Source organism: Nocardioides sp. Soil805 (assembly GCF_001429625.1).
Classification (GTDB): domain Bacteria; phylum Actinomycetota; class Actinomycetes; order Propionibacteriales; family Nocardioidaceae; genus Nocardioides.
Genome location: NZ_LMSU01000001.1, coordinates 843,160 through 1,063,875, shown reverse-complemented (window position 1 = coordinate 1,063,875; position 220,716 = coordinate 843,160). Strand labels below are relative to the sequence as shown.

At 72.2% G+C, this 220,716-nt stretch carries 228 protein-coding genes and 1 other RNA gene (2 of these 229 cut by a window edge); 122 read left to right on the top strand and 107 right to left on the bottom strand.

The window, feature by feature from the left end; all coding sequences use genetic code 11:
- On the bottom strand, positions 1-264 hold the 5' end (the start) of the coding sequence (locus ASG94_RS05360) for an ABC transporter substrate-binding protein (RefSeq protein WP_056925319.1). Its footprint begins 621 nt before the window's first position; the window shows 264 of its 885 coding nt (coding positions 1-264); its start codon is at positions 262-264; the stop codon falls past the left edge of the window.
- A 23-nt stretch (positions 265-287) separates the two neighbouring features.
- Here ASG94_RS05360 and ASG94_RS05355 point away from each other — a divergent pair, with 23 nt between their 5' ends.
- The 7 genes from ASG94_RS05355 to ASG94_RS05325 all read left to right on the top strand — a co-directional run bounded on the left by ASG94_RS05355 (position 288) and on the right by ASG94_RS05325 (position 5,692).
- A complete protein-coding gene (locus ASG94_RS05355; protein ID WP_235537134.1) occupies positions 288-1,064 on the top strand; it encodes a sulfite exporter TauE/SafE family protein in 777 nt (258 codons plus the stop codon).
- A gap of 44 nt (positions 1,065-1,108) precedes the next feature.
- A complete protein-coding gene (locus ASG94_RS05350; RefSeq protein ID WP_056925318.1) occupies positions 1,109-2,131 on the top strand; it encodes a YihY/virulence factor BrkB family protein in 1,023 nt (340 codons plus the stop codon).
- The gene (locus ASG94_RS05345) at positions 2,128-2,739 is read left to right on the top strand and encodes a YigZ family protein (RefSeq protein ID WP_056925317.1); all 612 of its coding nucleotides are present in this window, start codon (positions 2,128-2,130) and stop codon (positions 2,737-2,739) included. The genes ASG94_RS05350 and ASG94_RS05345 overlap by 4 nt, the downstream gene beginning before the upstream one ends.
- A gap of 82 nt (positions 2,740-2,821) precedes the next feature.
- The gene (locus ASG94_RS05340) at positions 2,822-3,394 is read left to right on the top strand and encodes a hypothetical protein (protein ID WP_056925316.1); all 573 of its coding nucleotides are present in this window, start codon (positions 2,822-2,824) and stop codon (positions 3,392-3,394) included.
- 86 nt (positions 3,395-3,480) lie between these two features.
- A complete protein-coding gene (locus ASG94_RS05335) occupies positions 3,481-4,200 on the top strand; it encodes a VOC family protein (RefSeq protein WP_056925315.1) in 720 nt (239 codons plus the stop codon).
- Positions 4,197-4,736, top strand: coding sequence for a hypothetical protein (locus tag ASG94_RS05330; protein ID WP_056925314.1), 540 nt, complete (start codon positions 4,197-4,199; stop codon positions 4,734-4,736). Before ASG94_RS05335 ends, ASG94_RS05330 begins: the two co-directional genes overlap by 4 nt.
- Before the next feature lie 11 nt (positions 4,737-4,747).
- Positions 4,748-5,692 carry a hypothetical protein gene (locus ASG94_RS05325; RefSeq protein WP_056925313.1) on the top strand — a complete coding sequence of 315 codons (945 nt, stop codon included), beginning with the start codon at positions 4,748-4,750 and terminating at the stop codon, positions 5,690-5,692.
- A gap of 25 nt (positions 5,693-5,717) precedes the next feature.
- Here ASG94_RS05325 and ASG94_RS05320 read toward each other — a convergent pair whose 3' ends face one another.
- Positions 5,718-6,080: a YchJ family protein gene (locus ASG94_RS05320; RefSeq protein ID WP_056925312.1), complete on the bottom strand. Its 363-nt coding sequence runs from the start codon at positions 6,078-6,080 to the stop codon at positions 5,718-5,720.
- A gap of 70 nt (positions 6,081-6,150) precedes the next feature.
- Between ASG94_RS05320 and ASG94_RS05315 the strand changes: the two genes are divergently transcribed.
- Entirely contained in the window at positions 6,151-6,684 is a 534-nt protein-coding gene (locus tag ASG94_RS05315; RefSeq protein WP_056925311.1) for a mycothiol transferase, read from the top strand.
- 19 nt (positions 6,685-6,703) lie between these two features.
- On the opposite strand, the gene ASG94_RS05310 is transcribed toward ASG94_RS05315, so the two are convergent.
- Entirely contained in the window at positions 6,704-7,090 is a 387-nt protein-coding gene (locus tag ASG94_RS05310) for a VOC family protein (RefSeq protein WP_056925310.1), read from the bottom strand.
- A gap of 146 nt (positions 7,091-7,236) precedes the next feature.
- Here ASG94_RS05310 and ASG94_RS05305 point away from each other — a divergent pair, with 146 nt between their 5' ends.
- Together ASG94_RS05305 and ASG94_RS05300 are read left to right on the top strand one after the other, a co-directional pair.
- Positions 7,237-7,884, top strand: a complete 648-nt coding sequence (locus tag ASG94_RS05305; protein WP_056925309.1) for a response regulator — start codon at positions 7,237-7,239, stop codon at positions 7,882-7,884.
- A gap of 139 nt (positions 7,885-8,023) precedes the next feature.
- Complete coding sequence (locus ASG94_RS05300) at positions 8,024-8,614, top strand: hypothetical protein (RefSeq protein WP_056925308.1); 591 nt, start codon at positions 8,024-8,026, stop codon at positions 8,612-8,614.
- An 83-nt stretch (positions 8,615-8,697) separates the two neighbouring features.
- Here ASG94_RS05300 and ASG94_RS05295 read toward each other — a convergent pair whose 3' ends face one another.
- Together ASG94_RS05295 and ASG94_RS05290 are read right to left on the bottom strand one after the other, a co-directional pair.
- Positions 8,698-10,275, bottom strand: coding sequence for a GAF domain-containing sensor histidine kinase (locus ASG94_RS05295; RefSeq protein WP_056925307.1), 1,578 nt, complete (start codon positions 10,273-10,275; stop codon positions 8,698-8,700).
- A 40-nt stretch (positions 10,276-10,315) separates the two neighbouring features.
- Positions 10,316-10,753, bottom strand: a complete 438-nt coding sequence (locus ASG94_RS05290; protein WP_056925306.1) for a pyridoxamine 5'-phosphate oxidase family protein — start codon at positions 10,751-10,753, stop codon at positions 10,316-10,318.
- A 136-nt stretch (positions 10,754-10,889) separates the two neighbouring features.
- On the opposite strand from ASG94_RS05290, the gene ASG94_RS05285 reads away from it, so the two are divergent.
- The 3 genes from ASG94_RS05285 to ASG94_RS05275 are packed head-to-tail and all read left to right on the top strand — an operon-like array spanning position 10,890 to position 14,789.
- Positions 10,890-12,287: an ATP-binding protein gene (locus ASG94_RS05285; protein ID WP_056926306.1), complete on the top strand. Its 1,398-nt coding sequence runs from the start codon at positions 10,890-10,892 to the stop codon at positions 12,285-12,287.
- On the top strand, positions 12,280-12,786 hold the full coding sequence (locus ASG94_RS05280) for a GNAT family N-acetyltransferase (protein ID WP_056925305.1): 507 nt from the start codon (positions 12,280-12,282) through the stop codon (positions 12,784-12,786). Before ASG94_RS05285 ends, ASG94_RS05280 begins: the two co-directional genes overlap by 8 nt.
- Positions 12,783-14,789, top strand: coding sequence for a vWA domain-containing protein (locus tag ASG94_RS05275; RefSeq protein ID WP_056925304.1), 2,007 nt, complete (start codon positions 12,783-12,785; stop codon positions 14,787-14,789). The genes ASG94_RS05280 and ASG94_RS05275 overlap by 4 nt, the downstream gene beginning before the upstream one ends.
- Here the strand turns inward: ASG94_RS05275 and ASG94_RS05270 are convergent.
- The 5 genes from ASG94_RS05270 to ASG94_RS05250 all read right to left on the bottom strand — a co-directional run bounded on the left by ASG94_RS05270 (position 14,708) and on the right by ASG94_RS05250 (position 19,477).
- Positions 14,708-15,214: a nuclear transport factor 2 family protein gene (locus tag ASG94_RS05270; RefSeq protein WP_082623942.1), complete on the bottom strand. Its 507-nt coding sequence runs from the start codon at positions 15,212-15,214 to the stop codon at positions 14,708-14,710. The genes ASG94_RS05275 and ASG94_RS05270 overlap by 82 nt on opposite strands.
- A gap of 17 nt (positions 15,215-15,231) precedes the next feature.
- Positions 15,232-16,095 carry an ABC transporter permease gene (locus tag ASG94_RS05265; RefSeq protein ID WP_056925303.1) on the bottom strand — a complete coding sequence of 288 codons (864 nt, stop codon included), beginning with the start codon at positions 16,093-16,095 and terminating at the stop codon, positions 15,232-15,234.
- A complete protein-coding gene (locus ASG94_RS05260) occupies positions 16,095-17,108 on the bottom strand; it encodes an aliphatic sulfonate ABC transporter substrate-binding protein (RefSeq protein WP_056925302.1) in 1,014 nt (337 codons plus the stop codon). The genes ASG94_RS05265 and ASG94_RS05260 overlap by 1 nt, the downstream gene beginning before the upstream one ends.
- A 71-nt stretch (positions 17,109-17,179) precedes the next feature.
- Entirely contained in the window at positions 17,180-18,007 is an 828-nt protein-coding gene (locus ASG94_RS05255; protein WP_056925301.1) for an ABC transporter ATP-binding protein, read from the bottom strand.
- Positions 18,008-18,142: 135 nt separating this feature from the next.
- The gene (locus ASG94_RS05250) at positions 18,143-19,477 is read right to left on the bottom strand and encodes an ABC1 kinase family protein (protein ID WP_056925300.1); all 1,335 of its coding nucleotides are present in this window, start codon (positions 19,475-19,477) and stop codon (positions 18,143-18,145) included.
- Positions 19,478-19,533: 56 nt separating this feature from the next.
- On the opposite strand from ASG94_RS05250, the gene ASG94_RS05245 reads away from it, so the two are divergent.
- Together ASG94_RS05245 and ASG94_RS05240 are read left to right on the top strand one after the other, a co-directional pair.
- Complete coding sequence (locus ASG94_RS05245; RefSeq protein ID WP_200958020.1) at positions 19,534-20,694, top strand: MFS transporter; 1,161 nt, start codon at positions 19,534-19,536, stop codon at positions 20,692-20,694.
- Positions 20,695-20,742: 48 nt separating this feature from the next.
- On the top strand, positions 20,743-21,027 hold the full coding sequence (locus ASG94_RS05240) for a DUF1905 domain-containing protein (RefSeq protein WP_056925298.1): 285 nt from the start codon (positions 20,743-20,745) through the stop codon (positions 21,025-21,027).
- Between the two features lie 6 nt (positions 21,028-21,033).
- Here the strand turns inward: ASG94_RS05240 and ASG94_RS05235 are convergent, their stop codons facing one another.
- Positions 21,034-21,552, bottom strand: a complete 519-nt coding sequence (locus ASG94_RS05235; RefSeq protein ID WP_056925297.1) for a metallophosphoesterase family protein — start codon at positions 21,550-21,552, stop codon at positions 21,034-21,036.
- Between the two features lie 70 nt (positions 21,553-21,622).
- On the opposite strand from ASG94_RS05235, the gene ASG94_RS05230 reads away from it, so the two are divergent.
- The 3 genes from ASG94_RS05230 (at position 21,623) to ASG94_RS05220 (ending at position 24,488) form a co-directional block, all read left to right on the top strand.
- A complete protein-coding gene (locus tag ASG94_RS05230; RefSeq protein WP_082623941.1) occupies positions 21,623-21,862 on the top strand; it encodes a DUF3099 domain-containing protein in 240 nt (79 codons plus the stop codon).
- Between the two features lie 55 nt (positions 21,863-21,917).
- Positions 21,918-22,853, top strand: coding sequence for an L-lactate dehydrogenase (locus tag ASG94_RS05225; protein WP_056925296.1), 936 nt, complete (start codon positions 21,918-21,920; stop codon positions 22,851-22,853).
- A 384-nt stretch (positions 22,854-23,237) separates the two neighbouring features.
- Positions 23,238-24,488: an HNH endonuclease signature motif containing protein gene (locus ASG94_RS05220; RefSeq protein WP_056925295.1), complete on the top strand. Its 1,251-nt coding sequence runs from the start codon at positions 23,238-23,240 to the stop codon at positions 24,486-24,488.
- A gap of 48 nt (positions 24,489-24,536) precedes the next feature.
- On the opposite strand, the gene ASG94_RS05215 is transcribed toward ASG94_RS05220, so the two are convergent.
- Positions 24,537-24,887: an HIT domain-containing protein gene (locus ASG94_RS05215; RefSeq protein WP_056925294.1), complete on the bottom strand. Its 351-nt coding sequence runs from the start codon at positions 24,885-24,887 to the stop codon at positions 24,537-24,539.
- An 87-nt stretch (positions 24,888-24,974) separates the two neighbouring features.
- On the opposite strand from ASG94_RS05215, the gene ASG94_RS05210 reads away from it, so the two are divergent.
- Entirely contained in the window at positions 24,975-25,310 is a 336-nt protein-coding gene (locus ASG94_RS05210) for a VOC family protein (RefSeq protein WP_056925293.1), read from the top strand.
- Between the two features lie 156 nt (positions 25,311-25,466).
- On the opposite strand, the gene msrA is transcribed toward ASG94_RS05210, so the two are convergent.
- Positions 25,467-26,117 (bottom strand): peptide-methionine (S)-S-oxide reductase MsrA, encoded by a 651-nt coding sequence (gene msrA / locus ASG94_RS05205; protein ID WP_056925292.1) that lies wholly within the window; start codon positions 26,115-26,117, stop codon positions 25,467-25,469.
- A 52-nt stretch (positions 26,118-26,169) separates the two neighbouring features.
- Complete coding sequence (locus ASG94_RS05200; RefSeq protein WP_056925291.1) at positions 26,170-27,249, bottom strand: class I SAM-dependent methyltransferase; 1,080 nt, start codon at positions 27,247-27,249, stop codon at positions 26,170-26,172.
- 89 nt (positions 27,250-27,338) lie between these two features.
- Here ASG94_RS05200 and ASG94_RS05195 point away from each other — a divergent pair, with 89 nt between their 5' ends.
- From ASG94_RS05195 to ilvA, 5 genes are read left to right on the top strand one after another with little or no spacing between them, the layout of a single operon-like run.
- Positions 27,339-28,514, top strand: a complete 1,176-nt coding sequence (locus ASG94_RS05195) for a cystathionine gamma-synthase (protein ID WP_056925290.1) — start codon at positions 27,339-27,341, stop codon at positions 28,512-28,514.
- A gap of 12 nt (positions 28,515-28,526) precedes the next feature.
- Positions 28,527-28,847, top strand: coding sequence for a YidH family protein (locus ASG94_RS05190; RefSeq protein WP_056925289.1), 321 nt, complete (start codon positions 28,527-28,529; stop codon positions 28,845-28,847).
- Between the two features lie 11 nt (positions 28,848-28,858).
- Entirely contained in the window at positions 28,859-30,310 is a 1,452-nt protein-coding gene (locus tag ASG94_RS05185) for a glutamate mutase L (RefSeq protein ID WP_056926305.1), read from the top strand.
- Positions 30,311-30,337: 27 nt separating this feature from the next.
- A complete protein-coding gene (locus ASG94_RS05180; RefSeq protein ID WP_162260786.1) occupies positions 30,338-31,684 on the top strand; it encodes an AI-2E family transporter in 1,347 nt (448 codons plus the stop codon).
- On the top strand, positions 31,681-32,901 hold the full coding sequence (ilvA, locus tag ASG94_RS05175) for a threonine ammonia-lyase (protein WP_082623938.1): 1,221 nt from the start codon (positions 31,681-31,683) through the stop codon (positions 32,899-32,901). The genes ASG94_RS05180 and ilvA overlap by 4 nt, the downstream gene beginning before the upstream one ends.
- Before the next feature lie 135 nt (positions 32,902-33,036).
- Here ilvA and greA read toward each other — a convergent pair whose 3' ends face one another.
- Together greA and ASG94_RS05165 are read right to left on the bottom strand one after the other, a co-directional pair.
- Positions 33,037-33,534: a transcription elongation factor GreA gene (gene greA, locus ASG94_RS05170; RefSeq protein WP_056925288.1), complete on the bottom strand. Its 498-nt coding sequence runs from the start codon at positions 33,532-33,534 to the stop codon at positions 33,037-33,039.
- Between the two features lie 241 nt (positions 33,535-33,775).
- Positions 33,776-34,180 carry a DUF4307 domain-containing protein gene (locus ASG94_RS05165; protein WP_056925287.1) on the bottom strand — a complete coding sequence of 135 codons (405 nt, stop codon included), beginning with the start codon at positions 34,178-34,180 and terminating at the stop codon, positions 33,776-33,778.
- 143 nt (positions 34,181-34,323) lie between these two features.
- On the opposite strand from ASG94_RS05165, the gene mca reads away from it, so the two are divergent.
- Both mca and ASG94_RS05155 read left to right on the top strand, forming a co-directional pair.
- Positions 34,324-35,181 (top strand): mycothiol conjugate amidase Mca, encoded by an 858-nt coding sequence (gene mca, locus ASG94_RS05160; RefSeq protein ID WP_056926303.1) that lies wholly within the window; start codon positions 34,324-34,326, stop codon positions 35,179-35,181.
- A 60-nt stretch (positions 35,182-35,241) separates the two neighbouring features.
- Positions 35,242-35,535 (top strand): hypothetical protein, encoded by a 294-nt coding sequence (locus ASG94_RS05155; RefSeq protein WP_056925286.1) that lies wholly within the window; start codon positions 35,242-35,244, stop codon positions 35,533-35,535.
- A 50-nt stretch (positions 35,536-35,585) separates the two neighbouring features.
- Here ASG94_RS05155 and catC read toward each other — a convergent pair whose 3' ends face one another.
- From catC to ASG94_RS05135, 4 genes are read right to left on the bottom strand one after another with little or no spacing between them, the layout of a single operon-like run.
- Positions 35,586-35,867, bottom strand: a complete 282-nt coding sequence (gene catC, locus ASG94_RS05150) for a muconolactone Delta-isomerase (RefSeq protein WP_056925285.1) — start codon at positions 35,865-35,867, stop codon at positions 35,586-35,588.
- A gap of 6 nt (positions 35,868-35,873) precedes the next feature.
- Positions 35,874-36,743 carry a catechol 1,2-dioxygenase gene (gene catA, locus ASG94_RS05145; RefSeq protein ID WP_056925284.1) on the bottom strand — a complete coding sequence of 290 codons (870 nt, stop codon included), beginning with the start codon at positions 36,741-36,743 and terminating at the stop codon, positions 35,874-35,876.
- Between the two features lie 54 nt (positions 36,744-36,797).
- On the bottom strand, positions 36,798-37,898 hold the full coding sequence (locus ASG94_RS05140; RefSeq protein WP_056925283.1) for a mandelate racemase/muconate lactonizing enzyme family protein: 1,101 nt from the start codon (positions 37,896-37,898) through the stop codon (positions 36,798-36,800).
- Positions 37,898-38,821: a LysR substrate-binding domain-containing protein gene (locus ASG94_RS05135; protein ID WP_056926302.1), complete on the bottom strand. Its 924-nt coding sequence runs from the start codon at positions 38,819-38,821 to the stop codon at positions 37,898-37,900. The genes ASG94_RS05140 and ASG94_RS05135 overlap by 1 nt, the downstream gene beginning before the upstream one ends.
- Before the next feature lie 270 nt (positions 38,822-39,091).
- Between ASG94_RS05135 and ASG94_RS05130 the strand changes: the two genes are divergently transcribed.
- Complete coding sequence (locus ASG94_RS05130; protein ID WP_056925282.1) at positions 39,092-39,874, top strand: 1,6-dihydroxycyclohexa-2,4-diene-1-carboxylate dehydrogenase; 783 nt, start codon at positions 39,092-39,094, stop codon at positions 39,872-39,874.
- 102 nt (positions 39,875-39,976) lie between these two features.
- Positions 39,977-41,035, top strand: coding sequence for a 2-keto-3-deoxygluconate permease (locus ASG94_RS05125; protein WP_082623936.1), 1,059 nt, complete (start codon positions 39,977-39,979; stop codon positions 41,033-41,035).
- A gap of 153 nt (positions 41,036-41,188) precedes the next feature.
- Here the strand turns inward: ASG94_RS05125 and ASG94_RS05120 are convergent, their stop codons facing one another.
- From ASG94_RS05120 to ASG94_RS05105, 4 genes are read right to left on the bottom strand one after another with little or no spacing between them, the layout of a single operon-like run.
- The gene (locus ASG94_RS05120) at positions 41,189-41,863 is read right to left on the bottom strand and encodes a CoA transferase subunit B (protein WP_056925281.1); all 675 of its coding nucleotides are present in this window, start codon (positions 41,861-41,863) and stop codon (positions 41,189-41,191) included.
- On the bottom strand, positions 41,860-42,636 hold the full coding sequence (locus tag ASG94_RS05115) for a CoA transferase subunit A (RefSeq protein ID WP_056925280.1): 777 nt from the start codon (positions 42,634-42,636) through the stop codon (positions 41,860-41,862). Before ASG94_RS05115 ends, ASG94_RS05120 begins: the two co-directional genes overlap by 4 nt.
- Positions 42,633-43,448, bottom strand: coding sequence for a 3-oxoadipate enol-lactonase (gene pcaD / locus ASG94_RS05110; protein ID WP_056925279.1), 816 nt, complete (start codon positions 43,446-43,448; stop codon positions 42,633-42,635). The genes ASG94_RS05115 and pcaD overlap by 4 nt, the downstream gene beginning before the upstream one ends.
- Before the next feature lie 52 nt (positions 43,449-43,500).
- Complete coding sequence (locus ASG94_RS05105; protein ID WP_056925278.1) at positions 43,501-44,715, bottom strand: acetyl-CoA C-acetyltransferase; 1,215 nt, start codon at positions 44,713-44,715, stop codon at positions 43,501-43,503.
- 77 nt (positions 44,716-44,792) lie between these two features.
- On the opposite strand from ASG94_RS05105, the gene ASG94_RS05100 reads away from it, so the two are divergent.
- The gene (locus tag ASG94_RS05100; protein ID WP_056925277.1) at positions 44,793-45,686 is read left to right on the top strand and encodes a LysR substrate-binding domain-containing protein; all 894 of its coding nucleotides are present in this window, start codon (positions 44,793-44,795) and stop codon (positions 45,684-45,686) included.
- Positions 45,687-45,788: 102 nt separating this feature from the next.
- Here the strand turns inward: ASG94_RS05100 and ASG94_RS05095 are convergent, their stop codons facing one another.
- On the bottom strand, positions 45,789-46,394 hold the full coding sequence (locus ASG94_RS05095; protein WP_056925276.1) for a class I SAM-dependent methyltransferase: 606 nt from the start codon (positions 46,392-46,394) through the stop codon (positions 45,789-45,791).
- Between the two features lie 52 nt (positions 46,395-46,446).
- Here ASG94_RS05095 and ASG94_RS05090 point away from each other — a divergent pair, with 52 nt between their 5' ends.
- Positions 46,447-46,890, top strand: a complete 444-nt coding sequence (locus tag ASG94_RS05090) for a rhodanese-like domain-containing protein (protein ID WP_056925275.1) — start codon at positions 46,447-46,449, stop codon at positions 46,888-46,890.
- Between the two features lie 12 nt (positions 46,891-46,902).
- On the opposite strand, the gene ASG94_RS05085 is transcribed toward ASG94_RS05090, so the two are convergent.
- On the bottom strand, positions 46,903-47,895 hold the full coding sequence (locus ASG94_RS05085) for a YihY/virulence factor BrkB family protein (protein WP_056925274.1): 993 nt from the start codon (positions 47,893-47,895) through the stop codon (positions 46,903-46,905).
- 115 nt (positions 47,896-48,010) lie between these two features.
- On the opposite strand from ASG94_RS05085, the gene ASG94_RS05080 reads away from it, so the two are divergent.
- From ASG94_RS05080 to ASG94_RS05070, 3 genes are read left to right on the top strand one after another with little or no spacing between them, the layout of a single operon-like run.
- Positions 48,011-49,366: a ferredoxin reductase family protein gene (locus ASG94_RS05080; RefSeq protein WP_056925273.1), complete on the top strand. Its 1,356-nt coding sequence runs from the start codon at positions 48,011-48,013 to the stop codon at positions 49,364-49,366.
- A 21-nt stretch (positions 49,367-49,387) separates the two neighbouring features.
- Positions 49,388-49,954 (top strand): FMN-binding protein, encoded by a 567-nt coding sequence (locus tag ASG94_RS05075; protein ID WP_056925272.1) that lies wholly within the window; start codon positions 49,388-49,390, stop codon positions 49,952-49,954.
- Complete coding sequence (locus ASG94_RS05070) at positions 49,951-50,742, top strand: FAD:protein FMN transferase (protein WP_235537132.1); 792 nt, start codon at positions 49,951-49,953, stop codon at positions 50,740-50,742. The genes ASG94_RS05075 and ASG94_RS05070 overlap by 4 nt, the downstream gene beginning before the upstream one ends.
- A gap of 3 nt (positions 50,743-50,745) precedes the next feature.
- Here ASG94_RS05070 and ASG94_RS05065 read toward each other — a convergent pair whose 3' ends face one another.
- The 7 genes from ASG94_RS05065 to ASG94_RS05035 form a co-directional block, all read right to left on the bottom strand.
- The gene (locus ASG94_RS05065) at positions 50,746-51,861 is read right to left on the bottom strand and encodes an FUSC family protein (protein ID WP_056925271.1); all 1,116 of its coding nucleotides are present in this window, start codon (positions 51,859-51,861) and stop codon (positions 50,746-50,748) included.
- 37 nt (positions 51,862-51,898) lie between these two features.
- Entirely contained in the window at positions 51,899-52,102 is a 204-nt protein-coding gene (locus ASG94_RS05060) for a YgaP family membrane protein (protein ID WP_056925270.1), read from the bottom strand.
- A 68-nt stretch (positions 52,103-52,170) separates the two neighbouring features.
- The gene (locus tag ASG94_RS05055; RefSeq protein WP_056925269.1) at positions 52,171-52,353 is read right to left on the bottom strand and encodes a hypothetical protein; all 183 of its coding nucleotides are present in this window, start codon (positions 52,351-52,353) and stop codon (positions 52,171-52,173) included.
- Positions 52,354-52,401: 48 nt separating this feature from the next.
- On the bottom strand, positions 52,402-54,570 hold the full coding sequence (locus tag ASG94_RS05050) for an MMPL family transporter (RefSeq protein ID WP_056925268.1): 2,169 nt from the start codon (positions 54,568-54,570) through the stop codon (positions 52,402-52,404).
- Positions 54,571-54,643: 73 nt separating this feature from the next.
- The gene (locus tag ASG94_RS05045) at positions 54,644-55,495 is read right to left on the bottom strand and encodes a sulfite exporter TauE/SafE family protein (RefSeq protein ID WP_082623935.1); all 852 of its coding nucleotides are present in this window, start codon (positions 55,493-55,495) and stop codon (positions 54,644-54,646) included.
- Positions 55,492-56,871 carry an MBL fold metallo-hydrolase gene (locus ASG94_RS05040; protein ID WP_056925267.1) on the bottom strand — a complete coding sequence of 460 codons (1,380 nt, stop codon included), beginning with the start codon at positions 56,869-56,871 and terminating at the stop codon, positions 55,492-55,494. The genes ASG94_RS05045 and ASG94_RS05040 overlap by 4 nt, the downstream gene beginning before the upstream one ends.
- The gene (locus tag ASG94_RS05035; RefSeq protein ID WP_056925266.1) at positions 56,871-57,188 is read right to left on the bottom strand and encodes a rhodanese-like domain-containing protein; all 318 of its coding nucleotides are present in this window, start codon (positions 57,186-57,188) and stop codon (positions 56,871-56,873) included. The genes ASG94_RS05040 and ASG94_RS05035 overlap by 1 nt, the downstream gene beginning before the upstream one ends.
- A gap of 63 nt (positions 57,189-57,251) precedes the next feature.
- Between ASG94_RS05035 and ASG94_RS05030 the strand changes: the two genes are divergently transcribed.
- Genes ASG94_RS05030 through ASG94_RS05020 form a run of 3 tightly spaced genes read left to right on the top strand, consistent with a single transcriptional unit; the run spans position 57,252 to position 58,882 of the window.
- The gene (locus ASG94_RS05030) at positions 57,252-57,650 is read left to right on the top strand and encodes a DUF302 domain-containing protein (protein WP_056925265.1); all 399 of its coding nucleotides are present in this window, start codon (positions 57,252-57,254) and stop codon (positions 57,648-57,650) included.
- The gene (locus ASG94_RS05025; RefSeq protein ID WP_056925264.1) at positions 57,650-57,913 is read left to right on the top strand and encodes a metal-sensitive transcriptional regulator; all 264 of its coding nucleotides are present in this window, start codon (positions 57,650-57,652) and stop codon (positions 57,911-57,913) included. Before ASG94_RS05030 ends, ASG94_RS05025 begins: the two co-directional genes overlap by 1 nt.
- Positions 57,914-57,943: 30 nt before the next feature.
- Positions 57,944-58,882, top strand: coding sequence for a DUF1353 domain-containing protein (locus ASG94_RS05020; RefSeq protein ID WP_082623934.1), 939 nt, complete (start codon positions 57,944-57,946; stop codon positions 58,880-58,882).
- 49 nt (positions 58,883-58,931) lie between these two features.
- On the opposite strand, the gene ASG94_RS05015 is transcribed toward ASG94_RS05020, so the two are convergent.
- From ASG94_RS05015 to ASG94_RS05000, 4 genes are all read right to left on the bottom strand, one after another.
- Positions 58,932-59,309, bottom strand: a complete 378-nt coding sequence (locus ASG94_RS05015; protein ID WP_056925262.1) for a hypothetical protein — start codon at positions 59,307-59,309, stop codon at positions 58,932-58,934.
- Positions 59,310-59,418: 109 nt separating this feature from the next.
- Positions 59,419-60,162: a PAQR family membrane homeostasis protein TrhA gene (gene trhA, locus ASG94_RS05010; RefSeq protein WP_056925261.1), complete on the bottom strand. Its 744-nt coding sequence runs from the start codon at positions 60,160-60,162 to the stop codon at positions 59,419-59,421.
- 71 nt (positions 60,163-60,233) lie between these two features.
- Positions 60,234-60,719: a DUF421 domain-containing protein gene (locus tag ASG94_RS05005; RefSeq protein WP_056925260.1), complete on the bottom strand. Its 486-nt coding sequence runs from the start codon at positions 60,717-60,719 to the stop codon at positions 60,234-60,236.
- Complete coding sequence (locus tag ASG94_RS05000) at positions 60,719-61,285, bottom strand: hypothetical protein (RefSeq protein ID WP_156411425.1); 567 nt, start codon at positions 61,283-61,285, stop codon at positions 60,719-60,721. Before ASG94_RS05000 ends, ASG94_RS05005 begins: the two co-directional genes overlap by 1 nt.
- A 34-nt stretch (positions 61,286-61,319) precedes the next feature.
- On the opposite strand from ASG94_RS05000, the gene ASG94_RS04995 reads away from it, so the two are divergent.
- The 3 genes from ASG94_RS04995 (at position 61,320) to ASG94_RS21610 (ending at position 64,709) form a co-directional block, all read left to right on the top strand.
- Entirely contained in the window at positions 61,320-62,099 is a 780-nt protein-coding gene (locus tag ASG94_RS04995; protein WP_056925258.1) for an isoprenyl transferase, read from the top strand.
- A gap of 252 nt (positions 62,100-62,351) precedes the next feature.
- Positions 62,352-63,671, top strand: coding sequence for a PhoH family protein (locus ASG94_RS04990; RefSeq protein ID WP_056925257.1), 1,320 nt, complete (start codon positions 62,352-62,354; stop codon positions 63,669-63,671).
- Positions 63,672-64,016: 345 nt separating this feature from the next.
- A complete protein-coding gene (locus ASG94_RS21610) occupies positions 64,017-64,709 on the top strand; it encodes a lytic transglycosylase domain-containing protein (protein ID WP_156411424.1) in 693 nt (230 codons plus the stop codon).
- Between the two features lie 115 nt (positions 64,710-64,824).
- On the opposite strand, the gene ASG94_RS04980 is transcribed toward ASG94_RS21610, so the two are convergent.
- The 3 genes from ASG94_RS04980 to ASG94_RS04970 form a co-directional block, all read right to left on the bottom strand.
- Complete coding sequence (locus tag ASG94_RS04980; protein WP_056925255.1) at positions 64,825-65,529, bottom strand: class I SAM-dependent methyltransferase; 705 nt, start codon at positions 65,527-65,529, stop codon at positions 64,825-64,827.
- Positions 65,526-66,908 carry a class II fumarate hydratase gene (locus ASG94_RS04975; RefSeq protein WP_056925254.1) on the bottom strand — a complete coding sequence of 461 codons (1,383 nt, stop codon included), beginning with the start codon at positions 66,906-66,908 and terminating at the stop codon, positions 65,526-65,528. Before ASG94_RS04975 ends, ASG94_RS04980 begins: the two co-directional genes overlap by 4 nt.
- Before the next feature lie 101 nt (positions 66,909-67,009).
- Positions 67,010-67,333, bottom strand: a complete 324-nt coding sequence (locus ASG94_RS04970; protein ID WP_056925253.1) for a hypothetical protein — start codon at positions 67,331-67,333, stop codon at positions 67,010-67,012.
- 114 nt (positions 67,334-67,447) lie between these two features.
- On the opposite strand from ASG94_RS04970, the gene ASG94_RS04965 reads away from it, so the two are divergent.
- Positions 67,448-68,380, top strand: a complete 933-nt coding sequence (locus ASG94_RS04965) for a MerR family transcriptional regulator (RefSeq protein ID WP_056925252.1) — start codon at positions 67,448-67,450, stop codon at positions 68,378-68,380.
- Here ASG94_RS04965 and ASG94_RS04960 read toward each other — a convergent pair.
- On the bottom strand, positions 68,347-69,045 hold the full coding sequence (locus ASG94_RS04960; protein ID WP_056925251.1) for a spermidine synthase: 699 nt from the start codon (positions 69,043-69,045) through the stop codon (positions 68,347-68,349). The two genes, ASG94_RS04965 and ASG94_RS04960, sit on opposite strands and share 34 nt — an antisense overlap.
- Before the next feature lie 114 nt (positions 69,046-69,159).
- On the opposite strand from ASG94_RS04960, the gene ASG94_RS04955 reads away from it, so the two are divergent.
- A complete protein-coding gene (locus ASG94_RS04955; RefSeq protein WP_056925250.1) occupies positions 69,160-71,970 on the top strand; it encodes an FAD-dependent oxidoreductase in 2,811 nt (936 codons plus the stop codon).
- Between the two features lie 14 nt (positions 71,971-71,984).
- On the opposite strand, the gene ASG94_RS04950 is transcribed toward ASG94_RS04955, so the two are convergent.
- Together ASG94_RS04950 and ASG94_RS04945 are read right to left on the bottom strand one after the other, a co-directional pair.
- Positions 71,985-74,912 carry an ATP-binding protein gene (locus ASG94_RS04950; RefSeq protein ID WP_056925249.1) on the bottom strand — a complete coding sequence of 976 codons (2,928 nt, stop codon included), beginning with the start codon at positions 74,910-74,912 and terminating at the stop codon, positions 71,985-71,987.
- 105 nt (positions 74,913-75,017) lie between these two features.
- Positions 75,018-76,721: a fumarate hydratase gene (locus ASG94_RS04945; RefSeq protein WP_056925248.1), complete on the bottom strand. Its 1,704-nt coding sequence runs from the start codon at positions 76,719-76,721 to the stop codon at positions 75,018-75,020.
- A 61-nt stretch (positions 76,722-76,782) separates the two neighbouring features.
- Between ASG94_RS04945 and ASG94_RS04940 the strand changes: the two genes are divergently transcribed.
- Together ASG94_RS04940 and ASG94_RS04935 are read left to right on the top strand one after the other, a co-directional pair.
- A complete protein-coding gene (locus tag ASG94_RS04940) occupies positions 76,783-77,904 on the top strand; it encodes an NAD(P)-binding domain-containing protein (protein ID WP_056925247.1) in 1,122 nt (373 codons plus the stop codon).
- Between the two features lie 113 nt (positions 77,905-78,017).
- The gene (locus tag ASG94_RS04935) at positions 78,018-78,227 is read left to right on the top strand and encodes a hypothetical protein (protein ID WP_056925246.1); all 210 of its coding nucleotides are present in this window, start codon (positions 78,018-78,020) and stop codon (positions 78,225-78,227) included.
- Between the two features lie 28 nt (positions 78,228-78,255).
- On the opposite strand, the gene ASG94_RS04930 is transcribed toward ASG94_RS04935, so the two are convergent.
- Positions 78,256-81,150 carry an ATP-binding protein gene (locus ASG94_RS04930; protein WP_056925245.1) on the bottom strand — a complete coding sequence of 965 codons (2,895 nt, stop codon included), beginning with the start codon at positions 81,148-81,150 and terminating at the stop codon, positions 78,256-78,258.
- A gap of 166 nt (positions 81,151-81,316) precedes the next feature.
- On the opposite strand from ASG94_RS04930, the gene ASG94_RS04925 reads away from it, so the two are divergent.
- Entirely contained in the window at positions 81,317-81,964 is a 648-nt protein-coding gene (locus tag ASG94_RS04925) for a DUF1707 SHOCT-like domain-containing protein (RefSeq protein WP_056925244.1), read from the top strand.
- 69 nt (positions 81,965-82,033) lie between these two features.
- On the opposite strand, the gene ASG94_RS04920 is transcribed toward ASG94_RS04925, so the two are convergent.
- The 5 genes from ASG94_RS04920 to ASG94_RS04900 form a co-directional block, all read right to left on the bottom strand.
- Complete coding sequence (locus tag ASG94_RS04920; protein WP_056925243.1) at positions 82,034-83,293, bottom strand: ABC transporter ATP-binding protein; 1,260 nt, start codon at positions 83,291-83,293, stop codon at positions 82,034-82,036.
- A gap of 6 nt (positions 83,294-83,299) precedes the next feature.
- Positions 83,300-84,130, bottom strand: coding sequence for a carbohydrate ABC transporter permease (locus ASG94_RS04915; protein ID WP_056925242.1), 831 nt, complete (start codon positions 84,128-84,130; stop codon positions 83,300-83,302).
- The gene (locus tag ASG94_RS04910) at positions 84,130-85,077 is read right to left on the bottom strand and encodes a carbohydrate ABC transporter permease (RefSeq protein WP_056925241.1); all 948 of its coding nucleotides are present in this window, start codon (positions 85,075-85,077) and stop codon (positions 84,130-84,132) included. Before ASG94_RS04910 ends, ASG94_RS04915 begins: the two co-directional genes overlap by 1 nt.
- Complete coding sequence (locus tag ASG94_RS04905) at positions 85,074-86,369, bottom strand: extracellular solute-binding protein (protein WP_056925240.1); 1,296 nt, start codon at positions 86,367-86,369, stop codon at positions 85,074-85,076. The genes ASG94_RS04910 and ASG94_RS04905 overlap by 4 nt, the downstream gene beginning before the upstream one ends.
- A gap of 105 nt (positions 86,370-86,474) precedes the next feature.
- Positions 86,475-87,413: an alpha/beta fold hydrolase gene (locus ASG94_RS04900; protein WP_235537131.1), complete on the bottom strand. Its 939-nt coding sequence runs from the start codon at positions 87,411-87,413 to the stop codon at positions 86,475-86,477.
- A 111-nt stretch (positions 87,414-87,524) separates the two neighbouring features.
- Here ASG94_RS04900 and ASG94_RS04895 point away from each other — a divergent pair, with 111 nt between their 5' ends.
- The gene (locus tag ASG94_RS04895; protein WP_056925239.1) at positions 87,525-88,352 is read left to right on the top strand and encodes an alpha/beta fold hydrolase; all 828 of its coding nucleotides are present in this window, start codon (positions 87,525-87,527) and stop codon (positions 88,350-88,352) included.
- Here the strand turns inward: ASG94_RS04895 and glpX are convergent.
- Genes glpX through ASG94_RS04865 form a run of 6 tightly spaced genes read right to left on the bottom strand, consistent with a single transcriptional unit; the run spans position 88,317 to position 93,139 of the window.
- Entirely contained in the window at positions 88,317-89,327 is a 1,011-nt protein-coding gene (gene glpX, locus ASG94_RS04890) for a class II fructose-bisphosphatase (protein ID WP_056925238.1), read from the bottom strand. The two genes, ASG94_RS04895 and glpX, sit on opposite strands and share 36 nt — an antisense overlap.
- Positions 89,328-89,336: 9 nt before the next feature.
- Positions 89,337-90,323 carry a sulfate/molybdate ABC transporter ATP-binding protein gene (locus tag ASG94_RS04885; RefSeq protein ID WP_056925237.1) on the bottom strand — a complete coding sequence of 329 codons (987 nt, stop codon included), beginning with the start codon at positions 90,321-90,323 and terminating at the stop codon, positions 89,337-89,339.
- Positions 90,320-91,144 (bottom strand): molybdate ABC transporter permease subunit, encoded by an 825-nt coding sequence (modB, locus tag ASG94_RS04880; RefSeq protein ID WP_056925236.1) that lies wholly within the window; start codon positions 91,142-91,144, stop codon positions 90,320-90,322. Before modB ends, ASG94_RS04885 begins: the two co-directional genes overlap by 4 nt.
- On the bottom strand, positions 91,141-91,905 hold the full coding sequence (gene modA / locus ASG94_RS04875; RefSeq protein ID WP_056925235.1) for a molybdate ABC transporter substrate-binding protein: 765 nt from the start codon (positions 91,903-91,905) through the stop codon (positions 91,141-91,143). The genes modB and modA overlap by 4 nt, the downstream gene beginning before the upstream one ends.
- A 32-nt stretch (positions 91,906-91,937) precedes the next feature.
- On the bottom strand, positions 91,938-92,741 hold the full coding sequence (locus ASG94_RS04870; RefSeq protein WP_056925234.1) for a molybdate ABC transporter substrate-binding protein: 804 nt from the start codon (positions 92,739-92,741) through the stop codon (positions 91,938-91,940).
- Complete coding sequence (locus tag ASG94_RS04865; protein WP_056926298.1) at positions 92,738-93,139, bottom strand: TOBE domain-containing protein; 402 nt, start codon at positions 93,137-93,139, stop codon at positions 92,738-92,740. Before ASG94_RS04865 ends, ASG94_RS04870 begins: the two co-directional genes overlap by 4 nt.
- Positions 93,140-93,224: 85 nt before the next feature.
- Between ASG94_RS04865 and ASG94_RS04860 the strand changes: the two genes are divergently transcribed.
- Positions 93,225-93,800: a DUF4245 family protein gene (locus ASG94_RS04860; RefSeq protein ID WP_162260785.1), complete on the top strand. Its 576-nt coding sequence runs from the start codon at positions 93,225-93,227 to the stop codon at positions 93,798-93,800.
- A 13-nt stretch (positions 93,801-93,813) separates the two neighbouring features.
- Here ASG94_RS04860 and ASG94_RS04855 read toward each other — a convergent pair whose 3' ends face one another.
- Together ASG94_RS04855 and xseA are read right to left on the bottom strand one after the other, a co-directional pair.
- Complete coding sequence (locus ASG94_RS04855; protein WP_056925232.1) at positions 93,814-94,056, bottom strand: exodeoxyribonuclease VII small subunit; 243 nt, start codon at positions 94,054-94,056, stop codon at positions 93,814-93,816.
- Positions 94,053-95,342: an exodeoxyribonuclease VII large subunit gene (xseA, locus tag ASG94_RS04850; protein ID WP_082623929.1), complete on the bottom strand. Its 1,290-nt coding sequence runs from the start codon at positions 95,340-95,342 to the stop codon at positions 94,053-94,055. Before xseA ends, ASG94_RS04855 begins: the two co-directional genes overlap by 4 nt.
- A 63-nt stretch (positions 95,343-95,405) precedes the next feature.
- On the opposite strand from xseA, the gene ASG94_RS04845 reads away from it, so the two are divergent.
- Positions 95,406-96,452: a 4-hydroxy-3-methylbut-2-enyl diphosphate reductase gene (locus ASG94_RS04845; RefSeq protein WP_082623928.1), complete on the top strand. Its 1,047-nt coding sequence runs from the start codon at positions 95,406-95,408 to the stop codon at positions 96,450-96,452.
- A gap of 19 nt (positions 96,453-96,471) precedes the next feature.
- A complete protein-coding gene (locus ASG94_RS04840; RefSeq protein WP_056925231.1) occupies positions 96,472-97,095 on the top strand; it encodes an L-threonylcarbamoyladenylate synthase in 624 nt (207 codons plus the stop codon).
- Positions 97,096-97,298: 203 nt separating this feature from the next.
- Here the strand turns inward: ASG94_RS04840 and ASG94_RS04835 are convergent, their stop codons facing one another.
- The 3 genes from ASG94_RS04835 to ASG94_RS04825 form a co-directional block, all read right to left on the bottom strand.
- The gene (locus ASG94_RS04835; RefSeq protein WP_200958017.1) at positions 97,299-99,164 is read right to left on the bottom strand and encodes a penicillin-binding transpeptidase domain-containing protein; all 1,866 of its coding nucleotides are present in this window, start codon (positions 99,162-99,164) and stop codon (positions 97,299-97,301) included.
- A gap of 55 nt (positions 99,165-99,219) precedes the next feature.
- A complete protein-coding gene (locus tag ASG94_RS04830) occupies positions 99,220-99,648 on the bottom strand; it encodes a DUF6542 domain-containing protein (protein ID WP_056925229.1) in 429 nt (142 codons plus the stop codon).
- Positions 99,649-99,712: 64 nt separating this feature from the next.
- Positions 99,713-99,898, bottom strand: a complete 186-nt coding sequence (locus ASG94_RS04825) for a hypothetical protein (protein WP_056925228.1) — start codon at positions 99,896-99,898, stop codon at positions 99,713-99,715.
- Positions 99,899-99,974: 76 nt separating this feature from the next.
- Here ASG94_RS04825 and ASG94_RS04820 point away from each other — a divergent pair, with 76 nt between their 5' ends.
- On the top strand, positions 99,975-100,652 hold the full coding sequence (locus ASG94_RS04820) for a hypothetical protein (protein ID WP_056925227.1): 678 nt from the start codon (positions 99,975-99,977) through the stop codon (positions 100,650-100,652).
- Between the two features lie 46 nt (positions 100,653-100,698).
- Here the strand turns inward: ASG94_RS04820 and ASG94_RS04815 are convergent, their stop codons facing one another.
- Both ASG94_RS04815 and ASG94_RS04810 read right to left on the bottom strand, forming a co-directional pair.
- Complete coding sequence (locus tag ASG94_RS04815; protein ID WP_082623927.1) at positions 100,699-101,865, bottom strand: DNA recombination protein RmuC; 1,167 nt, start codon at positions 101,863-101,865, stop codon at positions 100,699-100,701.
- Positions 101,866-101,913: 48 nt separating this feature from the next.
- Entirely contained in the window at positions 101,914-102,693 is a 780-nt protein-coding gene (locus ASG94_RS04810) for an exodeoxyribonuclease III (protein WP_056925226.1), read from the bottom strand.
- 190 nt (positions 102,694-102,883) lie between these two features.
- On the opposite strand from ASG94_RS04810, the gene ASG94_RS04805 reads away from it, so the two are divergent.
- Positions 102,884-103,708, top strand: a complete 825-nt coding sequence (locus ASG94_RS04805; RefSeq protein WP_056925225.1) for a M57 family metalloprotease — start codon at positions 102,884-102,886, stop codon at positions 103,706-103,708.
- Positions 103,709-103,780: 72 nt separating this feature from the next.
- Here the strand turns inward: ASG94_RS04805 and ASG94_RS04800 are convergent, their stop codons facing one another.
- Genes ASG94_RS04800 through ASG94_RS04790 form a run of 3 tightly spaced genes read right to left on the bottom strand, consistent with a single transcriptional unit; the run spans position 103,781 to position 107,497 of the window.
- Positions 103,781-105,319: a PH domain-containing protein gene (locus ASG94_RS04800; RefSeq protein WP_056925224.1), complete on the bottom strand. Its 1,539-nt coding sequence runs from the start codon at positions 105,317-105,319 to the stop codon at positions 103,781-103,783.
- On the bottom strand, positions 105,316-105,855 hold the full coding sequence (locus tag ASG94_RS04795) for a PH domain-containing protein (RefSeq protein ID WP_056925223.1): 540 nt from the start codon (positions 105,853-105,855) through the stop codon (positions 105,316-105,318). The genes ASG94_RS04800 and ASG94_RS04795 overlap by 4 nt, the downstream gene beginning before the upstream one ends.
- Before the next feature lie 40 nt (positions 105,856-105,895).
- Positions 105,896-107,497 carry an FG-GAP-like repeat-containing protein gene (locus ASG94_RS04790; RefSeq protein WP_056925222.1) on the bottom strand — a complete coding sequence of 534 codons (1,602 nt, stop codon included), beginning with the start codon at positions 107,495-107,497 and terminating at the stop codon, positions 105,896-105,898.
- Positions 107,498-107,650: 153 nt separating this feature from the next.
- Here ASG94_RS04790 and ychF point away from each other — a divergent pair, with 153 nt between their 5' ends.
- Positions 107,651-108,727 (top strand): redox-regulated ATPase YchF, encoded by a 1,077-nt coding sequence (gene ychF, locus ASG94_RS04785; protein ID WP_056925221.1) that lies wholly within the window; start codon positions 107,651-107,653, stop codon positions 108,725-108,727.
- A gap of 13 nt (positions 108,728-108,740) precedes the next feature.
- Here the strand turns inward: ychF and ASG94_RS04780 are convergent, their stop codons facing one another.
- The gene (locus tag ASG94_RS04780) at positions 108,741-109,448 is read right to left on the bottom strand and encodes an NADPH-dependent F420 reductase (RefSeq protein ID WP_056925220.1); all 708 of its coding nucleotides are present in this window, start codon (positions 109,446-109,448) and stop codon (positions 108,741-108,743) included.
- Between the two features lie 125 nt (positions 109,449-109,573).
- On the opposite strand from ASG94_RS04780, the gene ASG94_RS04775 reads away from it, so the two are divergent.
- Positions 109,574-110,941 carry a wax ester/triacylglycerol synthase family O-acyltransferase gene (locus ASG94_RS04775; protein ID WP_056925219.1) on the top strand — a complete coding sequence of 456 codons (1,368 nt, stop codon included), beginning with the start codon at positions 109,574-109,576 and terminating at the stop codon, positions 110,939-110,941.
- Between the two features lie 53 nt (positions 110,942-110,994).
- On the opposite strand, the gene ASG94_RS04770 is transcribed toward ASG94_RS04775, so the two are convergent.
- From ASG94_RS04770 to ASG94_RS04760, 3 genes are all read right to left on the bottom strand, one after another.
- Entirely contained in the window at positions 110,995-111,375 is a 381-nt protein-coding gene (locus tag ASG94_RS04770; protein WP_235537130.1) for an HNH endonuclease, read from the bottom strand.
- Positions 111,376-111,502: 127 nt separating this feature from the next.
- A complete protein-coding gene (locus ASG94_RS04765; RefSeq protein WP_056925217.1) occupies positions 111,503-112,525 on the bottom strand; it encodes a DUF389 domain-containing protein in 1,023 nt (340 codons plus the stop codon).
- A 78-nt stretch (positions 112,526-112,603) separates the two neighbouring features.
- Positions 112,604-113,842, bottom strand: a complete 1,239-nt coding sequence (locus ASG94_RS04760) for an MFS transporter (protein WP_082624067.1) — start codon at positions 113,840-113,842, stop codon at positions 112,604-112,606.
- A gap of 138 nt (positions 113,843-113,980) precedes the next feature.
- Here ASG94_RS04760 and ASG94_RS04755 point away from each other — a divergent pair, with 138 nt between their 5' ends.
- Together ASG94_RS04755 and ASG94_RS04750 are read left to right on the top strand one after the other, a co-directional pair.
- Positions 113,981-114,250: a hypothetical protein gene (locus ASG94_RS04755; protein ID WP_056925216.1), complete on the top strand. Its 270-nt coding sequence runs from the start codon at positions 113,981-113,983 to the stop codon at positions 114,248-114,250.
- 45 nt (positions 114,251-114,295) lie between these two features.
- Positions 114,296-115,090, top strand: coding sequence for a thioesterase family protein (locus ASG94_RS04750; RefSeq protein ID WP_056925215.1), 795 nt, complete (start codon positions 114,296-114,298; stop codon positions 115,088-115,090).
- Positions 115,091-115,097: 7 nt separating this feature from the next.
- Here ASG94_RS04750 and ASG94_RS04745 read toward each other — a convergent pair whose 3' ends face one another.
- Both ASG94_RS04745 and ASG94_RS04740 read right to left on the bottom strand, forming a co-directional pair.
- The gene (locus ASG94_RS04745) at positions 115,098-115,538 is read right to left on the bottom strand and encodes a CBS domain-containing protein (RefSeq protein WP_056925214.1); all 441 of its coding nucleotides are present in this window, start codon (positions 115,536-115,538) and stop codon (positions 115,098-115,100) included.
- A complete protein-coding gene (locus ASG94_RS04740; protein ID WP_156411421.1) occupies positions 115,535-116,692 on the bottom strand; it encodes a hypothetical protein in 1,158 nt (385 codons plus the stop codon). Before ASG94_RS04740 ends, ASG94_RS04745 begins: the two co-directional genes overlap by 4 nt.
- Before the next feature lie 87 nt (positions 116,693-116,779).
- On the opposite strand from ASG94_RS04740, the gene ASG94_RS04735 reads away from it, so the two are divergent.
- From ASG94_RS04735 to ASG94_RS04710, 6 genes are read left to right on the top strand one after another with little or no spacing between them, the layout of a single operon-like run.
- Positions 116,780-117,223: a (deoxy)nucleoside triphosphate pyrophosphohydrolase gene (locus ASG94_RS04735; RefSeq protein ID WP_056925212.1), complete on the top strand. Its 444-nt coding sequence runs from the start codon at positions 116,780-116,782 to the stop codon at positions 117,221-117,223.
- On the top strand, positions 117,220-117,507 hold the full coding sequence (locus tag ASG94_RS04730; protein WP_056925211.1) for a hypothetical protein: 288 nt from the start codon (positions 117,220-117,222) through the stop codon (positions 117,505-117,507). The genes ASG94_RS04735 and ASG94_RS04730 overlap by 4 nt, the downstream gene beginning before the upstream one ends.
- Positions 117,500-118,510: a DMT family transporter gene (locus tag ASG94_RS04725; protein WP_056925210.1), complete on the top strand. Its 1,011-nt coding sequence runs from the start codon at positions 117,500-117,502 to the stop codon at positions 118,508-118,510. The genes ASG94_RS04730 and ASG94_RS04725 overlap by 8 nt, the downstream gene beginning before the upstream one ends.
- Positions 118,507-119,451 carry an N-acetyl-1-D-myo-inositol-2-amino-2-deoxy-alpha-D-glucopyranoside deacetylase gene (gene mshB / locus ASG94_RS04720; RefSeq protein WP_056925209.1) on the top strand — a complete coding sequence of 315 codons (945 nt, stop codon included), beginning with the start codon at positions 118,507-118,509 and terminating at the stop codon, positions 119,449-119,451. Before ASG94_RS04725 ends, mshB begins: the two co-directional genes overlap by 4 nt.
- 4 nt (positions 119,452-119,455) lie before the next feature.
- Positions 119,456-119,821 (top strand): hypothetical protein, encoded by a 366-nt coding sequence (locus tag ASG94_RS04715; RefSeq protein WP_056925208.1) that lies wholly within the window; start codon positions 119,456-119,458, stop codon positions 119,819-119,821.
- A gap of 10 nt (positions 119,822-119,831) precedes the next feature.
- Positions 119,832-121,598 carry a VanW family protein gene (locus ASG94_RS04710; RefSeq protein ID WP_156411420.1) on the top strand — a complete coding sequence of 589 codons (1,767 nt, stop codon included), beginning with the start codon at positions 119,832-119,834 and terminating at the stop codon, positions 121,596-121,598.
- Here ASG94_RS04710 and ASG94_RS04705 read toward each other — a convergent pair.
- The 3 genes from ASG94_RS04705 to ASG94_RS04695 form a co-directional block, all read right to left on the bottom strand.
- Entirely contained in the window at positions 121,591-122,412 is an 822-nt protein-coding gene (locus ASG94_RS04705; RefSeq protein WP_056925206.1) for a hypothetical protein, read from the bottom strand. The two genes, ASG94_RS04710 and ASG94_RS04705, sit on opposite strands and share 8 nt — an antisense overlap.
- Before the next feature lie 43 nt (positions 122,413-122,455).
- On the bottom strand, positions 122,456-123,727 hold the full coding sequence (gene aspS, locus ASG94_RS04700; protein WP_056925205.1) for an aspartate--tRNA(Asn) ligase: 1,272 nt from the start codon (positions 123,725-123,727) through the stop codon (positions 122,456-122,458).
- Positions 123,728-123,961: 234 nt separating this feature from the next.
- Positions 123,962-124,933: a GNAT family N-acetyltransferase gene (locus tag ASG94_RS04695; protein WP_056925204.1), complete on the bottom strand. Its 972-nt coding sequence runs from the start codon at positions 124,931-124,933 to the stop codon at positions 123,962-123,964.
- Positions 124,934-124,988: 55 nt separating this feature from the next.
- Here ASG94_RS04695 and fdxA point away from each other — a divergent pair, with 55 nt between their 5' ends.
- Positions 124,989-125,315: a ferredoxin gene (gene fdxA, locus ASG94_RS04690; RefSeq protein WP_056925203.1), complete on the top strand. Its 327-nt coding sequence runs from the start codon at positions 124,989-124,991 to the stop codon at positions 125,313-125,315.
- A gap of 9 nt (positions 125,316-125,324) precedes the next feature.
- Positions 125,325-126,461 (top strand): succinyldiaminopimelate transaminase, encoded by a 1,137-nt coding sequence (dapC, locus tag ASG94_RS04685; RefSeq protein WP_056925202.1) that lies wholly within the window; start codon positions 125,325-125,327, stop codon positions 126,459-126,461.
- A gap of 16 nt (positions 126,462-126,477) precedes the next feature.
- On the opposite strand, the gene ASG94_RS04680 is transcribed toward dapC, so the two are convergent.
- The 5 genes from ASG94_RS04680 to ASG94_RS04660 form a co-directional block, all read right to left on the bottom strand.
- Positions 126,478-127,035, bottom strand: a complete 558-nt coding sequence (locus tag ASG94_RS04680; protein ID WP_056925201.1) for a hypothetical protein — start codon at positions 127,033-127,035, stop codon at positions 126,478-126,480.
- Positions 127,036-127,109: 74 nt separating this feature from the next.
- On the bottom strand, positions 127,110-127,439 hold the full coding sequence (locus tag ASG94_RS04675; protein WP_056925200.1) for a hypothetical protein: 330 nt from the start codon (positions 127,437-127,439) through the stop codon (positions 127,110-127,112).
- A 156-nt stretch (positions 127,440-127,595) separates the two neighbouring features.
- Positions 127,596-128,564, bottom strand: coding sequence for a hypothetical protein (locus ASG94_RS04670; RefSeq protein WP_056925199.1), 969 nt, complete (start codon positions 128,562-128,564; stop codon positions 127,596-127,598).
- Positions 128,565-128,567: 3 nt separating this feature from the next.
- Positions 128,568-129,515 carry a 2,3,4,5-tetrahydropyridine-2,6-dicarboxylate N-succinyltransferase gene (dapD, locus tag ASG94_RS04665; RefSeq protein WP_082623926.1) on the bottom strand — a complete coding sequence of 316 codons (948 nt, stop codon included), beginning with the start codon at positions 129,513-129,515 and terminating at the stop codon, positions 128,568-128,570.
- Positions 129,516-129,632: 117 nt separating this feature from the next.
- Positions 129,633-130,172 carry a DinB family protein gene (locus ASG94_RS04660; protein ID WP_200958016.1) on the bottom strand — a complete coding sequence of 180 codons (540 nt, stop codon included), beginning with the start codon at positions 130,170-130,172 and terminating at the stop codon, positions 129,633-129,635.
- Between the two features lie 56 nt (positions 130,173-130,228).
- Here ASG94_RS04660 and ASG94_RS04655 point away from each other — a divergent pair, with 56 nt between their 5' ends.
- From ASG94_RS04655 to ASG94_RS04625, 7 genes are all read left to right on the top strand, one after another.
- Entirely contained in the window at positions 130,229-130,852 is a 624-nt protein-coding gene (locus tag ASG94_RS04655) for a hypothetical protein (RefSeq protein WP_056925198.1), read from the top strand.
- 248 nt (positions 130,853-131,100) lie between these two features.
- Positions 131,101-134,346 carry an isoleucine--tRNA ligase gene (gene ileS / locus ASG94_RS04650; RefSeq protein ID WP_056925197.1) on the top strand — a complete coding sequence of 1,082 codons (3,246 nt, stop codon included), beginning with the start codon at positions 131,101-131,103 and terminating at the stop codon, positions 134,344-134,346.
- A gap of 92 nt (positions 134,347-134,438) precedes the next feature.
- The gene (dapE, locus tag ASG94_RS04645; protein ID WP_056925196.1) at positions 134,439-135,521 is read left to right on the top strand and encodes a succinyl-diaminopimelate desuccinylase; all 1,083 of its coding nucleotides are present in this window, start codon (positions 134,439-134,441) and stop codon (positions 135,519-135,521) included.
- Positions 135,522-135,529: 8 nt separating this feature from the next.
- Positions 135,530-136,273: a TIGR00730 family Rossman fold protein gene (locus ASG94_RS04640; RefSeq protein ID WP_056926293.1), complete on the top strand. Its 744-nt coding sequence runs from the start codon at positions 135,530-135,532 to the stop codon at positions 136,271-136,273.
- 4 nt (positions 136,274-136,277) lie between these two features.
- On the top strand, positions 136,278-136,610 hold the full coding sequence (locus ASG94_RS04635; protein WP_056925195.1) for a DivIVA domain-containing protein: 333 nt from the start codon (positions 136,278-136,280) through the stop codon (positions 136,608-136,610).
- A gap of 14 nt (positions 136,611-136,624) precedes the next feature.
- On the top strand, positions 136,625-137,050 hold the full coding sequence (locus ASG94_RS04630) for a hypothetical protein (protein WP_056925194.1): 426 nt from the start codon (positions 136,625-136,627) through the stop codon (positions 137,048-137,050).
- Positions 137,047-137,829: a M14 family zinc carboxypeptidase gene (locus ASG94_RS04625; protein ID WP_056925193.1), complete on the top strand. Its 783-nt coding sequence runs from the start codon at positions 137,047-137,049 to the stop codon at positions 137,827-137,829. The genes ASG94_RS04630 and ASG94_RS04625 overlap by 4 nt, the downstream gene beginning before the upstream one ends.
- A 315-nt stretch (positions 137,830-138,144) precedes the next feature.
- On the opposite strand, the gene ASG94_RS04620 is transcribed toward ASG94_RS04625, so the two are convergent.
- Both ASG94_RS04620 and ASG94_RS04615 read right to left on the bottom strand, forming a co-directional pair.
- A complete protein-coding gene (locus ASG94_RS04620) occupies positions 138,145-138,942 on the bottom strand; it encodes an enoyl-CoA hydratase/isomerase family protein (RefSeq protein WP_056925192.1) in 798 nt (265 codons plus the stop codon).
- A gap of 17 nt (positions 138,943-138,959) precedes the next feature.
- The gene (locus ASG94_RS04615; RefSeq protein WP_082623924.1) at positions 138,960-139,745 is read right to left on the bottom strand and encodes a PaaX family transcriptional regulator; all 786 of its coding nucleotides are present in this window, start codon (positions 139,743-139,745) and stop codon (positions 138,960-138,962) included.
- A gap of 152 nt (positions 139,746-139,897) precedes the next feature.
- On the opposite strand from ASG94_RS04615, the gene ASG94_RS21245 reads away from it, so the two are divergent.
- The 3 genes from ASG94_RS21245 to ASG94_RS04605 are packed head-to-tail and all read left to right on the top strand — an operon-like array spanning position 139,898 to position 141,938.
- Positions 139,898-140,065 (top strand): DUF3117 domain-containing protein, encoded by a 168-nt coding sequence (locus tag ASG94_RS21245; protein ID WP_082599809.1) that lies wholly within the window; start codon positions 139,898-139,900, stop codon positions 140,063-140,065.
- A 2-nt stretch (positions 140,066-140,067) separates the two neighbouring features.
- A complete protein-coding gene (locus ASG94_RS04610; protein ID WP_235537129.1) occupies positions 140,068-141,603 on the top strand; it encodes a leucyl aminopeptidase in 1,536 nt (511 codons plus the stop codon).
- On the top strand, positions 141,600-141,938 hold the full coding sequence (locus ASG94_RS04605; protein WP_056925190.1) for a hypothetical protein: 339 nt from the start codon (positions 141,600-141,602) through the stop codon (positions 141,936-141,938). The genes ASG94_RS04610 and ASG94_RS04605 overlap by 4 nt, the downstream gene beginning before the upstream one ends.
- A 39-nt stretch (positions 141,939-141,977) precedes the next feature.
- Here ASG94_RS04605 and ASG94_RS04600 read toward each other — a convergent pair whose 3' ends face one another.
- Entirely contained in the window at positions 141,978-142,616 is a 639-nt protein-coding gene (locus ASG94_RS04600; RefSeq protein ID WP_442938480.1) for an O-methyltransferase, read from the bottom strand.
- Positions 142,617-142,898: 282 nt separating this feature from the next.
- On the opposite strand from ASG94_RS04600, the gene sigE reads away from it, so the two are divergent.
- Genes sigE through ASG94_RS04585 form a run of 3 tightly spaced genes read left to right on the top strand, consistent with a single transcriptional unit; the run spans position 142,899 to position 145,506 of the window.
- Positions 142,899-143,459, top strand: coding sequence for an RNA polymerase sigma factor SigE (gene sigE / locus ASG94_RS04595; protein ID WP_235537217.1), 561 nt, complete (start codon positions 142,899-142,901; stop codon positions 143,457-143,459).
- Entirely contained in the window at positions 143,456-144,037 is a 582-nt protein-coding gene (locus tag ASG94_RS04590) for an anti-sigma factor family protein (protein ID WP_056925188.1), read from the top strand. The genes sigE and ASG94_RS04590 overlap by 4 nt, the downstream gene beginning before the upstream one ends.
- Positions 144,034-145,506, top strand: a complete 1,473-nt coding sequence (locus ASG94_RS04585) for a trypsin-like peptidase domain-containing protein (RefSeq protein WP_082623923.1) — start codon at positions 144,034-144,036, stop codon at positions 145,504-145,506. Before ASG94_RS04590 ends, ASG94_RS04585 begins: the two co-directional genes overlap by 4 nt.
- Here ASG94_RS04585 and ASG94_RS04580 read toward each other — a convergent pair whose 3' ends face one another.
- Entirely contained in the window at positions 145,507-145,752 is a 246-nt protein-coding gene (locus ASG94_RS04580) for a helix-turn-helix domain-containing protein (RefSeq protein WP_056925187.1), read from the bottom strand.
- A gap of 132 nt (positions 145,753-145,884) precedes the next feature.
- On the opposite strand from ASG94_RS04580, the gene ASG94_RS04575 reads away from it, so the two are divergent.
- The 3 genes from ASG94_RS04575 to ASG94_RS04565 all read left to right on the top strand — a co-directional run bounded on the left by ASG94_RS04575 (position 145,885) and on the right by ASG94_RS04565 (position 149,257).
- The gene (locus ASG94_RS04575) at positions 145,885-146,544 is read left to right on the top strand and encodes a hypothetical protein (RefSeq protein ID WP_156411419.1); all 660 of its coding nucleotides are present in this window, start codon (positions 145,885-145,887) and stop codon (positions 146,542-146,544) included.
- 3 nt (positions 146,545-146,547) lie between these two features.
- Positions 146,548-147,828, top strand: coding sequence for an AAA family ATPase (locus ASG94_RS04570; RefSeq protein WP_056925185.1), 1,281 nt, complete (start codon positions 146,548-146,550; stop codon positions 147,826-147,828).
- A gap of 184 nt (positions 147,829-148,012) precedes the next feature.
- Positions 148,013-149,257: a calcium-binding protein gene (locus ASG94_RS04565; RefSeq protein WP_162260784.1), complete on the top strand. Its 1,245-nt coding sequence runs from the start codon at positions 148,013-148,015 to the stop codon at positions 149,255-149,257.
- 84 nt (positions 149,258-149,341) lie between these two features.
- Here ASG94_RS04565 and ASG94_RS04560 read toward each other — a convergent pair whose 3' ends face one another.
- Complete coding sequence (locus ASG94_RS04560) at positions 149,342-150,697, bottom strand: hypothetical protein (RefSeq protein ID WP_235537128.1); 1,356 nt, start codon at positions 150,695-150,697, stop codon at positions 149,342-149,344.
- Between the two features lies 1 nt (position 150,698).
- Positions 150,699-151,139 carry a hypothetical protein gene (locus tag ASG94_RS04555; protein ID WP_156411418.1) on the bottom strand — a complete coding sequence of 147 codons (441 nt, stop codon included), beginning with the start codon at positions 151,137-151,139 and terminating at the stop codon, positions 150,699-150,701.
- A gap of 168 nt (positions 151,140-151,307) precedes the next feature.
- On the opposite strand from ASG94_RS04555, the gene ASG94_RS04550 reads away from it, so the two are divergent.
- From ASG94_RS04550 to ASG94_RS21605, 4 genes are read left to right on the top strand one after another with little or no spacing between them, the layout of a single operon-like run.
- Complete coding sequence (locus ASG94_RS04550; protein ID WP_056925183.1) at positions 151,308-152,747, top strand: WS/DGAT/MGAT family O-acyltransferase; 1,440 nt, start codon at positions 151,308-151,310, stop codon at positions 152,745-152,747.
- On the top strand, positions 152,744-153,082 hold the full coding sequence (locus ASG94_RS04545) for a DUF6912 family protein (RefSeq protein WP_056925182.1): 339 nt from the start codon (positions 152,744-152,746) through the stop codon (positions 153,080-153,082). Before ASG94_RS04550 ends, ASG94_RS04545 begins: the two co-directional genes overlap by 4 nt.
- A 10-nt stretch (positions 153,083-153,092) precedes the next feature.
- Positions 153,093-154,727 carry an L-glutamate gamma-semialdehyde dehydrogenase gene (gene pruA / locus ASG94_RS04540; RefSeq protein ID WP_056925181.1) on the top strand — a complete coding sequence of 545 codons (1,635 nt, stop codon included), beginning with the start codon at positions 153,093-153,095 and terminating at the stop codon, positions 154,725-154,727.
- A gap of 10 nt (positions 154,728-154,737) precedes the next feature.
- Positions 154,738-154,881: a hypothetical protein gene (locus ASG94_RS21605; RefSeq protein ID WP_156411417.1), complete on the top strand. Its 144-nt coding sequence runs from the start codon at positions 154,738-154,740 to the stop codon at positions 154,879-154,881.
- Between the two features lie 233 nt (positions 154,882-155,114).
- Here ASG94_RS21605 and ASG94_RS04535 read toward each other — a convergent pair whose 3' ends face one another.
- Positions 155,115-155,585 (bottom strand): DUF2505 domain-containing protein, encoded by a 471-nt coding sequence (locus ASG94_RS04535; protein ID WP_056925180.1) that lies wholly within the window; start codon positions 155,583-155,585, stop codon positions 155,115-155,117.
- 145 nt (positions 155,586-155,730) lie between these two features.
- Between ASG94_RS04535 and ASG94_RS04530 the strand changes: the two genes are divergently transcribed.
- From ASG94_RS04530 to ASG94_RS04515, 5 genes are all read left to right on the top strand, one after another.
- Positions 155,731-160,605 (top strand): NAD-glutamate dehydrogenase, encoded by a 4,875-nt coding sequence (locus ASG94_RS04530; protein ID WP_056925179.1) that lies wholly within the window; start codon positions 155,731-155,733, stop codon positions 160,603-160,605.
- A 64-nt stretch (positions 160,606-160,669) separates the two neighbouring features.
- Positions 160,670-161,248 (top strand): SigE family RNA polymerase sigma factor, encoded by a 579-nt coding sequence (locus ASG94_RS04525; protein ID WP_082623921.1) that lies wholly within the window; start codon positions 160,670-160,672, stop codon positions 161,246-161,248.
- Positions 161,245-162,330, top strand: coding sequence for a hypothetical protein (locus ASG94_RS04520; protein ID WP_056925178.1), 1,086 nt, complete (start codon positions 161,245-161,247; stop codon positions 162,328-162,330). Before ASG94_RS04525 ends, ASG94_RS04520 begins: the two co-directional genes overlap by 4 nt.
- Positions 162,331-162,388: 58 nt before the next feature.
- On the top strand, positions 162,389-162,892 hold the full coding sequence (locus ASG94_RS21240) for a hypothetical protein (RefSeq protein WP_156411416.1): 504 nt from the start codon (positions 162,389-162,391) through the stop codon (positions 162,890-162,892).
- A 44-nt stretch (positions 162,893-162,936) separates the two neighbouring features.
- Positions 162,937-163,845 (top strand): SDR family NAD(P)-dependent oxidoreductase, encoded by a 909-nt coding sequence (locus tag ASG94_RS04515; RefSeq protein WP_082623919.1) that lies wholly within the window; start codon positions 162,937-162,939, stop codon positions 163,843-163,845.
- A gap of 124 nt (positions 163,846-163,969) precedes the next feature.
- Here ASG94_RS04515 and ku read toward each other — a convergent pair whose 3' ends face one another.
- Positions 163,970-164,950, bottom strand: a complete 981-nt coding sequence (gene ku / locus ASG94_RS04510; protein ID WP_056925177.1) for a non-homologous end joining protein Ku — start codon at positions 164,948-164,950, stop codon at positions 163,970-163,972.
- A 106-nt stretch (positions 164,951-165,056) separates the two neighbouring features.
- Here ku and ligD (ASG94_RS04505) point away from each other — a divergent pair, with 106 nt between their 5' ends.
- From ligD (ASG94_RS04505) to ASG94_RS04490, 4 genes are all read left to right on the top strand, one after another.
- Positions 165,057-166,016, top strand: a complete 960-nt coding sequence (gene ligD, locus ASG94_RS04505) for a non-homologous end-joining DNA ligase (RefSeq protein WP_056925176.1) — start codon at positions 165,057-165,059, stop codon at positions 166,014-166,016.
- Between the two features lie 31 nt (positions 166,017-166,047).
- On the top strand, positions 166,048-166,950 hold the full coding sequence (gene ligD, locus ASG94_RS04500; RefSeq protein ID WP_056925175.1) for a non-homologous end-joining DNA ligase: 903 nt from the start codon (positions 166,048-166,050) through the stop codon (positions 166,948-166,950).
- Between the two features lie 304 nt (positions 166,951-167,254).
- A complete protein-coding gene (locus ASG94_RS04495) occupies positions 167,255-167,944 on the top strand; it encodes a response regulator transcription factor (protein WP_056926285.1) in 690 nt (229 codons plus the stop codon).
- 2 nt (positions 167,945-167,946) lie between these two features.
- Positions 167,947-169,164, top strand: coding sequence for a sensor histidine kinase (locus ASG94_RS04490; RefSeq protein WP_056925174.1), 1,218 nt, complete (start codon positions 167,947-167,949; stop codon positions 169,162-169,164).
- A gap of 122 nt (positions 169,165-169,286) precedes the next feature.
- On the opposite strand, the gene ASG94_RS04485 is transcribed toward ASG94_RS04490, so the two are convergent.
- From ASG94_RS04485 to ASG94_RS04470, 4 genes are all read right to left on the bottom strand, one after another.
- Positions 169,287-170,621, bottom strand: coding sequence for a wax ester/triacylglycerol synthase family O-acyltransferase (locus ASG94_RS04485; RefSeq protein ID WP_056925173.1), 1,335 nt, complete (start codon positions 170,619-170,621; stop codon positions 169,287-169,289).
- The gene (locus ASG94_RS04480; RefSeq protein WP_056925172.1) at positions 170,618-172,696 is read right to left on the bottom strand and encodes a dehydrogenase; all 2,079 of its coding nucleotides are present in this window, start codon (positions 172,694-172,696) and stop codon (positions 170,618-170,620) included. The genes ASG94_RS04485 and ASG94_RS04480 overlap by 4 nt, the downstream gene beginning before the upstream one ends.
- A 25-nt stretch (positions 172,697-172,721) precedes the next feature.
- The gene (locus ASG94_RS04475) at positions 172,722-173,810 is read right to left on the bottom strand and encodes an SDR family oxidoreductase (RefSeq protein WP_056926284.1); all 1,089 of its coding nucleotides are present in this window, start codon (positions 173,808-173,810) and stop codon (positions 172,722-172,724) included.
- Positions 173,811-173,898: 88 nt separating this feature from the next.
- Positions 173,899-174,630 (bottom strand): TetR/AcrR family transcriptional regulator, encoded by a 732-nt coding sequence (locus tag ASG94_RS04470; RefSeq protein WP_056926283.1) that lies wholly within the window; start codon positions 174,628-174,630, stop codon positions 173,899-173,901.
- A 76-nt stretch (positions 174,631-174,706) separates the two neighbouring features.
- On the opposite strand from ASG94_RS04470, the gene ASG94_RS04465 reads away from it, so the two are divergent.
- The 9 genes from ASG94_RS04465 (at position 174,707) to ASG94_RS04425 (ending at position 181,686) form a co-directional block, all read left to right on the top strand.
- Complete coding sequence (locus ASG94_RS04465; protein WP_056925171.1) at positions 174,707-175,093, top strand: VOC family protein; 387 nt, start codon at positions 174,707-174,709, stop codon at positions 175,091-175,093.
- 133 nt (positions 175,094-175,226) lie between these two features.
- Positions 175,227-176,948, top strand: coding sequence for a matrixin family metalloprotease (locus tag ASG94_RS04460; RefSeq protein ID WP_056925170.1), 1,722 nt, complete (start codon positions 175,227-175,229; stop codon positions 176,946-176,948).
- A gap of 172 nt (positions 176,949-177,120) precedes the next feature.
- Positions 177,121-178,374: a CpaF family protein gene (locus tag ASG94_RS04455; protein WP_056925169.1), complete on the top strand. Its 1,254-nt coding sequence runs from the start codon at positions 177,121-177,123 to the stop codon at positions 178,372-178,374.
- Positions 178,374-179,228: a type II secretion system F family protein gene (locus ASG94_RS04450; protein ID WP_056925168.1), complete on the top strand. Its 855-nt coding sequence runs from the start codon at positions 178,374-178,376 to the stop codon at positions 179,226-179,228. The genes ASG94_RS04455 and ASG94_RS04450 overlap by 1 nt, the downstream gene beginning before the upstream one ends.
- Positions 179,225-180,166: a type II secretion system F family protein gene (locus ASG94_RS04445; protein ID WP_056925167.1), complete on the top strand. Its 942-nt coding sequence runs from the start codon at positions 179,225-179,227 to the stop codon at positions 180,164-180,166. Before ASG94_RS04450 ends, ASG94_RS04445 begins: the two co-directional genes overlap by 4 nt.
- Before the next feature lie 47 nt (positions 180,167-180,213).
- A complete protein-coding gene (locus ASG94_RS04440; protein ID WP_056925166.1) occupies positions 180,214-180,408 on the top strand; it encodes a hypothetical protein in 195 nt (64 codons plus the stop codon).
- 5 nt (positions 180,409-180,413) lie between these two features.
- Entirely contained in the window at positions 180,414-180,806 is a 393-nt protein-coding gene (locus ASG94_RS04435; protein WP_268788557.1) for a TadE/TadG family type IV pilus assembly protein, read from the top strand.
- Positions 180,803-181,249, top strand: coding sequence for a hypothetical protein (locus ASG94_RS04430; RefSeq protein ID WP_235537127.1), 447 nt, complete (start codon positions 180,803-180,805; stop codon positions 181,247-181,249). The genes ASG94_RS04435 and ASG94_RS04430 overlap by 4 nt, the downstream gene beginning before the upstream one ends.
- On the top strand, positions 181,246-181,686 hold the full coding sequence (locus ASG94_RS04425) for a pilus assembly protein TadG-related protein (protein WP_056925164.1): 441 nt from the start codon (positions 181,246-181,248) through the stop codon (positions 181,684-181,686). Before ASG94_RS04430 ends, ASG94_RS04425 begins: the two co-directional genes overlap by 4 nt.
- A gap of 122 nt (positions 181,687-181,808) precedes the next feature.
- Here ASG94_RS04425 and ASG94_RS21600 read toward each other — a convergent pair whose 3' ends face one another.
- Positions 181,809-182,180: a hypothetical protein gene (locus ASG94_RS21600; RefSeq protein WP_156411415.1), complete on the bottom strand. Its 372-nt coding sequence runs from the start codon at positions 182,178-182,180 to the stop codon at positions 181,809-181,811.
- On the opposite strand from ASG94_RS21600, the gene ASG94_RS21595 reads away from it, so the two are divergent.
- Positions 182,179-182,457, top strand: coding sequence for a hypothetical protein (locus tag ASG94_RS21595; RefSeq protein ID WP_156411414.1), 279 nt, complete (start codon positions 182,179-182,181; stop codon positions 182,455-182,457). The two genes, ASG94_RS21600 and ASG94_RS21595, sit on opposite strands and share 2 nt — an antisense overlap.
- Positions 182,458-182,478: 21 nt before the next feature.
- On the opposite strand, the gene ASG94_RS04415 is transcribed toward ASG94_RS21595, so the two are convergent.
- On the bottom strand, positions 182,479-183,114 hold the full coding sequence (locus ASG94_RS04415; RefSeq protein ID WP_056925162.1) for a 2'-5' RNA ligase family protein: 636 nt from the start codon (positions 183,112-183,114) through the stop codon (positions 182,479-182,481).
- A gap of 173 nt (positions 183,115-183,287) precedes the next feature.
- Between ASG94_RS04415 and ASG94_RS04410 the strand changes: the two genes are divergently transcribed.
- The 4 genes from ASG94_RS04410 to prfB all read left to right on the top strand — a co-directional run bounded on the left by ASG94_RS04410 (position 183,288) and on the right by prfB (position 187,082).
- Positions 183,288-184,094 carry a hypothetical protein gene (locus ASG94_RS04410; RefSeq protein ID WP_056925161.1) on the top strand — a complete coding sequence of 269 codons (807 nt, stop codon included), beginning with the start codon at positions 183,288-183,290 and terminating at the stop codon, positions 184,092-184,094.
- A 122-nt stretch (positions 184,095-184,216) separates the two neighbouring features.
- Positions 184,217-185,032, top strand: a complete 816-nt coding sequence (locus ASG94_RS04405) for a hypothetical protein (protein WP_056925160.1) — start codon at positions 184,217-184,219, stop codon at positions 185,030-185,032.
- A 75-nt stretch (positions 185,033-185,107) separates the two neighbouring features.
- Complete coding sequence (locus ASG94_RS04400; protein ID WP_056925159.1) at positions 185,108-185,914, top strand: hypothetical protein; 807 nt, start codon at positions 185,108-185,110, stop codon at positions 185,912-185,914.
- A 52-nt stretch (positions 185,915-185,966) separates the two neighbouring features.
- On the top strand, positions 185,967-187,082 hold the full coding sequence (prfB, locus tag ASG94_RS04395) for a peptide chain release factor 2 (RefSeq protein ID WP_056925158.1): 1,116 nt from the start codon (positions 185,967-185,969) through the stop codon (positions 187,080-187,082).
- 676 nt (positions 187,083-187,758) lie between these two features.
- Here prfB and ASG94_RS04390 read toward each other — a convergent pair.
- The 6 genes from ASG94_RS04390 to ASG94_RS04365 form a co-directional block, all read right to left on the bottom strand.
- Positions 187,759-188,790 carry an aldo/keto reductase gene (locus ASG94_RS04390; protein WP_056925157.1) on the bottom strand — a complete coding sequence of 344 codons (1,032 nt, stop codon included), beginning with the start codon at positions 188,788-188,790 and terminating at the stop codon, positions 187,759-187,761.
- A complete protein-coding gene (locus ASG94_RS04385; RefSeq protein WP_056925156.1) occupies positions 188,787-190,130 on the bottom strand; it encodes an LLM class flavin-dependent oxidoreductase in 1,344 nt (447 codons plus the stop codon). The genes ASG94_RS04390 and ASG94_RS04385 overlap by 4 nt, the downstream gene beginning before the upstream one ends.
- Positions 190,127-190,945 carry an ABC transporter ATP-binding protein gene (locus ASG94_RS04380; protein WP_082623917.1) on the bottom strand — a complete coding sequence of 273 codons (819 nt, stop codon included), beginning with the start codon at positions 190,943-190,945 and terminating at the stop codon, positions 190,127-190,129. The genes ASG94_RS04385 and ASG94_RS04380 overlap by 4 nt, the downstream gene beginning before the upstream one ends.
- On the bottom strand, positions 190,921-191,754 hold the full coding sequence (locus tag ASG94_RS04375; RefSeq protein WP_056925155.1) for an ABC transporter permease: 834 nt from the start codon (positions 191,752-191,754) through the stop codon (positions 190,921-190,923). Before ASG94_RS04375 ends, ASG94_RS04380 begins: the two co-directional genes overlap by 25 nt.
- Entirely contained in the window at positions 191,751-192,821 is a 1,071-nt protein-coding gene (locus tag ASG94_RS04370) for an ABC transporter substrate-binding protein (protein ID WP_056925154.1), read from the bottom strand. The genes ASG94_RS04375 and ASG94_RS04370 overlap by 4 nt, the downstream gene beginning before the upstream one ends.
- 94 nt (positions 192,822-192,915) lie before the next feature.
- Positions 192,916-193,581, bottom strand: coding sequence for a hypothetical protein (locus tag ASG94_RS04365; protein ID WP_156411413.1), 666 nt, complete (start codon positions 193,579-193,581; stop codon positions 192,916-192,918).
- A 91-nt stretch (positions 193,582-193,672) separates the two neighbouring features.
- Between ASG94_RS04365 and ftsE the strand changes: the two genes are divergently transcribed.
- The 10 genes from ftsE (at position 193,673) to ASG94_RS04320 (ending at position 205,570) form a co-directional block, all read left to right on the top strand.
- Entirely contained in the window at positions 193,673-194,362 is a 690-nt protein-coding gene (gene ftsE, locus ASG94_RS04360; RefSeq protein ID WP_056925152.1) for a cell division ATP-binding protein FtsE, read from the top strand.
- A gap of 24 nt (positions 194,363-194,386) precedes the next feature.
- A complete protein-coding gene (gene ftsX, locus ASG94_RS04355) occupies positions 194,387-195,298 on the top strand; it encodes a permease-like cell division protein FtsX (RefSeq protein WP_056925151.1) in 912 nt (303 codons plus the stop codon).
- Between the two features lie 87 nt (positions 195,299-195,385).
- Positions 195,386-196,657 carry a murein hydrolase activator EnvC family protein gene (locus ASG94_RS04350; protein ID WP_056925150.1) on the top strand — a complete coding sequence of 424 codons (1,272 nt, stop codon included), beginning with the start codon at positions 195,386-195,388 and terminating at the stop codon, positions 196,655-196,657.
- 155 nt (positions 196,658-196,812) lie between these two features.
- A complete protein-coding gene (gene smpB / locus ASG94_RS04345; protein ID WP_056925149.1) occupies positions 196,813-197,304 on the top strand; it encodes an SsrA-binding protein SmpB in 492 nt (163 codons plus the stop codon).
- Positions 197,304-198,197 carry an amidohydrolase family protein gene (locus tag ASG94_RS04340; RefSeq protein ID WP_056925148.1) on the top strand — a complete coding sequence of 298 codons (894 nt, stop codon included), beginning with the start codon at positions 197,304-197,306 and terminating at the stop codon, positions 198,195-198,197. The genes smpB and ASG94_RS04340 overlap by 1 nt, the downstream gene beginning before the upstream one ends.
- A 28-nt stretch (positions 198,198-198,225) precedes the next feature.
- Positions 198,226-198,795 carry a hypothetical protein gene (locus tag ASG94_RS04335; RefSeq protein WP_156411412.1) on the top strand — a complete coding sequence of 190 codons (570 nt, stop codon included), beginning with the start codon at positions 198,226-198,228 and terminating at the stop codon, positions 198,793-198,795.
- A 72-nt stretch (positions 198,796-198,867) separates the two neighbouring features.
- Positions 198,868-199,238: a transfer-messenger RNA gene (gene ssrA / locus ASG94_RS21235) on the top strand.
- A gap of 211 nt (positions 199,239-199,449) precedes the next feature.
- The gene (locus ASG94_RS04330) at positions 199,450-201,000 is read left to right on the top strand and encodes a type I restriction-modification system subunit M (protein ID WP_056925146.1); all 1,551 of its coding nucleotides are present in this window, start codon (positions 199,450-199,452) and stop codon (positions 200,998-201,000) included.
- A gap of 23 nt (positions 201,001-201,023) precedes the next feature.
- Positions 201,024-202,247 (top strand): restriction endonuclease subunit S, encoded by a 1,224-nt coding sequence (locus ASG94_RS04325; RefSeq protein WP_200958014.1) that lies wholly within the window; start codon positions 201,024-201,026, stop codon positions 202,245-202,247.
- Positions 202,247-205,570: a type I restriction endonuclease subunit R gene (locus tag ASG94_RS04320; RefSeq protein ID WP_056925144.1), complete on the top strand. Its 3,324-nt coding sequence runs from the start codon at positions 202,247-202,249 to the stop codon at positions 205,568-205,570. The genes ASG94_RS04325 and ASG94_RS04320 overlap by 1 nt, the downstream gene beginning before the upstream one ends.
- An 82-nt stretch (positions 205,571-205,652) precedes the next feature.
- On the opposite strand, the gene ASG94_RS04315 is transcribed toward ASG94_RS04320, so the two are convergent.
- From ASG94_RS04315 to ASG94_RS04300, 4 genes are all read right to left on the bottom strand, one after another.
- Positions 205,653-207,491: a hypothetical protein gene (locus tag ASG94_RS04315; protein ID WP_056925143.1), complete on the bottom strand. Its 1,839-nt coding sequence runs from the start codon at positions 207,489-207,491 to the stop codon at positions 205,653-205,655.
- Complete coding sequence (locus tag ASG94_RS04310) at positions 207,488-208,513, bottom strand: hypothetical protein (RefSeq protein WP_056925142.1); 1,026 nt, start codon at positions 208,511-208,513, stop codon at positions 207,488-207,490. Before ASG94_RS04310 ends, ASG94_RS04315 begins: the two co-directional genes overlap by 4 nt.
- Positions 208,514-208,644: 131 nt before the next feature.
- A complete protein-coding gene (locus tag ASG94_RS04305; RefSeq protein ID WP_156411411.1) occupies positions 208,645-209,478 on the bottom strand; it encodes a hypothetical protein in 834 nt (277 codons plus the stop codon).
- A 171-nt stretch (positions 209,479-209,649) separates the two neighbouring features.
- Positions 209,650-210,003, bottom strand: coding sequence for a hypothetical protein (locus tag ASG94_RS04300; protein ID WP_056925140.1), 354 nt, complete (start codon positions 210,001-210,003; stop codon positions 209,650-209,652).
- Between the two features lie 290 nt (positions 210,004-210,293).
- Here ASG94_RS04300 and ASG94_RS04295 point away from each other — a divergent pair, with 290 nt between their 5' ends.
- Positions 210,294-210,569: a hypothetical protein gene (locus ASG94_RS04295; RefSeq protein WP_056925139.1), complete on the top strand. Its 276-nt coding sequence runs from the start codon at positions 210,294-210,296 to the stop codon at positions 210,567-210,569.
- A 292-nt stretch (positions 210,570-210,861) separates the two neighbouring features.
- The gene (locus ASG94_RS04290) at positions 210,862-211,470 is read left to right on the top strand and encodes an abortive infection system antitoxin AbiGi family protein (RefSeq protein ID WP_162260783.1); all 609 of its coding nucleotides are present in this window, start codon (positions 210,862-210,864) and stop codon (positions 211,468-211,470) included.
- Between the two features lie 10 nt (positions 211,471-211,480).
- On the opposite strand, the gene ASG94_RS04285 is transcribed toward ASG94_RS04290, so the two are convergent.
- Positions 211,481-213,049 carry a hypothetical protein gene (locus ASG94_RS04285; RefSeq protein ID WP_156411410.1) on the bottom strand — a complete coding sequence of 523 codons (1,569 nt, stop codon included), beginning with the start codon at positions 213,047-213,049 and terminating at the stop codon, positions 211,481-211,483.
- 216 nt (positions 213,050-213,265) lie between these two features.
- Here ASG94_RS04285 and ASG94_RS04280 point away from each other — a divergent pair, with 216 nt between their 5' ends.
- The gene (locus ASG94_RS04280) at positions 213,266-213,541 is read left to right on the top strand and encodes a hypothetical protein (protein ID WP_156411409.1); all 276 of its coding nucleotides are present in this window, start codon (positions 213,266-213,268) and stop codon (positions 213,539-213,541) included.
- Positions 213,542-213,676: 135 nt separating this feature from the next.
- Here the strand turns inward: ASG94_RS04280 and ASG94_RS04275 are convergent, their stop codons facing one another.
- Positions 213,677-214,741 (bottom strand): hypothetical protein, encoded by a 1,065-nt coding sequence (locus ASG94_RS04275; protein WP_056925135.1) that lies wholly within the window; start codon positions 214,739-214,741, stop codon positions 213,677-213,679.
- Positions 214,742-215,206: 465 nt separating this feature from the next.
- Between ASG94_RS04275 and ASG94_RS04270 the strand changes: the two genes are divergently transcribed.
- Together ASG94_RS04270 and ASG94_RS04265 are read left to right on the top strand one after the other, a co-directional pair.
- Positions 215,207-215,803: a hypothetical protein gene (locus tag ASG94_RS04270; protein WP_162260782.1), complete on the top strand. Its 597-nt coding sequence runs from the start codon at positions 215,207-215,209 to the stop codon at positions 215,801-215,803.
- 273 nt (positions 215,804-216,076) lie between these two features.
- Positions 216,077-216,775: a type 1 glutamine amidotransferase domain-containing protein gene (locus ASG94_RS04265; RefSeq protein ID WP_056925133.1), complete on the top strand. Its 699-nt coding sequence runs from the start codon at positions 216,077-216,079 to the stop codon at positions 216,773-216,775.
- A 202-nt stretch (positions 216,776-216,977) separates the two neighbouring features.
- On the opposite strand, the gene ASG94_RS04260 is transcribed toward ASG94_RS04265, so the two are convergent.
- Positions 216,978-218,381, bottom strand: coding sequence for a hypothetical protein (locus ASG94_RS04260; protein WP_056925132.1), 1,404 nt, complete (start codon positions 218,379-218,381; stop codon positions 216,978-216,980).
- A gap of 81 nt (positions 218,382-218,462) precedes the next feature.
- Positions 218,463-219,362 carry an alpha/beta fold hydrolase gene (locus tag ASG94_RS04255; protein WP_056925131.1) on the bottom strand — a complete coding sequence of 300 codons (900 nt, stop codon included), beginning with the start codon at positions 219,360-219,362 and terminating at the stop codon, positions 218,463-218,465.
- Between the two features lie 75 nt (positions 219,363-219,437).
- Here ASG94_RS04255 and ASG94_RS04250 point away from each other — a divergent pair, with 75 nt between their 5' ends.
- Complete coding sequence (locus tag ASG94_RS04250) at positions 219,438-219,851, top strand: HIT family protein (protein ID WP_056925130.1); 414 nt, start codon at positions 219,438-219,440, stop codon at positions 219,849-219,851.
- A 76-nt stretch (positions 219,852-219,927) separates the two neighbouring features.
- Positions 219,928-220,716: the 5' portion of a hypothetical protein gene (locus ASG94_RS04245; protein WP_056925129.1), read on the top strand. It continues 387 nt past the right edge of the window; the window shows 789 of its 1,176 coding nt (coding positions 1-789); its start codon is at positions 219,928-219,930; its stop codon lies beyond the right edge, outside the window.

Below are 220,716 nucleotides of genomic sequence, written 5' to 3'. Positions count from 1 at the left end.
GGTGACCACCAGCTCGGCGTCCAGGCCTGCCAGCGCCCCCTCGTCGAGGTGGTAGAGGTCCTCGCCGCGCTGCATCGCCGAGGCCACGAAGTCGTCGATCTCGCGCGGGCCGAGTCCCTCCGGCATGGCGCTGGTCGACACGATCGTGCGACCGCGCGCCTCCGCGGGGTGGTCGCACTCGAAGGTCACCCCGACGACGTCGTCGCCGGCCCCGATCGCGAAGAGGATCTCGGTGGTGGAGGGCAGCAGGGAGACGATGCGCACGCGCTCCAGCCTAGGGTGATGGCGTGGAGCTGACGACCGGGACCGTGCTCCTGCTCATGCTGGCGGCGCTGTCGGCCGGCTTCGTGGACGCGGTGGTCGGCGGCGGCGGGCTGATCCAGCTCCCGGCCCTGCTGCTCGGCCTCCCGGGTGCCTCGGTGGTGCAGATCGCGGCCACCAACAAGCTGGCGTCGTTCTGCGGGACCTCGATCAGCGCGGCGACGTACTTCCGGCGGGTCCGGCCCGACCCGCGGACCTTCCTGCCCCTGATGCTGGCCGCCTTCACCGGCTCGCTCGGCGGCGCGTTCGTCGCCTCGATGATGCCGCGCAGCGCCTTCGACCCGATCATCCTGGTGGTCCTCGTGCTGGTCGGTGCCTACGTCTGGTTCAAGCCGTCGGTCGGGACCCTCACGGCGCTGCGCTACAGCGGCGGCACCCACATCTGGGCGGTGGCGCTGACCGGGGTGGCGATCGGCTTCTACGACGGGGCCATCGGCCCGGGCACCGGGTCGTTCTTCGTCTTCGCCCTCGTCGGCGTGCTCGGCTACAACTTCCTCGAGGCCTCGGCCAAGGCCAAGCTCGGCAACTGGGCCACCAACCTCGCGGCGCTCGTCGTCTTCATCCCGCAGGGGGCGGTGATGTGGAAGCTCGGGCTGCTCATGGCCCTGGCCAACATCGTCGGCGGCTACGTCGGGGCGCGGGTGGCGGTCGCACGGGGCGCGCGGTTCGTCCGGGTGTTCTTCCTCGCGGTGGTCTCGGGCTTCGTCGTCCGCATCGGCGGGGGCCTGCTCGGCGTCTGGTGAGCCGATCACGACACCGGCCCCGGTAGCGTGCATCCGTGAGCGTGATGGACAGGGTCGACCACTTCCAGCGGAAGCATCCCGTCATCGGGTTCCCGCTGGCGGTGGTCTACAAGTTCTTCGACGACCAGGGCAACTACCTGGCGGCGATGCTGACCTACTACGCGTTCGTGGCGATCTTCCCGCTGATGCTGCTCGGCACCTCGATCCTCGGCTTCGTGCTGGGCGCCAAGCCGGAGTGGCAGGCGGAGATCCTCGACTCCGCGCTCGCCCAGTTCCCCATCATCGGCGACCAGCTCGGTCGGCCCGAGGGGCTGCGCGGCTCGGCGGCCGGCGTCGCCTTCGGAACCCTGGCCGCGCTCTACGGCGCGCTCGGCCTCGCACAGTCGCTGCAGAACGCCATGCACGTCGCCTGGTCGGTGCCCCGCAACGCGCGACCCAACCCGTTCTACTCGCGGCTCAAGAGCCTCATCCTGCTGACGACCGCGGGCGCCGCGCTCCTGGGCGTCACCGTCCTGTCCACGGTGGCGAGCACCACCACGACCTTCTTCGAGCAGGGGGAGCGCTGGCTGCTCCAGCTGGTGACGGTCCTGGTGGTGGGGGTCGGGCTGACCGTCCTGTTCCGCTTCGCCGCGACCGGGCAGCACAGCTTCCGGCGGGCGGCCCCCGGCGGCTTCTCGCTCGCCGTGATGTTCCAGCTCCTCCAGCTCGGTGGTGCCCTGTACGTCGCCAAGGTCCTGGTCGGCACCACCGCGATGACCAAGACGTTCGGGCTCGTGCTGGGGCTCGTCGGCTTCTTGTTCATCGGCGCGGTGATGGCGGTGCTGGCGATGGAGATCAACGTGGTGATCGCTCGCCAGCTCTACCCCCGCGCGCTGCTCACCCCGTTCACCGACGCCGTGTCGCTGACGGAGGCAGATCGTCGCGCCTACGCGTCGTACGCCCGGATGCAGCGCCACAAGGGCTTCGAGCGGGTGTCGGTCTCGTGGGACGAGCCCGAGCCGGCTCCCGAGGTCGAGCCGACGCGGGCCCAGGGCGAGCCGGAGCGCCTCACCGACCCCGCCCCGTGACGTCGTACCTCACCCTGGCGCGGGACGCGACGGCGGAGATCGAGGTCAAGCGCTCCCGGTTCCTGTGCACGCTGCGGCGGGTGGGCGACGAGGAGGCCGCCCGGGCGGTCGTCGCCGAGCAGCGCGCCCGGCACTGGGACGCGCGGCACCACTGCTCGGCCTTCGTGCTGGGTCCCGGCTCGCAGCTGCAGCGCTCCAGCGACGACGGCGAGCCGGCGGGCACGGCGGGGGCACCGATGCTCGAGGTGCTGCGTGGGGCCGGGGTCTCGGACGTGGCCGCCGTGGTGACGCGCTGGTTCGGCGGCACGCTTCTGGGCGCCGGCGGGCTGGTCCGGGCGTACGGCGACGCGGTGCGGGCCGCGCTGCCCGAGGCGGGCACCCGGCGCCGGGTGCTGATGACCGAGCTGGCCCTCGAGGTGGGGCACGCGGACGCCGGGCGCATCGAGAGCGAGCTGCGGGCCCGTGGGGTCAGCGTGCTGGAGGTGGAGTACGCCGCCACCGTGCGGTTGCTGCTCGGGTCGAGCGAGCCCGCCGAGGTGGCCGCCCAGGTGGCGGCCCTCACCGGCGGCGCGTCCGTCGTCGACCGCGTCGGCGAGCGCTGGGTCTGACCCTCCGCGGATCCGCTGGGAATATTGCATGCCTTGCTACGTTGTAACTGTGTAATCACGTAATGACTGCAAGGAGAAGCTGATGAACACGCATGACGAAGGACGAGGCCGCGGACGTCGCGGCGAGGGTCGTGGACGCCGGGGTGGCTGGCAGGTCGCCGACCTGCCCGAGGCCGGCGACGCCCAGGACTGGTTCACCGGGCGGCTGCCCGACGGCTGGTTCGACGGTGTCGAGGTGAGCGTCGACCGCGAGGAGATCGTGGTGATCGGCGCCCTGGCCGGCGATGCCGAGGAGGTCTCGAGCGCCGAGGCCGAGGGTCGGATCGGTCGCTTCCGCTCCGAGACCCGCGAGCAGCGCATCGAGATCGCCCTCGAGGCCGAGGCGCGCTACCAGCGCAAGGTGTCGTGGGGCGCGAGCCTCGGTGGCACCACCGCGCTCTTCACGCACGTCGCGGCACCGGTGATGACCCGGCTGCGCCAGCCAGAGCGGCAGGTGCTCGACACCCTCGTGGACGCCGGGGTCGCCCGGTCGCGCTCGGACGCGCTCGCCTGGTCGGTCCGCCTCGTCGGTCAGCACGCCGACGAGTGGCTGGGCCAGCTGCGCGACGCGATGTCCGAGGTCGACAAGCTGCGCGGCGAGGGCCCGTCCCTGTGACCGACTGACCGCCGCCGGCGAGCAGCACGACCCGGGTCACAGTGACCCGGGTCGCACTGCGTCGCCGGGGTGTCTAGGGTCGGGACGTGTTCTGGTTGAGCGCCTTCATCGACGCACCCGAGGAGTCCTTCGAGGAGACGGTCGCCTTCTGGGCGGCGGTCACGGGGTGGGCGCCCTCCGTCCGGCGCGGCGTCCACGACGAGTTCCTGACCCTGGCGCCGGGCGATGCCGACGACCACCTGCGGATGCAGCGCCTGGCCTCCGGAGAGGCCCGGATCCACCTCGACGTCCACGTCCGCGATCCCCGGGCGGCCGCCGACCGGGCGGTCGGGCTGGGCGCGGTCGAGCTGGCCGACGACGGGTACGTCGTCCTCGAGTCGCCCGGCGGGCTGACCTTCTGCCTCGTCACGCACCCCTCGTCGAGGCCGGCCCCGCCGTCGCGCTGGCCCGACCTCTCCACCAGCCTGGTCGACCAGGTCTGCCTCGACGTGCCCGCAGCGGCGTACGACGCGGAGACCGGCTTCTGGCAGGAGCTGCTCGGCTGGCAGCGGGTGGGGTCGTCCTTCCGCGAGTTCGAGCGGCTGGCCCGGCCCGACGGCCAGGCGCTCCGCCTCCTGCTCCAGCGCCTCGACGACGAGGGGGGCCCGACCCGCGCCCACCTCGACCTGGCCTGCAGCTCGCGGGACCGCGAGGTCGTGCGGCACGCCTCCCTCGGCGCCCGGCTCGTCGACGACCGCGAGAGCTGGACCGTGATGGCCGACCCGGCGGGCCTGGCCTACTGCCTCACCGACCGGCCGCCGGGGTGAGCCAGCAGGGCGGCCTGCCGTGGAGCTGGGGTGACCTCTCCGGCACGACCGACCACTTCGGCGGGCGCGGTCCCGGGCTGCACGCCGCCCGCGGGGTGCGGGTCGCCGCACCGCCCGACGTGGTGTGGCGATGGGTACGACAGCTGCAGGTGGCGCCGTACAGCTATGACCTCGTCGACAACCTCGGACGCCGCAGCCCGCGCAGCCTGACCCCCGGGCTGGGGGAGTTCGAGCCCGGGGGCCGCTTCATCATCTTCACCGTCCGCGCGGTGGATCCGGGACGCTCCGTGGAGCTCGAGATCACCCGGGCCGGCGCGGTGCGGCTGTTCGGTCCGGTGCTGATGGCCTACTCGGTGACCTCCCCGGACGCCGACGGCGGCTCCGGCGGCGGCGCCGGCACGGTGCTGCGGTGCGACCTCTTCGTGCCGGGAGCCGCCCGGGGCGTGGCGACGGCCGCCCTGATGTGGGGGGACCTGGTGATGATGCGCAAGCAGCTGCTCACCTGGAAGGCGCTCGCGGAGCGGGACGTCCGCTAGGTTTCGCCGGCATGAGCACCGACGCCCTCCGGGGCCTGGCCGACCTCGCCCGCGACCGCACGACCCGGCAGGGCCTCGAGGCACAGCTCGCGGTGGCCCGGCAGCGCCTGGCCGACACCCAGCAGCGCGCGGCCGCGGCCGTCGACACGCTGGCGGGGGAGCTCGCCGACGTCGACCGGCTGGAGTCGATGTCGATGACCCGGATCCTCGCCGGGCTGCGGGGCAGCCGCGACACCGACCTGGACCGGGAGCGGTCCGAGGCGCAGGCCGCCCAGTACGCCGCCGCGGAGGCCGAGGCGCGCCGGCAGTCCGCCGACCGGGAGGTGACCGACCTCGTGGCCCGCATCAACGCCCTCGGCGACCTCGACGCCCGGCGCGAGGAGCTGCTCAGCGCCCGCGAGGCCGAGGTGGCCGCCGACCCCGCGACCACGACGGTGGCCGGCCGGGTCACCGAGCTGGCCACGGCCGTCGGTACGCGGGAGGCCGAGCTCGCCCAGCTCGACGAGGCCGCGGTCGCCGCCCAGCACGCGCTCGGCGCCCTGCGGGAGGCGGACCGGCACCTCGGCAGCGCCGGCTCCTGGTCGACGTACGACACGTTCTTCGGCGGCGGGATGGTCACCGACATGGTGAAGTACGACCGGCTCGACAAGGCGGGTCAGGTGATCCGGCAGGCCGACTCCGCGCTCGGCCACCTGGCCACCGAGCTCGCCGACGTCGGGCTGCACGCCGTGGGTGGGATCCAGGTCGACCAGATGACCCAGTTCTTCGACGTGTGGTTCGACAACATCTTCAGCGACTGGGCGGTCCGGGACCGGATCCGGCAGGCGTCGGACCGGGTGCGATCCGCCACGGCCGGGGTGGGCGAGACCCTCGAGGTGCTCGTCCGCCGGCGGGACGCGGCGCTGGAGGACCTGCACCGGCTCCGCGCCGAGCGCGAGCAGCTGCTCACCACCTGAGCCCCGCCGCCCGGGGCCGGCGTCCCTACGGCACGGGCGCGACGTAGACCCAGCGCCCGCCCCGACGCTCGAAGGTGCTGCGCTCGTGCAGCACGCCGGGACCTGCCGGGGTCTCGTAGTGCGCCCGGAACTCCACCTCGTCACCGCTGGCGTCGAGCACCTCCAGCCGGGTCCAGGTCAGCCCGGGACCGGGCGTGAGGTCGTCGGGGCGGGTGCGGGGGTGCCAGGTGCGGAACACGTGGTCGAGCTCCCCGAGGGCGTACGCCGAGAACCGGGACCGCATCAGCTCCTCGGGACTCGACGCGAGGGCCGTGCCCCGGTGCAACGGCCCGCAGCACGCGTCGTACGCCGCTCCGGAGCCGCACGGGCAGGGACGGACGAGGCTCACCCGCCAGACCCTACGGCCGGCGCCGGAAACCCGGGTGCCGGGACCGCCGCGCCCCGCTAGCGTGCGGGCCATGTCGAGCTACCCGCAGGACCCGCCCTTCGCCGCCGACGAGACCACCATGCTCCGGGGGTGGCTCGACTACTACCGCGACACGCTGCGCGCGCAGACCGGCGGCCTCGACGGCGCCCAGCTGGCCACCACCATCCCCGGGCACCCGGCGGTGATGACCCTCGGCGGGATGCTCAAGCACCTCGCCTTCGTGGAGCAGTGGTGGTTCACGATCGCGCTCCACGACCGGCCGCCGGTGGGGTTCTGGGCCGAGGTCGACTGGGACGCCGACGAGGACTGGGACTGGAGCTCGGCGCGCCACGACTCACCGCAGGAGCTGCGGGAGATCTACGACGCGGAGGTCGCCCGCGCCGACGCGGCCCTCGACGAGGCGCTGGCCACCGGCGGCCTCGACCAGCCCGCTCTGCGCGCGCGCCGGGACGGCTCGGTCGCCACGCTCCGCTGGATCCTTTTCCACATGGTCGAGGAGTACGCCCGCCACGCCGGGCACGCGGACCTGATCCGCGAGTCCGTGGACGGCGCGGTCGAGCTCTGAGCCGGTGGTCGCAGGCGGGTCAGCCGACCTCCTGGTGCAGGCACAGGACGTTGCCGTCGGGGTCCTTGAACCACGCGGCTCGTTCGGTGCCCATCTCCGCGACGTGGTCGACGGTCTTGAGGTCCGGCAGGTCGTAGTCCTCGAACACGACGCCGCGACCCTCGAGGGTGCCGATCTCGGAGGTGACGTCGTCGACCTCGAAGCTCATCGCGGTGCTCTCCGAGGGACGGCTGTCGGGGCGGGGCAGGAGGACGAGCTGTGCGTCGCTCCCCACGGCGAACATCGCGCTGCCCTCGTCGTTGGTCCCGGTGAGCTCGAGTCCGAGGGACTCCTGGTAGAACTGCGTGGCGCGGTCGACGTCGGTGACCGGGAGCATCAACGCCACCCCGCTGTGTGCGAGCGACATGCTGCGCCTCCTTCGTCCCCCCATCGTGCGCCCGAGGCGCGCCGTGCGTCCATGGCGAGAGCGGACCAACCACGACGACGCGCCTCACCAGCGCACGCGAGAGCCGCTGATCTGCTGGAATGGGCCCCGACGAGGGAGAAGACCTGATGAGCGACAAGATCCGCGTGTACCTCCTGGACGACCACGACGTCGTGCGCGAGGGCCTGAAGTTCCTCCTCGAGCGCCAGGAGGACATCGAGGTCATCGGCGACTCGGCGTCCGCCGTGGAGGCCACCGCCCGCATCCCGGCGCTGCGGCCCGACGTGGCCGTCCTCGACGGACGCCTGCCCGACGGGTCCGGGATCGAGGTGTGCCGCGCCGTCCGAGCCGTCGACCCGACGATCCGCGCGCTCATCCTGACGTCGTACGACGACGACGAGGCGCTCTTCGCCGCGATCATGGCGGGCGCCTCGGGCTACGTCCTCAAGGAGATCCGCAGCAGCGACCTGGTCACCGCGGTGCGCCAGGTGGCCGCCGGCAACTCCCTCATCGACCCGGCACTCACGGCCCGCGTGCTGGAGCGGGTGCGCCACGGGCCGGCGACGGCCCCGGAGCTGGCCGAGCTCACCGAGCAGGAGCTCAAGCTCCTGGGCCTCATCGCGGAGGGGCTGACCAACCGCCAGATCGGCGAGCGGATGTTCCTGGCCGAGAAGACCGTCAAGAACTACGTCTCCAGCATCCTGGCCAAGCTCGGCCTCGAGCGTCGCACGCAGGCGGCCGTGCTCGCCTCCAAGCTGCTGGGTCCTGAGGGCTAGGTCACAAGGGCTGGGTCCCGAGGGCTGGGGACCTTCGGGCCCCGTCGCGGTGACCTCGTCCCCTGACCGCGCATCCCTGGCAGGACGAGAGTGGGTGGTGCAGGACAGCACCACTCACTCACCCCAGAAGGGACTCGTCATGGCCGTCATCCATCGCCATCACCACATCAGTGCTGAGGGCGTCACCACCTCGGAGAGCACGGAGACGAGCACCGGCCTGGACCGGTCCATCGCCGCCCTGCGCCTCGCGTTCGGGTTCACGTTCCTGTGGGCCTTCCTCGACAAGACGTTCGCCCTGGGCTGGCACACGGGATACGACGACCAGGGGGTCCTCGACCGCTTCGGCGACGCCGCCTGGATCAACGGCGGCAGCCCGACCGAGGGGTTCCTCACCTTCGGGGTCCCCGAGGGCAACTGGTTCAAGGACGTCTTCACCAACATGGCCGGACACGCCTGGGTCGACTGGCTGTTCATGATCGGTCTCCTCGGCATCGGCGTCACCCTGCTCCTCGGGGTCGGGATGCGCATCGGCACCGCCGCCGGCGCCCTGATGTACACCTTCATGTACGCCGCGTCGTTCCGGCTCGAGAACAACCCGTTCGTCGACGACCACCTCATCGGCATCATCGCGATGGCGGTCCTGTTCTTCGCCGGTGCGGGCGTCACCTGGGGCCTCGGTCGCTGGTGGCGTGGGACCCGGATGGTCGAGAAGTACCCGATCCTCACCTGACACCTGACACCTGACACCTGACGACCGACACCGACGAGACCCGCCCTGCCCCGGGGCGGGTCTCGTCCTGTCCGGGGCCGGCCTCAGCCGAGCGGCACGCGCCACACGAGCGTCGTGCCTCGCGTGGAGCTCGGGACGAGCTCCAGCGTGCCGCCGAGGTCCTCGGCCCGTCGGCGCGCGTTGCGCAGCCCGCTCTCGACGAGCTCCTCGGGCAGGCCGGTGCCGTCGTCGGCCACGATCAGCACCAGCTCGTCGGCACTGACCTGCACGTCGACCTCGGCACGGTCGGCGACGGCGTGCCGGGCGACGTTGGAGATGGCCTCCCGCAGCACCGGCAGGACCTGGGCGGCGACCTCGTCGGGGACGGCGGTGTCGACGGGGCCCGTCGTGCGCACGACGGGGTGGTAGCCGAGGACCGGCACGTACTCGCGCACGAGACGACGCACCTCGCTCCGCAGCGAGGGCGACTGCCTCTCCTGCAGCTCGAAGATGGTGCCGCGGATCGCCTTGATGGTGTCGTCGAGGGCCGAGACGGTCTCGTCCAGCCGCTGCGCGACCTCGGGGGAGGCGGTCATCGCCGACACGCCCTGGAGCTGCAGCCCGGTGGCGAAGAGGCGCTGGATGACCACGTCGTGGAGGTCCCGCGCGATGCGCTCGCGGTCGGAGATGAGGGCCAGCTGCTCCCTCTCGGCGACCGCCTGCCCGCGGTCCAGGGCGAGCGCGACCTGGTCGGCGAAGGTGGCGAGCATCTCCCGCTCGCTCGCCTCGTGCAGGGGGGAGGTGCGGTCGAAGATCGCGGCCAGCGCGATCACCGGGGCCAGGTGGGCCTGGACCGGGATGACGACGGCGTCGAGGTGGTCGAGGTGCACCAGCACAGGTGGGGCGGTGATGTCGAGCGGAGGGCCGCTGCGGACCCGGTCGGAGAGCGCGCGGACCAGTGCGTGGTCCGGCACGTCGGCGGACACGGTGTCGTCGTCGGTGGAGTCGGGGGCGAGCAGCACGGTGGCCCGGGCGCCGGCCACGGCACGGGCCGTGTTCACGATGCTCAGCAGCGCCCGGCCCTGGTGCACCGGGGGCTGGAGCTCCGCGCTGATCTCGGCGGTCGCCTCCAGCCAGCGACGTCGCCGCTCGCTGAGGCCGTAGGTCCGCGCGTTGTCGATGACGAGCCCGGCGGTGCGGGCCAGGGCCTCGACCAGCTGCTCGTCCTCCTCGCTGAACTGCTCGCCGTCACGCTTCTCGGTCAGGTAGAGGTTGCCGAAGACAGTGCCCCGGATGCGCACCGGCATCCCGAGGAAGGTGGTCATCGGCGGATGGTTCGGCGGGAAGCCGACCGACCGCGGGTGCGCCGACAGGTCCACCAGCCGCAGCCCGGACGGTTCCTCGATGATCACGCCGAGGATGCCGTCGCCCTGGGGGAGGTCGCCGATGAGTGCCCTGGTCTCCTCGTCCAGCCCGGTGGTGAGGAACTCCACCAGCCGGCCGTCGGAGCCGAGCACGCCCAGCGCGCCGTACTGCGCCCCGGTCAGCTCGGTGGCCGCGGTGACGATGCGGGTCAGCACGCTGCTGAGGTCGAGGTCGCTGGCGATGGCGGTCACGGCATCGAGCAGGGCCTGGGCAGGTCCGGTCAGGGACGGGTGCCCCGAGGGCCCGTACGTCGTCACGGGGACAGTGTGACGCGAGCCGGGCGCGACGTCACGCAGATCACAGGACACGACGGACCGGGAGCGTCCCCTCGAGGTCCCAGCCCTCACCGAGGCGCCGTCCGGTCACCTCCGAGAGCGGGATCCGCAGGTAGAGCGAACGGCGGCCCGCCGCCCACGCCTTCGGGAGGATGCGGACCAGCGTGCTCAGCTCGTCGGGGTCCTCCACCGGCTCGGCGCGGCCGCGCACGACCACGCTCCAGCCGCGTTGGCGGGCGTGCTCGATGTGGTCGATCTCGAACGCGAGCAGGCTGTCGCGCCCGTAGGTGCCGAGCAGGCTGTAGGGCGTCGTGCAGACGACGACCGACCCGTCGATCACGGAGTAGTTCATCGGGACGATGTGCGGCCCGCTCGGTGCTGCGACGGCGACCCGGCCGACCACGCCCCGGCGCAGCAGGGTCTCGCACTCGCTGCGGCTCAGCTCCCGGACCTCGGCCACGGCACACCTCGTTCTCTCCACTCGCGTCGTGCTCCCATGGTCGTCGCGTCCCGGCGAGGCGAGCAGGGTCGTTGGTCCCGAGCAGGCCGACCTTTGCGCCCGGGCGTGCCTTGTGCGCCGGACTAGCGTGGACGAGGTGACCGAGACTGCCTCCTCCGCACTGCCCCGCACCGTCGGCGAGCTCCGCGCCTCCGGGCACGAGTTCAAGACCCTCCGGCACGAGCTGCGCGACAACCTGCTCGCGCGCCTGCGTGACGGCGTCGATCCCTGGCCCGGCCTCCACGGCTTCGAGGACACCGTCATCCCCCAGGTCGAGCGCGCCCTGATCGCGGGCCACGACATCGTCCTGCTCGGTGAGCGTGGCCAGGGCAAGACCCGCCTGCTGCGCACGCTCGTCGGCCTCCTCGACGAGTGGTCGCCGGTGATCTCCGGCTCCGAGCTCGGCGAGCACCCCTACGAGCCGATCACCGTGCAGTCGCGACAGGCCGCGGCGACGTACGGCGACGACCTGCGCGTCTCGTGGCGCCACCGCGACGAGCGGTACGCCGAGAAGCTGGCGACGCCGGACACCTCCGTCGCCGACCTCATCGGCGACGTCGACCCGATGAAGGTCGCCGAGGGTCGTTCGCTGGGTGACCCGGAGACCATCCACTTCGGCCTCATCCCGCGCAGCCACCGCGGCATCGTGGCGATCAACGAGCTGCCCGACCTCGCCGAGCGGATCCAGGTGGCGATGCTCAACGTGATGGAGGAGCGCGACATCCAGATCCGCGGCTACGTCCTGCGCCTGCCGCTCGACGTGCTCGTCATGGCCAGCGCCAACCCGGAGGACTACACCAACCGCGGGCGCATCATCACCCCGCTCAAGGACCGCTTCGGCGCCGAGATCCGCACCCACTACCCGACCGAGCTCGAGGCGGAGGTGGCCGTCATCCGGCAGGAGGCGACCCTGCAGGCCCACGTGCCCGACCACATCGTGGAGATCCTGGCCCGCTTCACCCGCAACCTGCGCGAGTCCGGCAGCGTCGACCAGCGCTCGGGGGTCAGCGCCCGCTTCGCCATCGCCGGCGCCGAGACCATCGCCGCCGCCGCCCTGCACCGGGCGACCGTGCAGGGCGAGGACCGGCCGGTGGCCAGGATCGTCGACCTCGAGACGGCCGTCGACGTGCTCGGCGGCAAGGTGGAGTTCGAGACGGGCGAGGAGGGACGCGAGTCCGAGATCCTCACCCACCTGCTGCGCACCGCCGTGGCCGAGACCGTCCGCCAGCACCTGCGCGGCATCGACATGGCGCTGCTCGTCGACGCCATCGAGGCCGGCTCGATGGTCACCACCGGCGAGCAGGTCAGCGCCCGCGACTTCCTGGCCGGGCTGCCCGTGCTCGGCGAGTCCGACCTCTACGACCAGGTCACCGACCGGCTCGGCGCCACCGACGACGGCGAGCGCGCCTCGGCGATCGAGCTCGCGCTCGAGGGGCTCTACCTCGCCCGCAAGGTCGGCAAGGAGACCGGTGGCCGGGAGACCGTCTATGGCTGAGGTGGTCACCCTCCGTCCCGGGACCCTCGCCGACGTCCCCGGCCTGCGCGCCCTCGGCGAGGCGGTCGTGCCGCCGACCTACGGCCCGATCGACGCGGCGTACGCCCAGCGGATGCTCGACGAGTGGTGGGTCCCGGACAGGTTCGCCGCCTCGCTCGAGCGCAACGCGCACGTCGTCGCCGAGCTCGACGGGCGGGTCGTCGCCATGGCCAACCTGGGCCGGCTGCGGAGCTCGCACCGCGACTTCCCGCACGTCACCGGCGACCGTGAGGTGATGTGGAAGCTCTACGTGCACCCCGACCACCAGGGCCGCGGGCTCGGCCGCCGCCTGCTGGGCGAGGTCGAGGCGCTCGTCGAGGGCGACGAGCTGTGGTTGGAGGTCGTCGACGGCAACGAACAGGCGTTCGGCTTCTACGAGGCGCACGGCTTCGAGGTCGTCGAGCGGGTCGCCGGCGACCCGTGGCCCGACGACGTGTGGATGAGGAAGGCCCTGCGATGAGCCGCTACCGCCGCTACGACGGCGGGGATCCGCTGGCGCCGCCGGTCGACCTCGCCGAGGCCCTCGACCACATCGGCCAGGACGTGATGGCCGGCTACTCGCCCGAGCGCGCGATGCGCGAGTTCCTGCGCCGCGGCGGGCAGGACCAGCGCGGCCTCGACGACCTGGCCCGCCAGGTCGCCGAGCGGCGCCGCGACATCCTGCGCCGCCACGACCTCGACGGCACCATGCGGGAGGTCCGCGAGCTGCTCGACAAGGCCGTGCTCGCCGAGCGCGGCCAGCTGGCCCGCGACGTCGTGATGGACGACGACGACCGCACCTTCCGCGAGATGCAGCTCGACCAGCTGCCTTCCTCGACGGCGGCCGCGGTGAGCGAGCTGGCGTCGTACGACTGGCAGAGCAGCGAGGCGCGCGAGGCCTACGAGGAGATCAAGGACCTGCTCGGCCGCGAGCTGCTCGACCAGCGCTTCGCCGGGATGAAGCAGGCGCTCGAGGGGGCCACCGACGAGGACCGGGCCGCGGTCAACGAGATGCTCGGCGACCTCAACGAGCTGCTGGAGAAGCACGCGCAGGGCGCCGACACCGAGCAGGACTTCCGTGACTTCATGGACAAGCACGGCGACTTCTTCCCCGAGGACCCGCAGGACATCGACGAGCTGCTCGACTCGCTGGCCCAGCGGGCCGCGGCGGCGCAGCGGATGATGAACTCGATGACGCCCGAGCAGCGGGCCGAGCTGATGGAGCTCTCGCAGCAGGCGTTCGGCTCGCCCGAGCTGATGGAGCAGCTGGCCCGGATGGACGCCAACCTCCAGTCCCTGCGGCCCGGAGAGGACTGGGGCGGCTCCGAGGACTTCCAGGGCGACCAGGGGCTCGGGCTCGGTGACGGCACCGGCGCGCTGCAGGACCTCGCCGACCTCGACCGGCTCGCCGACCAGCTCTCCCAGTCCTACGGGGGCGCGCGGATGGACGACGTGGACCTCGACGCCCTGGCCCGCCAGCTCGGCGACCAGGCGGCGGTCGACGCGCGCACGCTGACCGAGCTCGAGCGGGCGCTGCGCGACTCGGGCTACCTCCAGCGTGGCTCGGACGGCGAGCTGCGGCTCTCGCCCAAGGCGATGCGGCAGCTGGGCAGGGCGCTGCTGCGCGACGTCGCGACCCGGATGAGCGGGCGGCAGGGCCAGCGCGAGACCCGGCACGCCGGTGCCGCAGGGGACCTGTCGGGCGCGACGCGGGCGTGGGAGTTCGGCGACACCGAGCCGTGGGACGTGACCCGGTCGATCACCAACGCCATCGTGCGCACGGCGGGGGAGGGCGGTCCGGCGCTCCCGGTGCGGCTGCGCATCGACGACATCGAGGTGCAGGAGACCGAGGCCCGCACCCAGGCCGCGGTCGCGCTGCTGGTGGACACGTCGTTCTCGATGGCCATGGACGGACGCTGGGTGCCGATGAAGCGCACCGCGCTGGCGCTGCACCAGCTGGTCAGCTCGCGCTTCCGGGGCGACGCGCTCCAGCTGATCGCCTTCGGCCGGCACGCGCAGGTGATGGAGATCGAGCAGCTGACCGCGCTGGACGCGCAGTGGGAGAAAGGCACCAACCTGCACCACGGGCTGCTGCTGGCCAACCGGCACTTCCGCAAGCACCCCAACGCCCAGCCGGTGCTGCTCGTCGTGACCGACGGCGAGCCCACCGCGCACCTCGAGGCCGACGGCGAGGTCTTCTTCGACTACCCGCCGCACCCGGTCACCATCGCCAACGCCGTGCGCGAGCTCGACAACTCGCAGCGCCTCGGGGCACAGACGACCTTCTTCCGCCTCGGCGAGGACCCGGGCCTGGCCCGCTTCATCGAGTCCATGGCCAGGCGGGTGGACGGGCAGATGGTCAGCCCCGAGCTCGACGACCTGGGCGCCGCCGTCGTGGGGTCCTACCTCGGCTCGCGCTCGTCGTACCGCGACCACTTCGGGGACTGGATGGACGGCGGTCGCGGCTTCTGGGTGGAGGACTGACCCCGCCCTCGGGGACGCTCACAGCCGCCGGGGGCCTCGAGCATCCGCGCGAGCTCGGCGCCCATGTGCTCGACGACGACCTGGAGCCCCTTCGCGGGGCGGACCATCACGGTGAAGTCGGTGATCAGCCCGTCGTCGTCCCAGGTGATCATGTCGATGCCGTGGACGGTCAGCCCGCCGACCTCGGTGCGGAACTCCAGCACCGCGCTGTCCTCGCCCTGCCACTCCCGGTCGTAGACGAGCTCGGGGCCGAGGACGGCGAAGGCGGCGGCGAGGTAGGCGACGACGACGTCGCGACCCTCCTGCGGCGTGTGGACGGCCGGGCTGCGGAAGACGGCGTCCGGCGCCACGAGAGCCGGGAGCCCCGCGGCGTCACGGCTCTCGGCGACGGCGTGCCAGCGGGCGAGGGCGGTGGCGGGGTCCATGACCGCATCGTGGCACGTCAGGCCCAGCGGCGGACGGCCCAGCGCTCGACCACGCCGAGGGCGGCGTCGCTGAGCTTGCCGAGCACGGCGAGCAGCACGATGGCGAGCAGCAGCCGGTCCGTGCGGCCGTTGTTCTGCGAGTCGATGAGCAGGAAGCCGAGGCCCTGCGAGGACGCGATCAGCTCGGCCGCCACGAGGAACAGCCAGGACTGGGCCAGGGCGAGGCGCAGGCCCGAGAACACCGCCGGCACGACGGCCGGCAGCTGGACGGTGGTGAGCAGGCGTACGCCGCGCAGCCCGAACGCGCGGGCAGCCTCGACGAGCTGGGCGTCGACGTGGCGCAGCGCGAGGTAGGTGGTGGTGAAGACGGGGAACATCGCGCCGATCGCGATGAGGGTGATCTTGGAGTCCTCGCCGATCTTCAGCCACAGGATGAGCAGCGGGACCCACGCCAGCGACGGGACGGCGCGGAGCGCGCCGATGGTCGGGGCGAGGACCAGGTCGGCCACCCGGGAGAGGCCGACCAGGGCACCCAGCGCGACGCCGATCGTGCTGCCGACGAGGAAGCCGACGAGCACGCGCTGGGTGGAGATGTGCACGTGGGTGAGCAGCTCGCCCCGGCCGACGAGCCCCCGGCCGGCGTCGAGCACGGAGCCGGGGGACGGCAGCTGCACGGGGCTGAACACGCCGGCCCGCGTGGCGGCGTACCACGCCAGCAGCAGGGCGGCCGGCAGCACGATCCGGGCGAGGAGGAGCAGCACGGGGTGCGCGGGCCTCGCCGGGTCGGTGCGGCGTCGGCCCCCGGCGGGGTCCGGGCGCCCTCCGGCGACGGTCCCGTCGCTCGCACCGTGCCCGACGACGGCGAGGCCCGCGTCGGACATCAGCCTGCCACCGCGGACGCGTCGGCCTGGCCGGCGAACTCGTCGTCGAGCAGGGTGTCGAGGGCGTCGTCGATCTGCGACTGCTCCTCCACGTCGCCGGACTCCACGAAGATGGGTCCGACGGTCGTCAGCACGTCGAGCTGCGCCTGACCGGGGACGTGGTCGAAGTCGAAGTTGGTCCGCTCGGTGAGGACGGTGCGGGCGACCTCCTCGTCGATGGCGGCCTCCTCGGCCAGGATGGCGACGGCCTCGTCGGGGTTGTCCTGCACCCACTGGCGGGCCTTGTCGTAGGCGTCGACGACCAGCTGGACCAGCTCCGGCTCGTCGGCGATGAAGTCCTCGTTGGCGTTGAGGAAGCCGTAGGTGTTGAAGTCGATGTTGCGGTAGATCAGCTTGGCCCCGGACTGCTCGGCGCCGGCCATGATCGGGTCGAGGCCGGCCCAGGCGTCGACGGCGCCGTTGCTCAGCGCGGTGGCGCCGTCGGCGTGCTGGAGGTTCTCGACGGTGACCTCGCTCGGGTCCACACCCTCCGCGTCGAGGGCCTGGAGCAGGAAGAAGTAGGGGTCGGTGCCCTTGGTGGCGGCGACCTGGGTGCCGGCGAGGTCCTTGACGGAGGTGATGTCGGAGTCCTCGGGGACGACGATGGCGGCCCACTCCGGCTGGGAGAAGATGTCGACGGTCCTGATCGGGGAGCCGTTGGCCCGGGCGAGCAGGGCGGCGGAGCCGGCGGTGGAGCCGATGTCGATGGCCTCGGCGCGCAGGTTCTCGTTGGCCTTGTTGGAGCCGTCGGACTTGACCCAGCTCACCTCGACGTCCTGGTCGGCGAGCTCGTCCTCGAGCCAGCCCTGGTCCTTGATGACCAGGCTGAGCGGGTTGTACGTCGCGTAGTCGAGGTTGAGCGCGCGGGCGTCGGTCTCCGCGGCCTCCCCCTCGGCGCAGGCGGTCGCGGTGAACAGGGTGCCGGCGGCCACGAGCAGGGCGGTCGTGGTGCGCAGGCGGGGATGACGGGGCATGGGAGTGTCCTTCGGGTCTCTCGGGATGGGTGGAACAGCGGGGAGCAAGGGGCTCGGCGCCGGAGCGGGGCTCAGTGCCGGTGTGCGTCGACGCCGAGGCTCTCCAGGAGCTCTCCGCGCAGGCGGGCGAGGTCGACCGAGCCGCGGTCGCGGGGTCGCTCGCCGGGGACGTCGACGACGTGCGACACGGTGGCGGCGGTCCCACCCGCGGGGCGGCCCAGCACGACGACGCGGTCGGCGAGCTGGAGGGCCTCGTCGACGTCATGGGTCACGAGCAGCACGGTGGTGGGGGAGGCCTCGTGGACCGCGAGGAGCAGGTCCTGCATCTTCATCCGGGTCAGGGCGTCCAGGGCGCCGAAGGGCTCGTCGAGCAGGAGCACCCCGGGTCGGCGCGCCAGGGCGCGGGCCAGCGAGGTCCGCTGGGCCATGCCGCCCGAGATCTCCCGCGGACGGTGGTCCGCGTGCTCCGCGAGGCCGACCAGGCCGAGCAGCTCGTCGACGAGGCGCGCTCCCTCGGAGCGGGCGGTGCCGTCGGGCAGTCCGAGGGCCACGTTGGCGCGCACGGTGCGCCACGGCAGCAGGCGCGGCTCCTGGAACGCGATGGCGCACCGGTCGTCGATGCCGCGGACGGGGCGGTCCCCGATGACCACGGTGCCGCTGGTGGGGGTGTCGAGCCCGGCGGCGGCCCGCAGCAACGTCGACTTGCCGCAGCCGCTGGGACCGAGGAGCGCGACGACCGAGCCGGCCTCGACGGTGAGGTCCACGTCCTGGAGCACCTGGCGCTGCTGGTCGCGGTCGGTGAAGGCCCGGCCCACGCCACGGAAGTGGAGCGGGAGCGCGGCCGCCGGGACGTCGGCGTACCCCGCGCTGCTGCGTCTGCTCGTCTGGAGCAGGCTCATCGTTCCTCCGCGTGCATTAAGTAGAGTGGAATACTCATATTCAAGCACAGCGCAGTCGTGATCGGGTGGTGCCCGGTCGGAGTGGCGGCGGACGCTCGGGCCTGCCGACGTGGCGGGAGCGGCCGACCCGTCGGCTCAGTCGTCGGCGAAGCCCGGCAGGTGGTCGATGAGGATCTGCCGGAAGGGCGCCTCGGCCTCCAGCTGGCTGAGCAGCCCGAGCCCGCCCAGCCACGTGCGGTGGATGAGCAGGTACGACGTCGGCAGGTTGAGCTTGGTGGCCAGCGTGAAGGCGGGGTCGCGGGGGTTGTTGATCCGCTCGAACTGGGCGCGCATCCACTCGCGGCTGAAGCGGAACGTCTCCATCCGGGCCGGCTCGATGAAGGGGGCCAGGTAGTCGAGGACCAGCTGCGGGTCGACCTGCACCTTGTCCTTGATGAAGCCCTCCTCGCGCAGACCCGCCACCAGCGACTCGGGGTCGGCCTCGGCGGCGACCCGGATGAGCCGGCCCATCGCCTCGGGGAGCCGGCCCTGGGGCAGTCGGGCGACGGCGCCGAAGTCGAGGATGCCGAGCCGGCCCGGCTCGCCGTCGGGGCCCGGGACGGGGCGGAAGTTGCCCGGGTGCGGGTCGGCGTGCAGCATGCCGGTGCGCGCCGGGCCGACGAAGATGAAGCGGGCGAGCAGCTCGCCGTAGTGGTTGCGCTCCTCCTGGGTGCCCTCCCGGATGACGTGGGCCAGCGAGTACGGCGCGTCGAGCCACTCGGTGATGATCGCCTCGCCGCCCACCGCGACCACGTCGGGGACGACGAAGTCGGGGTCGTCGCGGAAGGCGTCGGCGAACACGCGCTGGGCGTCCGCCTCGAGGGTGTAGTCGAGCTCCTCAGCGGCGCGCGCCTGCAGCTCGGCGACGAGCGGCTTGATGTCGATGCCGGGGAAGACGGGGGCGACCCCGCGGGCCACCCGGGCGATCTGGCGCAGGTCGCCCATCAGCGCCTCGCCGGCGCCGGGGTACTGCACCTTGACGGCGACGTCGCGGCCGTCGCGCCACCGGCCCTTGTGCACCTGCCCGATGCTGGCGGCGGCGGTCGGGCCGCCGTCGAGCCAGACCAGGTCCTCGGACCAGTCCGGGCCCAGGTGGGTGGTCAGCTGGTCACGCACGGTCTGGGTCGGCATCGGCGGGGCGTCGTCCTGCAGGCGGGTGAGGTTCTCCCGGTAGGGCGCCACCAGCTCGTCGGGCAGGGCCGCCTCGAAGACGCTCAGCGCCTGGCCGAACTTCATCGCGCCGCCCTTGAGCTCGCCCAGGGTCTTGAAGAGCTGCTCGGCCGTGCGCTGCTGCACCTCGGTGAGCACGGCGTCCGCCGGGGCCCCGCCCAAACGCCGCCCGAACCCCACCGCCGTACGGCCTGCGTAGCCCAGCGGCAGCGCCGCCAAACGGGCGCTGCGGGAGAAGGCCTTGCGTGGGAGCTCGGTCATGGGTCCCAGTGTCACCGATCGGTGGTGACGCAGGTCGCATGTGGTGGGATGCGCCGGTGGATCTCCGGGACCTGCCGCGCGTGGTGTGGGTGCTGGCGGCGTCCCGGTTCGTCGGGTCCGCGACGGCGTTCGTCTTCCTCTTCCTCACCCTCTACCTCACCGGGCCGCGCGACCTGAGCGCGCCGCGGGCCGGTCTCGTGGCCGGCGTGGTCGGGGTCGCCCTGCTCGTCGGCAACCTCACGGGCGGACGGTGGGGTGATCGCCTGGGCCACCGGCGAGTGCTGCTCGCGGCGTCCTCGGTGGGGGCGGCGGTGCTGATGTCGGTGCCGTGGCTGCCCGTGTGGCTGATGGTGCTCGCGCTGCCGGTGGCGGCCTACCTCAGTGCCGTGGGCCAGGTCTCGACCGGTGCCCTCACCGCCCTCGCGATGCCGCGGGGGGACCGGCGTACGGCGGTCGCGCTCGGTCGCGCGGCGTCCAACGCCGGCTTCGTGGTCGGCCCGCTGCTGGGGGCACTGGTCGTGACGTGGAGCTACGAGGCGATGTTCGTGCTGGACGGGCTGGCGGTGCTCCTCATCCGGCTGGCGCTGAGCCGCGCGCTGCCCGTGGAGCCGCCCCGCGCGGAGGCGTCCCCGGGGCCGGGCATGCTGCGCGCGGTCCGCGGCGACCGCTCGCTGGTCGTGCTGCTGGTCGGGGTGGTGCTCGTCGACGTCGTCTACCGCCAGCTCTACACCACGCTGCCGCTGCACCTGCGAGACTGCGGCGCCCCCGTCGGGTTGTACGCCGTGGTGATCGCCGTGGGCTCCGGCCTGATCCTGCTCCTCGAGATCCCGGTGACCCAGCGCCTGCGCGGCCGCTCGTCGTACCCGGTCATCGCCGTCGGCTACGCGCTGGTCGGCGTGGGGACCGTCCTCTTCGCGCTCCCCGTGACCGTGCTCGCCGTCGTGGTCGCGATGGTGGTGCTCACCGCGGGGGAGATCCTCTACAAGACGACCGCCACCGCCCACGTGCTCGACGCGGCCCCCGAGCACCTGGTCGGTCAGTACCAGGGCCTGTACTCCGGGGCGTCGACGAGCGGGATGATGCTCGCCGGCCCGATCGGGACCGCGATCTACGCCGCGGCGCCGGGGCTGCTGTGGCCGGTGATGGGACTCGTCGCGCTGGTGGCGGCGGGGTGCGTGCTGCTGTCGTCGGCACGCCAGGACGTGCGGGTCCAGTGACTCGCGCGGCTCTCGTCGTGCCGCGGCGACGGCCCTAGGGTGCGAGGCATGGAGCTGGAGTTCGCCGGTGAGGTCGTCGAGTGGCGTGGCCCCGCGCCGTACCACTTCGTGCCGCTCCCGCCCGAGGAGGCGGAGATGGTCGACGAGGTCAAGGCCGAGGTGGCCTACTGGGGCGTGGTCCCGGTGACCGCGCGGCTGGGGGAGACCTCGTTCACGACGGCGATGTTCCCGCGGGAGGGGACGTGGTTCCTGCCGCTCAAGGACGCGGTGCGACGCGCCGAGGGGGTCGGGCTCGGGGACGTGGTGGACGTGCGGCTCTCGGTCGGCAGGTAGGGGCCGCTACCCGCTGGCGGCGCCCCGGTCGAGGCGGTGCAGGGTGACGTCCCGCAGGGTGCCGGCGTCGGCGACGGCGGTCAGGTAGGTGCAGTGCGGCTGGCGCCGGCGGTCCGTCGGCGAGCCCGGGTTGAGCAGCCGCAGCCCGGTGTCGCTGGTCGTGTCCCACGGGATGTGGCTGTGGCCGAAGACGAGCACGTCGACGTCGTCGTACAGCGCGCTGCACCGCTCCTCGCGACCCTTGCTCGGCCCGGTCTCGTGGACCACGGCGAACCGGACGCCCTCGATCTCCACGCGAGCGACCTCCGGGAGCCGCTCGCGGAACCTGCCGTGGTCGTTGTTGCCCCACACCGCGACGAGCCGGCGCGCCCGCGCCTCGAGCTCGTCGAGGAGCCGCTCGTCGACCCAGTCGCCGGCGTGGACCACGACGTCCGCGGCGTCGACCTCGTCCCACAGGTGTGCCGGCAGGTCGCGCGCCCGCTTCGGCACGTGCGTGTCCGCGATGATGAGGAGTCGGGTCGGCATCGCCCCAGTCAACACCGCCCCGGTCAACAGAGTGCTCCGGCTGGGGGCAGTCCGGGACTACCGTGGAGGCATGCACCGCCACGAGCACGTGGACTCCGTGACGGACGTGCCGTGGGCGACCAGTGAGCAGGTCCGGCGCCGGCAGCGGCTCTACTTCATCCTCATGGGCGTCTGCCTCGTGCTGCTGGTGCTCGCCTGGACGTGGGTGCGGCTCTGGTCGGTGCCGCTCGCGGTCGTGATGTCGGCCGTGGCTGCCGTGATCCCTCCCGTCGCCGCCTTCGTGGGCAGCAACGGGGTGCGCGGCGGCTGACTCCGCTCGCCGTCGTGGTCGACGTGCCGGGTCGCCCGTGCCAGAGTGGCGAAGCATGTCGAAGGTCGCGATCGTGGGTGCCGGTGCCGTGGGTACGGCGATCGCGTACGCCGCGCAGATACGCGGGGTCTGCCGGGAGCTGGCGCTCTTCGACCTCAACGCCGGCAAGGTGCGGGCCGAGGTGCTCGACCTCAACCACGGCATGCAGTTCACGCCGATGGCCCGGATCACCGGCAGCGACGACCTCGCGGTGTGCGCCGGCGCCGACGTCGTGGTCCTCACGGCGGGCGCGAAGCAGAAGCCCGGGCAGACGCGGCTCGACCTCGCGGCCGCCAACGTCGCGATGTGCCGCGAGCTGGTGCCGGCGCTGGTCGGGCTCGCGCCCGACGCCCTGCTGCTGGTGGTGACCAACCCGGTCGACGTGGTGACCTACGCCGCGCTGCAGTTCTCCGGCCTCCCGGCGAGCCGGGTCTTCGGCTCCGGCACGGTCCTGGACTCGTCGCGGCTGCGGTTCCTCATCGCCGAGCACACCGGCGTGGCCGTGCAGAACGTGCACGCCTACATCGCCGGCGAGCACGGCGACTCCGAGGTGCCGCTGTGGTCCACGGCGACCATCGGCGGCGTACCGGTCCAGGACTGGGACTCCGGCGGCTCGCGCCTCGACGCCGACGGGAGGGCGCGCATCCACGAGCGGGTGGTGACGGCGGCCTACGAGATCATCGCGGGCAAGGGTGCGACCAGCCTCGCCGTCGGGCTCGCGGTCTCGCGGATCCTCGAGGCCGTCCTCCACGACGAGCACCGCGTGCTGCCCGTGACCTCGCGGCTCGACGGGGTGCACGGACTGTCGGACGTGTGCCTCTCCATGCCGTCGGTCGTGGGACGGGCGGGCGTCGAGAGCGTGCTCGCGACGCCGCTCAGCGGCGAGGAGGAGCAGCAGCTGATCGCCTCCGCGGACACCGTGCGTGCTGTCGCTCGGAGCCTGGGGCTCTAGGCCTCGCCCCCCTTCCTGGCCGAGCGGGCACTTCCTGGCGCGTGGGAGGCGCCGAGCGGGCACTTCCTGGCCGCACAGGGGTGCCGAGCGGGCACTTCCTGACAGCACAGGGGTGCCGAGCGGGCAGTTCCTGGCCTCACGGGTGGGCCGATCGGGCAGTTCCTGGCCTCACCGGTGCGCCGACCGGGCACTTCTTGACCGCACGGGTGGCCGACCGGGTGTTCCCGGCCGCTGAGGTGAGCCCTCCTCTCTCGCCCGGGCTGTCTGACGCGAGATGTACCCGAAACTGGGTATGTGGACCGAACATGTGTTCGACTAGACTGATGACACGCAGTCGATCCCGCTCGGAGGGGTCGCGCAGCGGGTGATCAGCGGGGGGCTGACATGACGACCGGACACCTGGTCCAGGAGTGTGGCGAGGCGATCTCAGCCGCCCTGGACAAGGTGCAACGGGTCGAGCTCCTGTACCTGTCCCCGGCCGAGAAGGCGCAGGCCCTGGTCGAGCTGGCCCGACTGGAGTCCCGAGTGGCGTCGACCCGGCTGCGGTTGATGGCCGTGGCCGACGACGTGGCCGAGGAGTCGGGTGATCGGGACGTGGCGGCATGGTTCGTCCGCTCGGCGAGGGTGGACCGGGGTCCGGCCCGTCGGGAACTGCGACTGGCTCGGGCGCTCGAGCACCGATGGACTCTGGTGGCGGAGGGTCACGCGTCGGGTGAGGTGTCGACCGCGCAGGCCGACGTCATCGCCCACGCGTTGGACCAGCTGCCCGACGACACCCCCTCGGACGTCGTGTTGAAGGCGGAGCGGGTGCTGGTCGCGCACGCGGCGTCGTTCGCCCCGCAGGAGCTGCGGGTCCTCGGGAGTCGGATCCTCGACGTCGTCGCTCCCGAGGTCGGCGAGGAGCACGAACGCAAGAAGCTCGAGGACGAGGAACGCCACGCCCGCCGGACGACGTCGCTCACGACGCGCTCCCACGGGGACGGCACGACCAGCATCCGGATCCGGGTCCCCGACGCGACCGCAGGCCGGCTGCTGACGTACCTGCACGCGTGGACCAATCCCCGCAAGAGCGACGACGGTCAGAGCGGCCGCAGCACCGGCGGGACGGACAACCGGAGCAAGGCGCCTTACGCGACCCGGCTCGGCCACGCGTTCTGCGACCTCCTCGAGCACCTCGACCCGACCAGGCTCCCGGTCCACGGCGGCACCGCCACCACGGTGGTCGTCACGATGGACCTCGACGCACTGATCACCGGACTCGGGGTCGCGACCACCAGCACCAGCGGCCGGATCACCGCCTCGGAGGCCCGCCGGTTGGCCTGCAACGCGGGACTCGTCCCCGCCGTGCTCGGCGGGAAGTCCGAGGTCCTCGACCTCGGACGCGCCTATCGGCTCTACAACACCGCTCAACGCAAGGCGATGGGCATCCGCGACGGCGGCTGCCGCGCCGAAGGGTGCGACATCCCCGCCGCGTGGTGCGAAGCCCACCACCTGATCCCGTGGTCGAAGGGTGGGAAGACCGACCTCGACGACGGGCTCCTGCTCTGCTCGCACCACCACCATCGAGCGCATGATGACCGCTACCTCCTCGACCGACTCCCCAACGGCGACCTGAGGTTCCACCGCCGCAGATAGGACGGGTCGGAGAGGGATCACCACCGGCCAGCATGCTGGAGGCGGGAGTCAGTACAAGCCGGCGTCACCACTGGCGACGTGGACGTGCAGGTGCTTCGAGTCCTGGTAGCACCCCAGGTTCGTGACGACGCGTGCCGCCCCGTGCTGTCGTTCGACGTCCCGAGCCACCGCCTGCACGACATCGAGCAGCTCCCGCAGGAGCTCCTCGTCTGCGCCGGCCAGGTCGGTGAACGACGGCACGTGGACCTTCGGCACCACGACGATGTGCACCGGCCAGTGCGGCCGCGTGTGGTGGTAGGCGAGCACGCCAACACCGTCGTGGACGACGTCGAGCGCCGAGATGTCCGCCAACGCGACGTCGCAGTAGAAGTCGTCGCCGGAGTAGCCGCTCGAGGTCATGGCCGATCGTGACATCCCCGCCGCCGTCCCGCCCCCACGGAGGGCCGGCTCCGCCTCGACCGCCGGGGGACTGGCTAGGGTCCCCGGATGGTGTCCTTCGTCAAGTCGGTGACCTTCGACTGCGCTGACCCGCTGCGGGTCGCAGCGTTCTGGGCCGGTGCCCTCGGGTCCAACGTCGACGAGGACAGCACGCCGGCCAGGGCCTGGGTCGAGCCCGCCGGCTGGGGCGGACCCAGCCTGTGGTTCCAGGCGGTGCCTGAGGGCAAGGTCGCCAAGAACCGCCAGCACTTCGACCTGCGCGCCGTCGGGTCGATCGCCGATGAGGTACGCCGCCTCGAGCAGCTCGGCGCCACCGTGCTCCGCGAGGTCAGCGACCTGGTGGTCATGGCCGACCCCGAGGGCAATGAGTTCTGCGTGGAGTGAGGTCGAGGCTGGACGACGTACGCCTCGCGCGCCCCGAGGAGGCCGACCAGGTCGGCCAGATCCGGTACGGCGAGGTCGTTGCCCTCGGTCACGCAGACCTGTTGCTCCGACGCGCCGAGCGCGCGCTGCTGACCGTCGGGCAGGGCCGACGCGTGCTCAGGCGGTCTCGGGGAAGCGCACTCCCGTGTTGGCGTGGCACCGGTAGCCGAACGGGTTCTTCGCGAGGTACTGCTGGTGCTGGTCCTCCGCGTAGTACCACCCCGCCTCGGACGCCGGCTTGATCTCCGTGGTGATCGAGCCGAGGCGGCGGCGGGCGAGCTCGTCGCCGTACACCTTCGTGAGCTCGCGAGCGGTGGCCTCCTGCTCGGGGGAGGTGACGTAGAGCGCGGAGCGGTACTGCGTGCCGACGTCGTTGCCCTGGCGCATGCCCTGGGTCGGGTCGTGGATCTCGAAGAACTTCTTCACCAGGTCGGCGTAGGACACGACCGCCGGGTCGAAGACGATCCGCACGGCCTCGGTGTGCCCGGTGCGGCCCGAGCAGACCTCCTCGTACGACGGGTGGGCGGTGTGGCCGCCCGCGTAGCCGACCGACGTCGACCAGACGCCCGGCAGCTGCCAGTAGATCTCCTCGGCACCCCAGAAGCAGCCGAGGCCGAAGATCGCGACCTCGTGGCCATCGGGGACGTCGTCGGTGACCACTGGCGTCTTGAGGACCACGTGCTCGCCGAGGGTCCAGGGGGAGGAGTCGCGGCCGGGGAGGGCCTCGTCGGGGGACGGGAGGGTGGAGGGCTTGCCGAATCCGAACATGGCCCCATTCTCCCCGGGCGGACAAGGGCGCCGGGGACGGACGCCTCATGCGTCACTGCAGCAGGTAGAACCGCCAGAACCCGAAGTCCTCGATCGGCAGCGTCTCGCAGCTGGAGAAGCCCGCGTCGCGCCCGTACTGCGCCAGGGTCGAGGGTCGCATGACGGTCCCGGTGCCGACGCTCGGCGGCGAGGAGAGCCCGTCGGGCAGGCAGACGAAGAGGCTGAAGCCGTACATCATCCGCTCGAGCTCGTCGCCGTCGGGCGCGAACGCGTCCGCGACCGCCTCGTCCATCACCACCAGCGGTGCGCCCGGCGCGAGCGCCCGGTGGACCGCGGACAGCACCTCGACGGGACGGGGCATGTCGTGGACGCACTCGAACGCGAAGGCCGCCTCGTACCCGTCGCCCTCCAGGGCGCCGGCGTCCGCGTGGGTGAACGTGGTGCGGTCGTCGACGCCCGCGGCCCGCGCGTTGTCCTGCGCCATCGCCACCGACGGGGCGTCGATGTCGATGCCGGTGAACGTGGCGCCGGGGTAGGCACGCGCGAGCGAGATCGTCGACCACCCGGCCCCGCACCCGACGTCGAGGAACCGCGCGCCGGGGGCGGAGAGCCGGTCGTGGAGGTCGGGGACGGACGCCAGCGCCTCGGCGAGGCGGCGCTCGTACCAGGGGCGGTTGGCGTCCGCCTGCCCCATCCGGGCGTCGTCGCCGAGGTCGTCCCAGCTCACCCCGCTGCCGCGGTGGTAGGCGTCCAGCAGGTCCGGGAGCACCGGGCCGACGGCACCCATCAGGCGCGCGACCGGGGCGAGGTAGGAGAGGCTCGAGGCATCGGTGAGCACCTCGCGCATCCCGTCCGGCAACCTGAAGACGGGATCGGGGGCCTGGTCGACGGCGAGGAGCGACGTGACGGCCTGCTGCTCCAGCCACTCGCGGGTGTAGCGCGGATCCGTGCCGGTGCGCGCCGCGAGGTCGACGGCGGTGGCGGGGCCCTCGTCGGCCAGGCTGCGGTAGTAGCCGAGCCGGTCACCGAGGTAGATCGAGAGCAGGTCGACGGCGCCGAGGACGGCGCCGAAGACCCGCTCCGCGGCGGCGTCGGTGGAGATTTCGTCGGGGGTGTCGGTGGAGGTGCTCATCCTCGATGGTCCCGCCGTCCCGCGCTCGGGGAAAGGGCTCGGCGCGACGAGTTCCGGGCTCGCCGAGCCTCGGGTCTAGGCTCCGAACCGTGACTTCCTCCGAACACGTGAGCAAGGCCGGCTTCGAGACGCGGGCGATCCACGCGGGCTACGAGCCGGACGAGATGACCGGCGCGGTGATCCCGCCCATCTACGCCACCAGCACCTACAAGCAGGACGGCGTCGGCGGGCTGCGCGGCGGCTACGAGTACAGCCGCTCGGCCAACCCCACGCGCACCGCGCTCGAGGGTGCGCTGGCTGCCGTGGAGATGGGCGAGCGGGGCTTCGCCTTCGCCAGCGGGTTGGCCGCGGAGGACACCCTCGTCCGGGCGCTCACCCGCCCCGGCGACCACGCGGTGATCCCCGACGACGCGTACGGCGGCACCTTCCGGCTCTTCGACAAGGTCGAGAAGGTCTGGGGCCTCGACCACAGCCCCGCGGCGGTCAGCGACGTCGACGCCGTCCGCGCCGCGATCCAGCCCGGTCGCACCAGGCTGGTGTGGGTGGAGACCCCCACCAACCCGATGCTCAACATCGGCGACATCGAGGCCCTGGCCGCGGTCGCCCACGACGCGGGGGCGCTGCTCGTCGTCGACAACACCTTCGCCTCGCCGTACCTCCAGCAGCCGCTCACGCTCGGTGCCGACGTGGTCGTCCACTCCACGACCAAGTACGTCGGGGGGCACAGCGACGTCGTCGGCGGCGCGATGGTCGTGCGCGACCACGAGCTGGCCGACGCCATCACGTTCCACCAGAACGCCATGGGCGCCGTGGCCGGCCCCTTCGACTGCTTCCTCACCCACCGCGGGCTCAAGACCCTCGGCGTGCGGATGGACCGGCACTGCGACAACGCCGAGAAGGTCGTCGACTTCCTCACCTCGCACGCCGCGGTCAGCGAGGTCATCTACCCCGGCCTCGAGTCCCACCCGGGCCACACAATCGCCGCAAAGCAGATGAAGCGTTTCGGCGGGATGGTGTCCTTCCGGGTAAAGGGCGGCATCGACCAGGCGCTGCGCGTCTGCGAGTCCACGGAGGTCTTCACCCTGGGTGAGTCGCTCGGCGGCGTCGAGTCGCTCATCGAGCACCCGGGGCGGATGACGCACGCGAGCGTCGCCGGCACCGACCTCGAGGTCCCCGCCGACCTCGTCCGCCTCAGCGTCGGGATCGAGACCGCCGACGACCTGCTCGCCGACCTCGACCGCGCGCTCGGCACCAGCACGAGCTGAAGGACGAACCCCGTGGCCGACCCCGACATCCGTTTCACGCTCGCCAACGAGCGGACCTTCCTGGCCTGGGTGCGCACCGCGATCGGGCTCGTCGCGGCCGGGGTGGCGGTCTTCCGCCTGCTCGAGGAGTCGGCGGCGACCACGGTGCTGACGCTGGTGCTCCTCGTGGCGGGCGCGCTGGCGGGGTGCATCGGCTATGCGCACTTCCGGGGGGCCGACCGGGCGATCCGCCGCGGTGACACCATGCCGACCAGCACGATCACGGTGACGGTGATGACCGCGGCCGTGCTCGTCGCCGCCGTGGCGGCCGCAGTGAGCGTGCTGGTCTCGTGAGCACCGCCGACATGAGCACCGCCGCCACGAGCACCGCCGCCACGAGCACCGTCGAAGCCAGCACCGTCGTCTGCGTCGACTTCGGGTCCACGTTCACCAAGGCCGCGCTCGTCGACCTCGAGCGCGGCACCATCGTCGCGGCCGCGAGCCACCCGACGACGCTGCCGGCCACCCTCCCGGACGGCCGGGTCGTCGGCGACGTCCTCGACGGGTACGACGCGTGCCTGGCCACGCTGGTCGCCCAGGACGCCCGCGCGGCCGATGCCGATGTGCTGGCCTGCTCCAGCGCCGGCGGCGGGCTGCGCATCGCCGTCGTCGGCAACGAGGAGCTCGTCACCGCGGAGGCGGGCCGTCGTGTCGCGCTGTCCAGCGGCGGCAAGGTGGTCGCCGTGCGAGCCGTCAGCCGCGAGGACGACCTCGCCGACCTCGACGACCCCGACGTCGTGCTGCTGACCGGTGGCACCGACGGCGGCAACGCCGAGCCGCTGCTCGCCGCCGCCCGGGGGATCGTGGACGGTGGCTGGCGGGGTCCGGTCGTGGTCGCCGGCAACGTCGATGCGCAGACGGAGGTGGCCGCGGTCCTCGCCGGGCTGCCCGTCGTGCTCGCCGACAACGTCGTGCCGCGCATCGGCGTCCTCGCCCCCGACAGCGCCCGCGCCGCGATCCGCGAGATGTTCCTGTCGCACGTGATCGGCGGCAAGCACCTCAGTGCGCACACCTCCGCCGACGGCCACGTCTTCACCGCGATGGTCCGCGGGGCCACGCCCGACGTCGTGCTCACCGGCGTCGAGCTGCTGGCCCGCGGGCTCGGTCCGGAGGACCCGGGGGCCGGGGACGTCGTGGTCGTCGACATCGGCGGCGCCACCACCGACGTGCACACCGTCGTCGAGCTCGACCCGGAGGACGCCGGCCTGTCGCGCGACGTCGTCGCGCTGACCCCGGTCACCCGCACGGTCGAGGGCGACCTCGGGATGCGCTGGTCCGCGGTGAGCACCGTCGAGGAGGCCGGCCTGGCCGACCTCGCCGACGCGGCCGCGCGACGCCGTACCCACCCCGGCTTCCTGCCCGCCGACGACCCCGAGCACGAGGACGAGGAGCGCGAGGTCGACGAGGCCATTGCCCGCGCCGCCGTCGACCTCGCCCTCAAGCGGCACGCCGGGCGCAGCCGCGTGGTCGTCAGCCCGGAGGGACGGGTGGTCGAGCGGACCGGCAAGGACCTGCGCGAGGTCGACCTGCTGGTCGGCTCGGGAGGCGTGCTGCGGCACGGCGCCGACGGCGTCGTACGCCGCGTGCTCGCGCCCAGCACGGGCGAGCACGTGGAGGGCGGCTGGCAGCTCCCGCGGGCGCCGCGGATCGTGGTGGACCGCGACTACGTGCTGGCGGCGGCCGGCCTGCTGGTCGCCCGGCACCCCGTGGCGGCGCATCGGCTGGTGCAGCGTCTGGCGGCCGGAGCCGATGGGTAGCCTCACCTGCGTGAGGGAGACGATCCGGTGAGCCCGGAGGACGTGGGCAGGGCCGGGCACGGCGGCAGCAGCGGGACCGACACGGGAGGCTCCGACCACGGCGCCCCGGACGGCGGCGAGGAGGACTCGCGGCAGCGGCTCACCTCCCAGCTCGTCCAGCAGTGGTCGCAGCTGCGGGCCGAGCGTCGCCCCGAGCCGGTCGCCATCACGGCCGGCAGCAGCAACTTCAGCCGCGCCCAGGTGCCGTGGGGCCTCGACCTCGCCGCGGCCTGGTCGTGGCGGCTCGTCATCATCGCGGCCGCGGTGCTGGGCATCGCGTGGGTGCTGGCCTTCTTCGCCGTGATCACGCTGCCCCTGGCGGTGGCGCTGCTCATCGCCGCCCTCGTGGGGCCGGTGGTCTCCCGCCTCCAGTCGATCGGCCTGCCGCGACCGCTGGCGACCGGTGTGGTGATGATCCTCGGCATCGCCGTGGTCGGCCTGCTCCTGACGTACGTCGGCCAGCAGGTCGCCTCGGGCGCCCAGGACCTCGCCGACTCGGTGGTCGAGGGGCTCGACCAGGTGCGCGAGTGGCTGCTGACGGGCCCGCTCAACCTGAGCGACAGCCAGCTCGACGGGTGGATCGAGTCGACGCAGCGCACCATCACCGAGCAGTCCCGCGAGGGCGGCGCCGTCACCCGGGTCACCGAGGTCGGCACCGTGGTCGGACACGTGGTCGCGGGCTTCTTCATCATCCTGTTCGCCACCTACTTCTTCCTCGCCGACGGCAGCCGCATCTGGACCTGGCTGGTCCACCTCGCGCCGCGCGCCGCCCGCGAGCACGTCGACGGCTCGGGCCGCGTCGCGTGGATCTCGCTGACCCAGTTCGTCCGGGCCACCGTGCTCGTCGCGCTCGCCGACGCGTTCGGCGTGATGGTCGTCGCCGCGGTCCTGGGCGTGCCGTTCGTGCTGGCCATCGGGGTGCTGGTCTTCCTCGGGGCGTTCATCCCCATGGTCGGCGCCACCGTCGCGGGACTGGTGGCCATCCTGGTCGCCCTCGTCGACCAGGGCCCGATCACCGCCCTGCTGATGCTGGGCGGGGTGATCCTGGTGCAGCAGATCGAGGGCCACATCCTCCAGCCCTTCCTGATGGGCCGCTTCGTCTCCCTGCACCCGCTCGGGGTCATCGTGGCCATCGGCTGCGGCGTGCTCGTGGCGGGCATCGCGGGCGCGCTGGTCGCCGTACCCCTCGCCGCCGCCGGCAACGCCGTCGTCAACCACCTCGCCCGGGCTCCCGGACGGGAGGACTTCGAGTCGCCGGTGACCACCGACGACGAGGAGGACGAGGTCGAGGAGGGGCTCGAGCGCGAGCAGGACGAGAGTGAGGCGAAGCAGTGACCGACCAGCAGACGAGGCCCGTGACGTTGGCCGACATCGAGGAGGCCCGCGAGGTGCTCGCGGACATCGCCGTGCGCACGCCGATGGAGGAGTCGCGCTGGCTCTCCGCCCTGGCGGGCGGCCCGGTCAGCCTGAAGTGCGAGAACCTCCAGCGCACCGGCTCCTTCAAGATCCGCGGCGCCTACGTGCGCATCTCCCGGCTCTCTGAGGAGGAGCGCGCGCACGGGGTGGTGGCCGCCAGCGCCGGCAACCACGCGCAGGGCGTCGCCCTGGCCGCGACCACGCTCGGGATCGCGTCCACCGTGTTCATGCCCGAGGGCGCGCCGATCCCCAAGGAGAAGGCGACCCGGGGGTACGGCGCGGACGTGCGCTTCCACGGCCGCTACCTCGAGGACGCGCTCGCCGAGGCGCGTCGCTTCGCCGAGGAGACCGGCGCGGTGCTGATCCACCCCTTCGACCACCGCGACATCGTGGCCGGGCAGGGGACCACCGGCTTGGAGGTGCTCGAGCAGCAGCCCGACGTCCGCACCGTGCTGGTGCCGACGGGCGGCGGGGGACTGCTCGCCGGCATGGCCATCGCCATCAAGGCCGCGCGCCCCGACGTACGCGTCGTCGGGGTCCAGGCCGAGGGTGCGGCCGCCTTCCCGGGCTCGCTGCGCGCGGGCAGCCCGGTGCCGCTCACCTCGATGACGACGATGGCCGACGGGATCGCCGTCGGGCGGCCCGGGGACATCACCTTCGCCGCGGTGCAGGAGCACTGCGACGACATCGTCACCGTCTCGGAGGAGTCGCTCTCGCGCGCCCTGCTCGCCCTGGTCGAGCGGGCCAAGATGGTCGTCGAGCCCGCCGGGGCCGCGGCCGTGGCGGCGCTGCTCGACGACCCGACGGCCTTCGAGACCCCCGCGGTGGCGGTGCTCTCGGGCGGCAACATCGACCCGCTGCTGCTCAGCAAGGTGATCCGCCACGGCCTGGCCGCGGCCGGTCGCTACCTCTACCTGCGCGTCAACATCCCGGACCTGCCGGGTGGGCTGGCCGGCCTGCTGCACGAGGTGGGCGAGGCCGGTGCCAACGTGCTCGAGGTCGCCCACGAGCGCATCTCGCCGTCGCTGACGCTCAACGAGGTCGAGGTGCGGATCCAGCTCGAGACGCGCGGCGCCGAGCACGCCGGCCTGGTGATGGCGCGGCTGCGCGAGCACGGCTACCGCGTGCAGGCCTGACGGCCCTGCCCGGGCGTCCCGCTGCAGCGCGTCCGCCGGAGACGGCACGAGGCCGGTCGGGCCGGGCCCGACCGGCCTCGTGGCTGGTCACTGCTGGGGGTACGACGGGCGCGCGCGGGCGGCCCGTCGTGGCGGTCAGGAGCGGTAGGGCTCCGCGTCGAGGATCTCGACCGTGACGGCCTTGCCGTTGGGGGCCTCGTAGGTGACGCTCTCGCCCTTGGACTTGCCGTTGATCGCGGCACCCATCGCGGACTGCGGGGAGTAGACGTCCAGCTTGTCGCCCTCCGCGAGGTTCTCGCGGGCGCCGAGGAGGAACTTCTCCTCCTCGTCGAAGTCGGTCAGGCGGACGGTGACGACCATGCCGGGCTCGACGATGCCGTCGTTGGGCGGCGTCTCGCCGACCTCGGCGCGACGCAGCATGTCCTCGAGCTGGCGGATGCGGGCCTCCTGCTTGCCCTGCTCGTCCTTGGCGGCGTGGTAGCCGCTGTTCTCCTTGAGGTCGCCCTCGTCGCGAGCGGCCGAGATCTTCTCGATGATCTCCTGGCGGCGGGGACCCTTGAGGTCCTCGAGCTCGGCCTGGAGCTTGTCGAAGGCGTCCTGCGTGAGCCAGATGGTGCCGGCGTCCTGGGTCATGTCGGTGTACTCCTACGGTGTCGATCTGCCTTCGGTGTCGATCTCTGCGGTGTCGGCCTGAAGAACAGTGGTGGGTGCGACGATCCGCACCCGACGTGGGTGGCGGTGGTGATGGTCTGCGGTCGTCCCGGGCGCTCGCGGCCGACGACGGGCCGGCGCTGCCGGTAGAGCAGTCAGACCACAGTAGCAACTGATGCGGGCCCGTGCAGGTCGAGCGCACACCCCGGGGGAAGGTGAGGGGTCAGCGGGGGCGCTGCTGGTCGGGCGTCGTGCAGCCGATCAGCTCGACGCTGGTGGCCCGTCGCTCGGTGCGCACCTCGACGTCGTTGCGGCCGTCGGTGGGGGTGAACGCGAGCTCCCCGACGATGCTGTGGTCCTCGGCGAGTGCCCGCACCCGGCAGCTGGCGTCCGCGTCGTCGTCCACCGACACCTCGACGACGGCGGTGGCCGCGTGCTCGCCGGTCACGTCGTAGGCGGCGAGCTCGGACTCGACCGTCGGGGTGCCGTGCGACCACGCCGCCCAGGCCACCCAGCCGACGAACACGACGGCCAGCACGGCGATCCCCGTGACCAGCGCGGTACGCCGCCAGGGCGCGGGCGCGCCGTACCGTTCGGCGAGGTCGGTGGTCGGCGGTGGTGCGTTCACGCCCCCAGCCTAGGAACTAGGCTCCAACCATGTCGCAGGAGACCTCCACCAGCACCGCCCGCAGCACCTTCGACGGGGCCCCCGACCTCAGGTCCGAGGTCGCGCCCGCGGCCGGCCGTGGCCCGCGCGCCGGGCTGCGTCTCATGCACGTGCACGCCCACCCCGACGACGAGTCGAGCAAGGGCGCCGCGTCGACGGCGAAGTACGTCGCGGAGGGCGTCGACGTCCACGTGGCGACCTGCACCGGGGGCGAGCGGGGCTCGATCCTCAACCCCAAGATGGAGCGGCCCGACATCCTGGAGAACATCACCGAGGTGCGTCGGCAGGAGATGGAGCGGGCCCGCGACATCCTGGGGATCCGCCAGGACTGGCTGGGCTTCGTCGACTCGGGCTGGCCCGAGGGCGACCCCAAGCCGCCGCTGCCCGAGGGCTGCTTCGCGCTGGTGCCCGTCGAGGAGGCCGCCGAGCGGCTGGTGCGCCTGATCCGCTCGTTCCGCCCGCACGTCGTCACGACGTACGACGAGAACGGCGGCTACCCGCACCCCGACCACATCCAGTGCCACCTGGTGAGCGTCGCGGCCTTCGAGGCGGCCGGCGACCCCGAGCGCTACCCCGACGCGGGGGAGCCGTGGCAGCCCTCCAAGCTCTACTACCACCACGGCTGGAGCTGGGCGAAGATCAACGCCCTGCACGAGGCGATGCTCGCCCACGACCTGGAGTCGCCGTACACCGAGCGCCTGGCCACCTGGGAGCGCGACCACGACTGGGACAACCGGATCACGACCCGCGTGCCGTGCGGGGAGTACTTCGGGGTGCGCGACCAGGCCCTGCTGGCGCACGCCACCCAGATCGACCCGGACGGCTTCTGGTTCGCCATCCCGCGCGAGATCCAGCAGCACACGTGGCCCACCGAGGACTACGAGCTCGTGGTGAGCCACGTCGACTCAGCGACCCCGGAGGACGACCTGTTCGCCGGGATCACCCCGGACGTGCGCCCCTGACGACCCCGCCGTCGCGGCCCTGATGACACTGCCGTCAGGGACCTGACGGATACTGGGGACATGCTCGATCTGCTGCTGATCACCCTGACCGACAAGACCCCCGAGCCGGAGGACGTGAAGGCCGGCTGGACGGCGCTGATCATCTTCCTGCTGCTGGCGGTCGCGGTCGCCGTGCTCGGCTTCAGCCTGGTCAAGCAGCTGCGCAAGGCCCAGGCTGCCAAGGACGCCGGCCTGTACGGCGACGAGCCGGTCGACCGGGCCGCGGAGGCCCGGGCGCGTGCCGAGGCCGAGGCGGCCGCCGAGCGCGACGAGCGCACCCCGCGCCCCGACGACGGCGCCGACCACCGGTCCTGAGGCGCTGACCCGGCGCGGCCGGCGGCGCTGCGTCGACCGGTGTCGCCGAGTCAGGCGTTGATGTCGCTCGGGTGCGCGGCCAGCGGGGTCACCGCGATGTCCATGTAGGGGAACAGCGGCAGCCCGGTCAGCAGGTCGTGCAGGGCGTCGTTGGACTCGACGTCGAAGATCGACACGTTGGCGTACTCGCCCACGACCCGCCACAGGTGGGGCCAGCGCCCCGAGTGCTGGACGTCCTGGGCGTAGGCCTTCTCGCGGGCCACGAGGTCAGCCTTGACCCCAGGGTCCATGTCGAGCGGGATCCGGACGTCCATCCGCACGTGGTAGAGCACGCCCGCTCAGGCCTTGGCGCGGTCGAGCACGAAGGCGTACTCCACGATGGCGGAGCCGTCGGGCTGCGCTTGCGGGTCGAGGACCAGCTCGGGCTTCACCGCTGAGGCGATGTCATCGTCGTTGTGCTCGTCGCCGGGGAAGTAGAGCTGTGCGGTGAGCAGCTCGTGGCCGGGTGCGGACACCTTGACGTGCAGGTGCGCGGGACGCCAGGCGTGCCACCCGGCGGCGGCGATCAGCCTTCCGCACGAGCCGTCGGTGGGGATCTGGTAGGGCGCGGGCTGCACCGTGTGGATCTCGAAGGACCCGTCCTGCGCGGTGGTGAAGGTGCCGCGCAGGTTCCACTCCGGGATGCCGGGCGCGAACTGGGAGTAGAAGCCGTCGGAGTCGGCGTGCCACAGCTCGACCCTGGCTCCGCCCAGGGTCGAGCCGTCGGTGGAGGTGACCCGGCCGGTCCACGTGAGCGGGGTGCCTCCCTCGCCCTCGCGCATGGGGATGGTGCCGCGGGCGCCCTGCTCGGGGGCGTTCGGCACGTAGTAGGGGCCCTCGATCGAGCCCTTGTTGCCCTCGCGGTGCTCGGTGTTGACCTCCTCGACGACGTGCTCGAGCCACACGTCGAGGAACAGCGGCCACTCGCCGTCCTGGCCCACGTCGATCATCCACGCCTTGAGGGCATTGAACTCGTCGTAGGTCACCTTGTGCTTGCGAACGGTCGCGTGGACGGCGTCGAGGACCTCGCGGGCCAGCGTGTCGACGCGCTCGGCCGGGACGTCCTTGACAGCGTCGTACGGAGACTTGTCGGCGTGGAAGCGCTCGGTGGCGCTGGCGCCGGATGCGGCTGCCGAGGCGGCGTCGGTCTCGTGCGTGGTGCTGCTCATGGCGGTGCTCCTTTGGTGGGGTGGTGTGCGGGTGCTGCACGGGTGGTTGGTGGGTCAGTCCTGGCGGTAGTGCGCGAGCTTGTCCGGGTCGAGGACGGCACCGAGGCCGGGACCGGGCCGGACGACGAGCTCGCCGCCGTGGATCTCGAGGGGCTCGGCGAGCAGGTCGTCGCTCATGTCGAGGAAGTTGGAGAGCTCGCCGGCGCGACGCGAGGTCAGCTCGAAGGCAGCGCCGAACGCGAGCGAGCACAGCGACCCGAGCTGCCCGTCGATCTGGTTGCCCATGACGACCTCGATGCCCAGGCCCTCGGCCAGGTGGTGCACGCGCCGGCTCGTCGTGAAGCCGGTGCGCGCGGTCTTGATGCTGGCGGCGTTCGCCGATCCGCCGAGGATCTCCCGGGTCACCTCGGCCGGAGTGGCGACCGACTCGTCGGCGATGAAGGGCACGTCGAGCTGCTGGACGAGCCAGCGTCGGCCGACCACGTCGTCGGCCGGGCAGAGCTCCTCGGCGAAGGTGAGTCCGAGGTCGGCCATCTCCCGCATCGCCCGGGCGGACTCGGAGGCCGACCAGCCGCGGTTGGCGTCGACGTACAGCTCGACCCCGTCGCCCAGGCCCTCGCGCAGGGCGCGAACAACGGCGGTGTCGAGGGTGTGCGGTCGGCGGCCGACCTTCACCTTGAAGGTGGTGATGCCGTAGGTGTCGCGCATCCGCTCCGCCTCGGCGACCATGGCGGCCGGATCGTCGAAGCCGAGCATGTGGCTGACCCGCATGCGGTCGGTGTAGCCGCCGAGCAGGTCGGTGACGCTGTAGCCGAGCGACTGGCCCAGTGCGTCCCAGATCGCCATGTCCAGGGCCGACTTGGCAGTGGGGTTGCCGATCGTGCGGGAGAGACGGGCATGGATCTGCTCGCGGTCCATCAGGTCGAGCCCGGTGACCTGGGGCGCGAAGATGCCGTCGACCACGGCGACGATGCCAGCCTGCGTCTCGCCATAGGTGAAGGGGCGCGGGGGCGCCTCCGCGACCCCCACGACGCCCTCGTTGGTGGTGACGCGCAGCAGGACGTGCTCGGCGACGTGCACCTCCCCGCTGGCGAACTTGAGTGGCTTGGCGTAGGGGATGGCGAAGGGGATGGCCTCCACGCGGGTGATCTTCATCAGTGGGCCTCTTCGGGCTGATCGGTGGCGGACGCGTCGGCGAAGATGCCTGCTGATCCCAAGCAGCCGAGGACTGCGCGTATGACGGCGGAGTCGGCATCCGCGCGCCAGGCGCAGGCGAGCTCGACGGTGGCGCTGCCCACGACGTCGCGGAAGGCGACGCCTGCCAAGGGCGCCGCACGCACGGACGAGGGCACGAGCGCGACCCCGAGGCCGGCCGCGACCAGGGCCAGCAGCGCGGCCGTGCCAGGAGCGCCGTGCTCCTTGCGGGGTGCGAATCCGGCCTCGGAGCAGCTGCGCACCACCGCGTCGTTGACCGCAGAGTGGGAGTCGGAGAAGAGGATGAAGTCCTCATGGCGGAGGTCAGCCATCGACACGACCTCCTGGCTCGCCAGCACGTGATCGGCAGGTGCGGCGAGGATGAGCGTCTCGACCTCGATGGTCCGCAGGGTGAGGTCCTCGCCGTCCGAGGTGGGCGGGCGCAGCACCCCGATGTCGAGGCTGCCGTCGAGGAGTCGGGTCGTCTGGGTGGGGGTCAGCAGGTCGGCGTGGATCTCCAGCGCGATGCCCGGAAGGTCGCGCTTGACGGCTCGGGCGATGCGGGGGAGCTGTGTGAACGCCGCGGTGCCGGTGAAGCCGATGCGCACCAGGCCGAGCTGGCCCTCCGCGATCCGGCGCACGCCGCGCACGCTGTCCTCGACCGCGTCCAGCACCCGGGTGGCCTCGCCGTGCAGGAACTCGCCTGCCGGCGTCAGGCTGACGTGGCGCGTGGTGCGTACGAAGAGTGCCGTCCCGAGCTCCTTCTCCATCTGGCGGATCGCCTGGGAGAGCGCCGGCTGGGCAAGGTGCAGCTGCTCTGCCGCGCGACCGAAGTGGCGCGTCTCGGCGACGGCGGCGAAGTAGCGAAGGTGCCGCAGCTCCATCATCGCCCTCCTGTCCTGTAGCTCGTGTGGCGAGCGTCACGCTCGGTCGCATCACGGTAAGCCGGGCTATTGATCGAGAACAAGGTCCGATCTGACGCGCATTGATCAATGCAATCGATCAATGCGTCGGCTGCCTGCGGTGACGGATTGAGACGTCCGAGCCGCTGAATCATCGGCAATTGGTCTTTCCCTTGTGATGAAGCGCCGTGTCAGCCTGCGGTCTCGATGGTGACGGACGTCACCCCCCTCGCACGGCCAGGAGGTTCGGAGATGTTCCAGGGCAGGTTCGACGACAAGGTCGTCGTGGTCACCGGGTCGGCGCAAGGCATCGGCGCCGCCGTCGGTGCACGGGCTGCGGCTGAGGGCGCTCGAGTGGTGCTCGGCGACCGGTCGCCTCTCGTGAAGGACGTCGCCGAGCGGATCGTCGGGAGCGGAGGCACGGCGCTGGCGCACGAGTGCGACCTGGAGACCTACGACGGAGCGCAGTCCCTGCTCCGTGCAGCGGTCGCGGCGTACGGGCGGGTCGACGTGTGGATCAACAACGTGGGCGGGACGATCTGGACCCGCCCCTTCGAGCACTACGACGCGGCAGCCATCGAGCAGGAGATCTCACGGTCCCTGTATCCCACGCTGTGGTGCTGCCGCGCAGTTCTGCCCCACATGGTCGAGCGCCGTCGCGGCACGATCGTCAACGTCTCCTCGATCGCCACGCGCAGCATCAACCGCGTGCCCTACGCGGCCGCTAAGGGAGGCGTCAACGCGCTCACTGCCTCGCTCGCCTTCGAGGCGGCGCCCAAGGGCGTGCGTGTCGTCGCCACCGCGCCGGGCGGCACCGAGGCGCCGCAGCGTCAGGTTCCGCGCAACACCGGTGATCTCGGGCCCCGGGACCATGGCTGGTACGACGAGATCGTCGCACAGACGGTCGCCAGCACCCACCTCGGTCGCTACGGGACGTTGGAGGAGCAGGCGGCCCCGATCCTCTTCCTCGCCTCCGACGAGGCTTCCTACATCACCGGCACCGTGCTCCCGGTCGGCGGCGGCGACCAGGGCTGATCACTGCCCGGTCGCCTGCCCGAGCAACGCCGGCCTCCCACTCCCCGTACCGCCCCCGCGGGCCGCGCACGTCGCGCGTCCCCTCATCCGAAGGAAAATGTCATGGACACACTGCTGCGCGCCATCGGACGCATCCCCGGCGCACTGATGGTCGTTCCCCTCTTCCTCGGCGCCGTGGTCAACACGATCGCCCCGGACCTGCTCATGGTGGGCAGCTTCACCACGGCGCTCTTCAAGGAGGGAGCGCCGGTGCTGATCGGCCTGTTCTTCCTCTCCGTCGGCGCCCAGATCCAGTTGCGCGCAGCGTTGCCGGCCGTCGAGAAGGGCCTCGTCCTGCTGATCGCCAAGTACGGCATCGCGGTCCTTGCGGGACTCGCCGTCGCCTTCCTCACCCCGGACGGGAACCTTTGGGGCCTGGTGCCCCTGGCAGTCATCGCCGCCATGTCGAACTCCAACGGATCGCTCTACGTCGCGCTGACCAGCCAGTTCGGCAACAAGACCGACAAGGGCGCCATCTCGATGCTGTCCATCAACGACGGCCCGTTTCTCACGATGGTGGCACTGGGCGCCGCCGGCCTCGCCGACTTCCCGATGATGGCGCTGCTCGCGGCGATTCTGCCCATGATCCTCGGCTTCGTCCTCGGCAACACCAGCACGATCGCGCGGGACTTCCTCGCACCGGGCGAGAAGCTGATCATCCCGTTCGCCGCCTTCGCGCTGGGTGCCGGCATCGACTTCACCGTGCTCGCCACCTCCGGCCTCGTCGGCGTCCTGCTCGGCCTCGCCACGGTCGTGCTGTCGGGTGGTGCTGCGGTGCTCGCGCTCTACGCCTGGCACGTCGTTCGTCGGCACCCCCGCCCGACTCGCAACCTGGTGGCCGGGGTGAGCGAGGCCAGCACGGCCGGCAACGCCATCGCCACCCCGGTGGCCGTCGCGAGCATCGACCCCAGCCTGTTGGGCGTCCAGGCCATCGCTACGGCCCAGGTCGCTGCGGCGGTGGTCACCACGGCCTTCACGGCACCGTTCCTCGTCGCCTACGTCGCGGCCTGGCAGCGCCGCCGAGGCATCACGCCCGAGAACGAGGAGGCGCTCTACGAGCCCACCCCGAGCGTGGCGACGGACCCGGTGCCGGGCTCGGAGCACGACACCGTCCTCGCCTGATCCGGACCTCGGTCGACCGCGGGTCACCGCGGTCGGCCCGAGGCTACGGCCGGAAGACGCACGAGCGGGGGTGTCCCTCCACAAGCACTCGGAGGGACACCCCCGCTCGACCCAGGAGGCAGTCGCGATGGCCGGATGCCTCGCCGGATGACCTCAACCGGTCGTCGACGCCGGGACCCGGACCGGTGCGCCAGTGCGCTCGACGACCTGCTCGGCGGTGATGCCGGGGGCGAGCTCCACGAGTGTGAAGGCCTCGCCGGTGACGTCGAGGACGCCGAGGTCGGTGATGACCCTCGACACGACCCCGCGCCCGGTGAGCGGGAGGTCGCAGGAGGCGACCAGCTTGGACGCACCGGCTCGGGTGGTGTGCTCCATCAGCACGATCACGCGCCGGGCGCCGCTGACGAGGTCCATCGCGCCGCCCATGCCCTTCACCATGGCGCCGGGCACCATCCAGTTGGCGAGGTCGCCGTTGGCCGCGACCTGCATGCCGCCGAGGACGGCGGTGTCGACGTGGCCGCCGCGGATCATGGCGAAGCTGAGGGAGGAGTCGAAGTACGACGCCCCGGGCAGCACCGTCACCGTCTGCTTGCCCGCATTGATGAGGTCGGGGTCGACGTCCTCGTCGTAGGGGAACGGGCCGACACCGAGGATGCCGTTCTCGGCGTGCAGGGTGACCGTCGACCCCTCGGGCAGGTGGCCGGGGACCAGCGTGGGCAGCCCGATGCCGAGGTTGACGTACTCGCCCGGATGCAGCTCGAGGGCGGCCCGTGCCGCCATCTGGTCGCGGGTCCAGCCGACCTGCTGGTCGACGCTCTGCTCAGTCATGGCCGGGACGTCCTCTCTCGAGTGGTGCGCTTCTCGATGTCCTTGCGCGCGGCTTGATCGGGGGTCAGGGCGACCACCCGCTGCACGAAGACGCCGGGCAGATGGACATCGTCGGGCCCGATCTCGCCGATCTCGACGACCTGCTCGGCCTCGACGATCGTCAGCCTCCCGGACATCGCGGCGGCGGGGTTGAAGTTGCGCGTCGAGGCGTGGAAGACACAGTTGCCGGCGCGGTCGACGACCGCGGCGCGCACCAGGGCCACGTCAGTGACGATCGACTCCTCGAGCACCATCTCCCGGCCGTGGAAGATGCGCACCTCCTTGGGCGGCGACTCGAGCACGACCTTGCCGTCGGTGTCGTAGCGCCAGGGCAGGCCACCCTCGGCGACGAGGGTGCCGACGCCGGTCGGGGTGAAGAACGCGCCGATCCCGGAGCCCCCGGCCCGCAGCCGCTCGGCCAGCGTGCCCTGCGGGGTCAGCTCGACGGTCAGCTCGCCGGAAAGGTACTGGCGGCCGAATTCCTTGTTCTCCCCGACGTACGACGCGATGACGCGACTGATCCGTCGCTGCTCCAGCAGCAGGCCGAGGCCGGCACCGTCCACGCCGCAGTTGTTGGAGACCACGGTGAGGTCGTCGGCACCCTGGTCGAGGAGGGCCTCGATGAGGAAGGTCGGGATGCCGGCCAGGCCGAAGCCGCCGACTGCGACGCTGGAACCGGACGGGATGTCGACGACGGCGTCGGCCGCGCTGGCGACCACCTTGTCGAGGCTCATGGTGCGTGCTCCTTGTCCGTGTCCGTGTCCGTGCCCGTCCCCGTCCCCGGGGCGAGGTGCTCGATGATCGCGGGGGTGATCGTCCCCGGCTGCTCGGCGTTGGCCAGGTGGGCCGAGTCGGGTACGACGAGCAGTCGTCCGTCGTGCACGCCCTCGGCGATGGCCTCGAGGTGCGGCGGTGGGGTGGCCGGGTCGTCGGCTCCAGCGATGGCCAGGGTCGGGGCGGTGATCTTTGCCAGGTCGGCACGCAGGTCCATCGCGGCGATGACCTCGCAGCAGGACGCGTAGCCCTCCGCGGGCGTGTCCGCGACGAGGGCCTCGCTCGCGGCCCGGACGTCGGGGTGGGCCTCGAGGTACGGCGCGGTGAACCACCGGGCCACGACGGCCTCGGCGACCGACGCGCTTCCCTGTTCGCGCACTGTGGCGGCGCGGTCGTGCCAGCCGCTCGACGGGGTCAGGTGGGCGCCGGTGCACAGCACGACGAGCCGGTCGACCCGCTCGGGGTTGCGAGCGGCCAGGCGCATGCCGGTCATCCCGCCGAGCGAGAGACCGACCACGTGCGCCCGCTCCACACCGAGGGTGTCGAGCAGCCCGACGACGTCGTCGGCGAGGTCGTCGATGTCGTACGGACCCGGGGGCACCGGGGAGTCCCCGTGGCCGCGGGTGTCGTAGCGGACGACGCGGAAGTGGCGGGCCAGATCGTCGGCCTGGGCGTCCCACATGGACATCGTGGAGCCCAGCGAGTTCGAGAGCACGACGACCGGGGCGTCCTCGGGTCCCGTGACGACGTGGTGGACGGCGACGGCACTCATCGGAGGCCCCGGGCGAAGCGCAGCGAAGCCAGCATTGGTCTGGGATGAGCCATCAGACGACCCGCTCGAAGACCGCGGCGAGGCCCTGGCCGCCGCCGATGCACATGGTCTCCAGCCCGTAGCGGGACTCGCGGCGCTGCATCTCGTGGGCCATCGTGGCCAGGATGCGGGCGCCGGTCGCGCCGACGGGGTGACCGAGCGAGATGCCGGATCCGAGGGGGTTGAGGCGCTCGTCGGTCGGGTCGACCTTCCACTCGCGCAGGACCGCCAGCACCTGGGCGGCGAAGGCCTCGTTGAGCTCGATGACGTCGATCTCGTCCAGGGTGAGGCCGGCCCGGTCGAGGGCGGCCGCGGTCGCGGGGACCGGGCCGATGCCCATCACCTCGGGACCGACCCCGGCCACCGCCCACGACCTCAGTGCGAGCAGGGGGCGCAGGCCACGGCGCTCGGCCTCCTCGCGGGTGGTGACGACGCACATGGCGGCGCCGTCGTTCTGCCCGCTGGCGTTGCCGGCGGTCACGGTCGACTCCGCGTCGAGCGCGATCCGTACCGGCCGCAGGGCCGCGAGCTGCTCGAGCGTGGTGTCGGGCCGCGGGTGCTCGTCGCGGTCGACGACGGTGTCGGGGGCGCCGCGGCGACCCGGCACGGTGACCGGCACCAGCTCGTCGGCGAAGTGGCCCGCGTCGTGGGCGGCCCCGGCGCGCTGCTGGGAGCGCACGGAGAGCTCGTCCTGCTCCTCGCGGGTGATGCCGTACTCGCGGCGCAGGTTCTCCGCCGTCTCGAGCATGCCCCCAGGGACCGGGTGGTCCTTGCCTCCGGCGGTCTCGCGGGCACGCACGAGCCGGTCCATCAGCTCGACGCCGCCGCTGCGGACGCCCGTGCGCAGGCCCAGGGCGTAGTGCTCGACGGTGGACATCGACTCGACACCGCCGGCCACGACGACCGTGGCGGCACCGGTCGCGACCTGCCCCGCGGCGTACAGGACGGCCTGCAGGCCGGAGCCGCAGCGGCGGTCGAGCTGGAGGCCCGGGACGCCGGTGCCGAGCCCGGCGTCGAGGGCGGCGATCCGGCCGATGGCCGGGTTCTCCCCGCTGGGGTAGCAGTTGCCCAGGACCACGTCGTCTACGTCGCCCTCCTGCAGGCCGGTACGACGCACCAGCTCGGCGAAGGTGGTCGACGCCAGGTCGACGGCGCTGAGGGAGGCGAAGGCGCCTCCGAAGCGCCCCACGGGGGTGCGGACGGGCTCGCAGATCACGATGTCGGGCATGCCCCGACGGTAGGCGGTGTGACCAGTATCGGGAAGTATCCATTTCGCGATGACTCAGACTCTGCGAGTCTGGATCCATGGAGCTTCGCCACCTGCGCTACTTCCGGGCCGTCGCCGAGGAGCGGCACTTCGGCCGAGCCGCCACCCGGCTGCACATGGCCCAGCCGCCGCTCTCCCAGCAGATCCGCCAGCTCGAGGACGAGCTCGGCGTCCGGCTGCTGCGCCGGACGACCCGCCGCGTCGACCTGACCCCGGCCGGCGAGGCCTACCTCGTCCGGGTGCGGGCCGTCCTCGCCGCGGTCGACGCCGCGGGGGAGGAGGCACAGCGGATCGGCGCGGGGCTGGAGGGCCGGTTGGTGGTCGGCTGCGTCGGCTCCGCGACGTACTCGCTGCTCCCGGCGCTGGCGCGGGCGCTGCGGGAGGAGCTGCCCGGGATCGACTTCGCGTTCCGTGGCGAGATGCTCTCGCCCGACCAGGTCACCGCCCTGCGGGAGGGGACCGTGGACCTGGCGCTGCTGCGCCCGCTCGGCGACCCCGAGGCGTACGCCGACCTGACGTGGCGGGTGCTGCGCCAGGAGCGCTACGTCGTGGCCCTCCCGGAGGGCCACCCGCTGGCCGAGCGCCGGCGGGTGCGGGTCGCCGACCTGTGGGGTGAGGGCCTCGTCGTGCACTCCGGCGGCGGCCGGTCCGCGATGTACGACGCCGTGGCCGGGCTGTGCCGCGGCGCCGGCTTCGAGCCGACGATCACCCACGAGGTGGCCGAGACCTCGACGCTGGTGACCTTCGTGGCGGCCGGGCTGGGGGTGGCGATCGTCCCGGAGCCGGTGGCCGAGCTCGGGGTCGCCGGCGCGACGTACCGGCCGCTCGTCGGAAGGGCGCGGATGGACCTGCTGGCGGTGACCCGCCGCGACGACGACTCGCCCGCCCTCGCGAGGACGCTGGACGTGCTGGTCACCCAGGTCGCGGCCTGACGATCAGGCACGACGGAGCCGCGGTGCTGCCTACGTGCGGCGGAGCCGCGGTGCCTACGTGCGGCGGAGCCGCGGTGCCTACGTGCGGCGGAGCCGCGGTGCCTACGTGCGGCGGAGCCGCAGGACGCAGTCCCACGCCGTCCGCCGGGCCTCGGCGCCGTGGCCGTCCTCCGTGGTGACCACCCGGGCGACCCGCTCGGCGCGCTCGACCGCCACCGGGATCCCCGCCAGGTCCTCGAGCAGGTCCTCCGCGGTCATCAGCACGCGCGGGTCCTGCGGTCCGCCGGTGCCCTCGGCGAGGTTGGTGCTGTCGTGGCCGACCCACAGCAGGGTGCCGCCGGGTCGCAGCGACTCGACGAGGTGGCGCACCGCCGCGCGACGGGCGTCGGCCGGCACCTGGAAGTAGGCGACGACGGCGAGGTCGAACGCCTCTCCCCGCCACTGCGTGGCGTCGGCGCAGACCCAGTCGACCGCCAGGTCACCGGCCAGCCGCCGCCCCTTGTCCAGCGCGACCTGCGAGAAGTCGACGGCCGTCACGTCCCAGCCGCGGGAGGCCAGCCAGATCGCGTTGCGTCCCTCGCCGCAGGCCAGATCGACCGCGCGACCGGGGGACAGGTCGGTGCACTCGGCCTCGACGAGCGCGTTGGGTCCCCGGGACCACACCAGCTCGGTGTCGGCGTACCGCGCGTCCCAGTCGGCTGCATCCATGGGGGCCACGCTAGCCCTGTGACCGAGGTCGGATGTCTGTCATGGTGGAGCGATGACCCGTTCCCTGCTGGCCGTGCTGGCCCTGCTCGCCGCGCTGGTGGGGTGCGGCTCCGACTCGGACTCCGACTCCCCGGCCGCGAGTGCGTCCGAGTCGGCCTCCCAGCGCTCGGAGGACGCCGACGCCGGGGTCGTCGCGCCGGAGGAGGCCGCCGACCTCGTTCAGAACGGCGCGATGCTGATCGACGTGCGCAACCCCGACGAGTTCGCGGCCGGGCACGTCGAGGGAGCGACGTCGATCCCGCTCGAGTCGGGTGACTTCGAGGCGGGAGTCGCGGCCCTCGACCCGACCGAGGTCTACGTCGTCTACTGCGAGACGGGACGCCGGGCCGGGATCGCGGTCGAGAAGATGGTCGAGCTGGGCTTCACCGACGTCCAGAACGCCGGCGGCTTCGAGGACGTCGCCGACGTCGTCGGCCCGGTCGTCACCGGCGACTGAGCGACCGGAGCCTCAGACGTCCCCGGGTCCGTCGTCGACGGTCCGCGCGTGCGGGCGCCCCGGGTCCGCGAGGGCCGGGTGGACCTCGCCGGCGCGCAGTGCCTCGAGCTGGGCGCACACGGCGGTGCCGTAGAAGAGGGCGATGGAGGACAGCAGGGCCCAGAGCAGGAGCGCGAAGACACCGGCGAGCGGGCCGTAGACGCTGCCGAACGAGCCGCTCAGCGAGACGTAGAGCGCGAGCCCGACGGTCGCCACCGCGCTCATGACCACGGCGATGCCCGCGCCGAGCGCCAGCCACGACAGCGCCGGCTGCCGGCGCCGCGGGGCGTGGTCGAGGAGCACCGCGATGGTGAGCACGAGCAGGCCGAGCCCGACGGGCCAGCGCAGCACGTTCCACCACTGCACGGTCCCTTCCGACCACCCGTAGTTGTCGGCCATCGCCTCGCCGAAGGCGCCGCCGCCGACGATCATGAGGAACCCGATGCCGACGGGGCCGGCCAGCACCGCCGTGAGGACCGCTGCCCGGCCGTACTTGGCCAGGGCATTGCGGTCGCGCCGGATCCCGTAGATGCGGTTGCTGCCCCGCTCGACCTGGGCCATCGCGGTCGCCATGGAGACCAGGGCGAAGCCGAGGCCGAACACCAGCGCGACCTCGCCGGCCGCCTCCGACTCGTCGGACTTCTCCACCGCGGTGGTGAGCGCGTCGCTCTCGCCCGCCCCGGGGGAGAGCGAGTCGACGACGTGGGCCACGACCTGGGCGGGCCGCTCCTCGTCGAGGTCGGCGGCGAGCCCGGTCAGGGCGAGCAGGAACGGGACGACGGCCAGGCAGGCCTGGAGCGCGAGCGCGCGCGAGTTGGTGAACCCGTCGCCGTACCGGAAGCGGACGAACGACTCGACCGCGATCTTCCTCAGCCCGTGCTGGCGCGCGAGGTGCCAGGCATCCATCGCGTCGAGCTCGTCACCGTCCATCTCGGTGGTGACGGGGACGGTGCGGGCGGTCGTCATGGACGCACCCTATGGACGTCCACGCCGCCCGGCACCGTCAGGGCCGCGCGAGACCCACAGCAACCTCACAGGTCCGACCCACGGGGCTCCCAGCAACCGGGCGGAGTCTGGCGACATGACACCGAGCCGTGCCTCCCTCGACCTGGCCGTACGCCGCGGGGCGAGCACCCTGCTGGCCGCCTCGCTGGCCCTGGTGACCTACTGGTGGATCGAGGGTGGCGGGCTCGGCGACCTCGGCGGCTGGGCCTCCGGGCTCACCTCCCTGGGCCGCTGGACCGGCCTCGTCGCCTCGGTGCTCCTGCTCGTCCAGGTGCTGCTGATGGCCCGGGTGCCGGTGCTGGAGCGCGCGTACGGGCAGGACCGCCTGACCCACGTGCACCGCACGGTCGGGTTCACGTCGTTCAACCTGATGCTGGCGCACGTCGTGCTCATCACCTGGGGGTACGCCGCGGGGTCGCTGCTGCGGTGGCCGGCCGAGCTGTGGGACCTCACCCGCTCCTACCCGGCCATGCTGCTGGCCGACGCCGGCTTCGTGGCTCTGGTGCTGGTGGTGGTCACCAGCGTCCGCGCGGCGAGGAAGAAGCTGCGCTACGAGTCGTGGCACCTGCTCCACCTCTACGCCTACCTCGGCGCCGGGCTGGCCCTGCCGCACCAGCTGTGGACCGGGCAGGAGCTGGTCTCCTCGACCGGCCGCGCCGTATTCTGGTGGACCGCGTGGGGCCTCGCCACGGCCTCCGTGCTCCTGTGGCGCGTCGCGCTGCCCGTGACACGCAACCTGCGGCACCAGCTGCGGGTCGAGGAGGTCGTCGAGGAGGAGCCCGGCGTGGTCTCGGTCGTCGTGACCGGCCGCCGCCTCGACCGGCTGAAGGTCCAGGGCGGGCAGTGGCTGAGCTGGCGCTTCCTGGGTCGCGACGGGTGGTCGCGCGCCAACCCCTACTCGCTGTCCGCGGCCCCCGACGGGCGCCGCCTGCGGATCACCGTGCAGTCGGTGGGCGACGGCAGCGGCTCGACCGCGACCCTCACGCGCGGCAGCCGGGTGCTCGTCGAGGGCCCCTACGGCCGGCTGAGCCCCCGCAGCCGGCACGGCGACAAGGTGGCCCTCATCGGCGCCGGCGTCGGGTCGGCCCCGCTCGTCGCGCTGGCGGAGGAGCTGGCCCCCGCCGGCGACGTGGTCGTGCTGCACCGCTCGAGCGGCCCGGGGGCGTTCACCGACGACCTGCGTCGCCTCGCCGCCCGCGGCGTGCGGGTCATGCACCTGCCCGGTCGGCGCCGGGGCCCCGACTCGTGGCTGGGCGACGCCCACGTCGGCCGCTACAGCGACCTGGCCGCCCTGCGGCACTGGGTCCCCGACATCGCGCGCCGCGACGTCTACGTCTGCGGCCCCGAGCCGTGGGCGGACCTCGTCGTCGCCGACCTGCGCCGGGCCGGCGTCCCCGAGACCCACATCCACGTCGAAGCATTCGGCTGGTGACGAGATGGAGATGGTGACGAGATGAGACGGATCGTCCTGTGGTTCGCGAGCACGGCCGTCGTGCTGATGCTGCTCGCCGGCTACCACACCTCCTTCGCCGGACCGCTGGCCACGCACAGCACCATCTCGGCCTACAGCGCCGGGACACTGGCCGACCCCGCCACCTCGGGGGCGTCACCGTCCCCGGCGTCGGGGTCCGCAGGGTCGGGATCCGGTTCGACCGGCAGCGGCTCGACCAGCAGTGGTTCGACCGGCAGTGGTTCGACCGGCAGCGGCTCGACGGGCAGTGGCTCGAGCAGCAGTGGCTCGACCAGCACGACCGTCACCGGCGACACCGTCCAGACCCAGTGGGGCCCGGTGCAGGTCGCGGTCAACGTCGCGGGCTCGAAGATCACCGGCGTCTCGGTGCTGCAGTACCCCGCCAGCAACGGGACGGACGCCCAGATCAACGGCTATGCCCTGCCGATCCTGGTCGACGAGACCATGAGTGCCCAGAGTGCCGACATCGACATGGTGAGCGGCGCGACGTACACCAGCAACGGCTACCAGCAGTCGCTGCAGAGCGCGCTGGACCGGGCAGGGCTGTGAGCACCGCGCGTACGACGCCCCGGCCGCCCACCCGGCCGCAGGCATGGCGCGACGTGGTGCAGGTGATGGGACTGCCCGTCAGCGTGGCCCTGCGCGGCCGGCACGCCGGCGACGAGGTCGCCCGGGCGGCCTGGCGACGCGCACAGGCCGACCTCCGTGCGGCCGACGCGATGTTCAGCCGCTACCGCGTCGACTCGTGGGTGAGCCGGCACAACGCGGGTCTGGCCGACCCGGCGGACGCACCGCCGGAGGTGCGTGAGGTCCTGGCGCTGGCGGAGGCGGCGCGCACCGCCTCCGGCGGGGCGTTCGACGTACGACGCCCGGGTCCGGACGGTCGCACCGTGCTCGACACGGACGGCGTCGTGAAGGGGTGGGCGGTGCACCGGGCGGCGCGTCACCTGACCGCCCTGCCGGGGACCGACGCCTGCCTCGGGGGAGGAGGCGACCTCGTGTGCTGGACCGCCGACCCCGAGGGCGAGCCGTGGCTGATCGGGATCGAGGACCCGCACGATCCCACGCGCCTGGTCGCGCAGGTGCCGTGCCGCCGCGGGGCCGTCGCCACGTCCGGGACGGCGCACCGCGGCCAGCACGTCGTGGACGCGCGCACCGGCCGACCGCCCTCCGGCGTCGCCTCCGTGACCGTGGTGGCCCCCGACCTGGTGGCCGCGGACGTCGACGCCACCGCCGCCTTCGCCCACGGCCCCGGAGCTCTCAGCTGGCTGCGGACCCGACCTGACCGCGGCGGGCTCGTCGTCTGGGCCGACGGAGGCACCGACCTCGTCCGATGAGGGTCAGGTCGTCGTGGCCGCACCGGGCCCGCCCGGGACCCGCAGCGGCAGCCGGTTGCCCCCGATCGGGTTCGCCTCGGCCACGACGTCCATCGCATCGATGATGTTGCGCAGGTTGATGATGAGCGCACCGTAGATCGGCCACTCGGCCGAGCGCTCCGTCGTACGCAGCTCGTCGGTGAACGCCTCCAGCCGTCGGCGCACCTCGTGGAAGGCGTCGGGGTCGGCGTCGGCGGCGGCCCGCCCCGTGTCGCCGAGCATCTCGATCCACGGCACGGCGAAGGCGTCGCCCCACGTCTCCTTGTGGGCCGACTGGCCGCCGAGGGTGCGGGCGAGGCTGCGGGTCTCGGCGACGGACTGCTCCATGCGTCGCAACAACCCGTGCCACTGCTCGGGATTCTTCATCGGGCGGGCCGAGCGGCGCGGGTTCATCCGGGCGCTCTCCTGCGCCTGGCGCACCAGCGCCCACGCCTGGTCCACCTCGCCGTCGAGGTCCCGGCTGCGATCGATCCAGGCGTCGACGTCCTCGTCCTGGCAGCCGTCGCCGAGGCCGCCCGCCATGTCGACCAGCAGGGCCCCGATCTCGTCGTCGATGCGGTCCAGGGCCCTGGCGGCCGTGTGCCGGCGCAGCGGCGGCCACACGATCACGTTGACCAGCAGCCCGACCGCGACACCGATGGCGGTGTCGAGCAGCCGCGAGATGAGCATGACGTCGCTCTCGAAGCCGGTGGTGAGCACCACCAGCCCGGTGGTGGCGATGGTCGTGGCCTCGGCCCCGAGCCACGGGACGGCGCCGAGCAGGAGGGCCACCACGAGGAGCAGGGTGATCGCGCCGGTGGTGAGCCCGAAGGTCTCACCGACGATGGTGGCCAGGATCACCGCCACCACGGTGGCCGCGACCTGCTGGGTGCCCTTGGAGAACGTGCGGTAGACGGTCGCGTGCACGACGAGCAGCGCGGACCACGGGGCCAGGAAGGGCTGCGGCAGGTCCAGCACGCTGGCCGCCACGACCCAGGCGGTGACGGCCGCGAGCACCGTCTTGGCCAGCTGCAGGACGTCGTTCCACCAGATCGGGTCGCTGATGCGCTCGTCGACGCGCTGCCTCAACTTCGTGCTCATCCGGTCGACCCTACGGACAACCGGGCCCCAGGGCCCATCAGCGGAACGCGCAACCGGACTGCAGGCCCAGCCTGCGGAAGACGATCGCGGCGGGGCAGACCCCGGTGACGGCGGACTGGAGGAGGTTGAGGCCGACGAAGGCGGTGAGCAGCAGCCACCACGTCGAGACGAACGCGCTGAGCAGCACGCTCACGAGGATGACGGTGCCGGCCAGGGAGAGGACGGCGCGGTCGACGTTCATGGGGGTCTCCGATCGGCGGAGGGTGGGGGAACGCTCGGGGGACGGCGTCCCCCCACCCGGTCAGGGGGTCAGCGGCCGAAGATCTTCGAGAGGAAGCCACCGCCGGAGCCGGCGGCCGCCTTCTCAGCCGGAGTGTGCTGGCCGTTGCACCACTCCTGCGCGGGGACGCCCGCCTTGACCTGGCTGACGTGCTGGCCGCAGCCGGCCCACGTGGTCTTGTTGCAGGTCTTGCATCGGACTGCTCGGCACATGGTGTGCTCCGTTCTGTGAGGGGTTGTGGGGTGTTCTGGAAGGGAGGATCAGCCGTGGGAGAAGGTGATCTTCGGCAGCACCCGCGTCAGCCAGCGAGGGCTCCACCACGCGGCCCGGCCGGTGAGGCGCAGCATGACGGGCAGCAGCACCAGGCGGACGAGGAACGCGTCGAGCAGCACCGCCACGCCGAGCACGATGCCCATCTCCTTGGGCGGCAGCGGACCGGACAGGGCGAAGGTGAAGAACACTGCGACCATGACCGCGCCGGCGGCGAAGATCACCCGGCCGGAGTGGGCCAGCGACCCGACCATCGCCTCGCGGGGATCGCCGGAGCGCTCGTAGTGCTCCTTGGCCGAGGCCAGCAGGAAGACCGTGTAGTCCATCGCGATGGCGAAGATCATGGCGAAGAAGAACACCGGTGCCCAGGCGTCGAGGAAGCCCTGGGACTCGAACCCGAGGAACCCGGCGCCGTACCCCTCCTGGAAGACCAGGCGGGCGACGCCGAAGGCGGCACCGGTCGACAGCAGGCTGGCCAGGGTGCCGAGCAGCGAGATGAGCGGGGCCTGGAGGGCGACCAGGAGGAGCAGGAAGCCGAGCGCGAGCACGACACCGATCACCAGCGGGGTCGACTCGTCGAGCTGGGCCTTGAGGTCGAGGTTCTCCACCGCGGCACCGCCGACCTGTGCCGACTCCGGCAGCTCGGCGCGCAGCCGTTCGACCGTCGTGCCGAGCTCGGGGTCGGAGGGGTCGACCGTCGGGACGGCCTGGATGAGCACCAGGTCGCTGCCGTCGGCGGCAGGCTGTGCGGGCATGGCGCCGGCGATGCCGTCGTCGTCGGCGAGGGCTGCGGTGGTGGCCTTCGCGTCGGACGTCTTCGCGATCACCTGGAGGGTGCCGGGGGCGCCGTCACCGAAGGCGTCCTTGACCTGGTCGTAGCCGACGCGTGCGCTCGCGTCCTCGGGCAGCACCTGGATGGACGGCATCGCGGTCCGCAGGCCGAGGACGGGTGCGGCCAGGGCGAGCAGCACGACGAGGGAGGCGAGGCCGAAGGCGATGGGGCGCTTCCACAGTCGCTCGCCCCAGGCCGCGAACTTCGCCGAGCGGTGCTCGCCGGTGTGCACCCACTTCAGGGCCAGCTTGTTGATCCGGTGGTCGAGCTTGAAGAGCACCAGGGGGAGCAGGGTCAGGGTGGCGGCGAGCACGAAGGTCACCGCGAGCATGATCCCGCCCGCCATCGAGCGGAAGGAGGGCGACGGCACGAGCATGACGGCGCTCAGCGAGACGAGCACGGTGATCCCGGACAGCAGCACCGCCTTGCCGGCCGTGTCCATGGTCTCGGCGATCGCCTGCCGTGGCGTCTCGTGGTGGCCCATGCGGGCGGCCCGGAAGCGCACCACCAGGAAGAGCGCGTAGTCGATGCCGAGCGCGAGGGCGAACATCATCGCGAAGTTCATCGCCCAGATGGAGACCGGCACGAGCTCGTTGATCAGGACCAGCGAGCCGGCCGAGGCGACCAGGCCGGCCAGGGTCAGGATCAGCGGGAGCCCGGCCGCGACCAGGGCCCCGAAGGCGAGCACGAGGATCGCGAGAGTGACGGGCCAGGAGAACATCTCCGACGTCAGCATCGCGTCGAGGTTGGCCTCGTTGAAGTCCGACCAGAGCAGCGAGGCGCCGGTCGGGTTGACCTCCACGCCGTCACCGGAGAGGGCCTCGAGCTCGCCCTTGAGGTCGTCGGCGACCCGGACCATCTCGTTGGGGTCGGCGCCGGCGCCGGCCAGGATCACGGCCGTCTCGCCGTCCTGGCTCAGCGTGGCCCCGGACTGCGGGGCGATCACCTCGGCGATGCGGGGCTCGTCCTCGAGCAGGGCGGTCGCCTCGCTGAGCACGGCCTTCCCTCGGCCCTCGGTCACCGGGCCGTCGGTGCTGTGCACGACGACCTGGATGGCCGAGCTGGCGTTGCCGCCGAAGCTCTCCTGCGCGACCTCGCGCACCGCGACCGACTCCGAGCCGTCGGCCTGCCAGCCGGCACCCGAGAGGTTCGCCTCGACCTTGGGTGCGAAGGCACCGAGGCCGACGATCAGCAACAGCCACACGACCGCGGTGAGCCGGCGGTGGTGGGTGACCCACACGCCGAGGCGGCCGAGCGGGCCGGGCTGGTAGCCGAGGCCGTCGGGGTCCGGACGGGCAGCGTGGCGGCGGGATGCCGTCGACGTCATGGAGGAGCTCCTTGTGTCGGGGGTGTGCGTGTGTCGGGGGTGTGCGGAAGTCAGGTCAGGCGGGTCAGGCGGGTCAGACGAGGGCGGGCAGGGCCTGGACGGCGGTGTACGCCGCGACGGCGAGCACGAGCCCGGTGAAAGCGGCAGAGAGGCGACGCGTGTCGACCCGGTCGGCGACGCGGGCGCCGACCACGGCCGACACGGCGGCGGCCGCGGTGAGCGCGACGACGGGCCACCAGTCGGGGGCGACGCCGCTGCCGGCACGGGCCAGCAGCGCCACACCGCTCGTCAGGGTGATGACGACGAGCGAGGTGCCGGCGGCGTACTCCATCGGCAGGCTGAGCGCCACCAGCAGGGCCGGCACGACCAGGAAGCCGCCGCCCACCCCGAGGAAGCCGGTGAGCAGCCCGACCGCCGTCGCGGTGACGACGACCTTGAGGGCCCGCGGGCACTGGCAGGCGAAGGTCGGGCTGAAGGTGATGATCGGGTCGTCCAGCTCCGGGCGCCGGGCCGGCCGCTCGGCGGGGTCGGCCCGGCGCCCGCGCCACTGCCGCACCGCCAGCAGGGTGCCGACGGCGAGCATGAGCACCGCGAACGCGCCCAGCAGCACCGCCTCGGGGACGGCGGCCGACGCCCGTGCCCCGATGACCGCCCCGCCCGTCGCGACCAGCCCGAAGGCCACGCCGCGGGCGAGCAGGACGTTGCCCGCGCGGTGCGCGGTGACGGCGCCCACGAGCGAGGTCACCCCGACCACCACCAACGATCCGGTGGTGGCCTGGGCCGGGCTCTGGTCCAGGGCGTAGACCAGCACCGGGACCGCCAGGATCGAGCCACCTCCGCCGAGCGCACCCAGGCTGAGCCCGATGAGCGCGCCGGCGACGAGGGCCACGACCAGCGTGGCGGAAGCGGTGCCGAGGAGCGTCACGCCTCGGGCCCCACCAGGTGGAGTCCGACCTGCTCGGCGTTGTCGAACGAGTCGTCGATGGCGACGAGCGAGCGTCCGGCGGCGTCGAGCATCGAGGCCGCCACGGAGGCGCGGTAGCCGCCGGCGCAGTGCACCCACACCTCGCCCGCGGGCACCTCGGCGAGGCGGTCCCAGAGCTCGTGGAGCGGGATGTTGACCGCGCCGTCGATGCGGGCGGCGTCGTGCTCGTCGGCACGACGCACGTCCAGGACGACCACCTCGCGGTGGTGACGGACCTGGGCCAGGTCGGCGAAGGTCGCCGTGGCGAACGAGCTCAGCTCGCCCTCGCTCCAGTCCTCCGGCGTGCCGGTGGCGTGGGCGGCGGGGCGCTCGATGCCGATCCGGACCAGCTCGCGCTGGGCGTCTGCGACGTCCTCGGCGGTCTCGCCGAGGAGCGTGATCGGAGTGCCCCAGGCGACCAGCCAGCCGAGGTACGTCGCGAAGCCGCCGTCGAGCCCGAAGTTGAGGGTGCCGGGCGCGTGGCCGGCCGCGAACGCCGTACGGCTGCGCAGGTCCACGACCCACTCGCCGGCCTCGATACGCCGCCGCAGCTCGGCGGCGTCGGCGAGGGCGGGCGGGGACAGGTCGGGCTCGGACGGACCGGCGGCGTTGGCCGGGGCCATGTGGGCGTAGTAGGCCGGCCACGGGCCGAGGCCGGCCAGCAGCTCGTCGACGTAGGTCTGCTCGTCCTGGGTCAGGACGGGGTTGGCCTGCTTCTCCCGGCCGATGGTCGACGACGTCGCATCGGACTGGGTGGCCGAGCAGAAGGAGCCGAAGCCGTGGGTCGGGAAGACCCCCGCGTCGTCGGGCAGCAGGTCGGCCAGCCGGTGCGCCGACGCGTGCTGGTGGCGCACCAGGTCGTGGGTGTGCTCGGGACCGAGGAGGTCCGGGCGACCTGTGGCGCCGTACAGCAGGGAGCCACCGGAGAAGACGCCGACCGACTGGTCGAGTCCCGCGCCGGTGTCCGTCAGGGCGTAGGAGAGGTGGGTGAACGTGTGGCCGGGGGTTGCCAGCGCGGTGACGCGCATACGTCCACCCACCTCGACGACCTGCCCGTCCGCCAGTGGGGTGCGGATGAAGGACACGTCGTCCTCGCCGTTGACGAGGTACTGGGCACCGGTGCGCTGCGCGAGGGCGAAGCCTCCGGTGACGTAGTCGTTGTGGATGTGGGTCTCGAAGACATGGGTGAGGCGCACGCCGTGCTCGTCGAGCAGGACGAGGACGCGGTCGATGTCGCGCTGCGGGTCGACCACGAACGCCACCTCGCCGTCGTGCACGAGGTAGCTGCGGTCGCCGAGCGTGGGCGTCTCGATCGGGACGATGGTGAGGTCGGCCATCACAGACCCACCCCCACCGAGCGACCCGACTCGATCCAGCCCCGGGTCCCGCCGGCCACGGACACGGCGTCGAAGCCGGACGCGACGAGGAGGTCGGTCATCGCCTTCGAGCGGTTGCCCGAGGCGCAGATGACGTGGACGCGGGCCGTGCGGTCGATCTCGTCGAGCCGGGAGGCCAGCTGGCCCATGGGCACGAGGATCGCGCCGGGCACGTGCGCCTGGGCGTACTCCGCCCGCTCGCGGACGTCGACGGTCACGCCGGAGTCGCGCTCGGCGGCGTACGCCTCGATCGAGATCTCGGGAGTGCGTGGGGTCATGCGAAATACCCTAGGGGGTATCCGTCCGATATCCAAAACACCCCCGGGGGTATGCTTCGGGACATGGACTACACCCTCAGCACGACGCTCGCGCTGCCGTACGACGACGCGGTCGCCGCGACGCGGGAGGCGCTGGCCGACCAGGGCTTCGGCATCCTCACCGAGATCGACCTGGCCGCCACCATGAAGGCCAAGCTCGACGTCGACCTGCCGCCCCAGGTGATCCTGGGCGCGTGCCGCCCGCCGCTGGCCTACGAGGCGATCCAGGTGGATCCCTCGATCGCGGCGGTGCTGCCCTGCAACGTGGTCGTCCGCTCGGTGGACGAGGGCACCACGGTCGTGGAGGCCTTCGACCCGGCGGTCATGATGGGCATGTCCGACCACGCCGCCCTCGCGAGCGTGGCCACCGACGCCCGCGCACGCATCTCCGCGGCCCTCGCCGCGCTCACCCAGGAGGACTGATGGAGCTCGACCCCACCGAGATGACCCCCGTCATCAACCGCATCAAGCGCGCCCAGGGGCAGCTCGCGGGCGTGCTGCGCCTGCTCGAGGAGGGCCGCGACTGCGAGGACGTCGTCACCCAGCTCGCCGCGGTCTCCAAGGCGCTCGACCGGGCCGGCTTCGCCATCGTCGCCAGCGGCCTGCAGCAGTGCCTGACCGCCGGCGACGGCATCGACTCCGTGGACGTCAAGAAGATGGAGAAGCTCTTCCTCTCCCTGGCCTGAGGTGTCCGTGGCGAGTGCCACAGTGGGGACATGTCTCGGAGACAGCAGGACCCGCGCGAGCAGGTGCGGGCCCAGCCCCGCCGCTTCTACGACGGCGGCGTGCTGCCGGTCGGGGACCGGGTGGGCCTGCCACCGGACCCCGCCCACGACCCGCGCATCGTGCTCGAGCGCCACGACGAGGCAGGCCTGGAGGTGTTCAGCCTCGAGCGGCGGATCGCGTACGACGACCGCCACCTCGGCGAGATCCTCGTCCCGGCGACGACCGACTTCCGCACCGACCTGACCTCGACGCCCGCCCTCTTCACCTGGCTGGTGCCCAAGACCGGCGCCCACCTGCCGGCCGCCCTGGTCCACGACGCCCTGGTCGCGGGCGGCGGCGACCCGTCGTACGACTCGACCGAGGGGCACGTGATCGACCGGGTGGAGGCCGACCGGGTCTTCCGCGACGCGATGGCCGACACCGGCACCGGGGTCGTCCGGCGCTGGATCGTCTGGTCGGCGGTGACCGCGGCGACGATCTTCGTGGGCGGCGGCCTCACCGCGGCGTCCGGGTGGTCGCCGCTGCGGCGGTGGGCGCAACGCGTCGGCGCCGGTGCGTCGATCGCGGTGATCGTCTACCTCGGCTACTGCGCGACCGGAGACCTGTTCGACCGGGACTGGCCGCTGGCGTGGGCCGTGCCGTGGATGGGGGAGCGGCCATGGTGGCAGGAGGTGCTCGGCGGCCTCTCCGGGGCGGTGGTGGTCCCGCTTGTGCTGAGCCTGCTGTGGGGTCGCTTCCGGATGGCCGGGGCGATCGCGGGGGTGATGCTCGCCGTGCTGCTGCACGTCACCGTCGGGCTGGCCGCGATCTCGCTGGGCTACCAGCTCTCGGAGCGCCTCGCCGCCCACGCCCCCCGCGTGGCCCGGGCGGTCGCCGTGGGCGTCGCCGGCGGCGCGGTGGTGGTCTTCGGGTGGTTCACGCTGGGTTGAACGGCGCGAGCGTGTCGGCCACGCCGCCACGCTGCCGCGCGGGCAGGGCTCACCGCTGGGTGAGGCCCACCTCCGCCAGCCAGCGGGCGGCGAAGGTGTCCCGTGGCAGGTCCTGGGTGACGAGGTCGACGCCGGTGTGGAAGGCGACGACCAGCAGGCCCAGCGCGCCCGCGCCGACGACCACGCCACGGACCCGGTGCGGCACCCGGTCCCGGGCCGTGCGGGACGCCTGCTGGGCGCGGTGCCACCACCCCGTGACGGACGCGGTCACGACCGCGGAGACGATGCTCGCGAAGACCGCGCCGAGCACGGTCCCCACGATCCCGAGGCGGGAGCTCAGCACCGTCGCGGCGGCGGCCGCCACGGCGCCGCCCACCACCTGGGGCAGGGACAGGTCGAGGGAGGGCTGCGGTCCGGGTTCGGTCATCTCAGGGGCACCAGGGTCGGGGACGGGCGTTCCGTCGTACGACGCTCCCGGAGCGCGGGGTGTTCCCCGACGTGAGCCGACTCACGGGCGCGGCCCGTTGGCGGAGTCGTCAGCGCAGGGCGTACGTCGCGACCGAGACGCCGACGTAGTGCGTCACGAAGGCCAGGATCGTGAAGGTGTGGAACACCTCGTGGAAGCCGAACCAGCGCGGCCACGGGTTGGGCCGCTGGGTGCCGTAGACGACGCCGCCGATCGTGTAGAGCGCCCCGCCTGCTGCGATCAGCGCCATCACAGCGGTGCCGGTGCCGGCGCCGTACCGGTCCATGGCGCCGCTGATGAAGTCGCCGAAGAAGAAGACCGGCGCCCAGCCGAGCGCGATGTAGATCGGGGCGGAGAGCCAGCGCGGCGCGCCCTTCCAGAAGACCTTCATCAGCACGCCGGCGATCGCGCCGCCCCAGCAGATCGCCAGCATGGTCCACCGGTCGCGGCCCTCGAGGAGCAGGAGGGCGAACGGCGTGCAGGAGCCCGCGATGAGCACGAAGATGTTGGAGTGGTCGAAGCGCTTGAGCCGCGAGTGGGTGCTCGGTGACCAGGTGCCGCGGTGGTAGACCGCGGAGACCGTGAAGAGGATCAGGGCCGAGGCCGCGAAGACGGCCGAGCCGACGCGGGTGGTGGCGTCGGGGGAGAGCACGATCAGGACGATGCCCGCCGCGAGGGTGAGGGGGGCGGTGGCCAGGTGCAGCCAGCCCCGCAGGTGCGGCTTGACGTCGGCGATCGCCTCGTGGATCGCCTCCGTGGCGCCGTCAACGCGCTCGTGGAGCCCGTCGAGTCGGTGGCGGATGACGTCGTTCATGCCCCGAAACTACCCGCAGGCACCTCAGACGTCACTGTCGAGAGGCTCGGGCGGCCCCGCGGACGCGTCCCTCAGGCGATCTCGTGGTCGTCCGGCGAGCCGTCCCGCTCGTCCTCGTCGCCGTGGGTGAAGAAGGAGAACGAGCCGTCCGTCTCGAGCACGCACAGCTCGATGTCGCTCAGGCGGCGGATGCCCTGCTGACGCGCCGCCTCCTGGACGTCCTGGATGGTCATCCGCTCCCCGGCGAGGGTGTCGAGCAGCGGCTCCCCGTCGCGTACGACGATGCGGGCGCGACCTGCCAGCCACGGCCGGAACCGGGGGTGGTGGAAGGCCAGGGAGTTCAGCGCCAGACCGGCGACCGAGAAGGTCGCCACCGCGATCACCGCGGCGGTCACCGAGTAGTCCTCCTGCAGGATCCCCTGGCTGACCAGGTCGCCGACGGTGACCAGCAGGATCATGTCGAACGCGGAGAGCTGGGCGACCTCGCGCTTGCCGCCGACGCGGACGACGAGCCACAGGAACAAGAAGATCGCCAGCGACCGGATGAGGATGTCCATCAGGGCATCCTCCAGCTCGTGAAGGACGCCGAGACGACCGGCTCGTCCTCGACGAGGACGCTGACCTGGCAGTCGTCGGTCTCGCCGAACTGTCCGGGCGACACGCGGGCGTCCAGGCTCATCTCCAGCGTCGTCCCGGACGGCGGCGGGTCGAGCTCGTAGATGATCCACGGCGGGACGGTCGTCTCGGCCGCAGGGTTGGGGTACCAGTTCTGGAAGTCGAGGTCGTTGAAGAACTCGTCGCAGAACCGGACCTGCACGGTGTCGCCGAAGCCGGCGGTCGCGTCGATCGTGACGTGCAGGGGAGCGGGCTGGCCGGCCCGGGTCACCTGGGGGTACTCCACCGTGAGCGTGTAGCCGCCGCTCCGCGCGGTGACGTCGCCACGGCGCGGACCGAGCAGGTCGAAGGCGGACAGCACGACGACGAGCACCAGCAGCCCGACCCCCGCCCGGCGGAACCAGCGGCCCCGCCGCCGAGGTGGGGTGTCGCGCAGTCCGGCGGTGGTGTCGTCCGTCGCGGGCATGGGGTCCTCGACTGCCGGCGGACGCAGGGATCGATCGGGCACGGCGACACCCTAGGGCCCGGTTAGGATCGTCGACGTGGCGAAGTGGAAGGACGCGGTGCGTCGGGTGCTCTACCCGGCCTACGAGCACCGGGTCGCGAAGTTCCTCCCCGCCGATCGTGTCCCCGAGCACATCGGCGTCATGCTCGACGGCAACCGCCGCTGGGCCAAGGCGGTGGGCCTCGACACGGCCGGCGGCTACCAGGCCGGGGCCGACAACATCTTCCCGCTCCTCGGCTGGTGCGAGGAGGTCGGCGTCAAGGTCGTGACGCTGTGGCTGCTCTCCAGCGACAACCTCACGAACCGCCCGCCGGAGCAGATGGCCGGACTGCTGCAGATCATCGAGGGCGCGGTCGAGTCGCTGGCCGCCACGGGTCGCTGGCGCATCCACCCCGTCGGAGCCCTCGACCTGCTCCCGGCCAGCACCGCGCAGAAGCTCAAGGACGCCGACGACCAGACCCGCGACGTCGACGGGATCCTGGTCAACATCGCCGTCGGGTACGGCGGGCGCCGCGAGATCGCGGACGCCGTACGGTCGCTGCTCCAGGAGCACGCCGCGCGCGGGACCTCGCTGGAGGAGCTGGCCGACGTCATCGACGTGGACCACATCGCCGACCACCTCTACACCAAGGGCCAACCCGACCCGGACCTCGTCATCCGCACGTCGGGCGAGCAGCGGCTCGGCGGGTTCCTGCTGTGGCAGTCCGCGCACTCGGAGTTCTACTTCTGCGAGGCGCTGTGGCCCGACTTCCGGCGCGTGGACTTCCTCCGGGCCATCCGCGCGTACGCCGAGCGCGAGCGCCGCTTCGGCTCCTGACGTCACTCCCGACGACAGGGCGGGCGCGGGCACCCCGGGTGCGGTAACACAGCGTTCACCCCGCGTTCTGGCGTGTCGCTGCCGAACGGCTTCGGGCCGGGCGTACTTTCGGCCTCATCGGCGGGTGGGGAAGCCCGCTGAATCGGGAGGCAGCTGTGGGAGTCACGCACCACTTCGAGGAGCCGTCCGGTCCATGAGTTGAACAGGACCGGGTGTGGTGCGTCGCGCCGGTCCGATAGGGGTAGGCACTCCGTGAGCTCGAACAAGCAGGTCAGCCAGAACCGCACGTATGTCCTCGACACCAGCGTCCTGCTGGCCGATCCCGGCGCCCTGCGCCGCTTCGCGGAGCACGAGGTAGTCCTCCCGGTGGTCGTCATCACCGAGCTCGAGGGCAAGCGCCACCACCCGGAGCTCGGGTTCTTCGCGCGCACCGCGCTGCGCAGCCTCGACGAGCTGCGCATCGAGCACGGGCGCCTCGACGAGCCGGTCCCGGTCGGGGACGAGGGCGGCACCGTGCGCGTCGAGCTCAACCACACCGACCCGGCGCTGCTGCCCTCGGGCTTCCGCCTCGGCGACAACGACACCCGGATCCTCGCGGTGGCGCGCAACCTCGCCGACGAGGGGCACCTGGTCACGCTCGTCTCCAAGGACCTGCCGCTGCGCATCAAGGCCTCCGCCGTCGGTCTCGACGCCGAGGAGTACCGCGCCGAGGCGATCAGCGACTCCGACACCGGCTACACCGGCATGGCCGAGCTCGAGGTGACCTCCGGGGAGCTCGACGAGCTGTACGACGACGGGGTCGTCGACCTCGCCCAGGCGCGTGACCTGCCCTGCCACAACGGCCTCGTCCTGCTCTCCGACCGGGGTACGGCGCTGGGCCGGGTGGGTCCGGACAAGCAGGTGCACCTGGTGCGCGGGGACCGCGAGGCGTTCGGCATCCACGGTCGCTCCGCCGAGCAGCGGATCGCCCTGGAGATGCTCCTCGACCCCGAGGTCGGCATCGTCTCGCTCGGCGGCCGGGCCGGCACCGGCAAGTCCGCGCTCGCCCTGTGTGCCGGCCTGGAGGCCACCCTCGAGCGGGGCCTGCACAAGAAGGTCGTCGTCTTCCGCCCGCTCTTCGCCGTCGGAGGACAGGAGCTCGGCTACCTGCCGGGCTCGGAGTCGGAGAAGATGTCGCCGTGGGGCCAGGCGGTCTTCGACACCCTCGGCGCCCTCACCACTCCCGACGTCATCGACGAGGTGATGGACCGGGGCATGCTCGAGGTGCTTCCGCTCACCCACATCCGTGGGCGGTCGCTGCACGACGCGTTCGTCATCGTCGACGAGGCCCAGTCGCTGGAGCGCAACGTGCTGCTCACGGTGCTGTCGCGGATCGGTGCCAACTCCAAGGTGGTGCTGACCCATGACGTCGCCCAGCGCGACAACCTGCGGGTGGGGCGCCACGACGGCATCGTGGCGGTCATCGACAAGCTCAAGGGCCACCCGCTCTTCGCCCACGTCACCCTGACCCGGTCCGAGCGCTCGCCGATCGCCGCGCTCGTCACCGAGATGCTGGAGAACGTCACGCTCTGACGCACCGCCACCGGAGTCCGGCTCGCGCCCACGTCCCGGGCGCGAGCCGGACTGCGTCCCGGGTCCTGTCGTGCCGCTCCCCGGGCCCCGGCACTGCCGGCTGGGGGCGTGCGATCGGTCACGATGGGCGCCCGTGGTGGGGCTGGCGTGACTCGTGTGACCTCGGTGACTCGTGAGGCTCGGATCTCGTGGAAAACGGCACGAGTTCGGCCGTTTGGTTTGCATGGTCTCCCGCGCTCCTGCATGGTTGCCCGTGATCGTTTCGTGATCTCGATCCCCCTGTCCGCCTGTCTCCCCCCACTCTCGACAGGCCGCGACATCGTCCTGCCCTCTACCCCCCCCCCGGTGAGCTCCCCTGTGCCCCTGAAGTCCGCGTCGAAGCCCGAGAAGCACGTCCCCCGACACCGCGCCCCCGGCAAGCACAAGGCGGGTCCCTCCGTCCCTGCCCGGCTGGTGCGCACCTCCCTGGTCCTCACCGGCGTCGCCGCCGCGGTGACCGGCGTGAGCGTGTCCGGCGGCATGCTGGGCACGCCGACCGGCACTGCTGCGGGTGACCTCGCCTCGGCCGCCGTGGGTGGAGTCGCCGTCGCCTCCGCCGACTCCGACAACAGTGCGCTCGAGCGCCGCGAGTCCGTCGTACCCGTGTCCCGCTCGGACCGCCGCGGCGCCACCGACGCGACCAAGCGCGCCGCGCTCTCCGTCGCCGAGGGTCCCGCCGTCACCCGCACCGAGGACCTGTCCAGCGCGGACCCGCGCGACATCGCCAAGGCGCTGCTGCCGCAGTTCGGCTTCGACGCCTCGCAGTTCTCCTGCCTCGACTCCCTCTACATGAGCGAGTCCGGCTGGCGCATCGACGCCGACAATCCCAGCTCCTCGGCGTACGGCATCCCGCAGGCGCTCACCCAGCTGCACGACCTGCCGGCCGACTACATGACCTCGGCCGAGACGCAGATCCGCTGGGGCCTGGGCTACATCCAGGACACCTACGGCACCCCGTGCAGCGCCTGGTCCTTCAAGGCCGGCAACGGCTGGTACTGAGCCAGACGGCTCGAGCGGGGGGCACAACCTGGGCAGTTCGCGACAGGTGCGGGCTCGGCCCCGCGTGGACCGCGACGCCTGGGTCCGAACTGCCTTCGCTGTGCACGACCGGGCGTCAGCGCGCCTCGAAGACCGTGACCGCCCCGGCGTACTCGCGCTCGCCCTCGAACTCGGGCAGCACGAGCCCGTCGCCGGTCGAGTCGAGGTAGGCCTGCGCGCTCGCGTGGTCGCCGAAGACGGCACGCGTCTCGAGGTCGTGGCGTCGTACGTCGGCGAAGCGGCGGCGCAGCACGGACTCGCCGGTCTCGCTGCTGAACTGGGTGATCTCGGGCCGACCGCCCGCCGCGCGGCGCAGGTCGGCGAGGTGGTCGTTGCCGTTGGTGACCGCCACGAACGTGCCGCCCGGGCGCAGCACCCGGCGGACCTCGTTGAGGGCGCGCTCGAGGTCGCGCACGTGGTAGAGCATCCACCCGGCGAAGACGACGTCGAAGGACGCGTCGTCGAAGGGCAGGTAGCAGATGTCGGCCTGCCGGGCGTCGACCCCGCGCGCCGCGGTGAGCTCGACGAAACGGGGCGAGAAGTCGGTGGCCACGAGCGTCACGCCGGGCAGGGCGGCGATGCGCTCGGCCATCACGCCGGTGCCGCAGCCCACCTCCAGGACGTGGGCGTCGCCGACCAGGGCGCGGTCGATGGCGCGCAGCGCCTCGGTCTCGGGGTCCAGGCCGTCGACGGTGGGCCGCCACACGGACCGGCGGGTCTGCAACCGGTCCTCGGTGCCGTACTGCTCGCGGACGTGGTCCGGGTCGCTCATGCTGCTCATGGGTGGGTCATCCGTTCCACGTCGAGGGCGTCGTCCAGCTGCTGCTCGGTGAGGTCGCCGCGGTCGACGTACCCCAGGGCCAGCACGGTCTCGCGGATGGTGGTGCCGTCCTTCATCGCCTGCTTGGCGATCTTCGCCGCCTCCTCGTAGCCGAGGTGCTTGTTGAGCGGCGTCACGACCGACGGCGAGGACTCGGCGTACGCGCGCATCCGCTCGACGTCGGCGGTGATCCCGTCGACGCAGCGCTGCGCCAGCACGGTCGAGGAGGTGGAGAGCAGGCGGATCGACTCGAGCAGGTTGCGGGCCATCACCGGCATCATCACGTTGAGCTCGAAGCTGCCGGCGGCGCCGGCCCAGGCGACCGTCGCGTCGTTGCCGACGACCTGGGCGCAGACCATGAGCGTGGCCTCGGGGAGCACCGGGTTGACCTTGCCGGGCATGATGCTCGACCCCGGCTGGAGGTCGGGCAGGTGGATCTCGGCGAGCCCGGTGGTGGGGCCCGACGACATCCAGCGCAGGTCGTTGCAGATCTTGGTGAGGCCGACGGCGTAGGTCCGCAGGGCTCCGCTCAGCTCGACCAGCGAGTCGCGGGTCCCCTGGGCCTCGAAGTGGTTGCGGGCCTCGGTGAAGGCCTGGCCGGTGTCGGTCGCGAGCCGCTCGATGACGGCGGCGGCGAAGCCGGGCGGGGTGTTGATGCCGGTGCCCACGGCGGTCCCGCCGAGGGGGAGCTCGCGGACGCGGGGGAGGACCGCCTCGAGGCGTTCGGCGGCGTACCGGACGGTGGCGGCGTACCCGCCCATCTCCTGGCCGAGCATGACCGGGGTCGCGTCCATCAGGTGGGTGCGGCCGGACTTCACGACGCCGGCGAACTCGCTCGCCTTCGTCTCCAGCGACGTCGCCAGGACGTCGAGCGCCGGGAGCAGGTCCTCCACCACGGCCAGCGTCGCCGCGACGTGGATCGAGGTGGGGAAGGTGTCGTTGCTGCTCTGCGAGGCGTTGACGTGGTCGTTGGGGTGCACCTCCACGCCGGCGCGGGCCGCGAGCGAGGCGAGCACCTCGTTGGTGTTCATGTTGGAGCTGGTGCCCGACCCGGTCTGGAACACGTCGATCGGGAAGTGGTCGTCGTGGTCGCCGGTGGCCACCGCGGCGGCGGCGTCGGCGATGGCGCCCGCCTGCTCGGCGGTGATGACGCCGAGGTCGCCGTTGACCCGCGCGGCAGCCCCCTTGACCAGGGCCAGCGCCTGCACGTGGCGGCGCTCGAGGGTGGTGCCGCTGATCGGGAAGTTGTCGATCGCGCGCTGGGTCTGCGCGCGCCACAGGGCGTCGGCGGGGACCTCGACCTCGCCCATGGAGTCGTGCTCGGTGCGTGTCTCACTCATGTCCGCGACGCTACCCCGGGACGAGGGAGGGACGGTCTCACCCCGGGGTGCGTCGTGGGGGACTGGTCAGCGGGTCAGTCGCACGGGGTCAGTCGCACGGGTCAGTCGCACCAGGGGTAGACGAACAGGCTGGCGTCTCCCGCGAGGTGGTCGCGCAGCACCACCGACAGCGGCAGCGGGTCCGGGACGGCGGAGAGGTCGGTGCCGGCGCGCGGGGCGACACCGAGGCTCACCGCCGTGGCGATCGGGAGTCCGTCCCGGGCCACCGTCGAGACGAGTCCGGCGCCGCGCAGTGTCGCCATGCCGGCCTTCAGGCAGGAGGAGTCCGCCTTGGCCTCCGCGGGAGCGGCGACGAACACGGAGCCGGTGGCGGTCAGGGCGACGGCGGCGGTGGCGGACGCGATACGGGCACGAGTGGTGTGCATCTGGGTCTCCTGTGTCGAAGGTCTGTCCAAGGTTGGATGGCCATCGCACCACACATCGACGCGTGTCGTCCAGAGTCTGACCCGCCTTTGTCCAAGGTTGGGTACGGTGAGGCGGTGTACACCGTGAAGCGCGCCGCCGAGCTGACCGGGCTCTCCCCGGACACGCTGCGCATGTGGGAGCGGCGCTACGCGGTGGTCGAGCCCGAGCGGTCGCCCGGCGGCTACCGCTTGTACGACGACGCGGCCCTGCGCCGGTTGGCCGCCATGAAGTCCCTGGTGGACGCCGGGTGGTCGGTCCGGGCCGCGGCGACGCGCGTGCTGAGCGGATCACCCGACGAGGTCGTGGTCGCCGATCGCCCTCCCGAGGCCGCCTTCGGTGACGTGGAGGCCCTGGTCTCGGTCGCGCGGGACTTCGACGCGCGCGCCCTGGACGGTGTCCTCGACGAGGGTTTCGCGCTGGGCGGCTACGAGCAGGTCGTGGACGAGTGGCTGCTTCCCGCGCTCGGTCGGCTGGGAAGGGCCTGGCGCGAGGGTTCGGTCACCGTCGCCGGGGAGCACTTCGTGAGCGCCGGGGTGCAGCGGCGCCTCGCCACCCTCTTCGACGCCGCCGCCCACGAGGGCGAGGGGCCCGTGGTGGTGGTCGGGCTGGCTCGGGGCTCGCGCCACGAGCTCGGGGTGCTCGCGTTCTCGGTGGCGCTGCGACGGGCCGGCCTCCAGGTCGTCTACGTCGGCGGAGACCTCCCGCCCGAGGGGTGGGTCGAGACCGTGCGGGCGCGTGGCGCTCGGGCCGTCGTCATCGGGGTGCCCTCGATCGAGGACGTCCCGGCCGTGCGCGAGTGCGTGGACGTGCTGGTCCGGGCGGCGCCGGACGTGGCGGTCCACCTGGGCGGTGGGTACCAGGACGACGTGAGCGGACCCGCGCGACGGCTCGGCCACGAGATCGGCGGCGGGTCCTCTGCGCTCGCCGCCGAGCTGGCGTCCCGGTCGGGACCCCGTGGTGGGGTCGGCGGCGTTCAGTCGTCGGCGGGGGAGCGCCGCGCGACGTAGAGGAAGTACTCCTCCGGGCGGTCCTGGAGCAGGACGTCGTACGCCCGCTCCTCGGCGGCCCCGAAGACGTCCTCGAGCGCCGTGAGCAGCTCGGGCGAGCGTGCTGCCGACCAGACGACGAGCGCCCCGCGGTGGTTGAGGATCTCGCGGCAGCGGGCGAGGAAGTCGCGGCCGTAGACGTCCGCGTTGCCGTCGTGGACGAGGTAGCCCGGGCCGTTGTCGACGTCGAGCAGCAGCAGGTCGTGGGTGTCCCTGGCCTCGGCGATGGCCATCAGGATGTCGGCGTTGACGATCCTCACCCGCTGGTCGGCCAGCAGCGTGGGCCCGTGCGGCACGGTGCCGTCGCGCATCCAGCCGATGAGTGACTCCTCGATCTCCACGACCGTGGCGCGCTCGACGCGGACGTCGGCGAGGATGCGCTGGAGGGTGAAGCCCAGCCCGAGCCCGCCGATCACCACGTCGCGGGGGTCGTCCACCAGGTCGAGGGCGACCCCGGCCATCTCGATCTCGGTGCTCGTCTCGAGGGTGTCCATCACGAAGACACCGTTGACGCGGAGCTCGACGACGTCGGGGGCGCCCGGGGTGGTGCGACGCCGCAGCACCAGCTCGCCGCGGGGCGAGGTGGCGCGAGCGATCTCTGCGGAGCTGGCCTCGGTGTCTGGCATGCGCACCATCCTGCCTGTCCGGGCGCCCGGGATCGGTCCCGGGCGGCGCCGTGTCCATTCACCGATCTCGTCGGATGGAAAGTAGAGTGAGTCAATCGTCTAAGGAGGTATGTCGTGGCGCAGGGTTCCACGGGGTCGGGTCGTCCCCAGGTCGTGATCATCGGCGGCGGAGCGGCGGGCACGCTCGTCGCGCTCCACCTCGCCCGCACCGCCCACCAGCGGGGCACCGGTGTGGACGTGGTGGTCGTGGACCCGGCGGATCGTCCGGGGCGGGGGACCGCCTTCGGCACGAGCGACGACGAGCACCTCCTCAACGTGCCGGCCGCAGGCATGACCGCGCTGCCGCAGGACCCCGGCCACTTCGTCGCCTGGCGGGCCCGTCAGCAGTACGCCACCGGCGCGGAGCCGGGCACCTTCGCGCCCCGGCGTCAGTACGCGCGCTACCTCGAGGAGACGCTGGCCGACGCCTTCGACCTGGCCTCCTCGACCGCCTCCCTGCGCCACGTGCGGGCCGGGGCCGTGGGCCTGCGGCGCCGGGCCGGCGGCGCGACGGTGCTCCTCGACGACGGGCACGACCTGGCGGCCGACGCCGTGGTCGTCGCCACGGGCCTGCCGGCCGCGGGCCACGCCTGGGCGCCGGACGGGCTCACCGGCTCCCCGTTCTTCGTCCCCGACCCCTGGGCACCCGGCGCCCTCGACGTCGTACGCCGCGACCGGGTCGGCGCCGGCGACGTCCTGCTCGTAGGAGCCGGCCTCACCATGGTCGACGTGGTGCTGTCCCTCACCCGTCCCGGCGGGCGCGAGGACCGGCGCGTCCTCGCCGTCTCGCGCAGCGGCGAGCTGCCGGCACGGCACGCCGACGAGCTCCAGCTGGCCGCCATCCCCGACGTCGACGACTGGGGCTCCACCCTGGCCGAGCTGCGCACCAGCGTCGCCGAGCACGTCGAGCGGGTGCGGGCGAGCGGCGGCGACTGGCGCCCGGCCCTCGACGGGCTGCGCTTCCGGGTCAGCGAGCTGTGGCAGCGGCTCTCGGAGGAGGACCGGACGGAGTTCCTGGCCTCCGACGCGAGCGACTGGAACCGCGTGCGCCACCGCATGCCCCCCAGCTCGGCCGCGGTGCTGCGCGAGCTGGCCGCTGCCGACCGGCTGCGCCACCTCACCGGCACGGTCGCCGACGCGGTCCCGCTCACGGGCGGTGGCCTGCGGGTCACCCTCGCCGACGGCTCGACGCACGACGTCGGCTGGGTGGTCAACTGCACGGGGCCCGCCCTCGACGTACGCCGCCTCGGCAACCCGCTGCTCGACGACCTCTTCGCCGTGCGGGGCGGGGTGTCCCTCGCCCAGGCCGCGACCGCCGGGATGGGCTTCCGCACCCGCGACGGACGCCTGCTCGACTCGACCGGGCGCGCCGACGCGCCGGTGTGGACGCTGGGCGCGCTGCGCCGCGGCGAGCTGTGGGAGTCGACGGCGGTCCCGGAGATCCGCAGCCAGGCCCTCGGCCTCGCGGTCGACGTCCTCGACGCCGTCTCCCCGATGCCGCGGCGTCTCGAGGACGGCCGGCTGGTGAGCGGGCACCACCCCGTCGCGCGTCCCCGCGACCCGCTGGGGCTGCCGCTGTCCGCGACCGCCGAGGCGGCCTCACGCTACAACGCCGGCCTGGAGCGGGTGATGCGCCTGCAGTCCGGTGGCGAGGAGCTGCTCCGCGAGGCCGCGGCGCTCGACCCCGACTTCGCGCTCGCCCACGCCGCGCTGGCGATGCTCGGCCACGAGGCCGGGGCGGTCACGGACGTGGCCGGGTCCCTCCAGGCGGCCCGCCGTGCCGTGCTCGCGCGCGGCGACGAGCGGGAGCGCAGCCTGGTCGACGTCATCGGCCGCCGGGTCGACGACACCCGCCACGAGGGTGCGGCGGCGCTGATGAACCACATCGCCCGCCACCCCCGCGACGTGCTGGCCGTCTCGGCGGCGGTGCCGACGATCGCGTTCTCCGGGGTCACCGACATCCAGCAGGAGGCGTGGGACCTCGTCGACGGCCTCGCCCCGGCGTACGGGGACCACTGGTGGTACATCTCGCTGCTCGCCTTCACCCGCCAGGACCAGGGGCGCTTCGACGAGGCCGGCCTGCTCGCGGAGAGCGCGCTGTTCTGCGAGCCGTCCTCGGGACACGCGGTGCACGCGCAGACGCACGTGATGTACGAGACCGGTCGGCACGAGAGCGGCCGGGTCTGGCTCGACCACTGGGTGGCCGAGAGCGGCCGGTCCGCCTCGCACCGGGCGCACTTCTCCTGGCACGCCGCCCTGCACGACCTGGCGCTCGGGGACACCGAGGCGGTCCGGCAGCGCTACTACAGCCAGCTCGCCCCGCCGGCGGTGACGGGTGTCCGGTCGCTGATCGACTCGGCGTCGCTGCTGTGGCGCTGGCGGATCACCACCGCCGACTGGGACGCGGCCGCCGGCTCGCAGGCCTTCCCGGCGGAGGCCGCCCCGCCGCCGGTGGAGTGCGTGCTCGAGGCCGCCGGGGCCGACCTCATCGACCGCCCCGAGACGCCCTTCGTGGCGATGCACTCGGCGCTGGCCCTCGCCGCCGCCGGTGACCTCGCGCGGTTGGCGCGGTTGCGCGACCACTGCCGCTCGTCGTCCGACCCGGCGATCCGCGCGACCGGCACGGCGCTGTGCGAGGCGCTGCTCGCCGCCGGGCAGCAGGACTGGACGCGCGCCGCGGAGGTCCTCACCGACCTGCTGCCCACCCTCGTGCGCGTCGGGGGCTCGGCCGCGCAGCGGGAGGTGGTCGAGGAGACGCTGCTCTTCGCGCTGGTGAGCTCGGGGCAGCCCGAGCCGGCGCTGAGGGTCCTCGACGCCCGCCTCGAGCGCCGGCCCTCGCCGCTCGACGCCCGCCGTCGCGGGTCGCTGGTCGTCGCCCCGGTGTGAGCGTGTGAGCGGACTCAGGCGGACGGGTCCGCGACGCCCTCCTGCTGGGTCGCCATGATCGCGGCGAGCAGGGGGGCGTGCTCCCGGGCATCCCGGGCCGCCCGGCGCAACAGGGCCGGGGCTCGCCCGGCGTGACCACCGGCGATGCTGGCCTGCGCCGCGCGCCACCGGGCGTACGCCGCGTAGTGGGGTCGCCCCAGGCCGTCCCACGCCGACGCGGCGGCCAGCCACGGACGCACGTCGTGACCGCCGGTGAGGCGCTCCATCTCGGCCGTCCACGAGACGGTGATCGCCGCGGGGGCGGGCTCGGCCAGCGGGTCGCGGTGCGGCGTCGACCGGATGGCGCGCAGCCGCTCGGCGTACCGACGGCGGGCCACCGCATCGGCCGGGCTGCCCTCGACCAGGTCCGCAGCCGCCCGGGCCGCGAGGGCCAGCAGCATGCCGAACGAGGAGATCACGTCGAAACGGGCCGCGAGCTCGAGCGTGGTGACCAGCCGGTCCCAGGCGGCTTGCGGGCGGCCGAGCCAGAGCTCGGTGTGGGCGGCGTACTGCGTCACGTCGGCCCGGTTCCACAACGACGGCAGCTCGACGGCGTCCAGGGCGGTGAAGCGCCGGAGGGCGTCGTCGCTGCGTCCCCGCATCATGTCGAGCGTGGCCCGCTCGGTGTGGAGGGCCCACCGGTGGTGGTCGAGGTCGCCCTCGGTCAACGGGTCGATGAGGGCCGCCGCCCGACCGGTGTGCCCGGAGCGGCGCAGCGCGTCGGCGACGTTGGCGCGCAGGGCGCTCGAGGGGGAGGTGTCGATCCCCCAGCGGTCGGCCGCCTCGAGGCCGGACGCGCCGGCGTTCTCGATCTCCTCGGCGGAGGCTCCCGCCATCAGGAGCAGGTCGGTGTGGCGCATGCACAGCTGGACCTCGCGGACGGGGTCGTCCCGCAGGGTCGGGAGCGCCGCGGCCTCGGCGGCGTGCTGGACGGCGTCCTCGGAGTCGCCGGTCGCCGCCTCGTACCAGGCGACGTGCATCAGCGAGGAGCGCAGCTCGTCCGGGTCGCCCAGCTCGCGGCTGATCTCGACCACCCGCCGGGCGTCGCGCAGGCCCTCGGACAGCCGGCCCAGCCCGTTGAGGGTCGCGGCTCGCAGGCGCAACGTGTCGAGGTGGCTCGTCGACGTGGGGACGTGACGCAGGTAGGTCGTCGCCTTGTTGATGAGGACCAGGGCCGACTCCTCGTCGACCTCGCCGAGGTAGTCGGCGGCTCGCCGGTAGAGGCCGGCGAGCTGTTCGTCGTCCATCCCGCTCGTGAGCGCGAGGGCCTCCTGGGCGAGGGCGGAGGCGCGCTCGGGCTCGGACGACTCCTCGAACGCGTCCATCGCCGCGAAGTAGGCCCCCACGAGGTCCACCGGGGGATCGCCCATGCGCTCGGCCCCGTCCGGCCAGATCCGGATCGCCCGGAGCCAGTGCGTGGCCGCCTGGGGAGCGGCGAACCGGAGCTCTGCCTCGCGGGCGGCGCGGATCCGCCAACCGACCTCGCGGTCGGGCCGCCCGGCCGCCTGCCAGTGCGAGGCCACGTCCGCGGCCGGGGCCGGCGCGGCGGCGCTCTCGAACGCCTCCGCGAGTCGGTGGTGGAAGGGCCCACCCTCCCCGGGGACCAGCCGTCGCTGGATGGCCTCGGCCAGCAGTGGGTGCTGCAGCTCGACGCGATCGTCCCGGGCCTCGCCCAGGAGGTGCTGGTCGTGCAGCTCGTGCAGGCACTCGAGCAGCTCGTCGGGCTCGAGCCCGCTCGCGGAGCCCAGCTGGTCGAGGCGCAACGGGTGCCCGGCGACGGCCAGCGCCACCACGACCGGCCAGGACCCCGGTCGGAGCCCGTCGAGACGACGGTCCAGCAGGTCGCGCAGCAGGGCCGGTAGGTCCTCCCCGGTCTCGTCGGCGGCCAGCAGCTGCTCGGTGAAGAGGGGCTGGCCACGGCTCCGGGCGTGGAGCCGGCCCACCTCGTCGGGGGGCAACGAGATGCCGAGCAGCTCCACCTGGAGCGTCGTCTCGGACAGGGTCAACGGCTCGAGCTCCACGGTGGTCACCCCGGGCACGCGTCGGATGCGGGCGAACCACTCGGTCGCGTCGGTGCGTGCGGTCGCGTCGTCGAGCCGGAAGGTGCCGAGCAGGGGCGGCCCGGAACCGCCGTTGACGAGGTGCTCCAGCATGGCCAGCGTCGCGGTGTCCGCCCAGTGCAGGTCCTCGAAGACCGCCGCCACCGGCCGGACCTCGTGGAGCGCGGCGAGGACCGTGCGGATCGCCGACATCAGCCGCTGGCGCGACCAGCCGTCCTCGGGCTCGGGTGGGGTCCCCCCGTGCTCCAGCTCGGGCAGCAGACGCTTGAGGGACTCCTCCACGTAGCCCGGGGACCGGGCGAGCGCCTCCACGAGCCAGGTGCCGTCGCCCGTCTCGTGGGCGGACCGGAGGACCGCCGAGGTCGGTAGCAGCGGGACGTCGACCGACAGCCGCAGGCAGTGCCCGGTCAGCACCGTGACGCCGACCGCGTCGGAGGCCGCGGCGGTCGCGAGGCGGGTCTTCCCGATGCCGGCCTCACCGACGAGCAGCATGAGGCCGGTGCCGGTCTCGAGGTGCCGGCGTACGGCGTGGAGCTCGTCGCGACGCCCCGCGATCGCCCGTCGCCCTCCCGGGGCCGGTGCCTCGCCCCGGCCGGCCGCGAGCCACAGGTCGTGGAACCTGGCCGTGTCGCCGCCCAGCGCCTCGACGACCAGCTCGAGGACGCCCCAGGCGGGCAGGCGGGCGGTGGAGAAGACGTGGGAGATGGTGGTGTGGCTGCACCCCGCCGAGCGCGCGAGGGTCCGCAGGCTGGGCCAGCCTGCCGCGAGGTGGAGGTCGTGCAGGGCATCGACGAGGTCCCGCTGCGGTCCCGGCGGGATGTCAGGTCGTGGCAGTCCTCCCACCCTCGACTCCTCGCCGACGGCCCTGCGGCGTCGCCCGAGCAACCTTCCGGTTCCAGCATCGCGGGGTCACCGGAGCCCTGTCATGGCCCATTCGGACCAGTCGGGTCACTTCTCCTGCGAGCGCACCCGGATGCCCGCCGCCGACAGCGAGCTGAGCGGCACGGTGACGGCGCCGGAGGGGTCGGTGAAGAAGTCGTTGCCCTTGTCGTCGACCACGATGAAGGCCGGGAAGTCCTCGACCTCGATCTTCCAGACCGCCTCCATGCCGAGCTCCTCGTACTCCAGCACCGACACCGAGGTGATGCAGTCCTGGGCCAGCCGCGCGGCCGGGCCCCCGATCGAGCCGAGGTAGAAGCCGCCGTGGGTCCCGCAGGCCTCGGTGACGACCTTGGAGCGGTTGCCCTTGGCGAGCATCACCTTCGACCCGCCCGCGGCCTGGAACTGCTCGACGTAGGAGTCCATGCGGCCGGCCGTCGTCGGCCCGAACGACCCCGACGCCATCCCCTCGGGGGTCTTGGCGGGCCCGGCGTAGTAGACGGGGTGGTCGCGCAGGTACGACGGCATCTCCTCGCCGGCGTCGAGGCGCTCCTTGATCTTGGCGTGCGCGATGTCGCGGGCCACCACGAGCGGGCCGGTGAGCGAGAGCCGGGTCTTCACCGGGTGCTTCGACAGCTCCGCGAGGATCTGGTCCATGGGCTGGTTGAGGTCGATCTCGACGACCTCGCCGGCGGCGATCTCCTCGGAGACGCCGGCCGAGGGCATGTACTGCGCGGGGTCGGTCTCGAGCTGCTCGAGGAAGACCCCCTCGGGCGTGATCTTGCCCAGCGCCTGGCGGTCCGCCGAGCACGAGACCGCGATCGCGACGGGGCATGAGGCGCCGTGGCGGGGGAGCCGGACGACGCGGACGTCGTGGCAGAAGTACTTCCCGCCGAACTGCGCGCCGATCCCGAAGGACTGCGTGAGCTTGAAGACCTCCTCCTCGAGCTCGAGGTCGCGGAAGCCGTGGGCCGACATGGAGCCGGACGTCGGGAGGTTGTCGAGGTAGTGCGCGGAGGCGTACTTCGCGGTCTTGAGCGCGAACTCCGCGGAGGTGCCGCCGATGACGACGGCGAGGTGGTACGGCGGGCAGGCGGCCGTGCCGAGCGAGCGGATCTTCTCGTCGAGGTAGGTGAGCAGGCGGTCGGGGTTGAGGATCGCCTTGGTCTCCTGGAACAGGAACGACTTGTTGGCCGAGCCGCCGCCCTTGGCCATGAAGAGGAACTTGTACTCGGGCTTCCCCGACGTCTGCGGGGTCGAGTAGATCTCGATCTGCGCCGGCAGGTTGGTGCCGGTGTTCTTCTCCTCGAACGTCGTCAGCGGCGCGAGCTGGGAGTAGCGCAGGTTGAGCTTCGTGTACGCGTCGTACACGCCGCGGCTGATCGCCTCGCCGTCGTCGATGCCGGTCAGGACGCCCTCGGACTTCTTGCCCATCACGATCGCGGTGCCGGTGTCCTGGCACATCGGCAGCACGCCGCCGGCGGAGATGTTGACGTTCTTGAGCAGGTCGAGCGCGACGAAGCGGTCGTTGCCGCTGGCCTCGGGGTCGTCGATGATCCGGCGCAGCTGGGCGAGGTGCGCGGGCCGCAGGTAGTGGCTGATGTCGTGCATCGCCTCGGCGGTCAGCCGCTGGATCGCCTCCGGCGACACCCGCAGGAAGGTCTGGCCGTCGACCTCGGTGGTGGACACGCCCTCGGTGGTGATCAACCGGTACGGCGTCTCGTCGGCGCCGGTCGGCAGGAGGTCGGAATAGCGGAACTCAGCTTCGCTCACGAGCGCTCAGGGTACGCCGCGGGGTCGGGCATAGCGGACGCCGCCCGGACGTTGAACGGGTGTGCCCGCCCACGACCGCGACCAGGACCACGTCCTCGACTCCCTCGTCATCGGCGCCGGCCAGGCCGGGCTCTCCGCGTCACGGCACCTCGCGCTGCGCGGCGTCGACCACGTGGTCCTCGACGCCGACGAGCGACCGGGCGGCGCGTGGCAGCACCGGTGGGACTCCCTGACCATGGAGGACGTGCACGGCGTGGCCGACCTGCCGGACGCCACCGCGCCGGGCCGCTCGGACGCCGCCGCCAACGTCGTCGTACCGGCGTGGTTCGCCGACTACGAGCGGCGCTTCGACCTGCCGGTGCTGCGCCCCCACGTCGTCGACGCGGTCAGCAGCGAGGACGACCTGCTCGTCGTGCACACCACCGGCGGCCGGTCCTGGCGCACCCGCACGCTCGTCAACGCGACCGGCACCTGGACGCAGCCGTTCGTCCCGCACTACCCGGGCATCGAGACCTTCGCCGGCGAGCAGCTGCACACGGCCGACTACCCGGGGCCGGAGCACTTCGCCGGGAGGCGGGTCCTCGTGGTCGGCGGCGGGGCCTCGGCGGTGCAGCTCCTCGGCGAGCTCGCGCCGGTCACCGACACCCTCTGGGTCACCCGCCGCGAGCCGGTCTGGCGCACCGGTGACTTCGACCCCGAGGCCGGTCTCGCGGCCGTCACGCTGGTCGCCGACCGGGTACGACGCGGGCTGCCGCCGGCGAGCGTCGTCGGCGTCACCGGGCTGTCCCTGCGCCCGCAGGAACGGGAGGCCGAGCGGCTCGGCGCCTACCGCAGGCACCCGATGTTCGACCGGATCGAGCCCGGCGGCGTCCGCTGGGGCGACCCTTCGACGGGCTCAGGACACGCGGCGTTCGAGCGCGTCGACGTCATCGTGTGGGCCACCGGCTTCCGCCCGGCCGTCGGCCACCTCGCCCCGCTCCGGCTGCGCACGGCCGCGGGCGGCATCCAGCTCGACGTCGGCGGGGCCGTGCAGAGCGCGGTGACGGCCGTGCGGGACCCGCGGGTCCAGCTGGTCGGCTACGGCCCGTCCGCGAGCACGATCGGCGCCAACCGGGCCGGACGCGCCGCCGCGATCGCCGTACGGCGTCAGCTGGTCGCGTCCGACGACGGCCTCACCGCCTGATCCGCGGCGCAGCTGTCATCTTCTGTCAACCCCCGTCAACCGGGGGTCGGGCGGGCCAACTCTGGATCCATGCCGCCGGCACCCGCCGCGGAACTATCCAGGGGAGCAGAGCCATGAACAGCACGCCGTACCGCCGCATCGTCGCCATCGCCGGCGCCGCGGCCATCACCATCATCACGACCGTCACCTTCAGCCCCGCGACCTCAGCGTCGGCCGGTGCCGGTCACCAGGACCGCCCGTGCTTCATGGTCCGGGGGCACTGGAACACGGCAGAGGGCCCGCAGCCCACCTGCCCCGCCCCGTCGTGGCAGCGCATGTCCTGACGGGGCGTCGTTCCCCTGGTCCGGGCGGTCAGCGGCCACCCTCCGCGGTGGCCCTGATCGCCCGGGACAGTGGGACGTGCTGCACGGCGTCGGTCGCCGCGCGCCTGAGGAGTCGAGCAGCCACCGTGCCCTGCCCGTCGCGGAGCGCGACCCGGGCGGCACGCCAGCGGCAGTACGCCGCGTCGTGCGGGCGCGCCAGCCGGTCCCAGCACGCGGCTGCCCCGGTCCAGCCGTCGACCGTCTCCCTGTCCTCGAGAACCGCGAGCTCCGCCTGCCACACCAGGCCCCATGCCTGCGCGGCCACGTCCACGGCGCGCGGCCCGAAGGGATCGACCCGGGCGGCGGAACGCCGGGCACGCAGGCGACTCGCGGCCTCGCGACGCCGTGTCCGGGACCTGCCGGAGGCGAGGGACGCGTGCGCACGAGCCGTCCACGCCGTACCCATCGCCGCCAGCGCGGCGTTGTCGGTGGGCAGGACGATCGCCAGGGTCTCGTCCAGACGTGCCGCTGCCCGGGCCGGGAGCCCGGCCCAGAGCTCCACCAGCGCCAGGGCGGACTGGGCCTCGAGCCAGTTGCCGTCCCGGTTGAGGCGGACCCGGTCCAGCTCGTCGATGCGGACGAGCGCCTCGTCGAGCCGGCCCTGGAGGCCGGCCACCAGCACCCGCTGCACGTGCAAGGGGTACGACGTGGGGTCCGGCTCCCCGACAAGGTCGACGCCCACCACCGTCGCCGCACCGTCCACGTCGCCCGCACGCAGGTGGGCCTCGCAGACGTTGGCGAGCAGGAGCGCGGAGGTGTACTCCGTGATCTGCCACCGGGCCACCAGCTCGAGCGCGGGCGCCGCAGCGGCGTCGACCTCGACGACCGGCGCGCCGAGGTCGAGCATCATCGCTGTCGTCGTGACGGTGGCGACGAGCTGCGCGAACGGATCGCCGGAGGCAGCAGACACGACCCGGGCCTCGTCCGCGTACCTCCGGGCCAGCTCGTGGTCCCCCTCGGACATGGCGCGCCCTGCGGCCCAGCTGAGGATCTGGGGGCGTCCCCGGTCGTCGCCGGTGGCGTCCAGCGCCTCCAGCGCACGGCAGATGGCCGCGTCGGACTCCCCGTAGCGGCCCTGGAGGTTGAGGAAGAGGATGTGCGTGGACAGGCAGTCGACGAGCTCGGGGGACGGTGGCAGCGCGGAGTGCAGGGCCAGGGCGCGGTCGAGCAGCGCCATCCCGCGCTCCTCGTGCCCGGACATGTACCGGGTGTCACCGGCCCGGGCGAGGAGCACCGCGCGCTCGAGGGGCGTCCCCTCCACTGTCTCGGCCAGCGCCGCCAGCCGTTGCTCGGTCTCGAAGTCGCCCTCGCTGTTGGCGGCGTCGATCGCGCGGCACAGGGCCTGGGCGAAGCTCATCCCGAGGGCGTCGGGGTCGATGGCCGGCCACAGCTCGAGCAGGCGCGACCAGTGGTCGAGCGCCTCTCGCGCGGCGTAGCGGGCCGCGGCCCGCTCGGCGGCCGCCCGTCGCCAGACGGCCTCGTGCTGGCGATCACCGGCGGCGCACCAGTGCAACGCGATCTCGCCCGGCTCGGCCTCCGCGCCTGTCGCGAGCACCTCGGCGACCCGGCGGTGCAGCGTGCCGGCCTCGCCCGGGGCGAGTCGGCGGCGGATCGCCTCCGCGATCAACGGGTGCCGCAGGCTGACGGTCGGCGCACCGTCGGGCGGGGCGAGCAGCCACTGGTCGGACAGCTGGTGCAGGACCGTGAGCACCCGGTCGAGCGCGAGTCCGGACGCCTCGCCGAGCGCGTCGGGCAGCAGGGCGCGATCGGCCACCCCCAGGGCCCGGGCGACGGCCCAGCCGTCCGGGCCGAGCCCGCGGAGCCGGTGGTCGAACATGCCCGCCAGCCCCAGCGCCAGCGTCTCGGGGCCTGCGGTGGCCAGCTGCGCGGTGAAGAGCGGGTGGCCGCGGGTGCGGGTGTGGATCTCGTCGACCAGCGCCTGGTCCGGCGCGTGCCCCAGCGCCAGGGACAGCTGCTCCCTCGTCCCGGAGCGGTCGAGCGGCTCGAGGCCGACAGACTGCGGCCCGGCAACGAGGCGCAGCCGCGCGATCCGGTCGAGGGTTGGGCCCGGCACATCGGGGTCGGCGGTCCGGTACGTCGCCAGCACCCTCGCCTCCGCGACGTGGGACAGCAGGTGCTCGAGCACGTCGAGGGTGCTCGAGTCCGCCCAGTGCAGGTCCTCGACCAGGATCGCCAAAGGCCGGACGTCGGCCAGCGCGGTGACCACGGAGGCGAGAGACGCGAACAGTCGCTGCCGCGCGAAGTCTCCCGTCTGCGCCGCCGTGGAGCCGAGCTCGGGGAGCAGGAGTCCGAGCGTGCTCGTCACGTACGAAGCACAGCGCCCCGCGGCCTCGTCCCACCAGAGGCCGTCCTCGGTGTCGTGGACCTGGCGCAGGAGGTCGATGACCGGCATCAGCGGGACCTGGGTCGACAGGGGCAGGCAGCGGCCGGTGGCGACGAAGGTGTCGGTGGTCCGGGCGGCGGTGGTGACGAGTGTCGTCTTGCCGATCCCGGCCTCGCCCGTGACGAGGAGGAGCCCGCTGCCGGTCTCGAGGTGGCGTCGTACGGCGGCGAGCTCGTCGGTGCGTCCGGCGATGCGGGGGGTGGTGGGGGTGGTCGCGTCGGGTGGTGAGGTCGCGGCGAGCCAGAGGTCGAGGAAGGTGGCGGTGTCGCCGTCCATGGCCTCGACGAGGAGCTCGAGGGTGCCCCAGGAGGGGATCGTCGGTGTCGAGAACGCCTTGGAGACGGTGGTGTGGGAGACCCCCGCGTCGCGGGCCAGGGTGCGCAGCGAGGGCCAGCCGGCGCGGTGGTGGAGGTCGTGGAGGGCTGCGACGAGGTCGCGGTGCGGGCCGGGCGGCAGGTCGGGGCGGGGCAGCGCGCTCATGACCCTCCGATCGCCGCGGACCCGAGAAACGTCACTCCAGACTCCACCCCGGCCCCTCCCGCTGTCCACCGCGCACAGCAGCACCCCTCCGTGGCTCGACGACCGGCCCGGCCCCCGCCGATCCACCAGCACGTCTCCGTCCCTGGCTCTCGGTAGGCTGCCGCCCATGGGCGAGCTGGAGGGGACGAACGTCCCGGGGGACCCGAGCCGGATGCGCATCTCGGACGCCGACAGGCACCGGGTGGCCGAGGTGCTGCGGGAGGCGGCGGGGGAGGGGCGGCTCGACCTCGACGAGCTCGACGAGCGCCTCGAGATGACCTTCGAGGCCAAGACGTACGCCGACCTGGTGCCGATCACCGCCGACCTCCACGTCGTCCAGCCGGCCCCACCGACGGCGTCGCCGGCGCCGCGCGCGGGCGGCGTACCTGCCGTCGGGCACGCGTCGTCGATCGCGATCATGGGCGACTGCAAGCGGCGTGGTGTCTGGCAGGTCCCCGTCAACCACGCGGCGTTCGCCCTGATGGGCAGCATCACCCTCGACCTGCGCGAGGCGCTCCTGGCCGGACCGGAGGTCACCATCAACGCCAGCGCCATCATGGGCGACGTCAAGATCCTCATCCCGGCGCACGTGCACGCCGTCGTCGACGGCACTCCGATCATGGGCGACTACGGCCAGGGCAAGGACAAGGTGGCCGCCGACCTCGGCCCCGCCTCGCCGACCGTGCGGGTCCGCGGCCTGGCGCTCATGGGCTCGGTCCAGGTCGTCCGGCTGCCCCCGCCCGGCACGCCGCGCAAGATGCTCGGCCACTACTAGGCGCCCGACACGCCGCGAGGCCCGCCCCCGGGATGCGGGGACGGGCCTCGTCGTGCTCGGGCGGAGCGGTCAGGCCTCCTCGGCGGAGTGGACCTCCTCGCCGTGGTCGGCCATCTTCTCGGCCTGCTCCTTGGCCTTCGGGTCCTCGCGCTCCGGGATCCGGCCGGCGCGCGACTCGTCGACGGTGAGGTTCTCGCCGGTCGCCGGGTCGAAGAGGTGGATCTTGGTGGAGTCCACCCAGATCTCGGCCTCGTCACCCTCCGCGATGCGGCTGGCGCCGTCGAGCGACACGACGAGCTGGGTGCGCATCTGGTCCCCGTCGAGGTCGTGCTCGAGCTGCGTGAGCTGCTTCTGGACCTCCGGCGGCGCCTCGAACGGGATGTAGGCGTAGGCCTCGTTGCCGAGCCACTCCACGACGTCCACGGTGGCCCGGAAGGTCGAGCCCGAGGAGGTGTCGTCCTTCACCGAGGCGTCCTCGAAGTGCTCGGGGCGGATGCCGGCGATGAGCAGCCCCTTGCCCTGGGCCCGCTCGGCCCGCTCCTGCGGGATCTGCACGGTGCCGAAGGGCAGCTTGACCGACGTGCCGTCGACCTCCGCGGGCAGGAAGTTCATCGGCGGGGAGCCGATGAAGCCGGCCACGAACAGGTTGCCCGGGTTGGTGTAGAGCTCGCGCGGCGTGGCGAGCTGCTGGAGCACACCACGCTTGAGCACGGCCACCCGGTCACCCAGGGTCATCGCCTCGGTCTGGTCGTGGGTGACGTAGACCGTGGTGATGCCCAGCCGCTTCTGCAGCCGCGAGATCTCCGTGCGCATCTGGCCACGGAGCTTGGCGTCGAGGTTGGACAGCGGCTCGTCGAAGAGGAACGCGTCCGCGTCGCGCACGATCGCGCGCCCCATCGCCACCCGCTGGCGCTGACCGCCCGACAGGTTGCCGGGCTTGCGCTCGAGGTGCTCGTCGAGCTCGAGCGTCTTGGACGCGTTGCGGACCTTCTTGTCGACCTCGTCGTCGGACGCCCCGGCCAGCCGCAGCGGGAACGCGATGTTCTCGTAGACGGTCAGGTGGGGGTAGAGCGCGTAGTTCTGGAACACCATCGCGAGGTTGCGGTCGCGCGGGGCGAGGTCGTTGACCTTCTTCTCACCGATGATCATGTCGCCCGAGGTGATGTCCTCGAGGCCCACGATCATCCGCAGGAGGGTCGACTTCCCGCAGCCCGACGGGCCGACGAGGATCATGAACTCCCCATCGGCGACGTCGATGCTGACGTCGTTGACGGCGGGGAAGCCGTCGCCGTACTTCTTGACGATGTTCTTCATGTCAATGGCAGCCATGAGAGATCAACCCTTCACTGCGCCGGAGGTGAGGCCGGCGACGATCTTGCGCTGGAACAGCAGGACGATGATGATCACGGGGATCGTGACGATGACGGATGCCGTGGCCAGCTGGCTGTACGGCGGGTTGAACGGGTCCGGGCCCACGAAGAACGACATCTGCGCCGGGACCGTGCGGGACCTCGTCGTCGACGTCAGCGAGATGGCGAGCACGAACTCGTTCCAGGCGAAGAAGAACGTCAGGATCGCGGCGGTGAAGACTCCGGGAGCCGCGAGCGGGACGATCACCTTGCGGAAGGCCTGCCACGACGTGGCGCCGTCGACCTGGGCGGCCTGCTCCATCTCCCACGGGATCTCGCGGAAGAAGGCCGACAGGGTCCAGATCGCCAGCGGCAGCGTGAAGGTCATGTAGGGGATGATCAGGCCGGGCCAGGTGTTGAACAGGCCCAGTGTCCGCCACATGTCGAACAGCGGGCCCACCAGCGAGACGACGGGGAACATCGCGATGGCCAGGGCCATCGAGAGCACGATGCGCTTGCCCTTGAACTCCAGCCGCGCGATGGCGTACGCCGCCAGCGTGGCGAAGATGACCGACAGCAGGGTCGCGATGAGCGAGATGCCGAAGCTGTTGATCAGGGCCCTGGTGAAGTCCCCGTTGTCGAGGATCGCCGAGTAGTTGTCGAGCGTGGGGTCCTTGGGCAGGAACTGCGGGCTGCCGGCCGTCGTCTCGGCGAGCGACTTGAAGGACAGCGAGATGATCCACACCACGGGCAGCAGGCACCAGATCATGATCAGCGCGAAGCCGATCCAGGTGCCGATTCCGGTCTTCTGCTTCATCAGCCCTCACCCCTCGCCTGCGCCAGGTCGACCCGGAACAGCTTGACGATCCCGAATGCCAGGATGAGCACCGAGAGGAACAGCAGCACCGAGAGGGCCGAGCCCATCCCGAGCTGCATCTGCTCGATCACCTGGCGGTAGGTCAGGAACGAGATCGACTCGGTGTCCTGCGCTCCCTTGGTCATGATGAAGATCTGGTCGAAGATGCGGTAGGCGTCGAGGGCGCGGAAGAGCACCGCGACCATGATCGCCGCCTTCATGTTCGGCAGGATCACCTTCCACAGCCGTTGCCACCACGTGGCGCCGTCCACCTGGGCCGCCTCCAGCATGTCCTCCGACACCTGCGAGAGGCCGGCGAGGAGCAGGAGCGCCATGAACGGCGTGGTCTTCCAGATCTCGGAGATCATGATCGCGAACATGGCCGGCCAGTGGGAGCCGAACCAGTTGAAGTTCTCGTCGAAGAACGGCAGCCACGCGTTGACGAAGCCGTTGTTGAGCGAGAACGCGAACTGCCAGGCGAAGGCCGAGACCACCGTGATGATGCCGTAGGGGATCAGGATCGAGGTCCGCATGAGGCCGCGGGCGACCATGATCTTGTGCATCACCATCGCGAAGCCGAAGCCGATGACCAGCTCCACCCCCACGGTGACCACCATGATCAGCACGGTGTTCCAGGTGTCCTTCCAGAACAGCGAGTCGGTGAGGATCGTGCCGTAGTTGCCCAGCCCCACGAACTCGCGGTCGTCCGGTGACGTCAGCCGGTAGCGGAACAGCGAGAGGTAGAGCGCCTGGAGCATCGGGTAGGCCGTGACGAGGACCATCATGATGACGGCGGGTGCCACGAGCTTCTGCCCGAGCCTGTTCTCGGCGGCCGTGCGGTCGCTCGCAGCGGCCTTGCCCGACCGCTTGGTGTCGCGCTGGGAGTCGGGTGCGACGGTGGTGGTCACAGCAACGACCCTCCCTTCAGGATGTCCTCGGCGAACGAGTTGGACTGCGACGGGGTGTCGGAGTCGACGCCCGCCGGCGGGTGCCAGGTGCTCTGGATCGAGCTGGAGATGTCGGACCAGTACGGCGTCACCGAGCGCGGCGCGGCCGCGTCGACGCTGTCCTTGAACAGCTGCCGCAGGTCGTCGGGGTAGAGCTCCTTGAGCTTGTCGGAGTCGTACGCCGCGGGGCTCGCCGGCATGTTGCCGGTGATCTCCGCGTTGGTGCTCTGCTGCTCCGGCTCGACCAGGCACATCGCCGCCTCGAGGGCGTTCTCCTTCTCGGAGGAGTACTCGCTGACGCCGATGCCGATGCCGCCGTACGGCGGACGCGACTCCTCGCCCTCGACGGTCTCCGGGTACATCGTGTAGCCGATGTCCTTGGCGACGTCGGGCGCGCTCTCGTCGTAGTTGTGCCAGATGTAGGTCCAGTTGACCAGGAAGGAGCCCTCGTCGGAGCCGAACGTCGAACCGGCCGTGCCCTCGTTGGAGACCGAGAGGTCGGAGGGAGCGGCCTCGGAGGAGGCGAGCTTCTCGATGACCTTGGCGGCGTCGTCACCGGCCTGGCTGTCCAGGCCGAGGGTGGCGTCCGCGCCCTTCTCGGCGTCCTCGACGATGTTGCCGCCGGCACCCGAGATGAGGGCGTTGATCCACACGGAGTAGCCCTCGTACTTGTTGGCCTGGACCCCGATCTTGCCGTCGTTCTCGCTGGCGGCGTCGATGATCTGGTCCCACGTGACGGGCTTGCTCATGTCGATGCCGGCCTTCTCGACGAAGGACTTGCGGTACCAGAGCACCTGCGTGTTGGACCAGAACGGGAAGACCACGAGCTGGTCCTCCCAGGTCGCTGCCGCCGTGGCACCGTCGAAGGACTGCTCGGTGAGCTTGTCCTGCATGTCCTGGGGGATCTCGGCCAGGAACCCGGCGTTGGCGAACTCGGCCGTGTACGGCGGGTCGAGGCTCATCAGGTCGATGGCCGGGTCCTCTGCCGCGAGACGGCGGGCCAGCTGGATGCGCTGCTGGCCGGCGTCCTGGGGCAGGACCTGGACGGAGATGGTGTAGTCGTCGGTCGAGCAGGCCTCGGCGATGGCCGCCTGCCCGCCGCTGTCCGGGTTGATGTACCAGATCAGCTCGGGCTTGCCGCCGCCGTCGCCCGAGCAGGCGGCGAGTGATGCGGTGCAGGCCAGGGCTGCGGCGAGTGCCGCAGCCTGCCGTGGTGCCCGACGCCTCGAACGGCGCCGTGAGGGACGGTGCATGCGTTCCTCCCCTGTTGTGGTGTAGGTCACGTCTAGTCCCTGCGGAGGCGTTTGGCAAGACGCCGCGACCGCCGCGAGACGCGGATCCCCCACGTGGTAGGGGATTCAGCTCGCGCGGTCGGCGGTGCGGCGGATCGCCTCGACGAAGGTGTCGAAGAGCTGCTCCGGCATGTCGTGGCCCATCCCGTCGATGAGGAGGAGCTCGGTTCCCGGCACCGCCGAGGCCGTGGCGCGCCCGCCCGAGACGTGGACCATCTTGTCCGCCAGCCCGTGGACCACGAGCGCGGGGATGCCGAGGGAGCGCAGGGCGACGGTGCGGTTGGGCTGGGTGACGATGGCCAGCATCTGGCGCATCACGCCGCTGGCGTCGAAGCCGCGGTCGAAGGTCTCCTCGGCGCGATGCCGGCGGGTCTCGGCGTCGGTGGGGAAGCCGGGGGAGCCGATCATCTTCCACATGGCCGCGCTGGACTGGACGTAGGCCTCGCGGCCGGGCTTGCGGGGAGCGACGAGCATGGGCAGCAGCTGGGGGCTCTGCCAGCCGACCGTGCGCCGCCCGGTCGTCGACATGATGCTGGACATGGACAGCACCCGCGCGGGGGCGGCGACGGCCATGGTCTGGACGATCATGCCGCCCATCGAGACGCCGGCGACGTGCGCGGCCTCGATGCCGAGGTGGTCGAGCAGGGCCAGTCCGTCGGCGGCCAGGTCGTCGAGGGTGTACGGCGTCCGCGCCCGGCCGGTGGAGAACGCCCGGACCAGCTGGGCGCGGCCGACCCGGACCTTCACCTTCGTCGAGCGGCCGGTGTCGCGGTTGTCGTAGCGGATGACGAAGAAGCCGGCGCGCGCCAGGCGCTCGCAGAAGTCGGCGTCCCACCACGTCATCGGCCCGCCCAGACCCATCACGAGCAGCAGCGGGTCGTCGTCGGGGGACCCGAAGGTCTGGTAGCACAGCTCGATGCCGTGGCTGACGGGGGCGAAGAGCTCCTCGGACACGCGCACCTCCTCCCGGGGCTGGTCGGGACGGGGCGGGCCGGCGCTGGGCATGCCCCCAGTCAACAACAGCGGCGGGAGGATCGGGCCCCGGTCCACCCCCAGGTGGGCGAATCCGGTGCCGGGTCCCCGGCCCCGGGGCCTGATGGCGCTACGTTTGTTGATGTGACGCCGACCACACTCGCGGACTTCCTGCGCCCGGAGGGCTTCGACCGCCCCCTGGCCCGGGCGGTGCTGGGCGAGGGCCGGGTCGTCGGCGAGGCGGGCCGCTACGCGCTGGCGGCGGTCGGCCACCGCGGACGGCGGGGCACGCCGTACTCCTCCCGGACGCTGCCGCGCACCGACGACCCGGTGCTGCTGGTCCCGGGGTTCATGGCCGGCGACGGCAGCCTGGGCCTGATGCGGCGGGCGCTGGTGCAGCAGGGCTTCCGGGCCTATCGCTCGCAGATCCACGCCAACGTCGGGTGCACCCTGGACGCCGCGGCGCTGCTCGAGGCGCGGCTGGAGTGGATCGCGCAGCGGCGCGGCTCGCGGGTGCGCGTCGTCGGGCACAGCCTCGGCGGGATGCTGGCCCGCGGCGTGGCCGCCCGCCGCCCGGACCTGGTGTCCGGCCTGGTGACGCTCGGCAGTCCGGTGCTGGCCCCCGGCGCGCACCACGTGAGCCTGGCGGCGAGCGTCGCCCTGCTCGTGCGGCTGAGCCGGGCCGGCGTGCCGGGGCTGATGTCGCAGGACTGCGTCGCCGGCGACTGCGCGCGCCAGAGCTTCGACGACGGTCGCGCGCCCCTGCCCGAGCACGTCGACTTCACGGCGATCTACAGCCGGCGCGACGGCATCGTCGACTGGCGCGCGTGCCTCGATCCGGCGGCCCGTCCGGTGGAGGTGCGGGCCTCGCACGTGGGCATGGCGGTCGACCCGCGGGTCATCGCCGAGGTCGTGCGGGGCCTGCGCCCCGGTGCGTCAGTTGTCGAAGTCGATCGCGGAGAAATCGCGTAGCTTCGCGAGCTGGTGCTCCGAGCTGATCCGGCGGATCGTGCCGCTGCGCGAGCGCATCACCAGCGAGTCGGTGGTCGCCCCGTCGGCGCGGTAGCGCACGCCGCGCATCAGCTCGCCGTCGGTGATGCCCGTGGCGACGAAGAAGCAGTCGTCGCCGGTGACGAGCTGGTCGGTGTCGAGCACGAAGTCGGGGTCGAGGTCGTGGCCGGCGTCGAGGGCCTTCTGGCGCTCGTCGTCGTCCTGGGGCCACAGCCGGCCCTGGATGACGCCGCCGAGGCTCTTCATCGCGCAGGCCGCGATGATCCCCTCCGGGGTGCCGCCGATGCCGAGGAGCAGGTCGACACCGGTGTCGGGGCGGGCCGCCATGATCGCGCCGGCCACGTCGCCGTCCTCGATGAACTTGATCCGGGCGCCCGTCTGGCGGATGTCCTCGACGAGCTGCGCGTGCCGCGGGCGGTCGAGGAGCACGACGGTCACGTCGTGGGGCGAGCTGCCCTTGGCCTTGGCCACCCGGTGGATGTTCTCCGCGACCGGCAGGCGGATGTCGACCACGTCGGCGGCCTCGGGGCCGGTGACCAGCTTCTCCATGTAGAAGACGGCCGAGGGGTCGTACATCGAGCCGCGGGGAGCGACCGCGAGCACCGCGATCGCGTTGTTCATGCCCTTGGCGGTCAGCGTGGTGCCGTCGATCGGGTCGACGGCGACGTCGCACTCGGGGCCCGTGCCGTCGCCGACCTGCTCGCCGTTGTAGAGCATCGGGGCGTTGTCCTTCTCGCCCTCGCCGATCACCACCGTGCCGCGCATCCCGATGGTCGAGATCATCACCCGCATGGCGTTGACGGCCACACCGTCGGCGTCGTTCTTGTCGCCGCGCCCGACCCAGCGCCCGGCCGCCATGGCGGCCGCCTCGGTGACCCGCACCAGCTCCAGGGCGAGGTTGCGGTCGGGCTTCGGCACGGTCTCGCTCGGCGTCATGGGCGCATGCTAGCCGCCCTCCTCGTCGTGGCCGTAGCGGCTCACGGCCGTCGCCTTGACGGACAGCCACACCTCACGTCCCGGTGCGAGGCCCAGCTCGTTGGCCGCCTGGGGCGTCACGTCCGCGAGCAGTGCGGGCTCGGTCCCGACGAGCAGGCGTACGGCGTCGCCGTGCTGCTGGGCGCTCGACACGGGCCCCGACCACGTGAGTCGGGCCGACCCCTCGGGCCGTCGCAGGCTGACGGTGACGTCGCGCGGCCGGAACGAGGTGAACCCGTCGGCGTCGCGCAGCACGTTGAGCCCGACCAGGCGGGCCACGTGCGGGGTGCGGGGGTGGGCCGCCACGTCCTCCGGGGTGCCCTGCTGGGCGACCCGGCCCTCGTCGAGCACCACCACCCGGTCGGCCAGCGCCAGCGCGTCCAGCGCGTCGTGGGTGACCAGCACCGTCACCCCGTCGTAGTCGCGCAGGTGCCGGGCCAGCTCGATCCGCAGCGCCATCGCCACGGTGACGTCGAGGCCGGCCATCGGCTCGTCGAGGAGCAGCAGCCGGGGCTCGGTGGCGAGGGCGCGGGCGATGGCCACCCGCTGTGCCTGGCCGCCGGAGAGCTGGCCGGGCCGACGGTCCGCGAGGTCGCCGAGCCCCATCCGCTCCAGCCACCCGTCCGCGCGGTGGCGGGCCTCGCGGCGCGCGACGCCGCGGGACCGGGGGCCGAAGGCGACGTTGTCGCGGGCGGACAGGTGCGGGAACAGGGCGCGGTCCTGGAAGACCAGGCCCACCTCGCGCTCCCGCGCGGACCGGGGCAGCAGGTCGACCCCGTCGAGGTGCGCCCGTCCCTCGGCGACCACGAGGCCGGCCAGGGCGTGCACCAGGCTGCTCTTGCCGGCGCCGTTCGGACCGATGAGGGCGATGACCTGTCCGGGGTGGCCGACCAGGGCCGCCCGCACGCGGCCGGGCACCTCGAGGTCGACGTCGAGCCCGGTGCGGTCCCGGCTCACGCCGCCGCCAGCCCTCGGCCGCCCAGCCCCCGGTCGCCCAGCCACCGATCACGCAGCAGGAGCAGCACGGCCAGGGAGAGCGCCAGCATGACCAGGCTGAGCGCCTGCGCGGCGCCCTGGTCGGCCTGCCGGGTCACGTAGATCAGCGTCGGCATCGTCTGGGTGGTGCCCGGGTAGTTGCCGTTGAAGGTGATCGTGGCGCCGAACTCGCCCAGCGACCGGGCCCAGCCCAGCACCATGCCGGCCAGGATGCCCGGCACGGCCAGGGGGACCGTCACCCGTCGGAAGGTCGTCCAGCGGGTGGCCCCCAGCGTCGCGGCAGCGGCGTCGTACACCGGGTCGGCGGAGCGGAGCGCCCCCTCGATGGCGATGACCACGAAGGGCAGGGAGACGAAGACGTGGGCGAGCACGACGCCCCACGTGGTGAACGGGAACGCGAAGCCGGTCAGCTCCAGCAGCGGCTCGCCGATCACGCCCGTGCGGCCGAAGGCGTCGCGCAGGGCGATGCCGGCCACCACCGGCGGCAGCACCAGCGGGACGGTGACCAGGGCGCGCACCAGGCCGCGGCCCCGGAAGTCGACGCGGGCCAGCAGCCACGCCAACGGCAGGCCCAGGACGAGGCACACCAGCATCGCGACCGTCGAGGTGACCACGCTGAGGCGCAGGGCCTCGCGCAAGGGCTCGGACGCGAGCTGGGCGGGCATCTGGGACCAGTCGGTGGCCGCGACCAGGGCGACGAGCGGGACGACGAGCACGAGCACCGCGAGCACGGCCGGCACCATCAGGACCGCGGGCGGACGCCCGAGGGGGTCGTGGGTCATGCCGCGGGGTCGGGCACGGTGAACCCGGCGTCCTCCAGCGCCGTCCGGCCGGCGTCGGAGAGCAGCAGGTCGACCCAGGCCCGGGCCAGGTCGGGGTCGCCGGCCTGCTCGAGGGTCGTCACGTCGTACGTCGTCACGACGTCGGCCGCCTCGGGGATCTCGACGGTCGTCACGCTGTCGCCCGCGGCCACCGCGTCGGTGGCGTAGACGAGCCCGGCGTCGACCTCGCCGGAGGTGACCTTGTCGAGGGTCGCGCGGACGTCGTCCTCCAGGCTGGCGGGCTCGGCGGTCACCCCGGCGGCGTCCAGCACCTCGAGGGCGACCCGGCCGCACGGCGCCTCGTCGGCGCAGCGCACCCAGCTCGTCCCCTCCAGGTCGGCGAGCGACTCGATGCCCAGCGGGTTGCCCGGCGCGGTGACCAGGACGAGCACGTTGGTGGCGAACGCGTCGACCCCACCCGTCACCCCGGCGTCCTCGGCGATCCCCATCGAGGTCGTGTCGGCGGTGGCGAGCACGTCCCCGGGGGCCCCGTCCGCGGCCTGCTGGGCCAGGTCGGTGCTGCTGCCGAAGCTGAAGCGCACGTCCGCCCCCTCGTCGGCCTCGAACGCCGTGCCCAGCTCGGTGAAGACGTCGGTGAGGGAGGCGGCGGCCAGGACGGTGAGCTGCTGCTCGTCGGCGCTCCCCGTCCCGTCGTCCCCGCACCCGGCGAGGGCCAGGGCGAGAGCGACCGCCCCCAGGGACGCACTTCGGAGACTCGTCATGCGCAGAGTGTGCCGCACCTGCGGCTGGAACGTCACTCTTCGGGCTGCAGGTGCGGATTCTCAGCGGAGGCGAAGCCGTGCTCGGCGAGGATGGCCTGCCCGTCCTCGCCCAGTGCGAAGTCGATGAACTCCTGGCCCTCGTCGGGATCGCTCGCCCCCGCCAGGAGGGAGAGGGCGGGGAAGGTGACGCGGTCGCCGGACCACGGCAGCTCCATCACCTCCACGTCGTCGCCCGCCGCCGCAGCCTCCGAGGCGAGGACGAGGCCCGCGTCCGCCGATCCGTCCACGACCCGTCGGACGGCGGCCGCCGAGTCGGTGCCCGACGGGCTCCCGGCCTCGACGTCGATGGCGGCGAGGACGGGCTGGGCGGCGCGGCCGCACGGCTCGTCCGCGGCGCACACGGACAGGTCGGCACGCCGCAGGTCCGCGAGGCCCTCGATCCCGGCCGGGTTGCCGCGCGGCACGACGAGGACGAGGTGGTCCTCGGCGAGGACCATCGGCTCACCCGTGAGGAGGCTGTTGACCGAGTAGAGGCTGATGGGGTCCGCCGCGACGAAGACGTCCGGCCCGGCGGCGCCCTCCTGCGTGGACGCCTCGACCAGGAGGGTCGTCAGGGTGGTGGTGGCTCCGGAGGTCACGTCGACCGAGACGTCGGACTCCTCCTCGAACGCCGTGGCGAGGTCCGCCAACGCGTGGCGCAGCGACGAGTCGGCGTACACCTCGATCGTCTTCTCCGGCCCGGAGGTCGAGCGCACGACGAGGGCGACGACGCCGACGAGGAGCAGGACGAGGAGCACCGCGGCCCCGACGAGGACCGCGCGGGGCGGGCGCCTCACGGGACCTCGACCACGACGTGGGTGGACTTGACCGAGGCCACGGCGCGGACGCCCGGCTCGAGCCCGAGCTCGTCGGCGGCGTCGGCGCTCATCAGCGACACCATCCGGTGCGAGCCGCACACCATCTCCACCTGGGCCATGACGTGGTCCTTCTTGACCCGGGTCACGATGCCGCCGAGCCGGTTGCGGGCGCTGACTGCGCTGGCGCGGGACTGCTCACGGTCCGGCTCGTCGAGCAGCGACTCCGCGAGCGCGGCGAGGTCGGTGCCCCGGATCGTCGTGGGGGAGCGGCCGTCCCCGGGCACGGCCGGCAGCCGGCCGGCGTCGACCCAGCGCCGCACGGTGTCGTCGCTGACGCCCAGCACGTCGGCGGCCTCGGAGAGGCGGTAGGTCGTCATGGCGCGATTGTCTCCCATCGGCCCGCTGCCGCCGACCACGACGGGCGGGTACGACGCGCTGGGGCGGTACGGGACAATCGGCACCGTGAGCGACAGCGGCGTCACCCCACCCACCGTGAGCGAGCCCACCGGCAAGCCCTCGCGCCACCAGCGCTCGGCCGCCGGCATGGTCGGCGCGATGATCATCACCCTGCTGGTCATCGGCGGCTTCCTCGCCCTGCGCGGGGTGACGCGGGACCAGGCCGAGGTCGACGTGGCGCCGGTGGACTACCAGGACGCCGTGGCGGCGGCCGCCGATGCCGGCCTCGCGCTGGTGCACCCGCGCGAGCTGCCCGACGGCTGGAAGGCCACGAGCGTGGACCTCACGCGCGACGAGTCGCCGGCCTGGGCCATGGGGATGCTCACCGACGAGGGTCGCTTCGTGGGGATCCGGCAGGAGGAGGAGTCGGCCGACGACATGGCTGCGGTGGCGATCGACGAGGACGCCGTGGCGGGTGAGCAGGTGAGCCTCGACAGCGAGGTTGCCGACACGTGGACCGCCTGGACCGACGAGGGCGGGGACACGGGGTACTCCGCGGAGCTCGGCGACCAGACCGTCCTGGTCTACGGCTCGGCCCCGCGCGCAGACATCACCGAGCTCGTCGGGCTGCTGCAGCGCTGAGCGCGCTCGACGGCTACTGCTCGGAGCTGTCGGCGGCCCGGGTGTCGTGCGTGCCGTCGATGACGGCGTCGAGGCGGGTGCGCGCGCCGTCGAGCCACTCCTGGCAGACCTGCGCCAGGCGCTCGCCGCGCTCCCACAGGGCGAGCGACTCCTCGAGCGTGGTGCCGCCGGCCTCCAGGGTGCGCACCACCTCGATCAGCTCCTCGCGGGCGGCCTCGTACGTCGGGGTGTCCTGCTCGGCGGGGGAGTCGCTCATCGCTTCTTCTCTCGGGTGGGGGGATCGATGTCGTCGTCCGGGGTGCTGGCGGCGGCGGTCGGGTCGGCCTCGGTGCCGGTCGCGGTGGCCAGCACCCGGCCGTCGGCCACGCGGACGGTGACCTCGGTGCCGACCGCGACCGCTCCGACGGAGGTCACGACGTGGCCGTCGGCGTCCTGGAGCACCGCGTAGCCGCGCTGGAGGGTGGCCAGGGGGGAGAGCGCCCGTGCCCGGGCGCGCTGGTGGCCGATGTCGTCGGCTGCCCGGTCGAGCCGGTGGCCCAGGGTGCGCCGGGCGCGCTCGAGCAGCTGGTCGAGCTCGTCGCCGCGTGCGACCAGCAGGGTGCGGGGGTCGGCCATCACGGGCCGGGAGCGGAGCTGGTCGAGGCGCTCCTGCTCGCGCTCGACGATGCGGGCCATCACGGAGCGGACGCGGTCGCGGGCCCAGGTGACCCCGGCGAGCTCCTCGGCCATGTCGGGCACGACCAGCTTGGCGGCGTCGGTGGGGGTGGAGGCGCGGACGTCGGCGGCGAGGTCGAGCAGGGGTGCGTCCTGCTCGTGGCCGATGGCCGACACGACCGGGGTGCGAGCCCGGTGCACCGCCCGGAGCAGGGCCTCGTCGGAGAACGGCAGCAGGTCCTCGACCGAGCCGCCGCCGCGCGCGATGACGATCACGTCGACGCTCGGGTCGGCGTCGAGGCGCTCGAGGGCCTCGATCACCTCGGTGGCCGAGCGCGGACCCTGCATCGCGGCGTACGCCGTGACGACGTCCACGGCCGCCCACCGCCGGCGGGCGTTGTCGACGACGTCGCGCTCGGCGGCGCTGCCGGGCGCGGTCACCAGGCCCACCCGACCGGGCAGGAAGGGCAGGTCGCGCTTGAGCTCGGGGGCGAAGAGGCCCTCGGCGGCCAGCAGCTGGCGGCGGCGCTCGATGCGGGCGAGGAGCTCGCCGAGCCCGACCATCCGGATCTCGCGCGCGTAGAGGGAGAAGCTGCCGCGGTTGGCGTAGAACGACGGTCGGGCGTGGACGACCACGCTGGCGCCCTCGACGATCGGCGGGTTGAGGGAGTCGAAGAGCGTGCGCTGGCAGGTGAGGGTCACCGAGATGTCGGCGATCGGGTCGCGCAGCGTCATGAAGACGGTGCCGACGCCGGGGCGTCGGTTGACCTGGGCGATCTGGCCCTCCACCCACACGGCGCCGAGCCGGTCGACCCACTGACTGACGGCGTTGGCCACGGCACGCACCGGTGCCGGTGACTCGAGCGTCGCGTCGCGGAGGGTGGCCACGCAGGGACCCTAGGCGACGGCACCGACGGTGCCGTTCGCGCACCCGGCTCTAGACTCGCTCCCATGACCCTTCGACACGGCGCCGCTGGCGCGTCGTCTGCTCAGGACGGCGCCACCGACCTCGGCCTGCCCCCGGTCCTCGACCCCGAAGCCGCCAAGAACGTCCTGCTGGCCGCACCCCGTGGCTACTGCGCCGGCGTCGACCGCGCGGTGATCACCGTGGAGAAGGCGCTGGACCTGTACGGCGCCCCGGTCTACGTCCGCAAGCAGATCGTGCACAACAAGCACGTGGTCTCCGACCTCGAGTCCCGCGGAGCGATCTTCGTCGAGGAGCTCACCGAGGTCCCGGAGGGACAGACCGTGGTGTTCTCCGCCCACGGCGTCTCCCCGGCCGTGCACGCCGAGGCGCAGGAGCGGGGTCTCAAGACCATCGACGCGACCTGCCCGCTGGTGACCAAGGTCCACCACGAGGCCAAGCGGTTCGCGAGCGACGACTACGACATCCTGCTCATCGGCCACGAGGGCCACGAGGAGGTCGAGGGCACCGCCGGCGAGGCCCCCGAGCACATCCAGCTCGTGCAGTCGCCCGCCGACGTCGCCCACATCGAGGTCCGGGACCCGTCCCGGGTCGCGTGGCTCTCCCAGACCACCCTGTCGGTCGACGAGACCCTCGAGACGGTGGCCGCGATCCGCGAGAAGTTCCCGCTGCTGCTCGACCCCCCGAGCGACGACATCTGCTACGCCACCCAGAACCGGCAGCTGGCGGTGAAGGAGATCGCCCAGGACGCCGACCTGGTGATCGTGGTGGGCTCGGGCAACTCCTCCAACTCGGTGCGTCTGGTGGAGGTCGCCCTGGAGGCGGGCGCCAAGGCGTCGTACCGCGTCGACGACGCCTCCGAGATCGACGAGGCCTGGCTCGAGGGAGTCGGCACCGTGTCGGTGACCTCCGGCGCCTCGGTGCCGGAGGAGCTGGTCGACGGGGTGCTGGCGTACCTCGCCGAGCGCGGCTACCCGGAGGCCCGGGCCGTCCACACGGCCGAGGAGTCGCTCATCTTCGCCCTCCCGCCGGAGCTGCGGCGTGACATCCGCGCGGCCCAGGCCCGGGGCTGACCGGGAGGCTGGTGCGGACATGGCCCGCTACCTCGACATCCACCCCGACAACCCGCAGCCGCGGCTGGTGACGCAGGTCGTCGAGGCGTTGCGGGACGACCAGCTGATCGCCTACCCGACCGACTCGGGCTACGCGCTCGGCGCCCGGCTCGGCAACCGCGAGGGTCGCGACCGGATCCTGCGCATCCGCGACCTCGACGAGCGGCACCACTTCACGTTGATGTGCAAGGACTTCGCCCAGCTCGGGCAGTTCGTGCACGTCGACAACGCGGCCTTCCGGGCGATCAAGGCGGCCACGCCGGGGCCCTACACCTTCATCCTGCCCGCCACGGGGGAGGTGCCGAAGCGGCTGATGCACCCCAAGAAGCGCACCGTCGGGGTGCGGATCCCCGAGCACGTGCTGGTCTGCGCGATCCTCGAGGAGCTCGGCGAGCCGATCCTGACCAGCACGCTGATCCTGCCCGGCGAGGAGGAGGCCCGCACGATGGGCTGGGAGATCAAGGAGGACCTCGACCACGCCGTCGACATCGTGATCGAGGCGGGGGAGACCTCCGCGCAGCCCACCACGGTCATCGACTGGTCGGGCGGCGCCCCCGAGGTCGTGCGGTACGGCGCGGGCGACGCCTCGCGGTTCGAGGTCTGAGCCCGGCATCGTGCGCACGTGCGCAGCGGGGGCGGGTCGTCCCGGCCCGTTGGTTGCGCGGGTGCGCAGGGATGGCTGCGGTCCTTGATCGTCGGTCGCGCAGGTGCGCAGTGATGGAGGCCGGAGCACCGCCGGTCGTTGCGCGGGTGCGCGACCCCGGCTGAGGACCTCGCCCCATTCGTGCGCACGTGCGCACGACCGTGTCAGCGCAGGAACTGCTCCAGCAGCGGACCGGCCGTCTGCGACCCGGACGCGCCGGTCTCGACGAAGACCGCCACCGCGAGGTCGCCCTGCGTGGCGATCATCCAGGTGTGCGTCGGCAACGAGCCGGAGGCGTCGGGCGTCCCGTACTCGGCCGTCCCCGTCTTGGCGCCGACCTCCCCGGGCAGACCGGCCAGGAAGCGGCCCGAGCCCTCGGTGACGACGGCCCGCATGAGACCCCGGAGCAGCTGCGCCTCCCGGGCCGTCAGGGGTGCCGGTTCGGAGGCCGGCGGGGGGACGTCGTGGTCGAGCACGAGTCGGGGAGTGACCGTGGTCCCGGCGCTGACCGACGCGGCGACCGCGGCCATCGCCATCGGGGAGGCCAGGACGGTGCCCTGGCCGATGAGGTCCGCGGCCTTCTCGGTCTCGCCCTGCGGGGTCGGGACCTGGCCGAAGTACGCCGGGAAGCCGAGGTCGCGGTCGATGCCCAGGCCGAGTGAGCCGGCCGCCTCGGTGAGCGCGGTGTCGTCGAGCCGGTCGCGCTGGGAGATGAAGGCGGTGTTGCACGAGTTGGCGACGGCCTGGCGCAGCGTGATCCGGCCGACGCCGGACGCAGGGTAGTCGTCGTAGTTCTTGAAGGACTTGCCGTCGACCACGGTGGTCGCGTCGCACGCGACCGGGGTGTCGGGGGTGAGCCCGGCCCGCAACAGGGCGAGCGAGGACACCACCTTGAAGGTGGAGCCGGGGGCGTACTGGCCGAACGTCGCGGCGTTGAGCCCGTCGTTGCCGGGTCCGTTGGCGGCGGCGAGGACGTCGCCGGTGGAGGGGCGGATCGCGACCAGGGCGCTGACGGGCCCGGTGCCGGCGAGGGCCTGCTCGGCCTTCTGCTGCAGGGCTGGGTCGAGGGACAGGCGCAGGGGCTGACCCGCGACCGGTGCCTGCTCGAAGAGGGTGCGGTCCGCCTCCCCGCCGGTGGCGCTGACCCGCACGCCGGGCGTGCCGCGCAGCTGTTCGTCGTACCGTGCCTGGAGCCCGGAGAGGCCGACCACGTCCCCGGCCGCGATCGCTCCGTCCGACTCCTCGACGACCTCCGCGGTGGCGTCGCCGACCGTCCCGAGGAGGGGAGCGGCGAACTCGCGCGTGAGTGCCAGTGGCAGCTCGTCCTCGATGCGGGCCGCGCCGGGGATGTCGGCGTACGCCGGGGTGAGCGTGGAGGCGGCGTCGTCGGCGCGCAGCACCAGTGCCTCGACGAAGGCCTTCTCGCCGGCCGCCTCGACCCGTGCGACGTAGTCGCCCACGCCGACGTCGAGCTGCCGGGCGATGGCGCGCGCGGAGCTCGTCCACGCGCCGGGCTCGGCCTGGGTCTTGTCCAGCCCGAGGCGGACCACGGGGCGCGGGCCCACGATCGTGCTGTCGCCGGCGCCGAGGACCGGGCCGCGCTCGGCAGGCAGGGTGCCGATGGCCAGGCTCTCGCCCGGCGCGAGGTCGGGAGCGACGACGGCGGGGCTCCAGCTGACCTGCCAGGCGTCGTCGACGCGGGTCGCCTCGACCGGCGTCTGGTAGCTCCACTCGGTGCCGTCGAGCTGCCAGGTCCAGTCGAGGGTCGCGGAGGCGGTGTCGTCCTCGGTGGTCACCGCGCCCGCCTCCACCGTGACCTGCTGGTCCTCGGGGACCGCCGCCCAGATCTCGGCCAGCTGGTCGTCCGCGGCGGGGTCGTCGAGGGGTACGCCGCCGAGGTCGCGGCCGGCGAGTCCCGAGGCGAGGTCGTCGAAGACCGGGTCCGGGGGCTCGCCACCCTGGCAAGCCGCGAGCGGCAGCAGGAGCAGGACGCCGGCGAGGGCAGGCCTGCGCAGGAGGGGGCGGGGCACGAGGGGTCGGCGCACGGGCACGGAGCGGGTCGGAGCAGTGGGGCGCAACGGCCGGTCAGTCCTCGTTCCGGGCGTCGCGGGCGAGGGTGCGCCGGCGCAGGGCCAGGGTGCCGAGGCACAGGACGTAGCCCGCGACCAGGGCGGTGCTGTGGTGGGCGAGCCCGGAGAGCACCGCCTGTGGGACGCCGTCGCCGGCGTCGGCGACGGTGGCGGGCGCGACCGAGCCGAGCAGGGCGAAGATCGCGACCATGATGAGGGGCGGCAGCACCCCGACGGCGAAGAAGTCGTGCGGGGTGACGACCACGGCCAGCCCGAGGCAGAGCACCACGAAGCACAGGTCGAAGAACAGGCTCAGCTCGCCGACCAGCAGCAGGTTGACGACCACGACGGTGAGCGCGACGGCCACGCCGAGCGCCACGGCCTGCCGGCCCGGCTCGACGCCGTCGGTCCACCACGAGCCCCCCGGGGCCCTCGTCTGGCTCACGGGGTCACCGTAGGCCGAGCGCGCAGTCCCGCGGCGGAGCCGCGCCGGAGCGTGCCCGCGGGGCTCAGGCGGGCGGGCCGTCGCCGGATGCCGCGGCCTCGGCGGCCGCGTGGCGTGCGTGCAGCCGGTCGCGGACCTCGTCAGGGGTGTAGGCGCGACGGACCCGCTCCTGGCGTGCCATCGCCGCACCGGTCGCGGCGACGCCCACGACCCCGGCCAGTCCCAGCCACTTCCACCACGCGTGTGCCATGGAGCGAAGGCTAGTGCGCGCCGGGCAGCGCGTCGTTGCTGCGGCGGCGCGTCCTGCGTGGTCCAGACTGTCGGCCATGCCCGAGCACCTCACCCTGGACGCGGCGGCCGACCTGACCCGGACCGGGGACCTGTGGCTCTTCCGCGGACGCACGGCGGCCGACCGGGCCATCCAGACCCTCACCAACTCCCCGGTCAACCACGTCGGCATGGCCGTGGTCATCGACGACCTCCCGCCGCTGATGTGGCACGCCGAGCTCGGCAAGTCGCTGCCCGACGTCTGGTCGGGCGGCCACCACCGCGGCGTGCAGCTCCACGACCTGCAGGCGGCCGTCGGCCAGTGGCAGGAGAAGTACGGCCAGCAGGCGTGGATGCGGCAGGTCAGCCCCGACGTGGGTCGCCTCGAGGAGGACGCGCTGCTGCGCGCGATCGCGCGCCTCGACGGGGTCTCGTTCCCCACCACGACCCGGCTCGCCGCCCGCTGGCTGCGGGGCCGGGACGCGTACGTCGCCCGGCGCAAGCGCGGCCGGCAGGTGCGACCGGAGGCGGCCTTCTGCGCCGAGGTCGTGGCCCTGACGATGCAGGAGATGGGGCTCGTCGCCGACGACCGCAAGGCCCAGTGGTTCGACCCCGGCACGTTCTGGAGCGGAAGCTACCTGCCGCTGCTCGACCCGTGGAGGTACGGCGCGGAGATCAAGGTCGGCGACGTGCCGGACGACCACCCGACCCCGAGCAGCCGGCACCGCTGGCGCTGACCCCGCCGGCCGACCCGGCCCGGGCAGCACGGCCCGGGCAGCACGGCTACGCCCCGCGGAGCCGGTCCTCGCGGTCGTCGGGACGCGGGTCGGGTTGCCCGAAGGTCCCGTCGAAGAGCGTCTCGGAGGTCCCGGGACGGGCCACGTCGCCGAGGGCCTCGAGCTCGGGGGCCGACAGCGACCGCGGCGCCTGCTCCACCTGGCGCGGTGAGGGCAGGTCGTCGCTGGTCACCCCCATCTCGCCGAAGCGCCGGGCGGTGACGAGCACCCGGCCCTCCAGCGAGCCGACGGCGGAGTTGTAGGACGCGACGGCGGCCCCGAGGGACCGGCCGACCTTGTCGAGGTGGCCGCCGAGGGTGCCGAGGCGCTCGTGCAGCTCGCGGCCGAGCCGCTGCACCTCCGCCGCCTGACTGGCCAAGGTCTCGTGGGACCAGCCGTGCGCGACGGTGCGGAGCAGGGCGATCAGCGTGGTCGGGGTGGCGAGCACGACCTGGCGGGACGCGGCGTACTCGAGGAGGTCGCCCCGGGTCTCCAGAGCGGCCGCCAGGAAGGCCTCGGCGGGCACGAACATCACCACGAACTCCGGGGTCTCCCCGAGGGATCGCCAGTAGGCCTTGGCGCCGAGGAGGTCGACGTGTCGGCGCAGCTGGGCGACGTGGCGGCGCAGGTGGGCGTCGCGCTCCTCGTCGTCCTCGGCCCCGGTCGCGTCGAGGAAGGCGTCGAGCGGCACCTTGGCGTCGACGACGACCGACTTGCCGCCGGCCAGGTGCACGACGAGGTCGGGGCGCAGCACGCCGTCGGCGAGCTGGACCTGCTCGGTGAAGTCGCAGCGGTCGACCAGCCCGGCCAGCTCGACGGCCCGCCGCAGGTGCATCTCGCCCCACTGGCCCCGCACCTGGGGCTTGCGCAGGGCCGTGGCCAGCGAGGCGGTCTCGCGTCGCAGCGACTCGGCGGTGAGCCGCATGTCGGTGACCTGCTGGCTGAGCTGTCCCTGCCAGGAGGCGCGGGTCTGGTCGAGGTCGCGCAGCTGGTCGTGCAGCCGCATCAACCCGTCGCGCACGAGCGCCTGGTCGGTCGTCTCGCGCCGCTCGCGCGCCTCCAGCGCGGCCACGACGCCGGCGTCCCGGGGCCGGGACCGGGCCCAGAGCAGACCGATGAGCCCGCCGAGCACGAGACCGACGAGCAGCGTCACCGAGGTGGTCAGGAAGTCCATGGGGCGAGCATGGACCAGGCCACCGACATCGCGGCGGAGGCGAAGCCCTCAGTCGAGGTCGACCACGACGGGGGCGTGGTCGGAGGGCGACCCGGTGCCCTGCGCGGGGTCGCGCTCGTCGCGGTCGATGAAGGCGCCCCGCACCCGGCCCGCGAGCGACGGAGAGGCGACCACGAAGTCGATCTTGAGCCCGCGGTCGCGCTCGAAGCGCTGGCGGTAGTAGTCCCAGTAGGTGTAGCCCGGGGCGTGCTCGCGGGTCACCTCGACGTACCCGTCGTCGAGGAACGCCTGGAAGGCGGCCCGTTCCGGGGGAGTGACGTGGGTGGACTTCTGGAACTGCGCCGGGTCGAAGACGTCGTCGTCGGTGGGGCAGATGTTCCAGTCCCCGACCAGGGCGGTGTCGCCCTCGAGCCACGACCCGGCGGCCTCGCGCAGGCGGGCCAGCCAGTCGAGCTTGTAGACGTAGTGCGGGTCGTCGGGCTTGCGGCCGTTGGGGACGTAGAGCGACCAGACGTCCACACCGCCGCACCGGGCGCCGATCGCGCGCGACTCGGCGGCGACGGGATCGCCGTACCCGGGCATCGCGTCGAAGCCGACCCGTACGTCGTCGAGGCCGACGCGCGAGATCAGCGCGACGCCGTTCCACTGGTTGGTGCCGGCGACGGCGACGTCGTACCCGAGCGCCTCGAGCCCCATGAGGGGCAGCTGGTCCTCGCGCGCCTTGGTCTCCTGGAGGGCCAGGACGTCGACCTCGTGGCGCTGCAGGAAGGCCTCGACGCGGTCGATGCGGGAGCGGAGGGAGTTGACGTTCCAGGTGGCGATGCGCACCCCGACACCCTAGGAGGGGGCCGACAGGTTCCCCGTGCCGGCCAGAAGATTTGTCGTCGCGAGCCCTTTACACGGGCGATCCTGGTGGGGCAGGTTCCTTGCACGCACTGTTCTCGGGAGACAGGTGCCACTGCTGGGACCCCGGGGCGGGAGCGTGCCTTCATCCATCCCCTCAGAGGAGTTCCCCCCCATGCAGCGAAGCCGTCTCGGGCAGCTCGCCCTCGCGTCAGCCGCCGTCCTGGCCGCCACCCTCACGTCGGTCGCCGCGCCGGCGACCGCGGCGACCGACAGCGAGATCCCGACGTTCTCGGAGTTCCACTCCCAGACCTTCAAGGACGTCGACAACCAGTACATCGTCAACGGTGACGAGCCGGTCGCCACGACCAGTGACCTGAAGACCTTCTACGAGTCGATGGTCGGCAGCCCCAAGAAGACCATGGACAACGGCCTCGTGGTCAACACGGTCAGCGGGCGCGACGACAAGTGGAGCGCCACCCAGGCGATGAACCTCACCTACTGCGTGAGCACCAAGTTCGGCAGCCAGTACGCCAACGTCGTCAACGCGATGGCCGCCGGTGCGGGCCAGTGGGAGGCGGCCTCCTCCAAGGTGAACTTCACCTACCTGTCGGCCAACGACGCCAACTGCACGACCCGCAACAACGCCGTGCTCTTCTCGGTCGAGCCGACCAGCACCACGCAGTACATCGCCCGGGCGTTCTTCCCGAGCACGGCCGACCGCTCGCGCAACGTGCTGGTCAACGCCACCTCGCTGCAGAACTCGGGCTCGTGGACCCCGTCCAACATCCTGGCCCACGAGCTCGGCCACGCGCTCGGCTTCCGCCACGAGCACACCCGTCCCGAGGCCGGCACCTGCTTCGAGGACAACAACTGGCGCCCGCTGACGCCGTACGACTCGGCGTCGATCATGCACTACCCGCAGTGCAACGGCACGAGCAGCAACCTGAGCATGACGGCGACCGACCGTCAGGGGATCGTGGCGCTCTACGGAGCCTGATCCTCCTCGATCCGCGAGCGCCCCTTCTGTCCCGAGCAGGAGGGGCGTTCGTGCGTCCGGAGCCCTGCCGCGTCAGGTGGTCCAGGCGCTGAGGACGCCCGGGGTGGCGGCGTCGGCCAGGCCGATCGCCCGGTCCCGCGGCACGTCGCGCACCACGACCTTCTCGGCGCCGGCGGCGGTGGTGGCCACCAGGTCGGCCAGCCCGACCCGACGCTGGAACCACGTCTCGGTGACGACCCAGCCGATGATCCCGTCGGCCTCCAGGACGGTGCGCACCCGCGCAGCCTCGGCGTGGCCCACCACCAGGTGGGAGGCAGTGCCCGGGTCGGCGACGAGGGAGTGCCCCAGGTGCCGGTACGACGCCTCGGCGATCGCGGCGCCCACCGGCAGGCCCGCGACGAGCACGAGCGCCGGGAGCCACCAGCCCAGCCACGAGACGTCGGCCAGCACGACCGGGAGCACGGCCAGAGCGGCCAGCACGAGCGCGCCGCGAGCCTCACGCACGTGGCTGCGGCGGCGGGCGGCGGGCCCGTGGGGGGCCAGGGGGGCGGTGAGGCGACCGGGCTCGGCGAGCACCTCGTCACCGACCGACACGCAGACCTCCCGGGGGCACGGGGGCAGGATCCGGGTGACGCCCTCGCTGCCGACGCCGGTCGCGAGGGTCGACAGCTCGCCGCCCCCGACAGCGCGCAGCAGCAGCGGCTCGCGCATCTCCACACCCCGCACGCGCGTCTCCTCGACGCTGATCGAGCGCGTGGTGAACAGCCCGGCCGTCAGGTGCAGGGAGCCCTGGCCGCGGGTGAGCCGCATGTCCCACCACTGCACCACGTAGCCGGTCACCGCGACCACGACCCACCCCAGCAGTCCCACGACGAGCACGATCAGCACGACCAGCCAGATCGCGAAGGACGTCGCCCAGCGCCAGCCGCTGCTGAGGTGCTCCTGGTCGAGGAACGGCAGGTCGTCCGCGAACTGCGCGAGCAGGCCCACGAAGCCGGCGAGCAGCACCAGCCGGGCCAGGCTGAAGGGCGCGAAGCGCAGCCACGACCAGTCGATGGCGGCCAGCGGCGTCTCCGGCGCCGGGGGCGGCACGGCGACGACGGACTCCCCGTCGACGGCCTCCGGCAGTGGTGCGACGCCCTGTCGACGGGCCAGCAGCAGGGCGCGGAGCTCGCCTGCCCGCTCCTGCGAGATCGCGTCGAGGGTGATCCGGTCGTCGTCGACGCCCGTCCCGATCTGGACCTTGGCCAGGCCGAGCACGCGGTGCAGGAGCGACGACTCCAGGTCGACGCTGCGGACGCGGTCCAGCGGCGCCGTGGAGGTCGTCCTGCTGAGCAGGCCGGAGCGCTTCTGGAACTGGGTGTCGGTGACCCGCCAGGAGGTCGTCAGCCACGGCAGCACCCCGAAGGCGACCGCGCCCAGCACGAGGAGCGGGAGCATCCACGACGGCATCCCGTCGTCGCGGCGGCTGCTGAGCCCCACGAAGGCGATCAGCGCCGGCACCAGGAACTGGCCGAGCGTCTTGACGGGGTCCAGCAGCAGGTTGCGCGGGTCGAGCCGCTGCCACCCGCCGGCGTCGGGGTCGAGCGGCAGGCCCTCGTCCGGACTCACGTGGCGTCGCCCTCGCTGGCGCCGGTGATCGCGGTCAGGGTCGCGACCAGCTCGCGCGCCTGCTCGGCGTCGAGGCAGTCGATGGTGATGGGGCCGGCCGCGGAGGCCGTGGTGACGGTGAGCGACGCGAGCCGGAACATCCGCATCAGGGCCCCCTGGCGGGAGTCGACGGTCTGCACCCGGCTCAGCGGGGCGATCCGCGAGCTGATGGTGACCCACCCCGAGCGGGTGTGGACGGCCGTGTCGGTGACCTCCCAGCGGTGCACCCGGTAACGCACCGGCGGCATCACGACCGGGTACGCCGCCAGCGCCACGAGGCCGAGCACGCCCAGCGCCGTCGCCCACCAGGGCGGGGTGCCCGCCGACAGCCACCACGCGACGTACCCGGCCGCGAGCAGCAGGGCGAGGACGACCGACGGGATGAGCGCGGCCACGCGCCAGAAGCCGACGGCGCGCGGCGAGACCTGGTGGGCGGGCTCGCGCAGCGTGGCCGGCGTGGGCGAGGGCGGGGTGGCCGGGGCAGGCGCCTGGGTCATGGCCCGAGTTTTCCACGCGCCGGTCTGCGGCGCTGCCGACTCAGTCCGCGATCGTCCAGGACGGGTCGGTCGTCGCCCCGAGGGCGGTGCCCGTCTGGAGGAGGTAGGACGTGAACCCGGTCGCCGCGTCCAGGGCGTGCACCTCGGTGGTCGCCCCCGCGCGGTTGACCATCACCAGGTCGTCGCGGCCGTCGCCGTTGTGGTCGGCGGTGCTCACCGACCACGTGGCCGGGTCGACGGCGAGCGCGGCCGTGTAGGTCTGGGCGAGGAAGGTGGTGAACCCGGTCTCGGCGTCGAGCACGTGCACGGCGGTGCGGCCGTCCGACTGGAGGTCGACGAGGTAGAGGTCGTCGCGTCCGTCGAAGTCGTAGTCGCCGGTCGTGACCTGCCACCGGTCGGGGTCGAGGGCGGGCGCGGCGGTCGCGGCGTCCGACAGCTCGGTCTGGAAGCCGGTCGAGGCGTCCAGCACGCTCACGCCGAGGTGGCCGTCCCGGTCGAGGTCGACGACCCACAGGTCGTCGCGCCCGTCGCCGTCGTAGTCCCCGGCGGCGAACTGCGCCCGCCCGAGCCGGGTGTCGCGCTGCACGATCGTGGCGTGGGTGAGGAAGAGCCGCAGGAACCCCGACCCGTCGAGCACCTTGACCTGGGCCGTGCCGCCGCCCTCCGGCAGGGCGGCGTACACGTCGGTGACGCGGTCGCCGTCGAAGTCGCCGGTGGCGTAGCGCCAGCCCTGGTCGGTCAGGGGCAGGGCGGTCTGGTTGGAGAAGCTCGCGTAGCTGCTCGCCGGGTCGAGCACGTGCGCCTGTACTCCGCCCGTGACGGGCTCCTGGACGGCGACCACGTCGGCCGGCGGGGCCGTGGACTGCCGGGAGACCTTCTCGACGCGGACCTGGTCGACGTACATCGACGGCGAGGTCGACGTCTGGCCGCAGCTCGGCTGCTCCTCGTCGGGGCAGTTGCGCTTGACCTGGAGGCGGATCTTCTCCGGCGACACGGGCGCGTGGTCGGTCGACCAGGTCTCGACGCCGTCGACGAAGAAGCGCGTCGGGAACGGCGCCTCCGCCGCCGGGTCCTGGCCCGGACCCATGTAGGTGAACTCGGCCGAGTACTCGTGCCACTCGGTCATGTCCTTCGGGTAGGAGTCGCCCAGGCACGCCTGGTCGCCGACCGGAGGGGAGTAGCGCCAGTAGTACGCCGCCAGCACCCGCTCGCAGCGCGGCTTGCCGCCCCAGCTCTCGACGACGTCGATCTCCCCGACGCGCTGCGGGTCGTCGGTGCGCAGCCAGAAGGCCGGGTGCACCCCGGTCTTCTTCGGCATCTTCAGCGTCGCGGAGACGCGGTACGTCGTGCCGACCTCGTAGGGGACGGTCCACAGCGCCTCGAGGTCGGCCTCGGGGCGCATCTTCAGCGCCGTTCGACCGTCGTACGTGGTCTGGGTGATCCGGTCGGTGCTGGAGCTGGACATGTGCCGCCACCGCTCGGCGTACGGCGCGTCGAAGCCGTCGTTGTAGACCTCCACCGGGCCCGCCGCGGCCGTCGTCACGACGAGCGGCGTCTCCGGCACCACGAGGTCCGGCACGGGAGGCACCGCCGGGCTGAGGAACTGCAGCGCGACGAGGAGCTCGGTGAGCCAGGAGGGCATGGGTCCTTCGAGGGCAGGGGGCGGCGTCGGTCGACCGCTTCGATTGAGTGGGATCGATTGAGTGGAATCGATTGAACAGGGCCGGTGGTCGCCCGGCCAAACCGATCGCCCGGATCAGGGGATTCGGTCGGCCCGGCCGTAGACTCCCGGCCCGTGGCTCTCACCATCGGTATCGTCGGACTCCCCAACGCGGGCAAGTCGACGCTCTTCAACGCACTGACCAAGAACGACGTCCTGGCGGCGAACTACCCGTTCGCCACGATCGAGCCCAACGTCGGTGTCGTGGGGGTCCCCGACGACCGGCTGCCCAAGCTGGCGGAGGTCTTCGGCTCGGCCAAGGTCCTGCCCGCGACGGTCGAGTTCGTCGACATCGCCGGCATCGTGCGCGGCGCCTCGGAGGGCGAGGGGCTCGGCAACAAGTTCCTCTCCCACATCCGCGAGTCCGCCGCGATCTGCCAGGTCACCCGCGTCTTCCGCGACGAGGACGTCACCCACGTCGACGGCGAGGTCAACCCTGCCTCCGACATCGGCACCATCCAGACCGAGCTGATCCTCGCCGACGTCCAGACGGTGGAGAAGGCGATCCCGCGGCTGGAGAAGGAGGTCCGCGGCGACAAGTCCAAGGCCCCGGTCCTCGACGCCGCGCGCGAGGCGCTGTCCGCGCTCGAGTCCGGCACGCCGGTCATCAGCACCACGATCGACCGCGACCTGGTCCGCGAGCTCTCGCTGCTGACGGCCAAGCCCTTCATCTACGTGTTCAACTGCGACGCCGACGAGCTCGCCGACGACGACCTCAAGGCCCGCATGCAGGAGATCGTCGCCCCGGCCGAGGCGATCTTCCTCGACGCCAAGTTCGAGTCCGAGCTCGTCGAGCTCGGCTCCGACGAGGAGGCCCGCGAGATGCTCGCCGAGATGGGCGTCGAGGAGCCCGGCCTCGACGTGCTCGCCCGCGTCGGCTTCGACACCCTCGGCCTGCAGACCTACCTGACCGCCGGGCCCAAGGAGACGCGGGCCTGGACGATCACGAAGGGCGCCACCGCGCCCGAGGCCGCGGGGGTCATCCACACCGACTTCCAGAAGGGCTTCATCAAGGCCGAGATCGTCTCCTTCGACGACCTCATGGAGGCCGGCACCATGCAGAAGGCCAAGGAGGCCGGCAAGGTGCGTATGGAGGGCAAGGACTACGTGATGGCCGACGGCGACGTGGTGGAGTTCCGCTTCAACGTCTGACCTGCGCCACCCCTCAGCGCTGGTCGCCGCGACGGACGGCGGCCTCCAGTGCGGTGCGCATCTCGTCGGCGGAGGCGCGCCGGGCGGTGTCGCCGCTCCAGGTGCCGTCGCTGCTGCCGTCGTACGGGACGCCGTAGGCCGGCGTGTCCGGCTGGAAGCGCCACCCGTCGGCGAGCGGACCGGCGTCGACGACGTCGTAGCCGATGGCGTCGAGCAGCTCGGTCGCCGCCTCCTTGGCGGCGCCGTCGTCACCGGCGATGGGCAGCACAGTGCGTTCGCCGCTGCCTACGGCAGCCTGCGGCCGGGCCAGCGCGGCGAGGTGCTGGAAGAAGATGTTGTTGAAGACCTTCACGACGCGGGCGCCGGGCAGTGTGCGGGCGGTGAGCTCGCTTGCGGTCGTCGACCCGTCGTCGAGCTCAGCGATCTGCCCGTCCCGCTGGGGGTAGTAGTTGCCGGTGTCGAGCACGACCTTGTCGTCGAACGCCTCCGCCGGCAGGTCGGCGAGGGCCTTGAGCGGCACCGTGAGGACGACGAGGTCGGTGTCTCGGGCTGCCTCGGCCGCCGTGGCTGCCCGCGCGCGCGGTCCGAGGTCGGCGACGAGGTCGGCGAGCGTCTCCGGCCCGCGGCTGTTGGCCAGGACGACGTCGACGCCCGCGTCGACCGCGAGGCGTGCGACCGTGCTGCCGATGTGTCCGGCTCCGACGATTCCGAGTGTGGTCATGCTGGGCGCAACGCCGGTGTCCGTCTCGATGTTCCGCGACGGGCATCGACGGGACGGCCATCCGTACGGATCACTGTAGGCACCGTGATTGCCCCCGTCCTTGTCCCTCGTGACAGGCTCGGCTGGTGAGAGAGCACCGCGTCAACCCCGTCGACGCCATCTGGCTGGGCATGGACCGGGTCCAGAACCTGATGGTCATCGAGTGCGTCATGTTCCTCGACGGACCGGTGGACCGGACCCGGCTCGACCGGGTGCTGCAGCACCGGCTGATCGACGCCTACCCCGTCTTCTCGCGGCGCCCCACCGTCCCGCGGCACCGCTGGGCGAAGGCCCGCTGGCGCGACGTACCCGACTTCGACCTCACCAAGCACGTCCGCGAGGTCCGGCTCCCGGCGCCGGGGGACGACGCCGCCCTGCAGGAGTACGTCGGTCGGTTCCTCGCCACGCCGCTGCCGCGGGACCGCCCGCTGTGGGACATCCACCTCGTCGAGGGTCTCAGCGAGGGGTCGGCGATCTACGTCCGGCTGCACCACGCGCTGGCCGACGGCATCGCGCTCACCCAGGTGCTGCTGTCGCTGACCGACGCCACCCCCGAGGCGGGCGACGGCCAGGACGGCGGAGGGGCGCGGCACCACGGTGTCGGCGACCTCATCGAGGCGGCGCGGCGCGCCGCCCCCGAGGTGACCAACGCGCTGCGGCCCGCTCGCGTCCGTGCCGGGGTCGTCGCGGCCGTCCGGACCGGGATCAGCGGTGCCGGGGTGCTCTCCAAGCTGCTGCTGACCCGCAACCCGGAGTCGCCGCTCGCCGGTGCGGCGGGGTCGCACAAGCGGGCGGTGTGGTCCGCCCCGATCGACCTGCAGCTGATCAAGGACATCGCCAAGCGCTCCGACGCGACCGTCAACGACGTGCTCGTCTCGGCGCTCGCCGGTGCCCTCGAGCGCTACCAGCTCGAGCACGGGGGACGCTCGGTCGACATCCCGACGATGGTCCCGGTCAACCTGCGTCCGATGCACCTGCCGCTGCCCCGCGAGCTCGGCAACCGCTTCGCGCTGGTAGTCCTCCTGCTGCCCTCGGGGCTGAGCACCGCCGCCGAGCGGCTCGCCGAGACAAAGCGCCGGATGGACCGGATCAAGCGCTCCCCGGAGCCGGTGATCACGTTCGCGATGATCCAGGGGATCGGCCGGCTGGGCCGGCGCCTGAGTCGCGCCCTGGTGACCTTCTTCGCGGGCAAGGCCAGCGGTGTCACCACCAACGTCCCCGGCCCGCGGGAGCCCCGCTACCTCGCGGGGACCCGGATCACCAGCCTGCTGGGCTGGGTGCCCGGATCGGGTGACCAGACGCTCGGCACCTGCATCTTCACGTACGCCGGGACGGTGCGGGTCGGCTTCAAGACCGACACTGCGGTGATCGCGGACCCCGAGCACATCCTCGACGCGTTCCACGCGGAGATCGACGACCTCCGCGAGGGCCTCGAGGCGGCCGGGCGTCGCTGACGGCGCGCCGGCTGCGTGGGGCGTCCCGAACGTCCACGCACCTGAGCGGAACCTCAGTCGCTCCGGTCCTCCGCCGAGTTAACGCGGGCGGCGTCCCCGGCGGCGACCGCGCGGGCGATCGCGACCTGTCGGACGAGGAAGCGGCCCTCGTCGAGCTTCTTGCGGCGCATCCAGGTGGTGACCTCGAGGTTGCACTTGCTCGCGTTGCACGAGCCGCAGGCCGGGACCACGTTGGCCAGGGTGTAGCGCCCGCCCCGTGAGATCGGGAGCATCGTGTCCTTCTGCAACATGGCGTCGCCGGCGCCGCAGTAGGCGCAGCCGCCCCACTCCTCCCGTAGCGCCGCCCACTGCGGTTCGGTCAGGTCGTGCTCGACCCGGGCCATCCGACGCTTGCGGCGTCGCGCATGGGTCGCGGCTCGGGTCCTGGACGGCACGGTGCGAGCGTACGGCGTTCTCGTCGTCGCCGGACGTGGCGTCGGGACTGCACTTCCGCGCACCTGCGTGGAAGTGCAGGCCGGCACCCCGGACGGCGCCCGCACCTCCACGCGTGTGCGTGGAAGTTCATCGCGGGTCCGGGGCGCTCCCGCTGGTCATGGTCCCGACCTCGACCTCGCGCCCGACCGTCGTCTCCAGCACGACGCTCACCCCCTCCGGCAGCACCCGGTCGAGGTCGGCCCGCAGCATGGCGAGCGACGGGAGCGGGTCGTGGTGGCGGACCTTCACGTGGGCCGTCAGGGACACGAAGTCGACCCCCGTCACCTCCGCGCCGGGGGAGTCCTCGACCCACTGGCTGGTCACGTCGTCGATCCGCCCCGCCCACGTCGTGAGCAGGAAGGACAGTGCCGTGTTGGCGGCGAGCGGCACGGTCACCAGCAGGATGAGGCCGCCGAGGACCATGTGCGAGCGTCGGCTCGTCGACGGTGCCCCGGCGGTCGGGTCCTCGGCGTACCCGAGGACGGCGAACATGATGACGCCCGCCAGCACCAGGGACAGCAGGTTGGAGACGAACAGCAGGAACGCGCCCAGGGCGAGCCCGAGGTCCCAGTGGCCCAGGCAGACGCCGACCACGGCCAGGGGCGGCACCAGGGAGATCGCGATGGCGACGCCGGGCAGCACGGCGCCCACGTCGCGGCGCGCGAGGGCCACCGCGCCCGCAAAGCCGGTGGCGATCGCAGCCACGAGGTCGAGCAGCCCCGGTGAGGTGCGCCCGGAGATCTGGCCGTTGGACAGCAGGTCGGTGTCCGCGGGCGTGACCAGGGCGAACAGCACCCCCACCAGCACGACGAGGAGGCCGCCGGCGACGACGAACGGGACGGAGCCGGTGCGCCGCTGCAGGACGACGCCGAGGGCGATGCCCATGATCGGCGTGGAGAGCGGGGCGATGATCATGGCGCCGATGACCGTGGCGGTGGAGTCGGACAGGACCCCGGCGCTGGCGATGACGGCCGACAGTGCCAGCATCGTCCAGAACGCGGACTGCTTGGACCGGGTGTCCCCGGAGACCAGGGTCAGGTCGTCCGAGAGCTCGTCCAGGGTGCGCCGCTGGGCCTCGGGGAGCACGCGCGCGCGGATCGCGTCCAGCATGCCTGAGTATCGCCCGCGCTTCCCGGCGGGGGGCTCACTCGCTCCGGGTGAGGCGACGCCTCCGCTCCCGCCGCGCGATCAGGCCAGGAGCGACCGGGTGACCCGCAGCCGCAGGGCGAGCGCGCCGGTGACCACGAGCAGCAGCACTGTCAGGACGACCACACCGGGCCAGCCGAAGTCGGTCCAGGCCTGGGCGCTGAGGCTCCCGAAGACCGAGGACCCGAGGTAGTAGGTCACCGTGTAGAGCGACGCGGCCTGCCCGGCGCTGACGCCGCCCGCGTGCGCCCGGGCCGGGACCCAGCCGCTGGCGATGCCGTGGACGGCGAAGAAGCCGACGACGAGCAGGGCCAGCCCCGCGACCACCACCACGAGCGACGACGACAGCGTCAGCAGCACCCCGCCGATGGCCACGACCGCGCCGATCGGCAGCACGGCCCGTCGCCCCACGCGGTCCGCCAGCCGGCCGAACGACGCGGCGCTGACACTGCCGAGCGGGTAGACCAGGAACACCAGGCTGGCGGCTCCGAGCCCGAGGCCGAACCCGGGACCCTCGAGGCGGAAGCCCACGACGTTGAGCATCCCGATCATCGCCCCCGCCGAGCAGCCGCCGATGACGTAGAGCCCGACCAGCGCCCGGTCGCCGACCGCGCGCCGGGCCATCGAGGCGGCCGCCCGGATGCCGGTGGGTGCCGCGACGAAGCGCCGCGACGGCGGCAGCAGTCGTCGTACGACGAGGGCGCACACGGCCGCGAGCAGCGCGGCGGCGCCCAGCGACCAGCGCCACCCGGCCAGCTCGGCGGTGTAGCCCGTCAGCAGCCGGCCGGTCATCCCGCCCAGGGCCGTGCCGCCGACGTAGAGCCCGGCGGCGCGGGCGTGGGTCGAGGCGTGCAGCTCCTCGCGGAGGTACGCCGTCGCGACCGCCGGCAGGCCGGCGAGCGCCGCCCCCATGAGGCAGCGCATCACCAGCAGCATCGTCCACGACGGGGCCAGCGCGCAGCCGATGGCGCACAGCACCGAGGCGAGCATCGAGAGGTGGATGAGCCGGGTCCGGCCGACCACGTCCGACAGCGGTCCCACCACCAGGAGGGCGAGTCCCAGCGACACCGTGGCGAGCGACATCGTGAGCGTCGCCTCGGTCGACGACACCTCGAACCTCGCGGCCAGCGCCGGCAGGATCGCCTGGGTGCTGTAGAGCAGCGCGAAGGTCGCGAGCCCGGCGGCGAAGAGCGCGACCACGACGCGGCGGTAGCCGGACGATCCCGGCAGGTGTCCCTCGTGCATCACGGTGGCCGGCGGGGAGGCGAGGGGCGAGGGCATGACCCGGTGAGTCTGCGCGCTGGCGGACGCGGAGTCCACGTCGCGGGCGCAGGAGGCGTCCAAGGTCACACGGCCCAGGACTTGGATCGTTCCAATCCGGTGCCCACACTGGAAGGACAACCACTGGAAGAGGATGAGATGACCCGCCTGATCGACGAGCTCAACGCCCTGCACGCGTCGTACGTCGACGCCATCAACGCCGCCGTCGCCCACGACGACGTCACCACGGCTGCCGACCTGGCCGCCGACTACGACCGGGACGCGATCCTGCTGATGGCCGAGCGCGAGGGTCGCCCGGACCTGCTGCCGCTCTTCGGCCTCGACGCCGACGGTGGCCGCGTCTCCGTCCAGCGCGACACCCCGCTGCGCCGCCTGGTCCAGCGCGTCGGCGCCCTCCGCGCCGCCTGAGCAGTCCCCGACCTCGGACGCTGCGTCCCCTGACAGAATCCCGCCATGGGACACGAGTGGGACGTTCACACCGCCGTCGAGGCCACGCCCGACGGCTTCTCCGCCGAGCTGGACCCGGGCTGGGTCGTCGGCGGGGGAGTCAACGGCGGCTACCTGCTGGGCGTGATCGGCCGCGCGATCGGCGAGACCGTCCCGGCCAAGCCCGACCCGCTGGCCGTCAGCGCGTTCTACGTCTCCGCCTCCCGTCCCGGCCCCGCCACCGTCCGCACCCGCGTGGTGCGTGACGGCGGCAGCACCGCCACCGTCGCGGCCGAGCTCGCCCAGGGCGAGGACACGCGCATCACCGCCCTCGCGACGTACGGCGACCTGTCCCGGCTGCCCGACGACGTGCGAACCACTGCGGTCGAGCCGCAGCTGCCGCCGGTCGAGGAGTGCTTCGCGATGTCCACGGCGCCCGACACCCCGCCGCTGATGGAGCGCTTCGACATGCGCCTCGACCCGTCCTGCCTCGGCTGGGCTCTCGGGCAGCCCAGCGGCCGCGGCCTCCTGCAGGCGTGGTTCCGGATGGCCGACGGGCGCGACCCCGACCCGGTCCAGCTCCTCATGGTGCTCGATTCCCTGCCGCCGGTGAGCTTCGACCTCGGGCAGATGGGCTGGGCGCCCACCCTCGAGCTCACGGCCCACGTGCGCGCCGTCCCCGCGCCCGGCTGGCTCAAGGTCTCCCACCGCACGCGCAACGTCGCGGGCGGGATGTTCGAGGAGGACTGCGAGGTCTGGGACTCCGCCGGACGGCTCGTCGCCCAGAGCCGCCAGCTGGCGCGCCTGCCCCGCCCTGCCTGAGCGGTCGTCAGCGACCGATCCGGTGGACCCCACCGTGGTCGAGCGCGCGCGCCCGGACGTCGGCGTCGCTGCAGAACCCGTCGAAGGTGCGCTTGAGGCACAGCAGGCCGACCAGCATCCCGTCGTCGTCGACGACCGCGAGCCGGCGGGTCTCCCGCTGCCGCATGAGCGCGAGGACGTCGTCGCGACCGTGCTCGGGGTGGACCGTGCGCCCGGCGAGCGTCGCCAGCTCCAGGGCGGGTCGCGCCGGGTCCGTCGCCGCACCCAGGTCCGCGCGCACCAGCGTCCCGCGCAGCCGTCCGCCGTCGGTCAGCAGCAGCATGTGCACGTGCGAGTCGGTGAAGGCCTCGTGCGCGCCGGCGACGGTGAGCCCGACGTCGTGCGTCCACGGGACCGTCACCATGGCGTCCCGGACGCTGCGCGCCGGCTCGGCGGCGTGGCTCGTCACTCGAACCACCGGCGGTCCATGGCGACGATCCAGCGACGCCGGGGGTGCTCGGTGACCGTCCAGATGCGGTCGGTGGAGGGCCAGTAGGCCAGGTCCTCGGGCCCCATCGGCACCGCCCACTGGTGGACCCGCATCGAGCCGGGCTGACCGGCCGCCACCGCCCCGGGCATCCACGGTCCGTGCGACACGCTCACGTGGTAGCGCCCGCCCGCGATCACGGCGCCCTGCATCTGCCGCACGCCGCCCTCGTCGATGGCCAGCGGCCGCGAGAAGCCGTCCTCGCCGGTCTCGAGCTGCCACGTCGCGGCGTCCAGCGGGTAGCGCGCGAGCCGGGTGCTCGCGTCCGGGTCGTGGGCGTACTCGCCGGCCACCAGCGCCGGCGGGTCCGAGCGCCGGTCCAGCGACAGGAAGGAGTAGCGCAGCTTGTCGTGGCCCTCGTCGGTGAAGGCCTGGTACGTCGCGCGGACGGGCAGCACGTAGCGGTGGCCGAACGACGCCACCCGCGTGCCGTCGATGCCGATCTCGTCGGGCCGGTCGTCGTCGCCGGGCACCCGCATGATGTCGTCGACCCGCGCGGTCACGAAGCCGCGGCTGGTGGCCGCGATGTGCAGCCACGGACCGGCCCAGACGATGCCGCCGGCGTGGATGTTCATCGGGCGGAGCTGGAGGGCACCGGTCTCGTCGAGGACGGGGACCACCAGCAGCACGTGGCGGTACTCGAGGGTGTCGAGGTCGACGAACGTCACCCGGGACCCGCGCTTGATGCCGTCCTTGGCGGTGGAGTACCACGTGGTGACGACGACCCGCCGACCGTCGGTACCGATGACCTCGGTGTCGGAGGCGTCGGCGCTGGTCGAGATGCCCTGCGGGTACCAGTTCTCGTCGCGCTCGTCGTAGTCGTCCCACGCCCAGGCCTCCCGGACGGCCCGTCCGAGCAGTCGCGGCAGCACCCGCGCCCGGCGCAGGCGGTACTTCAGGTCGCCCAGCAGCCCGTCCAGGCCGGCCGGCTGGCCGAGCACCGCGGCCAACGCCTCGATCTCGCGGACGTTCTCGTCGGTCCTCTGCAGGTGCACGCCCTCGACGTACGGGCGCGGCTCCTGGGCCCCGGCAGGCTCGGGCCCGGGCGGGGGAGTGGGCTCGCCGGCTGCACGCATGGGACCCACCGTAATCGCGCCGCCGCGACAGGCAGTGGGGGGACGTGCCCGCGCCGCACCCCGAGCGCGGTGGCTAGGGTCGGCGTCGTGACCGACCAGCCGCGCGTCCTCGTCGTGGGTGCCGCCGTCGTCCGCGACGGCCGGGTGCTGGCGGCACGTCGTACGACGCCCGCGGCCGCCGCCGGCCGCTGGGAGTTCCCCGGCGGCAAGGTCGAGCCCGGCGAGGCTCCCGACGCCGCGCTGGTCCGCGAGGTCGCCGAGGAGCTGGGCTGCACGATCGAGGTGACCGCCTGGCTGTCGGGCGCGGCGCCGATCGGCGACACCCACGAGCTCCGAGTCGCCGTCGCCGTGCTCGTCGAAGGAGAGCCGGTCCCCACGGAGCACGACCGCGTGCGCTGGCTGCCGGCGAGCGCCCTCGACGACGTCGACTGGCTGGAGCCGGACCGGCCGTTCCTGGCGCCCCTGGCCGAGGCGATGGCCGACGCGATGGCCGGCATGACGGGCACGCGGACGGGGACGAGGCAGCCGTGAGGGCCATCTTCTTCGAGGAGGAAGACGCGCGCGCCGTCGCGGCGCGCCTGGGCGCCGACGGCTTCGAGGCGGACGTGACCCGCGAGCGGCTGGCGGGCGAGGACGACGACGAGGGGCACCCCTGGGCGGTGGTCTCCGACGCGCCGGACTTCCTGGTCGAGCTCCTCGTCGACGAGCACGACGGGTGGCTCGACCGCGAGGACACGGTCGCCGACGCGCCACCGCTGCCGCCCCTGGACCTGCCCGCCGCCCCCCGGCGGATCAAGCGACCCACCGGTGACTGACCCGGCGAAGGGTCCCGCGACCGGCCCCGAGACCGGTCCCGCGACCGGTCCCGCGACCGACGCGGCGGGTGTCCCGGCGGCGGACACCCCCCGCCCGCCGGTCGGGTCACTCCCGCTCGTCCCCGCCGCCGCCTTCGTGCTGGTGTGGTCGTCGGGCTACATCTCGGGGCCCTACGGCGTGCAGCACGTCGCGCCCTTCACGCTGCTCGCGCTGCGCTTCGCGCTCGCCGCCGCGATCGCGCTGGTGGTGGCGCGGCTGCTGCGCGGGCCGCTGCGCATCGACCGGACCGACCTGGCCCGGATCGCGCTGACCGGGCTGGCGATGAACGCGGTCCAGTTCGGCGCGATGTACCTCGCCTTCGACGCCGGCCTCGGCGCCACCCTCGCGTCGCTGCTGCACGCCCTGACGCCGGTGCTCACCGCCGTCCTGGCCGCCGTCCTGCTCAAGGAGCGGCTCTCGCTGCGGCAGGTCGTCGGCCTCGCCATCGGCGTCGGCGGGGTCGTGCTGGTCCTCGGTCCCGACATCGACAAGGCGGGCGGCCCGGTGGCCGTGGCTCTCGGCGTCTTCGGTGCGATCACCCTCAGCCTCGGCACGCTGGGCCAGCGCTGGATCGGGCACGCCCCCGACCCGTGGTGGTCGGCGGCCATCCAGTTCACGGTCTCGGTGCCGCCGCTGGCGCTGCTGGCGCTCGCGCTGGAGGGCACCCACGCGGTCGACGACCCGGTCCGCGGTGGGCTCACCGTGCTGTTCCTCGCCGTGGTCAACTCGATCATCGGCCTGCTGCTGCTCGGCAAGCTGGTGCGCGCCGGGGGAGCTGGCGCCGGGGCCTCGCTCTTCTTCCTGTCCCCGCCGGTCACCGCGGTGCTGGCTTGGCTGGTCCTGGGCGAGACCCTCGGTGCGCTCGAGCTGGTGGGCCTCGTGGTCGCCGTGGTCGGCGTCGCGCTGGGCACCGGCAGCATCTCGTGGGGGCGTCGAGGCGCCCCGCCTAGGGTGGAGCCATGACCCAACGAGCCGGCGCCGGGGCGCCTCCTCAGGACGGCGGCTTCGACCAGCGCCTGCTCCTCGTGCACGCGCACCCCGACGACGAGACGATCAACAACGGCGCCACCATGGCCAGGTACGTCCAGGAGGGGCGCGGCGTCACCGTCGTGACCTGCACCGCCGGCGAGATGGGCGAGGTGCTGGTCCCCGACCTCGAGCACCTGGCCTTCGAGAAGGACGGCGGGCTGGGCGAGCGCCGCAGGGGCGAGATCGCCGACGCGATGGCCGCCCTCGGCGTGACCGACCACCGCTGGCTGGGCGGCTTCGGCCGCTTCCACGACTCCGGGATGGCCTGGCACGAGGACGGCCACGCCGTCGCCGGCGAGTTCGTGCCCGACAACGCCTTCTGGAACGCCGACCTGCGCGAGGCCGCCGACGAGCTGGTGCGGATCATCCGCGACGTCCGCCCGCAGGTGCTGGTGACGTACGACGAGTTCGGCGGCTACGGCCACCCCGACCACATCCAGGCGCACCGCGTCGCGACGTACGCCACCGCGCTGGCGGCCGTCCCGGCCTACAAGCGCGACCTCGGCGAGGCCCACGACGTCGCCAAGGTCTACTGGTGCGCGATGAGCGAGAACCGGATGCGCGAGAGCCTGCGCCAGATGCGGGAGGCCGGCGACACCACCAGCTTCGAGGGCATGGACCCCGACGGCGACCTCGGCCCGTTCGTCACCGCCGACGACCTCATCTCGGCGCGCGTCGACGGCCAGGCCTTCGCCGCGCAGAAGATGAACGCCCTCAAGCTGCACCGCACGCAGGTCGACCCCGACGGCCCGTTCTTCGCCGGCGCCGAGTCCGGCCACGCGTTCTGGGGCGACGAGTACTACGTCCTGGCCAAGGGCGCCCGCGGCCCGGTGGGCGAGGACGGCTTCGAGGCCGACCTCTTCGCCGGGCTCTGAGCCGGTGTCCCTCGTCCTGAGGGGCGGGTGCGCGGCGGGGCTGCTCGTGGTGGGGGCCGCGAGCGGCCTGGCCGCCGTGCTGCTCCACCAGCACGGCTGGGGCCTGGCCCTGGGACTGGCGGCCGCGGTCGCCGTCGCGGCCGTCCTGCCGCGCGGCTGGTGGTCGCGCCTGGCCTTCATGCTCGGCTGGATGGGCGCCGTGGCCTACGCGACCGTGCCGCGCCCCGAGGGGGACTACCTGATCGCGGCCAACGCCTCCGGCTACGCGCTGCTGGGTGGCTCGTTCCTCGTGCTGCTGGTCGCGCTGGCCACCAGCGGGCCGGCCCGGGGCGCGCGCGAGGATCCCGGGGAATCACCGCACCCGACCTAGGATGCGGTGCGTGTCGTTCCTCTCCACCTCCGACGTCGAGGCCGCTCCCGGCTCCCCGGACAGGGCCGGCGGCAAGGTCGTGCTCTGGCTGCTGCTGGGTCTGCTGGTCGTCTTCGGCGGGTTGTACGTCGCGGCGCACTACGCCGCCGCCGACAAGGTGCCGCGCGGCACGACCGTGAGCGGCGTCAGCATCGGCGGGCACCCGCAGGCCGAGGCGGCCGACCGCCTCCAGGCCGGCCTCGCCGACCAGGTGAGCGCCCCGGTCGAGGCCACCGTCGACGGCACGCCGGTCAGCATCGAGCCCACCGAGGCCGGCCTGGCGGTCGACTACGAGGCGTCGGTCGCCGAGGCCGGCGGCGAGGAGAGCTGGGACCCGGTCCGGCTCTGGAACTACTTCACCGGCGGCGACGAACTCGACGCCGAGGTCACCGTCGACGAGGCCGCGCTGGCCGCCCTGGTCACCCGCCTCGACGCCGAGCACGGCCGCCCCGTGCGTGAGGGCACGCTCACCTTCGAGGCCGCCCGCTTCACCGAGACGACGCCGCGCACCGGTCGTTCGCTTGACGCGGCCGCCACCGGCGAGGCGCTGGCCGGGGCCTGGCTCGACGGCGGCACCGCCGAGCTCGAGCTCGTCGAGCAGCAGCCCGAGATCGATGCCGGGGACCTCGCCGAGGCCAGGGAGTCCTTCGCCAACGCCGCCGTGTCCGGTCCGGTGGCGCTGACCTTCGAGCAGTCGACCGTCCGCCTCCAGCCCGCCGACTACACGCCGGCGCTGACCATGGAACCGGTCGACGGCGAGCTCGTGCCGCGCCTGGACCGCGACGTCCTCACCGCGATGCTCGAGGGCAAGGTCGCCGTCGACGGCGCCCCGGTGGACGCGACGGTGGCCCTCGTCGGCGGCCGGCCGCAGGTCGTCCCGGCGAAGCCCGGCGTGACCTACGACCGCCAGCAGGTGCTCGACGGCTTCCTCGGGCTCGTGGCGGCCACCGGCGACCAGCGCACCCTGGCCGTCGACGCCGAGGTCGCCCGACCGGACTTCACCACCAAGGAGGCCCGAGCCCTCCAGGTGAAGGAGCAGGTCTCGAGCTTCACGACCTACTACCCCTACGCCGAGTACCGCAACGTCAACATCGGCCGGGCCGCGGAGCTCGTCGACGGCACCCTGCTGCGTCCGGGGGAGACCTTCAGCCTCAACGACACGGTCGGCGAGCGGACCCGCGAGAACGGCTTCACCGAGGGCTACATCATCTCCGACGGCATCCTGGTCAGCGACCTCGGCGGCGGCGTCTCGCAGATGGCGACCACGACCTTCAACGCGATGTTCTTCGCCGGCCTCGAGGACGTCGAGCACAAGCCGCACTCGTTCTACATCGACCGCTACCCGATCGGCCGCGAGGCCACCGTCGCGTGGGGTGCCGTCGACCTGCGCTTCCGCAACGACACGCCGTACGGCGTCCTCATCAGCGCCAAGGTCACCCCGGCCACGCTCACGACCAGCGGGGTGGTGACCGTGTCGATGTACTCCACGAAGTACTGGGACATCACCACCTCCACCGGCGAGCGGCACAACGTCACCCAGGCGAAGGTGCGCCGCGTCGACACCGTGCAGTGCCACGCCAACGAGGGCTACGGCGGCTTCGACATCGACGTGACGCGCTACTTCGAGCCGGTCGGGGCCAACACCGAGACCCGCGCTCCCGAGGTCTTCTCGACGACCTACACGCCCAGCGACACGGTGATCTGCACCAACCCGGACGCCGAGGACAACATCAGCTGACCTGCGCCCGTGCCTGCTCCGGGACGGGGCGAGCGCGCGCGGCCAGCACCACCACGGCCACGCCCGCGAGGGTCGCGGCGCTGCCCACGAGCACCGAGTGCGGGGCGTCGGTGAGCCGGCCGACGGCGATCCAGGCCAGGCCCCACGCGGCCGCGGCGGCGAAGGTCCAGCGCCGCCCGGTGCGAGTGAGCACGAGGGCGACCACGCCGACCACGACCACCAGCACGGCCACGGCGACCAGGTCGGCCAGTGGGGACGACGGGTCGACGCCCTCGGCCACCAGGGTGGCCGTGACGTTGGCGCACACGGCCACGCAGACCCAGCCGAGGTAGAGCCCGAAGGTCCCCTCGACGACCACTCGCTCGGCGAGCGCCGACGGCGCGCCGAGGTCGGCGAGGCGCTGCACCAGCAGGCCGAGCACCAGCACCAGGGCGAGGATCACGACCACGCTCGTCCACAGCCAGCCCTGCTGGGTGACCAGCAGCCAGGCGGCGTTGAGCGCCATGGAGGCCGCTGCCAGCCAGCCGGTGGCGCGCGCCCTCGGCGAGGTGGTGACCGACGGCAGCCACTGCCAGACCGTGTACGCCGCGAGGCCGGCGTACACGACCGACCAGATCGAGAAGGCCGGCCCCAGCGGCGCCAGCAACGTGGCGTCGGCCGCCAGCGCCCCGCCCGACGACTCCTCGACCCGGGTGCCGATCACGCCGACGCCCACCAGGGTCCCCACGACGCAGAAGACCTCGGCGAGCGTGACGACGACCTGGCGGGCCCGGTCGGCGCGGGTGGCTGACGTGGTGCGCTCCGCGATGCTCATGGCGCCATCCAACACGCCTCGCGGTGAGCCGGCCACGCAGCCGTCAGGGCGTGAGCCGGTGCAGGTCGCGCGGGAAGAGCGTGACCTCGCGGACGTTCGTCGCCTCCACCAGTCGGGCGACCCAGCGCTCCAGCCCGATCGCGAAGCCGCCGTGCGGCGGCATCCCGTGCCGGAAGGCCTGGAGGTACGCCGCGTAGTCGGCCGGGTCCTCGCCGCGCGCGCGGATCGCGGCGTCGTAGTCGCCCGGCCGGTGCAGCCGCTGACCCCCGGTGACCAGCTCGAGGCCCCGGAAGAGCAGGTCGAAGCTGTTCGACCAGCGGGGGTCGTCGGGCTGGGGGTGGGTGTAGAAGGGCCGCTTGGCCATCGGGTAGCCCTCGACCGCCAGGAAGTCCGACCCGTGCTCCTCCAGGGCCCACGCCCCGAGCGCGCGCTCGTGCTCGGGCGCCAGGTCCGGCTCGTCCGCGGGTGCCCCCACCAGCGCCAGCGCGTCGGCGAAGTGGATCACCGGGATCTCCGTCGGAACCTCCGGCACCCGCGCGCCCGTGCGCTCGACCGCGGCGGCGGCGTGCTCGCCGATGCCGGCGACCATCCCGGCGAGCACCTCCCGCAGCACCGCGAGCACGTCGCGGTGGTCGCGGATGAAGCCGAGCTCCACGTCGAGCGAGCGGTACTCCGCGAGGTGGCGCACCGTGTCGTGGGGCTCGGCACGGAAGACCGGCCCGACCTCGTAGACCCGCTCGAAGACGCCGACGAGCTGCTGCTTGTAGAACTGCGGGCTCTGGGCGAGGTACGCCGGGCGCCCGAAGTAGTCGACCGCGAAGACGTTCGCCCCCGACTCGGTGGCCGACTCCACGAACTTGGGAGTGGTGACCTCGGTGAAGCCGTGCGCGTCGAGGCTGGCGCGGAACCCCCGCAGCGACGCGGCCGCGAGCTCCCAGCGGGCCCGCTGGGCCGGGTGGCGCCACAGCACGGGCGCGTGGTCGAGCAGCGTCGGGAGCTGGACGTCGAGGTGCGGGCGCCACAGCTCGGCCGGCGGGGTCTCGGCCGGCTCGGTGAGCGACTCGACCACCGCGTCGGTGACCTCGACGCCGCCGGGGGCCTGGGCGTTGGCGGTGGCCGTGCCGGTCACCCGCACCGTCGTCTCCTCGGGCGGTACGACGCTCCCGGCCGGCAGCACGACCTGGGCCAGGCCGCTGCGGTCGCGGACGACGAGGAAGGTGACCTTCGCCAGCTCGCGGCGACGGTGGACCCACCCCTCCAGCGTCACCGGCGAGCCGGGCGCGAGGGTGGGCAGGGATGTGCAGAGCGTTCTCATGGCGACCTCCAGGTGGACTGGGCCCTGGAGGTGTGGGCGGGGGCTAGGTCGCGGTGCCACCACACCTTTGCCGGGTCGGCCCCGGCCTCTCGTCGGTGACGCCGGACGCGCGGACGGTCGCTGCGCTGCGGGTGTGCAGGGGAGGTGTCAGGTCCCGCGGCCGTCGGGGTGGATGCTAGGCCCGGCGGGGCTCCTGACGCACATCGGTTTCGCGCGAGCGGGGCGACCGGACGGTCACGGGGTAGCGGTCACCAGGTAGCGGTAGGTGTGGTGGGTGACGAAGCCCAGGCCCTCGTAGAGCCGCACCGCGCCCGGGTTGTCCGTCTCCACCTGGAGCATCGCGGTCCGCGCGCCCTGCGAGGCGGCCCAGTCGAGGAGCTCCGCGAGGACCCGCGTGGCCAGCCCCTGCCGGCGGTGGTCGGCGTCCACGGCGACGCCGTCGAGCACCACCCAGTCACCGTCCAGCGTCGCGCGACCGGTCGCCGTACCGTCCCCGAGCGCGACCACCAGCCGCCCGCCCTCCTCGCTGTCACGCGCTGTCACATCCGCTCCACCCCCGACCGGTGGGGTGCGGGGCTCGGGTGACGGCGCGTTGCAGGCGCGCAGGGCCTTCGCGACCCCCGCCACCTGGCAGTGCGCCGACCCGCTGCCGAGGTCGCGCCAGCCGAGGTCCAGCAGCCCGGACTCCTCCCCGGACCCGGCGACGGCCATCACCATCGGCTCCCGGTCCCGCTCGCGGTGCCAGGCCTGCACCGCGGCAGAGGCGTCCGCCAGGGGCAGCCCGGGGTCGCCCATCGCGAGCGCCGAGTTGGCGCGTCGCCGGAGCCGACCGTCGTACGCCGGGGCGCAGCGCAGGACCCACTCGCCCAGCGGCTCGGCGACCAGGTCGGGCCACAGCACGTGGGTGTGCAGCTCGACCTCGCGGGGGGAGTCGCGGTGGCGCACCGAGGGGCGGGGCGGCACCGGCTTGCCGGAGACGATGTCGGCCACCGGCACGGACACGGGACCGAGGTCCGCGTCGATGACGACGATGCCGTCGGGTCCGGTGGACCACGACCGGCAGATCCCGAGGACGTCGTTGAGGGCCGGCCCGCCCGTGGGCCCCGTCTCGCCGCGCACGACGTGCCGGACGACGACCCGCTGCCCGACGACGTGGGGTCCGAGCAGGTGCCTGCCCACGGTGTGGGGTTCCGGCGTCGAGGGCATGTCGGGATATTAGAGTGGTCACGTTCGCTCCATCCCTTGCCTCCAGGAGGACCCGGTGACCTACGTCATCGCCCAGCCGTGCGTCGACCTCAAGGACCGCGCGTGCGTCGACGAGTGCCCCGTCGACTGCATCTACGAGGGCAAGCGCATGCTCTACATCCACCCCGACGAGTGCGTCGACTGCGGTGCGTGCGAGCCGGTCTGCCCGGTCGAGGCGATCTTCTACGAGGACGACACCCCCGAGGAGTGGAAGGCCTACTACGAGGCCAACGTCCAGTTCTTCGACGACCTCGGCTCGCCCGGTGGCGCCGCCAAGATGGGCGAGATCGACAAGGACCACCCGCTCGTCGCCGCGCTGCCTCCCCAGGAGCACGACGAGTGACCTCGTTCCTTGGCTGAGGTACGAGCCCGGCGGTCCCCGGGAACCCGGGTCTCCGAGCGGCTCCCCGACTTCCCGTGGGACAAGCTGACGGCGTACGCCGCCCGCGCGCGGTCGCACCCTGACGGCATCGTCGACCTCTCGGTCGGCACCCCGGTCGACCCGACGCCCGCGGTGGTCCAGCGCGCGCTGGCCGACGCGGCCGACGCGCCGGGCTACCCGACGACGATCGGGCTCGAGGCCACCCGCCAGGCGGCGATCGACTGGCTGGGGCGGCGCTTCGGCGTCACGGGCCTCGGCCTCGACGCGGTGCTGCCGGTCATCGGCTCCAAGGAGCTGATCGGCTCGATGCCGGTCCACCTCGGCATCGGTGCCGGTGACCTCATCGCCTACCCGGAGCTGGCCTACCCGACGTACGAGGTCGGTGCGGCACTGGCGGGCGCCCGTGCCGTCGCCACCGACTCGCTCACCTCGCTCGGTCCCGAGGTGCCGCGTCTGCTGTGGCTCAACAGCCCGTCCAACCCCACCGGGCGGGTGCTGCCCGTCGCCCACCTGCGCAAGGTGGTGGAGTGGTGCCGCGAGCGCGGCACGATCCTGGTCTCCGACGAGTGCTACATCGAGATGGCGTGGGACGCCGCGCCCGACGCTGGGCCGGTCTCGGTGCTGCACCCCGACGTCTGCGGCGGCAGCCACGAGGGGATCCTCGCCGTCCACTCGCTGTCCAAGCGCTCCAACCTGGCCGGCTACCGCTGCGCGTTCGTCGCCGGCGACCCGGCCCTGGTCGGCGAGCTGCTGGCCGTCCGCAAGAACCTCGGGCTGCAGGTGCCCGGCCCGCAGCAGCGGGCGATGATCGCCGCGCTCGACGACGACGCCCACGTGGTCGAGCAGCACGCCCGCTACGCCGCCAGGCGGGCCAAGCTCCGCGAGGCCCTGCAGCGCGCCGGTTTCCGCATCGACCACTCGGAGGCGTCGCTCTACCTGTGGAGCACCCGCGACGAGGGCTGCTGGGAGACCGTGTCCGCGCTGGCCGACCAGGGGATCCTGGTCGCGCCCGGCGAGTTCTACGGTCCGGCCGGGCGGCGGCACGTCCGGGTGGCCTTCACCGCCACCGACGAGCGCATCGACGCGGCGGTCGCCCGCCTCGGCTGAGCCCCTCGCCCGAGTCCTACGAGGCGGGCGCCTGCTCCGCCACGGCGCTCTGCCGGCGCGGGCGCAGCATCGTGTGCAGGCCGGCGTCGGGCACCGCGGACGGGGCGGTGATCGGTCCCACCGTGGGGCGCTGTGCCCGATCGCGGTTCCGCGGGCTCGGTACGGCGACCGGACCCATCACGATCGGACCGGCGACGGGGGTGGCGTGCGACGGAGCCCACGGCGCCGGGTCCACGGTCGGAGGGGCGGCCGGGGCGGTCCGGGCGGCGTCCGGGTGCGCCCAGTCCGGGCGGCTCGGGGACGACGGCATCGGGTGCACGGTGGCCTCGTTCGGCGCCTCGACCTGGGCATGGGCCTCGAACTCGGCGGCCTGCCTGACCTGGACCGCACTGATGCTGTCCATGCGCAGGACCGACAGCACGTCGTCGTCCCCGTGCAGGACCAGGCCGTGGCCGTCGACCGCACTGACGTGGCCGTGCAGCCACTGTCCGGTGACGAGGACGTCCACGGTCACGTCCGAGCCCTGGGCCCGGGTGAGCGCCGTACCGATGGTGTAGATGGTCGATGTCCGCATGCCCGGACGCTAGGTCCGCGATCGGTCCCGTCGATCCGGGTCCGCACCCACGTACCCGATTTGGGGAGGGTGGATCAGACCGCCCGGTCCGACGGCGCAGCCGGCATGGGGTGCGCCCGCCCGCTCGGCATCGGCTCGGTGGCCTCGTCGTGCCTGCCCGCCTCCACCTCCGGCCGTCCCTCGAAGGCCGCGGCCTGGCGCACCCGCACCGCGTCGATGCTCTGCATGCGGATGATGGCGAGCTCGTCACCGTCACCGTGCAGCACGACGCCGTGGCCGTCGAGGGCGCTCACGTGCCCGTGGATCCACTGGCCCGTGACGAGCAGGTCGACGGCCACCTCGGCGTCCTGGGCGCGGCTCAGGGCCGTGCCGATCGTGTAGAGCGTCGAGGTGAAGCTCGCCATGTCAGGTCCCTCGGGTAGCCGGCCCGAGCACCGGGTTGCGCCATGGTAGGTCCGATGCGGGCCCGATGTGGTCGTTCCGTGAAGGGGGCGACGGGGCGGCCGCACCGGGCGCCGGCAGCCCGGGGCGCCCCGCGGCCGGCGCGGCGTCGTCCGGGCTCAGTCCGCGACGTCGACGTGCACGTGGTCGCGGTGCTCGAGGATCGCCCGGTCCCCCCGCGAGGAGGACGGCACGTCGTAGTCACGCCAGCCGTCGTCGCTGCGCGAGCCGGCCTTCCAGATGCGGTCGTCGAAGATGACCGTCTCGATGTCCAGCCGGTCGGCCTGCGCGACGAGGTAGTGCGCGAGCGCCCAGCCCCGCTTGGTGTTGGCCGGGCTGATCGGGCGCACGAACACGTCGACGGCCCGGCCCTCGTAGTGCGCGGAGCCCTCCATGTGGCCCGTCGAGACGCCCTCCGGGGCGAAGCCGCCGAGGGAGAGCGGTCCGAACGCTGCCTCGAGGTCCTCGCGCACGGTGGCCGCGCGGCGTACGAGGCCGGACCCGTCCAGCCGGTCCGGGTCCTCGTCCGAGTCGCCCGCGGTGTCGCACCAGAAGGCCGCCTCGTGGTTGCCGGTGAGGGCGGAGGCCAGCGCGCGTCCGTCGGCCTCGTGGTCGGCGTAGGCGTCCGGGAAGGCCGAGCGCTGCACCGCCTGCGCGGCCACGGTGATCTCCATCGCCTCGTAGCCGTCGATCTTCACCAGCGCGTCGTAGAAGGCGTTGATCGAGTGCATCGGGTCGAGGATCTGCTCGACCGTGCCCCAGCCCTGCGAGGGACGCTGCTGGAACAGGCCCACCGAGTCGCGGTCGCCGTGCTCGATGTTGAGCAGGTCCGACTCCTGGTACGCCGTGGCGAGGGCGATGCTGGCGGCGCGCGCCGGGAGGCCCCGCTGCACGGAGACGGCCGTGATGAGGGCGGCGTTCTCCGCCTGCTCCAGCGACAGGTCGACGACGAGGTCGTCGACCTCCGCCGTGCATCCGTGGGAGTCGAAGAGCGAGCCGCCGCCGTCACGGTCGACCAGGACGCCGACCCCGACGACGACGAGGACCACGGCCAGGCCGATGACGACGGCCCTGCCGAGCCGGGTCATGCGCTAGTCGTTGGCGTGGAGCGCGGTGTTGAGGGCGATGCCCACGCGCTTCCACGGCACGGCCTCGACGGCCCCGGTGACCGAGTTGCGGCGGAAGAGCACGTTGCTGGCGCCGGAGAGCTCGAGGGCCTTGACGACCTTCCCCTCGTCGGCGGGCAGCGTCACCTTGGTGCCGGCGGTGACGTAGCAGCCGGCCTCCACGACGCAGTCGTCGCCGAGGGAGATGCCGATGCCGGCGTTGGCGCCCAGCAGGCAACGCTCGCCGATGGAGACGACCTCCTTGCCGCCCCCCGACAGCGTGCCCATGATCGAGGAGCCGCCCCCGACGTCCGAGCCGTCGCCGACCAGGACACCGGCCGAGATGCGCCCCTCGACCATCGAGGCGCCGAGGGTGCCGGCGTTGAAGTTGACGAAGCCCTCGTGCATCACGGTGGTGCCGCTGGCCAGGTGGGCGCCGAGGCGGACCCGGTCGGCGTCGGCGATCCGGACCCCGGAGGGCAGCACGTAGTCGACCATCCGGGGGAACTTGTCCACCCCGTGCACGGTGACGTGGTGGCCCTCGCGCTGGAGTCGGGCGCGGGTGAGCTCGAAGCCCTCGACGGCGCACGGCCCGGCGCTGGTCCACACGACGTTGGTGAGCAGGCCGAAGACGCCGTCCATGGAGATCTCGTGGGGGCGGACGAGCCGGGCCGACAGCAGGTGCAGGCGCAGCCACACGTCCTCGGTGCTCGCCGGAGCGGCGCCGAGGTCGGCGATCTCGACGACCCGCAGCTCGCGTCGTACGCCGCGGGCCTCGTCGGGTCCGGCGAGCGCCACCAGGCCGTCGGGGACGTCCTGGCCGTCCCGCTCGCCCAGCGCGGGGGAGGGAAACCACACGTCGAGGACGTGGTCGGCGGGGTCGAGGGTCACCAGGCCGTGGCCCCAGGCGGGGCGGGCAGCGGAGTCAGTCACGGCGGCAAGACTACGGAGTGCGTCGAAGGGCCACCGACCGGTCCTGCCGTCCCTACGGTCCGGTCCAGCCGTCCCTACGGTCCGCTCTGCCGCCTCTACTGCCCGGTCCTGCCGCCTCTACTGCCCGGTCCTGCCGTCCAGGCACTCCCGGAGCAGGTCCGCGTGGCCGCAGTGCCGGGCGTACTCCTCGATCATGTGCACCACCACGTCGCGCACCTCGATCTCGTCGCCGTGCACGTCGACGAGGGCGTCGAGGTCGGTGCGCTCCAGCACCTCGCGGGCGTGCGCGACCTCCTCGCGCAGCAGCGCGAAGGACGCGTCCACCAGCTCCTGCGTCGGCTCGCCGAACGCGAAGCCGCCGTCCTCGTCCTGGAAGTGCCGCTCGAGGTCGTGCTGTCCCTCCAGGATCCGGCGGAACCACGACTGCTCGACCCGGGCGAAGTGCCGCACCATGCCGAGCAGCGACATCCGCGACGGCGGGACCGACCGGGTGCCCAGCTGTTCGGGGGTCAGCCCCTCGCACTTCAGCTCCAGTGTCGCGCGGTAGTGCTCGAGGTACTCCACGAGGACGGCGCGCTCCCCGCGGGCGGGCGTCTCGTTCATCCGCGGGTCCTGGTCCTGGGGCAGCCACATGCCGTTGAAGCCGATCTCGGTCATGGACCCCACCCAATCGGCTTGGCGGGGACCGGGGCAACCGCATAGCGTCCCGCCACATGTCGAGCGGCGAGCTGGTGGTGGTGACCGGACCCCCTGCGGTCGGCAAGATGACCGTCGGCCGGGCGATCTGCGCCGCCTCCGACTTCCGGCTCTTCCACAACCACCACACCATCGAGCCGCTCGCCGAGACCTTCGGCTTCGACTCGCCCGCCTTCGAGCTGCTCAAGGACGAGTTCCGGCGGCGGGTGATCGAGGAGGCAGCGCGCTCCGGCCTGCGCCTCGTCTTCACCTTCGTCTGGCCGGTCGACGTCGAGGCCGACGCGGACACGGTCCGGGCCCTGCTGGCGCCGTACGCCGAGCGCGGCCTGCCGGTCTCCTTCGTCGAGCTGTACGCCGACCTGGAGACGCGGCTGGTCCGCAACACCGGGTCGGACCGCATCGCCGCCAAGCCGTCCAAGGCCGACCTCGCCTGGTCCGACGCGCACGTGCGGGAGGCCGATGTGCGCCACCGGATGAACACCGACCCGGACGGGCCGAGCGCCGCCGACGCGGTGTATGCCGCACACCGGCACCTGCGCCTCGACAACTCCGGCCTCGTGCCCGAGGAGACTGCTCGCCGCGTCCTGGCGTGGCTGGCGCTCCGGTCGAGCGAGCCTGCGACTGCCGCCGACCGCAACTGATTCGCGCGCCCCGCGCCCCGCGCCGTACGATCGCCGCACAGGCGTCTGAGCCGTCATCAGCGGCGAGCCTCCGGAAGAACGGCCGTCGCGCACCGGCGACGAGCCCACTAGACCCGGACGGGTGGCCCGTCACAGCCGACAACGAGCGGCACCGCCGGGAGGCGGCGCAAGCGAGGTGGTACCGCGGTCAGTCGATCGTCCTCGTGGCATCAGCCCGAGCTGTACGACGACCACCGCAGGAGTCACCGATGACCTACCCCAAGGTCTCCCACACGTCCTCCACCACCGTCCCGAGCGCGCCGACGTTCCCGGCGATCGAGGAGGCCGTGCTGGCCTACTGGGACGCCGACGACACCTTCGCCGCGAGCGTCGAGCAGCGTGATGCCGGCACCGACGGCGACAACGAGTTCGTCTTCTACGACGGCCCGCCCTTCGCCAACGGCCTGCCGCACTACGGCCACCTGCTCACCGGCTACGTCAAGGACCTCATCCCGCGCTACCAGACGATGCGCGGACGTCGCGTCGAGCGCCGCTTCGGCTGGGACACCCACGGCCTGCCCGCCGAGCTCGAGGCGATGCGCCAGCTCGGCCTCAAGACCACCGACGAGATCCACGAGCTCGGCATCGAGAAGTTCAACGCCGCCTGCCGCGAGTCCGTCCTGAAGTACACCGGCGAGTGGCGCGACTACGTGACCCGCCAGGCCCGCTGGGTCGACTTCGACCACGACTACAAGACCATGAACCCCGACTTCATGGAGTCGGTCATGTGGGCCTTCAAGCAGCTCCACGACAAGGGCCTGGTCTACGAGGGCTTCCGCGTCCTGCCCTACTGCTGGAACGACGAGACCCCGTTGTCCAACCACGAGCTGCGCATGGACGACGAGGTCTACCAGATGCGGCAGGACCCGGCCGTCACGGTCGGGTACGACATCGTCACCGACGGCGACCTGTTCGGCACCAAGGTGCTCGTCTGGACGACGACCCCGTGGACCCTGCCGTCCAACCTCGCCGTCATGGTCGGCGAGGACATCGACTACGTCGTCGTGCAGTCCGCTGCGCCCACCGGCAGTCCGGAGCGCTACCTCATCGCCGAGGCGCGCCTGGCGTCGTACAAGCGCGAGCTCTACCCCGACACCGACGAGCCCACGATCATCGGTCGTCACAAGGGCGCCGACCTCGTCGGTCTGGAGTACGCCCCCCCATTCAGCTACTACGCCGGCCACGAGCGCGCCTTCCGCCTCGTGCCCGCCGAGTTCGTCACCACGACCGACGGCACCGGGCTGGTGCACACCGCCGGCGCCTTCGGTGAGGACGACAAGGTCGTCACCGACCGCGAGGGCATCGAGGCGGTCATGCCGGTCGGCAAGGACGGGCGCTTCACCTTCCCGGTCACCGACTACGAGGGGATGCTCGTCTTCGACGCCAACCTCCACGTGATCGAGCACCTCAAGGCCGCGACGAAGGGCGAAGGGGAGACCGGCTCGGTCACGCCCGGCACGGTGCTGCTGCGCCGCGAGACCTACGACCACTCCTACCCGCACTGCTGGCGCTGCCGCGAGCCCCTGATCTACAAGGGCGTCTCGTCGTGGTTCGTCGAGGTGACCGCGGTCAAGGACCGCCTGATGGAGCTCAACCAGCAGATCCGCTGGGTGCCCGAGCACATCAAGGACGGCTCCTTCGGCAAGTGGCTGGAGAACGCCCGCGACTGGTCGATCACCCGCAACCGCTTCTGGGGCAGCCCGGTGCCGGTGTGGAAGTCCGACTCCGAGGAGTACCCGCGCCTCGACGTCTACGGCAGCTTCGAGGAGATCGAGCGTGACTTCGGCACCCTGCCCCGCAACGCCGACGGCGAGCCCGACCTGCACCGCCCGTTCGTCGACGAGCTGACCCGGCCCAACCCCGACGACCCGACCGGACGCTCGACGATGCGCCGCGTCACCGACGTGCTCGACGTGTGGTTCGACTCCGGCTCGATGTCGTTCGCGCAGGTGCACTACCCGTTCGAGAACAAGGACTGGTTCGTCGGCGCCGAAGATGCCGACGGCGTTCGCCGCGGCGGGCACTTCCCGGGCGACTTCATCGTCGAGTACATCGGCCAGACGCGCGGCTGGTTCTACACGATGCACGTCCTCGCCGGCGCGATCTTCGACCGCCCCGCGTTCGAGACGTGCGTCAGCCACGGCATCGTGCTCGGCAACGACGGGCAGAAGATGTCCAAGTCGCTGCGCAACTACCCCGACGTGCGCGAGGTGTTCGACCGCGACGGCGCCGACGCGATGCGCTGGTTCCTCATGTCGAGCCCGATCCTGCGCGGCGGCAACCTCGTCGTCACCGAGCAGGGCATCCGCGACTCGGTGCGGCAGGTGCTCATCCCGCTGTGGAACAGCTGGTACTTCTTCAGCCTGTACGCCAACACGGCCGGCGACGGGCAGGGCCACGACGCCCGCCCCCGCACCGACAGCACCGACCCGATGGACCGCTACATCCTGGCCAAGCTGCGCGAGTACGTCGCCGCGATGACCCGCCAGCTCGACGACTACGAGGTCGCCAACGCGTGCGACTCGACCCGGTCGTTCCTCGACGTCCTCACCAACTGGTACATCCGGCGCTCGCGCGAGCGCTTCTGGGACGAGGACGCGGACGCGTTCGACACCCTCTACACCGTGCTGGAGACCGTCTGCCGGGTCACCGCGCCGCTGATGCCGCTGACCTCCGAGGAGATCTGGCGCGGCCTCACCGGTGGACGCTCGGTGCACCTCACCGACTGGCCTCTGGTGGAGGACCTGCCGGCGGACCACGACCTGGTCGTCTCCATGGACGCCGTGCGTGACGTCTGCTCGGCCGGCTCCGCGCTGCGCAAGGCCGCAGGACTGCGCAACCGGCTCCCGCTGTCGCGGCTGACGGTCGTGGCCGACGCCGACCTGACCGGCTTCGAGTCGCTGGTCGCCGACGAGCTCAACCTCAAGGCGGTCGACGTGCTGGCCGCGGACGCGCCCGAGGCGGCGTCGTACGGCGTCTCCCAGAAGCTGACCGTCAACGCCCGTGCCGCCGGTCCGCGGCTCGGCAAGGACGTCCAGCACGCCATCAAGGGCTCGAAGACGGGCGACTGGTCGGTCGCCGAGGACGGCACGGTCGTCGCCGGCGGGCTCGCGCTGGTGGAGGGGGAGTACTCCCTGGACACCGTCGCCGGCGCCGCGGACGACTCCACCGCGGTCGGCATGCTGCCGCGGGGCGGCTTCGTCGTCCTCGACACGGCGGTGACCCCAGAGCTCGAGGCCGAGGGCACCGCTCGCGACCTGGTCCGAGCGGTCCAGCAGGCCCGCAAGGACGCGGGCCTCCAGGTCAGCGACCGGATCGCCCTGTCGGTCTCCGGCCCCGCCGAGGTGGTCGCCGCGGCCCGCACCCACGAGGCGCTGCTCGTCGAGGAGACGCTGGCCACCAGCGTGGCGTACGACGAGGCGCCCGAGGTCGCGGTCTCGGTCACCCGCGCCTGACACGTCGGAGGCAGCGGTGCGAGAGCGACGTTCCCGGACCCCGGGGACGTGGCTCCCGCACCTCCTCGGCGACCGGCTGGTTGAATCGGCCCATGCCACTTGACCTCTCGGCCGACGTCGTCACCCTGACCCAGCAGCTCGTCGACATCGAGTCGGTCTCCCACCACGAGCAGGAGATCGCCGACGCCGTCGAGGCGGTGCTGCGCGCGCTCCCGCACCTCACCGTCACCCGCCGGGGCCACACCCTGGTCGCGCGCACCGAGCTGGGCCGTGGTGAGCGGGTGGTCGTCGCGGGCCACATCGACACCGTGCCGCTCAACGACAACCTGCCGTCGCGGCTCGAGGACGGCATCCTGCACGGGCTGGGGACCTGCGACATGAAGGGCGGCGACGCGGTGATGCTCAAGCTCTCCGCAGACCTCACCGATCCCAACCGCGACCTCACCTTCATCTTCTACGAGGCCGAGGAGGTCGACTCGGTCCACAACGGCCTGCGCAAGCTGACCGAGAGCGACCCCGACCTGCTGGAGGCCGACTTCGCGATCCTCATGGAGCCCAGCAACGCGGCCGTCGAGGCCGGCTGCCAGGGCACGCTGCGGGTCGACGTACGCACCACGGGCGAGCGCGCACACTCCGCCCGCAGCTGGAAGGGCGTCAACGCCATCCACAAGGCGGCGCCGATCCTGGCCCGGCTCAACGAGTACGTCGCCCGCCGGCCCGAGATCGACGGCCTGACCTATCACGAGGGGCTCAACGCCACCGGCATCCGCGGCGGCGTCGCCGGCAACGTGGTCCCCGACGAGTGCGTCGTCGAGGTCAACTTCCGCTTCGCGCCCGACCGGAGCGAGGAGGACGCGGAGGCCTTCGTCCGGGACTTCTTCGAGGGCTTCGAGGTCACCGTCACCGACATGGCGGCCGGCGCCATGCCGGGCCTGGACCGGCCCGCGGCCAAGGCCTTCGTCGACGTGGTGGGCGGGGACGTCGCCCCCAAGTTCGGCTGGACCGACGTCGCCCAGTTCACCAAGCTCGGCATCCCGGCGGTCAACTTCGGACCCGGCGACCCGATGTTCGCCCACAAGCAGGACGAGCACGTGCCCGTCGAGCACATCGAGCGCTGCGAGCGGGTGCTGCGGGCCTGGCTCACCGACGGCTCGGACCAGGGGGACGTGTCGTGAAGGACCGGATGAAGGGCCCCGTCCTGGAGCGGCGCGGGCAGGTCGAGACGGGCACCACCGACCAGCGGCTGCTCGACTCGCGTGGTCCCAGCGACTGGGTGCACACCGACCCCTGGCGCGTGATGCGTATCCAGGCCGAGTTCATCGAGGGCTTCGGAGCGCTGGCCGAGATCGGACCGGCGATCGGGGTCTTCGGCTCCGCGCGGACCAAGCCCGACGCGCACGACTACGGCGTCGCCGAGCAGGTCGGTCGCCGGCTGGCGCAGGAGGGTTTCGCCGTCATCACGGGCGGGGGCCCGGGGGCGATGGAGGCCGCCAACAAGGGCGCCAGCGAGGCAGGCGGAGCGAGCGTGGGGCTCGGCATCGAGCTGCCCTTCGAGGCCGGCCTCAACCAGTGGGTCGACAAGGGCATCAACTTCCGCTACTTCTTCGCCCGCAAGACGATGTTCGTCAAGTACGCCCAGGGCTTCGTCGTGCTGCCCGGCGGGCTGGGGACCTTCGACGAGCTCTTCGAGGCGCTCACCCTCGTCCAGACCCAGAAGGTCACCTCGTTCCCCATCGTCCTGATGGGCGTCGAGTACTGGAGCGGCCTGATCGCCTGGCTGCGCGACACCGTGCTCGCCGAGGGCAAGATCAACGCCGAGGACCTCGACATGCTCACCCTCACCGACGACGTCGAGGAGGCCGTCGCCATGATGGTCGCGGCGCGTGGCGACGACGTGCCCACGCCGTCGGCCGAACGACCGGAGTGACGCGATGACGTGGTTCTTCGCGATCCTCATCGTGCTGGCCATGGGGGGAGTGGCGGTGGTCGCGTCCGGACGCGGGGGATCACTGCCCGAGGAGTACGACGACCGTCCCGACGTCCGCGTCCCGGCGACCGGGCCCCTCAGCGGTGACGACATCCGCGGCGTGCGCTTCTCGCTGGGCCTGCGGGGCTACCGGATGTCGGAGGTGGACACGCTGCTCGAGCGCCTCGCCGCGCAGCTGGACGAGCGCCGCGGCGAGCACCCCGACCAGGGCCCCGACGAGCGTCCCGGCCACAGCTCTGGTCAGGCCACCGCGCGTGGCGACGGCGACCCCGTCTAGGGCACACTGCGCGGATGTCCACCGAGATCCTCGTCTACGTCCTGACGCCGCTGGCCGCGGTCGTCGTGGTGTTGACCCGGCTGCGACTGGCCCGGGGCGACGCCACCGCCGGGCACTCCCAGATCAGCTCGCGCCTGCTGCTGCTGCACACCGTCGCGGGCTCGGCCGCCCTGGTGCTGTGGGTGGTCTTCCTGGCGTTCCCCGAGGACTCGTTCCTCGGTGGCTCGGTAATCGGGATCGTCGCCCTCGGGTTCTTCTGGGTGACCGCGATCGCCGGGCTGCTGATCCTGATGCGGTGGCTGCCCACCCGCGGCAAGCACGCCGGGGACAAGGCCACGGACAGCTGGAGCAAGGGGCCGGGGCTCTCGGTCCTCGCCCACGTGGGGATGCTCGTCGGGGTCGTCGTCTTCACGTTCGCCTACCTCACCTCCGCAGTGTGAAGCGGCTGCTCGCGCTCGCCCTGGCCGGCGTGCTCGTCGGCGCTCCCGCGACCACGACCACCTCCGGCGCCGCCCCTGCGACTGCCGTCGCTGCCCCCTCAGCCGTCGACCGGCCGGCCGCCGTGGTCGAGCACCGCGTCATCGGCCGCTCGGTGCAGGGCCGGCCCCTGCACGCCTGGCGCCTCGGCGAGCCCGGCGAGCGCCGGGTCGTGCTGCTCTCCACGATGCACGGCAACGAGCCGCACACGCGGCAGATCCTCACCAGCCTGCGCGACGGCAGGCCGATCCGCGGGATCGACCTGTGGGTCGTGCCGGTCGTCAACCCCGACGGCCTGGCCCGGCACAGCCGGCGCAACGCCCACGGGGTCGACCTCAACCGCAACTTCCCCCACGACTGGGTGGACCTGGACGGCAGCTACGAGTCAGGACCGCGTCCGGGCAGCGAGCCCGAGACCCGCGCGGTGATGGCGTTCCTGCGCCAGGTCCGCCCGCGGCGGGTGCTGAGCTTCCACCAGCCGCTCGACGGCGTCGACACCGACACCAAGGACCCGCGCTTCGCCCGCCGACTGGCCCGGGCGCTGCGGCTGCCGACGACCACCCTGGACTGCGGCGGGCTGTGCCACGGCACCATGACGAGCTGGTACAACGCCCGCTTCGCCGGCGCCGCGCTCACCATCGAGTACGCCGCCCGCCCGCCCCGGCACCGCATGGTCGTCGAGGCGCCGCGGCAGCTGCTCGACGTCCTCGGCGCCCGTCGTACCCGACCGGGCACTTCCTGACCGCTGGGGACCGTCGACCGGGCACTTCCTGAGCGGGCGCTTCCTGACCGCTGGGGACGGCCGACCGGGCACTTCCTGACAGCTGGGCACCGCCGACCGGGCACGTCCTGGCCATTCGTCTCAGGTGGCTGCGACACGGAAGTGCCCGCTCGCCGCGGTCTAGGTGACAGGAAGTGCCCGCTCGGCAGTGTGGTGCGGCCAGGAAGTGCCCGGTCGGCAGTGTGGTGCGGCCAGGAAGTGCCCGGTCGGCAGGGCTGTGGTGACAGGAAGCGCCCGCTCGGCGCGGTCCAGGTGACAGGAAGCGCCCGGTCGGCGTCAGCGGCCGTGGAAGGTGGGCTTCTCCTTGGCCATGAACGCGTCGACGGCGGCGAGGTGGTCCTCGGTGCCGCCGGTGAGGGCCATCTTGTCGGCCTCGAAGGCCAACGACTCGGCGAAGGAGTGCGAGGAGGAGTGCTCGACGGCCTGCCGGATGGAGCCGTACGCCACGGTCGGCCCCGCGGCCAGCCGCGTCGCCAGGTCGCGCACGGTCGAGGCGAGGTCGGCGGCCGGCACGACCTGCGTGGCCAGCCCGAGCTCCAGCGCCTCCGCGGCCGGCAGGGTGCGCGGGAAGTAGAGCAGCTCCATCGCCGTGCCCCGCCCGACCAGGCGCGGCAGGGTCCAGCTCGCCCCGGTGTCGCAGGACAGCGCCACGCCGGCGAAGGAGGTGTTGAAGGCGGCCGAGTCGGCCAGCACCCGGAAGTCGGCGGCGAAGGCAAGGCTGGCGCCGGCGCCGGCGGCCACGCCGTTGACCGCGGCGACGACCGGCTTGGCCATCGTGGCCAGGGCGAGCACGGTCGGGTTGTAGTGGCGCTCGACGGTGTCCGACAGCGGCACGCTGGCGTCGCCGCGCAGGCCGGCGAGGTGCTCCTTGAGGTCCTGGCCCACGCAGAACGCCCGGCCGCTGCCGGTGAGCACGACGCAGCGCACCTCCGCGTCCTCGGCGACCCGCAGCACGGTCTCGAGGAGCAGGTCCTTGGTGGCCACGTCGAGGCCGTTCATCGCGTCGGGGCGGTTGAGGGTGATCGTGGCGACGCCGGCATCGACGTCGAGCAGCACGGGATCGGTCGAGGTCATGGGCGCAGTCTGCCCGATCAGGCGGGGGAGAGGGTGCGGGCCACGAAGGCCTCCGAGGCCGTCGCCAGCCGGTCGGCCTCCCGCCGGAAGTAGTCGCTGGCCCGACGCCCGGCCCAGTCGTCGGGGAGCAGCTGGTCCGGGAGACCCGGATCGGTGAAGAGGAACTTGCGCCACTCGTGCACCAGGTGGAAGCGGGCCGCGAAGGCCGCCTCGTCGGGGTCGGGGTGCGCGTCGAGGTGGGCCTCGACGGAGGAGGAGGCGGCGTCGAGCCACGCGGCGTACTCCGTCCCGATCGCGTCGAGGTCCCAGGCACGCGTGGGCGAGTCGAAGGGGTCGAAGTCCAGGGCCCGGGCGGTCGTCGCGGTGGCCCCGGCGCGCCCGAGCGTCTCGACGAGGTCGGCGCGGACCCACGGGCTCACCCACACCCGGTCGTCGAGGGCGGCGTAGCCGAGGTAGGGGAGGTCGCGGAGCACGGCCGCGCGGACGGCGCGGGAGGGGAAGGGGTCGAGGAGCAGCAGCTGCCAGCACCCGTCCCAGTGGTCGTCGCGGCGCCGGTAGATGCGGTCGGCCGCCTCCTCCAGGCGACGGATCGCCTGCGGGGTGGCGGCGTACCCGCGGTGTCCCTCCACCGTGGCTGGCTCGAGCCAGCCCTGGGACACCATCCGCGAGATGGCGGTGCGGACCGCAGGCGCAGCGATGCCGATCGGGTCGAGGAGACGCACCAGGTCGGCCACGGCGGCTCGGTGCCCGCGCGTGCGCAGGTGGTCGCCGTAGACGTCGAAGAGGGCGGACCGCGCGTGCATGCTCGGGAGTCTGCCAGCCCCTGTGGTGCCCATCACCCACGACATGAGGGATAATGGAGTCCGTACGACTTCGTCGGGGTGGCCGAGCTGCCTCGATTTCGCATGTGGAGCCACGCGGCCCACTGAGCTGAATCAGGAAGAGGGTTGCGCCGATGGCCGCCATGAAGCCCAGGACTGGGGACGGACCGCTCGAGGTCACCAAGGAAGGCCGCGGCATCGTCATGCGCGTCCCGCTCGAGGGCGGTGGACGCCTGGTGGTCGAGCTCAACGCCGACGAGGCCGGCGCCCTCGGGGACGCCCTCAAGGACGTCGTCGGCTGATCGTGGCCGCGACCCCCCAGCTCCCCTCCCAGGTCTCACCCCCGGAGTTCGCCCTCAGCTCGGCCCTGCCGCACCAGATCGGCGGCGGTGAGGTCTGGGCGTTCCCGGTCCTCCCGGGCGAGGACGGCGACGTCGTCCTCGGTCCCGGCGCCGACGAGGCGTCCGAGCTGCTGGGGGTCGACCTGCTCGAGCTCCTCGCGTCGGCCCGCGCCACCGGGCGCACCGGCGAGGTGACCACCGTCCCGGTCGTCTCCGACGCGGTCACGACCGTCCTCCTCGTGGGGCTCGGCGACCAGGCCGTCACCGACTTCCGCCGGGCCGGTGCCACGGTCGCGCGGGCGGCCAAGGACCGCGCCAGCGTCGTCACCTCGATCACCGCGATCGCTCCCGAGGGCGCGCTGGCGGCCTTCGTGGTCGGCGCGACGCTCGGTTCCTTCGCCTTCCACTGGCGCTCGTCCGGACCGTCCGAGCAGCCCGTACGACGCATCGTGCTTGCCGGGGTCGACGACCACGACGGCGCGTACGACGACGAGCTGGCCCGCGCGATCGCGCTCGGCGGCGCCGGCTGGCGCTCGCGGATGCTGGCCACCGTGCCGGCCAACCTCAAGAGCCCCGCCTGGCTGGCCGAGCAGGCGGAGGAGTTCGCGGCCGAGGCCGGCCTCGACGTGACCGTCTGGGACGAGCACGCGCTGGCGGCCGACGGCTTCGGCGGCATCCTCGCCGTCGGTGGCGGCTCGGTCTCCCCGCCGCGACTCATCCGCCTCGACTACACCCCGCCCCGCGCCGGCAAGGGCACCCCCACGGTGGTGCTGGTCGGCAAGGGCATCACCTTCGACTCCGGTGGGCTCGACATCAAGCCCGCCGAGAGCATGCTCTCGATGAAGCGCGACATGTCCGGCGGCGCAGCGGTGCTCGCCACCATGGCCGCACTGGCCGACGTCGGCTGCCCTGTGCGGGTGGTCGGCCTCGTGCCGGTCGCCGAGAACGCCATCAGCGGGTCCGCGATGCGTCCCGGCGACGTGATCACGCACTACGGCGGTCGCACCAGCGAGGTCAACAACACCGACGCCGAGGGCCGGCTTGTGATGGCCGATGCCCTGGCCTACGCCGTCGCCGAGGTGCGCCCCGACGTCCTGGTCGACATCGCCACCCTCACCGGGGCGATGAAGGTCGCGCTCGGACAGGGGACCGGCGGCTACTTCGCCAACGACGAGGGCATCTCGACCGCCCTCGCCGCAGCGGCCGAGGAGTCCGGCGAGCTGCTGTGGCGGATGCCCCTGGTGGCCGACTACGAGGAGAAGGTCAGCTCGCGGGTCGCCGACGGCGACAACGCCGCGGGAGGGGCCGGCGCCATCACGGCCGCCCTCTACCTCCAGCACTTCACCGGCGACGTGCCGTGGGCGCACATCGACTTCGCGTCGATCGCCGAGGCGCCGGCCGAGCGCTACGAGTGGACCGCCGGCCCGACCGGCTTCGGGCCGCGCCTGCTGCTCACCTGGCTGGGGTCGGAGTCCCCGCTCGAGGGCATCGGTCGATGAGGGGGCTCACCGTCCGGTGGTCGCTCGCCGACGCCCCGGAGGGCGTCGAGGAGCAGCTGGCGTCGTACGTCGCCGAGACCTCGCACGCCCGCTTCACAGGCATGGCCGGACTGGGCTTCAAGACCTGGCGGATGCGCCGCGGAGAGTGGTTCGAGGGCTCGTACGTCTTCGGCTCCGACGAGGCACGCGCGGAGTTCCAGCGCACCTTCGAGGAAGGGGCCGCCGACGCCCCGGGATCACGGATCATCGGCAGCCCGCCGGTCCTCGTCGAGGCGTGCGACGTCGTCGCGATCGCCGAGGGCTGGGACGGCTTCACCGCGACGCCCCACGCCTGAGACGCCCGGGTCCCGACGGCCGCCGCCGCCGGGCAGGGCTCAGGCCTCCGGGGACCAGACCTTCTTGGCGCAGAGCAGCCCGTCGCCGACCGGCAGCAGCACCGGGACCAGGGAGGCGTGCTCGGCGACCGTGCGGCCGAGGTCGCGGATCGCGACCGTCTCCTCGTCACGCTGGGCGGGGTCGGCCACCCGGTCGTGCCACAGGGCGTTGTCGAAGGCCACCACGCCGCCGGGACGCAGCAGTCGCAGCGCCTCGGTGAGGTACTCGCCGTACTCGCGCTTGTCCCCGTCGCAGAAGACCAGGTCGTAGTGGCCGTCGGTGAGGCGGGGCAGCACGTCGAGCCCGGCGCCGGCGATGGTGCGCGCCCGGTTGGCCGGGACGCCCGCCTCGCCGAACGACTCCTTGGCCAGCCGCTGGTGCTCGGCCTCGATGTCCACGGTGGTCAGGACGCCGTCGGCGCGCATGCCGCGGAGCAGCCAGAGGCCCGAGACGCCGGTGCCCGTGCCGATCTCCACGACCGCGCGCGCGTCGAGGACGGAGGCCAGGAAGCGCAGCGCGGCCCCCGCGCCCGGGCTGACGGGGGAGACCCCGACCTCCTCGGCGCGCGAGCGGGCGGAGGCGAGCACCTCGTCCTCGGCGACGAACGCCTCGGAGTAGGTCCAGCTGGCGGGCTTGATCGGGGTGGTGATGGTGGCCTCCTGGGTCGGACACGCACGGCAGCCGGGTCGCTGCTGCGCATCGAGTGGCGCGACTCTATCGCGCGGGAACACCGGACCCGGCTGCCACGTTGTCGGGGAAAGCGGTCCGATTCCCAGCAGCACGGGGGTCGGCTCACAGGGTCCTCTCAGGACCGCTCCCTAGGTTGAGGAAGGCCAGAGCACTTGTTCAAGCGCCACACGACCCAGCAGGGGGCAGCCGTGGACCACTCCAGCGGCACCGAGAGCGACGAGCGGGACCTGATGGTGCCCACCTGGGACGAGGTCGTCGAGCAGCACTCCGACCGCGTCTTCCGCCTGGCCTACCGACTGACCGGCAACCGCCCCGACGCCGAGGACCTGACGCAGGAGGTCTTCGTCCGGGTCTTCCGCTCGCTGGACTCCTACACGCCCGGCACCTTCGAGGGCTGGCTGCACCGCATCACCACCAACCTCTTCCTCGACGGAGCCCGCCGCAAGCAGCGGATCCGCTTCGACGCCCTCTCCGACGAGCGTGCCGCCCGGCTGCAGAGCGCCTCGCCCGCACCCGACGCGGCGTACGCCGACCAGACGTTCGACGACGACATCGAGAGCGCCCTGGCGACCCTGCCGCCCGACTTCCGTGCCGCGGTCGTGCTGTGCGACGTCGAGGGCCTCACCTACGAGGAGATCGCGGAGATCATGGACGCCAAGCTCGGCACCGTGCGCTCGCGCATCCACCGCGGCCGCGCCATGCTGCGTCGGGCGCTCGCGCACCGCGCGCCGGTCGAGGGGCGCCAGCGGTACGCCGGCCCGGTCCTGGCCGACGAGGGGGTCGCCCGGTGAGCCACCTCGGACCCCGGGTGAGTGCCCTGCTCGACGGCCACCTGCCGCCCGCGGAGGAGGAACGTCTCTGGGAGCACGTCCACGCCTGCCACCCCTGCCGTGACCTCGTCGAGCGCGAGGGGTGGGTGAAGACCCAGCTGGCCGGGCTGTCCCTGGACCCCGGGGCCGCCCCTGCCGGGCTCAAGGACTCGCTGATGTGTCCGACGTCCGCGCTGCGTGCCGGCACGTTCCCGACCTCGTTGCCCACCGGACGGTCCCGGCACCGCGGGCTGGCGATGATCGGCGGCGGTGCTGCCGGTGCCGCCGTCGTCGGACTGCTCGCCCTCGGGGCGGCCGGCTCCCCCCAGGTCGAGCGCCGGGCCCCCGTCGGCGACCTCAACCGCCCCGTCACCTCGTCCAACGTGGACCCGCAGAGCCGCCCCGCACGGCGTACACGCACCCCGGCCCCGAGCCGGGCCGCGGCCTCCCCGTCCGCCGGCGTGACCACCAGCAGCGGTGCCGGGCAGACCTCCGGCCAGACCCTCACGGTGCGGCACCTGCTCGACGAGATGGCCGCCCGGGGGACAATGGCTCCGTGAGCGACCAGGAGCACCCCGACCACGACCACCCCGAGCGGCCCGCGCAGCACGACCCGCTGCCCGGGCACGCCGACGGGGACGTGGGGGAGCCGACGCAGCCGATCCCGGGGTGGACCCCGCCCTCGGAGCCCACGCCGCAGCCGCCCGCCCCGGCCCCTGTGCAGCCATCGGCCGCGCCCTTCGGCCCGCCGGCCGCCGGCGACCCCGGGGCGCAGCAGCCGGGGGAGCAGGGCCCGCCGTTGTCCCCGATCCCACAGCAGTCCTGGGGCCCCGGCGGCCCCTCCGTCCCGCCCGAGCGCCCGTTCGGCGGGTTCTTCGCCGGCGAGGGCCCCACGACACCCATGCCGCTCTCGCCCCGTGACGAGCCGCGTCGGGTCTCGCGCTGGCTGTGGCCCGTCGTGGCGATGCTCGCGCTGGTCGTCGGACTCCTCGGCGGCTTCCTCGGCGCCCTGGGCTACGACCGCCTCGGCGACGAGACCGGGCGCTACGGCGGGGGACTCGACGCGGTCGAGACCCAGGACGCGGCTCCGCTCGAGGCCGACAACGGCTCGGTCCCGGCCGTCGCCCAGGCCCTCCTGCCCAGCACCGTGCAGATCATCGCCGCCTTCGACGGTGAGGCCGGGGGCGCGACCGGGTCGGGCTTCGTGCTCGACCGCCAGGGCCACATCGTCACCAACAACCACGTGGTCGCCTCCGCCGCCCAGGACGACGGGGCGATCCTGGTCGTCGACGCCGAGGGCACCCGCCACGAGGCCACCGTCGTGGGCCGCAGCCCCGTCTACGACCTCGCCATCCTCCAGATCGACCCGGTCGAGGCGCTCGAGCCGGCCGCGCTCGGCGCGTCCACCGTGCTCCACGTGGGCGACCCCGTGGTCGCGTTCGGCTCGCCGCTGGGGCTGAGCCAGACCGTCACCTCGGGCATCGTCAGCGCGCTCAACCGGCCGGTGACGACCGGCGACTCCGACAACGAGTCGTCCTACATCAACGCGGTCCAGACCGACGCCGCGATCAACCCGGGCAACTCGGGCGGGCCGCTGGTCAACCTGGCCGGCGAGGTCGTGGGCGTCAACTCCGCCATCGCCACCACCGGTGGCAGCCTCACCGGGGAGACCTCGGGCAACATCGGCGTCGGCTTCGCCATCCCGATCGAGCAGGTGCGCACGACCGCCGACCAGATCCTGGCCACCGGCGAGGCTCGCTACCCCGTCATCGGGGCTCAGGTGCGCACCGGTGGCAACGACTCGGACGGAGCCCTCATCACCGAGGTCAACGAGGGCACCCCTGCCCAGGACGCCGGGCTGCTCAAGGACGACCTGGTCACCCGCGTCGAGGGTGAGCCGGTGACCGACGGGATCGCCCTGATCGTGGCCATCCGCACCCACCAGCCCGGCGAGACCATCGAGTTCACCGTCCAGCGCGACGGTGAGGAGCGCACCGTCGAGGTCACTCTCGACGGCGAGGTCGGCTGATCAGTCCTCGCTGCGGCCGGCGTCGCTCTCCACGAACGGGTGGTCGGAGACGAACGTCTTGGTCTCGGCGTACATCCGCTCGATGAACTTCTCCAGCTCGGCGCCCTCGACACGCCACTGCCCGCGACCGCCGATCTTGATGGCGGGCAGGTCTCCCCGGCGCACCAGCGCGTAGACCTGGGCGCTGGAGGTGTTGAGCACCTCGGCCACGTCGGCCAGGGTGAGGAAGCGGGGGGAGTCGGGCATGGCGCCCATCGTGCCAAACTCCGCGACCGGGGGAGCACGACGCCCCGGTGCCTGTGGACGACATCGGCCCCACGGAACCGTCCTGTGGATGAGCAGGTGTGCGGACGCGTCCGCGTGGACATGATGCGTTCCGTGTCTCGGACCCATGCTGCTCCCGACGTGCCCACCGCCGCCCGCGCCAAGCCGCCCGGGTGGCGCGATCCCCGGCTGTGGGTGGGCGTCGCCCTCGTCGCCGTGTCCGTGGTCGCGGGTGCCCGCCTCCTCGGCGGCGCGGACGACTCGGTGACGGTCTGGTCGGCCGCCACGGACCTGGCTCCGGGGGACCGGCTCGGCGCCGACGACCTCGTCGCCACCTCGGTGCGCTTCGAGGAGCCGGCCGACCTGGACCGCTACCTCGCCACGGACGGCCCCCTCCCCGACGACCTGCAGCTCGTCCGCGGCCTCGGCGCCGGCGAGCTCGTCCCGGCGGCGGCACTGGGCTCGGCGGAGGAGAGCGACACCGTGAGCCTGTCGCTGTCGTTCCCCACCGAGCTGGTGCCGAGCGGGATCGAGACCGGTTCGGTCGTCGAGCTGTGGGTGGTCCCCGGTGACGACGCCCGTCGCACCGAGCTCGCCGGGCCCGTGCTGGACGACGTCGTCGTCATGGACGCCCCGAGTGCCGCCGAGGCCCTCGGCTCCGTCGCCGTCGGCCGCCAGCTGGTGCTCGGGATCCCGCGGGACGAGTCGCAGGCCCTGGCCGAGCTCCTCGCGGCGAGCGAGGAGCAGCGCGTGCGGGTCCTCGGGCGGGGCTGACCCGTGATCTGCGTGCTGATGATGGCCTCGGGGGCCGCGTGGGAGTCCGCGGCGCTCGCCCGCCTCGACGGGCAGAGCGGGGTGGTCGTGCTCAAGAGGTGCGTCGACGTCGACGACCTGCTCGCCACGGCGACCAGCGGTCAGGCCGACGTCGCGGTGGTGGGCCTGGAGTCACCGGGACTCGATCCCGCCGCCGTCGCACACCTGCGCCGGTACGCCGTCCGCCCGGTCGCCGTCGTGTCCCGCACCGACGACCCCGACGTGCTCTCCCGCGCGCAGCGCGTCGACGTCCGCGCGCTGGTCGCCTTCGACGACCCCGAGGGCCTGGTCGAGGCGGTCACCACGATCGAGGACGCGGAGGACACCCGGGTCCGCGCCGAGCCCGACGCCGGGCCCGGTGCGCCCGTCGTACCCGACGCGGATGCCGGCGCGGACCGCCGGCTCGTCGTCGTGTGGGGCCCGGGGGGCGCCCCCGGGCGCACCACCACCGCGGTCACCGTCGCCTCCGAGCTGGCCCGGCGCGGGCGCGACACCGTCCTGGTCGACGGCGATCCGTACGGCGGGGGCGTCGCCCAGCAGCTCGGCATCCTCGACGAGGTCTCCGGGATCCTCTCGGCCGCCCGGCTGGCGGGCTCGGCCCACCTCGCCGAGCGCTTCGACTCGACGTGCCGCGGCGTCGGGGACCACCTGCGCGTCGTGACCGGGCTGCCCCGGGCAGACCGGTGGATCGAGGTGCGCGGCCCCGCGATGGAGCAGGTCCTCGGGAGTGCGCTGGAGCGCGGCGACGTCGTCGTCGACACGGGCTTCAGCCTCGAGGACGAGCCCGGGCAGGACTTCGGGTCCCGTCCGTCGCGCAACACGATGACGCTCGCCGCCCTCGACCTCGCCGACGAGGTGGTGGTGGTCGGCGCGGCCGACCCCGTGGGGCTGTCGCGGCTGGCGCGGGGTCTCGTGGAGCTGCGCGACCGCACCGGGGGAGCGCCGGTCCGGGTCGTGGTCAACCGCATGCGCCCGACGCTCGGCTGGTCGGAGCGGGAGATCGCCGGGATGGTCGAGGGATTCACCCGGGTCCTGGGGCTGCACTTCCTGCCGGAGGACCGCGCGGCCGTCGACCGTGCCCTCGTGGCCGGCCGAGCGCTGGGCGAGGTCGGGGAGTCGGCCCTGCTGCGGGGGATCGCGGGAGTGGTGGACGCCACGTTCCCCGCCTCGGTGACCGTCCAGGGCGCCGGCCGACGGGCGTCGAGAGGGCGTTGGCGGCGGGCCCCGAGGGGCCGGAGGGACTAGTCCGAAGGGGTGATCCTTTCTCAAGGATCTGACAAGAGCGCGTCAAGGGGTTTTACTGGGCGTCCCCCCCGTATCAACCCCCATTTGGAGTACTCCCATGCAGAGTATCCTCGCGCGCTCCGGCGCGTCCGTCAGTTTGCTCGTTTGCCTCGGCCTCGCAGCGGGACCCGCCATGGGTGCCCAGATGACGGCCTCGAGGGCAGCGGACCAGCTCAACGGCTCCGGCCGCCCCGAGACGATCAAGGCCCTGTCCGGCAACGACCGGGTCAGCTCGAAGGGCGGCAAGGACACCGTCTACGCCGGTCCCGACGACGACTGGGTCGACGGCGGCTCCGGCAACGACAAGTTGTGGGGCCAGGACGACCACGACACCGTGCTCGGCGGCGGCGGTCGCGACCTGCTCATGGGTGGCACCGGCAACGACGCCCTCGACGGCGGCGACGGCGACGACATGGTCGTCGGCGGCCCCGGCAACGACGCTCTCGTCGGCCAGGCCGGCGACGACAAGCTCCAGGGCCAGGGCGGCGACGACTCGCTGCAGGGCCTCTCCGGGGCCGACTGGCTGGTCGGCGCCGCGGGCAACGACAGCATCGACGGCGGCACCGAGGGCGACCGCGTCGACGGCGGCACCGGCAACGACACGATCCTCGGCGGTGACGGCAACGACCGCATCGACGGCAACGGCGACAACGACGCGATCGACGGCGGCACGGGCGACGACCAGCTCGCGGGCGCCTCGGGCGACGACGTGATCTCCGGCTCGGACGGCGCCGAGAACATCAACGGCGGACCCGGCAACGACGTCCTCGACGGCGGCCTCGGCGACGACGGGATCGCCGTCGACCGGTCGAAGAACAAGAGCACCGGCGGGAAGACCCCGGAGATCAACGGCGGCCCCGGCAACGACGTGATCCGCGGTGGCGACGGTCGCGACAAGCTCATCGGCGGACCCGACAACGACGTCGTCGACGGCGGTCCCGGTGACGACCACTCCCTGACGGGAGGCCCCGGCGACGACGTGCTCATCGACGGCGACGGCAACGACCGCTACATCAAGGGCGACGAGGGCAACGACACCATCTTCGTCGGTCCCGGTCAGGACTCGGTCTTCAGCGAGCAGGGCAGCGACACCATCTACCTGTACGACGACGGTGTGTGGGACGAGTTCTACTGCGACGACTACGACGACATCGGCACCCCGCGCGAGGGCAAGAGCGACCGCGTGATCTACGTGGGCCGCGTCGACCCGCTCGACAAGATCCGCGCCGACCGGGAGACCTGCGAGTCGATCACCGTGATCAACTACCTCCCCGCCGGCTGGCCCTACGGGCCGGTCGCCGGCGCGGGTGCGCGCCAGGCCGCGACCACGCAGTCCGCCGACCCGACGCGCGCGGCGTACGCCGACGCGCGCCTGGCCTGGCTGGGCTGAGCACCGAGAAACGTCCCGGGTGGGGAACGGGATCGGCGTCGGCTCCGTGCCGACGGCCGGTCTCGTTCCCCGGGGCGGGACTCCTCAGGCGGCGAACAGCAGGTAGAGCCCGCCCACGGTGAAGAACACCATCGCCAGGAGCAGCGGGAGCTGGCCCGTGAGCTGGTGCCGGCGCGGGAGCAGCGCGATGGCGCGGTCGTGCGCCGCGATGACGCCGAGCACGTGGCCGGCCACCACCGCGCCGACCTTGAGCCGGGCCAGGAAGTCCGGGTGGAACGAGAGCCAGTAGTTCACCGAGAGGTCGGCGGTGCCGAGGTAGTCGTCACCGCGGCTGAACGGGTCGCTCAGCTGCACCAGGGTCGTCTGGCCGTACTCGACGAGGTAGGTCAGGTAGTGGGCGATGATGTAGCCCACGATGATCGGCACGATCGAGTGCGCGAAGAGGTCGGGCAGCGTCGAGCGCCGCGTGCCGGGCGCCACCCCGGTCGCCATGCAGCCGACCGCGAAGATCACGCCGACGCCCACGCAGAAGGCCAGCAGCGCCAGGTTGTCGATCAGCCCCGAGGGGATGCTCGTCGTCTGCACGAACCGGACCCACGGGCTGGCCTCCTTGAAGGAGTCGTACGCCGTGCTGCCGAACAGCACCGCCACGACGCCGACGAGCCCGGGAGCGACCGGGACGGTGGCGAGGTTGGCCAGCGGGCTGCGCAGGACCAGGCGCCCGTCGCGGTGGCCCCAGACCGACAGCCTGGCCACCAGCGAGGAGTAGACCTCGAAGGGGTCCGCGCGCTCGAAGAAGCGGTTGCCGAAGAGCGCGCCGCCGATGAGCATGATGCCGAGGTAGACCGCGCACCAGAGCCGGACCGGACCGATCTCGGTGGAGTGCGGGTAGACGAGCTCCAGCCACACGAACGCGAACAGGCCGACGGCGGCCGGCCAGTAGCCGAGGCGCGCGGGGTAGGCGTACATCCCCTCCTCGGGGTCGCTGCCCGAGATGCGGGCCAGCGCGGCGTTGATCGTGCGGCTGGGGCTGATCGCCTTCCAGACCGGTCCCAGGAGGACCGACAGCGGGACGATGCCGACCCACAGCAGGACGTAGAAGACCCCGAGGAACGGGTTCACCAGCGTGTCCTGGCCGAAGACGGCCGCGGCGGCGACGTACAGGAAGGCGACGAGGCCGAGGACGCGCAGGCCGACCCGCCACGGGGTGGAGGAGGTCAGCCGGTCGAGCCAGGCGGGAGCCGGACGGCCGCTGGCGCCCGCGTCGTCGTACCGCGGGGTGCGCCAGGCGAGGGCCAGCACGGTGAAGGAGACCACCAGCGCCGCGACGGCGCCGGCGATCGCGAGCTCGAGGGGGATCGGCAGGTCCTTGGCCCCGCCGATGCCGTGGGCGAGCAGGTCACGGCCCCCGGGATCGGTCCCGGGCTCCAGCAGCGCCACCTCAGCGGACTTCGAGCTGGACGATCGTGAGCTCGAGGTCGTGGGACTCGACCTCGACGACGCCGGGTTGGTCGATCGTCAGGGGCAGGGTGGTGGTGCCCGCCTCGTAGGCGAGCTCCTGCTCCGGGGTGGAGTGCACGTGGATCTCGCCGGGCTGGTCGGCGGTGACGACAAGGTCGATCTCCTGGCCCATCGGTACGGCGACGCGCTCGCCGTTGGGGGTGACGGTGTCGCCCTCGAAGGTGATCTCGATGCTCGGGGTGTCCGCCTCCGGGCTGCCCGAGTCGCTGGGCGTGCCGCTGCTCGTCGACTCCGAGGGCGTCGACGAGCTGGTGCTGGCGCCGGACTCCGGCTCGGTGGCGTCGTCGTCGCTGCACCCCGTGACGCCCAGCGTCACCAGCAGCAGGGTCGTGGCCAGCGGGGCGAGCCGCGTCGCGCGCATGTGTTCCTCCAGCGAGTGGGTCTGACGGGTCCGTCCCCGTCCCTGCGTTGGACTCCCACCGCCAGGGGTGGGAGCCTCTGCCAGAATCCCACGCGGAGCAACACCGTCGGCGTCGGGGCCTTCCCGCGGGCCTCCAGAAGTGTCCGACACCACGACGAAGGGGCGCACATGACCGAGCGGCTGCGGCCGCGGGACCTGGCCTTGCTGGCCACCGAGTCCCCGTCGACACCCATGCACAACGCCACGGTCGAGATCTTCGATCCCGGCGACTCCGGCTTCGACCACGCCCGCCTGGTCGAGCTCATCGCCGACCGGATCGCCTTCGTGCCCCGCTACCGCCAGCGGCTGCAGACCGTCCCCGGCCGGCTCGCCAACCCCGTGTGGGTCGACGACCCCGACTTCGAGATCGGCTACCACGTACGCCGCTCCGCCCTGCCGCGCCCCGGTGACCACCGCCAGCTCCGCGAGCTGGTGGCGAGGATCGCCTCGCGCCCGCTCGATCGCACCCGACCGCTGTGGGAGATCTACTTCGTCGAGGGCCTCGAGGGCGGCCGGGTCGCCGTCCTGACCAAGAGTCACCAGATCCTCGTCGACGGGCGCGAGACCGTGGACATCGGCCAGGTGCTGCTCGACACCTCCGCGGAGGCGCGGGACCTCGGCCACGACGAGTGGCGTCCGCGGGGTCGACCCACCGCGCTGGGCCTGGCTCTCGACGCGCTCAGCGACAGCGTGGAGCACCCCATGACGGCCGTCCAGACGGTGCGGGCCAACGCCCAGTCGGCCACGCGCGGGGTCACCGCCCTCGCCCACCGCGTGGGTGGCGTCGCCGGCGCGCTCGCCGGCCGGAGCCCGGTCCACGGCAGCCCGATCAACCGTCCGCTGTCGCAGCAGCGCCGCTACCTCGCGATCCCCACCGAGCTCGAGGTCTACAAGCGCATCCGCACGGTGCACGGCGGCACGATCAACGACGTGGTCCTGGCCACCATCGCGGGCGCCCTGCGCGGGTGGCTGATGACCCGCACCGAGTCGATGGCCGGCGTCCGCACCATCCGGGCCATGGTCCCGATGTCGGTGATCGACGACGACCTCGAGGCCACGTCGCTGGGCACCCAGGTCGCCGGCCACCTGGTCAACCTGCCGATCAGCGAGGCCTCGGCGGTGGTGCGCCTGCACCAGGTGAGCTACAGCTTCCAGGCCCACAAGGAGACCGGCCGGGCCGTCTCCGCCCGCCGCCTGGCGGGCATCGCGGGCTTCGCGCCGACGACGTTCCACGCCCTCGGCTCCCGGGTCGCGGCCGAGGAGGCCCGTCGGGGCTTCCACCTGTCGGTCACCAACGTCCCGGGCCCGCAGTTCCCGCTGTACGCCGCCGGCGCGGAGATGCTCGAGACGTACCCGGTCCAGCCGCTGCTCCCCGAGCACACGCTGGCCGTCGGCGTCACGTCGTACAACGGGGGCGTCTTCTACGGGATCACCGCCGACCGCGACGCGGTGCCGGACGTCGACACCCTGGGCCAGTGCCTCCTGGAGTCCCTCGACGAGCTCGCCGAGTCGGCCAGCGGCGCCCGCAAGCGGGCCCCGCGCGGACGGCGTACGGGGGAGGGGTCGTGAGCGTGCGCACCTACCTGCCCACCACGCTGGACGAGCTGGCGCGCTTCCACACCGAGGGGACCGTGCCGGTCGGCGCGGACCCCATCACGGCCGAGGACGAGTCCGAGGAGGCCGAGTACGCCGCGCTGATGACCGCCGCGGACGCCTCCGCCGCGCTGCTGGACGGTCCTGGGCGGCGGGTCGTCCTGGTCGCCGAGGTCCCGGACGGCGCCCTGTCGGTGCCGGTGCGGCTGGTCGCCTCGGTGCACGTCGACACCGCGGACGACGCCGACCCCGACGACGACCTCGCGTGGTACGCCACCCAGGAGATTCCGGACCTGATCGCGGGTCGCTAGGGTCGGCCCCATGGACGCGATCACTTCTCCTCCGGCTCCGGTCAACGAGCCGAACCTCACCTACGCCCCGCACAGCCCCGAGCGCGCCGCGCTGAAGGTGGAGCTGGCCCGGCTGGAGGGCAAGCAGCACACCCTGCGGGCCCACATCAACGGCCGCAGGCGCAACGGCGGCGGCGCGGAGATCAAGGTCGTCCAGCCCCACGACCACCAGCACGTGCTGGGCACCTTCAAGAACACCACGGCCAAGGACGCCGAGGCGGCCGTGAAGGCCGCGGCGGCCGCGGCCCCGGAGTGGCAGGCGATGTCGTTCGACGACCGCGCCGCGATCATCCTCAAGGCGGCCGACCTGCTCGCCGGCCCGTGGCGCCAGCGCCTCAACGCCGCGACGATGCTGGGCCAGTCCAAGACCGCGTTCCAGGCCGAGATCGACGCGGCGTGCGAGCTCATCGACTTCTGGCGCTTCAACGTCCACTACGCCCGCGAGATCCTCACCGACCAGCCGATCGCCAACAGCCCCGGCATCTGGAACCGCACCGACCACCGCCCGCTCGAGGGCTTCGTCTACGCGATCACGCCCTTCAACTTCACCGCGATCGCGGGCAACCTGCCGACCGCGCCGGCCCTGATGGGCAACACGGTGATCTGGAAGCCGTCGCCGACCCAGCAGCTGGCCGCGTCGCTGACCATGGAGCTCCTGGAGGAGGCCGGGATGCCGCCCGGCGTCATCAACATGCTCCCCGGTGACGGCCTCGAGGTCTCGAAGGTCGCGCTGACCCACCCGGACCTGGCCGCCATCCACTTCACCGGCTCGACGCCGACCTTCCAGCACCTGTGGCAGACGGTGGGGACCAACATCTCCGGCTACCGCGCCTACCCGCGCATCGTGGGCGAGACCGGCGGCAAGGACTTCGTGGTCGCGCACCCGTCCGCCGACCCCGACGTCACCCGCGTGGCGCTGCTGCGTGGTGCCTTCGAGTACCAGGGCCAGAAGTGCTCGGCGGCGTCGCGTGCGTACGTCGCGCGGTCCGTGTGGGACAAGATCAAGGACCAGCTGGTCGCCGACACCGAGGGCCTCTCGATGGGCGACGTCACCGACTTCAGCCACTTCATGGGCGCGGTGATCGACGAGCGCGCCTTCGCCAAGCACAAGAAGGCGATCGCGCGGGTGCGGGCCAACAAGCACCTCACACTGCTGGCCGGCGGCCAGACCGACGACTCGGTGGGGTACTTCGTGCGCCCGACGATCGTGGTCTCCACCGACCCGACGGACCAGATGTTCTCCGAGGAGTACTTCGGCCCGATCCTGGCCGTCCACGTGTACGAGGACGACCGCTTCGAGCAGGTCGTGGCCCAGATGGAGTCGTTCGCGCCGTACGCCCTGACCGGGGCGATCATCGCCCAGGACCGCTCCGCGGTGGCGTGGGCCCGCCAGGCGCTGCGCTTCGCGGCCGGCAACTTCTACATCAACGACAAGCCGACCGGCGCGGTCGTGGGGCAGCAGCCCTTCGGCGGTGGCCGCGCGTCGGGCACCAACGACAAGGCCGGCGCCGCGGTCAACCTGCTGCGCTGGACGTCGCCGCGGTCCATCAAGGAGACCTTCGTGCCCCCGAAGGACCACCGGTACCCGTACATGGACGTGGAGTGACCAGCACTCCGTGACCCCGTTCCATCCCGTGACGTCGCTCCACATGGGGTCGCTGCACCCCTACGAGCAGGCGCTCACGCTGCTGCTCGCGTTCGGTCCGTTCGTGCTCCTCGCGGTGGTCGTCTGGTGGCGCCGCCGTGAGGAGGACGACTGACCGGGCAGTTCCTGACGGCTGGACACGGTCGACCGGGCACTTCCTGACCGCTGGACACGGTCGACCGGGCACTTCCTGACCGCTGGACGCGGTCGACCGGGCGCTTCCTGACCGCTGAGGTGTCAGAAAGTGCCCGGTCGGCGGGTGTGAGGTGTCAGGAAGCGCCCGGTCGGCGGGTGTGAAGTGTCAGGAAGGGCCCGGTCGGCGAGTGTGAGGTGTCAGGAAGTGCCCGCTCAGCGGGCCAGCCACTCCTGACCGACCTCGTGCTCCTTGGCGAGCGCCTTCTCGATCATGTCGGCGACGAGCTTCTCGATCTTGCCGCCGACGAGCGGGATGGAGACCTTGACGGAGAGGTCGACGACCTCGACCGTGCCGGCGCCGGCGGGGGTGAGCCGCACGGTGCCGGTGATGTCGCCGGGCTTGCCCGGGATCGCCAGGTGCAGGTCCGCCGCGGTGTCGCTGCCCCAGCGCTCGGTCTGGACGATGACGATCTCGTCGCCGACGAACTTCTGCGCGAACCCCGGGAGGCCGGCGGCCGACTGCACCTGCTCGACGACGACCGTGCTGCCGTCCACGGAGGCGGAGCCACGCAGGACGTGCTGGCGCTCGAGCACCTCCTCGCGGAACGCGGGATCGGCCAGCATGGCAGCGACGGCGTCCGGCGTCGCGTCGTACGCGAGCTCCTTGCGCAGTGACGTGGCCATCAGCGGTTGGTTCCGAGGTGAGAGAGCAACATGCGCACATCATGGCGGACCCGCCCCGATGCGTCACCGGGGGATGTCTGGCGGGCGAGACACGCAGGTGCCACCCCGTGTTGTCCCTGTCACAGCCGGGTCCTAGGGTCGGATCGTGCTCACCACGCTCGAGGACGACAAGGCCGAACTGCTCACCCGGGCCGCCGACGCGGCGCGTCACTCGAAGGGCACCGGAGGACCCGACCACGACCAGGTCGAGGACCTCCTGATCGCCTACTACCGGCACGTCGCCGTCGAGGACCTCGTCGAACGCAGCCCCGAGGACCTGTACGGCGCTCTGGCGTCGCACCACCGGCTCGCGCAGACGCGGCCGCAGGGCACCTCCGCCGTCCGGGTCGTCACGCCCGGCCTCGCCGAGTCGGGCTGGTCGGCGGACGGGCACTCGGTCGTCGAGGTCGTCACCGACGACATGCCGTTCCTCGTGGACTCGGTGACCATGGAGCTGGCCCGGCTGGGCCACAACGTGCACGTGGTCATCCACCCGCAGTTCGAGGTCACCCGTGACATCACCGGTGTCCTGCAGACGGTGGGGGCCATCGAGGAGGGCGTGGTCGAGGAGTCGGCGCCCGATGCCCTCGACGAGTCGTGGATGCACGTGGAGATCGACCGGGTGGTCGACGAGGCCGACGTCCGCGAGATCGAGGAGTGTGTGCAGCGCGTGCTGCGCGACGTCCGCGAGTCGGTCGAGGACTGGGAGAAGATGCGCGACCGGGCGCTGGCGGTGGTCGACGAGCTCGTCGCCGACCCGCCGCCCCTGGACCCGGCCGAGGTGAGCGAGGGCGCGGAGTTCGTCCGGTGGCTGGCCGACGACCACTTCACGTTCCTCGGCTACCGCGAGTACCGCCTCGAGGCGGAGGGCGAGGACCTGGCGCTGCGCGCGGTGCCCGGCACCGGCCTCGGCATCCTGCGCGCCGACCAGGACATGTCCGACTCCTTCGGCAAGCTGCCGGCCCTGGTACGCGAGAAGGCCCGCGAGAAGACCCTGCTGGTGCTGGCCAAGGCCAACTCCCGGGCCACCGTGCACCGGCCGGTCTACCTCGACTACGTCGGCGTCAAGACGTTCGACGCACAGGGCGAGGTCGTCGGCGAGCAGCGCTTCCTGGGACTCTTCTCCAGCGCGGCGTACACCGAGTCGGTCAGCCGGATCCCGCTGCTGCGCGACAAGGTGCGCACGGTGATGCAGCAGGTCGGGTTCGACACGCGCAGCCACGCCGGCAAGGCGCTGATGGACACCCTCGAGAACTACCCCCGCGACGAGCTGTTCCACACCCCGGCCGACGAGCTCGCGCCCACCGCGCAGTCGGTCATGTACGCCCGGGAGCGCCGCCAGCTGCGGCTCTTCGTGCGCCGCGACACCTACGGCCGCTACGTCTCGGTGCTCGTCTACCTGCCCCGTGACCGCTACAACACCACCGTCCGCGAGCGGTTCAGCCACATCCTCAAGGACCGTCTCGGCGGCGACAACGTCGAGTTCACCGCCCGGGTCAACGAGGCGACCAGCGCCCGCGTCCACTTCGTCGTCCACCCGCGCAAGGGCGAGACCGTGCCCGACGTCGACGTCGCCGACCTCGAGCGCCGGATGATCGAGGCCTCCCGCTCGTGGCGTGACGACTTCGTCGCCGCCGTCGTGACCGAGTACGGCGAGGAACGCGGTTCGCGCCTGGCCCGCCGGTGGGCGGGTGCCTTCCCCGAGGCCTACAAGGAGGACTTCAACCCCCGCCAGGCCGCCGCCGACCTCGGCCGGATCGAGTCCATCGAGGGCGCCGAGGGCATCGACCTCGCGCTCTTCGAGCAGGTCGACGCCGGACGTGGCGAGGCCCGCCTCAAGGTCTTCCGCGTCGGTGCCCCGCTGTCGCTGAGCGGGGTGCTGCCGATGCTGTCCTCGATGGGCGTCGAGGTCGTCGACGAGCGCCCCTACTCCCTCGAGGGTCTCGGTCGTGAGTCCTACGTCTACGAGTTCGGGTTGCGCTACGGGCGACAGCTGCCCGCCACCGCCCGGGACCTCTTCTCGGACGCGCTGCGCGCCGTGTGGGAGGGCCGCAACGAGACCGACGGCTTCAACGCGCTGGTGCTGGGCGCCGGGCTCACGTGGCGGCAGGCCACCGTGCTGCGGGCCTACGCGAAGTACATGCGCCAGGGCAACACCCCGTTCGCCCTCGACTACATCGAGGGCGCGCTGGCCAACAACGTGGACATCACCCGGCTGCTGGTCCAGCTGTTCGAGGCCCGCTTCGAGCCCGCGGACGGAGCGCTCGCCGACGACGAGGCCCGCACCGCGCGGGTCGAGAAGGTGGAGGAGCGGCTGGCCGGCGCCCTCGACGACGTGGTCAGCCTCGACCACGACCGCATCCTGCGCTCCTACCGGACCCACATCCGCGCGACGCTGCGCACCAACTACTTCCAGACCGGTCCCGACGGCCAGCTGCACCCCTACATGAGCTTCAAGCTCGAGCCGTCGTCGATCCCCGAGCTGCCCGAGCCGCGGCCCAAGTTCGAGATCTTCGTCTACTCCCCACGCGTGGAGGGCGTGCACCTGCGCTTCGGTGCGGTCGCCCGCGGCGGCCTGCGCTGGTCCGACCGTCGTGACGACTTCCGCACGGAGGTCCTCGGCCTGGTCAAGGCGCAGATGGTCAAGAACACCGTGATCGTTCCCGTGGGAGCCAAGGGCGGGTTCTTCTGCAAGCAGCTGCCCGACTCCTCCAACCGGGACGCGTGGCTCGCCGAGGGCGTCGCCTGCTACACGACCTTCATCTCCGGCCTCCTCGACATCACCGACAACCTCGTCGAGGGGGAGACGGTGCCGCCCGCCGGCGTGGTGCGCCACGACGGCGACGACTCCTACCTGGTGGTTGCCGCCGACAAGGGGACCGCGACGTTCTCCGACATCGCCAACGGCGTGGCCAAGGACTACGGCTTCTGGCTGGGCGACGCGTTCGCCTCCGGTGGCTCGGTCGGCTACGACCACAAGGCCATGGGCATCACCGCCCGGGGCGCCTGGGTCTCGGTGCAGCGCCACTTCCGCGAGCGTGGCATCGACTGCCAGGCGGAGGACTTCACCGCGGTCGGCATCGGCGACATGTCCGGCGACGTCTTCGGCAACGGCATGCTCTGCTCCGAGCACACCCGCCTCGTGGCGGCCTTCGACCACCGCGACATCTTCCTCGACCCTGATCCCGACGCCGCGGCGTCGTACGCCGAGCGCCAGCGCCTCTTCGCGCTGCCGCGCTCCAGCTGGCAGGACTACGACAAGGACCTCGTCTCCGAGGGCGGCGGCGTGTGGTCGCGCTCGCTCAAGTCGATCCCGGTCCACCAGGCCGTACGCCGCGCGCTCGGCCTCGCCGACGACGTCACCGCCCTGACCCCGGCCGAGCTGATGCGCGCGATCCTGCTCGCGCCCGTCGACCTGCTCTGGAACGGCGGCATCGGCACCTACGTGAAGTCCTCGGAGGAGACCCACGCCGACGCGGGCGACAAGGCCAACGACGCCATCCGGGTCAACGGCGAGGACCTGCGCGCCAAGTGCGTGGGGGAGGGCGGCAACCTCGGCCTGACCCAGCTCGGTCGCATCGAGTACGCCCGGCTCGGCGCCGAGCGCGAGGGTGGCCGCATCAACACCGACTTCATCGACAACTCCGCCGGCGTGGACACCTCCGACCACGAGGTCAACATCAAGGTGCTGCTCGACAAGGTGGTCGCCGACGGCGACATGACCGAGAAGCAGCGCAACGTGCTGCTGGCCGAGATGACCGACGAGGTCGCCGAGCTGGTGCTGCGCGACAACTACGAGCAGAACCTCGCGCTGGCCAACGCCAGCGCCCACTCGGCCGGGCTCCTGCACGTGCACGAGGACTGGATGAAGCAGCTCGAGCAGCGCGGGGTCCTCAACCGCGACCTCGAGGGCCTGCCCAGCTCGCGGCAGGTGCGCCGGCGCCTCGATCGGGGCCAGGCGCTGTCGGTGCCGGAGCTCTCGGTGCTGCTGGCCTGGACCAAGATCGTGCTGGCCGACGAGCTGCTGGCCTCCGACCTGCCGGACGACCCCTACCTGCGCGACGACCTGCTGGCCTACTTCCCGCAGCGGATGCACGCCGACCACGTGGCCGCGATGGAGCAGCACCCGCTGCGCCGCCAGATCATCGTGACCCAGGTCGTCAACGACCTCGTCAACGGCGCCGGCATGACCTTCTGGCCGCGGCTGGCGGGGGAGACCGGCGCCTCGCCGGCGGACCTGACCCGGGCCAACTTCGTGGCCCGCGAGATCTTCGGCTCGCTGCCCCTGCGGCAGGAGATCGCGTCGTACGACAACGTGGTCCCCGCCGAGCGGCAGACCCGGATGCGCATCGAGATGCGGACCCTGGTCGAGCGGGCGTCGCGCTGGCTGGTCAACAACCGCCGGCCCCCGTTGGACTCGGAGGGGACCGTCGAGTTCTTCCGCGAGCGGGTCCAGGCCGTGATGGCCGAGCTGCCCGGCATCATGAGCGGGCGCGAGGCGGACGGCTTCGGGGCCCGCCGTGACCGGCTCACCAGCCAGGGCGTCCCCGAGGACCTGGCCACGCGCGTCGCGGTGCTGTCCCCGGCGTACGCGCTGCTCGGCATCGTGGAGACCGCCGAGGAGCAGTCGCTCGAGCCGGCCCAGGTGGCGCGGGTGCACTTCGCGCTGGGCGAGCGGCTCGGGCTGCCCGCGCTGGTCGACCGGATCTTCGCGCTGCCGCGCGAGGACAAGTGGCAGACCATGGCGCGCGCGACGCTGCGCGACGACCTGTACGCCGTCCACCAGCAGCTCACCGCGGCCGTCCTGTCCACCACCGACGCCGACGACTCTGCGGTCGGCCGGGTGGCCGAGTGGGAGGACGGCGACGCCGAGCTGGTCGGGCGTGCGGCCCACACCCTGGACCAGATCTGCCGCGACGAGGCGGACCTGGCGCGGCTCTCGGTGGGCCTGCGGGTGGTGCGCTCGCTGCTGACCCGCTGACACCTCCTCGAGGAATCTCCGGGCCCGGGGCAACCGGGCGGCCCCCGGTCGCCATCTAGGGGGCATGGAGAGCACGGGGGCCGAGGCGACGACGATCGACCGGGGGAGGGTCGCGGTGACGCACGAGCGGGACTTCCCGGCGTACTTCAGCGCGACCTGGCCGCGGATGTACCGCACGGCCCTGGCGATCGCCGGCGACCCGGGCGGGGCCGAGGACGCCTGCCAGGCCGCCTTCGCCAAGGCGTACGCCGCGTGGTCGCGCGTGTGCGCCGCCGAGCACCCGGACGCCTACGTGCGGCGCATGGTCGTCAACGAGGTGCTCGGCACCCGACGCTCGGCCTGGTGGCGTCGCGAGCGCCCGCACGCCGACGTCGGCGAGCCCCCGCCCCAGCCGTCCTTCGAGGACGGCGTGGCCGACCGGAGCAGCCTGTGGGACGCCGTGGCGTCCCTGCCGCCCCGGCAGCGGGCCGTGATCGTGCTGCGCTATTACGAGGACCTCAGCGAGGAGCAGATCGCCGCGGCGCTCGGGTGCTCGCGCGGGACCGTGAAGTCCCAGGCGTCCGCCGCCCTCGGCAACCTGCGCCGCACCACCGGCGCGGCCCTCGACGCCCTCGACGGATCCGACGAAGGAGAGCTCGCATGAGCACCGACCTGCGAGACGCCCTCGCCGACCGCCTCGACACCGTGACCGCGCCGCCCGGGGACCTGGTGGGCGTCATGCGCGACGGGCGCCGCATCCGCACCCGTCGCCGGGCCGCGGTCGCCGGCGTTGTCGCGGCCACGCTCGCCGTCGGCGGGCTGGCCGTCACGCAGCTCATGGGTCCGTCCGACACCCGGGCCGGCGAGGGCCAGGTGGCCACCGATCCCGTCGTGCGCGCGGCGGACGGGCTGCGGGCCTACTTCGACCCCGGCGGCGACCTCCGGTACGGCGGGCTGACCGTCCCGTCCTCGCGCTTCGCGGGCCTCGACACCGATGCGGCCGCGACTCCAGCGGGCGTCGTGTACTACCACGAAGGTCGCCCGGTGCTCCTGGACCTCGACGGGAACACCATGACGATCGAGGGAGCGGGGGACACACGCCGGGACTGGCATCCGACGGCCAAGGCCGACTCCACCTCGTCGGAGGCCGCTGTCGCCATCCTGAGCGACGGCGAGCCTCGGATCCTCGTCCTCGACACCGGGACCCGGGAGGTCATCGGCATGATCGACGTCGTCTGTGGGGGCTGTGACGTCGTCATCGATGCCTTCGACGACGGCGCCGTGTTCTTCCGCGACGGCACTGGCACCAAGGTGTGGGACCTCGACGGCGACTTCACCCGCCCGTTCGCCGGCCCGGGGACGTCGATCGCCGACGTGCGCAACGGCGTCGTGCTCTACGACGGCGCCGTGCCGGAGCCCGAGCCGGGCGTCGGCCAGCGCGACTACACCTTCGTCCGCGGGGCGATCGACTCTCAGCTCACCCACGACGGGGCCCACGTGCTCGCGTGGTCGAGCACCCTGGAGCCCACCGGAGCGGGGTCCGCCGAGCCGCTGCAGCTGTCGGTCACCGAGCGCGACAGTGCGTCGCAGTGGACCGTCGACACCGACGGCTCCATCCTGGTGGCGTCCCGTGCCGGCAGCGCCACGATCGTCAGCGACTGCGACCCGGTCACCGGGGCGTGCGAGCGCATCGACGTGCTCGAGGTGACGGGCGGCGACCTGGGTTTCCTCGGCAACGACATGTGAGTTCGGGGATGGCGCGATCGTCCGCGCCGGCCCTGCCCTCAGGTCTATGCTCCCCACCATGATGACCAGGGGGATGGTCGTGGCGGGTGTGCTGGTCGCATCAGCGCTCACGACGACGCACGTTGCACAGGCGGCGGCGGTGCGGGACCCGCAGGGGCCGTGCTTCTCGAACGACAGCGACGGCTTCGACCGGGTCGTGGTCAAGCGCAAGCCCGTCCGGACCGCGTCGGGGAAGCGGGTGGCCGACGTGCGCGTCGTGGCCGGCCACTACTACGCCAACAGCTCGGGTGGGGCGGAGGGTACGGGCGAGTACTGGTGCGTCGACCTCCTCCCGGCCCGGGAGCTTGCTCGCCGCAACCCGAAGATCACGGGGACGTTCACCCGGTTCGGGCAGGACCAGGAGGTCATCCACCGCGGGTTCGAGGACTACCTCTACTGGACGGGATCGTCGCCGTCGATGACCAGCGACGGTCTCGCCGTCGACATCCGGATCGAGGGTCGACGCCTCAGCGCCCACCGCCTGGTGCGCGCCACCTTCCCGGAGCTCCCGCCGCTCGACTGACGAGCAGCGGCGACGGACACGACCCAGCGCATAGGGTCGGCGCCGTGAGCCTGCTCCTCCAGACCCCGCGCGCCCGGATCTCCCGCATCACCCGCCGCCTGACGGGTGCCGAGAGCCCGCTCTTCGGGGCGACGGTGATGGTCACGGGCGCGTCCTCCGGCATCGGCGAGGCGACGGCGTACGTCGCGGCGCGACGTGGGGCGCACGTGCTGCTGGTCGCGCGCCGCGCCGACGAGCTGGAGCGGGTGCGGGCGGCGATCGTGGCCGACGGTGGCCGCGCCACGACGTACCCCGTGGACCTCACCGACGGCGAGGCGATCGACGCGCTGGTGGAGCAGGTGCTGGAGAACCACAGCGCCGTCGACTACCTCGTCAACAACGCCGGACGCTCGATCCGCCGCTCGCTGGAGCTGTCGCACGACCGTTTCCACGACTTCGAGCGGATGATGGCGGTCAACTACTTCGGACCGGTCCGGCTGACGATGGGGCTGCTGCCGGCCATGCGCGCGCAGCGGTTCGGCCACGTGCTCAACGTCGTCACCTGGGGCAACCAGGTCAAGGCGCCGAAGTTCGCGGCGTACATCGCCGCCAAGAGCGCGCTGGACGTCTTCGGCCGGATCATGGGCCGCGAGGCGTGGTTCGACAACGTCACCTGCACCACCATGCGGGTCGCGCTGGTCGCGACACCGATGATCGGCCCGACCGAGGCGTACGCCGGTCGCCGGGCCGAGTCGCCCGAGCACTGCGCCGAGCGGCTCGTCCGCGCGCTGGAGGATCGGCCCGTCACGGTCGACGGCCTGGTGGGCTCGGTCGCCGAGGTCCTCAACCTGGTGGCACCCCGGCTCTCCGACTACCTCGCCGCCGAGGTGTCGCGGCGGATCCCCGACTCGGCCGCGGCCCGGGGGGAGGCCCCGGACAACCCGCGACAGGCGACGCGGCGGAGCGCATCCTGAGGGCGTGAACCCGGCCCGGTGCGCCGGGCGCGCGGGTGGGCCTGTCCCGTTGAGTGTGCGCAGGTGCACCACCCGGGCCGGGACAACGGTGCCGCTGCGCACACCCGGGCACAGTCGTCGAGCGTCAGCTGGCCTTCTTGGCCGCGGCCCGCTTCGCAGGCGCCTTCTTCGCGGTCTTCTTGGCTGTCGCCTTCTTGGCCGGCGCCTTCTTCGCGGGGGACTTCTTCGCGGTCGTCTTCCGGGCCGGCTTCTCGTCCCCGGAATCGGCCTCGGCCTCGGACTCGGACTCTGAGTCGGTGTCGGAGTCGGCCGGCGCCTCGCCACGGGCCGTCTTGGCGGCGGCCACCGACTTCTGCAGGGCCGCGAGCAGGTCGACCACCTCCCCGGAGGTCTTGGTGGACTTCTCGGTGCGCCTGACCTCGCCGCCCTCGATCTTGGCCTTGACCAGCGCCTCGACGGCACCGGCGTAGTCGTCCTCGAACTCGGAGGCGTCGAAGTCGCCGGCCAGGGTCTCGACGAGCATGTGGGCCATCTTGACCTCGGTGTCCTTGACGTCACCGACCTCCACGTCGAAGTCGGGCACCCGGACCTCGTCGGGCCACATCATCGTCTGGAGCACTATGACGTCGCCGCGCTCGGTCTGTCGCACGCGGAGCACCGCGACCGACGTCCGCTGGCGCAGCGCGACGGTGACCACGGCCATCCGGTCGGCGTCCTTGAGTGCCTGGCGCAGCAGGGCGTAGGGCTTGGCGCCGGACTTCTCCGGCTCGAGGTAGTAGGACTTCTCGAAGAGCAGCGGGTCGATCTGGTCGCTGGGCACGAACTTCTCGACCGCGATCTCGCGCGAGGACGTCGCCGGCAGCTCGGCCATGTCGTCGTCGCTGAGGATGACCATCTCGCCGTCCTCGGTCTCGTAGCCCTTGGCGATGTCGGAGTAGGGCACCTCCTCGCCGTCGAGCGAGCACACGCGCTGGTACTTGATGCGGCCGCCGTCCTGGGCGTGCACCTGCCGGAAGGACACGTCATGGGACTCGGTGGCGGCGTACAGCTTGACCGGCACGCTCACCAGCCCGAAGGACACGGCGCCCTTCCAGATCGCGCGCATGGGACCACCTCTCGTCGACGTGCAGTCCCACCAGTATCAGGGGTGACGTGCCCGTCGTCACCTGTGCGGCGCTCCGGACCGCCCCGACGGGTGGCACACTGCCGCCATGGCTCCCGCGCCGCGCCCGATGCTCGCCACCAAGGCGGACCGCGTGCCGAGCGGGGAGGGCTGGTCGCACGAGGTCAAGTGGGACGGGGTGCGGATCCTCTCCGACGTGCGCGCCGGCGCCGACGGACGGGCGCGGCTGTTCACCCGCAACGGCAACGACGCCTCGATCGCGTGGCCGGACGTCCACGACAGCCCGCTGGGCGACCGGGACCTGCTGGTCGACGGGGAGGTCATCGGGCTCAACGCCGACGGGCTGCCCGACTTCTCGGTCATCCAGGAGCGCATGCACGTCCGCTCCGCGACCACCGCGGCCCAGCTCGCCGAGCGGATCCCCGCGACGTACATGGTCTTCGACCTGCTGCGCCTCGACGGCGAGGACCTCACCGAGCGGCCGCTGTCCGAGCGCCGCGCGCTGCTCGAGGGCCTCGGGCTGTCGGGGACGTGGCAGGTGCCTGAGTCGTACGACGACGGCGCGATGCTCTTCGACGCCACGCTCCAGCAGGGGCTCGAGGGCGTGGTGAGCAAGCGGCTGTCCTCGCGCTACACGTTCGGCGCGCGCAGCCCCCACTGGGTCAAGCTCGCGCACCGGCACCGGTTCTCCTACGTCGTGGCCGGCTGGCGGCCGCAGGAGGGCACCAGCGACCGGCTGGCCGCGCTGCTGGTGGGGGAGCCGACGCCGGACGGGCTGATGTACCGCGGGCGCGTGGGCAGCGGCATCGGCGGCGCCGCGAGCCGGCTGCTGACCGGGCTGCTCGCCGACGCCGGACGCGAGGACAGCGCCTTCGCCGACGAGGTGCCGCGGGTCGACGCGACGGGCACTCACTGGGTCGAGCCGCGCGTCGTGGTCGACGTCGACACCCACAGCCGTACGCCGGGCAGGCGCTTGCGCCAGCCGTCGTACCGGGGGGTCCGCAGCGACCTCGCCCCCGAGGACCTCATCCCCGAGGACCCGGCGTGACGGCGCCGATGACGCCTGTGGGCGGGCGCTGATGGGCGAGCTCCAGGTCGACGTCGAGGGCCGCACCCTGACGATCAGCAACCTCGACAAGGTGCTCTACCCGCGCACCGGCACCACCAAGGGCGAGGTCCTCAACTACTACGCGACGGTCTCGGGGGTGCTGCTCCCGCACCTGCGCGACCGGGCGGTGACCCGGATCCGCTGGCCGCACGGTGTCGACGGCAACAGCTTCTTCGAGAAGAACAAGCCCGCCGGCACGCCGTCGTGGGTGCGCACGGCCAGCGTGCCGACGACCGGCAGCCGTGCGCAGTCCGATCGCGACACCCTCGACTTCCCGATCTGCGACGACCTGGCGACCCTCACCTGGCTGGCCAACCTCGCCGCGCTCGAGCTGCACGTCCACCAGTGGACGGTCACGAAGGCCGGCCGGCCGCGCAGGCCCGACCGGCTCGTCATCGACCTCGACCCGGGGGAGCCCGCGGGACTGCACGAGTGCGCGCAGGTGGCCCTGATGGTGCGCGAGGCCCTCGCCGAGCGGGACCTGGAGTGCAGCCCGGTCACGAGCGGCAGCAAGGGCCTGCACCTGTACGCCGCCCTGCCGCAGGGCCGCGGGGGCCCGGACAGCGACGGCACCACCGCCCTGGCCAAGGAGGTGGCCGAGGAGCTCCAGGCCGCCCACCCGGCACTGGTGACCGCGGCGATGACCAAGGCCAAGCGGCCGGGCAAGGTCTTCCTCGACTGGTCGCAGAACTCGGGCTCCAAGACCACGGTCTCGCCGTACTCCCTGCGCGGCCGCGCGCTGCCGACGGTCGCCACCCCAATCACCTGGGACGAGGTGGAGGCGGGGGCCGAGGACCCGGTCGGACTGGACCAGTTCCGCTTCGAGGAGGTCCTGGAACGGGTCCGCGACCACGGTGACCTGTTCCTCCCCTGAGCCGCGCCTCCGACCCGCCCCTGGGGCGGCTGGGACTGCTGTTACCGAACGGTGGAGCAGATGTGTCGGCGGCGTGGGGCCGCGGTGGGAGCGGCGTGATGGCCCCGAAACTACGTTGGTCCCGTCGACCTGGTCGACACCAAGACAACCGTGGTGGGTTGGGACCGCCCGGCCGACGGACCCCCTTCGTCGGTCGGGCATCCACCGCCCGCGGTTGCCCACGACGACATCCCCTCCGGGGCCGAGGACAGCAGCCATGCAGAGTGTCGAGCTCGACAAGCCCTTCGCAACTATGCTCGCGGACATGGCACAGGTACTCGTCGTCGAGGACGAAGAAGACATCGCGTTCCCGCTCGTCCGCACGCTCGAGCGTGAGGGATACGGCGTCACCTGGGTTCCCAGCGGCCGGGAGGCGCTCGCGCACCTCGCCGACCACCCCGCCGACATCATGATCCTCGACCTCGGCCTGCCCGACATGGACGGCCTGGACGTGTGCCGGGCGGCCCGCGACGGCGGCTTCGAGGGCGGCATCATGATCGTCACCGCCCGGGCCGGCGAGCTCGACCGCGTGGTCGGCCTCGACTTCGGCGCCGACGACTACCTGTCCAAGCCCTTCGGCCTCGCCGAGCTCCAGGCCAGGGTCCGCGCGCTGCTGCGCCGCAGCCAGGCCAACGCCGCCCCGGCCGAGGAGAAGGCGCTCGACCCGTCGGCGCTGCGTATCGACACCGACGCGCGCCGCGTGATGCTGGCCGACGCCGAGGTCGCGCTGACCGCCAAGGAGTTCGACGTCCTCGCCCTCCTCGCCGCGCACCGCGACAAGGTCGTGCCCCGCGAGCAGCTGATGAGCGAGGTGTGGGACGAGAACTGGTTCGGCTCGACCAAGACGCTCGACGTCACCATCGGCCGACTGCGCAACAAGCTCGAGGAGGCCGGTTCCTCCGACCGCGTCATCGCCATCCGGGGCGTGGGCTTCCGCCTCGAGGGCGGGGACTGACCATGCGTGAGAGGCTCACTCTCGCCTTCGTGGGCCTCGCACTGGTGATCGTCGTCGTCTTCGGGGTGGTGCGTGCGATCACCCTGGGAGACGTCGTCCACTCGACGCAGACCGACGACCTGCGCCAGCAGGCGCTCGTGGTCGGCCGGGTCGTCGAGACGCTCGAGCAGTCCGACCAGCCGGTCGACGAGGCCGCGCTCGCGGGGCTGGTGTCCCCGCACGTCCGGGCGCTCGTCGAGCGGTCCGGTGCCGCGGAGCTGGTCGTCGACGGCGCCGGGTACGACGACGCCGCCGCGGACGTGCGCGCGTCCAGCGCCGTCGGCGACACCACCGTCACCCTCGTCCAGGACGCCACCGTCGCCGACGAGATCGTGAGCCGCACCCGCGGTCCGCTGCTCGCGCTCATGGCGGGGCTGGTCGTGCTGGCCGGGATCATCGGCCTGGCCCTGGCCACCGCGCTGTCGCGACCGTTCAAGGACCTCGCCGAGTCCGCCGCCGCGCTGGGCCGTGGCCGCTTCGACATCGAGCCACCGCGCTCGCGGATCCCCGAGGTCGTCTCGATCTCCGAGTCGCTGCGCGCCAGCTCCGAGCGGCTGCAGAAGTCGCTGCGTCGGGACCGGGACTTCTTCCACCACGCCTCGCACGTGCTGCGCACCCCGCTCACCGGCATGCGGCTCGAGCTCGAGGAGCTGAGCCTGCGCCCGGACCTCGACGAGGACGTCCGGCGTACCACCGCGCGCTGCGTCACCGACGTCGAGCGCCTCGACTGCACGATCGCCGAGCTCCTCGAGTTCGCGCGCGGCCGCGCGCTGGTCGAGGGGGCGGAGGTCAGCCTGCTCGCCCTCGGCTCGCACATCGCCCAGCGCTGGCGCGGGCTGCTGCCCGAGGCCCGCGAGGTCAAGGCGTTCGTGGACAGCGGACCCGACATGCTGCTGACGCCCGGTCCCGTCGAGCAGCTGCTCGACAGCGTGCTGCGCGACGTGAGGGAGTCGGGCAGCGGGCCGGTGATGATCCGTTTCGCCGGCCAGGACGAGCACGTCAAGGTCACCGTCAGCTCCGGCCCGAGCAACGCGTACGCCGGGTCGTCCGGCGCCGTCGTCCTCGCTGCCGAGCCGCGGACCAACGCCGACGTGGCGCGCACGATCACCGAGGTGCTCGGTGGCCGCTACACCGGCGACGCCACGGTCGACCAGCTCGAGATCCTGCTCCCGCGCCGCTGATCGCGCAGCCCGCCCCGCCCCGGCCCCGTGGGTAGTTGGGGACGATCTGGCGGGTCGGGATGCCGATCCGCCCACGACTTCGTCCCAAACTACGTCGCTGGGGCGTGGTCGCCGGGGCCCGTTCAGTCGACCGCCGCGGCCTCGCGCAGGGCGTCGAGCTCGGCCTCGAAGAACGACACCAGCTGTTCGGGGGACGGCACCGCGGCGGCGTCGACCTTGAAGCCGATGCGGACCGTGTTCGCATAGCTGAGGATGCACACGCCGAGCGTCTGACCGCCCGAGCCCGGCACCCAGCCCAGAATCCCGGCGACCTCGACGCCGGCGAGGTAGCGCGGCTCCGGGGGACCGGCGACGTTGGTGGTGACGCCGATGGCCTTGCCGGCGAAGAAGTCGACCAGGGGCTTGTCGATGGCGTGCAGGTGACCGATGCCCTCGGCCACGGCGGAGGTGATGAAGACCTCCGGCGAGTTCTTGATGTGCTCCATGCGGGCATGGACCTCGTCGAGCCGCTGGCGCACCGACATCGGGGCCGTGGGCAGGTGGAGCATGACCAGCGCGAACTTGTTGCCCAGGTGCCGCGGGAGCGGCTCGCCCGGGCGCCTGACGTTGACCGGCACCATCGTCGTCAGGTGGTCGACCGACTCGTCGAAGGTGTCGAGGTAGCGTGCCAGCGCCCCCGAGAGCGCGGCGATGAGCACGTCGTTGACCGTGGTCCCCGTGGCGCGGCCGATCGCCTTCACGTCGGCGAGCGGCTGCGGGCGCGACCAGGTCAGCAGCTTGTCGACGCCGGGCTCGTGGCTGAGGAGGGTGGCCGGCAGCACGTCGAGCAGCAGCTTGCGGGTGACCGCCAGCGACTTGAACGCCGTCACCGGGATCGCCGTCGTCAGGCTCAGGCTGCTGCGCAGCAGCCCGGTGGCGGTCGTGACGAGCCCCCGGTTCTCGGGCCGGGTGGCGGGCGAGGGGCGCGGGTCGGGCGTCTCCGGTGCGGGATCGGTCAGTGACAGCATCACCTGGGCGAGGGCCATGCCGTCGGCCATGGCGTGGTGCAGGCGCGAGAACAGCACCGACCCCTCGCCGTACCCGTCGATGACCCACGCCTCCCACAGCGGCCGGTTGCGGTCGAAGGGCAGGCTGACCCGCTTCTCGAGGAAGGCGCGCAGCTGGCGCTCACCGCCGGGCCGGCGCAGCCGGGCGTGGTGCAGGTGCCGGGACAGGTCGAAGTCCGGGTCGTCCTCCCACGCCGGGAGGTCCCACGGACGGGTCGCCTCGACGGGGCGCTGGCGGAAGACCGGGTAGCGGTCGACCAGCCGTTCCTGGACCGTCTCGCGCATCCGGTCCCAGTCGAGCGGCTGGGTCGTCCACATGATCCCGTCGATCACCATCAGGTGGTTGGGCCGGTCGGCGTGCAGCCACATGGCGTCGGCGCCGCCCATGGTCCGCCGGGTCGCCGTGGTCACGACGCCGCTCCCTCGTCACGGGCGGCCAGGGCGAGCGCGCGGATGCGGGCGACGTCCTCGGGGGTGTGGACACCGTTGACGCCGGAGATGGTGGCCAGCTTCATGCCGTGCTTGAGCCCGAGGCGGTAGATCTCCTTGACCTTCTCCCACTCGATGTTGCGACCGACGGTGAAGCTCTCGAAGCGCCCCTCGAGGGCCAGGACCACCGTCTCGGCGAGGCAGGCGTACGCGACGTTCTTGGGCAGCCCGATGTCGCGCATCTGTACGTCGCCGGGCAGCTCGATCTCGCCGGACTCGATCACCAGCACGTCGGGTCGCCTGGCGACGTCCTCGGCGGAGAGGTCGAGCGGGCGGGCCACGTCGGTGATCACGCAGCCGGGCTTGACGGCCATGATGTCGAGGACCCGCTTGCCGGCCCCCGAGGTGGCGGTGACGATCAGGTCCATCTGGGGCAGCGCCTCGTCGGGCGTGGCCGCGATGTGCACCTCGACACCCGGGTGCTCCTCCTCGAGGACGGCCTTGAGCGCCAGAAGCTTGGCGGACTCCGGCGACACCAGCCAGAGCCGGGCCTCGGCGACCGCGAGGAGCCGGGCGCAGACGGACCCGATGGCCCCGGTGGCGCCCACGACCATCGCGTTGCCGCGCAGGGTGCCGTCGGCGTCGACCTCGGCGAGGCCGAGCTGGCGCAGGGCGTCGTGGGCGGCCCAGAGCGCCCCCGAGGCGCTGTAGCTGTTGCCGGTCGTCACCGGCAGCGGGGCCTGGCGCGCGACGGTCACGCCGGCGTCGCCCACGACCTTGGTGAAGGCGCCCAGCCCGATGATCTGCGCCCCCAGCCTGCGAGCGGTCTCGGCGGCCGCGAGGAGTCGTCGGTAGGTGAACTCGGGGCTGTGCGACATCATCTCGTGGGGGGTGCCCCCGACGCTGATGAGCCAGCCCTCGGCCTCCGCGCCGGTGGGTGACCTAATGCCGGTGACGTGGCTGTAGGTGAAGGGCGGGCTGTAGGCCACGGCCTTCTCGACGAGGTCCATGACGGGCCGGGGAGCGAGCCGCGAGACGGTCCGCAGGGGCTCGACGCGGCGCAGGTACTCCTGGGACAGCGGGTGGATGACGAACGCGAAGCGGCTGCGGCGCCTCGGCCCGTTGGGCCGGAGCATCCGCGGCTCCAGGCCGGAGGCGACGATCATGTCCAGCAGGTCGTCGTGGGTGAGGGTGCTGCCCTCGTGCACCGAGGCGGTCATCAGCGCCTCCAGGGTGGCCGCGTTGACCGTCAGCCCGTCGAACGGCTGGGGGGTCACGTCGACGACCAGGTCGACGCCGCGGTCACCGAGGTCGGCCAGGCGCTCCGGGGAGATCGAGGTGGTGATCACGGTCTTGCCCGCGAGGTCGTCGAGCCCGAAGCCGGTCAGCTCGTCGTACGTCGCGACCAGGACGTCGCACTCGCGCGCCGCCCGCCTCGCCAGCGCGCGTGCGGCCCGGTGGCCGGGTGCGGTGAGCTGCGACCTCATCCCGTCGGGGACCAGCCGCAGGGACCAGCTGGTGGCGCCGGCGACGGCGTCGGCGGCGAGCCCCAGCGCCCGGGTGACGTGCAGGGGGTCGGGCAGGACGTCGGGCAGCTCCGGTCGCGGCAGCAGGTCGGCGTACTGGATGTTCTCGGTGTGCTCGCGCAGGATGCGGGCCGTGCGGTCGTGGTGGTGTCCGCCGAGGACGATGGTCCGGGCGTTGGTGAAGTAGCCCGGCATCTCGGTCTGCACGCGGCGTACCGCCCATTCCTGGAGGACGCCGAGGAGCTCGGCCCCGTCGGTGGCCCGGGTCGTCCCCGCCTCCGCCATGATGCGTCGGCGGGCCCGCACCTCGCTGCCGTGCTGGCCCGCGTGCGCCTCGCGGACGCCCGTGACGGCGAGGGCCGAGGCCCGGGGTCCCCACTCGCGGACGAGGTCGCAGGCGAGGTCGACGTCGCCCCCGGTGCCGCGGCGTACGAGGCGGAACGTCGTCCCGAGGAAGGTGACCTCGGTGTCGTGGTCCCACTCCGGGCCCATCAGGCTGACGTTGACGACCACGGGCGTGCTCGCTGTCATGTCGCGTCCCCTCGTCGTCGCTGCATCAGGCCATCGCCGCGGAGTCGAGCTCGGGGTGCTCGACCATGAAGTCGAGGAGCCGGGCGGAGTAGTCCGCGAAGCGCGGGCAGGCCACGCCGGTGGCCGCGAGGTCGGTCGTCGCCCACGTCGTGTCGTAGGTGGTGGGGGAGGCGAAGTAGTCGAGCGCCTCGACCGGCAGGCCCATCAGCCGCTCGACCAGGGGCAGGGAGACCGCCGCCCGGGTCAGCGACAGCGGCAGCGGCACCCAGACGACCCGCCTGCCGAGACGGCCGGCGACCGCGTCGACGAGCTCGCGCACGGTCGGCGGGTCCGGGTCGGTGAGCGCGTAGGTCCGGCCCAGCGACGCGTCGAGCACCGACAGCCGGTCCATGGCGTCGACCACGAAGTCGCGGGGCGCCAGGCAGAAGCGCACCCGGTCCGGGTCGCCCACCGCCGGTACGACGGCGAGCGGCAGCTGGCGGCGCAGGAAGGTGGCCAGGAAGTAGGGGCCGTCGTACTTCTGGGTCTCGCCGGTGCGCGAGTCGCCCACCACGATGCCGGGCCGGTAGACGGTGGCGGGCAGGCCGTCGTCCATCGCGGCGCGCACCAGCCGCTCGGCGTCGTGCTTGGTGGCCTCGTAGTGGTTGCGGAACTCCTGGCCGAGCTCGAGGTCGTCCTCGCGGAACTCGCCGTCGTAGCGCCCGCTGACGTAGCAGGTGCTGACGTGGTGGAGCCGCTCGAGCGCCGGGAGGTCGCGGCACAGCTCGAGCATCCGCTCGGTGCCGCCGACGTTGACCCGGCGCGCCACCTCCTCGGCCACCGCGAGGTCGTAGACGGCCGCCAGGTGCCACACCTCGGTGATGTCGTCGAGCAGGCGTGTGTCCGCAGCGGTGAGACCCAGCCCGGGGGCGGTGATGTCGCCGACGACCAGCCGGACCCGGCCCACTACGTGCGGCTCGGCGGCCTCGATCGCGGCCAGCCGCTGGCGGGCCGCCGGCAGGTGGCGGGCCTGCACGAGGCAGACCGCGTGCGCGTCCGGGCGTCGGGCCAGGAGCCGCCCCAGCAGGGCGGAGCCCAGGAAGCCGGGGAACCCGGTCATCAGCAGTGCGCTCATCGCGCGACCCACCTCTCATCGTCGCGCGTCCAGCCTCGCAGCGGCGGTGGGGAGGGCACAGTGCCGAACGTCCCGATCGGGGACCGACCTACGGCCGCCCGCCGGAGGACAGCGCGTCCAGGCCGTCCAGGACGCGGGTGAGGCCGAAGTCCCACGCGTGTGACGGGCTGCCGGGGCCGCCCAGGGCCTCGCCGGCCGCGGCGCCCACGCGCCGGGCCAGGGGGTGGTCGTCGCCGAGGTAGGTGGCGAGCCGCGGTCCCCACTCGGGCCAGTGCTCGGCCATCTCGCCCGCCCGCGGCTGGGGTCGCAGCGCCCGGGCGCTCGCCCGCACGAAGTCCAGGACGAAGGTCAGGGCGGCGTCGCGGTCGGTGTCCTCGAGCCCGAGGGCCTCCAGCGCCTCCAGCTCGTGGTCGTACTTGGCGATGGTGCCGGGACCGAGGGCGCTGCGGTCGTCGACGACGTCGAGCAGCCACGGGTGCTGTTGGATCAGCGCGAGGTTGGCCTCCGCCACGCGGCGTACGCGGGACCGCCAGCCGGCCCGTCCGTGGGGGATCCGCTCCATGCGCAGGTGCGCCGCGTCGACCATGAGGACCAGCAGGTCGTCGCGGCTGTTGACGTGCGTGTAGACCGACATCGTCGAGACGCCGAGGTCGGCGGCGAGGTGCCGGACGGTGACGCCGGCCAGCCCGTCGGCGTCGGCCAGGCGGAGGGCCGCGTCCAGCACCGACCCGGTCGTGACCCGGGCCCGGGGGCCGCGTCGGCCACCGGTCGGTGCGTCCGGGTGGTCACGCCAGAGGAGGTCGATCAGGGGGAGCGGCATGGTCGCCTCCATGGTCGGGAACAAACCTATAACAGTGTACGTTGTACGGCGTACTCGATAACGACAGGAGTTCACCATGCACATCACCTCCACCGCCATCTCCCTCAACGTCGCCGACGTCGAGGCGTCGGCCGCCTTCGCCGCGTGGCTCGGCTTCACCGAGGCGATGGCCGCCGACGGCTTCGTCTCGCTGGAGCACCCGAGCGCCGGGGTCAACGTGGTCTTCCTGCGCACGGGGCTGTCGACGTTCAAGCCGGCCGAGATCGCCGGGAACGCGGGCCAGGGGACGCTGCTGGCCTTCGTCGTCGACGACCTCGACGCCGAGTTCGCGCGGATCGCCGCGAGCGGCGCCCGGGTCGTCACGCCGCCCGAGACCGAGCCGTGGGGCGAGCGGTACTGCCAGTTCGCCGACCCCAACGGCCTGGTCTGGCAGCTCGTCCAGTGGGTGACGCCGCCGGCGTGAGGGGGCGCGGGCAACGCGTGCACCCCGTCGCGGCGCGTCGAATGTCCGAGTTCTCCTGCGGCGTCCGTCGGGTCGGGAAAGGATGCGGGGCGCCGACCGATCCCGGCCCACCACTCGTCGCAAGGACTGCTCAGTGAAGCTGCTCGCCCCCGTCGCGCTGACGACCGAACGTCGACGCGGCACGAGTCGCGGACCGAGCACGACGAGGCACCGGCGTCTGCTCGCGCTGGTGGCCGCCGCGGTCGTCGCCGCGACGCTGACCGCGATCCCCAGCCATGCGGGCGACACCGGCATCACCGCCCGGGCCGTCAGTGTGCGCGCCGCGAAGCTGAGCGTGAGCGCCCCGCGGAAGGTCGAGCCCGGCGACCGGTTCAAGGTCACCGGTCGGGTCCGTACCGGCGTCCGGCGGCCCGTGAAGCTCATCGACCGCCGCACCCGCAAGGTCGCGTCCACACGCACCTCCAACAAGGGCGCCTTCAGGCTGACCGCGACCGCCGGACCGGTCGACGAGCTCCAGAGGTTCACGGTCGTCGCGCCGAAGTACCGACGGCTGAAGGCGGTGAAGAAGTCCTTCAGCGTCGACGTCGTGGCTCCGCTCCCCGAGCAGCCGCCGCCGCCGCCGGCGCCGAGCACGACCGTCATCACCCCCACCGAGGTGCCGACCGCTGTGCCGACCGAGGCTCCTACGACGGCGCCCACGGTCACTCCCACCGGGACGCCGACCAGCGAGCCGACGATCACGCCGACCGGCGAGCCCACGGTCACTTCCACCGGGACGCCGACCAGCGAGCCGACGATCACGCCGACCGGCGAGCCCACGGTCACTCCCACCGCGACGCCGACCAGCGAGCCGACCGTCACGCCTACCCAGACGCCGACCGAGACGCCGACCGAGACCTCGGCGGGTGACGGGCTGGACAGCGCTTGGACCGGCACCCGGATCGTCGCCGGCACCGGCCAGAGCGTGCAGATCACCGGGACGGTCACCGGCACCGACGTCGCCGGACGCGACGTGGTCGTCGAGCAGCTCTACGCCGACGGCTGGCACGAGGTCGCTCGCACGACCACGAGCACCACGGGCACCTTCAGCTCCCTCATCGTGGGCGACTGGATCTTCGAGGCGCCGGCCCGCGTCCGCGCCCCGGCCACGGCGTCCGCCCCGAACGCGTCCTCCGGCGTCGTCGCAACCTCGTCCGTCCCCGCCTGGACCCCCCTCGGCCCCCCTGCGGCGTGGACGGAGATCTCGAGCACCGGCCGGTGGCGCTGGGACCCGTGCGACACGATCACCTACCGCACCAATTTCGACCTCGCGCCGGCCGGAGCACGCGAGGCCGTGGACGAGGCGCTGGCCGACATCGCCCTCGCCACCGGCCTGCGTTTCGTCTACCTGGGCGACACCGACGGCTTCCCGCTGCCGGAGGCCGGCGTGCCTGCCGTCGAGGCCGACGCCGAGCTGGCGATCGCCTTCGCCCCCGATCACATGACCACCGCCGACCTGTCAGGTGCGGTCGTCGGCCGCGGCGGCTTCTCCCAGGGCGAGCGCGGCTCCGACGCCGTCGGGCCGGTCATCGAGGGGACCTCCGGGATCCTCATCGTCGACACCGAGTGGAGCCCCAGCCACGAGGCCCTCGTCGACGTCACCCGCCACGAGCTCGGCCACGCCGTCGGCTTGGGCCACTCCTCCGACACCGACCAGGTCATGTACCCCTCGCTGCTCGGCTGGGACGACTGGGGAGCCGGCGACCTGTCCGGTCTGGCCACCAAGGGCCGTGCCGGTGGCTGCATCACCATCGACGCGCCCCCGCCGTACCCCGGCGCGGCCCGCACCACCGTGGTCGGCCGGACGTTGCCCTGACGGGTCCACCGTCGCGCTGCCGTCGCTGACGGCCGCGTTCGTCGTGCTCCGCCCCGGGCGGGTCTCGTCTGCTCGGTGTGGGTTGTCCACAGGCTTTGCCTTCGCCGGTGTGTGAGACCTCCGCGCGTGGGTAGGTTGGCGCGCAGAAACCCACTCGGGACGGGGGACTCGGATGACTGTGACGCGGCAGGACTCGCACGGCGAGCTCGTCGAGCTGCTCGACGGGCAGGTGCGCGAGCAGGTGCGTGCGGACGGCGTCGACCCCCAGCGCGACGCCGGGCTCGTGCGCCGCATCGCGCAGGACGTCGTACGCCGCCACGACGAGCGCAGCCTCACCGGAGCCGTGGTCCCGGTCGCCGATCCCGACAAGGTCGTGGGCGAGCTGATCGCCCGGGTGTCGGGCTTCGGGCCGCTGCAGCCGTTCCTCGACGACCCCGAGGTCGAGGAGATCTGGATCAACGACCCGAGCCGGGTCTTCATCGCCCGGCGCGGTCGCCACGAGCTCACCAACCTGATGCTCAGCGCGGCCCAGGTCCACGAGCTGGTCGAGCGGATGCTCAAGTCCAGCGGTCGGCGCATCGACCTCAGCCAGCCGTTCGTGGACGCCATGCTGCCCGAGGGCCACCGCCTGCATGTCGTGCTCGAAGGCATCAGCCGCGGGTTCTCGGCGGTCAACATCCGCAAGTTTGTGGTGCGCGCGAGCCGGATGTCCGACCTCGTGGAGCTCGGCAGCCTGTCGGCGCAGGCGGCGGCCTTCCTCGACGCCTCGATCCGCGCGGGGCTCAACATCCTGGTCGCCGGCGGCACCCAGGCGGGCAAGACGACCTTCCTCAACTGCCTGGCCGCTGCGATCCCCGGCGGCGACCGGGTGATCTCGGCCGAGGAGGTCTTCGAGCTGCGCTTCAACCATCCCGACTGGGTGCCGATGCAGACCCGTCAGGCCGGGCTGGAGGGCACCGGTGAGATCGCGCTGCGCGACCTGGTGAAGGAGGCGCTGCGGATGCGGCCGAGCCGGGTGATCGTGGGTGAGGTGCGCGCCGAGGAGTGCCTCGACCTGCTGCTCGCGCTCAACGCCGGACTGCCCGGGATGTGCACCCTGCACGCCAACAGCGCACGCGAGGCCCTGGTGAAGATGTGCACCCTGCCGCTGCTGGCCGGGGAGAACATCTCGGGCCGATTCGTGGTCCCGACCGTGGCCAGCTCGGTCGACCTGGTCGTCCACCTCGGCATCGACGAGCACGGCGTACGCCGCGTCAACGAGATCGTCTCCGTCCCCGGGCGGGTGGAGAACGACATCATCGAGACCGAGCCGCTCTTCGAGCGCAGCGACGGGGAGCTGCGCCGGGCGGCCGGCACCCCGACCCGGCTCGAGCGGTTCCACCGCATCGGGATCGACGTGCACCAGATCCTGGCGGGCGGCCGCTGATGGGCGCGCTCGTCGGGCTCGGCGTCGGGGTCGGGCTGCTGCTCGTCTGGTCGGCCTTCTACCTCCCCCGCACACCGCGGCCCCCGCGACCGGGCGGCACCCGGGCCGAGCAGCTGCTCGCCCGCGCCGGGCTGGGGGACGTGTCGGTCACCAGCCTCGCGCTGCTCTGCGTCGTGCTGGCCACCGTCGCGTTCGTGGTCATCCAGGCGGTCTCGCGCACCGTCCCGGTCGCGGTGGTCTTCGCCCTGATGGCGGGGTGGGCGCCGGTCCTGGTGCTGCGCCAGCGTGCCGCCCGACGGCAGCGCGAGTTCGCCGAGGTGTGGCCCGACGCCGTCGACAACCTCGCCAGCGCCGTGCGCGCCGGGATGTCGCTGCCCGACGCCCTCGGCGCGCTGGGCACCAACGGCCCCGAGGCCCTGCGGGACGCCTTCGAGGCATTCGCCCTCGACTACCAGGTGACGGGGCGCTTCCACGACTCGCTCGACCTCCTCAAGGCACGGCTGGCCGACCCGGTCGGCGACCGGGTCGTCGAGGGCCTGCGCATCGCCCGCGAGGTCGGCGGTGGCGAGCTCGGCCGGCTGCTGCGCAACCTGTCGGGCTACCTGCGCGACGAGGCCCGCACCCGCTCCGAGCTCGAGTCGCGCCAGGCCTGGACGGTCAACGGCGCCCGTCTGGCCGTCTCCGCGCCGTGGGTCGTGCTGCTGCTGATGTCCTTCCAGACCGGTTCGGTCCAGGCGTTCTCGTCGCCGGCCGGGGTGCTTGTCCTCGCCGTGGGTGCCGCCCTGTGCGTGGTGGCCTACCGCGTGATGGTGCGCATCGGCCGGCTGCCCGTCGAGAGGCGGATCCTGGCGTGACCCTGACCATGTGGGGAGCCGTCCTCGGGGCGGTGGCCGCCGGCGGGGTGCTGCTGGTGGTCGTCCGGCTCCTGGCCATCCGACGCCCGCAGCTCGCGCTGCGCGTCACTCCGTACGTCCGGGACCTGCCGCAGGTCGGTCGCACCCCGGCGCTCAAGGTGGCCTCCTCGTCACCGACGGTGGCCGCCGCCGGGATCTTCGGGCCGTTCCTGCGCTCGGCCGCCGACGGCGTCGAGCGGGTGCTGGGTGGTGAGGCGTCCGTACGCCGCCGCCTGGTGCGGGCGGGCCTCGACAAGTCCGTCCACGAGTTCCGCGTCGAGCAGGTCATGTGGGGGCTCGGCGGTTTCGCGCTCTGCGCCGCCTGGCAGCTGCTCCGGTCCGTCACCGGCGGGGTCAACCCGGTGGCCGCCCTCGGGCTGTGCCTGTTCGGCTTCGCCGCCGGGGTGCTGCTGCGCGACAACCGGCTCTCGGCCCGGGCCACCGAGCGGGAGCGGCGGATGGTCCTGGAGTTCCCCGCCCTCGCCGAGATGCTGGCCCTGGCCGTCGCCGCGGGGGAGAGCCCGGTGGCCGCGCTCGACCGCGTCGTACGCCGCAGTGGCGGCGAGCTGTCCGCCGAGCTCGGCCGGGTCCTGGCCCGGATCCGCACCGGGACCCCCGTCGGGACCGCCTTCGAGCAGCTGGCGGCCTCCACCGGCGTGCCGATGGTGGCCCGCTTCGCCACCGGCATCGCGGTGTCCATCGAGCGGGGGACCCCGCTGGCCGACGTGCTGCACGCCCAGGCGGGCGACGTGCGCGAGGCAGGCCGGCGGGCGCTCATCGAGACCGCGGCGCGCAAGGAGGTCTTCATGATGGCGCCGGTCGTCTTCCTCGTGCTGCCCGTGACCGTCCTGTTCGCCTTCTTCCCCGGCGCCCTCGGGCTGCGCCTCGTCGTGCCCTGACCGCTGCCTCGACCGACCCATCCATCCATGCACCCACGGGGGTACTCATGCACACACCACTGACCGAGCTGCTGCTCCGGCTGCACCTCTTCGCCGCGGCCCCGCGGCGCGACGAACGCGGCGACGTGCCGGGCTGGGTGATGGTCACCGTGATGACCATCGGCCTGGCCATCGCGATCTTCACCTTCGCCGAGGAGCCGCTCAAGAACCTGCTGAGCGCGGCGTTCGGCCAGGTCAAGTAGGACCCGTGCGTCCCGTCCGGCACCGTGGGGAGCGCGGCTCGGCCGTGGTGGATTTCGTCATGCTCCTCGTGGTGCTGCTGCCGCTGTTCATCGGGCTGCTCCAGCTCGCCCTCGTGCTGCACGTGCGCAACACCCTGTCCTCGGCGGCTGCCGAGGGGGCCCGGTCGGCTGCGGTGGCCGGCGCCACGCCGCAGGACGGCGTCGACACGGCCCGCGAGCAGATCGTCGGCGCCCTCTCCCCGGAGTACGCGCAGGCGATCCGCGTCGAGCCGGTCGCCATCGGCGGGGCGCCGGCGTACGAGCTCACGATCGACGCACGCGTCCCCACCCTGGGCCTCGGCGGGATCGCGATCGAGTTCTCGGTGAGCGGCAACGCCGTGCGCGAGGAGGCATCGTGAGACGCGCGCGGGACGAGCGGGGCAGCGCCCTGGTCGAGTTCTGCTGGGTGGGGCTGGTGCTCTTCATCCCGCTCACCTGGATCGTCCTCTCGGTCTTCGAGGTGCAGCGCGGTGCCTTCGCCGTCAACGGGGCCGCCCGCGCCGCAGCGCGCGCCTACGCGCTGGCGCCCGACGACGCGACGGGGGAGGCCCGCGCCCGGGCGGTGGCGACCCGGACGCTCGACGACCAGGGCAGCGAGGGGATGGTCGCCGACGTCAGCGTCACCTGCGGCGGGCTGCCCAGCTGCCACACCGGCACCGCCGTCATCACGGTGGTGATCCGCTCGCGCGTCGAGATGCCGCTGCTGCCCGAGGTCCTGGCCCCCGAGCGCCGCAGCTTCGCCCTTGAGGCGCAGCACACGGTGCCGATCGGCCAGTACGTCGAGGCGGGGGAGGAGCCGTGAGGCGCGACGAGCAGGGCTCGGCGATCCCGTTGATCGTGGGCCTCGCCGGGGTGCTGGTCCTGGCCATCGCGGTGGTCGTCAACGCCTCTTCCGCCTTCATGCAGCGCCAGTCGCTGGACACCCTCGCCGACGGCGCCGCGCTCTACGGCGCCGACATCGGCTCCGCCGGGGTGTACGCCGAGGGGTTGCCCGCCGAGCGACTCCTCCAGGAGGAGCGGGCCGTGCGGGTCGCGGTCCACGACTACCTGCGCCGGGTCGGGGCCTACGACACCTACGGGGACATCGCCGTCGTCGCCCGTGTCGATCCCGCCGCCCGCGCGGTGACCGTGGTCCTCAGCGCGCCGGTGGACCTCCCGCTCACCGTCCCGGGGACCCCGAGCAGCCCCACTGTCTCGGCCACCGGCCGCGCGGCGGTGACGATCGAGCCCGCCGGGTGAGGGTCCTCCCCCCGTCGCGCCTCACCAATCGTGGCGACATCGCAAGCATTTCCACGCGATGCCTCGCGCAGAGGCGGACGGTCGTGGCGGCAGCGGATCCTCGTCGCGCGACGAGGGGCGTGTCAGGACGTCGTCACGAAGGAGTGGACATGAGGCATGTCTCGGAGACCCATCTGCCCACACCCGCCACGGACCGCGGCCTTGTCCGGACCGTGGTGACGGCCGCCGTCGCGTTGTGCGGTGTTCCTCACCGGGTCGGCGTCCCCGGCGTCGGCCGCGACGAGACAGTCCGGCGTCTCCGCTGTGTGGCAGTACACGGACGGCTGCGTCGACACCTTCATCAGCCTGCAGTCCCGGACCAGTGGAGGCACGCCCACCACGTACTTCTTCCTCGACCAGGAGCAGACCTGCGACGACCCGAACTCGGTGTCGCCCGTCCTCAGCCTCGAGGGTTCGACGACGGGTGGGACGCTGCAGACGTCGTCGAGCTTCATGGCACACCTGGTCACGACGGTTCCGGTCACCTGCTACGCGTACGAGACCGGCGCCTGCGACCAGGAGCCCTACAACGCGGGCTCGGTGTCGCTCGACCTGTCCTGGAGCACGTCAGGCAAGCTCCTCCGCACTCGCGAGGACGGCAGCACGTGCTTCTACCGCTACGGCACCGCGACGGGATCCATCCTGCTCGGTGGCGTGAACCTCCTGAGCGCCGGCGGCACGACCCGTCCTGCCGACACCTCGGAGACCAACGTGCGCAGGTGCGTCGGATAGCGCGCTGGCGGAGCGAGCCGATCAGGTGCCGGTCGTCCCTATCGGGATGCTCGCGACCACCTGCACCTCGGCGTCGGCGGCGCCGAACCCGAGCCGCGCCAAGGTGAGCTCCCCGACCTCCCACGGCTCCCCGCTGAAGCCCTCCAGGCCCTCGACCAGGACGGCGAGGGCCTCGTCGCTGACCGCCTCGTCCAGCGTGGACACCGGCACCTGCGGGGCGAAGGAGCGGCGGTCCAGCATGAAGCCGGCCTTGCGCGCCGACTCGGTGACCTCCCGGAACAGACCACGCAGGCCGCCGACGTCGCCCCCGAGGGACAGGTGGAGCAGCTCGTCCTGCCCGCCCATCTGAGCCTCGCCGGTGACGTGGATGGTGAGCGGGTGCCAGCCGAGGGCGTCGTGCTCGAGGGTGGCCCGCAGCCGGGCCGCAGCCTCCGGCTCGACGTACCCGAAGCGCGTCACCTGCAGGGTCATCCGCCCCACCGGGAGCGGCGTGAGGCCGGCGCTCGCGACCGGCGCGTCCGCGGGACGCGAGCGTCCCCACGCCCGGCGCTTGGCCGCCGGGGCGGGGGCGTCCATGCGGGCGCCGATGTCGGCGAGCAGGCGCGCGACCTCCTCCCGCTGCTCGAGCGGGGGGACGATGACTGCACTCAGGTACACGACTGCCTTCCTACGCCGGGAGCTCCGGTCCACCCGGTCGGGACCGAGCATGACAACGACGCAGCGGCGCCCGGGTCATCCACGGGCCTGTGTCCGCAACTTTTCTCGCAGACCCGGCATCTCCTCCCCGAACCAACGCCCGACCGGGCACCACAGACCACGGGGAGATCCTCATGCACCGCATCACCACCACCCTGACCACGCTGGCCGCCACGGCAGCCGTCGTCGCTGGGCCGCTGGCCCTCGGCGCCACCACCGCACAGGCCGCGGACGCCGGCGAGCGCCGCGCGCCGTCGTACACGGTCCAGGCCAAGGCCAACAAGGAGGTCGTCACCGTCGGTGAGGACGTCGTCAAGGTCCGCGGCAAGGTCACGCCGCGGGCGGCCGGCTCGAAGGTCGTCCTCCAGCAGCGGCTCGAGGGGAAGAAGAAGTGGGCCGTCAGCAGCAAGGGCAAGATCAAGCGCAACGGCACCTACCTGCTCAAGGACGAGCCCAGCGTCGCCGGGACGCGCGAGTACCGCGTGCTGAAGCCCGCGGGCCAGGGCATCGGGAAGGGGACCAGCAAGGTCCTCGAGGTGCAGGTCTACCGGTGGGAGGACCTCGCACGACGCAGCGCGGGTGCCTCGGCCAACGTGACGACGTACTTCACGGCGAGCATCGGCACCAAGGCCTACGCGCCCAGCATCGTCCCCTTCCAGCCCGGCGCCCCGGCGTACGTCGAGTACACGCTCGGTCGCCTGTGCACCGGCCTCCGCACGACCTACGCCCTCGACGACGCGTCGGAGAGCGGCGCCACGGGTGCCGTCAAGCTGATCGTGGACGGGGCCACCAAGGTCGACCAGGGTCTCGTCGTCGGGCAGGTCGTCGAGTCCACGACCGACCTGACGGGCGCCTTCCGGCTGCGCTACGAGCTCACCTCGGCCGCTTCGCCGGTCTCCCGGCCGGTCGTCGGGACCCCCGAGGTCCGCTGCACGAAGTGATCCGCGGCCGGGGCGGTCGGCCGGGACCGGCCGATCGTCCCGGCATGCACAGGTCTTGTGACCCGTGACGGCGGGGCCGCCCCGACCGATGCTGGTGGGACACCACCCCGAGGGAGCCCGCCATGAAGCGCACCGTCCGCAGCGTCACCGTGCTGGCCGCCACGACGGCGACCCTCGTGGCCGTCCCTCTCGTCGCCACCGCCCACGCCGCGGAGGCGGGCGCTGCCGACCGGGCGCGGGACTATACGGTCTCGGCTCGGCTCAACAAGAGCGTCGTGACCGTGGGCGAGGACGTCGTCAAGGTGCGCGGCAAGGTCAAGCCCCGCGCCGCCGGCCAGAAGGTGGAGCTCCAGCAGCGGCTGGACGGCGCGCGCCGGTGGAGGCCCAGCGGCTCCGCGAAGATCAAGAAGTCGGGCGAGTACCTGCTCCAGGACAAGCCGAGCGTGTCCGGCACGCGTGAGTACCGCGTGGTCAAGCCCGCCGCCGACGGGATCGGCAAGGGCATGAGCAAGACGCTCGAGGTCACCGTCTACGCGTGGGAGCGCCTGGCCGCACGCACTCCTGGCGTGTACGACAACGTCGGCCTCAACACCGACGTGGCCATCGGGGCGCGCTCGTACCCGTACTCGATCACGATCGGGATGCCCAGCGCCAAGGGCGGCTCGGGGTACGTCGAGTACACGCTCGGTCGTCTGTGCACCAGCCTCCGCACCACGTACGCGCTCAGTGACTACTCGTTCTCGGGATCCAGCGGCTCCGTCACGCTCGTGCTCGACAACGTGCCGACGGTGCACGTGCCGCTGGTGGTCGGTCAGGTGGTCGAGTCGACCACGAGCCTGGAGGGCGTCTTCCGGCTCCGCTACGACCTGGCGGCCCCCGGGTTCCCGGTGGCCGCCTACCCGACCGTCGGGACCCCCGAGATCCGGTGCACAAAGTAGTCATGTCCGCGGGCGTCCGACCGTCCTAGGATCCGAAGGTGGCCCGCTCCGGGCCACCACAGCCGGGGAGAGCTCATGAACCGTCTCATCACCCTTGTCACGACCGCAGCCGTCGTCGCCGCCCCGGTGGCCCTGGGGTCCACCGCCGCCCACGCCGGGCCGGACGCCGCCGCCGACGGCGCGCGCAGGCCCGCGGCGTACTCCGTCACGGCGAAGGCCAGTCCGCAGGACGTCACCCTCGGTGAGGGAGTCGTCACGGTGCGCGGCAAGGTGAGGCCTCGCGCCGCCGGGAAGAAGCTCGTCCTCGAGCGGCGGGTGACCGGCGCGAGCACCTGGTCCGTCGCGGGGAGGACGAAGATCAAGCCGGACGGCACCTACCTGTTCACCGACGAGCCCACCGTCGCGCGCACGCACCGGTACCGCGTCGTCAAGCGTCGTTCCGGGGGCGTGCAGAAGGGGATGAGCCCGGTGGTCGAGGTCCGGGTCTACGGATGGGAGAGGCTCGCCCAGCGACCGCGGGGCGTCTTCGAGAACATCGCCGTGTCCAGCACCGCCGTGATCGGCGGCGTGGCCTACCCCTACTCCTTCCAGCCCTTCACCCGCGGTGCGCCGTCGTACGTCGAGTTCCCGCTGCGGGGCCTCTGCACGGACCTGCGTGCGACCTACGCGATGCACGACAGCTCGGCCGTCGGCTCCTCGTCCCGGATCACGCTGGCCGTCGACGGGGTGACGGCGGTGGACCAGGTGCTCATCCCCGGCCAGGTCGTCGCGTCCACCGCGGACCTCACCGGCGCGGCCACGCTGCGCTACGACCTGTTCTCCAGCGCGGAGCCGGCCAGCTACCCGGTCGTCGTCGCTCCGGAGGTCCTCTGCACGAGGTGACGCGAGCCTGTCTTTCGACACTCCTCACACCCGCGCCGTAGTGTGGGTAATTGTGGCGAGCACCGACTTCGAAGCAGAGATCAAGCAGCTCCAGGCGACCATGAAGACCATCGGCCAGGTCCTCGACCTGGACGGCATGCGCAGGGAGATCGCCGACCTCGGCGAGCAGGTCGCCGCCCCCGACCTCTGGGACGACGTGGAGAGCGCCACCCGCATCACCGGCCGCCTCTCCGCGCTCCAGGGCGAGCTCGACAAGTTCACCGGCCTCGACTCCCGCATCGAGGACCTCGCCCTCATGGTCGAGATGGCGCAGGAGGAGGGCGACGCATCCTCCCTCGAGGACTCCGAGCGCGAGCTCGAGCGCATCAAGAAGTCCGTCGAGTCCCTCGAGATCCGCACCCTGCTCAACGGCGAGTACGACGCCCGCGAGGCGCTGGTCAGCATCCGGTCGGGCGCCGGTGGCGTCGACGCTGCCGACTTCGCCGAGACCCTGATGCGGATGTACATCCGCTGGGCCGAGCAGCACAAGTACCCCGTCGAGGTCTACGAGACGTCGTACGCCGAGGAGGCCGGCCTCAAGTCCGCCACCTTCGCCATCCACGCGCCGTACGCCTACGGCACGCTCTCCGTCGAGGCCGGCACCCACCGCCTCGTGCGGATCAGCCCCTTCGACAACCAGGGTCGCCGCCAGACGTCGTTCGCGGCCGTCGAGGTCGTGCCGGTGCTCGAGCAGACCGACGAGATCGAGATCCCCGACGAGGAGATCCGCGTCGACGTCTACCGCTCGGGCGGCCCCGGCGGCCAGTCCGTCAACACGACCGACTCCGCCGTCCGCCTCACCCACATCCCGACCGGCACGGTGGTGAGCTGCCAGAACGAGAAGTCGCAGCTGCAGAACAAGGCCTCGGCCATGGTGGTGCTCAAGGCCAAGCTCCTCGCGCTGAAGAAGGCCGAGGAGAAGGCGCACCTCGACGGGCTGCGCGGCGACGTCCAGGCGTCGTGGGGCGACCAGATGCGCAACTACGTGCTCAACCCGTACCAGATCGTCAAGGACCTGCGGACATCCTACGAGTCCGGCAACCCGCAGGCGGTCTTCGACGGCGACATCGACGCCTTCCTCGAGGCCGGCATCCGCTGGCGTCGCGGCGCGGAGAAGGTCGACGCCTGACCTCTGTCGCCTGACACCAGGTCGTCGCCGGCGCAACTGGCGGCGTCCGACGGGTGGATCGGCGAGATCCGTGCCGTATGCCGCCAGTTGGCGCGTGGCCCGGCGGTGTGCGCCGCACCCCGACGCAGGGTGGCGGCACATTGCGGGGATCTCGCCCGCCCTGACGCGATCTGCCGCCACCCTGGGGGCCGGCCCTGCGATCTGCCGCCACTCTGGGGGCCGGCGCGCGATCTGCCGCCACTCTTGCGGGCCGGTGGTCGTTCCCGGGCGCGCAACTGGCGGCGTACGACGGGTGGATCGGCGAGATCCGTGTCGTACACCGCCAGTTGGCGCGTGGCCCGGCGGTGTACGCAGCACCCCGACGCAGGGTGGCGGCACATTGCGGGAATCTCGCCCGCCTGACGCGATCTGCCGCCACCCTGGGGGCCGGCGGTCGATCTGCCGCCACCCTGGGGGCCGGTGGTCGTTCCCGGGCGCGCAACTGGCGGCGTACGACGGGTGGATCGGCGAGATCCGTGTCGTACGCCGCCAGTTGACGTGGTCCCGGGCCGAGCCCCTCCGGACCACCAGCCCGGACGACGAGCCCGGCCGGAGACCGGTAGATGCGGAGGACCCATCCCCGCCAGGAGACCGGCCGCCCTTCCCGCGACCGGCCCCCTGACGTCCCCAGAGGGATTCAGCGACGGCGCCGCAGGGCGGGGTCGCTGAGCGCCGGAGGTGCGTAACCCCGGTCGGCCTCGTTGATCGTCGTACCGGGCGGCACGATCTCGTCGATGCGGTCGAGCACGTCGTCGGGCAGGTCGATCTTCTCGGCGCCGAGCTGGGACTCCAGCTGCTCGAGCGTGCGCGGGCCGATGATGGCCGACGAGACGGCCGGGTGCTTCAGCACGAAGCCGAGCGCCAGGTGGATCAGCGACACCCCGGCCTGGTCGGCCAGGTCCTGGAGGGCGTGGACGGCCTCCAGCTTGGCGCGGTTCTCCGGGGAGGTGGGGTCGTGGCGCGCCGGCTGCCGCGCGGCCCGCGAGGAGACGACCGAGGCGTCCTCGCCCCGGCGGTAGCGGCCCGAGAGCCAGCCTCCGGCCAGCGGCGACCAGGGCAGGATCCCCAGCCCGTGCCGCTCGGCGGTGGGGAGCAGGTCGCGCTCCACCTCGCGGGCCAGGATGCTGTACGGCGGCTGCTCGGTCACCGGCCGCTCGCGGTGCCGGTCCCGCGCCACCCACTGCGCCTCGACGACCTGCGACGGCAGGAACGTCGACGTACCGATGTAGCGGATCTTGCCGGCGTGCACCAGGTCCGACAGGGCGCCCAGGGTGTCGTCGATGTCGGTCTCGGGACGCGGCCGGTGCACCTGGTAGAGGTCGATGTGGTCGGTCTGGAGCCGGCGCAGCGAGTCCTCGACGGCGCGGGCGATCCAGCGGCGCGAGTTGCCCGAGGAGTTGGGGTCCTCGTCCGACATGGAGCCGTGGAACTTGGTGGCCAGCACGACCTCGTCGCGGCGGCCCTTGAGCGCCTTGCCGATGATCTCCTCGGACTCCCCGCGGGCGTAGACGTCGGCGGTGTCGATGACGTTGATGCCGGCGTCGAGGGCCCGGTGGATGATCCGGATCGACTCGTCGTGGTCGGGGTTGCCCCAGGCGCCGAACATCATCGCGCCGAGGGTGAGGGGGCTGACCCGGACGCCGGTGCGGCCGAGGGTGCGGTGGGTCATGCGATCTCCTGCTGGGTCGTGGTGAGGGAGTACTGGCTGGTCGGGCGGTCGAGGCCGTAGTGCTCGCGCAGCGTCGTGCCGTCGTACGCCGTCCGGAACAGGCCGCGGGCCTGCAGGATCGGCACGACGTGGTCGACGAAGGCCTCGAGCCCCGACGGGAGTGCGGGCGGCATCACGTTGAAGCCGTCGGCGGCACCGGTGGTGAACCACTCCTCGATGGCGTCGGCCACCTGCTCGGGGGTGCCGCTGAAGGTGCGGTGGCCCCGGCCGCCGCCGAGGCGGCCGATGAGCTCGCGGACGGTGAGCCGCTCGCGCCGGGCCAGGGTGACGATGAGCGTGTAGCGCGACTTGGCGCCCTCGATGGAGTCCTCGTCGGGGAGGTCGTCGGGCAGCTGCCCGTCGAGGGCGAGCCGCTCCGGCGCCACCCGCAGCGTGCGGGCGAGCTGGCGGCGGGCGTACTCCGGCTGGATGAGGCGGTCGAGCTCCTCCTCCAGCGCCCGCGCCTCGGCCTCGGTCGAGCCGATGGCCGGCACGATCCCCGGCAGCACCAGCAGCTGGTCGGCGTCGCGCCCGAAGGCCCGGGCGCGGGCCTTGATGTCGGCGTAGAACAGCTGGGCGTCCGCCAGCGTCTGCTGTGCGGTGAAGATCGCCTCGGCGTGCCGCGCGGCGAAGTCGCGCCCGTCCTCCGACGACCCTGCCTGCACGAGCACCGGCCGGCCCTGGGGCGAGCGGGGCAGGTTGAGCGGACCGGCGACGCGGAAGTGGGTGCCGGTGTGGTGGATCGGGTGGACCAGCTCGGCGTCACCCCACACACCCGACTCCTTGTCGGCCACGACGGCGTCGTCCTCCCAGCTGTCCCACAGCTTGACCGCCACGTCGACGAACTCGTCGGCCCGGCGGTAGCGGTCGGCGTGCGCCGGCAGCTCGTCGAGGCCGAAGTTGCGGGCGGCGTCGAGGGTCGCGGTGGTCACGATGTTCCAGCCCGCGCGCCCGCCACTGACGTGGTCGAGGGTCGCGAAGCGCCGAGCCAGGTTGAAGGGGTCGTTGTACGACGTCGACGCGGTCGCGATGAGCCCGATGCGGGTGGTCGCCATCGCCATCGCCGTCAGCAGCACCGTCGGCTCGAGGGCACCCGCGGGTCGTCGCCCCACCTCGCCGAAGAGGGCGGGGGAGTCGGCGAAGAACACCGAGTCCATCAACCCCCGCTCGGCGGTGCGGGCGAGCTCGACGAAGTGCTGCACGTCGGTGTTGCTGCGCGGGTCGCTCTCGGGGAGCCGCCACGACGCCTCGTGGTGGCCGGTGCTCATCAGGAACGCGTTGAGCCGCAGCTGTCGGGTCATGAGGCCCTCCTCACGGCGTCCTCGACGCGCAGGCGCTGCGTGTCCTCGACACGGAGGTGGTGGTCGTCCTCGACGCCGAGCTCGGACAGCAGCCGGGTGCGGAGGGCGGCGAAGGCCGGGTCGGCCTGCGAGCGCGACCCGGGCAGCTCGATGCGCAGGTCCGAGGACACGACGCCGTCGTCGAGCACGATGACCCGGTCGGCGAGCACGATCGCCTCGTCGACGTCGTGGGTCACCAGCAGCACCGCGGGACGGTGGGCCGCGCAGAGCTTGCGGAGCAGGACGTGCATCTTGATCCGGGTGAGCGCGTCGAGCGCCCCGAAGGGCTCGTCGGCGAGCAGCAGCTGGGGCTCGCGCACCAGCGACCGGGCCAGCGCGGCCCGCTGGGCCTCGCCCCCGGACAGCTCGTGCGGCCACGCGTGCTCGCGGCCGGCGAGGCCGACCTCGGCGAGCGCCTGCTTCCCCCGGGCGGAGGCGTCCTTGCGGCCCAGGCCGAGGACCACGTTGTCGAGGACCCGCCGCCACGGCAGCAGCCGCGAGTCCTGGAAGACCACCGACACGTCGCTCGGGACGGTGATGGTCCCGCTGCCCGCGACGTCGCGGTCGAGACCGGCCAGCGCCCGCAGCAGCGTCGACTTGCCGCTGCCGGATCGGCCGAGCAGGGCCACGAACTCGCCGGCCGGGATGTCCAGGTCGAGCCCGTTGAGCACGCCGCCCGCCTCGTTGAAGCTGCGGTGCAGGTCCCGGACCCGGACCGCGGGGGAGCCTGCGTCGGGACCGGTGCGGTCGTTCAGCCTTCCAGCGTGCGTCGCCATGTGAGCGCCTTCCTTTCGATGAGACGGACCACGGTGTCGGCCACCAGGCCGAGCACCGCGTAGACCACGAGGCCGACGACGATCACGTCGGTCTGCCCGTAGCTCGAGGCGAGCGTGATCATGTGACCGATCCCGCTCGTGGTGTTGATCTGCTCGACGACCACGAGGGCGAGCAACGCGGAGGTGACCGCGAAACGCATCCCGAGGAGGAAGCCGGGCATGGCACCGGGTAGCACGACCGAGCGGACGAACTCCCACCGCGAGATGCCCACGGTCTCGGCCAGCTCGCCGTACCGCTCGTCGATGCCGCGCAGGCCGTTGTGGGTGTGGATGTAGACGGGGACCAGGACGCCGAGCGCGATGGTGATGACCTTCATCGGCTCGCCGATGCCCAGCCAGAGGATGAGCAGCGGGATGAGCGCCAGGCTCGGGATCGAGCGCTTGACCTGGACGGGACCGTCGATGAGCGACTCACCGACCCGCGACAGGCCCGCGGCGATCGCGAGCACGGTGCCGATGGCCACTCCGAGGGCGAGGCCGAGCGAGGCCCTCACTGCCGAGACGGCGATGCTCTCCTGCAGCCGGCCCGACTCGGTGAGGTCGGCCGCCGTGGACAGCACGGTCCACGGGGCGCTGAGGGTGCGCTCGTCGAGCAGCCCCGTCGCGGAGCCGAGGCACCAGGCGCTCAGCAGGACGACGGGCCCGATCCAGAACCCGCCGCGGATGCGTCGTCCCGGACGCAGCCGGGGACGCAGCACCCGCTCGTCGTGCGCCGCGACGACTGCGGGGCGCTCGGCGACCGCGGTCACTGCCCGCCCCCGAGTGCGGCGGCGATGGCCGTCTCGTAGCGGCGGTCGTAGAGGTCCGCGACGTCGAGCTCCTCGTGGTCCTGCTCCGTGGCGAGCAGGTCGGCCGTCTCCTGGTGCCGGGCGATGACGTCGTCCCAGCTGGTCGGCACCTCGAACTCGCCGAGCGCCTCGGTGATGCGCGTCGCGTCCTCGGACGAGAGGCCCTCGTGGTCGACGTAGTAGGCCTGGGCGAACTCGTCGGGGTGCTCGGAGATCCACTGCTGGGCCTGGGCCCAGACCTCGACGTAGTCCTGGAGGGCCGCCGCCTTGTCGGCGTCCTGCAGCACGCTGGTCGGGGTGTAGAGAGTCCACGCGTCGTCGCGCACCCCCGGCTTGACGGTGCTGCCGCCGTCCTGCTCGTACTTGGCGAGGTAGCTGCCGACCAGCGACTGGCCGAGCGGGGCGACGTCGACCTGCTTGCTGCCCAGGGCCAGCACGTAGGCGTCGTCGACGCTGGCCATCTCGACGAGCTCGACGTCGTCCTGGGTCAGTCCCGCCTTGGCGAGCACGCGCAGCACGAGGGCGCCCTGCGCCTGGCCGGGGCTGTAGGCGATGGACTTGCCCTCGAGGTCCTCGAGGCTCGAGACCTTGACGCCCGGAGCGACGCCGAGCTCGTACGTCGGGTGCTCCAGCGGGTCGACCGTCTCGCGGGCGGCGATGATCTTGATGTCGGTCCCGGTCCACTGGGCGAAGAGCGGCGGGATGTCGGCCACCGAGCCGACGTCGATGGCGTCCGCGCGGAAAGCCTCGAGGGTCTTGGGGCCGCCGGTGATGTTGGCCCACTCGACGTCGACGTCGAGCTCCTCGTCGAGTCCGGAGGCCTCGAGCGCGACCTGGGTGGCCGGGTCGCCGACGCGGAGCACGGTGCCGTCCGGCACCTCGTCGGGCACGGCGGCGGACAGCTCGAGCCGGGGGCCCTGCGCCTCGGCTCCGCAGCCGACGAGGCTGGTCAGGGCCAGGACGAGGCCCGCCACGGGGACGAGGCCGGGGGCGAGGCGCGAGCGCCTCGGACGGGGGAGGGAGTGCATTGGGTTTCTCCTCGTGAATGCGACTAAGTCAACTGAAGTAATACACATTGGATCGAGAAGTGCACGCCGACGCGCGCATCGTGAGACGCGCGCCTCAGTCGGCGCGCAGGGCCTCGAGCACGACGACGCACCAGCGGCCCACCCGCTCGGCGTCGCCGGTGCCGCTCACCCGGCAGGCCAGCCAGGTGTCGCCCACGAGCCCCTGGTAGGTCGTGTGCTTGTCCCGGCCGTCCGGGCAGGTGACGACGACCCCGGGGGCGCCGATCTCCGGGACGTCCTTGCGCGTGCAGTCCCCGCGGCCGGTCTCGCGGGCCCAGGACCGGGCGAGCGGCTCGCCGACCGGCGTGCCGAAGACCCACGCGGAGGCGGTGGTGCGCTCGGTGCCGCCGGCGGTGATCGAGCAGCCCCACTCGTTGGCGACCGACTCGGTGCCGGGGACCTTCATCCCGGGACGCCAGGCGACCGGGTCCTCGGCCGCGTCCACGCCGAGCGCGAGCGCGGCGGACTCCGCCGAGATGCGGCCGCAGAAGGGCCCGCGCGCCAGCGTCATGCCCTCGCGGTCGTAGTCGGCCAGCGGCGTGGCGCTCGCCCCCGGTGCGGGCGTCGCGGCGGGCCCGGTCCGATCGGCGGGCGCGTCGACCAGCACGGCCCGGCCCAGCACGATGGCCAGGGCGGTGACCACCACGGCGACGACGGCGAGCAGCACGACCGTGACCCGACCCCGGCCCGGACGAGGCGTCGTACGACGTCGGCTGCTCACGCCGCCACCCTAGATGCGAGCTCCGTCGGCCCCGCCAGGCGGCGGTGCGCCGAATCGGAGGGGTTGGGCAGCGGCGCGTAACCTCGCATCCGTGATTCGCTTCGACCAGGTCACCAAGACCTATCCCGGCCACCCCCACGCGGCGCTCGACCAGGTGTCGGTCGACGTGGAGAAGGGGGAGTTCGTCTTCCTCGTGGGCTCCTCCGGCTCGGGCAAGTCGACCTTCCTGCGCCTGGTGCTGCGTGAGTACCGCCCCACCTCGGGGCGCGTCTACGTGGCCGGCAAGGAGATCAACCGGCTGGCGAGCTGGAAGGTGCCGCGGCTGCGCCGTGACATCGGCACGGTCTTCCAGGACTTCCGGCTGCTGCCCAACAAGACGGTCAGCGAGAACGTCGCCTTCGCGCTCCAGGTGATCGGCCGCTCGCGCAGCGACATCGCCAGCCTGGTCCCCGAGACCCTGGAGATGGTCGGCCTCGACGGCAAGGGCGACCGGATGCCCGACGAGCTGTCCGGTGGCGAGCAGCAGCGGGTCGCGATCGCCCGCGCCTTCGTCAACCGGCCGATGATCCTCATCGCCGACGAGCCGACCGGCAACCTGGACCCCACCACCTCGGTGGGCATCATGAAGCTCCTCGACCGCATCAACCGCACCGGCACCACGGTGGTCATGGCCACCCACGACGCCGGCATCGTCGACCAGATGCGCAAGCGGGTCATCGAGCTCGAGGACGGTCGCGTCGTGCGCGACCAGGCCCAGGGCGTCTACGGCTTCCAGAACTGACCCTGCCTCAACCGAAAGAGACTCATGCAGCTTCGCTACGTCTTCTCCGAGCTCGGCCAGGGCCTGCGCCGCAACCTCTCGATGCACCTCGCGGTGGTCCTGACGTTGTTCGTGTCGCTGACCCTGGTGGGCCTCGGGGTCCTCTTCAATCAGCAGGCCACCAAGGCCGCCGACCACTGGGGCAGCCAGCTCCAGATCACGGTGTTCCTGTGCCGTGCCGACGACGGCAACCCGGCCTGTGCAGGTGAGGTCACCGACGCCCAGCGCGACGAGATCGAGCAGGTCGTCCAGGACAACCCCGAGGTCGCGGACTACCACTTCGAGAGCAAGGAAGAGGCCTTCGACAAGGTCAAGGAGCTGCTCGGCCCCGAGCGCTTCGAGGGCCCCAACCCCGCGGCCACGGCCGAGGACCTGCCCGAGTCGGTGTGGATCGAGCTCAAGGACCCCGAGGAGTACGAGGGCATCACCAGTGCCGTCCAGGGCCTCGACGGCGTCTCCCAGGTGCGTGACATGCGCAAGGTGATCGCCCCCATCATCGGCTCGATCAACATGCTGCAGTGGGTGGCCCTCGGGACGGCCGCGTTCCTCGTCTTCGCCGCCCTGCTGCTGGTCGGCAACACGATCCGGCTGGCGGCCTTCGCCCGACGCAAGGAGATCGGCATCATGCGGCTGGTGGGCGCCTCCACGCTCTACATCGCGCTGCCCTTCCTCCTCGAGGCGTTGGTGACCGCATTCATCGGCGTGGCCCTGGCCGCCGGGGCGCTCGGGGCCTTCATGTACTTCGGCATCGAGCAGCGCGGCAACGACCAGCTGAAGTTCATGCCGTGGATCGGGATGCCGGAGTACGTCGTCGCGCTGGGCGCCGTCGCGATCCTCGGTCCGCTGCTCACGCTGCTCCCGACACTCGTGCTGACGCGCAAATACCTCAAAGTCTGATCCGCGCGGGTTACCTTCGGTCCGTTCTCTTCCCCGAACGACCAAAGGCTTCCGGTGCGATCCTTCCCCCGTACCGCCCGCCGCCGCATGGCCGCAGCGTCCGCCGCTGCTGCCCTCGTGGTGGGCACCGCGTCCGTCCCCTATGCCTATGCAGGCGTCCTCCACAGCGACGACCTCAAGGACAAGAAGCACAAGGTCGAGAAGAGCATCGACCATGCGCACGAGGACCTCGACCACTCCAGCAAGCGGCTGCGTGCCGCGACCGAGCGCCTCGAGGCGGCCCGGTCGCAGCTGGCCACCGCCCGCAACCAGCTGGCCACGGCCCGTGGCCGGGTGGCGGTCGCCGCCGAGCGTGATGCCGAGATGCAGGCCGCGCTGACCCAGGCCGAGGCCGACCTGGCCACCGCCGAGGCCGAGCTCGTCGCGGGTCGCCAGAGCATGGACGAGCAGGCCGACGAGGTCGCGAGCACGGTCTCGGACATCTACATGGAGGGCGACCCGCAGCTGCTCGCCTTCTCCTCGATGCTCGAGTCGGCCTCCACCGACGACCTGACCCGCCACGAGGAGGTGCGGGACGTCATCGTGGGACGCGAGTCGCGCGCCTTCGACGCCCTGCACGCCGCCAAGGTGCTGCTCGAGGTGCACGAGCGCCAGGTCGCCGACGCCCGCGACGAGGTCGCGGCGAAGCGCCAGGAGGCGGCCGACAACCTGGTCGTCAAGCAGCAGCTGGAGTCCGAGGCCGAGACCGCCAAGGCCTCGGTCGTCGCCCTCGTGGGCGAGCGGTCCTCGGCCCGCTCGGAGGCCACCAAGGCCCGCGCCGCGGACCTGCGCCAGCTCCAGAAGCTGGAGCGCGAGGCCAACCGGATCGAGGAGATGCTGCGCAAGCGCGCGGCCGCGGCACTGCGCCGGGCCCGCGCCAAGGCCGCGGCGGCGGCCGCCCACGGGCGCAGCGCCCCCAGCGGTGGCGGCACCCTGATGATGCCGGTGGCCGGCGGCGTCACCTCGCCCTTCGGCTGGCGCACCCACCCGATCTACGGCTACTGGGGCCTGCACGACGGCACCGACTTCGGCGGTGGGTGCGGACAGCCCATCCACGCGGCCGCGTCGGGGCGCGTCGTGTCGTCATACTGGAGCGACGTGTACGGCAACCGGCTCATCGTGGACGACGGAGTGCTGCGCGGCGTCGGCATCGCCACCATCTACAACCACGCCAGCAGCTACACCGTCGGCCCCGGCGCGCAGGTGCAGCGCGGCCAGGTCATCGGGTACGTCGGCGACACCGGCTGGTCGACCGCCTGCCACCTGCACTTCACGGTGATGGCCAACGGCCGGGCCGTGGACCCCCAGAACTGGTTCTGATGCGCCGGTCCCGAGCGCAGCGAGGGGCCGATGAGGGCATCAGATCGAGGGACTCGACGTACACCTGAGCGCAGCGAAGGGGTGCGTGAGTCGTCTCGAGATCTAGTGCGAGGCGGGGATGCAATCAGGTTGCGACCGACTGAGAGAATGGCGCCATGGCCAAGGAGACCGCGAAGGACCAGCGCAACCGGTTGATCGCGCAGAACAAGAAGGCGCGCCACGACTACCTCATCGAGGACACCTTCGAGGCCGGCATGGTGCTCCAGGGGACCGAGGTGAAGTCGCTGCGGGCCGGGCGCGCCAGCCTGGTCGACGGCTTCGTCGACCTCGACAACGGCGAGGTGTGGCTGCACGGCGTCCACATCCCGGAGTACGCCCAGGGCACCTGGACCAACCACGCCGCGCGCCGCAAGCGCAAGCTGCTCCTCAACCGGGCCGAGATCACCAAGCTCGAGCGCAAGGTGGGGGACAAGGGCTTCACCATCGTCCCGCTCTCGCTGTACTTCAAGGACGGCCGCGCGAAGGTCGAGATCGCGCTGGCCAAGGGCAAGAAGGAGTACGACAAGCGGCACTCCCTGGCCGAGCGCCAGGCCAACCGGGAGAAGGAGCAGGCCGTCCAGCGTCGGCTCAAGGGCCACCGCGACTGATGGCCCCCACCGCCGACGCCGCCGGGGACGCCACGGTGCGGGAGTGGACGGCGGCACTCGGGCTGCCGGGCCTCGTCGACGTCCACACGCACTTCCTGCCACCCTCGGTGATGGACAAGGTCCGCGCCCAGTTCGACTCAGCCGGGCCGCTCATCGGCCGGTCGTGGCCGCTGCACTACCGCGACACCGACGAGGTCCTCGTCGAGGTGCTGCGATCGCTGGGGGTCGTCCGCTTCACGGCGCTGCCCTACGCCCACCGACCCGGGATGGCCGACTGGCTCAACGACTGGGCGGCCGGCTTCGCCGCCCGCGTGCCCGAGGCCGCAGTCTGCGCGACGTTCTTCCCCGAGGAGTCCGCGGCGTCGTACGTCGCCGCCCGGCTCGCCGACGTCGAGGTCTTCAAGGTGCACGTGCAGGTCGGCGGCTTCGACGTCGCCGACCCGCTCCTGGACGAGGCGTGGGGCCTGGTCGCCGAGGCGGGCACGCCGGTCGTGCTGCACGCCGGCAGCGGGCCGGTCCCCACCGAGCACACCGGGCCGGGCCCGGTCGCTGCCCTGCTGGCGCGGCACCCGCGGCTGCGGCTGGTGATCGCGCACGCCGGGGCGCCGGAGTACGCCGAGTTCCTCGCGCTCGCGGAGCGCCACGAGCGGGTCGCGCTGGACACCACGATGGCCTTCACCGACTTCTTCTCCGAGATGGGCGGGGTCTACCCGACTGCGCTGCTGCCCCGGCTGCGCGACCTGGGGCTGGCCGGCAAGGTGCTGCTCGGCTCCGACTTCCCGAACATCCCCTACCCCTACGCCCACCAGCTCGAGGCGCTCAGCCGGCTCGACCTCGGTGACGACTGGCTGCGTGCGGTCTGCTGGGACAACGGGCACGCGCTGCTCGGCTGACGCGGCCCGGCGCCCGTAGGCTGCCGGGATGACTCGGGGGAGAGCGCTCGTCGTGCTGTCGTGCGTGCTGCTGGCCGGGTGCGGCGGAGCAAGCGACGCCGGCGACGAGCCGATCACGCCGGGTGCCATCGCTGCGGTCACCCAGGACGTCCTGGGCCGGCCCGCCCGGGACGTGGCGCGGTGGGACGTCTTCACCCGCGAGCTCGGCCAGGAGTCCCCGGGCGCCACGATGCGCTTCGGGAGGCTGTCGGTCGAGGTGGCCGTCGCGCCGACCACCGACAGCCCGCTGGTCTGTGCCGACCCGAGCTTCTTCGACGAGTGCGTGCAGCAGGAGTACGACGGGCACGAGGTGACGCTCGCCTGGCAGGAGCTGGAGCCGGAGGAGGACCCCGGCGTCGTCTACGTCATCGACCGGCGCGACGGCGAGGACGTCGTCGTGGGCCTCGGCGGCCCCACGATCACCGGCGACCCGCGCGACCTCGACCTCGGCATCGACCTCGCGGACCTGGCGGCCGTGGCGACCGACCCACGGCTGGGACTGACCACCACGCCGGAGGTCGTCGACCAGGGCGCGGAGCTGGACCTCGGCGTCGCCTGAGGGAATGCATGCGGTGTCCGTCGGTGTTGACCCGTAGACTGACCACGCACCACCGCACGACACAACTCAAGAGGGGCTGATCGGTTTCGACTTGGGACGTTAGTCCCAGGGGAAGCGGGTCGAGAAGGCAGCGTCATCTCGTAAACGATCGCTGCAAAACCATAGTTGCCAACACCAATCGCAACGACTTCGCTCTCGCTGCCTGAGCAGTGATCGAAGGGTCTGACCGGGCACCCGTCCTCGTCCCGGACCCAGGCCTCATCTAGAGGACTTGCTGGCCACTCTCTGTCAGGAGGGGTGGCCGGGACTTCATCCTGACTGGGCCTGTCGGCGACGTGTCTGTGCGAGCGCCGGGGCCGAGAAAAGCGACAACACAGACTGCACCCGGAGAAGACCTGGTTCGACGCTCGAGGACGCGGGTTCGATTCCCGCCAGCTCCACACAGGGGTCTTCGCAGAATAAGCGAGGACTCTTCGCAGAATTGCCGGTCTCGGTGGGTCGCACCACCGGGAGCCAGCCCTCTTGATCGAGAGCCGCCCCGACACCTGTCGGGGCGGCTTTCGTGCGCCTCAGGGGGCTGCGCCAGCTGCTCGATCTCTCGGGACTTCGGCGGTTCCAGCGGGAGGCTTCGTGGGCCGCGGATAGCCTCCACCTGTGAAAGCGACTGACTTGGCAAAGGTGCGCGCGACTCTGTGGGCCGCGGCCGACGAACTTCGGGCCAACTCCAAGCTCACCCCGGTCCAGTACCGGGACCCCGTCCTCGGGCTGGTGTTTCTCGCGTACGCCGAGAATCGCTTCGAGGCGGTGCGTGCCGAGGTCGAAGCGAAGTCGAGCGCCCGCAATCCGGCGACGATCGGGGACTACAAGGCGAAGTCCGTTCTGTATGTCCCTGACGAATCGCGGCTGTCGACCCTCGTTGAGTTGCCTGAGGGCGAGGACATCGGCAAGGCCACCGACGAGGCCATCAAGGCCATCGAGGAAGCCAATCCCGAGCTCAAGGACATCCTGCCGCGCGGATACCAGAAGCTGGACCGCTCGACCCTGACCGAGCTGCTGCGGCTCTTCGCACCCCTGCCTACCCGGCTCGAAGGCGACGCCTTCGGCTTCATCTACGAGGACTTCCTCTCTAACTTCGCCGCGCAGGAGGGTAAGGGCGGCGGTGAGTACTTCACGCCCTACTCGATCGTTCGTCTCATCGTCGAGATCCTGGAACCCTTCCAAGGCCGCGTCTTCGATCCTGCCTGCGGGTCGGGTGGCATGTTCGTTCAGTGCGCGAAGTTCGTCGAGCGGCACAACGAGTCGGCCAGCCGCAAGCTCTCGGTTTTCGGCGCGGAGAAGACCGAGGACACCGTGCCGTTGGCGAAGATGAACCTGGCGCTCCACGGGCTCTCTGGCGACATCCGCCAGGCGAACAGCTACTACGAGGACCCGCACGGTGCGGTCGGTGCCTTCGACTACGTGATGGCGAACCCGCCGTTCAACGTCAGCAAGATCAAGAAGGACCAACTGGCTGGCGACAAGCGGTTCCCGTTCGGCATGCCGAAGGCTGACAACGGCAACTTCGTCTGGATCCAGCAGTTCTACGCCGCGCTCTCGCCGAAGGGTCGTGCTGGCTTCGTGATGGCGAACTCCGCTGGCGACGCAGGTCACTCGGAGAAGGAGATCCGCAAGGAGCTGATCGAGTCCGGGACCGTCGATGTAATGGTCGCCATCGGCCCAAACTTCTTCTACACCGTCACCCTGCCCGTGACGCTCTGGTTCCTCGACAAGGCGAAGGTCGGTACACCGCGCCAAGACACCGTGCTGTTCCTCGACGCACGCAACATCTTCCGACAGATCGACCGCGCCCACCGCGACTTCCTGCCCGAGCAGATCGAGTTCCTGGCCAACATCGTGCGGCTCTACCGCGGCGAGGACATCGAGACGACTAGTGGAAGCGAGGTCCTGCTCAAGGAGTACTTCCCCGACGGAAAGTACGTCGACGTCGGCGGCCTCTGCAAGGTCGCCTCTAGGGTGGAGATCAAGGAGCAGGGCTGGAGCCTCAACCCGGGCCGCTATGCCGGCATCGCCGCGGTCGACGAGAGCGACGTTGACTTCATTGGCGACCTCGAGGCTCTGTACGAGGAGTTCATCATGCTCGGCGATCAGGCCGACGTGCTGCGCTCGAAGGTCGAGGCTGCTGTTCAAGGGATTCTCAACGTATGACGGGGGAAAGCACAGTCGGCGACTTGATCACGACGCTGATCGACTACCGCGGAAAGACACCCCCCAAGACAGCTTCAGGCGTTCCCTTGATCACGGCGAAGGTGATCAAGGGCGGCATCATTCTGGCCGAGCCGCGCGAGTACATCGCAGAAGACAACTACGACGCGTGGATGAGACGAGGTTTGCCAGCCAGCGGTGACATTCTCATCACCACGGAAGCGCCCCTCGGCGAGGTCGCACGCGTAGGGGTAGATGCTCGCATCGCATTGGCCCAGCGAGTGATCCTTCTCCGCCCTGACTCGGAAAAGGTCGATCCGAGCTTCATGTTTCACTACTTGCGATCGCCGCAAGCGCAGGCTGCCCTTGGACGCCGCTCGAGCGGGACTACCGTCAGCGGCATTCGGCAACCCGAACTCAGGGCTCTCGAGATACCGCTCATTGCACGGCCGGCCCAACAGGCGGTTGGGGAAATTCTCGACTGCATCGAGGACCTGATCGAGAACGATCGGCGTCGGGTGGAGGTGCTAGAAGAGACGGCACGGGCCATCTACCGCGAGTGGTTCGTGCAGTTCCGTTACCCAGGCCATAGCGACGTTCCCATGGCCGACTCGGCCCTCGGCGCGACGCCCGCGGGGTGGGAGATCGCCCCCGCCTCCACCGCTCTGACGATCAACCCCCGCGTCAAGTTCGATAGGTCGGTCGAACGCCCCTTCATTGCGATGGGTGATCTCGATGAACGAAGCATGGGGTGTCGTCCGAGCCAGGTTCGTTCAGGAAGTTCCGGTGCCAAGTTCGAGCGCGGCGACACTCTGTTTGCTCGGATCACGCCTTGCTTGCAGAACGGTAAGACGGGTCTTGTGCAGTCTCTACCCGACGGCGAAGTCGGCCTCGGGTCGACCGAGTTCATCGTGCTGCGAGGGCGGCTCGTCGGACCGGCGTTCACGTACTGCTTGGCGCGAGAGGATGACTTCAGGGGACATGCCATCGCGAGCATGAGTGGCGCCAGCGGTCGACAGCGGGTGCGCAACGAGTGCTTCGACAGCTATCTACTTGCGGTGCCGCCGGAGGGGCTCGGAGACAAGTTCGAGACCACGGTGGAGCCGCTGCTGTCCCAGGCCGCGGTTCTGCTGGACGAGACCGAGAGTCTCCGGAACCTACGTGACCTCCTGCTGCCACGGTTGGTGACGGGACAGATTGACGTGTCGACGCTTGACCTCAACGCGTTGATCGAAGCTGAGGTGGCGTGATGGTGCCGGCGGGGGCGGAGTATCTCTACGTGGAGAAGCCGAGCATGGAGTTGCTGGAGCACCTCGGTTGGACGCCGGTCGACGCGTTCCACGAGGTCCTCGGGTCGGAGGGAACGCTCGGTCGTGACTCGCAGCACGACGTCGTGTTGACTCATCGTTTGCGTTCCGCGATGCGCAAGTTGTGTCCGGAGGGCGTGCCAGACCTCGCCATCAACGAGGCCATTGACGCGCTGACCAAGGACCGCTCGGCCATGGATCGGGTCCGCGCCAATCGCGAGGTCCACGATCTGCTGCGTGACGGCTACCTGGCCGAGTGGACCGACGACCAAGGTGCGAAGCAGATCGAGACCCTGCGGTTTCTCGATTTGGCTAACCCGACGAGCAACGACTTGCTGGCCGTGCAGCAACTGTGGGTCAAGGGCACCCTCCACAGCAGACGCCTTGATGTTGCGCTGTTTGTCAACGGCGTCCCCTTGGTGCTGATGGAGTTCAAGGAGCCCAACGAGTCGGTCAAGTCCGCGTACGACAACAACCTGACCGACTACCGCGACACCATCCCGCAGCTGTTCATCCCGAACTGCTTCGTGCTGCTGTCCAACGGCAGCCACGCCAAGGTCGGGTCGACGTACTCGCCGTGGGAGTTCTTCAACGACTGGTTGGTCATCGACGCTCACGGCACCCGGGGAGCGGTCGCGTTGGAGACGGCCCTGCGCGGCACCTGTGACCCTGCCGTGCTGCTGGACCTGCTTGAGAACTTCGTCGCCTACATGGAGCGCCCCGGTGGCCTCATCAAGGTCCTGGCGCGCTCGCACCAGTACCTCGGCGTCAACGCAGCGATCGAGAACCTCCATCGGGCCCGCGCGGAGCAGGACAAGCGTCTCGGTGTCTTCTGGCACACCCAGGGCTCGGGCAAATCGCTGTCCATGTTGTGGTTCACCCAGAAGGTGCTGCGTCAGGTGCCTGGCAAGTGGACTTTCGTCATGGTCACCGACCGCAGCGAGCTCGACACCCAGCTCCACGGCGAGTTCGCCGACGCCGGAGCAATCTCGCCAGAGGCGCGGGTGCACGCGGAGTCCGGGACCCACCTGCGCGAGCTGCTGACTGCCGATCACCGGTACGTGTTCACCCTGATCCACAAGTTCCAGCCCTCCAAGGCGCTGGGGGAGCGCCAGATGCCGGTGCTCTCAGAGCGTTCCGATGTCATCGTCATCACCGACGAGGCGCACCGCAGCCAGTACGACACCCTCGCCCTCAACATGCGCCTCGCGCTTCCCAACGCGTCGATGATGGGTTTCACCGGCACGCCGTTGATCAAGGGCGAGGAAGAGGCGACGCGCGAGCAGTTCGGCACCTACGTCAGCGTCTACAACTTCCGCGACGCGATCGAGGATGGCGCGACTGTCCCGCTCTACTACGAGAACCGCATCCCCGAGCTCCAGCTGGACAACGAGAACTTCTCCGACGACCTCAACGCTCTCCTTGAGGAAGCCGAGCTCGACGAGGACGCCGAGGGCCAGTTGGCACGCACCTTCGGTACGCAGTACACGCTCCTGACCCGACCCAAGCGTCTGAAGAGGATTGCCAAGGATCTCGTCGCCCACTTCGTAGGTCGTGGCTTCAGCGGCAAGGCGATGTTCGTCGGCCTCGACAAGGCTGCCGCGGTGCGGATGTACAACCTGGTCCAGGACGCCTGGGCCCAGCACCTGACCGAGTTGAAGGCTGAGCACGACGCGCTGCCCGAGCTGGAGCGTCCTTGGTTGGCCTCGCGGATCGAACTGATGGAAACCACCGACATGGCGGTTGTCGTCTCGCAGAGTCAGAACGAGCTCAAGATGCTCGACGACCTCGGACTCGACATCAGGCCTCACCGCGAGCGGATGATCCGCGAGGACCTCGCCGAGAAGTTCAAGGACGCCGAGGATCCGCTGCGGTTGGTGTTCGTCTGCGCGATGTGGATGACCGGCTTCGACGCGCCTAGCGTCTCCACGGTCTACTTGGACCGGCCGATGCGGAACCACACGCTGATGCAGACCATCGCCCGGGCTAACCGTGTCTTCCCGGAGAAGGACAACGGGCTGATCGTCGACTACGTCGGCGTCTTCCGAAACCTTGAGAAGGCGCTCGCGATCTACGGAGCGGCCGAGGCCGGCGAGTCGCCCATCGAGATCATCGACGCGCTCGCCGGTGAGCTCGACGCAGCCGTGGCCGAGGTGTTCGACTTCTGCTCCGGCGTCGGGGTAAACCTGGCGGCCATGCGCGACGCCGAAGGGTTCGACCATGTCGCCAAGCGTGACGCGACTGTCGAGGCGCTGCTCGTGGACGAGGAGACCCGCACCGACTTCCAGCAGAAGGCACGCCAGGTTCGCAAGCTCTTCAAGGCCCTCCTGCCTGATCCGACAGCCGCCGCGCAGCAGCGCAACGTCGCCGCGATCCGAGTGATCGCCGAACGCATCGCGGAGGTCACTCGACCGCCGGAGGCAGACATCGACGCCGTCACGGACGCGGTCGACGCCTTGCTCGACCGGTCGGTGGGCGCGGAGGAGTACGTCATCCGGGCAGCCGCTGAGGGGACCAAGCCGGACCCCCTGATCGATCTGTCCCAGATCAACTTCGACGGCCTAGCAGCTAGGTTCGCCGGCCGCGAACGAGCCGAGACCGACCGGTTGGCGCAGCTGCTCCGCCAGCAGGCCATCAGCGCTGCCGTCCGAAACCCGACCCGCTACGAGTTGGTCGAGCGAATCGAGCAGCTCATCGAGGACTACAACGCTGGCAGCGTGAACATCGACGAGTACCTGCGACGCCTCATCGAGCTCTCCCAGACCTTGACGCAGGAAGAGGAACGCTCTGCGCGCGAAGGTCTGACGGAAGAAGAACTCGCGATCTTCGACCTGCTGACCCAGCCCGACCCGGTGCTGACCGACGACGAACGCGAGACCGTGAAGACCAGCGCCAAGAAGCTTCTCGAACACCTGCACGACAAGATCGTCCAGGACTGGCGCCGCAAGGTCGACATCAAGAGCGACGTCGACAGCACGATCCGTCGGGTCCTGGACCAGGGGTTGCCGGAGACGCCCTACACCCTCGACATCTTCACGTCGAAGGTGCAGCTCGTCATGGACCACGTGCTTAGCGCCTACGGCGACAACGGCGAAAGCGCCTACGACGGACGAGTCGACGTCCAGTTCCCGCAGGATCCACAGGTTGACCTCTCTGGACCCATCGACGTGAACCGGATCGCTGACGACGTTGTGGCACGCATCCACTCCGATCCCGCGTTCGCCCGCCACGTTGCCCAGCAGCTCGTGTCGAGCGGCGACGAATGAGTCCAAGACCGGGAATTCCCTTCAGCTGTTGAGTTGTCAAAGATCAAGCTCAGTGCCCGTGCACTGAGGAAGCGGCCTTGAGTCAGGCGGCCTCGTCGCTGACCGTGCTGCTGTCCGTCCGTGCCGCCAGCAGGTGGCGGGCGTCGATCTCCTTGGCCTGTTCCTTGGTGAGGTCGGTGAAGCCCCAGTCGTGCGGGTCGGGTTGCAGGAGGGGGTGTTCGGCCGGGCCGAGTCCGGTGTCCTCGTGCCAGCTGCGCAGCTGCTCCTCGTTGAAGACGGACGCCTTTAGGCCGTTGATGAGGTTGGCCATGGCGAGCCCGGGCAGCCGGTTCTGGCCGCGGCGCATGCGCTGCCTGCTGGGGTTCTTCAGGATCCCGAACGCGCCCTCCACGCTGGAGCGGAGGTTGAAGGCGCGCCGCCAGCGGCGGGTGCCGACGTACTCGCGCTGCATGAGCTTGCGCTGGTGGTGCGGGTTCTTCGGGTCGGGGGTGAAGTCCATGGTCTTGTTGGTGCAGCAGGGGCGCGTCTGCCAGTCCTCGGGCGGGGTGACGATCGGCAGCCCGGCCTCGCGGGCGACGGTGACGTTGTCCGTGCCGCGCGCCCAGCAGCCACCCCGGCCGGCCATGGCGGGGCAGATCCACTTCGAGGAAGGGTTGCGTCCGAGCCCGGACTCCTTGCGGTCGAAGGCCCAGTTGGCCTTGAACTCCTCGACCGCGTCGTAGTGCTCCTCGTCCTCGTCCCGGGCGAACGTCGCGGGGAGGGGCCGCTGATCCATGGGGGCGGCGGGGCAGTGCATCCAGCCGTACTGCATGAGAGCGCCGTTGATGTCGACGCACCCGTCGCCGTCCTCGCGCATGGCGAGGATCTGCTCGATGCCCCGCTGTGCCAACGGCACCGCCCAACGGTCCGCCTTGAGGTTGGTGTAGAGCAGGTCACCGGCGAGCCGGGTGATCTTGGAGCGGAGCTGGATGCGGTCCAGCAGCCGCAGCGAGGCGTCGACGACGTCCTCGTTGGCGGGCACGACGACCAGGCCCTCGACGAGCAGCGGCTCCGGCCGACCGGTGGAGTTCGGGTCAGCGGTCCGCACGACGGTGTGCTGGTGGAAGCCGTATCCGACCTCCTTCTGTCCGCCCTTGCCGGTCTTGTAGCCCCATGCGGCGTCCAGACAGTGGCGCAGCCGCGTCGTCGTGGCGCCCTCGGGCGCCGGTGCCGTGTCGTCGTCGGCGACGATGCTGGTGACCTGCAGAGCGGTCTCGACGTCCTCGCTTACGGCGTGCGTGGTGCCGTTGGCGAGGCGCTTCTGGGCGTTGCGCTGCTCCTTCTTGGGCCCGATGTTCCACGACCACTGGCCGGTGCCGTCGATGGCCACGGTGCTGCACGGGCGGGCGATGACGGAGACGGTGATGAGGCGGTCCACGGCGTCCTCGACCAGGCTGCGCCTCTGGACCCGCTCCGCGGGTGTCAGGTTCGGTGCGGACCCGTGCCCGTAGTCGAGGCGGTCGCGCAGCTTGTTGACGACGTTGACGAGGTCGTCGTAGCCCAGGCGCTCGTAGCCCTCGTCGGTCCAGATCTCCTTGCGCGGCTTGCCGTTCTGGGTCAACCGCGCCGCCTCGGGGTCGTGCACGGGCCGCGTAGTCGCCTTGGTGGTGGTGAGGGGGCGCAGGACGCCGAGCTCCCACTGCATCTCTCGGGGCAGTGCCTGGGTGAGCACGTCGTAGACACCCTTCACGGTGGTCTCGTGGCCCAACCGGGTGCACAGGATCACGCCGATCACCCACAGCCGGGTGTTCTCGCGGATCCGGCCTTTGCGGCCGCGCTGTCCCGCTGGCGCAGGTGGGGCGAGAACGTCCATGACGTTGCTCTCGTCGATGATCCAGACGGTGCGCTCGACCATCTGGCGGGTGAGGCGCTTCGCGCTCATCGCTGCTCTCCCCGCAGCCCGGTGCTCGGTGCCTCGGTGAGGCCCTTGTGCTCCAGCCAGGGCCCCAGGTGGGGCTGCAGCTCGGCCAGGGTCCGGGCGGACTTCAGCCCGGCTGCCTGGAGGATGACCGCGAGGGGGATGGAGTCGGTCATCAGGTCCGCGAGCCAGGTTGCGCGCAGGCGGGCGGGCTCGATGTGGGGGACGTTGTGCAGCGCTGCGCGCTCGGTGGCCCGGGCGGCGGTGTTGCGGCGGTCCTGCTTGCGCCCGATGAGAAGCTGACCGGCCGGCATGCCCTCGATGGCGTCGCGCAGCAGGGACTCGAATGCGCGCCGCAGGACCACGACGCGGGGCCGGGGTCCCTGCACGTGGATGCGGATGCCCGCCTTGCCGAGGTCCTCGACGTGGTCGGCGAGCAGGTCGCGCATGTCGACGCTGTCGAGACCCGCGCCGCCGCTGAGTGCGACGACGATGGCCAGGTCGCGCTGCCGGGCGACGGTGGGCTGGACCCGCGCCGCCCGCGCGATGACGGCGAGCTCGGCGGGGGAGTAGCAGGGCTTGATCGAGCTGTGCCCGATCGGGGTGAGCTTCGGCGGGACGCCCGGCCCGGGGTTGGCGGTCCGAGCCAAGGCCAGCAGCCGACGTCGGCGCTCGGCCCGGTTGTGCTCGCTGTCCTCCGCCATCTCGACGCGGATGTACTCGTCGATGAAGGCGGTGGTGAGGACCGCGGTGACTTCGAGCGGCAGCCCGCGCTTGAGGGCGAAGCAGGCCAGCTGAGTGATGTGGTTGCAGTGCTTGCGCACGCTCTCCTTGCCGCGCAGGCTCGACGCGGTGATGGCGTCAACCAGGAACGGGCGGACCTTCTCCATCGTGGTGTCGCTGACACGGGCCGGCACGTAGGCCTCGATGACAGCGGCGACCTCGGCGGGCAGTTCCTCCTTCTTCGGCCGGGACTCGACCTCTTCCCGCAGCCGGCCGACTGCGGCCTTGCTCGGGCGCTTCTTGCGCTTGGACTCCTTGGCCATCAGGCCGTTCCTCTCATCCAGTCACCCGTCGTTGGCGGGCGATCTGGACGTGCACCGTGCCGCCGGGCCGCTGGCGTGCAATCGCTGACGCCAGCGCACCGAAATCGGTCTGGCAGCGCGACTCCGCAGCGTCAGGCGGTGCCGCGAAGGAGGTCGTGGTGCGACGGGGCAGGGAGGTCGGGCAGGTCGCGTACGCGGGTGAGTCCGAGGTCGAGGTCGCGGCGCGATAGCCCGTTGTTACGGATGACGATGGCGAGGGGCTGGTCGGTGTTCAGGGTCTCGTGGGTGACGCAGGCCTTGAGCAGGCGCTGGGTCATGTTCCACCCGTGCCGGTCCGCGAACCGGCGAGCCGGAGCCCAGTCGTGTGCGCTCGCGCCAGGCCCGGCACCCTGACCGCGCCGAGCCTCCCGGGCTGCGGAGACGGCCGCGATGAACGCGACGCCCTCCGCGTCGTCAGCCATCGCGTGCGCGTGACCGAGGATGCGGTGCATGGTGTCGACCTCGGTGTGCGCGACCAAGTTGTCCGTCCGCTCCTCGGGTGTCCGCTTCTCCGCGCGCCAGGGCAGGCCGCGGTGGACGGCCTGCAGGCGCCGGGTGATGCCGCGTTTGTTCTCCTTCGTCTTCTCGCCCACCTGCAAGGACGTGTCGAACGAGAGCAGGGTGGCGTCGCTGAGCGCCTCGTCCAGAGTCACGGGTCGTCCGCGCTCGACCAGGTGCGCGACCACCGCGCCGAGCAACTGAATGTCCTTCTCCACGCGCAGCCGCGTCAGAGCGCCGGCGCGGAGCACCAGCTTCACTGCGTCGTCGGCGATGAGGGCCCAGGTTTCCTCTTTCACGCCGGTGGGTCGGTAGGCCGTGAGGAAGTTGCACAGCGCCTCAGGCGCGTCGATGGACTCGGAGGTGTTGGTGGCGTCGTGATCTGTCATGGCGCCGACCGTCCGCCGTCGCTGCTGCTCCGCAACCACCGCCCTTCACGGTCACGAGGCGGCTATCCGTCCGTACACGTTGGCGATGTGTACACGCGGATAGCGCACTGAATCGACTAGTTCCTTGGCACGCGCGGCGCAGTGGCCGCGCGATCCGCAGAACAGTGGGGCGGGCCGAGTCGGCCCGCCCCACTGCTTGACGTCCGGTCGTCAGGCCGCGAGCGGTGCGCCCGAGTCTCCGCCGTTGTGCAGCGCGATGGCGTGGCACAGGCTGCAGGTCGCAGCAGTGACCATCGGGTGGTGTTCGGCCGCCAGCTCCTCGTCGATCCAGTCGCCGACGTGGTCCTCGTACGCGTTGGGGAACTCGTCGGCTAGGACCTGCTCCACCTCCAACTGCAGGAGGTAGAGCTCGATGTGCTCGTCGAGTCCGTGCGACCGGTACTCGGCAACGAGGTGTGCCACCCGCTTGCGGGTGTACAGCAGGTTCTCCAGGCGTCGGCGCCTCTTGACCTCGGGGAGGTCAGTGACGCGTCGACCCGCACGGCTCAACTTGTTTGTGGACATCCGCCCTCCTGGGGCGTTGGTGCCCGGACCGGCACGTTTGCCGGACCGTGGCACGGAGCGCCGAAGCGCTCGACAAGCACCGTCTGCGCGTGAAGCCGCGCCCCAAGTAGGGACTTCGCTGAGCTCGACCGAGTCCCGCGGGGACGGTTCCTGCGTCGCTTTCCTGTCGCTGAAGCAGCGAGCGGTCCTGCTGCGGCCGTGCAGGGATTGCGCGGCCCTCGGGCCCGGCGGACGGTCACGCCTCGCCACGGCGGGCATCCCGCCCGCCGACCGAACAAAGGACCACAGCAATGGACCACCTCGAGATCTTCACCCCTCCCTGCTGGGACCCGCGCCCCACCCTCCTGGCCCTGCGAGACATGGGTATCTGGCTGGTCATCGCCCCCGACGGTCTCCGCTTCATCAGCTGCAAGCGCGCGGCCCTGTCTGTCGACTCCTCGCACGTGTTCGAGGCCAGCTTCCGCCCCGGGGACGAGCTCGGCCGTTTCGTCGGCTACTGGGCGCTGCCCGTCGAGATCGACAGCGACCTCATCGACATCGAGGTGGACTACTTCCACTCCGCATAGAGAGGGAGGTCACACCCTTGGCGGGACCCTGCAGTGCGCAGCTGGGACCCCCGACGTCGAGTCGCACCGTTCCGCATCAGTCTGAACGAAGATGACGGCCGAGGTACGTCACCGACGTCAGTGGCGTCGAGGCATTTGGGATCAGCACGCAGGTGATCGATGACAAATGGGCTCCGGCCGTGACTGGAAGGCGCCAAGATGAACCTGTAAGCGAGGTTAAGCCTGAGGTTCTGTGCGAAGGCGGGGTGTCTGTATGGCGTTGGGGTACGGGGGACACCACGAGTGGCGAGACATGTCCGAGTACCTTGTCCACCTCACCGACAGTCTGGCCTCACTCGCTTCAATCTTCCGCAGTGGCACAGTCGAAGCGCGAACGGCCTACGGAGCAGTCTGCAAGCACGAAGCGCTCAGAGAGAGCCAGCGGGTCGTGTGCCTGAGTGAGATCCCGTTGGACCATTTGAGCCGCCTGGCCGAAAAGCACGGAAGTTACGGTGTTGCTTTCCGGAAAACGACTCTCCGTGACCACGGGGCAACGCCGGTCTGGTATCTCGAGCGCGGGAATCCCGTTCAGCAGCACCTGTTCGAGATGGTCCGTGAGGCGGCCTACCGCAACCAGCCAGACCTGAAGGACGCGTTGTGGCAGGTCACCCCCTTCATCGACTATCCCGGCGTGTACCGAGACCGTGAGTTCAAGTGGGAATGGGAGCGTGAGTGGCCGGTGCTTGGCAACCTGCGCTTCGAGTCGGAAGCCGTTCCCTTCGTGTTCGCGCCCCAATCGGATCACGATGACGTGCGGCGGCGGTGGAGCCAGATGCTGAGCCCAAGCCCACTTCCCGTGCTCTTGGACGCGAAGTGGCCTCTTCCTCTCATCCAGGAAGTGGCCGAACGGGAGGAGCTGTAGCCGCTGCGAGTCAGTTGCGGTTGCTGTCGTCGCGAAGCTTCCGACCGACGTGGCCGATCACGACTCGTGTGTTCGTGGTGTCGAAGTACATGTAGATGCGCATGATGGCAGCGACGGCTCCGATCCCTCGGCGAACGTGGGGTCCCAGCGTGATGATCTCGCCGTCCAGGGTGCGCGTGTAGTCGGCTGCGTACTGAGTCGAGGCCTTCTGGCCGATGCCGTCGCGATAGCCGCTGCACCGCTGCTTGAAGGCTGTGTGAGGGCCAGCCGATAGCTCTCCGGCAGCCCAGTCCTGTGCGATCTCGTCGATGAGGCGCAGGTCGTCGGCGACGCGCTCTGGGTCCTCGTACTGGCTCTCCTCGGCCGAAGCGAAGGCCTCCGAGAGGTAGATGGTGTTCTTAGCGCGCGCCTCAGCTCGCCGCACTGCCTCGAGGACACTGGCTGGTGGTTCTTCCGGCACGTCGACGACGGCCGCTTTGGCCTCCGCGTTGATGGCGCGAGCGATTCCAACGGTCTGTCTCCGGGCGTCATCACGCTCTTTACGAAGCGTCTCGATCTCAATCTCGGCCTCGAGCGCAGCCATCTCTAGTTCGTCAGCGTGGGTCCTGACTTGTTCGTACTCCTCGACGAACTGGTCGAAGATCTCACCGTCAACGTTGCTGGCGGCCTCATTCAGCCGAGCACTCACCTGAGCTCGCTCCGCTTCGTGAGCGCGCAGTTGTTGGGCGCGCCGCTCAATCTTGAGGCTGCGCCTCAAAGCCGGCTGATCGAGACTCAGGCCAGCGAGACGGCCCAACGTGCCGAACAGCTCGGTCGCCAAGCCGTCTCGGCCGTAGTGCGTGAGTGATCCACCGACGTAGAGTCGATGAAAGTACGGATCATCTTCGACCGTGAAGCCGGGCCAGTAGATGCGAACCGCGCCGTTGAAGCAACTGAGTGTCTTGCCGATGCGATCCGTGATCGCGAATGCCGCATCGGAGTCGATTACCACCACATGTGCCAGCCCCAGTAAGCGATCAGCAATGTGCGCTGGGTCGAGGAACGGCTCGCCTGATGAGGCCAGAGACAGTGCGACCACGGGTAGTTGGCGCTCAGGGGTCAGAAGGAAGTCCAAGTACGCGGACACATTTCTGCGGCTCACCGGGCGCCACTCGCCAAGACCCCAGTTGTCGATGCGAATGTCCAAAGCGTCGGCAAGGGCTCGCACGATACCGGGACGGCCTGCTTGAACCTTTGGACTGGTTAGCCGACCTTCGATCGGTGAGTAGAGCTGGACACGCGTACGCAGCCAGGTGCAGCCTTCCTCGACTCCCAAGTCCACGTACGTGCGCCACCTCCAAGCGGCGTCGTACTGGTCGAGTTGGTCAAGGGTCAGGCTGATGAGACCGCGGTCTTGTCCAAGCAACGTCTCCCAACGCACGTCGACGTCGTTAGCTCGAGCTTCCCCTCCACTAAGAGGAGCCAGTTCGACATCGAACCTTTGCTCAACCCACGCGACCATCACCGAGGCAGCGGCATCCAGTGCGTCAGTTCCCGCAGAATCAGGTAAAGGGAGATGCGTCGCGTAGACCGTCTGCATGATCCTCGAGTCCGGGTTGGGATTGTGTCGTCCCTCGCGCGGAGCGAGGTGTGCGGGTGGCAGCCAAGGTATCGAGCATTACCGAGCAGGTCTGGACAACAAGCGAGAACACGAACCTCACGCTTTGCGACGCCCGGCGGGGTCACAATCGCTACGCCTGGACGGCATCAACATGCGGTGGTTGCACGTCGATGGCAACGGCGCACGGTGATGGCCATGACCAACTACGACGACAACATCCTGGCCGTCCTCGACTCCGTCGACGCCATCGACGAGCTGTACTCGGACCTGCTTTACGCCGCTCCGGTGTGGGTGCAGACGCCGGATGCACGCAGGTGGGAGGTCTGGGTCTACTCCGAGGACGAGACGCTCCAGATCCGCCACCTCGACGACCCCTGTGGCGCCGGTTGGCAGCACGAGCCGGAGTCGTTCGAGGACGCCTACCGCTACCTGAGAGGCGGGGTGGTCACTCCGTACGAGGATCACGGGTGACGGTGCGGTGCGGGTCGCCAGTCGCTTCGGGCCTGCGTGTACCGACACGCCGAAGCCAACGAGCCGGAATGACATGCCTTGTAGCTATCGGCGCGGTTGGAACGGAAAGAGGCTATTGGTTCTCGTCGTTGCCGCTCAGCGTGGTGGGACAAGCGCGTTGAGGCGTCGCGCACGTCGTTCGGAGTAGGCAACAAAGTCTGGGAATACGCCGGGGTGCTCGGCAGTCACCATGCGGCTCCACTGTTCGACGCCAAAGGCTGGGAGCCAGTCTTCGTCCTGCTTGGTTCGGATGATCGGCGTCGCCCAGGTCGTTACGTCGTTGGGGCTGTGCAGGACGGCGCCTTGTCGTGCTTGAGGGAACTTTTCGGTGACGTTCTGGACGTTGCGTTCGAGTTGGCCCTGCAGGTAAGGGAAGCCAGCGGCGATGTCCCGGTCTACTTGGTCGGTCGTTTCAACAAATGGTGCGAACGAGAGTTGGCCGATGAAGGTGAACCCGAACAGGTACGCCGTGTCGTCTTTGGTGAGTTGGCCGCACACCACGCGCGTATCGCCGTTCGGGCGCCGGCTGTTGAGCCAGGCGTTCGCGGCCGGGATGTCTCCGATGGGCTCTTCGGGGTGAAGGGGTGCACCGACGGCGGGTTGGCTCATGAGCGGAAAGCCGGTCCATTCGCCACGGGGGTCTCGATGCACGATCTGTGGCGCAATGTCAGCGAAGAACCGGAGGACGCCCAGCATCGTGCTCGTGACCTCCTGGCCTTGGAGTTCGGCGCTGTAGGTGGGTTCTAGCGCCTGTGTTCCAGGACGCAAGCTGGCGTGTGCTGCGGGAGGCACTGGCTCCCATTGGGCATACACCCGATAACCGAACGTCCCACCACCGATTAGGCTGTCCGTGCTGGGGGCCACGATGTGCATTACGTGCTGGTCAATGTTGCGGGCGTACTTGGCCGCGTTGATCAGGTCGACGCCCGGCGCCTTCGGTGGGTCGAAGAGCGCGGTGTATGACGCTCTGTCTGCAAGCTGGTTCGTGAGTAGATCGTTGAGTGTCTGCACTCGTCCGAGCCATGTGCGGACGTGTCCGCCTAGGTCGCCGCGTAGGGCCGTCTCTGCGTAGTACGCCGCTACGCCCTCCTGGATGTCTCGCATGGCCTCGACGAGTCGAGGCTTCTCAGTTTCGGTGATCTCGAGCCGCGGGCTGTTCATTGGTAAGCCTCCAGGACCTAGTTCGACGCTGCAGAGAGAATGTCATTGACCCGGACATGCGACGAGTACGAAGGTCTGCGGGTCGGGATTCGTAGACAGAGCGCTAGCGCCGACCCGGAGCCGCGCTGGAAGCCGGGTTACCGGCTATCGGCGGTCGGTAGTTGAAGGACAAGAGCAACCTCAACCTTTCTCGCCGGACCGGTATCGCGGTCCGCGAGGTCGTGATGAGGGTGGGTCACGGTGTGTTGACTGCCTGCTCCCTGAGGCAGCAACAACGCGGGCATCGATCGAAGTACATAGGATCCGTGCGGACAGAGTTCCAGTTGACGCTGACAACCGATGAGTGGGGGGCCGTATCAGGTGAGCAGCAGCCAGAGCACGAACGGTACGGGAGTTACGGCCATCAAGGTTGGCGCTGTAGTTGTAGGCGGAGTCGCGATCAACCTCCTGTCAGAGGAAGTTCCCGTGTCGTCTCCTGTGGTGCTCATCGTTGCCTTGGTCGGCTTGCTCTTGCTCGTGGCGGCGGAACGTTCGAGTTCGGTGCATCTTCCGGCGGACGCGGCGGACTTGACGCAAACAAAGTTTGCGTTGATGTCTCTGCTGATTGGAGCTGTTGTTGGCGCTGCCTGGATCCTTCCAATCTGGGAGGAGCGCGCGATGCGCGCCCCATTGGGTTGGGCTCCGTTCTTCAATTACGAACTCGGGGCAGCGTCAACCCTTGCCGCTCTTGCTTGTGTGTCGGCGGTGCGTCGCCGCGAGCCTCTCCTGTGGCTGGTCTTCCTTGCCTCAGCAGTAGCGGGCATGTCGCTTGCTGTGGCGTCGCTACGCGCCCACGCATTCGTCGTGACGTTCCTGGGGTGGTTGCTGTACTCCGTAGTCCTGACCTTCTTCGTGTCTGCCGCACCGGAGTTGGCGCGTTTGTTCGCCGACTTCCTAGGCGTCAAACGCCGGAGGCCTGACCGAGTCGAATGGCTTGAGGACGGTGCGGAGGATCCGGCCCAGCCGTCCGGAGTCGGCGAGCGCGGAACCTCGGAGCCGGAGACCTCTGTCAGCTCCTCCTAGTGGGGTGCTGATTTGGCAGGTCACGGGTGCAAGCGGTCGGCCACCTTCGCGGAAAGGCGCGTCTGACCTGCACCCTTCCAAATTCACGAAGACCCCACACACACATCGCCGGTCCCGGTGGCCCAGCCGCCGAGATCCAGCCCTCTTGAACATCAGCCGCTCCGACTCCGGTCGGAGCGGCTGATGTGCGTGGGCGATCGACCGACCACCTCGTGGGTAGCGTCGTTGCGGGCGCCGTACGGCGCCCACGCCCCCGAGTCGAGGAGTACTGACGTGCCGAAGATCTTGATCGTCCTGACCGGTTCCGACCACTGGACCCTCACCGACGAGACCTTGCACCCGACCGGCTTCTGGGCCGAGGAGCTGCTGTCCCCGCTGCAGGTGTTCTCCGATGCCGGGATCGACGTCGACCTCGCCAGCCCGGAGGGCAGGACGCCGGTGGTGGACGAGGGCAGCCTCGCCCCGGACGCCATCGGCGAGGAGGAGTCGGCGAAGCAGCGAGCGGCCCTCGACGCCCTCGCCGGCCGGCTCGAGTCGACCCTGGTGCTCGCCGACGTCGACCTCGACTCCTACGACGCCGTCTTCGTGCCCGGCGGCCACGGCCCGATGGAGGACCTCGCGGTCAGCGACGACCTCGGCCGCATCCTCGTGACCATGCTCGACGGCGGGAAGGTCGTCTCCTCGGTCTGCCACGGCCCGGCCGGTCTCCTGCCGGCCAGGCGCGCCGACGGCTCCTGGCTGTTCGCCGGGCGCAACCTGACCGCCTTCACCGACGCCGAGGAGCAGCAGGCCGGGCTCGCCGACAAGGCGCCCTGGCTGCTGGAGTCCCGTCTGCGCGAGGCCGGCGCGACCTTCTCCTCGGGAGAAGCGTGGGCGCCGTTCGTCGTCGTCGACGACACGCTGGTGACCGGCCAGAACCCGGCGTCCAGCACCGAGGCCGCGCAGAAGGTCGTCGGACTGCTCACGTCCTGACGACTGAGGTCGCCGCCCGCGATCCAGCTGCCCCTCGACTGTGTGGGATCGGTGCCACCTGGTGACACCGATCCCACACCGAGGGGTCAGGGAGCGATGACCAGCTCGGCGCCCGGATGGGGGGCAGGATGTCCTGTCCTCCGGGTGGGCCCCCCGGGGCTGACCAGCGCCCGCCCGCTGACCGTCCTTCGAGAGGACCCGGTCAGGACCCGTCGTCCGTGGTCAGCTGCAGGGTGACGGAGCCCGTGGCGCCCCCGGGCACGGACAGGACGGTGATGCTCCGCTCGGTCAGCGGGTAGCCGAGGTCGCTGGTGGCGCTGAGGCGCTCGGGGGAGACGGTGATGGTCGACTGCTCGCCGCACCCGACCGGCTCGCCGGGACCGGGCAGGCAGGTGCCCGCCTGGGGGTTGCTGGTGCTGGCCGACCACGCCACCGCACGGCCCGAGAGGCTGGTGAACGCGAGGTCCGTCGCCGTCAGCCGGGCGATCCCGGCCGAGGAGTGGGCCCACACGAGCCGGCCCGGCGAGGTCACGGTGAACGTCGCGGGCGGGGCGTCGAGCACCAGGTCGGGGACCCGCAGTGCGGTCTGCAGCTGCACCGTGAACGGGGTGCGGGACGTGGGGAAGTACGAGAGCCGGTACGTCACCGGGTCATCGAGGAAGTAGGCCGTGCGTCCGTGCCCGAACGACGCGATGTCGTTGCTCGCCGGGTCGCTCAGCGACGGTCGGCCCCTCGATCTCGCCCCGGACAGCTGGGGGTGCACGAGCTGGTCGCCGCTGGCCTCGAAGACCAGCACCTGCTCGCGCCCCGACCCGTCGGGCTCGATCCGCACCGGCCGTCCGTCGAGGTCGGCCGGGATGACGACGCTGCGGAGGGCGCGGACCGGGCGCGGCTCCTTCACGGTGACCAGCACCCGCCCCGGTGCCAGCGGGGAGATGGTCGTGTCCCCGGCCGTGGTGCGGACCGGGAGACCCGGCTCGAGCAGCATCGACCCGCCGTACATCCGGTGACGACCACCGTCCGGCGTCAGGACGTCCTGGCCGTACTCGCCGCTCGCCAGCAGGACGCGGTCCCCGCGAGGCACCCGGACGAGCGCGTAGTCGACGAACCCGGGGCGCTGCCCGGTCGGGGTGAACGCCCAGCCGTCGACCTCGAGCCGGTGCACTCGGCCCTTCACCAGCTGGAGCAGCCGGCCCGGGCTGTCCCCGGGTGCCGCACGGAACGAGAAGGTGTGGACCCCGTTGCCCCGCAGGCGCCACACGAAGGGCCAGGTGGGCTCGAGCGAGCGGTCCCCGCGCAGCAGCCGGGTCCGCGACCCGGTCAGTCCGTCCCGGGCGCCGGTGTCGAGCGACACCACGTCGCCGCGTCGCCCCCGGAAGGAGATCCGCACCCGCTGGCCGCGCCGGTCCACGCTGACCGGCCCGTCGCCGTACGCCACGCTCACCCGCTTCACCGGGCCCGCCCCGGCCGGGCCCGCGGTCGCCGCCACCCCCGTCGCCGGCCCCGGCGTGGTCACCGCACCCGCGGGCACCCCGAGCAGAGTTCCTCCCAGCACCAGCGCCAGGACGGCGCCCGCCCCGCCCGTCGCCCGGTTGCTCGTCGTCATGTCGTGACCCCCGTGGTCGTCGTGTCGGACGCGACGACTCTAGGACCACGCGCACCGTCCGGTGGGCCGCCGGTGTGCGGGCTAGGCCCGGAGACCGGCGAGCCGCTCGAGGTCCGCGAGCACCTCGTCGAGGCGGTGGACGAGGGAGATGTGGCCCTCGTCGTCGAGGAGGTGGGCCTGCGCTCCGGGGACGTGGCCGGCGAGCCACTCGCCGTGGGCGAACGGCACCATGGCGTCCTGCCGGCCCTGCCACACGGCGACCGGCACGCGGATGTCGCCGACCTCGAAGCCCCAGGCACTGATGGCCGCGATGCCGTCGTCGCGCACGCCGCGGGTGCCCTGGGCGCCGGCCCGCCGGAAGGTCCGGGCCAGCCAGTCCGACATCTCGGGGGTGAGCGCCTCCCGGTCGACCGGGGTGACGAGCCCGCCCATCGCCTCGGTCAGCTCCTCGGGCGTCGCGTCCAGGATGGGCGTGAAGCTCTCGTCGAGGAACGCCTCGTACGCCTCCGGCCCGGCCTCGGCGGCGTGGTACTCCGCGTGGTTCTCCTCCGCCATGCCGGCGAACCAGTCCAGCCCGGGAGCGTCGTACGGCGCGACACCGGCCAGCGACGCCGCCGCCCGGCAGCGGTCCGGCAGCAGCGCCGCACAGGCGAGCGCCCGTGGACCGCCGCCCGACCAGCCGAGGGTGAGGAACCCGTCGATCCCGAGGTGGTCGAGGACGGTCCGGGACTCCTCCACGTCGTCGACGTACCGTCCGGGTGCCGACCGCGGGGTCGAGGACCCGTACCCCGGGCGGGAGTAGGTGACCAGTCGCAGGCCGAGGTCCGCAGCGACGCGGTCGAGGGGCGCGTACTCGGCGGCCGCCGAGGGCGAGCCCCCGTGGTAGAGCAGCCCGAAGCCGTCGGGGTCGCCCCCGGTCAGCACCTCGATCACGCCGCCGTCACGTGTGGGGACCTGGAGGGTCGAGGTGCGAGGGCTCATGCCGGCCAACGTAGTCGCCCGGGCGCACGTACGCAGTCGGGCGGACTCGGGTGGCTGGGCGCTAGGGTCCGCCGCATGGCCGACTGCGTGTTCTGCGGGATCGTCTCGGGCGACGTCCACGCCGAGGTGGTGCTGGACCGCGAGGACTTCGTGGGCTTCCTCGACGCACGGCCGGTCTTCAAGGGCCACGTGCTGCTCGTGCCCCGCGAGCACGTCGAGACCCTGCCCGACCTCCCCGCTGCGCTGCGCGACGGCTTCCTCGCCGCCGCGCAGGACCTCGCGGTCGCGGTCAAGGAGGCCCTCGGCGCGCAGGGGTCCTTCGTCGCCATGAACAACACCGTGAGCCAGTCGGTCCCGCACCTGCACATGCACGTCGTGCCCCGCACGAAGGGCGACGGGCTGCGGGGCTTCTTCTGGCCGCGGACCAAGTACGCCGACGGCGAGGCCGCCGACCACGCCGCCCGGCTGCGCGCCGTCCTCGACGCCTGAGGTGCAGGCAACCTATTCGCGCGCGTCCGCGTCTGTCCTGCGAGGGCCGCGTCGGGCCCGACACCGAGGGGGAGACATGACCACACTCGTCACCAGGCTGCTCGGGCCGTTCCTGGCCCTGCTCCTGAGCCTGTACGCCGTCCCGGCGGTGGCCGCGCCGACGCCGGCGCCGGAGGCGGGCGCGCCGGGCGCCGGGCGCGCGATCGCCACGCGCGCCGACGTGCCGTGGGACCAGGTCGGTGCCGGCTGGACGCTGGCGAGCGTCGCCCACGGCCGGCGCACCCGCGGCGGCTACATCGACGCCCGGCAGCGCACCCTCGAGCTCATCTCGCCCGAGGGCACCCGTCACGAGCTGTACCGCTCGCGCATCGTGCTGCAGCCGAAGGGCTGGCAGTCCGGTGACTTCTACCTCAGCGACGTCGACCCGGCGCGGCGTACGGCCCTGCTCCTCGCCACCGTCAGCGCCCGCCGGCAGGGTGCCACCGAGGTCGACCTCGTCACCGGCGCGACCCGCAGGCTGCGGCTGCCGTTCAACGCCGGCGGCGTCGGGATGCGACCCGACGGCACCGGCGTCCTCGTCCAGACCGTGCAGGGCAACGTGCTCTCGATGGGCTGGACGGGCGGGCGCACGGTCCTGGCCCGCGACATCGAGGGCGGCCTCATCACGAGTGCCGACGGCTCGGCGCTGGTCGGCAGCACCCGTGACGCGCTGCGGGTGGTCACGTTCGACGGGTCCGCGGGCAGCACGGTCGGTGCCCCCGGCGACTGCCGCCCACTGCGCTGGTACGACGCCGACGCCCTGCTCGCGTCCTGCTCCTCGCGGCGCGGCACCCGGCTGACGGCCCTCGGGATGGACGGGACCGTG

Excerpts from the sequence above, each read along its gene's own strand:
- ASG94_RS05350 (WP_056925318.1), top strand. The coding sequence starts at position 1,109 with ATGGACAGGGTCGACCACTTCCAGCGGAAGCATCCCGTCATCGGGTTC.
- ASG94_RS05340 (WP_056925316.1), top strand. The coding sequence starts at position 2,822 with ATGAACACGCATGACGAAGGACGAGGCCGCGGACGTCGCGGCGAGGGT.
- ASG94_RS05325 (WP_056925313.1), top strand. The coding sequence starts at position 4,748 with ATGAGCACCGACGCCCTCCGGGGCCTGGCCGACCTCGCCCGCGACCGC.
- ASG94_RS05315 (WP_056925311.1), top strand. The coding sequence starts at position 6,151 with ATGTCGAGCTACCCGCAGGACCCGCCCTTCGCCGCCGACGAGACCACC.
- ASG94_RS05310 (WP_056925310.1), bottom strand. The coding sequence starts at position 7,090 with ATGTCGCTCGCACACAGCGGGGTGGCGTTGATGCTCCCGGTCACCGAC.
- ASG94_RS05305 (WP_056925309.1), top strand. The coding sequence starts at position 7,237 with ATGAGCGACAAGATCCGCGTGTACCTCCTGGACGACCACGACGTCGTG.
- ASG94_RS05300 (WP_056925308.1), top strand. The coding sequence starts at position 8,024 with ATGGCCGTCATCCATCGCCATCACCACATCAGTGCTGAGGGCGTCACC.
- ASG94_RS05280 (WP_056925305.1), top strand. The coding sequence starts at position 12,280 with ATGGCTGAGGTGGTCACCCTCCGTCCCGGGACCCTCGCCGACGTCCCC.
- ASG94_RS05275 (WP_056925304.1), top strand. The coding sequence starts at position 12,783 with ATGAGCCGCTACCGCCGCTACGACGGCGGGGATCCGCTGGCGCCGCCG.
- ASG94_RS05270 (WP_082623942.1), bottom strand. The coding sequence starts at position 15,214 with ATGGACCCCGCCACCGCCCTCGCCCGCTGGCACGCCGTCGCCGAGAGC.
- ASG94_RS05265 (WP_056925303.1), bottom strand. The coding sequence starts at position 16,095 with ATGTCCGACGCGGGCCTCGCCGTCGTCGGGCACGGTGCGAGCGACGGG.
- ASG94_RS05260 (WP_056925302.1), bottom strand. The coding sequence starts at position 17,108 with ATGCCCCGTCATCCCCGCCTGCGCACCACGACCGCCCTGCTCGTGGCC.
- ASG94_RS05255 (WP_056925301.1), bottom strand. The coding sequence starts at position 18,007 with ATGAGCCTGCTCCAGACGAGCAGACGCAGCAGCGCGGGGTACGCCGAC.
- ASG94_RS05250 (WP_056925300.1), bottom strand. The coding sequence starts at position 19,477 with ATGACCGAGCTCCCACGCAAGGCCTTCTCCCGCAGCGCCCGTTTGGCG.
- ASG94_RS05240 (WP_056925298.1), top strand. The coding sequence starts at position 20,743 with ATGGAGCTGGAGTTCGCCGGTGAGGTCGTCGAGTGGCGTGGCCCCGCG.
- ASG94_RS05235 (WP_056925297.1), bottom strand. The coding sequence starts at position 21,552 with ATGCCGACCCGACTCCTCATCATCGCGGACACGCACGTGCCGAAGCGG.
- ASG94_RS05230 (WP_082623941.1), top strand. The coding sequence starts at position 21,623 with ATGCACCGCCACGAGCACGTGGACTCCGTGACGGACGTGCCGTGGGCG.
- ASG94_RS05225 (WP_056925296.1), top strand. The coding sequence starts at position 21,918 with ATGTCGAAGGTCGCGATCGTGGGTGCCGGTGCCGTGGGTACGGCGATC.
- ASG94_RS05220 (WP_056925295.1), top strand. The coding sequence starts at position 23,238 with ATGACGACCGGACACCTGGTCCAGGAGTGTGGCGAGGCGATCTCAGCC.
- ASG94_RS05215 (WP_056925294.1), bottom strand. The coding sequence starts at position 24,887 with ATGACCTCGAGCGGCTACTCCGGCGACGACTTCTACTGCGACGTCGCG.
- ASG94_RS05210 (WP_056925293.1), top strand. The coding sequence starts at position 24,975 with ATGGTGTCCTTCGTCAAGTCGGTGACCTTCGACTGCGCTGACCCGCTG.
- msrA (WP_056925292.1), bottom strand. The coding sequence starts at position 26,117 with ATGTTCGGATTCGGCAAGCCCTCCACCCTCCCGTCCCCCGACGAGGCC.
- ASG94_RS05200 (WP_056925291.1), bottom strand. The coding sequence starts at position 27,249 with ATGAGCACCTCCACCGACACCCCCGACGAAATCTCCACCGACGCCGCC.
- ASG94_RS05185 (WP_056926305.1), top strand. The coding sequence starts at position 28,859 with ATGAGCACCGCCGCCACGAGCACCGCCGCCACGAGCACCGTCGAAGCC.
- greA (WP_056925288.1), bottom strand. The coding sequence starts at position 33,534 with ATGACCCAGGACGCCGGCACCATCTGGCTCACGCAGGACGCCTTCGAC.
- mca (WP_056926303.1), top strand. The coding sequence starts at position 34,324 with ATGCACGTGCACGCCCACCCCGACGACGAGTCGAGCAAGGGCGCCGCG.
- ASG94_RS05155 (WP_056925286.1), top strand. The coding sequence starts at position 35,242 with ATGCTCGATCTGCTGCTGATCACCCTGACCGACAAGACCCCCGAGCCG.
- catA (WP_056925284.1), bottom strand. The coding sequence starts at position 36,743 with ATGAGCAGCACCACGCACGAGACCGACGCCGCCTCGGCAGCCGCATCC.
- ASG94_RS05140 (WP_056925283.1), bottom strand. The coding sequence starts at position 37,898 with ATGAAGATCACCCGCGTGGAGGCCATCCCCTTCGCCATCCCCTACGCC.
- ASG94_RS05135 (WP_056926302.1), bottom strand. The coding sequence starts at position 38,821 with ATGGAGCTGCGGCACCTTCGCTACTTCGCCGCCGTCGCCGAGACGCGC.
- ASG94_RS05130 (WP_056925282.1), top strand. The coding sequence starts at position 39,092 with ATGTTCCAGGGCAGGTTCGACGACAAGGTCGTCGTGGTCACCGGGTCG.
- ASG94_RS05125 (WP_082623936.1), top strand. The coding sequence starts at position 39,977 with ATGGACACACTGCTGCGCGCCATCGGACGCATCCCCGGCGCACTGATG.
- ASG94_RS05120 (WP_056925281.1), bottom strand. The coding sequence starts at position 41,863 with ATGACTGAGCAGAGCGTCGACCAGCAGGTCGGCTGGACCCGCGACCAG.
- ASG94_RS05115 (WP_056925280.1), bottom strand. The coding sequence starts at position 42,636 with ATGAGCCTCGACAAGGTGGTCGCCAGCGCGGCCGACGCCGTCGTCGAC.
- pcaD (WP_056925279.1), bottom strand. The coding sequence starts at position 43,448 with ATGAGTGCCGTCGCCGTCCACCACGTCGTCACGGGACCCGAGGACGCC.
- ASG94_RS05105 (WP_056925278.1), bottom strand. The coding sequence starts at position 44,715 with ATGCCCGACATCGTGATCTGCGAGCCCGTCCGCACCCCCGTGGGGCGC.
- ASG94_RS05100 (WP_056925277.1), top strand. The coding sequence starts at position 44,793 with ATGGAGCTTCGCCACCTGCGCTACTTCCGGGCCGTCGCCGAGGAGCGG.
- ASG94_RS05095 (WP_056925276.1), bottom strand. The coding sequence starts at position 46,394 with ATGGATGCAGCCGACTGGGACGCGCGGTACGCCGACACCGAGCTGGTG.
- ASG94_RS05090 (WP_056925275.1), top strand. The coding sequence starts at position 46,447 with ATGACCCGTTCCCTGCTGGCCGTGCTGGCCCTGCTCGCCGCGCTGGTG.
- ASG94_RS05085 (WP_056925274.1), bottom strand. The coding sequence starts at position 47,895 with ATGACGACCGCCCGCACCGTCCCCGTCACCACCGAGATGGACGGTGAC.
- ASG94_RS05080 (WP_056925273.1), top strand. The coding sequence starts at position 48,011 with ATGACACCGAGCCGTGCCTCCCTCGACCTGGCCGTACGCCGCGGGGCG.
- ASG94_RS05075 (WP_056925272.1), top strand. The coding sequence starts at position 49,388 with ATGAGACGGATCGTCCTGTGGTTCGCGAGCACGGCCGTCGTGCTGATG.
- ASG94_RS05065 (WP_056925271.1), bottom strand. The coding sequence starts at position 51,861 with ATGAGCACGAAGTTGAGGCAGCGCGTCGACGAGCGCATCAGCGACCCG.
- ASG94_RS05060 (WP_056925270.1), bottom strand. The coding sequence starts at position 52,102 with ATGAACGTCGACCGCGCCGTCCTCTCCCTGGCCGGCACCGTCATCCTC.
- ASG94_RS05055 (WP_056925269.1), bottom strand. The coding sequence starts at position 52,353 with ATGTGCCGAGCAGTCCGATGCAAGACCTGCAACAAGACCACGTGGGCC.
- ASG94_RS05050 (WP_056925268.1), bottom strand. The coding sequence starts at position 54,570 with ATGACGTCGACGGCATCCCGCCGCCACGCTGCCCGTCCGGACCCCGAC.
- ASG94_RS05040 (WP_056925267.1), bottom strand. The coding sequence starts at position 56,871 with ATGGCCGACCTCACCATCGTCCCGATCGAGACGCCCACGCTCGGCGAC.
- ASG94_RS05035 (WP_056925266.1), bottom strand. The coding sequence starts at position 57,188 with ATGACCCCACGCACTCCCGAGATCTCGATCGAGGCGTACGCCGCCGAG.
- ASG94_RS05030 (WP_056925265.1), top strand. The coding sequence starts at position 57,252 with ATGGACTACACCCTCAGCACGACGCTCGCGCTGCCGTACGACGACGCG.
- ASG94_RS05025 (WP_056925264.1), top strand. The coding sequence starts at position 57,650 with ATGGAGCTCGACCCCACCGAGATGACCCCCGTCATCAACCGCATCAAG.
- ASG94_RS05020 (WP_082623934.1), top strand. The coding sequence starts at position 57,944 with ATGTCTCGGAGACAGCAGGACCCGCGCGAGCAGGTGCGGGCCCAGCCC.
- ASG94_RS05015 (WP_056925262.1), bottom strand. The coding sequence starts at position 59,309 with ATGACCGAACCCGGACCGCAGCCCTCCCTCGACCTGTCCCTGCCCCAG.
- trhA (WP_056925261.1), bottom strand. The coding sequence starts at position 60,162 with ATGAACGACGTCATCCGCCACCGACTCGACGGGCTCCACGAGCGCGTT.
- ASG94_RS05005 (WP_056925260.1), bottom strand. The coding sequence starts at position 60,719 with ATGGACATCCTCATCCGGTCGCTGGCGATCTTCTTGTTCCTGTGGCTC.
- ASG94_RS04980 (WP_056925255.1), bottom strand. The coding sequence starts at position 65,529 with ATGAGCAGCATGAGCGACCCGGACCACGTCCGCGAGCAGTACGGCACC.
- ASG94_RS04975 (WP_056925254.1), bottom strand. The coding sequence starts at position 66,908 with ATGAGTGAGACACGCACCGAGCACGACTCCATGGGCGAGGTCGAGGTC.
- ASG94_RS04970 (WP_056925253.1), bottom strand. The coding sequence starts at position 67,333 with ATGCACACCACTCGTGCCCGTATCGCGTCCGCCACCGCCGCCGTCGCC.
- ASG94_RS04960 (WP_056925251.1), bottom strand. The coding sequence starts at position 69,045 with ATGCCAGACACCGAGGCCAGCTCCGCAGAGATCGCTCGCGCCACCTCG.
- ASG94_RS04935 (WP_056925246.1), top strand. The coding sequence starts at position 78,018 with ATGAACAGCACGCCGTACCGCCGCATCGTCGCCATCGCCGGCGCCGCG.
- ASG94_RS04930 (WP_056925245.1), bottom strand. The coding sequence starts at position 81,150 with ATGAGCGCGCTGCCCCGCCCCGACCTGCCGCCCGGCCCGCACCGCGAC.
- ASG94_RS04925 (WP_056925244.1), top strand. The coding sequence starts at position 81,317 with ATGGGCGAGCTGGAGGGGACGAACGTCCCGGGGGACCCGAGCCGGATG.
- ASG94_RS04920 (WP_056925243.1), bottom strand. The coding sequence starts at position 83,293 with ATGGCTGCCATTGACATGAAGAACATCGTCAAGAAGTACGGCGACGGC.
- ASG94_RS04915 (WP_056925242.1), bottom strand. The coding sequence starts at position 84,130 with ATGAAGCAGAAGACCGGAATCGGCACCTGGATCGGCTTCGCGCTGATC.
- ASG94_RS04905 (WP_056925240.1), bottom strand. The coding sequence starts at position 86,369 with ATGCACCGTCCCTCACGGCGCCGTTCGAGGCGTCGGGCACCACGGCAG.
- ASG94_RS04900 (WP_235537131.1), bottom strand. The coding sequence starts at position 87,413 with ATGCCCAGCGCCGGCCCGCCCCGTCCCGACCAGCCCCGGGAGGAGGTG.
- glpX (WP_056925238.1), bottom strand. The coding sequence starts at position 89,327 with ATGACGCCGAGCGAGACCGTGCCGAAGCCCGACCGCAACCTCGCCCTG.
- modB (WP_056925236.1), bottom strand. The coding sequence starts at position 91,144 with ATGACCCACGACCCCCTCGGGCGTCCGCCCGCGGTCCTGATGGTGCCG.
- modA (WP_056925235.1), bottom strand. The coding sequence starts at position 91,905 with ATGACGAGTCTCCGAAGTGCGTCCCTGGGGGCGGTCGCTCTCGCCCTG.
- ASG94_RS04865 (WP_056926298.1), bottom strand. The coding sequence starts at position 93,139 with ATGACGACCTACCGCCTCTCCGAGGCCGCCGACGTGCTGGGCGTCAGC.
- ASG94_RS04855 (WP_056925232.1), bottom strand. The coding sequence starts at position 94,056 with ATGAGCGACTCCCCCGCCGAGCAGGACACCCCGACGTACGAGGCCGCC.
- ASG94_RS04845 (WP_082623928.1), top strand. The coding sequence starts at position 95,406 with ATGACCCTTCGACACGGCGCCGCTGGCGCGTCGTCTGCTCAGGACGGC.
- ASG94_RS04840 (WP_056925231.1), top strand. The coding sequence starts at position 96,472 with ATGGCCCGCTACCTCGACATCCACCCCGACAACCCGCAGCCGCGGCTG.
- ASG94_RS04825 (WP_056925228.1), bottom strand. The coding sequence starts at position 99,898 with ATGGCACACGCGTGGTGGAAGTGGCTGGGACTGGCCGGGGTCGTGGGC.
- ASG94_RS04820 (WP_056925227.1), top strand. The coding sequence starts at position 99,975 with ATGCCCGAGCACCTCACCCTGGACGCGGCGGCCGACCTGACCCGGACC.
- ASG94_RS04815 (WP_082623927.1), bottom strand. The coding sequence starts at position 101,865 with ATGGACTTCCTGACCACCTCGGTGACGCTGCTCGTCGGTCTCGTGCTC.
- ASG94_RS04805 (WP_056925225.1), top strand. The coding sequence starts at position 102,884 with ATGCAGCGAAGCCGTCTCGGGCAGCTCGCCCTCGCGTCAGCCGCCGTC.
- ASG94_RS04795 (WP_056925223.1), bottom strand. The coding sequence starts at position 105,855 with ATGACCCAGGCGCCTGCCCCGGCCACCCCGCCCTCGCCCACGCCGGCC.
- ASG94_RS04790 (WP_056925222.1), bottom strand. The coding sequence starts at position 107,497 with ATGCCCTCCTGGCTCACCGAGCTCCTCGTCGCGCTGCAGTTCCTCAGC.
- ASG94_RS04780 (WP_056925220.1), bottom strand. The coding sequence starts at position 109,448 with ATGACCACACTCGGAATCGTCGGAGCCGGACACATCGGCAGCACGGTC.
- ASG94_RS04765 (WP_056925217.1), bottom strand. The coding sequence starts at position 112,525 with ATGCTGGACGCGATCCGCGCGCGCGTGCTCCCCGAGGCCCAGCGGCGC.
- ASG94_RS04760 (WP_082624067.1), bottom strand. The coding sequence starts at position 113,842 with ATGCCCTCGCCCCTCGCCTCCCCGCCGGCCACCGTGATGCACGAGGGA.
- ASG94_RS04755 (WP_056925216.1), top strand. The coding sequence starts at position 113,981 with ATGACCCGCCTGATCGACGAGCTCAACGCCCTGCACGCGTCGTACGTC.
- ASG94_RS04750 (WP_056925215.1), top strand. The coding sequence starts at position 114,296 with ATGGGACACGAGTGGGACGTTCACACCGCCGTCGAGGCCACGCCCGAC.
- ASG94_RS04740 (WP_156411421.1), bottom strand. The coding sequence starts at position 116,692 with ATGCGTGCAGCCGGCGAGCCCACTCCCCCGCCCGGGCCCGAGCCTGCC.
- mshB (WP_056925209.1), top strand. The coding sequence starts at position 118,507 with ATGACCCAACGAGCCGGCGCCGGGGCGCCTCCTCAGGACGGCGGCTTC.
- ASG94_RS04705 (WP_056925206.1), bottom strand. The coding sequence starts at position 122,412 with ATGAGCATCGCGGAGCGCACCACGTCAGCCACCCGCGCCGACCGGGCC.
- aspS (WP_056925205.1), bottom strand. The coding sequence starts at position 123,727 with ATGAGAACGCTCTGCACATCCCTGCCCACCCTCGCGCCCGGCTCGCCG.
- ASG94_RS04695 (WP_056925204.1), bottom strand. The coding sequence starts at position 124,933 with ATGCCCTCGACGCCGGAACCCCACACCGTGGGCAGGCACCTGCTCGGA.
- ASG94_RS04680 (WP_056925201.1), bottom strand. The coding sequence starts at position 127,035 with ATGCGGACATCGACCATCTACACCATCGGTACGGCGCTCACCCGGGCC.
- ASG94_RS04675 (WP_056925200.1), bottom strand. The coding sequence starts at position 127,439 with ATGGCGAGCTTCACCTCGACGCTCTACACGATCGGCACGGCCCTGAGC.
- ASG94_RS04670 (WP_056925199.1), bottom strand. The coding sequence starts at position 128,564 with ATGACCCGGCTCGGCAGGGCCGTCGTCATCGGCCTGGCCGTGGTCCTC.
- ASG94_RS04660 (WP_200958016.1), bottom strand. The coding sequence starts at position 130,172 with ATGACCGAGATCGGCTTCAACGGCATGTGGCTGCCCCAGGACCAGGAC.
- ASG94_RS04655 (WP_056925198.1), top strand. The coding sequence starts at position 130,229 with ATGTCGAGCGGCGAGCTGGTGGTGGTGACCGGACCCCCTGCGGTCGGC.
- ileS (WP_056925197.1), top strand. The coding sequence starts at position 131,101 with ATGACCTACCCCAAGGTCTCCCACACGTCCTCCACCACCGTCCCGAGC.
- dapE (WP_056925196.1), top strand. The coding sequence starts at position 134,439 with ATGCCACTTGACCTCTCGGCCGACGTCGTCACCCTGACCCAGCAGCTC.
- ASG94_RS04640 (WP_056926293.1), top strand. The coding sequence starts at position 135,530 with ATGAAGGGCCCCGTCCTGGAGCGGCGCGGGCAGGTCGAGACGGGCACC.
- ASG94_RS04635 (WP_056925195.1), top strand. The coding sequence starts at position 136,278 with ATGACGTGGTTCTTCGCGATCCTCATCGTGCTGGCCATGGGGGGAGTG.
- ASG94_RS04630 (WP_056925194.1), top strand. The coding sequence starts at position 136,625 with ATGTCCACCGAGATCCTCGTCTACGTCCTGACGCCGCTGGCCGCGGTC.
- ASG94_RS04620 (WP_056925192.1), bottom strand. The coding sequence starts at position 138,942 with ATGACCTCGACCGATCCCGTGCTGCTCGACGTCGATGCCGGCGTCGCC.
- ASG94_RS04615 (WP_082623924.1), bottom strand. The coding sequence starts at position 139,745 with ATGCACGCGCGGTCCGCCCTCTTCGACGTCTACGGCGACCACCTGCGC.
- ASG94_RS21245 (WP_082599809.1), top strand. The coding sequence starts at position 139,898 with ATGGCCGCCATGAAGCCCAGGACTGGGGACGGACCGCTCGAGGTCACC.
- ASG94_RS04605 (WP_056925190.1), top strand. The coding sequence starts at position 141,600 with ATGAGGGGGCTCACCGTCCGGTGGTCGCTCGCCGACGCCCCGGAGGGC.
- sigE (WP_235537217.1), top strand. The coding sequence starts at position 142,899 with ATGGTGCCCACCTGGGACGAGGTCGTCGAGCAGCACTCCGACCGCGTC.
- ASG94_RS04580 (WP_056925187.1), bottom strand. The coding sequence starts at position 145,752 with ATGCCCGACTCCCCCCGCTTCCTCACCCTGGCCGACGTGGCCGAGGTG.
- ASG94_RS04565 (WP_162260784.1), top strand. The coding sequence starts at position 148,013 with ATGACGGCCTCGAGGGCAGCGGACCAGCTCAACGGCTCCGGCCGCCCC.
- ASG94_RS04555 (WP_156411418.1), bottom strand. The coding sequence starts at position 151,139 with ATGCGCGCGACGCGGCTCGCCCCGCTGGCCACGACCCTGCTGCTGGTG.
- ASG94_RS04550 (WP_056925183.1), top strand. The coding sequence starts at position 151,308 with ATGACCGAGCGGCTGCGGCCGCGGGACCTGGCCTTGCTGGCCACCGAG.
- pruA (WP_056925181.1), top strand. The coding sequence starts at position 153,093 with ATGGACGCGATCACTTCTCCTCCGGCTCCGGTCAACGAGCCGAACCTC.
- ASG94_RS04535 (WP_056925180.1), bottom strand. The coding sequence starts at position 155,585 with ATGGCCACGTCACTGCGCAAGGAGCTCGCGTACGACGCGACGCCGGAC.
- ASG94_RS04525 (WP_082623921.1), top strand. The coding sequence starts at position 160,670 with ATGGAGAGCACGGGGGCCGAGGCGACGACGATCGACCGGGGGAGGGTC.
- ASG94_RS04520 (WP_056925178.1), top strand. The coding sequence starts at position 161,245 with ATGAGCACCGACCTGCGAGACGCCCTCGCCGACCGCCTCGACACCGTG.
- ASG94_RS21240 (WP_156411416.1), top strand. The coding sequence starts at position 162,389 with ATGATGACCAGGGGGATGGTCGTGGCGGGTGTGCTGGTCGCATCAGCG.
- ku (WP_056925177.1), bottom strand. The coding sequence starts at position 164,950 with ATGCGCGCGATCTGGAAGGGCGCCGTGTCCTTCGGGCTGGTGAGCGTG.
- ligD (WP_056925176.1), top strand. The coding sequence starts at position 165,057 with ATGGCTCCCGCGCCGCGCCCGATGCTCGCCACCAAGGCGGACCGCGTG.
- ligD (WP_056925175.1), top strand. The coding sequence starts at position 166,048 with ATGGGCGAGCTCCAGGTCGACGTCGAGGGCCGCACCCTGACGATCAGC.
- ASG94_RS04495 (WP_056926285.1), top strand. The coding sequence starts at position 167,255 with ATGGCACAGGTACTCGTCGTCGAGGACGAAGAAGACATCGCGTTCCCG.
- ASG94_RS04490 (WP_056925174.1), top strand. The coding sequence starts at position 167,947 with ATGCGTGAGAGGCTCACTCTCGCCTTCGTGGGCCTCGCACTGGTGATC.
- ASG94_RS04480 (WP_056925172.1), bottom strand. The coding sequence starts at position 172,696 with ATGACAGCGAGCACGCCCGTGGTCGTCAACGTCAGCCTGATGGGCCCG.
- ASG94_RS04475 (WP_056926284.1), bottom strand. The coding sequence starts at position 173,810 with ATGAGCGCACTGCTGATGACCGGGTTCCCCGGCTTCCTGGGCTCCGCC.
- ASG94_RS04470 (WP_056926283.1), bottom strand. The coding sequence starts at position 174,630 with ATGCCGCTCCCCCTGATCGACCTCCTCTGGCGTGACCACCCGGACGCA.
- ASG94_RS04465 (WP_056925171.1), top strand. The coding sequence starts at position 174,707 with ATGCACATCACCTCCACCGCCATCTCCCTCAACGTCGCCGACGTCGAG.
- ASG94_RS04455 (WP_056925169.1), top strand. The coding sequence starts at position 177,121 with ATGACTGTGACGCGGCAGGACTCGCACGGCGAGCTCGTCGAGCTGCTC.
- ASG94_RS04450 (WP_056925168.1), top strand. The coding sequence starts at position 178,374 with ATGGGCGCGCTCGTCGGGCTCGGCGTCGGGGTCGGGCTGCTGCTCGTC.
- ASG94_RS04440 (WP_056925166.1), top strand. The coding sequence starts at position 180,214 with ATGCACACACCACTGACCGAGCTGCTGCTCCGGCTGCACCTCTTCGCC.
- ASG94_RS21595 (WP_156411414.1), top strand. The coding sequence starts at position 182,179 with ATGGCACACCTGGTCACGACGGTTCCGGTCACCTGCTACGCGTACGAG.
- ASG94_RS21600 (WP_156411415.1), bottom strand. The coding sequence starts at position 182,180 with ATGAAGCTCGACGACGTCTGCAGCGTCCCACCCGTCGTCGAACCCTCG.
- ASG94_RS04410 (WP_056925161.1), top strand. The coding sequence starts at position 183,288 with ATGCACCGCATCACCACCACCCTGACCACGCTGGCCGCCACGGCAGCC.
- ASG94_RS04405 (WP_056925160.1), top strand. The coding sequence starts at position 184,217 with ATGAAGCGCACCGTCCGCAGCGTCACCGTGCTGGCCGCCACGACGGCG.
- ASG94_RS04400 (WP_056925159.1), top strand. The coding sequence starts at position 185,108 with ATGAACCGTCTCATCACCCTTGTCACGACCGCAGCCGTCGTCGCCGCC.
- ASG94_RS04390 (WP_056925157.1), bottom strand. The coding sequence starts at position 188,790 with ATGACCCACCGCACCCTCGGCCGCACCGGCGTCCGGGTCAGCCCCCTC.
- ASG94_RS04385 (WP_056925156.1), bottom strand. The coding sequence starts at position 190,130 with ATGACCCGACAGCTGCGGCTCAACGCGTTCCTGATGAGCACCGGCCAC.
- ASG94_RS04380 (WP_082623917.1), bottom strand. The coding sequence starts at position 190,945 with ATGGCGACGCACGCTGGAAGGCTGAACGACCGCACCGGTCCCGACGCA.
- ASG94_RS04370 (WP_056925154.1), bottom strand. The coding sequence starts at position 192,821 with ATGCACTCCCTCCCCCGTCCGAGGCGCTCGCGCCTCGCCCCCGGCCTC.
- ftsX (WP_056925151.1), top strand. The coding sequence starts at position 194,387 with ATGCAGCTTCGCTACGTCTTCTCCGAGCTCGGCCAGGGCCTGCGCCGC.
- ASG94_RS04350 (WP_056925150.1), top strand. The coding sequence starts at position 195,386 with ATGGCCGCAGCGTCCGCCGCTGCTGCCCTCGTGGTGGGCACCGCGTCC.
- smpB (WP_056925149.1), top strand. The coding sequence starts at position 196,813 with ATGGCCAAGGAGACCGCGAAGGACCAGCGCAACCGGTTGATCGCGCAG.
- ASG94_RS04340 (WP_056925148.1), top strand. The coding sequence starts at position 197,304 with ATGGCCCCCACCGCCGACGCCGCCGGGGACGCCACGGTGCGGGAGTGG.
- ASG94_RS04335 (WP_156411412.1), top strand. The coding sequence starts at position 198,226 with ATGACTCGGGGGAGAGCGCTCGTCGTGCTGTCGTGCGTGCTGCTGGCC.
- ASG94_RS04320 (WP_056925144.1), top strand. The coding sequence starts at position 202,247 with ATGGTGCCGGCGGGGGCGGAGTATCTCTACGTGGAGAAGCCGAGCATG.
- ASG94_RS04315 (WP_056925143.1), bottom strand. The coding sequence starts at position 207,491 with ATGAGCGCGAAGCGCCTCACCCGCCAGATGGTCGAGCGCACCGTCTGG.
- ASG94_RS04310 (WP_056925142.1), bottom strand. The coding sequence starts at position 208,513 with ATGGCCAAGGAGTCCAAGCGCAAGAAGCGCCCGAGCAAGGCCGCAGTC.
- ASG94_RS04300 (WP_056925140.1), bottom strand. The coding sequence starts at position 210,003 with ATGTCCACAAACAAGTTGAGCCGTGCGGGTCGACGCGTCACTGACCTC.
- ASG94_RS04295 (WP_056925139.1), top strand. The coding sequence starts at position 210,294 with ATGGACCACCTCGAGATCTTCACCCCTCCCTGCTGGGACCCGCGCCCC.
- ASG94_RS04290 (WP_162260783.1), top strand. The coding sequence starts at position 210,862 with ATGTCCGAGTACCTTGTCCACCTCACCGACAGTCTGGCCTCACTCGCT.
- ASG94_RS04285 (WP_156411410.1), bottom strand. The coding sequence starts at position 213,049 with ATGCAGACGGTCTACGCGACGCATCTCCCTTTACCTGATTCTGCGGGA.
- ASG94_RS04280 (WP_156411409.1), top strand. The coding sequence starts at position 213,266 with ATGACCAACTACGACGACAACATCCTGGCCGTCCTCGACTCCGTCGAC.
- ASG94_RS04275 (WP_056925135.1), bottom strand. The coding sequence starts at position 214,741 with ATGAACAGCCCGCGGCTCGAGATCACCGAAACTGAGAAGCCTCGACTC.
- ASG94_RS04260 (WP_056925132.1), bottom strand. The coding sequence starts at position 218,381 with ATGACGACGAGCAACCGGGCGACGGGCGGGGCGGGCGCCGTCCTGGCG.
- ASG94_RS04255 (WP_056925131.1), bottom strand. The coding sequence starts at position 219,362 with ATGAGCCCTCGCACCTCGACCCTCCAGGTCCCCACACGTGACGGCGGC.
- ASG94_RS04250 (WP_056925130.1), top strand. The coding sequence starts at position 219,438 with ATGGCCGACTGCGTGTTCTGCGGGATCGTCTCGGGCGACGTCCACGCC.